Raw genomic sequence first — 230,686 nt, forward strand, 5'->3', positions numbered from 1 at the left:
CCCACCTCAAGATTAGATTTCCCATAGCGTAAGCTAGTAAGACCCCTTGAAGACTACAAGGTTGATAGGTCAGAGGTGTAAGTATGGTAACATATTTAGCTGACTGATACTAATAGGTCGAGGGCTTGACCAATAAAAAATCAAGTTGTAATACATTAAGTAACTATGTGCAATTTTGAAAGAACAAGATTTCTTTCAAAAGTAGCGTTCCGCGATAGCTCAATGGTGGAGCACTCGGCTGTTAACCGATAGGTTGGAGGTTCGAGTCCTCTTCGCGGAGCCAATATCTCGTGATGATGGCATAGAGGTAACACTCCTTCCCATTCCGAACAGGAAAGTTAAGGTCTATAGCGCCGATGGTACTGCACGGGTGACTGTGTGGCAGAGTAGGACGTTGCGAGGTAACTTAAAAGATAGTTGTAATGACTATCTTTTTTACGTGGAGAAAAATAGAAAAATCCTATTAATTATCTAAAGTTAAATGCTTCTTATAAGAAAAAATAAAAAAACAGAGCCATAGAGAAACTAGAATCTCTATGGTTTTGTTTTTTTATATGAATCATTTAAAAAGTGATATGATTCATTAATTCATATTATAAGGTCTAAAATTAATATTAAATCATATCATATAAGTAATTTAAAATTAAGAAAGCATTTATGAAAGGTGGTATTAGCGGAGGTGTTTTAGAGTGATAAGTTGCAATTTGAATAGAGAATTTATACCTAATTTATTATAGTTTTGTAGGAGGAAAGGGTATGGATATCGATAAGATATTTTATAAAACATTATTCAAAAATTTATTTACAGATCCATTTGAAATAAAATTTTGGGATGGAAGTTTAGAAAAATATACGCCACTAGAAACTAAAAGAGATTCACAAGAGGAAACAGCTTTTAAAATTATTTTTAATGAACCAATCTCTAAGAGTGATATTATTAAAAATCCGTCATTAGCATTTGGGGAAGGCTATATGACTAAGAAAATAGATATAGAGGGCAGTATTCGAAAGGTCATAGAATCTATATATAACAATAAGGAAAGTTTCTTAAGCAATAGCAATAAGTATGTAAAATTACTTGGAAAGGCTTCAAATAATATTAAACATAGTAAAGAAAATATCGAATTTCACTATGATATAGGGAATGATTTTTACAAGTTATGGTTAGATGATTCTATGACATATTCTTGCGCGTATTTTAAGGAACAAACTGATTCTTTAGCACTAGCGCAAAGAAATAAAGTGGGGCATATTCTAAAAAAATTAGACTTGAAGGAGGGAGAAACTTTACTAGATATAGGTTGTGGATGGGGAGAATTAATTATTTCTGCAGCTAAGGAATATAAAGTTAAGTCTACTGGAATAACTTTAAGTACTGAGCAATTTGCAAAAATTAAGGAAAGAATAGAAAATGAAAAATTAAATGGCTTAGTAGATGTTGAGCTAAGTGATTATAGACATTTGAAAAATAGGAGATTTGATAAAATAGTCAGTGTAGGTATGTTAGAACATGTAGGAAAAAGTCATATTGCTGAATACTTTGCAGCTATAAATAATTTACTAAATGATAATGGATTATCTTTACTTCACTCTATAACATCTGTAGATGAAGGCGGTAATAATACTTGGATAGATAAATATATATTCCCTGGGGGATATATCCCATCTATTTCAGAGTTAATTAGCTCTATTTCGGATAAAGATTTTAGTGTTATTGATGTTGAAAATCTTAGATTGCACTATAGGAGAACTTTAGAATATTGGGCAAGTAATTTTGAAAATGCATTACCTGAAATAAGAAAAACCAAGGATGAGACATTTATAAGAATGTGGAGATTATATTTAAATGCCTGTGCAGCATCCTTTAATTGTGGTAATGTTCATATACATCAGATTCTATTTAGTAAAAATCCAAATAATAAATTGCGTTGGACCAGAGATTATATGTATAAATAATAGATATTAATAACTATGAGTCGTTCTTTATAATGTATCCATATAAATTAGGATCATGATAAGGATGACTCTTTTCTTTAGTTTTCTAAGTGGGCAGATAATATATAAATAATTTGTGGTATAATTGGGGTATATTAATATTTTTATATATTGGAGATATAATAATGAAGGAAGATTTACTAGAAAAAACATTACAATATATTAGAGAGCAATTTAAAGATGATTCTAGTGGCCATGATTACTATCATAGCTTAAGAGTATATAAATTAGCCACTTCAATTTGCAAAGAAGAAAGCGCTGATTTAGAAATAGTCCAGTTAGCTTCTTTATTACATGATGTTGATGATTATAAATTATTCGGTGGAAATGCAGGAGCTTATTCAAATGCAGAAAACTTTTTAAAGAATAACGAAATATCAAAAGCAAAAATAAATGCAGTATGTGAAATAATTGCATCAATATCTTTTAAGGGTACAGGGGTGCAAATACCAGAAAGTATAGAAGGAAAAATAGTACAAGATGCAGATAGGCTTGATGCAATTGGGGCTATAGGAATTGCAAGGACATTTGCATTTGGAGGCAGTAAAAATAGAATTATGCATGTACCAAATGAAAAACCTCGTGAGAATATAAGTTTTAAAGAATATTCTACATCTAATGGAACAACCTTAAATCATTTTTATGAGAAATTGCTAAAGTTAAAAGATTTAATGAACACTGAAAAAGCCAAAAAATTAGCTGAATCAAGGCACCGGTATATGGAAAAATTTTTAGAAGAATTTTATAATGAATGGGATGGATTAGTATAATAAGATAAAGCAGAGTAGTATTTAAATATAATCTAATCAGTTAAGCTTAAAGTATTAGGAGTATAAAGTCAAGTAGTATTAAAATTAGGAAGTCTTATTTTTATCTTATTAATTCAGGATAAATTTTATATTTATATGCAATAACATCAAATATGTAATTATATAGAGTCGGAGACATAGTAATGAAAGTTTTTAGAATAATATGCTTTAAAAAAGGTAGTAAAATTATGAAAATAAGTTTACTACCTTTTTTGAATTTAGAAAAAACTATTTCGATAAGAATAAATTAGTGATATAATCAAAGAAAAAAATGTGTAAAAAAGAACATAATTGTCTATTATTAACTTAAGAATGATTATTATTAAAAATAATGTATGAATATTAAATGTAATGTTAAAAAGTCTTAGTTGGTAGATTATATTGTATAAAGATAAAATAATTGAATAATAAATTCATGAAATCAGTCTAGTAGTTTACTTTATTTTCTTAAGGGAGGATATATGTTTCAAGAGATGTGTGAGGAAGAAGCAAGTTATATTATAGAATCAAAAAAAAGATGTATTGAATTAGGATTAAATCCTGACAGACCTGAAATACCTCAAAATACTATGTCTGAATTAGATTTAGGCAGAAAAAAAGATTTATATGATGAAATTTTAGAAGTTGTAAATTTTTTTAGTAGTAAATTGATAAAATCATTAGAGGGGACTCCAATAATAATAACCATTACGGATCAAAATGGATATTTACTTGATATCATTGGTGATGAAATTATGGTTAAAACAATATCTCAATTAGGGATCAAGCCAGGCATTCAATTTCGTGAAGAGGAAATGGGAACTAATGTTGTTAGTTTAACGCTAAAGCAGAATCATCCCATACAATTAGTAGGAAGTAACCATTATCATAAATGTTTTCACAATAGCGCATGCTATGGAGTACCATTTCGTTATTCAAATGATGGTAATTTGCTTGGAAGTATATGTATTATGACTGCTGTTATACTTCATAATCCATTTTTTTTGATGACATTAACCACTGTAGTTGATGCTATAGAACGCGAGTTATTACTTAGAAAACAAAACCGTAAGATAAATAGGCAAAAAGAACTATTATATGAATCAGAAAAAAGGCAAAGAGAGCTTTTAGAAAAAGATCTTGTCATGAAGGATGAATTTATAACTCTTATTACTCATGAATTTAAGACACCAATAAATGTGATTTATTCAGCCATTCAATTAATTGAACATATGTATATTAATGATATTCCACAGTCAGTTAAAAATCTAATAGGAAATATAAAAAGAAATACGTTTAGACAGTTGAGGCTCGTAAATAATTTATTAGATATTACTAAGTTAAAATCAGATCAATTCAAACTTAATTTAAAAAACGTAGATCTTGTAGCTATAACAAAATTAATTACAGAATCTATAAAAATATATGCTGATCAAAAGAAAATTAATCTGTATTTTAAGACTAATATAGATAGCATAAATACTGCACTGGATGATGAAAAATATGAGCGTGTAATATTGAATCTTTTATCAAATGCCATAAAGTTTACACCAGAGGGTGGTTCCATAACTGTTCAGGTCAAAGGGAATAATACGGATAAAACAATAGCAATAGCTGTATGTGATACAGGGGTAGGAATTCCAAAAGAAAAACATAAGAAGATTTTTCACAGATTTGGACAAGTTGAAAATAATCTTTCAAGGCAGGCGGAAGGCAGTGGTATTGGGTTAGCTCTTGTGAAGATGTTGGTTATTATACTGGAGGGTAAAATAGAGGTAGATAGTGAAGTTGGCTTGGGTAGCAAGTTTATTATAACATTACCTATTAAAGAAGAAATAGTAGAAGAAGAAAAATATTTATTCCCGGATTCTGATAATAGATTGATAAATGCTATTAATGTAGAATTTTCTGATATTTATTTTTAAGGTTATTATAAAAAATATATATTAACGAGAGATTTTTTAAAGAGTAATTTATTGAGGGTGATAAATTTATGAAGAGTATAGCATCGATTTTAGTATCAAATTTTAGAAAATGGGGTATTGGTCACGTTTTTGGAGTACCTGGCAGGCCACTTGCATCTTTAATTATGGAATTGGATAAACAGGATATAAATTTCATTTTAAATAAACATGAAAGTGGAGCTGGTTATGCTGCTGCAGGCTATTCATTAATAAACAGGAGAATAGGCATAGCTATCGGAACTTCAGGGCCTGGTGGTACAAACTTACTAACTTCTGCTGGACAAGCAAAGGCTTATCATGTGCCAGTGTTATTTATCACTGGACAACAACCTATGCATAGTGCAGGAAAAGCTTTAGGTCAGGATTCCACAATTTTTGGTACTGATTTAGTTAAGATGTTTGAGCCAGTTACTAAATTTAGTGCAAGAATTGAAAGGGCAGATCAGTTTCAAAGATACTTACAGCATGCATTAGAAAAGTCCTATTTTGGGGTTAAGGGGCCGGTTCATCTGTCTATACCAATAGACATACTTGATGAAGAAATTGAAGAATTTGAACTTGATTTGCCTAACAATATCAGTCAATTAATATCTCCAAGATTAGATGAATTCATAGACAAACTTGATATTGCTAAGAAAAGCGTAATTTTAGCGGGGAAAGGTATTCATTCAAGCCTTGCATATGAGGAAGTTAAAAGCTTAGCTGAAATGTGGAGTATACCAGTTATGACTACGCCAGGTGGAAAAGGAACATTTATCGAAAATCATCCATTATCACTTGGTGCGCTAGGGCTAGGTGGAACAGAAAAGTCAAGTGAATACATTAATCAAAATATAGATTTATTGATTGTAATAGGTAGTAAATTATCTGATATGTCTTTAGTCGGTATATCGAAGGAAAACTATCCTAAAGAAGTTATTCAATTTGATTATGACTATACATTTATAGAAAAATCACTGTTAGCACCTACACTACCTATCATTGGTGATATTAAAGCTAACTTACAAGCAGTATTAAGTAAAGTCGAAGATAGAATATCAAATAAATATAATTTACTAGTAGAGAATTATGAATTTAAAGATAATGTTAATGATAATAGAAAGTATCTTTCAGCTGCTAATGCAATGGAAATAATAAGAAAAGAGTTACCGGATGATTCAACTATATTTGGCGATGATGGAAGTCATTCATTTTATGCAATAAGATATTTTAGAATCAGAAAACCAGCCACTTTCTTTTTTGATGATGTATTTGGAGCAATGGGACATGCTATTGGCTATTCAATTGGTGCACAGTTATCAAACCATAATTCAAGAATCATTTGTTTAACGGGTGATGGATGCACTTTTATGCATGGTACTGAAATATCAACAGCAGCAAATTATAATATCCCTGTCACTTTTATAGTGATAAATAATGGAAGATTAGATATGCCAGAAAAAGCTATGCTAAAACTTTTTGGGAAGGAAGTTGGAACTACATATAATGTACCATTGGATGTTAAAAAATTTGGTGAATCTCTAGGTGTAAAATCATATAAATGTCACAATGAATCAACACTAATAGAAGCTTTAGAAATTTCAAATTTACATAATGAAACAATAATAATAGAGGTTGTGGTTGATCCAGGTGAAATACCACCAACTATGAAAAGGGGATAATAAAATGAAAAAGGATTATGAAAATGGAATTAATATTTTAAAGAAGATGACAGATGCAAACGGAGAAGAAATGGTGAAATCAGTAGGTGAAATATTTCCGGATTTTTTGGATAAAATGATTTCTTTTGGTTTTGGGCAAATATATGCAAGACCAAATTTAGATCTAAAAACAAGAGAAGTAGTAACAATAACATCTCTTATAACGCAAGGAGCCTTTGAGCAATTGGAGTTTCATATAAAAGCAGCTATAAAGGCAGGATTAAAAAAAGAAGAAATTTTAGAAATTATTTTACATTGTGCGGCATATGCAGGATTTCCTAAGGCCTGCAGCGCAATAGGTATAGCAGGTGAAATATTTAAAACTATTTAAGTGTATATTATTAATTTATATATGCAATACATTGTGAATTTAAATGTAATTATAGTCATAATGTACCGAAAAATTTATTGATTAGACTGGTAAAATGTGCTATTATGTTAATGTTAGTTACAATTGTTGGCTTAATTGTTAAGTTTCAATAATTGGTTTATAATAAAAGTTAATATTTAATGAGTAAAGAAGTGTAAATAGCAAATCCATTGAAAGGTGGAGACGCAAAGCCATGAGTCTAAAGCAACGTTAATTGCCATGATAGTCAGGTTGCCAAAAATTATGATAGTTTATTCATGGCAGGCAATATCTTTATTGCCTGCTTTTTTTATAATTAAGGAGGATTTATAATAATGAAAAGAGTTCTTATAGTTGATGATGCGGCATTTATGAGAAATGTTTTAAAGACGATACTCGAAAATGGTGGATTCGAAGTGGTTGGTGAAGCACAAAACGGAGCTATCGGAGTAAAAAAATATGAGGAGTTAAATCCTGATCTTGTTACAATGGACATTACAATGCCTGAAATGGATGGAATAAGTGCTTTAAAAGAAATTAAAAAAATTGACTCTAATGCAAAAGTGGTTATGATATCATCAATGGGACAAGAAGCAATGATTCGTGAATCTGTAACAGCTGGAGCTAAGTCGTTCGTAGTAAAACCTTTTAATGAAAATATAGTTATAAAAACGTTAACTAATTTGTTTTAAAGTTGACAAGAAAAAAATAACAATATATAATGGCAATATAGTTTAGTGTGAATAAATAAATTTAATATAAATAAATTTAGACGAAGGAGTCTTATTTCATTATAGTATGAAGTAAGACTTTTTTGCAATTTAATTCATCAAACAATAATTTTACAAAGCTGAAAGTATTATAAATAGTTAAAATACTTTAGATGAAGGGGAATCTAAAATGCGTTTAAAAAAAATTAAATTTCAAAGTATAAGAGTTAAACTGATTATAAGTTTACTAGGAATATGTATAATTCCATTAATTATTCTAGGTTATGGAGCTAATAGGCAAGCTAAAGCAATTCTCAATGAAAAATTGAAAACGACAAGTCAGCAAACACTTTTAGAAGTAAATGATGGAATTAATAATTACTTCAATGGATTTGGAAGTATGGTTACAATGTTGTCGAGTAACTATAATTTTATTAATGCTGATAAAGAAGAACCATACACATTTACGGCGGCTATGTTAAAGAATATAAAAGAAAGCGATAAAGATATTTTCAGTGTGTATTTTGCAACCGCAGATGGAAAATTTGAAATATATCCCAACGAAAAAATGCCATATGGTTATAATCCTAAAGAGAAAGATTGGTATAAGCAAGCTTTAGAAGGTAATCATAAAGTTATAATAACTCTACCATTTCAAGATGCGCAAACAGGTAAAAGTGTTGTGGCTATAGCAAAAGCAGTTGAAAGAGATGGAAATGTAATAGGTGTTTGCGCAATGAGCGTTTCCTTGGATACTATTCTAGAAAAAATAGGAACAAAGAAGATAGGAAATACAGGATACATATTTATTTCTGATATTGAAGGAAAAAAGATGATAATTAACCCTAATAAAGATTTAATTGGGACTGATTATGCCTCTAAGCAATCATTTTGGAATGCTGCAAAAACTCAAGATACAGGCTTTGTGGCTTATGAAGAGAATAATACAAAGATGTTTGGAGTTTACGAAACCAATAAGGCTACAGGTTGGAAATTAGTAGCTACATTAGATGAAAAAGAAATAATAAATGATACAAATTCAATACTTATTACGACAGAGATTATAGTTTTAGTAATAATTATAATTTCAATAGCACTATCCATATTCTTAAGTAAAGGAATAGCAGAAAATATTAAAAAGTTGAGGGAAGTATTTGAAAAAGCTTCAAAGGGAGATTTAACAGTGTCGATTGTGGCATCTACTAAAGATGAATTTATGGATTTAGCAAACTCCTTTAATGAGATGATAAAAAATATATCAAATCTTATAGAAAATGTTACAAATTCATCAAAAATTGTATTAGAAACTTCATCAAATCTAGCTGGCATGTCAGAGGAAGTAACAGCTTCCATAGGAGAAGTATCAAGAGCAATAGAAGATATATCACACGGAGCAACAAATCAAGCACAAAATGCTCAAAATGGTGCTTTAGAGATGAACGACCTATCAGATAGATTAGATAAAATTAGTGAAAGCTCTGATGAAATGGGTAAACTTTCTGGAACAACTAAGGGATTAGGTGCTAAAGGATTATTAATGATTGATACGCTAATAGAAAAATCACATAAGACTAAAACTGCTACGTTAGAAGTTAATGAGATAGTTAAAGATGTGAATGAAAGTACTAAAATAATAAATATCATATCTGAAAGTATATCGCAAATAACGGAACAAACCAATCTGTTAGCATTAAATGCAAGTATAGAATCTGCGCGTGCAGGTGAGGCGGGTAAGGGCTTTGCGGTGGTAGCGGAAGAAATAAGAAAACTTGCTGAAGAATCGAAGAAATCAACAGAAGAGATAAAGAAGATTATAATTAAAGTACAAGAAAAATCAGATGCAGCTGTAACAGCTATTAAAGCTACAGAAGAAGTAGTAATAGAGCAGGATTTAGCAGTTAGTAATACACAAGAAATATTTAGTGAAATTCTTAGTTCAATTGAAGTTATGATTGATAAAGTTGAAGAGATAAATGCATCTATATCTGAAATTGACAAAAAGAAACAGAGAGTAGTATCAGAAGTTGAAAACATTTCATATATCTCACAAGAAACTGCATCTGCATCAGAGGAAGTAACTGCGTCAACTGAAGAAATAAGTGCTGCGATGGATAGATTTAACAATTATTCAGATGAACTCCAATTATTAGCATTAAGGTTAGATTCTGAACTAGAAAGATTTAATATAAATTAGGGATATTAATATTTTTATATTATTAAGTCAGAATAAATTTCATATTAATATACAACATAACACTAAATATATAATTTTTTTAATTATATAAAGTGGAGGTTATTATAAATGAATATATTGAGAAAAGTGATTGCATTGATTCTAATCATGCTAACCATCCTCATATTAATGAACACCATACAAGTTAAAACATTTGCAAATTCAAATTTTAATAATATAAGAAGAATAAATGTTGCAGTAATATTCCATAGAATTAATGATCCATATATGGTGAGAATTAGAGAAAGTTTAGAAGATATCGGAAAAGACCCTAATAATAATGTTAATTATACTTTTTTTGATTCAAAAAACAATATAGCTATACAAAATGAACTATTAGATTCAGCTCTTCAAAAAAACTTTGATCTATTTATATTAAATCTAGCAGATAAAAGAGAAAATTTCGTTGAAGAAGTTATCTTAAGAGTGAAGCAAAAAGGTATTCCTTTAATACTAATGAATATTTCTCCTGATGTGGTCTCAAAAATTTCTGCTCTCTATGATAAGGATGTGTTTATAATTCCAGATTCCAAGCAGGCGGGTATTGCTCAGGGAAAAATTATTGTTGATTTATGGAAAAAAGATAAGAATGTAATAGATAAAAATAACGATAACATTTTGCAATATGTTTTGTTACAAGGACCGCCTGATGACCCACAAGCAATCGAAAGATCTAAATATGCAATATCAACAATCAATGATTCAGGAATAACGACTCAAGAATTAACTTTAGTAAATGGGAATTGGTTAAGAGATTTGGCGAATAGTTCAATTAATAACTTATTTCTCAAATATAGCGATAGAATTGAAGCAATAATTTCAAACAATGATGCAATGGCTATTGGAGCTATAGATGCACTACAAAAATATGGATATAATAAGGGAGATAAATCAAAAAATATAACAGTTGTAGGAATTGATGCTTTGCCAGAAGCCATTGAATTAATTGATAGAGGTTTTATGACGGGGACAGTTGCACAAGATCCTAAAGTTGTAGCTAAAATGTTATATACTGTTGGGAGGAATATTATTAATAATTTAAATCCCACAGAAAACACAAAGTACAAGAATGTTAATGGAGAAATTTTAGTTCCTTATCCATACGATACATATACAGGTAAGTCAAATCATCCATAAATGTTAGGTTGATTTCCAGCTGGTTTTTTATTTTTTATGGTTTGTTAGCTTATGAATAGAAATTCTAAAAGTAGTAAATACTAGTAGAGAGGTGAGAAAAATGACAAACTATAAATTTATTTTAAATAATGATGACAATGCATCATCTAATGTATCAAATACATCAATGCCAGCAAAAAATAGAAAAAGGCATAAACCAGTAAGAGGTATCCCAAGAACAAATTTATCTTAAATGGTATAATCAAATAAAAGTTTATGGTACAGCGTATATTATGTATAACGCTGTACTTTTCATTATTAATCATTCTAAAATAAAAATTATTATTGATATATAGAGATTACTTTTAATATCTTATGCTTTAAAATATTATTACTTTTTTCCATTTATAAATAAATATCTGAAAACTCTACATTTAGCGCGTTAACTAATCTGCAACCTTCATCAAGGAACGAATCACTCTTTTCATCATCCACATCCTGATTAAAAGGCAGACTTATTTTAAAAGTACTTCCATGTCCTGGTTCACTGACTAATGCTATTTTTCCATTTAAAGCATCAACTAATTTTTTTACAAGAGACAAACCAATTCCCGTTCCTTCGGCTTGTCTAGATAAATTACTATCAACTTGGCCAAATCTTTCAAATATAAGTTTATGTTTATCTTTTGGAATACCAAGCCCAGTATCGGATACCTCTATTATGATCATGTTTGATTCTTTGTCATCATGAAGATTGATAGTAACCACACCACCTTCATTTGTAAATTTTATTGCATTTGAAAGTAGATTTAAAATAATTCTTTCAAGTTTTTCATCATCAGTGGGGATTTTTTTACATTTTATGTCGCATTTAAAGAGTAATTGAATTTTTTTTTGATCGGAATATAATCTTACAGACTGAGAAATCTGTCTTGTTAAAGATACAATATCTATATTTTTTATGTGCAACTTAAGCCTTCCAGAGTTTAATCTCGTAATATCTAACAAATTATTTACAAGCCGCAATTGCCTAAAAGTATTTTGTTTAATATTTTTAATCAAGTCTTTAACTTTATCGGGAACATCGTCAATATATACATATTCAATCAACTGAATTGCTGAATAAATTACATTCAGGGGAGTTTTAAATTCATGAGAAATTAATGATATAAACTCATCCTTCATAGAGAGTACTTTTTCAATTGCTTCAATTTTTTCTTTTTCAGCTTTAATTATTAGTTGTTGTTCGTGTTCTATTTTATTAGATTTTCGAATAAGATGTGTTACATTATGGGCTACAATTATCCCATACTGAAAATTACCGCTATTATCAAAAATAGGTATGGCACTAAAATCAAGATAAACTTTAGAGTTTTTACTCTTAATAATTATTCGTTGCTCTTTTATTGTCTCACCTTTTAGAACTTTATATGATGGTAAATCTTTAAGGGTTAATTTTTTATTACTACGATCGTAATATTTTTGATTATTTTGTAATGTATCACCAACCTTATTAATAGCTGCTATACAGTAGTTTTTTTCTAAGCTGTTAGTTAGAGCCTTATTCTTCTTTACGTAATTACCATTTTTATCTACTACTCCAACTGCATCATGCATATTATCAAATATTATTTCCAATTCCTTTTTTTGATTATCTATAAGTTTGCTGTTTTCTATCAATTCTGTGATGTTATGAACTACAAAGACACCTGTTTCGAATTGCCCGTTATCATCAAAAATAGGTATTGCATTACAACATAGGTAATATTCTTTATTATTATGCACATACTTAAGTTTTTGACCTTTAACTTTGACGCCGTTTAATAATCTAAAAAAACATAAATCACTTATTGGGATTGGTTCTCCAGATAAATTATAATATTTACCAACCTTAGTAGAATCACCAACATATCTATTGTCATTTAGTCCTAGCAATTCTGTCATTTTTTTATTTTGTTTTATATACTTTCCATCTTTATCAACTATAGAAATTACATCTTCAACACTTTCAATAATGCTTTCGAGCTGTTTCTTTTTTCTGTGTATATGTTTCCTGCTTAATACGCGTTCAGTTACGTTTTCAAGCATAGACATAATATATTTAACTTCACCATTTTCGGAAATTGGAGTGATAGTATTATCCCAGTAAAGATTATGGTCTAGAAGGCATCCTGGTGCTTCAGTATAATATTTTGGTTTGTTATTTTGAATAATATTTTTTATTATTTCTGGAACATTACTTTTTTCGTAATTATTCATAAATTCATTAGCACATTTACCATAAATAGCAGACTTTTGATTAAAAGGCTTAGGCATATAATCTAAGTATTTTTGATTCGCTTTAATAAGTCTTAAATCATTTGCTGTGTAAATTCCTATTCCTATATTATTATCATTTATTAGGCTATCAATAAAAAGCAGCTTATCATCTAGCCGCGAATTTTCTATTTCGGTAAAAATATAAATATTAGTATAAGGATATGTAATTTTTTTAACTTTAACAAATCTTACATCAAAACTTTTAGTGAATAGAATAGTTTCTATTTCTGTATCTGTTATATTAATTTTATTATTATTTCTAAATAATTTATCTAGAATTTCATTTGTATTTTTTTCAAATAATTCGTTCTTAGTAAATTGTGTTAGTGCCAAGAAGTCATTATTAACATCTAATATAACGCCATTTATCTCCTTTAAAAAAGGTTTTTGATTATAGTTAAGTAAATCATTATTCAAGATACACGCCCCCAAAATATAAAATAACTTTTTACTAAAATTTTAGTATGAAAATATAATAACATATATAAGTATAATTTTATATATTTTTACAAAATGTCAGAATATTCCCAATAAAAAAGATTTGTTAAAAACAAATTAGGACAAATTATCCATATCAGAAAGTGCAATTAATACAAAAACTTTGCTAGGTATAATAAATTTGAACAAGCAGATACTAAAAATGGTTGCATTAGATTTATCAAAAAGTAAATAACGAAGTACTATTGAGTATTGAAATTTTATTTCGCGTTGGAAAAGAATATGTAAAAGAAAAAGAAAGGAGAGCTATAATGGAAGAGATGAAAGTTAAAATAGAAATAGGTTTGAATCTGGAAAACAGCTATGTTAATCTACCAAAGATATTTTATGATGAACAAAATCCGACGCCGGTTGATTCACCCAAATTAGTTATTTTGAATAATCCTCTTGTAAAATATTTGGGATTAGATGTTGAGTCTTTAAAAAATAATGAGATTATAGAGATGTTTGCAGGAAATAGTATGCCCGAAGGAGCAAATCCTATTGCTCAAGCTTACGCAGGTCATCAGTTCGGTCATTTCACTATGTTAGGAGATGGAAGAGCTATACTGCTTGGTGAGCAGATTACACCCAAAGGTGAAAGATTTGATATTCAACTAAAAGGTCCTGGTAGAACTCGTTACTCTAGAGGTGGTGATGGGAGAGCGGCCCTTGGACCAATGCTTCGAGAATATATTATAAGTGAAGCAATGCATGCATTGGGTATTCCAACAACCCGAAGTCTTGCTGTTGTAACAACAGGTGAGTCAGTGATTCGTGAAAATATATTGCCAGGTGCTATTTTAACACGTATTGCATCTAGTCATATTCGTGTTGGTACATTCCAATACGCTGGAGAGTATTGTTCGCTTGAGGAACTTAAGGCATTAGCTGATTACACACTAAAGAGACATTTTACTGATAACAATGCATCTGAAAATCGTTATCTATTCCTACTTAAAGAAGTAATCAAGCGTCAGGCTTCTTTGATTGCAAAATGGATGCACGTTGGTTTTGTACATGGAGTGATGAATACAGATAATATGACTATAAGTGGAGAAAGCATAGATTATGGTCCTTGTGCGTTTATGGATACTTATGACCCTGCAACAGTATTTAGTTCCATTGATAGGCAAGGTCGTTATGCTTATGGAAATCAGCCATATATTGCTGGGTGGAATCTAACTAGATTTGCTGAAACACTACTACCACTGCTAGATAATAATGAAGATAAAGCTGTTGAAATTGCACAAAGTGCAATATCAGATTTTACAGATTTGTATCGAAGTTATTGGTTATCTGGAATGAGATCAAAACTAGGTATATTTAATGAAGAAACAGAGGATCAAGAACTTGCTCTAGAACTTCTTAATATTATGAAGGAAAACGAAGCTGACTATACAAATACTTTCATAGCATTAACTTTTGATAAACTATCAGATATGGAGTTATTTAGTACTGATGAATTTAAAAGTTGGTATAAGAAATGGCAAAATAGATTAGATAGGCAGCAGGAATCAAGGGACTCTTCATATGAGTTGATGAGGAACTCTAATCCAGCGGTAATACCGAGAAATCATAGAGTAGAAGAAGCTCTTGAGGCTGCCAATAAAGGGGATTATAGCGTGCTGGAAAGACTTCTTGATGTTATTTCAAAGCCTTATGCACATTTACCAGAACAGAAGGAGTACGCAATACTTCCTAAGAAAAATTGCACTTATAGAACTTTCTGTGGTACCTAATATTATAATTTATATGTAGAAATTAATATTACATTTAGATGGAAATTAAAGAAAGATTTATAAAACTGCCAAGCTAATTGTTTCGCATTTAATTAGAATAAATCATGATAATGTTTATAGAAATGCAAATATAACAAAGCAAAAATTAACATATAAATAATTCGGCACGTTTACATTTACAATGTTGGTAAAACTATGTTATAATGTAAAAGATATTTTGGTGATTGAAAAGGAGAGATTCGATGTCGAGAAATTATAAATGGGTAAAAGTTATGAAAAAATCAGCTATTTTTTTAATGGCTTTAAGCATTTATCTAGTCACAGATATTACTTTTTCAAGTAATGCCGTTAAAGCAGATACATCTAGTTATGAACTTTTTTGTTCATCTACAGCATATACAGCAGGTGCCGGAAGCCTAACAGCTAGTGGAAGAACAGTAGAAAGAAATCCCAATGGTATAAGCACAGTTTCTGTTGATCCAAGTGTGATCCCGTTAGGTACATACCTATATATCGAAGGATATGGATATGCAGTAGCTGCAGATAGTGGAAGCGCCATAAAAGGAAATGAAGTTGATGTGTATTTTTCTAGTTCGAATGAATGCAACAATTGGGGGAGACAAAATGTTAAAGTAACAGTGTTAGCTGCGGTGTCTAGCCATTAAATAATATATTATATGTAAATGTTTAACTAATTTGATGTGGCAATTTATATATAGTGTTATTTTAAATAGTAATATTAATGAATAAAGTAATAATTGGATAGAATTAGCCAAATTTATATAAATTGAAAATAAGGTTATTCAAAGAAAGATAAGAGTATAACAAAATTAATATAATTTATAAAAAGGTGTTTCTAAGGAGACGCTTTTTTTGTTATAGATATTAAATTATAAAGTAATCTCGTTATTTATTTACATAATAACTAATGAAGTATCTTTATTTTTCTATAAAATTAATGAATAAATGATATTTTTGTATTAAAAATATAGTGTAATAAAACTTAAATGGTTATTTTGTGTAGAAACAGATGGAAATTAGTTTGCATAAATAATATAATGTACATAGAGAATAAATTACTTATTAATTTTAAATTCATTTGGAGGTGGATATGAGAGTTGTTAGTGTCTCCAGTTTGAAAGGAAATGAAATTCTTGGAAAACAGATTTACGATGACGCAGGTAGAGTTTTGCTAAGAGTTGGAGTAGAACTTAAGCCTTTTTATATTGAAAAAATTAAGCAACTTGGAATTTTATCAGTTTATATTGATGATGATATATCAAAAAATGTTGTAATTGAAGAAAGTATTTCTGATAAGACTAGGCAAATGAGCAAACATGCTGTTAAGCAAATGATTGATACATATTGCCGTGAAGGAAAAACTGATAATAGCAGTGTAATGAATTCAGTAAACTCAGTAATAGAAGATATACTTTCAAATAAAGATGTTTTAATAAATGTTGCAGATATAAGTGCAAGTGATAATAATATATACTCCCATTCGGTAAATGTATGTGTATTAGCAACAATAATAGGAACCCATATGGGATATACTATGTCAAAGCTTAAGGATGTGGCAACAGGTGCGATATTACATGATATAGGTAGAATAAGAATAATGAATGATAAGAAACTCATTTCGGAGTTTAAGACTAAGGAGGAACTGGATAAGTATATTGAACTTATGCATCCAAAGGTTGGATATGATTTTTTAGGAGAACAGCGTGTTTGGAGTGCATACGTTAAGGTAGCAGCATTAATGCATCATGAAAAAGAGGATGGCAGTGGATATCCTTTAAAACTAAAAGGTGATGAAATCAACCAAGTTGCTAAAATAGTAGCTATATGTGATGTATTTGATAATTTAATATCAGGTAGAGGTGTAAGTGAACCTAAAACAGTGTATGAAGTTATTGAGTATCTTATTGGTATGAGCAATATATATTTTGATGCAAAAATAGTTAGAAAATTTACAATGAATATTGCTGCATTTCCAACTGGGAGCGGGATTATTCTAAATACAAATGAGAAAGGTTTAGTAGTAAAGCAAAATAACTCAATGCCAATGAGGCCAATAATAAAAATTTTATACGATAAAACCGGAAATTTACTTTCAGAGCCTTACGAAGTCGATTTGTTAAAAGAGTTAACAGTTTTTATCACAAAAACTTGTGAAATTTAGTTGGGAGGGATTTTATGAGTGATGAAGAATTTAGGATAAATGCAAGGGGCTCAGATAGTTATTTAAAATTAATACGGAACACTTTTGAGAATTTCTTAAATGTGGATAGCATTAATTATGATATTGAGCTAAAGAATACATTAGAGGAAATAGGGGTAGTATTAGAATTTGATAGAATATACATATATTATTTTTCTAAGGATCCTACTTTTATGAGAATAGAGTGTCAATGGAATAGGGATACTGTTAAGCCAAAAAGAGAATTTCAAGAAGAAGAGGTGGTTTATACTCTTCCGTGGCTCACGCGTCAAATTAAGACAAGCAATTTTGTAGTAATAGATAACATTGAAGAGCTTCCCACAGAGGCGATGTTTGAAGCAGAGGTTTTTAAAAATGAGGGAATAATATCTGCTCTTATAATTCCATTAACATATGAAGAAAACTTAATTGGTTATATTGGTTATGAAAGTTTGTCAAGAGCTATCAATTGGGATGATGAGCAAGTAGAAATGTTAAGAAAAATTTCAAAAGCTTTTTCATATACGCGAATGAGAATAGGAAAGGAAAAATCATATGAGTCGATTATTGAGGGGCAATCAATTTTACTTAATAATTCTCAGTCGCAGATTTGGGCGTTAAGTAATGTTACGTCATATGCAACCGTAAATGAATCTCATGCAAGTTTTTTTGGAAAGAATAAGAGCGATTTAGAATATCAAGATCTTTATGATATATTTGATATAGATACCGCAAATATACTTTCACAGAATAACTGGGAGTTGTTTCAAAAGAACGAGCCGGCAGAAAAAGAATTGGAAATTAAGAATTCGAAAGGTGAAAATAGATTACTTAAAATTAAGAGTAAGCCTCAAAAGGATGAAACAGGAAATATAAAATATCTCATCTGCACTGCTGAAGATATTACAGAGCAAAAAAGGGCAGAAATTGAGCTTTGTAAAGCAAAAGAAGAGGCAGAGGCGGCCAATATTGCAAAGAGTCAGTTTCTTGCAAATATGTCTCATGAAATAAGAACTCCGATGAATGGTATATTCGGATTTCTTGAATTATTACAATCAACAAACTTATCATTTGAACAAAAAGAGTATATTCGAGATGCAAAATCTGCATCAGAGGTATTATTACATATTATAAATGATATATTAGATTTTTCGAAAATCGAAGCTAAAAAATTAACAATGGAAAGTATTAGATTTAACTTAAGAACGATAATTGAAGATGCTGTTTCTCTGCTTGTGCCAAGAGCAACTGAAAAAGGATTGGAACTTAATGTGATGATTAAATCAGGTGTTCCTGAAGAAGTTATTGGTGATCCGTCAAGGCTTAGGCAGGTGCTTACAAATCTGATTAGTAATGCAGTAAAATTTACTGAAAGCGGTGAGATATCTATTATAGCTGACCATTTAGAGGAAGACAATGAGGTAGCTGTGCTCAGATTTGAAGTAAGAGATACTGGGATTGGGATTCACAAAGAGGATATTGAAAATATATTTAAATCTTTTAGTCAGGCAGACGCTTCAACGACTAGAAAGTATGGTGGAACAGGACTTGGGCTCGCTATATCTAGTGAATTGGTGAAAATGATGGGTGGCGATATTTCTGTTGAAAGTACATTTGGTGAAGGCTCTATATTCAAATTTAATATAAGATTGAAGATAGCAAAAAGAGCTTCGGAACAAAACTTTATGTTTGAAAAACTTGATGATATGAATATTTTAGTTGTGGATGATAGCGAAAACAATAGGGCAGTTGTTAAATCATACCTTAAAGAAGTTGGATTAAAAGTATTTGAAGCTAAGGATGCCGGAAATGGGGTTACCACAATAATATCAAATGCCAATACACAAAACAAAATAAGCATTGCTATCATTGATTATGAAATGCCAGGTATTAGCGGATATGAACTTGCCACTACATTAAAAAACATACCTATTGCAAAAGATATTAAATTAATACTTTTAACTTCTTCAGCTCAAAGGGAATATGGTAGGAATGCAAAACAATATGGATTTTCATCATATTTGACTAAGCCTATAAGACGAGATGATTTGCTTAACTGTATAGCTGTAGCACTGGGACTTAAAAAAGACGATGAAGAAGATGGAGTTGCAGAGAAACATTTAATAGAGGAAATCCATGATCCAATAAAACCGAGAATTTTATTAGTCGAAGATAATGAAGTTAATCGTAAAATTTTTATAAGCATGCTTAAATCTCATAATATGACTTGTGATGTGTCGATAGATGGTAGCCAGGCATTAAAGGCAGTGTCAGAGAAAGATTACGATATTGTTTTTATGGATTGTCAGATGCCAGTAATGGATGGATATGAAAGTACAGCAAGAATAAGGCGACTTGAAAGTAATAAAAAGAATACTAAAATCATTGCAGTAACTGCTAATGCTATGGAAGGTGATAGCACAAAGTGCATTGATGCTGGTATGGATGATTATATTAGTAAGCCTATCGATTTTGAGATTGTATTTAAAATGATAGAAGAATGTATTAAAAACAAAAAGCCTGAAATTGACTATTTTAATTTTATAGAAAGTAATATTGACAATTTTGTTGATACCACTGGACTTGAAAGAGAAGATGCAAGAGAAATATTTGAAGATTATATAAGATGTCTTCCAGATTTATTTGGAGGCATTGAAGATGCGATTGAGTGCAAGAATTTTGAAAAACTAGCAAAAGTGATTCATGAATTGAAAGGTTCTTCTGGAACTTTAAGAATTACTTCTATTCACGAACTGTCTATAAAACTTGAGGAAAAAGCTAAAGAACAAAAATTAGATGAATGTATTGAGCTTTTTACTCAAATAAAAGGTTTGTTCCATTAATGGATTTTAAGAAGCACTAATAAATTTTTATAAAATCAGATATATAAAGGAGTATTGAAATGAAAAAAGTATTAATAGTTGACGATTCATCATATATGAGGATGTTTATAAAAAAGGTAATCCAAAAAGGTGGATCATACTTAATAATTGAGGCGTCAAACAAAGATGAAGCAATCGAAATGTATAATAATGAAGAACCAGATATAGTGATTTTAGATTTGAATATGTCTGAGGAAACTAAAGATGGTATTTCGCTTTTAATCCAAATAATGAGTATCGATCCTGAAGCCATTGCAATTGTTATTTCTGCAGTAAGGTATGAAGATGTTAAGGATGAATGTTTATCACTTGGAGCTAAACATTATCTTCAAAAACCTTTTGAAACTGAAACTTTATTAGGAGTATTAGAAGAATATAAATAAAGTAAAATTATTGAAATTTAATTCGTATTAATTAGGTAGAAATAATAAGCTGAGTTTTCTTAATATGGGAATCTTAGCTTATTATTTTTATTAAAATAGATATTTTTTGAAAGTAAATAATTACGAAAACAATATCATAATTTGCTAAAGCGTTAAAAATATATGGTATTTTTTAAATATTTGCTAGCATAATATCGAAAAACTAATCAAATGTTTAATAATGAATAAGAAAAATTAAAGAAATGATAATTCATATACGTTGGATTGACAAACAAGGAAATAGTTGTTAATATATAAGTATTCCTAGTGGGATTGTATGAATTAAATGAAAGTAGTAAAAGGTGATAGATGAATGAATATCGACTGGAATTTTGTAGTGACTAATTTACCTTTGTATGAAAAAGCTGCATGGCTTACATTGAAGTTGGCTTTTGCTGGCATAATTTTATCACTGGTAATTGGGCTACTATGTAGCATAATATTATATTTCAAAGTGAAGGTGCTTGATATTATAGTACAAGCTTATATAGAACTTTCAAGAAATACTCCGCTTCTTGTACAAATATTTTTCCTATATTTTGGATTGCCAAAACTGGGTATAAAAATGAGTGAAAGTACTTGTGCAATAATTGGACTAGCGTTCTTAGGGGGAAGCTATATGGCAGAAGCTTTTAGAGGTGGTGTAGAGGCTGTGAGCAAGACACAAGTTGAATCTGGAGTTAGTATTGGACTTTCAAACACTCAACTTATTAGGTATGTTATAATTCCTCAGGCCTTTTCAGTAAGTATGCCTTCAATAAGTGCAAATTGTATATTTTTGTTAAAGGAAACCTCGATTCTTGGAGCCATATCCATAATGGACCTTACAAATTTAACAAAAGATTTAATAGGAATGTATTATAAGACATTTGAATCACTAGCATTGTTAGTTTCGATTTACCTTATTATGATTCTTCCTTTATCAGTTATGTTGTCTTGGTTAGAAAGGAAGGTGCGATATGCAGAATTCGGCAATTAACGTTATTTTTCAAGAAAACAATATTAAGCGTTTATTTGAAGGTTTATTTGTAACAGCAGAGATAGCTTTTATATCTATTATTATAGGCTCTATCTTAGGAATACTTATTGGTTTAAGTAGAACAACAAAATATAAATTAGTATTGCTTATAAACAGAATTTATCTTGAAGCGTTTAGAATAATACCAACTTTGGTTTGGCTGTTCGTCTTCTATTTTGGAGTTACCACAGCATTAAACATAGATCTTAGTGGAGAAGTAGTATCTATAATTGTATTTACCCTTTGGGGAGCGGCCGAAATGGGGGATATAGTAAGAGGGGCACTTCAATCATTGCCAAAACATCAAATTGAATCTGGTAATGCGTTAGGCCTAAATTACTATCAAGTTTATAGGTATGTACTTATACCTCAAGCTATAAGACGAATGATACCGGGAACTATTAACTTGGCTACTAGAATGATAAAAACCACCTCGCTTGTAGTATTAATAGGTGTTATAGATGTGGTCAAAATGGGTCAGCAAATTATTGAAGCTTCAAGATTTCAATTTCCTACTGCATCTTTCTGGATTTATGGTTTTATATTCTTCTTGTATTTTATAATATGTTATCCGCTATCCAGAATATCAAAAAGACTAGAATCAAAGTGGATTAATTAGGAGGAGCATATATGAATAAGAATAATAATCCTGTTTTACTTAAAATACAGGATGTTCATAAAAAATACGATGATAAAGAGATATTAAAAGGAATAGATTTAAGCCTTCATAAAGGAGAAGTTTTAGTTGTTCTGGGACCTTCAGGTTGTGGTAAAAGTACTTTCTTAAGATGTTTAAATGGTCTTGAGAAAATTCAAGGTGGAGATATTAAATTTAAAGACCAAAGCTTTACAGATAAAAATGCTGATTGGCAAAAAATACATGAGGAAATAGGTATGGTATTTCAAAACTATGAACTATTTCCTCATATGACTGTTATCGAAAACATACTTTTAGGTCCATTAAAAGTTCAAAAGAGAAATAAAGCTGAAGCCCTTGCAGAGGCAGAGCAACTTTTGGAAAAGGTTGGACTTTTAGATAGGAAAGACTCGTATCCTCGTCAGCTTTCTGGAGGGCAAAAGCAAAGAATTGCAATTGTTAGAGCATTATGTATGAATCCAGAAATTATTCTTTTTGATGAAGTTACTGCATCTCTTGATCCAGAGATGGTTAGAGAAGTCCTAGATGTTATACTGGGCTTAGCTAAGCAGGGGATGACTATGGTTATTGTAACTCATGAAATGGGATTTGCAGAAGCAGTAGCAGATAGGATAATTTTTATGGATGAGGGAAAAATATGTGAAGAATCAGAACCAAAAGAATTCTTTACGAATCCAAAGACTGAACGTGCTAAGCACTTTCTAAATATATTTCAATTTTAATTTAATAAGGGGATGACAAACTATGAAAAGCATAAAAAAAATAGTAGCAGCATTACTTTTAAGTACTGTAGTAGTTGGAGGTTTTGCAGGCTGTGGTAATTCAGCGCAATCTAATAAGGGTGATAATAAATCTGCTTCAAGTTCTATAGAAGATATTAAAAAACGTGGAACAATAAAAATAGGTGTATTTAGTGATAAAGCTCCATTTGGTTATGTAGATTCAGAAGGAAAAAACCAAGGTTTTGATGTATATATTGCAAAAAGATTTGCAAAAGATCTTCTTGGTGACGAATCAAAAGTTGAATTTGTTTTAGTGGATGCAGCAAGTAGAGTATCTTATTTAGAATCTAAAAAGGTCGATATAATAATGGCTAACTTTACTGTCACAGATGAAAGAAAAGAAAAAGTTGATTTTGCAAATCCTTATATGAAGGTATCTCTTGGAATTGTTTCGCCAGATAGTGCTAAAATAACTTCAGAAGATCAACTTAAAGGTAAAAAGGTTATAGTTGCTAAAGGAACAACTGCTGAAACTTATATGACTAAGAGTCATCCAGATGTTGAGTTAGTTAAGTATGAACAGTATTCAGAAATTTTCCAAGCTTTAAAAGATAAACGTGGTGATGCTATATTAAGTGATAACACAGAAGTTATAGCATGGGCTAAAGATAATGCAGGATTCTCTGTTGGTGTACCATCACTTGGAAGTCAAGACACAATTGCACCAGCTGTAACTAAAGGTAACACAGAACTTAAAGATTGGATTAATAGTGAACTTGAAAGTTTAGGTAAAGAAAATTTTGTACACAAAGCTTATGATGAAACATTAAAATCAGTTTATGGTGCCGAATTTGAAGATAGCCTTGTAGTTGAAGGTGGAAAAATAAAATAATTAAAAATAAGGATGTGGAATGCTATGCAAACCGCATCCTTATTTTTTACTTATATAATTTCAGTGGATTATTGTAATAAAAATTTCTAATTATAAGAAAATAGTATAAGCTAAGATGACTAAGCAGCAAAATACTAATATACACAGAATGAGTAAGTATGAAATATTTTTTTTATATAAATTTATTTTATCAATTAATTTGGTAAATTTATGTGGTATAATAATAGAATAATATATATATTTAGTATATATATGGTTTATAAGTTTTAAATTGGTAGAACGTGTAGTTGAATAATTCCGTTTTTTATGAATCATGCCTGATTCTCTATATATAAGTAAACAATTACAAAATCGCATAAGCTTGGAATTATTCTAATTTATTTTCCTAGATTAAAATAATAATGGATTACATAATGCGTAATATTAATGAGCAAATAATCTAAGGGAATAAATATTTTAGGTGAGAGGTGTTCAATAATATGGATGTATATGTTGCTAGACAAGCGATATTTGATATTAACAAAGAAGTAATTGCCTATGAGGTACTTTTTAGAAATAATAATATTGATAATGAATTTATTTCCATAAAAAATGTAAACCCTACTCTAGATGTAATCAGAAATAGTTTTTTTGTCATAGGTATCAATAAAATTACCGGAGGAAAGAAAGCCTTTGTAAATTTTGACGAAGAACTTATAAAATCAGAAATTATTGAAAGATTTTCAAAAGATCATCTAGCAGTGGAAGTATTAGAGTCAGTAAAACCTGATTATGTAATTATTGATTGCTGTAGAAGGCTTAAAGAGAAAGGGTATATAATTGCACTAGATGATTTTAGTTATAATGAACAATTTGATAAATTAATGAAATATATTGATATAATAAAAGTTGACTTTCTTGTCACAAAAGGTAAAGAACGAAAAGAAATTATAAGTAAGATAAAAAATACAAATATTAATATTAAATTTCTTGCTGAAAAAGTTGAAACAGAAGAGGAATATAGGGAAGCATTAAGTTATGGCTATTCATATTTCCAGGGATATTTTTTTTGTAGGCCAGTAATAATATCGGGGAGGGATGTATCTGGCTACAAGTTTACGTATATGAATTTAATAAATGAATTAAATAAAGAAACTGTAAATATAGAAGTAGTTGAAGCATTGGTGAAAAGTGATGTTTTTTTGTCATATAAATTACTTAAAGAGGCAAATTCAGCGTATCACTATATAAAAAGAAAAATAGTATCAATTCGAGATGCTATAATGATTATTGGAATTAATGAATTAAAGCGGTGGATTTTTATTATTACACTTAAACAAATAGGAGAAAATAATATAGATGAACTTGTACGAATGTCTTTAATTAGGGCTTCATTTATGGAAGTGGTAAGTAAGAAATTTCATTTAGATATACCAGCGTTTGACGCGTTTTTGACAGGGATTTTTTCTTTGATTCATGTACTTCTAAAAATGCCAATAGAGAAAATTTTAATTGATCTGCCAATATCTTCTGATGTCAAAGATGCATTGCTTGGAAAAAATAACATAATTCTAGAGCTGTTGGAATTAACTATTGAATATGAAAAAGGAAATTGGATAGAAGTAAATAAACTAATTAAAAAATTTGAACTTAATGAAGAGTTTGTAGGAAATTGTTACTTAAATTCAATCATAAATCTTAAAATTTTAGAGGAGATATAAATGGCCTGAATTTAAGAGTTTATAAATAAACTAAAGGATACTATGGATGATAAGATGAATCTACTCAGAGAAAAATTTTCGCTGAGTAGATTTTCTGTTTACGATAATTTAAAGAGAAAATTAAAAAGACCCCATTGGGGGTGAATAATTTTAATTCAAAATGAGTGAAAATATAATGTATAATTCAAATAACTTTTACAACTAAAAATTTCTATTTCAATATTTTAGTCATTATATATTTCACCCATAACTATATGAGAAAATCATATTTTAACTCTATAGCTACCATTATCAACATATTAAAGAGCTATCTTTTCTGAATTAGTATCAATAGCAGAAATTAGAGTAATTTTCTCGTGCTCAATCATTATATTTGTATTTTCAATACTAGGTTCTTTTACAGTAACAATAAGATTTTTAGGACCATTTGCAGTTTCGATAGCATTATTTATAACTTTAATAGCGTGAGCGAAAACATGTTTTGCAGTCTTATTTGATGAAAATACAACTGCATTTCCAGCTCTAAGCATTGAAATACTGTTATTAATTATAGTTTTGATTGGATTAGATGATGGTGTAACGACTCCATTAACTGTAAAAGAATTTTCTAAATTATTAAATTTATTATTTGAAGTTAACATTGCTTCATGATATTTATCATTTTCACTGTTAGCTAATGCATTCATATTTTCACAAAGAAGATCATCATATGAGTTAGTACCTATCTGTTTGCAAGTCATTAAACTGAGTTCTTCAATGTGAAATTTTAATTCTTTAATAACCGCATTTATAATGTCGTTTCTTCTTGAATGGCTATATTTAGAATATTCTTCACATGCCTCATAAGCTGAATCAATAGCATCGTTCATAGTGTCAAATACCCCATAATCACCTTGTTTATCAATAATAATTGCATATTGGATTGGTTTTTTTACTATCATCATATTATCTCCTTATCATTATATTACTTAATAATATTTAAATTTAATTCCGATAAAATACTCTACACTAGATCATTGTGCAAATTAAAGTTAAAAAATTAACGTTAATAATTTAACAATAATATTGAAAAAAATATAGAAATACTTTATTATTATTATATTAACTATTATAACAATGTGTTACTCACTATTCAAGTGTTTGTTGAGAATTTTCTGAATTTTATTTTTGTGTGTTAAAAAACTAACTATACATGATATTGTATTAAAATTTAACGTATAATTATTTTATTGATAAATACTATTTTAACAAATTTAGCTGCAATAATATAAGGTAAGTTTATTTTTATTTGTATATATGAGGATTTTATTAATGGTGGCCATGGATAATTGGGGATAGGAATATGGAAATAAGATTTTTTACCCAAAATATATTGGTTTAGATAAGTTTATGATATACTAATAGAAGTCTTATTATATAATAAGAAACTAACTTATTAAATGAGCAATAAAAGAGATTTTACAAAGGAAGAGTAGTAATATATGAGATTAGATAAATTTTTAGCCGAGTCTTCTATTGGAAATAGAAAAATGGTTAGAAACTATATTAAAGATGGAATGGTAAAAGTAAACGGTGATGTGAAAAATGAGCCAGCAGTAGAAGTTAATAAAGATTATGATGTTATTGAATATATTGATAAGGTGGTTTGTTATACTGGAAAAGTATACTATATGTTTCATAAACCAGCTGGCTATATAACAGCAAGAACTGATGAGGTTAATAGAACAGTATTTGATTTCTTCAATGGTATAAATATGGATGGAGTATTTCATGTGGGCCGATTGGACAAAGATACAGAAGGTTTGTTGCTACTTACAAATGATGGTGAGTTTGAACATCAATTGATGTTTCCAGAAAAGCATGTTGAAAAAACTTATTTCTTTTGGGCATTTGGTTCTTTAAATGAAGAAGAAAAGAAAAGATTAGAACAGGGAATTGATATTGGACAAGGTAGTAATGAAGTGTTTACAAAACCTGCAAAAATACAAGTAAAAAGATTTGGAATGTATAATGAACTCAAAGGTGAAATGCCTATTAAAAATTTATATAATATTGACTCAAAGAAGTATGAGCAACCAGTTATTTCTGGATATCTTACTATTTCAGAGGGACGTAAACATCAAGTGAAACGTATGTTAAAGGCAGTGGGATGTTATATTGTATATTTAAAGAGGATTTCAATTGGAGGATTAGTTCTAGATGAATCACTGGAAAGAGGTCAGCATAGGCCATTGACAAAAGCTGAAGTCCAAAAGATATTAGGACCTGTGTAATGCAAAACTCATTCCTGTTCTAAACAGGATCGCTAAGGTTTTTAGTACAGAATGGAAGACTGTGTGGTAAGTAGAACGTTGCAGAATGATTACAAAAGATAGTTGTGTTGACTATCTTTTTTTGTATAAAAAATAAATAGTATTCTGTTAGGTTTTAAAGTAAAAAAATTAGTATGAATTTATTTGATTTTCATTCATTTCTCATGATATAAAACTAATTAGATCTATAAAATAATAATAAAGAAATAGTAGAAATGAAAAGGATTTAATGTTAAAATATGATAAAAATGATATTAATATTATCAGCAATATTTGTAGAGTAAGGATACTTATTTGCTTTTATGGAAGTATAATAAAGGAAAATATATATTAAAATTTATAGGGGTAATGAATATGAGTGAGTTTTTGTTGGATACTAATGTTATAATATTGCTTTGGAAACAACATCCTTTTGTTATTGATAGACTTATAGAAGAAGATAAGCTTAAAATATTAAGAGAAGTGAGCCAAGAACTTATTTTGAGAAAATGGAAAGACTATAAAAAAGAAGGAATATTATCGGAAAGATTTTGTAAATTACTTAAATGTATTATACAGGTTGATGAGAGGAATATCAAGGAATTCTACAGAATGTTAGATTTAAAATACTCTAGTCAAGATGATTCTTATTTTGATAATACAGAAAAGTTGTCTGAAAACGATTTGTTACTTTTGTATGCGTGCTACTTAGATGAAAAGTTTATATTAGTTACAGAAGATAGATATTTATATAAGACTGCAAAGTATATATTAGGTAGTGATAGAGTAATAACAGTTAATATGTTAGTAGATAATTAAATACAGATGGTATAAACAATAAATAAATATATCATGCAGTGGGACATTACTTTTAAAGTTTATGAAATTATTAATCAAAAGCTTAAAGCAGTTTATGGCTACTTTAAGCTTTTGAATTTTTAGTTATCACAAAATAAAAATACGATGAATCAAGAGAATAATATGTAAAATTTGAAAATATGATTATATTAAAAGAAAGTAGTAGATAAAAAATTGAGAGAATTAATAATTCATAGTCTTTCATTAATTTCTTGTATAAAATAAATTTCATTATTGTAGGAGAAGATGAACATGAATATTGATAATAAGAAAGAGAAAACAGATGAAAAGAATAATAAAATTCGGTTGAAAAGAAAAAAAACTAATATGTTATTAGCAGCTTTCATGATTTTTATTTTTCCTATAATTGCTATATTTATAGGTGCGTTTATAGGTAGTTATATTGGGAATTTCATTGAAGTTTCTACTAAAACATCAGAAATTATAGGTGGAGTGATTGGATTTGTGTTATCAGCGGTCATAATAAAATTATTTGATAAACATTCTAAAATAGATGAGAATTTGGAGAAAATTTATTGGGACGATTTATAAGAAATAGTTTGTCCTAAAACAGATTAGTAAAAAATAATCTGTTTTAGGACATAAAGATTAAATCTAAAGTTTTGTAATGACTGGAAGGTTTAATTTTTTCATATAGCAAATCATTCGGATAGAAAAGATAGTAATTAATGATATATGTTGTGCAACATGAGTACCCATGACAGGATACAAGAACCATAATAAGAGTGAACCTAAAATGCCAGCGACACAATAAATATCAGTTTTAAATATTTCAGGTTTTCTGTTTGTAATTATATCTCGAAGCAGTCCGCCGCCAACGCCGGTTATACTTGCAGCAAATAGGAATAACATAAGATTGTGTCCTCTTTCAATCGCTTTAATTCCAGAAGAAACAAAAAAAGCAGAGAGTCCTATTGCATCTATTATGACGAATAAAGTATTATATTTCACTTTACCACGAAGTATAATAGGAATTGTTGCCCCCAATATAATAAAAGGGATGGTCGTGTAATTTGAAAAAAACAAAGGAATCCCAACGTTTGTAACAATATCACGAAGAACACCACCTCCCATGGCTGTTATGGTGGCTAACATATATATACCGAATAAATCAAATTTTTCATCTATTGCAACATAAGCACCAGATGCTGCAAAGGCAAAGATACCTAGATATTCTAGTAGGGCTATATCATACATAAATAAATCATTCCTTCCAATTTGTATTTTACGCACAATAAAAAGAGGCGAATTGCATAAAACAATTCGCCTCTGTTATTGTACCTGAAAGATTCTCTTTATAACTTTTACATTCAAAAAATAACTAGCTGTACGCTTCTTTATTTTATTCTGTATTTCAAATCAAAAGATTGCTTCTTGGGTGTCATTAGACTTTCCAGAGTTTCGTCAGAATTCGGTCCTTTTGCCTGAGAGTTTGTTGCGACTTCACCTTCGGCGCTGCGTGTGTTGCAGGCTCTCCCCAATTCGTCATACGAGCACTATAAATTACTTAAATTATTATAATTAAAATTCTACTGCATGTCAACAAAAATGAGATTAACATAAAATGATTGTGAAATTGAATAAGATACTTCAAACTAGTAGCTTGAAGTATAGTTCATAATATTCAACCCTCATTATACATAAATTTTCAAAGTTATTTTAATCTTACATTATATTGCTCGAGCAAAGCCATTATTGTATTACTTAGTGGAGATTCTGTAATAATGCTATAAAAATCTGTTATATTTGAAAAATTAATAATTCCATCTAAGTTGAATCGTTCACTCGGTGCCATTAGATATAATTCCTTTGATATGTTCATAATAGCTTTTTTCGTTCCTGCATCTTCAGAAAGCCCAGTACTAATACTGCCATCTCTAAGGTCAATCCCATTACATCCAATAAATGCCTTGTTACATCTATATAATTTAATTTGTTCGATAGAATGAGAACCTATATTTCCGCCCACAAGAGGATTATAATCTCCGCCTATAAAAATGACATGCATCTTCGAATCTAATTGAATCATTGATGATATTTCAACCATGTTTGTGATTAAAGTAATATTTTTATTATTTTCTATAAGTAATTTTGTAAGAAAATATGATATGCTTGATGCATCTAAAAATACTGTATCTCCTTCATTTATCAGTTCATATGCTTTTTTTGCAATAATTTCTTTTAAATCTGTATCAATTTCAACTCTTTTAAATAAACTCTCATTATGTGCTATGGTGCGCTTCATATTAATAGCACCTCCATAAGTACGTTGAAGTAAATTATCCTTTTCTAGAACCTGAAGATCTTTTCTGATCATACTTTCACTAACCTGAAATTGTGTGCTTAAATCTTTAACTAATACTTTTCCCTCTTTTTGTAATATATCTAAAATATGTTTGTGTCTTTCTTCGATAAACATAGTTTCCTCCAATTTGTTATTGTTTATTTCTATTTTAACAATATATGTATTAGAATGCAATTAGATCAATTGACAAATGAGAACGAATGAGATAAAATGATATTAAACTATAACAAAACAGACTAAGTGAGAACGAATTGTTATAAAAGGAGGATGCAAATATGAAAAGAGCAATATTTTTTGATATAGACGGAACTATATTAGACTGCTTAAATGGAATAATAGATATTACTCCTAGAGTAAAAAAAGCTATACGTTCATTGCAATCAAATGGGGATTATGTGTTTATTGCGACGGGTAGACCATATGCTTTTTTGAATGAAGTTATATGCGATTTTGGTTTTGATGGTTTTGTTCTTACAAATGGAGCATATGTAAAGGTTAAGGAAAAATGTATATATAAAGAAAGTATTAGTAAGGATTCTATTAAAGAGATGGTGTGCAATTTTGAAAAGTTGAATATTCAACATATATTGCAAGGAGAATTATATTCTTATATTAAAGATGAGTATAAAGAGCTGCATTCATTTTATGATTCCTTTAGCATATCTAAGAAATATTTAGAGGGGAATTATAATATTGGAGATGTTGATATATATAAAATTGAAATGTTATGTAGTGATAAAAGCGGAGTAGATTACTGCTTATCATTAGGTAAAGGAGATTATGATTATATTCATAATGTGAAAGAAGGATCTTTTGAATTGTATTCAAAATCAAATACAAAAGCTTCAGGAATTATAAAAGTACTTGATTACTTAGATATCCCAGTACAGAATAGTTATGCATTTGGTGATGGAAAAAATGATATTGAAATGTTATCTTCTGTTGGATGTGGAATAGCAATGGGCAATGCCGAAGATTATGTTAAGAGTTATGCTAAGAAAATTACAGATACGGTACAAAATGATGGAGTAGCTTTAGAAATAGAAAAGTTTATTTTATAAAATAAAGGTATATGTGGATTTTAAAGTTTGGAATTAATAGCTTGTACTTAATTATAAATTAAGTACAAGCTATATTTATAATTATATGACACTAAAAAATGGATGCTTTATTAGAATATTCAACAGCATTTCATTTATTTGTAGCTAATTAATTTATGACTTTATTACCATAATATATGTAGATAACTGTTATAAATAGCCGTTTTATATGAAATTCTGAAAAGTTTATCAAGTTATAACAGAAATTACTTTTGCAATTATATAATTCATAGTCTACAATAATCAAATACCATATCGGTGACTAATGTAGTATAAATATCAAACCAATAGAGGCTACAAATAAAACACAAGGAGTGGTTGTAGGTGTTTAATAAATTAAGATGAAACATATTAATTGTACACATAGTATTAGCAATATGTTTAATGAGTCTTGGAACAGATTATTTCAATATGGGGACAAAAAACATTGTAATAAATAAATTTGCTGCAGGCAAATACGAAGAAAGTTCTAAGATAGATAATTCTGATATTAATGAGAATCAGAATCCAGCAGAAAAATATACTGAGACGGTATCAAATAATAATATAGATAAAGCATTAAAAGAGCCTGAAAAGGTTCAAATGTTGTCAGAAAAATCTCAAGAAACTCAAAAAACTTTAGGTAAACCTATTAAAGCCGAATTAACTGCATACTCAAATGATCCTAGATGTTCAGGACAATGGGAATCACAAACAGCGATGCAGACTAAAACGAGAATAGGTGTTATAGCGGCTCCATCAAAAATACCTCTTGGAAGTAAAATTTATATTCCAGAGTTAAAAAATTATAAAGCCGATGGTATGTTTGATGTTGAAGATAGAGGTGGAGCAATTAAAATTAAGAAAGATGGTACATACGTAATAGATGTGTGGGTATCAACTTATGAAGAAGCAGTAAAATTCGGAAGAAAAAAGACTACAATTTACTTAGTGGAGTAATATTGTGAGTTGAAATACATATACGTTAAAATATAATTCTTGAGTAGAAAATTTAATTATTTAGTATATCTTGAAAATGTTGGATTATATTGAATCATTAAAATTATAAAATGATTAAAAGTTTTAGCCAGTATCTTAGTATTAAGAGGCAGGCTAAAACTTTTTATTATTGTATTTAAATATATTATTAGTTTTTTACAACAAAATTTTATACATTATCGTATTGGGCAAACTCCATTTGCACATTCCTTATCAATTATTTCATGTTCTTCATCATCATCAAGTTCTGCTAATAATTCATAGTCGATTGGTTTAATATTTTTTATACGCGCGTCATAATCTTCTTTTGTTGTAGATTCATAAGGTAGAAGAGGGTAGGTTTCATCCATTAATGGTAAGAACGTTATTCCAACTACATACTCAAAGTTCTCATACAACCAATTTGCAACAGCGTCCCATTCATCATCTTTTACATGTACAGTAATTGACGTATTATGATCGGTCCAATTTAACATTGATAATTTATATAGTTCGAGTTGTTCTATAGCTCCAACATCATATTTTGTTTTACCTTCAGGAGCTTTTATTGGGAACTCTATAACTTTTGTTGTACAATTCTCATCAGGTTGACCATTCTCATTAAAAATAGGGTAACATTTTAGTTTATCTATCATTTTATATAGAGGATCAGATGTAGAAATTCTAACTCTTCTAATATAATAATTTGAGTGGGAATAGTGTATACCAGAACTTACACATGGTAGAGTAGAAAGGGATCCCTCAGGCTTTATTGTAGTCATAAGCTCAGGTGTCGAAATTCCAAGTTCTGTACAATATCTTATACCTTCACTTCTAACTACATTTCTTAAATTATTAAGTAACGGACCTAGTTCGTCATAATTCATGTTAAGTTTGTTAACCATATCCATCATACCAGTCAATGAAATTCCGATAATTCTATCTGATTGCATTACTTCATTCCAGTCTGGTAATTCAACATCAACTAAAGTCATTCTAATAGCCACTCTTGTAGATAATTTTATTATTTCTTCTAAATGTTTAATATCTAATCTATTATTCTCATCCACAAAAGTTACTAAGTTATTTGTAGATAAGTTACAACATTGATGAGAATTAAGGAGGATTTCGCCGCATGGGTTACACCCTTTAAACGTAGCTTTTCTCTTTTTAGCCTCACTTGCATTAATAAATCCTGGTTCGCCGTTTATTTTTATTGAATTTAATATTTCTTTTATCTTATCTAAAGATGGTTTTTCTTTATATAAAACAGAATTATTACTCATTTTTCGATGAGAAACTTCTAAGTTCTCAATCCAATTTCCATCAACTATTTTATAAAGGTTGCTTTTAGCATTGATAACATCATTATCATCTTCATCGCAAATAATCATCATCGCACTTCGTCTAACACCGCCAGAAACCACATTTTCACTAATTATAGTTGATATATCAAGGACATCTATTGATTTTAAGCTGCCATCTGTAAGTCTATCAAAAACTTTGTTAATCTTTTCAAACATTCTCTTAAGCGATTTGTGGCCAGAAGCTCTTCCGCCAAATCTTTTTAGTCGCTCACCTTCAGGTCTAACATAGCTATAATCAAGTATTATTTTTTTGATATTTATATATTCTTTAGATGTAACTAAATTAAAATAAGTTTCTAATGCATTACACCAGCCTTCTTTACTATCGCCAATTTTTATAGTTGCACGGGAAGAATCATTTTTATCCAAAATAAGCTTAGTATTCTCCATGTATTCTTTAGGCATATATTTATGAACATCCTTGGAATACTCGCCTCCTAGAGATACTTTTCTTATTATAGGCATATTAGAAATTAATTCTTTGTCAATTCTAACACCTACACCTGAGCCAACCATAAGAAGGTAAAATACATCAACAAAATCATGAAATTTTTCAATCATTGTGAAGGAGCAGTTATAGTTTGAAAGCGGATATTCTTTTACAATATCTGTTCCTCCCATATAAAGAGTTCTTCCAGAAGTAAAAGTTCTTAAATTAAACAAATTATCAAATAGAAGTTCAGCCTCCCTTACTTCATCTTGCCAGTTTATGTTTAATCCATTTTTCTTTTTGAAATTTATGCCAAGTTCAATATTATATTCTGTTGTCCTAAGAACAGTTTCAAACCAATTTTCTCTTCTTTTTTTATCTTCTAAATATCTTGAGTAAGTTCTTAAATAAACAAATTCACCTATATTGCTTAAGGGATTATTTTTTGCTTCACTATATTTGTTTAAAAATGCTTCTGATAATATTACATTCATATATATTCCTCCAGTTTTGCTGTATAAGGTCCTAAAAATTACTTATGTATCCTATTATTATTTCTAGTTATAATATCTGCAAATAAAAAAGATACTATTATTTTAATATATTTAAACCAAAAACACAATATCTTGTGTTGATAAAATGACGAAATACTATATATAGGTTTGTCCTACTTCTTTTTGATACTATTCAATTGTATATATTATATCAGTCCTTTGAGTTCACATTTTATAATAGGTAAGCCACATAGAATGATGGCTTCGAAAGAAATTCTATTATTAATTGTTTAGAATTAAATATAAGGGGAAAATAGTTATGAATTTAAATAATTTTAGAGAATCAAGGGTAATTAATGTATATCATATTTAATCAGATTAAATTTTTCTTTTGGCAAAACTGAAAATAATTATCAATTCTATTGACAAAGTAAATGAACTTTGCATATAATAAACGTATGAATAGATATTCATATGTTCAAGCGAAGAGGTGACGAGTGTGGAAAATAATAATATTGAAATTTGTAATTGCACGATAATTCATGAAGATATAGTTAATAAAGTTAAGCAATCCATACCTGAAGAGGAGACTCTTTATGATTTAGCTGATTTATTTAAAGTTCTTGGTGATTCAACAAGAATAAAAATATTATGTGCACTATTTGAAGCGGAAATGTGCGTTTGTGATATAGCAGCACTTTTTGGAATGACTCAATCAGCTATTTCACATCAGCTAAGAGTTTTGAAACAAGCAAGACTCGTAAAATACAAAAAGAATGGTAAAGTAGTCTATTATTCATTAGATGATGAACATGTTAAGAGTATTTTTGATCAGGGGTTGATTCATATATCAGAGAAAAAATAGTTTGATTGGGGGAATAAATTATGGCAAGTAATATAAAAATAGCTAGCAGTCCTGTTAAAGCTCAATTATCGAATAAAAATAATGTACGAAAAATAAAAAAAGAATTTATTTTAGAAGGACTTGGATGTGCAAACTGCGCAGCTAAAATAGATCAAAAAGTAAATGAATTAGAAGGAATTAATTCCGCCAATGTAAATTTTCTTACTAAAACTTTAACATTAGAGATAAAAGAAATTACAGGGATAGAAGAATTAATAAAAGTTGTTACTAATATTGTAACAAGTATTGAACCCCATGTTAAAGTAAAAGAAAAAGTAATAGAAAAATCTTTAAGAAAAGAGATTTTACTTGAAGGATTATGTTGTGGCAACTGTGCTGCTAAAATTGAAAGAGAATCAAATACTATAGATGGTGTGAAATCAGCATTAGTAGATTTTATATCAACAAAACTAATTATAGAAATAGAAGATTCTTCAAAACAAAATGCTATTATAGATAATATTAAAGGTTTAGTTAAAAGAATTGAACCTGATGTAAAAGTAGTTGTTATTGACGATAAAAATAATTCATTAAAAAGCAAAGAGGAAGAAGCAGAAGAAGAGAATAATAAGAGTGAAATAATTAGATTTGCTATTGGTGCTTTGATTTTTGGAGTAGCAACTGCTATGAAGTTTCCAAGTGTAATAGAACTAGTATTGTATTTGATAAGTTATGTACTCATAGGAGGAGAAGTAGTTTTAGGCGCTTTAAGAAATATACGCAGAGGTCAAGTGTTTGATGAAAATTTCTTAATGAGTATAGCAACAATTGGTGCATTTGCAATAGGTGAATATCCAGAGGGTGTTGCTGTTATGCTTTTCTATCAAATAGGAGAAATGTTCCAAGATATGGCGGTTAATCGTTCAAGAAAATCTATTTCAGCTCTGATGGATATTAGACCAGACTTCGCTAACTTGAAAATAAATGATGAGATTAAAAATGTAGATCCAGAAGAAGTTAAGATAGGTGATGTTATAATAGTTAAACCAGGTGAGAAAGTTCCTTTAGATGGTAAAATAATTGAAGGAAATTCTATGGTTGATACTGCTGCATTAACAGGTGAGTCAGTTCCTAGAAAAGTAGGAGTTGGAGATAGTATTTTAAGTGGAGTTATTAATAAAAACGGACTTTTAACAATAGAAGTAGAAAAAGAATTTGGAGATTCTACAGTTGCAAAGATACTAGATTTAGTTCAAAATGCAAGCAGTAAAAAAGCTCCAACAGAAAACTTTATAACAAAGTTTGCAAGATATTATACTCCAGCTGTTGTTTTTGCAGCTTTGGCACTAGCAGCAATTCCACCACTTGTAATTGATGGCGCAACATTTTCTGAATGGGTTTATAGAGCATTAGCATTTTTAGTAGTATCTTGTCCTTGTGCTTTAGTTGTATCTATACCTCTTGGTTTCTTTGGAGGAATAGGCGGAGCGTCAAAAAATGGAATATTAGTTAAGGGTGGAAATTATCTTGAAGCTTTAAATGATGTTGAAATGGTTGTATTTGATAAAACTGGAACACTTACTAAAGGTATATTTAAAGTGACAGAAATAAAACCAGAAAATAATATTTCAGAAGATGAACTTGTAGCTTGTGCGGCTTATGCAGAAAATTATTCTAACCATCCAATAGCAACTTCTATATTAAGAGCTTATGGAAGCGAAATAATCAGAGATAAAATAAAAGACTATGAAGAAATATCAGGTCATGGAGTTAAAGTTATTCTGGACGGTAAAGAAGTACTGGCTGGTAATTATAAATTAATGAATAAAGAAAATATAACTTATAAGCAAGTAGAAACTATTGGTACTGTGGTGCATGTTGCTATAGATAAAAAATATGCAGGATATATAGTTATTTCTGATGAGGTAAAAGAAGATTCAGTAAAAGCAATAAAAGCATTAAAAGATATTGGAGTTAAGAAGACAGTTATGCTCACAGGTGATAATAAAACTGTTGGAACTAAAATTGCTAAAGAATTAGGATTAGATGAAGTTCATGCTGAATTATTACCAGACCAAAAAGTAGAAAGACTTGAAGTTTTATTTAAAGAAAAATCACCTAAAGGTAAGATAGTATTTGTAGGAGATGGAATAAATGATGCTCCAGTTTTAGCTAGAGCTGATATTGGAATAGCGATGGGTGGTGTTGGTTCAGATGCTGCAATTGAAGCGGCCGATGTTGTTATAATGACAGATGAACCTTCAAAAATTGCTTCAGCTATAAAGATAGCAAAGAAAACAAGAAGCATAGTAATGCAAAATATAGTTTTTGCTTTAGGTGTTAAGGTTATAATATTAGTTCTTGTAGCCTTTGGACTTGGAACTATGTGGGAAGCAGTATTTGGAGATGTTGGAGTAGCACTACTTGCAGTATTAAATGCTATGAGAGCCATGAAGGTAGAGAACATGTAAATATTCTAAAAAATGCAGTCATATTTTTTATGGCTGCATTTTTTATTAGAAGGTATATGATTAATTCTATAAATAAAAAAAGTAAAAATGCAAACAATATGAACTAAGAACTTCTACTATAAAAAACTAATGTACATAGGAGGAAAAAAGTGAAAAGTAAACTAAAGTGTATTATATTTATTTTTTTTAGCTTGTTAATTACTTCAATAATTAATGAGAATAACAATTGTATTTTTGCGGCAGAGAATAAGCCTTGCTCGGAAAATGATTGTAGTGTTGATGAAAATAAAAAAATAATATATCTAACATTTGATGATGGACCTAGCTATAAGGTTACTAATAAAGTATTGGATATATTAAAAGATAATGAAGTAAATGCAACTTTCTTTTTAATTGGCAATCAAATTGAAGGCAAGGAAGACGTAGTAAAAAGGATATATGATGAGGGAAATAGTATAGGACTTCATACTTATACTCATAATTTCAGAAGAATTTATTGTGATGAAGATAAATTTATTCAAGAGATGATTGATTGTCGAAGTGAAATACAGAAGGTAGTTGGAATTTCACCAAATATTATTAGATTTCCGGGTGGAAGCTGTAAGCATTTAAGTAAAAGTTATTTAAATAAATTACACGAGAATGATTTTAGGGTATATGACTGGGATTTGGATAATTGTGATGGATTAAACCCGCAGGATTCTCCATATAACTTATACAGAAAAGCTATAAAGGGAAGCGATAAGATGAATAATATTATTTTATTGATGCATTGCACAGATATGAACAGAAATACATGCCAAGCACTTCCAAAAATAATAAAATTTTATAAAAATAGTGGATATGAATTTAAAACTATTACTGAAGATACAGCAGAATTATATTTTCCATTAAAAAATAAATAATTATGTTGTTTATGGTTGATTAAAATAATAATATAATAAATAGAAAAAGATAGCATTAATGGGTTATATCCTGGTATAATGCTATCTTTTTTGAATTATAGTTGATAAAATATATAAATTGAATGGCTAAAATTAATTTTGTAAATTAACAAAATACTATAGATAAAAACAAGCCCAAAAATAGATGGCTTAAGCCATCTATCTTTAGAAATTACCAATTAACTTAAAGGAGTTAAATATAACTTAAGTGGAATAATTCTTTTAATGGGGAAGGTTATGTTTCACTTGAATTATTGACAAAAGAATGTATATATATACAATTAGTAGTATGTGAGGTGGAAATTTAAATGAGAAAAAATAAAAAAAATTTATGTTTATTACTAGCGTTTCTGTGTACATTATTTTTAGTCTCATGTGGAAATAATAGTAAGCTTGTTGAAGAAGAAAATTTAAAGATACATTATATTGACGTTGGACAAGGTGATTCAGAATTAATACAGATTGATGGAAAGAATATTTTAATTGATGCAGGTACGAGTGATAAAAAAGCTTTAAATTACCTGAAATCAATTGGAATTACTTCATTAGACTATGTTATAGCAACCCATCCTCATGAAGATCATATTGGAAGTATGGACGATGTTATTAACAATTGCAACGTTAGAACATTTTACGCTCCAAAGGTCACAGCGACTACTAAAACCTATGAAAATATGGTAAAGGCGTTAAAGTCAAAGAATTTAAAAATAAATGTACCTAAAGTTGGGGATGAGCTTAATGTAGGAAAAGCTACTTTAACATTTTTAGCGCCTAATAGCAGTAAATACGAAGATATGAATAATTATTCTATTGTTATTAAATTAAAATATGGTAATAAAAACTTTATATTTATGGGGGATGCAGAGGATGTCTCAGAAAAAGAGATATTAGGAAAGCAATTAGATATCAGAGCAGACGTTTTAAAAGTTGGACATCATGGGAGTAATTCATCAACTACACAAGCATTTCTTGATCAAGTTAATCCAAAGTATGCAATTATAAGTTGTGAAAAAGGAAATGATTATGGTCATCCTCATAAAGAAACAATAGATAGACTTAAAGGAAAAAACATTAATGTGTTTAGAACAGATTTACAAGGAACGATAATAGCAACTTCAGATGGTAAGGAAATAAAGTTTAATGTAAATCCTGTAGATAAAAAATCTGATATACCAGGAAGGGAAAATCAAAAATCTGGCAAGAAGGAAAACTAAAAAAGAACACAAAGTTATAATATATGAGACTAATATAAGCATAAACAATAATTCCATATGATGAATAATAAAAATAAGTATAGTTCATATCCAACTTCTATTGAATATGAACTATACAGAAAAATTATTTTATAAATATTAATTTAAGTCTAAACTAAATTATAGTAAAAATCTCCATTATTTAATCCAAGCGCCATTAGATCCTACACTATAACTACCAATTTTGGTATTAGCCGCCATTGAACCATCAGAATATAAATAATAATATTTCCCACCATCTAGTATCCATCCAGTCTGCATATTTCCATCCGATCCGAGATGGTACCATTTTGAAAGATTTCTATCGAAGAACCACTGACTCTTTAATGGTATGCCTATAGAATCATTATATTGCCATCTTCCGTTTAATAAGACCCACTGATTTGTTTTTACCGTTATTGTTGGCATTGGTGTATTAGTATTTCCGGAATTTGCATTCGTATTAGTGTTGTTTGTACTAGAGTTAGCTCTAGTTATATTTAAGGTGTATGTTTTTTTATTATTTTCATTATCTTCAATCGTTATTTTTATTTCATTTTTGCCCTTATTTAAACTTACTGACTTTTTAAATTTATCATCCTCATCAACTGTAGTTCCATCTATTTTAACATCGTAATCATCATATTCATCACTATCACAATCTGGCTTTGCTGTTATTTTGATTTCTTTCACTGAATCAGAGACATTTACATTATAAGTTGTAGTGCTTTTTGAAAAATTTAAAGTTCCATCACTTAAAGAAATACTTTTTAGATATACATTATCATTATCGTCGTCATCATCTGAAGATGAACTTGATGTACATTTAACTTTAATTTTATATTCACTAACTTTTTTTGATGTATCACTATATTTTATATTTGAGCCTGGATCTTCGCTGTATGTTCTAATTGTAAGTGTTGTTGAATTTGATGATAAATCAATAGAACTACTTATTTTTATTCCTTTAGAAGAACTTGATGTTCCTTTAAATACTCTAATAAGACTTGAATTAACACCATCTGCGCTTATCTTAACTTTCTTTGATGAAGTCTTAGCATAATAAGTATCACCTGAAACGAAATCATTATCATCTATTTCATGTTTACTTTTATAATCATCGTCACTATAAGTTTTTATTGTATTACTTCCAGAAGAGGTTTTTAATTTAACACTTGTCAAATCACCTGTTGATGCATAAGCTTTTGTAGTCATTAAATTTAAGCTTGTCACAGGTACAACGGCACTAAAGGCGCTGACTGTAAGAGCTATTGCAATAATTTTTTTTACACTTTTTTTCATTTAATTTTCCCCCCTAATAATAAATGACACATTTGTTAAATAAGTATCATGGGTTTTATCTTACCATAACATTTAATGCCATATCTTAATATAATCTTAAATTATCATTAAATTTTTCCAATTTATTTTTAAGTTTTTTACAAAATTTATATTTAAATAATTCATATTATTTCAGATTTTAGTTCTGGATCAATTTTTTTGAAATCATCAAGAGGATGCTTTTTTGTTTTTCTTTAACTAAGTTGGTTCAATTTAATCAACCATTAAATCAACCTTATGGTTGATTACAACACATAGGATTAAAGAGTATTATATTCTCAGAGGTGAAAATTATGGAAGCAATTTTAAAAGTTAAAAATTTAAAGAAGTATTATAAAGAAAATAAAGCTGTTAATGGATTAAGTTTTGATTTATATGAGGGAGAAATATTAGGTTTATTAGGACCGAATGGTGCTGGAAAAAGTACTACTATAAATATTCTTTCTACAATACTAAAACATGATGAAGGAGAAATTAAATTCTTTGGACGAGATATACAAGAAAATAGAAAGTGGATTAAATCACAGCTTGGTATTGTACCACAAGAACTAGCTATATTTGAAGATATCCCTGCATATAAGAATGTTGAATTCTTTACATCTTTATATGGATTAAGTGGTAAAGTACTAAGAAAAGCAGTTTTAGAAGCATTAAGTATGGTAGGGTTAGAAGATAAAAAGGACATTAAACCAATAACTTTTTCTGGTGGTATGAAACGAAGACTTAATATAGCTTGTGCAATAGCTCATAAGCCCAAAATTTTAATATTAGACGAACCTACTGTGGGAATTGATCCTCAATCAAGAAATCATATCCTACAATCAATTAAAAAGTTAAGAGAAGGTGGAACAACTATTATATATACAACTCATTATATGGAAGAAGTTGAAGAAATAGCTGATAGAGTAGTAATAATGGATAGCGGAACTAAGATAGCAGAGGGAACTCTAGCTGAACTTATGGAAAGTTATAGGAATACAAGAATGTATAAGATATATATCGATTCAACTTCTTTCCAGTATGTGGATAAAAATAAATTTAAGTATGACTTTTTTTATGAGATTGAAGGAATTCAAAAAGTAGTATTTACGGATAATTGTTTTAGTATAACAACTATAAAAGAAATAGAAAATCTAGATAAAATAATTTTAAGTCTAGTAGATAGAAATCTTAAAATAAGCCATATAACAAGCGAAGAAGGAAACTTAGAGATGATATTTCTTAAATTAACAGGAAAAAAATTAAGGGATTAGGGGCGAAAAAGATGATTTTATGGAGACTTATTAAACAAGATTTCAGAAATCTAATTACAACACCGGTTATTGTAACTGTTTGTGTAATATATCCATGGCTATTGATTGGTATGTTTGGCTTTATTCTTTCTAGTCTATATGGGGGAGACGGTGTTACGTCTTATGACTTTTATGGAGTAACCATGATGATGTATTTAATCATTTCATCAGTTACAATAACTCCAAATACTTTTATGGAGAATAAATTAAGACAAGGAAATATTAGAATAGCTTATGCTCCAGTATCAAGGATATCAATATATATGTCTAAGATAATAAGTTCATATCTATTTATGGGGATTAGCTTTTCAATTCATATGCTGATAATGAATTATTTTAATATTGTTAATTTTGGTGGTAGTAACTTTATATATATACTAGTGTTATTCATGGTGTTTCTTTTTTTTACAGTCACAGTTGGCGGAGCGGTTTGTGTGATTCTTAAAACTGAGGAGTTAACCAATATGGTTCTTTCTAATGTAGCAAGTATATTGGCACTGCTATCAGGTATATTTTTTCCGGTAGATAGTTTAGGGAAAGTTGTTAGTGATTTATCGAATTTATCTCCAATGAAGTGGATTTTAAATTCAGCTTTCAATGTGATTTATGATAAGAGTTTTGAAAATTACATAATTATAATTTGGGGATTAATCTTATTATCAATAATAAGCATTATAGTTATGCATGTAAACTATAAACCAGAGGACTATATATAGGCCTAAATTCTATATTGGAGATAGAATTTGGATCTGAGAGAGAAGGATTAAGTGTTTTAAACTTTATATATTCAAAAGTTTTTTATATATCAAGAGGAGAGAATATAAATGATAAATATTATAAAAGGAATTTTATATAGAATGATAAATAATAAATCATACCTGGTAATGCCCATTGTAATAACACCAATAATTATTGCAATTGCAATATATTTTTCAAGCAGTTTTGTTGCCAAATATAATATAGGAGTTATCGGAGATTACAGCGCTAATCTTAATAGTGATGAGGTAAATATTACAAGACTTGAAAATAAAGTACCTCTTTCAGATTTAGTAAAAAATAAGTATGAGGCAGTAATATCTTTTGAAAATGGAAAAGTGATAGTTGATACAATAAAAGGTGATAATTTTAAAAGTAAGATAGAGCGATTGGCAAATGGAGAAAGAATTACTAATGAAGATAGTGAGAAGAGGGGCGTAGTATCTAATATAGTTGGATTTATAACCATGTTTATAATTGCACTAGGAGTGTTACTCTATAGATTTTTCTTTGATGACAAAAAAGGAATTTCAAGAAGGATAATAAGCACAAATATAACTTATGTACAATATATACTAAGCCACTTTATTTCGGTGTTTTTAATGATTTTTGTTCCTACGGTCACAATAACTATATTATCTAGGGTAATACTTGATTTAGATACAAGAGTAACAAGCGTAGAACTCATATTAATAATATTTGTCTTATCACTTTTTTCTTCAGCCTTCGGTTTGCTTATGTCTACAGTTACAAAGCAAATGCAGAGTGCCAGCATGTTAGGAATGATGATAAATGTTATAACGACATTACTTTCAGGAAGTTTTTTCACTATATCTAACAACAAATTAGTGAGTTTATTCGGCAGCATTATGCCTCAAAAGCATATTTTAGAGTATACAATTTCCTTAGAGAATGGGAAGTTTAGCAATTATACTGATATAGCAAGTGTTATTTTGGTTTCAATAGTTATGATAGTAAGTTCATTCTTAATAATAAAATATAAGATGAGAAGATATAGCTTTATTTAAACAATATGGTAAAATATACACATTAGATAAACTATTAAGGGTGATGAGATGAAGAATATTCTTTATACAAGATTAATAAGACCCAAAAGTAAAATTGATAATATATTCCGAAGAAATCAAAATATACAAAATAAACTCAATGCAATAACAGAAAATAAATTAACAGTAGTTAAAGGTGGTGCTGCTGTTGGTAAAAGTACCCTTATTTCGGATTATGTTGGAGAAAAGAAAAATTATATGTGGCTTTCATTAGATGAAAAAAGTGATGATTTATCATATTTTTGGACTTATATCTTGCATGGGTTAAAAGGAAATATTGTAGATTTAAATTTCTATATCGATATGATAAATCCGTTAGTAAATAGAGAAGATATTTTTGAATTAATATTGTCTTTAATAAACGAGCTTATAATCGAAGAAGAATTATTTATAGTATTAGATGATTTTCATTATATAGAGGATAAATTTCTTATGGAAACAATTGAATATTTTATAGTCAATTCATCAGATAATGTACACTATATTTTGATTTCAAGACATGATATTAAGTTATATTTGGGAAATATCCTTATGAAAGGCGGAATAGTTAATATAAACTCAGGGGATTTCAATCTTACTTTAGAAGAAACCGAAGAGTTTATAAGAAAAACTACTAATAAAATTATTGATAGTAAGATTATTAAAGAAATATATAGAAATACAGAAGGGTGGATAGGAGCAATTAAACTCCTATTAACGGTATTAAATAATAATAAGACAATTAAAAATATACCAAAAGGAAATAAACTGTTTATAGAATATATGAATAGAGAGATTATCAATAGTTTATCACAAGATGAAATAGAGTTTTTAGTCAAAACTTCGCCATTAAGTTATTTCAATCATAGTATTTATAAGAATGTAGATAATAAAGATGCTACTGAAATAATAGAAAATTTAATTAAAAAGAACATGCTCATTATTACCATAGATGAAGAAAAAAATATATATAGATATCATAATATTTTAAGACAGTATTTAATGGAGATTTTTGATAATTATGATGAAAGTACTAAGAATGAAATAATAGGAAAACTAACATCTTCATTAATAGATGATAAAAATTATGATGATGCACTAAGCATTCTGATAAATTATAAAAAATACGAATATGCATTAAAGATAATCGAAAAAAATGCCCACAATATTGTGGCTACTAAAGTTCTGAACGAATTCCCGTTAGAATACTGTAGCAAAAGTGTAGATCTAGCGTATATATCTTTGTTTTATAGCTATCTAAATTTGGATTATGAAAGATGTATACTTATAGTAGATTCAATAGATAATAGTATAAATAATGAAATGTTAAATTGTATTAAGATATTTTCACTAGTATTAAACAATTCATTTGTAGATGATTGTTATTTTGAATTGCCAAAAGAAATTGATGAAAATCTAAATATACTTACTAAAACTATTTATTATATTTTTGCCTCTTGGGCATTAGGATTTGCTAGCGAATGTACAAAAGCATTAGAGATGATGGAATTAATAAAAAAAGCGAATAAAGAGTTAAGTAATAGTTATGTGAATTTAATATATGATTATAATAGAGTTTCTTTATTAGAGGTTATGGGTAAGTTAAATGAGAGCTTAACTGGTTATAAGGAGTTAAATGAAAGTATAAGAAATAAAAATTATAAATCTTGTCTTACCATTTTTAGGACTGTAGGATTGCCAGGCGTCTATATAAAGAAGCTTATGGATAAAGAAGCAGAAGAATTAATAAATGAAGCACAAGCAATGCTAAAGGATTTTAGTGGGAGTGCAGTTTTGGAGAATTTAGCTATTGGAATCGATTATAATCTAGCAGAAATTAAATATATTCAAGGTAAAATTGATGAATGTGAAAAAATATTAAGTGATTTTCATAAACAAGACAAGGAAAGCTATGCATATATTCAAATGTTAGCATTAAAGATTAGATTATTATCGTCAGAAGAAAGGGTAAAGAAACTAGAGTATGATGAGTTTATTAATATATATGAAAAAAAGTACAAGAATTCATTTTACTTAGATACTATACGAATAGCTTATGGGGTAGTACTTTTTGAGATTGGTAAATATGAGGAGAGTTTAAATGAATTTAATAAAATTGTATTTATTAGCAGAAAGAATGGTGTAGGATATTCTCTTGTATACTCTTTAACGTGGAAACTAATACTAATAAATAAATTTAAATCTGATAATACGAGAGAGTGTTTAAATATATTAAAAGAAGTTATTTTTTATTCAAGAGAGGAAGAGATATTTTTTCCTTTTTACGTAAATAGAAAATATTTAAAAGAAGTTATACAAAGGTTTTACCAAGAATTGCTGAAAGATAATGATAATAACAAATTTGTAAGTAAACTTTGTGATTTAATAGGAATAAAAGATAAAAATGAAGTTTTAAGTTCAAGAGAGATGGAAGTTCTTGAAGCTTTGATAAATGGATTAAGTAATAAGGAAATCGGAGAGAGGTTATTTATATCTATTTCAACAGTAAAAACTCATATAATAAATATATACTCCAAATTAGGAGTGAAAAATAGAGTGGAGGCAGTAAATAAGGGAAGAAAAGTTTTTAGTGAAAAATATAAAAGTAAATTATAGATTATTTTGTCGTAATATGTTATAATTGTTCTGTAAATGATATCAACATATCCCTTTAAGTTGGTATCCTCATAATCTTTTTTTATTAGGCAGTCATTAATTTGGCTGCTTTTTATAGTTGTATTCAGATAATGTTAAGATTAAGTGAGTATAATAATGATTGTAAAAAAAATTTTTTCATTATTCTTCTTAAATATAATAAAAGATGTAATCGATTGGTTGCATATTGTTTTTTATTTTAAAACATATGTTATAAGCATCAATATATAAAAATATAAACGATAAAAAATAGTACTCTGAATCTACAGAGTACTATTTTTGAAGTCCATTATCGATGTAATATTTATGCGGCGTTGCTAAATAGTTAATTCTTTAATGTCATCTTCATATAAAGTCTCTTTTTCCAATAAATTTAGGGCTATCTTATCAAGTAGATGTCTATTTTCTCTTAAGAGTTCCAAGGTTTCATCATATAGTGTATTTACAAGCATTTTACATTCTTCAATAACAGGATTTCCGAAACTACTATAAAGAGAACCAACACTTGAAAGTTTTATTAGACCTAGGGTTTCACCCATACCATACTCGGTAATCATTTTTAAAGCAATATCAGTGGTTTGGGAAATATCCCCTTCTGCTCCAGTAGAGATTTTGTCCTTACCAAAGATTATTTCTTCGGCAGCTCTACCACCAAGTGAAACCTTAATTTTGTTTTTTAGGTAATCAACTCTATGATAGCTTCTATCTTCAGGAATAGTTAGAGTATACCCACCAGCGCCTTTGGTAGTTGGAATTATTGTTATTTTTGAAACTTTATCGTTTGGAAGCAGCAGTAAGCTAACTATTCCATGCCCTGCTTCATGGTATGAAGTAAGTAGCTTGTCTTCTTCCTTTAAATAGCTTCTTTCTTTTTTTTCATGACCAGCTAAAGTTATTGAATATGCTGATTCAATATGAGCTGAGGTGATACAATTGCTATTATCTTTTGCGGCTAAAATTGCACTTTCGTTCACTAAGCTTTCTAATTTTGCACCAGAGAAGTAAGTAGTTTTCTTTGCAATATCTTTTACATCAAGATTCGCATGAGGTTTATTTTTTAAATGTAAAGATATAATTTTTTCTCTAGCATTAACATCTGGCAATGATACTTCTATATGTCTATCGAATCTGCCTGGCCTTAAAAGTGCTTTATCCAGCATGTCCAATCTATTTGTAGCAGCAATTACTACAATACCTTCTTCTTGTCCAAAACCAGACATTTCAGTTAGTAGAGCATTTAGAGTTTGATCTCTTTCACCATTACTAGAACCATTTTTATCATTACTTCTAGCTTTACCTATTGCATCAATCTCATCTATGAAGATAACCGCTTTTCCATGAGATTTTGCTTTTTTAAATAAATTTCTCACCCTTGCGGCACCAACACCAACGTAAACTTGTACGAAGTCAGAACCACTAAGTGCATAAAAGGGAACACCTGCTTCACCAGCAACAGCTTTAGCAAGCAATGTTTTACCTGTACCAGGATCCCCATAAAGAATAACTCCTTTTGGCATTCTCGCACCATACTTTTGATATTTCTCAGGATTTATAAGAAAATCTACAATATCCATTAAACTTTCTTTAGCTTCTTCATTTCCAGCCACTGCATCAAAGTCTAAAGCGGCTTTTTTATTCTTGCTAAAATCCTCCATGTCCATTGATGTTATGGATGAATTGTTTCTAGCCTTTAATACAACGATAGCCAATATTGAAATAAGTGATATTGCAAAAACAACTGAAGGAATAGACTTTGATAGTGGTGGTGTGGACTCATCCTTAATTTCTACTCCTTTTAATAATAAGGTTTCCTTTATAGTATCAGTATAAGGATTATCCGTGGAATATTCATCCCCATCACTAAGTATTATTTTCATTTTTGGAGACTTATCCATTATTACTGTAGATATTTTATCGGAATTTAAATCTTCTTTAAATATAGAATAACTTTTATTAACCACTTTATCATTAAACGATGTCATTATTATGAAAATTAGTGATATTATCGCAGTGATTATTGGAAATATAATATAATATTTTTTTATCTTATTCATTAAGTACCTCCATTTTTTAAAAGATTACTTAAGGCAACTGTGTTTTATATTTAATAAACATGCCTAATATTGATTATACAGATTAAAATCAAGAAGTCTAATTACTTTTGAGGTTTTTACCAATGTAATTTATGGAGAATTAATAAAAAATCTCATTTTTATATTACTATTACTACATAAGTGAATACCCCTTAGATAGATGGAAATTATCTTTCATGAGCATTATGAACTATATATGAAGATACTAAATATATAGCTTGGCAAATACTACCTGAAGATAATAGATGTATATGTAACTGTCGAAAAAATCAAAATAATTATAATAGAAATATAGAAAAAATAGAAAAATAGATATATAATGTGTATAAATGTCGATTGATTTACAAATTTGTTTTGTTAATAGTAATTTGTGGAATGGGATGATAAATTATGGAGTTTAATAATAATTTCCTGATTGATGAGTTGCAACGAGTGGGAAAAGTTGGAATTTTCAATTATGATATAAAAAATGATGTTATGACTATCTCAGATATTACTTGCGAATTGCTTGGTATTAGCAATGAGTATATGAGAAATAAAAGAGATTGGTTAAATATTGTTCACTTAAGTCAGAGAGAAGAATTTCATTTGTATTTTGAAGAAATAATTAATACTGGGAAAGATTTTAATAAAGAATATAGAATAGCACGTCAAAATGAGGAAATAGAACTATGGATAGAAGTAAAAGGAAAAGTTTATTTTGACGAACATAGTATACCAAAGATTCTTTCGGGTACTATTCACGACATTAGCGAACTAAAGAAGAGTGAAGAAAGATACAAAAAGCTTTATATGGAGTTTCAGGAAAAAGAAGCCCTTTTAGTTTCGCTAATTAACTCAATTCCAGATATGATTTATTATAAGGATATAAATGGTGTATATTTAGGATGTAATAAAGCGTTGGAAAATTTTGTAGGCATGAATCAAGAAGATATTATTGGATGTACTGATTATGATATTTTTGAAAGAGAAATTGCAGATTATTTTAGGAAAATGGACTTGAAAATGATTCATAAAGAAGAGCATTTTATATATGAAGAATGGGTTAAATATCCGAATGGAAGACAAGTTCTTTGTAATACATTAAAAACTCCATATTATGATTCTCAAGGAAACATTTTAGGAAGTATAGGGGTAAGCAGAGATATTACGGGGATAAGTAAGAAAGAAGAGTTACAAAAAAGGATAGAAGAAAAAAGAAAAAGAGTAAATGAACTAAAAGAGGCAGATCGCATTAAAACCGAATTTTTTGTAAACATATCCCATGAATTAAGAACGCCAATAAATGTTATTTTTTCAGCTACTCAGATGGAAGAAATTATGTTGAAGAGCTATTTAAGCGACAGTGCTTCTGAGGACAATTTTAAATATGTAAAAATGATGAAACAAAATTGTTATCGACTTTTAAGATTAATTGAAAATTTAATTGATATAACAAAATTTGAAAATGGTTATTATTCATTAAATAGGAGTAATCATGATATTATTAGTTTAATTGAAGAAGTGGTATCTTCTGTAGCGGGTTATATTGAGAATAAGGACATTTCAATTATATTTGATACTGATGTAGAAGAAAAAATTATTGCATTAGATCCAGAAAAAATAGAGAGAATTATATTAAATTTGTTATCAAATTCAGTGAAGTTTACACCATCAGGTGGTAGTATAAGTGTAAAAATACAGGATCACAAAGATAATGTTTGTATAAAGATAAAAGATACTGGCAGTGGAATTCCAGAGGATAAATTACAATCTATATTTGATCGTTTTGTACAAGTAGATAAATCTCTTAATAGAAGTCATGAAGGTAGTGGAATAGGTCTTTCTATTGTAAAATCCTTAGTTGAACAACATGGAGGAAAAATATTTGTAAAAAGTATAGAATCGCAAGGGAGTGAATTTAGTATACATCTTCCATGCGAACTAGTTGAAAGTAAATATTGTAAGAAAATTACTTCAGTAAATCAAATAGGTAAAAGCTCAATTGAAAAGGTAAATATCGAATTTTCAGATATATTATAGTTGAATAATAAATATGTTGAATTAAAAAATCAAATGTAACGCGTCAGGGCTTTTCGACCTTTCAGAATAAATTAGTATAGAAAAGATACGAGTCACATAAGATCTATTTCTGATTAAGTTATACGATTAATGGGGGTATAATTCAATGTTAGTTTATAATATATTGATTTATATATATTAAGTATATTATAGTAATAATAACCAATAAGAGAAGTGAATCTGTTAAGCTGTTATGAAAAAATAGCTTGATTATTCATAGGATTACTCGCTCTTTGAAAATTATATAAGTTTGGATATTTTATTGCATGGCAAACAAGCCTGCAAGGAAAATATTTTTTGCAGGTTAATTAAAGGTATTAAATTTTATTTATGCTGCTATGAACCAGGAGTTTTTATTTAAGCTATCGCTAGCGAAGCCAGCAACTTCGGCAGGAGTATAGTTGTTTAACGAACCATGTGGTCTGATAAAATTATAGTGGAAGATAAACAAATATATTAAATTATTAGCCTTCTCAAATGAGTTAAAACCTTTTTTAGCTTTATACCAAGCTTTGAATGTTTTATTAAATGATTCTATTAGGTTGTTATTGGTATCACTAGACATAGGTTCTACAGGTACATGTTCGGTATTTGGCAATACCGTCGCGACAGCTTCATTGTATGAAGGGAGTCTATCGGTTATAAAATAAGTTGGTTCGCCACAAGCTTTTGCTTTATTAATTAATGTATAAGCTGAGTCAGAGCTCCTAGATCTAGTTAAATGAAATGCTAAAACAAATCTAGTTTCTGAGTCAATAGCTAACCATAAATAGTATTTCTGTCCATTAATAAATACAACTGTTTCATCAGCATGCCAATCATCTGACAATAAATTGAGATTGGTTGTGAATCGGTCAGCTTTTTGCTTGAAAAAAGGCGAGAATTTATTAGTCCAGTTAGCGATTGTAACATGAGATACTTTAATTCCGGAGTTTATCATCAAAAATTGAGAGATAGCTCTAGTTGATGAATTGTTTAAAAAATACAGCGTTAATGCTGTGAGGATAACATGCAGTGGAAAACGCATTCCTTTCATTGAAAATGAGCCGGTAACTGCTTCGCTAGAAGCTTCATCAATGTTTAAGGTATGATGTTTAACTATTATGTGATTGCAGCTTTTGTTATTGCATTTATAACGGTTGTAATGCTTATAGGAATGATGTAAGTAAGTACCTTTACCGCACTTTGGACATCGAGGATAATTTAATTTAGGAAGTCCGTTGCCGTCGCCGTCGACGAATTGGCGTTTGCACTTTCTACATTGATACTTTTGATTAGCCTGCTTATCTAAACCAAACTTATATAGTTTATCAGAATGGCAGCGAGGACATTTTATATTAGTTTTGCTTATTGTTCTTCTCCTTTCGAGGGGGAATCTCTGGTTCTAGACAAACTTATTGTATTTCCTTAGATTGAGAAGAGCAATGTTCATATAACTTAACAGAACGAGAGAAGTAGATAGGGGGCAATTATTATGATATTTACGCAGGAACAAATTGATATTTACTTAAGTAAAATTAAGTACAAGCATAAGATTGAATTGAACGGAAGAACACTTGAACAATTACAAATTTCGCATTTGAAGAATATTCCATATGAAAATCTAGATATTTTAAATGGTGTACCAATATATCTTACTCCTGAGGCTTTGTATAAAAAGTTGATTTTAAGTAGTAGAGGAGGGTATTGCTTCGAATTAAACGGTCTATATAGTAATCTCTTAAAGAGCCTTGGATTTGATGTGACAAATTTGGCTGGGCGTTTTATTGATGATGACACTTCAATTCAAATGCGAAGACATAGGATACTTAAGGTTAAAACAAATGATGGAATATACATATGTGATGTAGGAGTGAGGAGCGAATCTCCAAGAATTGCTTTAAAACAAGTACATGGCTTAATACAAAATGATGGTGTAAGTGAATATAAGTTTGAGGAAGACGATTTTTATGGTCATATTCTCTGGCAAAAGGAACGGGGAAAGAGTTGGAAAAAGGTTTATGGTTTTACTGATGAACCTCAACAAGATATAGATTACATAATGCCATCTTTCTTTTGTGAAAAACATCCAGATTCTCCTTTTGTGAATATTAGAAAGATCTCAATATTTACTGATTCAGTAAATATCAACCTTGTAGGAGATACATTAAAGTTCTATGAGAATGCAAAAGTAACTAAAAGAGTTGATCTTCAGGATGAAAATGAAATACGTGAAACTCTTGATAAGTATTTTGGAATCCGCTTAAATAATTAATAAAAGAGGTATTTCAAAATAAGAAACCATTTGAAATACCTCTTTCATTAAATTTAAGATGTACAATTGCCTTTGTTATTTAACAGATAAAAGCTAAAAATCTATATTACAATTTAATAAGTTGTACTTAGTTTTCAGTTTATTTGAATGCGAAAAATTTCATTAGTATAAAAGTGATTGGAACACCTATAATTGCAGCTAGCAAGAAAGCAATGAGTTTGTTTAATCCAAATATATTAAATACTATAACTACAACTATATTTTGAATTATAAAATTTGGGATATATGATATAGCAAACTTTATAAATTTACTAAAATTCAATTTTTCCTTAAATGTTATTAGACTATTTAAGAGATAGGATATAAACAATCCAGAAATATACCCAGCTATAAATGCAATATTTTCATTTAAGAAATTTGCATATATACAAGAAAAGATAGTTCCATTAAAGGTATTTACAACACCTATGATTAAAAAAGTAATAAATTCTTTTGTAAAGAAAGTATTTTTAAATTTTTGAACAGTATTATCCATAATACCTCCTACAAATTATTATTCTCCTTTGAAATTAATTTATCAGAAATAATGAATCTTGGTCTTTGTTTAGTTTCATTATATATCTTCCCAATATATTCGCCAATTACTCCAAGAGATAAAAGCTGAATTCCACCAATAAGCCAAATAGAAAGCGTAAGAGAAGTCCAACCAGTTACAGTCTTTCCGAAAAATTTAACCAAAAAAGTGTAAGCTAAAGCTATAAAACTGAAGAAGAAAATGAGAAAGCCAAGTCCAGTAATTATTCTTATAGGCTTAATGCTAAGTGATGTAATTCCATCTAAAGCAAAAGTAATCATTTTTTTCAAGGGATATTTAGATTCGCCAGCAAATCTTTCGTGGCGTTCATATTCAACTATTGAAGATTTATATCCAACCAAAGGAACTATTCCTCTTAAGAATAAATTAACTTCTTTAAATTCACTTAACCCATCTAAAGCTCGTTTGCTCATAAGACGATAGTCTGCATGATTATAAACCATATCTACTCCAAGAGTACTCATTAATTTATAAAATGTCAAGGCAGTTGTTCTTTTAAAAAATGTATCTGTTTCTCTAGAAGATCTTACTCCATAGACTACATCACTTCCTCCATAATATTGTTCAACAAATTTATCTATAACATCTACGTCATCTTGTAAATCTGCATCTAATGATATAGTGACATCAGCAATTTCCTTAGCTGTCATTAAGCCAGCTAGTAAAGCATTTTGATGACCTCTATTTCTTGAAAGATTAATACCAGAGAAAATATCATTTTGCTTATGAAGTTCTTCTATAATACTCCAAGTATTATCTTTCGAACCATCATTAATAAATAATATCTTGCTATCCTTTGAAATAAGTTCATCATCTACCATATTGTTAATTTTTACTAATAGTTTTTTAGCCGTTACATGTAAAACCTCTTCTTCGTTATAACAAGGGATTACAAGATATAAAATATCTTTCATAAAACCACCTCCAATTGATTCCAAATAAAATTTATTATAAAGCTGTAACGTTACATTTTTGTTACAAAACTTTCTAAAATGTTAAGATTAATTTGCAATTAAACTTTATTTTTTCTCATAAATAATATAAAACTAAAATGCGAAAAGCTTACTTTTGATATCATTATATTTTAGGAATCTTAACAAAAGCTGAATGAATAATTAATTTGGATATATATAATGTGATGAGCCAGTTTAATGTAAAGGTAGGAAATATTCTAATAGAAATAAAATAGAATAAATAATAAATCTAAGAGATATACACGATTTAGTAATAATCTCTTAGATTTATTTGTATAATTTAAGTATTTGCATTTATGTGGATTATATATTAGCAGATGATTTTCTCTGATTTTTACGACTGTTAGATGGAAATCTAAGTTGTGAAATAACTATTCCGCTAAGGATAAGAATGCAGCCTACATATCCTCTATAACTCATAACTTCATTAAGTATAAGTGCACCGCCTAATGCGCCAAACACTGATTCCATGCTTAGAATAATCGCTGCATGGGATGGTTTAGCATGCTTCTGAGCTACCACTTGCAAGGTATAGGCTACACCTGCTGATAAAAGTCCACCATAAAGTATGGGAATTAAAGCGGCTGATATTCCAGCTAGGGTGATATTCTCAACAAATAATGCTGTGATTAAACTTAACATAGAACTTGTTGCAAACTGAGTACATGATAATTTTAAAGGATCTATTTTATTAGAAAAATGATCTATTGCTAAAATATGAATAGCCCAAAAAAGTGAACCAATAACTTCAAGTAAATCTCCATAACTTATACTGAAATTATCATTAATACTTAAAAGATAAAGACCTATAACAGCAAGTCCAACTCCAAACCATGAATTGTTTCCAATTTTGTGTTTTAGAAACAATCCTATAATAGGAACGATAACTACATAAAGTCCAGTAATAAAACTTGCATTGCCAGCAGTTGTATAAATAAGTCCAGTTTGTTGAATGCTTGAACCAGCAAAAAGAATTGTGCCGACTATTATTCCAGGTAATATTATTTTTTGCTTATTTGTACCAGTATTATCTTTAGGATTTTCTCTAATAGACATTTTGTTATTAATGGTACTCTTCTTTTTTTTATCTAGATAAATTATCAAAGGGATCAAAGAAAGACTTCCAAGGGCAAATCTTATTCCGTTAAAGGTAAAGGTACCTACAAATTGAGAACCAACTCTTTGAGCAACAAATGCAAATCCCCAAATAGCTGCGGTTAGAAGCAACAGTAAATTAGCTCGTAGTCTTTTGTTATTCAGTTAAATCATCTCCTTTTAAACTATTAATCTATTATACTATTTGTCATGATTTTATTTGACTTACCAAGATTTCTATAAGCGAACGATACAATAAATCATTAAAAGTTTCTAACTTTGATTAATTATGTAGTCATATCAATTGCTAAGGTATTTGTAAAAAATCTAACAAACTATATAGACGAATATAAAAATTATATCATAGTTATATTAATTAGAAATTATTTATAAAATAAATCTAAATAAGATGTTTATAATAATAATTCTTATTCAATATAATTACCTCCAATAAAGTTAGAGGAATCCACTTTCATATAAATTGTATCCATCTTGAATCAAAAAATAGTGCAAGACTAACTTCGTGTAAGATGAATTTACTCTTGCAATCACGAATTTAGTTTTTCAGTTTAGGGTACTTTTTCATTTTATATCTTGACTTAGAGTTAACTTTAAGATTTATAATGAAAACGAATAAACTTTAGATAAAAGTAAAGTGATTATGGAGGTATTTAAAAATGGAAAAATCAAAAGTATATTTCACAAATATGCAAACAACGGCTAAAGAAAATTTATTGCAGAAATTAAATCGTCTAATCAAGACAGCAGGAATTAATCAAATTGATTTTGAGAAAAAATATGCAGCTATTAAAATTCATTTTGGTGAACCAGGTAATTTAGCATATTTGCGACCAAATTATGCTAAAGTAGTAGCAGACGTTGTTAAAGAATTAGGTGGAAATCCTTTTCTAACAGATTGCAATACTTTATATGTTGGTGGAAGAAAGAATGCGCTGGATCATCTTAATTCAGCTTATACAAATGGATTTAGTCCTTTCTCAACAGGATGTCATATATTGATTGGTGATGGGTTAAAAGGTACAGATGAAGTTTTAGTTCCTGTTGTTGGAGGAGAATATGTGAAAGAAGCTAAAATAGGACATGCTATTATGGATGCTGATATATTTATTTCTCTTAACCATTTTAAAGGTCATGAGGCAACAGGATTTGGTGGAGCACTCAAAAATATAGGAATGGGCTGTGGCTCTAGAGCAGGAAAAATGGAAATGCATAGTAGTGGAAAACCTCATGTTTATAAAGATAACTGTGTTGGTTGTAGTATGTGTGCTAAGATATGCGCTCATACTGCCATTAGTATAACTGATAAAAAAGCATTCATTGATCACAATAAATGTGTTGGATGTGGAAGATGCATAGGTGTTTGTCCGATGGACGCGGTTATGCCGGCGTCTGATGAATCGAATGACATTTTAAACAAAAAAATAGCGGAATATTCTTGGGCAGTATTAAATGGACGTCCTAATTTTCACATTAGCTTAGTAATCGATGTTTCTCCATATTGTGATTGTCATGCAGAAAACGATGTGCCTATAGTACCTGATGTAGGTATGTTTGCATCTTTTGATCCAGTTGCGCTAGATATTGCTTGTGCAGATGCTGTGAATAGACAACCAGTTATGGCAGGAAGTTTGCTAGAAAAGAACGGATGTAAACATCATGATCATTTTACTGATGTTAGCCCTGAAACAGATTGGAAAGTTGCTATTGATTATGCAGTAAAAATGGGTCTTGGACATAAGGAATACGAATTAATTACAATATAATGTTATTAATGTTTCGCAGGACTATGAAAATCTCTCTGAAAGAGATAAATTGCAGGTTGTACCACTAATGCTTGCTCCCAATTTCATTGTGACAAGCATTAATGGAACAACCTACAATTAAGCTCTTTTAACAGCTCATTTTCAAATGCCTGCTGCACAAAAATGTGTCAACTTTCTGGTATGGTATTTATTTCAAAGTATAAATCAAACTTTTAGTTGGGATATCTATACAAGGGTTCCTAAATGAGATTCAAACTTATGAAATTTAAAAACCACTTATATCTCTAAATTGAAATTACGGATGTGTATTGTTATCAGTATGGAACCCTTGTATAAACAAAATTAAAAGCAATTTTTTAAAACTCTAAAATTCAAAGCAAAGATAGCTTAAATTTCCTAATTCGTAACTTCTAAAGATAACTCTCGGAATTAATAGTGAACTGCTCCCTAATGCTATAAATAATGGAACTAAATGATCCGGAGTTGGAACAGCTAAATTTGCATAAGGAGCATTATCGCTATAGTTATAAAGTGAAATAAAATCATTTTCTTTTATTCTATTAATTAACCAATCATCAAATTCTTCAGCCCAGGAATCAATGCTTACTGCATCAAAATCAACCAATCTTAAATTATGAACTGTATTTCCACTTCCAATAACTAAAATATCATCATTACCGAAAGTTTTAAGAGCATCCCCAATTTTAATTTGTTCCTGAATTGATAAATTAGAATTTATTGAAACTTGAACAATAGGAACATCAGCTTTAGGATAAAGATGCTTTAAAATAGTCCAAGCGCCATGATCCAATCCTCTAGATATATCTTTATTAACTTTTATTCCTTGATTAGTCAATTTTTCTTCAACTTTTGATGCGATCTCAGTAGATCCTTTTGCAGGATATTTAATTTGATAAAGTTCCTCTGGAAATCCATAGAAGTCGTACATTGTATCGTATACAGAATCAATTGATGAAATAGTAAGTGTTTCATTGTCCCAATGTGAAGTAAAGATAACAATAGCTTTTGGATTAAATTTAGTTCCAAGTTTATTTAAAAATTCAGTATAATCATCTTCTTCAATCGCCATCATTGGAGAACCATGAGCTAAAAATAATGGTTTAACCATATAATAAAATCCTCCTTTTTTAAATAGATTATTATTCATACTACTTATATTGTTACTGTCTAGCTTTCTTTATATTCTAAAAAAAAATAATATTATTCGAAATTTAAAAAATAAAGTGAATCTTTATTGAATATCTTTTATAGCTGGTAAATAACGGCTGATAAGAAACTTGGCTAAACCAGGTAGTATATGTTTGTTTTGAATAGTAAAAACGAGTCATAATAACAAGGAGATGGTAATCTATTGCATTTTTATTAATTGAAAGGATTTGCTAGAGTTGCTATAATATTGTTTGATTAAAATAGCTACATACTAAATAAATCTTAGTTTATAAAAAGTATATAATAATTGACAAAATGTTATAGGAGGAAAGATGAATTCTAATTATAAAGTGAAACAAGTAACAAAATTGCATGAAAGCTGCAATAAATGCGGGCTTCCTAAAATAAATTGTGTTTGCAATATAGTCCCTGAAGTTAAAACAAAAGCTAAAATATGGATACTTTCAACAGAGAAGGAGTTCTATAGGCCTTCGAATACTGCTAGAATTTTAAAATTAGTTAACCCGGAATCTACGGAGATAATTCTATGGGAAAGAACAATAAGTCCTACAGAGTTAATTAAAAACATAGAGGATGAACTTTATGATGTATATCTTGTTTTTCCGGAAGAAAATGAAAATATACAAAATGAAAACTTTGAATGTAGAATTTCTAATAGGACTCCAGCGTTTATTATTCTTGATGGTACATGGAAAGAAGCTAAAAAAATATTAAGGAAAAGTGATTACATAAAAGATATTCCTAAGATTACTTTAAATCCTAATTATAAATCAGAGTATACTTTGCGAAGAGGCATAGAAGATGGAAACTTATGCACTATTGAAGCTGCAATTGAGGTGTTAAAGTTAACTAATGATTTAGAAAGTGCTAAAATTATAAAAGAGGCTTTTCATCTATTTTTAAGTAGTTTTACTGCTGGATTATATTCAAGTGGAATGAAGAGATAAAATAATTAAAGACTTTCTAAAAAATAGTTTAATGCCATTCATAGAAAGTCTGATTGTTTTAACATGTAATAAATAAATTATCATATTTTTTAATCAGTTATTTATTTAAACATATAATTTGCCTAAAAATATAAGACATGTGTGTAATTTTATTTCAATGTGAAATCTATAATTATTTAATTACATTAACTTCAATTGTTTGTTTTAATTCTTTTACTTTTGTTAATGGTTCAGTAGGATAGCCAATTGCTAGAGCGGCAGCAGGTACAAAACCATCTGGCAGATTAAGTTTCTTTAATAATTCAGTATTAGCAGAAATAGCAAATAAAAATCCTAGTAAATATACACTACCAAGACCAAAATCAGTAGCGGCTAGTGCCATGTTTTCAACTATGCAGGCTGCATTAGCAACTTCAACAGCAGGAGCTTTTTCATTTTGTTTTCCAGAAACAACGACAAGGGTAGGTGCACCATAAAATGGATTCATATTAGGATTTTTGAATGTTTTTCTTGCTTCATTAGTAAACTTTTCTAATAAATCAGAATTTTGTATCACAGTCATATGCATTGAATTATAGGCACCCATTCCCACTGGGGCAGCACAACCAGCCTTTAGTATTATATCTAAAGATTCATCACTTATTTGTTCAGGTTTATAACTTCTTGTAGATTTACGCATCGCAATAGCTTTCATTAATTCCATTGTTAAAATCTCCTTTTCATAAGCATTTACTCAAATTATTAAACTTGGTATAATTATTATACTTACTTATTTTTTGTGGGGCAAGTACTCAGAATTTAATGATTAAGTATTATTTTTCATACCATGGAGGAATTGAAATGGCGACGAAGCAAGAATTAGAACAGTATTTAGACGAACTTAGATCGTGCAATAATGAAAACTATGAAGGGAACACAGAATGTCCAGTAAAATATACCCTTGAAGTTATAGGAGGAAAGTGGAAGTTACGCATATTAGTGAGATTGTTAAAAAATGATGTAGTACGCTTCAATGAATTAAAGAGGGAAATTCCAGGAATAACAAATACAATGCTTTCTAATTCCCTACGTGAACTTGAGAAAGATCAATTAATTATTAGAAATCAGTATAATGAGATGCCATTAAGAGTTGAATATGAGTTGACTAATAAAGGAAAAAGTTTATTGCCATTGCTATATGAACTATATAATTGGGGAAGAAGTCAAGTAGAATCTAATATATAAGAGGATGGAGTTGGCTAGATGAAAGTGTTAATTCAAATATATTGATTAACGCTTTCAATTATTTATTTGCAATCAAGAGTTCATAGCTTAGATTTATTTTTATAATAAAGAAATTAAATCTTCTTTACTTAATTTAATATAAACAATGAAAAAATATCGTTATTATGGTATAATTAGTCGAATATGTACTAAATAAAAGATATGGGTTAAAATGTTAATGATGTCATTAATATAAAATATCAAGGATATCATTGACAAAGGAGAAGTGTTTTAAAATGAGAATAAAATATAAGCTTATGATAAGCTATTTGATTTTAATTGTTTTTTCGGTAAGTGTGATTGGATCTTTAATTGCGCAGAAATCGAACAAGGCCATCTTAAATGAAGTTAATGAAAAAAGTCAACGCTTAACAGAATCAATTATTACAACTTTGAGTGTTAGAAATGATCTGCTCACAGAAAAATCCTATGGTGATTTAAACTTTGCAGAAACAATGTTAAATGATTTAACAGATTTAAGGGTGAATTATAATGAAAATATAAAAGTTGGAGAGTTTAATTTACCGGTTTTATATTCTGGAAAACAAAGATTATCTTTAGATAATACGATAGTTGATAAACTTAAACAGTCAACGGGAACAGCTACAACTATTTTTTTGTTACATGATAATAAACTTATACGGGTTTCTAGTACAATTTTCAAGGGTAACAAAAGAGTGATAGGGACATACATTACAAGTGATTCAACGGCTTATAAAAAGATAATTAGTGGTGAGGAATATACTGGTGATATTGTAATAGAAGATACAGGATATGTGACAAGAATGAAGCCTTTGTTAGATAAAGATAAGAAAATAATAGGGGCAATAGGTTTAGGAAATAAAATTATTAATGATTACTTAGAGAAAACGCTTAGTAGCATTAAATTGGGGAAGACCGGATATGCGTATATATTAGATTCTGAAGGTAATGTAATAATTCATCCATATGAAGGCGGAAAGAATGTAAGTGATTATGATTTTGTCAAAAAGATGCATGATGCAAAGGAGGGAGCAATTGAATATACTTATAATGGAGTTAAGAAGGTTGGCTATTATAAATATTTCGAAGCCTGGCATTGGTATATAGTTACTACAGCTGACTATGATGAATTAAATTCAGCATCCAAGTCGATTTTGACAACAACAATAATTACTGCTTTAATAATAATTCTTTTTGGAGGAATCATTGCGTTATTTTTGACAAATACATTAGTTAGTCCAATCAATAAGTTGAAATCTTGTATGGAGAGGGTTGGAAAAGGTGATTTGACAGTTCGATGTGACATAGATAGCAGGGATGAAATAGGAATACTTGCAAATAGTTTTAATAATATGTTGTCAGAAAATCAAAGGCTTTTAGAAGAAACATTGCAATATGATAAGTTAAAAACAGAATTTATTGCTAATATGTCTCATGAATTAAGAACCCCTTTGAATATTATCTTTTCTACTGCTCAATTATTTAATGTATTTACAAGTAAAGGTGAAGATCTAAATACTGAAAAAATAAGAAATTATACAAGTAGCATAAAACAGAACTGCTATAGATTATTAAGATTAGTAAATAATTTAATTGATATGACAAAGATAGATTCAGGTTTTATGAAACTAGAGTTAAGAAATGAAAATATAGTAGAAGTTGCTGAAGAAATAACTCAATCAACTGCTGAATATGTACGATCAATGTCAAGAACGATTATATTCGATACAGATGAAGAAGAAAAAATTATGGCTTTTGATGCGGAAAAGCTTGAGAGAATTTTGTTAAATTTAATTTCTAATGCTACTAAATTTACTAAATCGGGAGATGAAATTATTGTTGCCATTTACGATGAAAATGACCATGTTATCATTTCAGTAAAAGACACAGGACGAGGAATTAAGGAAGAGAAATTATCACAACTTTTCCAAAGATTTAAACAAATAGACCCATTGTTAAATAGAAGCCATGAAGGAAGCGGGATAGGATTATCAATAGTAAAAGCCTTAGTTGAGATGCATGAAGGAACAATTGAGGTAAAAAGTAAGTATGGGGAAGGCACAGAGTTTATAATTTCTCTTCCAGCTAAAGTTATTTCTGAGAATTATGAAGTAAAAGCTAAAAGCGATTCTACAAATCAATCTAATGTGGAAAATATTAATATTGAATTTTCCGATATTTACACGTAATGAAAAGAGCAAGACTAGGATTAAAAATATATTTTAAGAGTATAAATATATAAATGCAAGGAAAAAACATCTATTTTAGGATAGATGTTTTATTTTATAATAAGTAAATTTATTATTCGACCTATTTTACTATTTAAAGTTATATGATGAATTTGATTAAGACATACTTTCAAATATCTTTGGAACATTTAAAATTCCATACCCCCAAAATGGATTTGGTGTAATGTCTCCACTTCTAGCTATTGCACCTCTAGCTAGGTAAGATTTAATGGTTTGTGCATACATATTTGGTTCATTTCCATTTACTATTCCCCATTGAAACAGCATAGCACAAACTCCAGAAACAACCGCAGCAGCTACACTAGTGCCATTAACAATGGCAGTCTTATTTCCAGGCGCTACTGTTAATGCGTTTACCCCACCTGCTGCAACATCTATTCTATCAATATAGGATTCTAAAAAAGACATACCCGAATAATCAACAAGATTATTGTTATTTTGATTATAGGCCGCTATAGTTATTGCATAAATTGAATTGCCAGGATTAGTTATGGTGCCAAAGGGATCAGGAAAGCTAAATTGGGTGCTTCCAACAGTTATACCTCGCTGAGGCAACCAAGCATCAAATCTGCCTCTTAATAAATAGTTTGCTTGAACTCTAAGACGCCATATTCCAGGTTGTAGGTTATAAAATCTAATTCTAATTAACTCATCACCTGTAATTTCTTCAGGAAAATAGTAGTTAACTCTAATATTGGTTTTCTCAAAAATAAAAGTATGATCAGTTGTATAATTTAATATAAGAGGTATAGTGCCTGTGCTTTCACCTGAAGGTGATACTATCTCTAGTGAGACTACATCGGGTAAACTTGCCCAAATTTGAACGCCCCATAAATTTTTTTGCTCTGGTGATACTTCAAGTTCAATAACTCCAGCACCAAGTCCTTGAACTCCAGCAATTGGAACTATTGTACCAGAGGCATGGCCTCCTGCATCTCTTTGATTGCCGGTTCCAGTAACAACAGCTATGCCGCCATTACTAGAAATAAATGCAATAAAATCTTCTAAGACACCTTCGCCTTTATGATTACCTAAGGTGCTACCTAGTGGGAAATATATAACTAACGGCTTATTTGAAGTAAGTGAATATTCATATAAATATTGAAAAGCTGCGATTATGGCTGTTATATTATATACTGGAACAGTAGTATCAGGAAATTGCAATTCAAATGAATAATCTCTTATTAACTTAACTATTACAAAATTACAATCAGGAGATACACCTCTTAGATTTGGATTTTTCCCTGCTGAACCTATGATTCCAGCCATATTTGTTCCATGACCGATTTCATCTTGACTAGGAACAATATTATAAGGGGAACTTCCTTCTCTAGATGCTCTTACAGCATCATTTATCTGATTTCTATCATAAACAATTCCAAAAGGTACAGGATCATTTGGAATTGGGTTTGTGGTTATTAAAGTTTGATCCCAAATGCTTTCAATTCTTGTCAAGCCATTTGTATCCATAAATTCTTCGTTTAAATAATCTATGCCTGAATCAATTATTGCTACATTAACTCCTGTACCAGTTAAGTTTAGCGGAGAACCTGCCTGCAAAAAACCAGCCTGAGATGCTTCGAAAGGCGAAACTTGCTGTAGGGTATAAAACTCGGCTGGAACAACATAAGATATAGATTTAATATAAGGTTCATCACCCATATTTATTTCGACATCTTTTTTTACAGATACAAGAGCAAAACTTTCATTGATTATTGTTACATAATAATCTGGGATCTTAGAAACTTCTGATAGGATATCACCTTGGTACTGAACAATATAATTATCATAATTTATATCATTAAAAATCTTTTCTGCTTGCATATTTTTTTGCATTGTATCCCCCCGAAATCATGCCATAATAATTTTTTTATTTAAAATATTCCTAAAATAAATCAATTTTATTTTATTGTTATTATTTGTATAAATAATTGTGAAATGTGCATTATTAAACATACTATTTATAAGAGTAGTCAATTACCTTAATTAATAGAACCTAATTAATAATATTTATATTTACTGCAAATTATTCATTATTGATATACGGTAAAATTTAATAATGCAAGATATATGTACTACATTTGTTAACAAATTTATAGATTATAATTTTGTATAGTGGTTAATATATTACTGCTAGGCAAAATAAATTATTAAAGGAGGTAGATTGATATGGCTTCAAGAAATAGTGGAAGAAACAGAACATTAGTACCAGAAGCAAAGCAAGGATTAAACAGATTAAAAACTGAGGTTGCTTCAGAAATAGGATTAAGTAACTATGAAAGCGCAGATAAAGGAAACCTATCTTCAAGACAAAATGGTAGCGTTGGTGGGGAAATGGTAAAAAGGATGATTGAAAGCTACGAACAAGGACTTTAGAAAATAAATAAAAGTAGATGCACTGAGTAAATACTTGGTGCATTTACAATTAATAAAGATTTAATGAAAAAGATAGTTATAATGACATGACTATCTTTTTTGCTTATCTATTTTAAATAGTGGATAAAATAGATTAGGAATATTAGATAATTGTGATACTTTTTTGATGTATAAAAGAGAAAGTATTAAGTAATAGGAATGATGTGTCTAAGAATAGTATTTAAAAATCATATTAATTAAACTTACAAATTGTGGTATAATTGTTTTGTAAATCCAATGAATAAAGGAGAAAAATCGTGAGTAATAAGTCAATCTCAGCAATTATCATAATTATTATAACTTCTTTTACATTGACTTCATGCAATAATGTAACTGATCCATATAGCCATGAGAATAATATCAAATTTTTTGAGGAAACAACTCCATACAGTAAAGAGGAGAATAATGAGTACAACTATAAAATAACAAATGATAAACTATCAATTAATAGTAAAAGTAATAATTTAAATATAAAAAAAAGTAATACTAGTGAAATTAAAATAAGTATGAAAAAAATTGTTGGTGGAAAAAACGAAGATAAATTACAAGAGGCATTAAATGATATTCAGTGTTCCTATGAGAATAATACTATACAAATTGGTCCTATCAAAGATGACTCATCAATTATAAACTCAAATTTTGTTGAAACCATTATAAATATTCCTGAAAGTATTACATCTCTAGAAATAATAAGTAGTGTTGGAGATGTTAGTTTAGAAGGAGATTATAATACTTTAAAAGTTCACTCAAACATTGGAGATTTTTCATATAAGGGAATATTAAAAGAAGGAAGTGTTGACTCTATTACTGGGGAAGTTAAAATGAATTTAATGCAGCTTGAAAATAGCTATAAATATGATATTGACGGAAAGATTGGGGATATCAATATTAAATTACCTAAGAATGGTTCAATTTGTTTAACTGGAGCAGCTTCAAAAAAAGCTAAGATAGGAAAGGAGATTTATGTTAATGAGACAGGAGCAGTATTTAATATAAACAAAACTATATCAGAGGTAGAAATAGATAATTAGAATTATTTTTATTAGACAACTTCTAGAGGAATTGTAGCATAGTAAAAATTCTTAAAAATTATTAAGAATTACGTTTGGAAATATATGCTATAATTAATAAGTAGATTAATAATTAAGTTGATAAATAAAATTGAGGACTTTAGATTTATATATCATTGGGAGGATATAATTATGGCAAGTATATTAAATGAAGAGGAAGTATTATGTTCGATTAATTCTTATAGGAATATTAAGATTGCTACAAAGATGGGAAATATTCTTACAAATGTGATTACAGGAGGGATAGCAGGTGGAGTAGTGAATGATTTTAAATTAAGCCTTACTCCTGATAATTTATATATCCAAGCTATTGAATATGCGGCTTGGGGAGGGTTGCCTGAAGTATTATATACAAATAAAATACCAAGAGAAGATATAAAAAATTTTAAGGTGAAAAATGAAGAGAATAAGGAATTTATAACTATAATTATAGTTAATGATGAAGAGTTGAATTTTATAAGAGATAATGAGCAGAAGAATGATTTAGCATCAATAATGGCAGCAATTATCTCAAATAGCAAAAATGTAGTATAACTTTTTGAATTATTAATTAAATAAATTGAGGGCTTGCATTATTTGCATAAAAAATACTTTAATAAAAGTATTTATCTAATTGCATATTCGATTATAAGGTGATTCTTGAATAGAAATAAGAATTACCTTTTTTGATTTTTAAGAATGGAAGATAATATGTTTCAAAAAATGCACAACATTATTAACCAGTACATAGATTATAATGTAAGCGATTTTAACTATGTTTCAATGATATATACTAATAGATTAAATTTCTACTTAATATTTAGAAATTAATTCTAAGGAGGTTCGTAGGAATATGACAAAAGAAGATGAAGGAAAAACAGTTAAAGTTATATCAATCGATACTATTGATGAAAGCAGAGCAATTCAAGTTGGAGATTTAGGAAAAATAGATAGTTATGAGAATGAAATGACTTGCGTACTGCTTAAAACTGGATTAGCAAAAGGAAGTATATATTGTTTAAATGAAAGTCAACTTAGTTTGTTGGAATAATAAAAAATTATAGTTTGTTATAAATAGATGCCAATGCTATAATACTAAGCATTGGCATATAATTTCAAATAAAAATCCGAAATATCGGTACTCTGATTTTGACGCCTATCTCCCGATAGGTGGGTGTCCTCACAGATTCCTCAATCGCCTTCAAAACCCAACAAGGGACTCATTTGTAGGTACATTTCTTCATCTAAATATTGAACTCCAAAAAAATAAATGTAGGTTCAAAATAAGAGTTTAACGAGTATCTCAGAATTTAAAATCAAATATAATCGTGCACTCAATGTTGACAATTAATCTACTTGCGCTACAGATCTAGTAGCTCAAACTAGGTTTATCCACGGCACTCAGAAATTATCACTTACCGCTGCTTCCTTCCGGATCTGACGGAGTTCATGAGTTTCTGCTGCATGGGACCCAATTCTCAGTACCACTTTAATCAGTCAGACCAAACATATTAAAGTCTAAAGTGAGAATTCAATCCTGCTATAGCGGATTGCAGGTTACAGGGCACCGCTGGCTCCCCATCTAGCACGATAACCTCTTGTTCATGGCAGCTAATTTGTTGCCGTGAAGTTATAATAACATATTTATTGTATAGGTGCAATATTAATTAACGTGGTAATTTATACCCCTTATGGATAGTACTCATAATCAGCAAGGAGACACATTATTCCCTGCTTTCTATGTTGTAATATAGTCTTAATTTAATGATAAAATAATTACTATACTAAACTTTTATTCTGGATAATATATTATTAAAGATAAGAGAAAGAAATTTGAAAAAGATTTATACTTTTATCTTTCGAGTAAATTATCATATTAAATATATAGGCTGGTGAGGGAGTTATGAACAAGTTTTTGATAATATTTGTAATTTGTATAGTAAATCTTATTACAATTCTCAAAAAGATATTTAGACGTAAAGTAAAAGATGAAATTAAAGTTACCATAGGCGCAAGACATGATGATAAACCAATATTTAAGAGTTCATTTATTCAAAAATGGTATGCAAAAGACTTTAGTTTAGAGAGATGGATAGAGGAACTAAGAATGTTGCAAAATGTTGGAATTGAAGAGATAATACTTCAAAGTATTGTAGATACAAAAAATAAAGAGGCTGTTTATAATACTCTTCTTGAAGGTTTTGTTTCAAGTGAGAATGATATGATTAAATCTGCACTAGATGCAGCGGAGTATATCGGGATTAAGGTAAGAGTTGGTCTTGGGGAAAGTGAAGATTGGTGGGAAAAAGGTTGGTATGATTTTAAATGGTTGAGTGAGGAAGCTGATATAAATAAAAAGATAGTGAATGAAATATTAGGAAAATATGGAGACCATAAAGCGTTTGGGGGATGGTACATACCTTATGAATTTTCTGAGTTCTTCATAACCACAAAATCACAACAGATAAATTTAAATTTATTTTATAAAAGTATAGCAGAAGAAATTAAAAGCAAAAACAAGAACTTTAGTATAATGATAGCACCTTTTTTCAGCTCCAACAGATTTAAAATTGGATCAGTAGGATTATGGAAGAAAATAATACAAAATGTCTTAGTGGATACGAGTATTGATATAGTATCGCTACAAGATAGCATAGGTGTAGGGTATAATACTTTCGAGAATGTTTCAGCATTATTTTATTATACTAAACAGGCCACAGATGCTTTAGGCATAACTCTTTATGCAGATATAGAAACATTTGATTCAACAGAAAAAGGAAATATTCCAGTAGATCTAAAAAAAATCCTTAAACAAATGTCTGAAGTATATTGCTACGTTGATGGATTTGTTGCCTTTAGTATTAATCACTTTCAAAATAAAAACGAAGAGAATCAGATAGGTAACTACAATAATTATTTAGAATACTACAATAAAATTAAAATAGAAGAGCTATTTGAAAAAATAACTCAAAATATATGATATGTACAAATTTTCTATCAATACCTCTAATTATCTTCTGGATTAATATATAGTAAAGTATAAGAAACATTCAATTTTGGATGTTTTTTATATGTACCCATACAATTGATATAATAATCTTAAGATGATATAATCATTACATTATTTCCATATAAAAACAAAATAATGCAAAAGGGGGGGGAATTGTATGGAAAATAAGAACTCTAGAATTGTTAAACTAATACAAACAGGGATACTTGCAGCACTGTGTTTTGTATCATTTACTTTTCTTTCTATAAAAATACCGGTTGGTGGAGATGCAGTTTCATTACACATTGGAAATGCTTTCTGTGTATTAGCGGCTTTACTTCTTGGAGGATGGTATGGAGGATTAGCGGGGGCTATAGGTATGACAATATCTGACTTACTAGATCCAACATATGCTATTGGAGCACCAAAAACTTTTGTTTTGAAATTATGTATAGGTTTGATAACAGGATTAATTGCTCATAAATATGCCAAGATAGATGAAAGTAATGACAAAAAGTATGTGGCAAAGTGGACCATTATTGCCTCAATTGGAGGATTGGCTTTTAATGTTGTTTTTGATCCGATTGTTGGATATTTCTACAAGCAATATATTCTTGGACAACCTCAGCAAGTTGCTGCTATATTGGCTAAGTTTAGCGTATTTGCTACTTTTATTAATGCAGTGATATCTATAATATTAGTAAATATTATTTATAATGCTATAAAACCAATATTAACTAAGTCAGGGTTATTATTACCTGTAGGAAAAAATAAACTCATGAACCAATAAAATTTTAGTAAATACTAAAAAATATGATATTAAAATAATAGGTCATTAAAATCTTAAAATGTGGATTTTAGTGACTATTTTTATACAAAAAATAAGAATTATAGACAATGTGAAAAGAATATATTATTACTCAGATATTTATCGGGAATCATATTACGATATTCTTGCTTATAAATGAAGTTTTTATATAATTATGCAGAAAATAATGATTAAGTTTTTAAAAAATGTTATAATTGGAGGAACACGTAAGAAATATTTAGAAAACTCTTGAGGTGAGATATGAAAACATTTAATACTAAATATAATGGTTATGAAACGCTAAAATCCTATATTGATGATAACGCCATAGCAAAATATGATAACATATTAGTACAAGTGTTTTCTGGAATAGGAAAGAAGGAATTTATAGAAGATTTAATTAAGAATCTAAAATTACTAATTCCGAAATGCAAAATAATTGGTGCTACTTCCTCAGGAGAAATACTTGATGGTAATATATTTGAGAATGAATGTCTAATTGCAATAACTGTATTTGAAAAAACATTAATTAAAACAATCTCAATAAATGAAAAATTAGTGGATTATCAGAAAGGGATAGAAATATCTCGTCAATTAAACTTTCCTGATGCAAAAGTCATAATATCTTTTGGTGATACTAATATTAATGGTGGAGATTTTTTAAGAGGAATAAACTCTGTAAATGAACAAGTTACAGTTGCAGGTGGAATCGCAGGAAAATGTAACTCTAATGATGAAACATATATCTTTACTGAAAATGGTGTGGTAAAAAATACAGTTGTGGCAGCAGTTTTAGAAAATAAAAATTTATATGTAAATAATAAGAGTAGTTCAAATTGTATCCCTATAGGTAAAGAACATGAAATAACATCAGTTCAAGAAAATATTCTAAAAAAAATAGATCATGGATCTGCAAAAGATTTCTATAGTACGTACTTAGGCACAAGGATAAACGAAGAAATTTCTCGAATGGGAGCTAAATTCCCATTGATGATAAAAAGAGAAAATAGATACATTAGTGTACATGTTTTAAAATGTGTTGGTGATGAAGAAATAATTATGTCATCTAAAATAGCTCTAGGCGAAAAGGTTAGAATGGGGTATGGTGATTATAGAGAAATATTACAAGGGGCAAGAGATATGTATGAAAAAATTAAAGATTGTCCTGGAGAGGCTATATTTATATACTCTTGTGACTCGAGGAAAAACTTGCTTAAAGAAATGGGTGCAAAGGAGATAGTACCAGTTAGTTCTGATATTTTATCAGTAAGTGGATTTTACACTTTCGGTGAATTTAATAAAGTAAATAATACTAATATTTTCTGTTCGGAAACAATGACAATACTAATACTTTCAGAAGATATGGATGCAAGAATTAAAATAGATAATGGAATTTATGATGAATATGGGTATTATACTAGTGAAGATTCAGCACTATATAATCTTATTAAAACTGCAGGAGAAGAACTAAATGAGTTGAATTTAAAGCTTGAAGAAAAGATTAAAGAAAAGACGGAAGAATTAGAAAAACAATATTTTATAGATACATTAACTGGATTAGAAAATAGAAATAAATTAATTAAAGATTTATCAGTGGGAAAATATAATAAGCTTGTAATAATTGATATAAAATCATTTAATGATATAAATGATTTTTATGGAAACACAATAGGAGATGAAGTATTGAAATCATTTTCTGAATTAATTAATTTATATTGCACTCAAAATAATCTTAAAGGATATAGAATAAACTCAGATATATTCGCTATAGCAAATAATGAAGGAGTAAAAGAAGAATTTATTGAAAAGATAAAGTTATTGCAACATATAATAAATAATAAGTGCTTATTCTACGAAGAAGTTAAAATATTTATAACCGTTACAATGGGGGTTGCTTTAGAGGAAGAATCGTTATTTGAAAAAGCTGAAATGGCATTAAATTATGCAAAGAAAAACAGAAATTTTTTTCAAGAATATAAAGAAGAATTAAATATATATGAGGGGATTAAAGAAAATATAATATGGACTAAAAGAATAAGGGATGCTATATCAGAGGATAGGATTTTTCCATTTTTTCAACCAATAGTAAATAATAGCTCAGGAACAATTGAAAAATTTGAAGCTTTAATAAGAATGATAGATAAAAAAAATGGGAAGATTATATCGCCTTATTTTTTCCTGGATATTGCTAAAAAATCAGGACTTTATAAAGAGTTGACTGTTATAATGTTAGAAAAAACCTTTGAGGTTTTAAATAAAACTAATTATGAAATATCTATAAATCTTCTTTTTCAAGATATCATAAATAGTGAAATTAGAACGTTGATTATTGACAAACTTGAAAAAGCAAATGACCCTAAAAAAGTCGTATTCGAAATAGTGGAGTCAGAAGGAATTGAGAATTTTAACGAAGTAACAGAATTTATAAGGGAAATAAAAAAATATGGTTCTAAGATTGCTATTGATGATTTTGGAACAGGGTATTCAAATTTTAGCTATCTTATGAAGCTAAATGTAGATTATATAAAAATAGATGGTTCTATAATAAAAAATATTCATAAAGATAAATCAGCAGAGTTAGTCACAAAAACCATTGTTACATTTGCTAAGGAACTAGGAATAGAAACTGTTGCTGAGTTTGTATCTGATGAGGAGATATATAATAAAATAAAAGAATTAAATATAGATTATTCTCAAGGATATTATTTTTCAGAACCAAAGTATAACATTGAATAAAATAGAAAACCATGAAAACCTTAATTGTAGATTTTCATGGTTATTTTATTCATTCAATAAGTGTGAAAACTGGTTTTTAGACCATTTTTCAATTATTTTTAAGGCAGGAACAAGTTCCTTACCCTTTTCGGTAAGAAAGTATTCAACTTTTGGAGGTATTTCAGCGTATATTTGCTTAGAGATTATTTCATCACTTTCAAGTTGCTTTAACGATTCATTTAATACCTTTTGACTGACGCCGCAAGTAATTCTTTGTAATTCCAAAAATCTTTTAGGGCCATCAGATAAATGGCATAGTATTACAGCTTTCCATTTTCCCCTTATAGTTTCGAAGCCCAAATCTAACGCACATATGTACGACTTACCTTTATGTTCTATCAAAATATCATCACCTACATTATTAAATATTTTATAGTCAATTATATTATAAATATAAGAAATTTAAAATAGAATACTAAACAAAAAAATATATATAGTTGTTAAAATCATAATTCTAACTTTAAAGTAAGCTTCTAACTTTAAAGTGCCTACTTGTTACTAGCAATTCTTCCTAATATACTGTACATAGTGACAATAGTACATGCTATGAAACAAAATAAGATGAAAAGGTTAGGTGGGAAAATGAAAGTAGTTGCATTTAATGGAAGCCCTAAAAAAGAAGGGAATACATTTCACGGAATAAAAATGGTTACAGAAGAGTTAAAAAAGGAAGGTATAGAAGTTGAAATTATTCATGTTGGTAATAAGATAATAAGAGGATGTTTAGCTTGCAATGGTTGTGTAAAAAATCAAAATGAAAAGTGTGTAATTAATGACGAAGTAAATGAATGGATTCAGAAGATGAAAGAGGCTGATGGTATAATATTGGGCTCTCCGGTTCATTATTCATCATTAGGAGCTACAATGAAGGCATTTTTAGATAGGGCATTTTATGTTACAAGTGTAAATAATTCTATGTTAAGACATAAGGTTGGAGCTTCGGTTGTAGCTGTCAGACGTTCAGGCGGAGTTCCAACTTTTGAACAACTAAATAATTATATTAATTATTCTGAAATGCTTATGCCAACTTCAAACTATTGGAATGTAATTCATGGAGCAGCTCCAGGTGATGTTAAAGCGGATGAAGAGGGAAAACAAATTATGAGAGTCCTTGGAAAGAATATGGCTTGGCTTATGAAACTAATTGATTTTGGAAAGGGAGAAGTTAAAGAACCAGAGAAAGAAAACAAGATATTCACAAATTTTATTAGATAAGATTTATATAGGAGAGGTGCTTTTTATATAAGTACCTCTTATTATTTTAAGAATAATAAACTCAATTATTGTAATATAGCAAAGGAAAAGATGATTGTTTTTATTAGAATCATAATATTTATAGATATAAGCCGTAAAATGATTTTTGTATTTAACACGCTAGTAAATATGATTAATGTTCGTGTTTGTTAAAAAAAATAAGATTTTTTTTACTTTTTTCTTGATTTTTATTTATATATAAGCTAAAATTACCTAGTAAAAAGAACTATTGATAAAAAAAACTAAATAATATTCACTTGTATAAATTCAACGATATGGGTTGAGTGTTTCTACCAAGCTGCCGTAAATTGCTATAGGGCTATAAGTGTCTGCTAAAGAATTATATTTAATGTCAAGGAGAGATAAGAATGAATTATGATGTAATAATAGTAGGTGCTGGTCCGGCAGGAATATTTACTGCGTACGAGTTAAAGAAACAAAAGCCACAAGCAAAAATACTTTTGATTGAATCAGGTAAAAGTATTGATAAAAGGCATTGCCCCAAAGATAAAACTAAAAAGTGTGTGTCATGTAAACCTTACTGTCATATTACTACAGGGTTTTCAGGCGCAGGAGCATTTTCAGATGGGAAATTATCATTAAGCTACGAAGTAGGTGGAGATTTACCAGAACTTGCAGGTGTTGAGTTAGTACAAGAATACATAAATTATGCAGATTCAATTTACCTAGACTTTGGTGCAGATACTAAGGTTGAAGGTGTTGGGAACAACGAAGCTGTTAAGGAAATAAGAAGAAAAGCCATTCAAGGTGGATTAAAATTGGTAGATTGTCCAATAAGACATTTAGGAACTGAAAAAGCTCAAGAGATATATTTGAAAATTCAAAATCATCTACTAGAAAATAGTGTTGATATTAAATTTGATACAACAGTTAAAAATCTTTTGATAAAAGATTCTGAAGTGTACGGTGTTTTAATATCAGATTCATTGACTAAGAGTAAAGATGAGGAAGTACGTTCAAATAAAGTAGTTGTAGCAACAGGAAGAAAAGGAGCTGATTGGTTAAAGGATATGTGCATTGAGCACAAGATAAACCACTGTGCAGGTCCAGTTGATATCGGTGTAAGAGTTGAGCTTAGAAATGAAGTAATGGAAAGTGTAAATAATGTACTTTATGAATCTAAACTTATAGGTCATCCAGCACCATTTAAAGATAAGGTTAGAACGTTCTGTCAAAATCCAGGTGGTTTTGTGAGTCAAGAAAATTATGATAATAATCTAGCAATAGTTAATGGTCATTCATATAAGGATAAAAAATCTGATAATACAAATTTGGCAATATTAAGTTCTCATAATTTTTCAGCTCCTTTTAATGAACCAATTGAGTATGGTCAAAAGGTTGCAGAGCTTGTTAATATGTTAGGAAACGGCAAAATATTAGTTCAACGATATGGAGATATACTAGATGGCAAGAGAACATGGGAAAAAGAATTATTTGAATCTAATGTTAGACATACGTTACCAGATGCAGAAGCAGGAGATTTAACATCAGCTATGCCATATAGAACAATGACAAACATTTTAAACTTTATACAAGCAATGGATACGGTTGTTCCAGGTTTTGCTAGTAGAGAAACATTATTATATGGTCCAGAGATCAAATTCTATAGTAATAGAATTAATCTAGATGAAAACTTCGAAACCAATATAAAAGGATTGCATTGTTTAGGGGATTCAAGTGGTTGGACTAGAGGATTAATGATGGCGTCCGCTATGGGTGTGATTATGGGAAGAAAACTTTAAAGATTATTATATAAAGGTTTATAGATAAAAAATATATATCCAGTGTGTTTATAATGACATATGTAAGAAAAAAGCAACCTGCTTAGGGGAACAGGTTGCTTTTTAAAACTGTAAATATATTTAAATAAGGGGTAAATAATAATGCATTAACTACTTTACAATACCATTATAAAATAGAATTATGGCAGTATTATGTCAAAATAATTAACTAGATATAAATTATTAATAATATAAATGTAAAGTCAAAATGGCTCGTTTTTAGTGAAGAAAGCAATCATCTTAGTGGAAAATGATAATTGAACATGCTATAATTAAATTATTAAACTATAGATATAGAAAGACAGAGGATTGACAATTATGGAAATTAAAATTGAAATTCCAGTATTAAAAATATTAGCAATTGCATGTTCAGGGTTATTAGGATATGTCACTGGAATGATAATATACAGATAATAATCTAACAACGATACAATACATGTGGAAAATATAATTGTAACAAAATTTATAATTTCGATGAATATTAAAACATGCATATATTTTGATCAAATCATAAAAAACAGTCATTAATTTGGCTGTTTTTTGCATAAAGTCTAATTACAATAAAATAATTATATTGGGTAATGTTGAGTTGGAAAATTGAATTTTTTTATCACAAGTTGAATAATAGCAGAAGAACTTTAAAATCCTGGTATTATTAAAGATAAAAAATAAAGAGTTATATTAAGATTTAAAATAATATAACTCTTTATCTATATAATTTAATACAATCCAGCACTCATAAGCCTTTTTCTAATTTGCGGTCCAACAAGTGATGCAATTATAATTTTTATTAAATCACCAGGGATAAAAGGGAGTACGCCAACTGCTAGAGCTTTGTTGAATGTCATATGCGCTACATATGATAACCAAGCTGTTCCAAATAAGTATGTAACAGTAGTACCTATTACCATTCCTAAAAAGCCCATATAAATTTTATTAGAAAATTTATCAATAAATAGCCCGCTAATAAATGCCATAAAAATGAATCCAATTAAGTATCCACCTGTAGGACCAGCTAATTTAGGCAATCCACCAGAAAATCCTGAAAATACTGGAAGTCCAATAAGACCTAAGAGAAGGTAAACCGTATAACTAATTGTTCCTCTTCTCCTTCCCAATATGTATACTGAAAAATAGATTGCTAAATTAGTTAAAGAAATTGGCACAAGGCCAATAGGGAGTGAAAGTGGACCTAGGATACAAGTAACTGCACTCATTACTCCAATTAAAGTTAGCTGACGCGTATTGGGTTTGTTTATATTTTCCATATTTATTATCTCCTTTGTATATAGTTTATTAATGATTTTAATAATGTGTATTTCTATCTTTTTATATCAAAGCCTAGATTTGTAAGCATTATTTTATCTTGAAATGTATTGTTTCCTACAGTTGTTAACATATCTCCTGTAATTGTGGCATTGGCTCCTGAACGGAAAATTTTTGTACCTCCATCTGTAAAATAAGTTCTACCAGCCGCCATACGAATATAAGCAGTTGGATTTATGTATCGAAAAATTGCGATTGTTCTTAGTATATCTTCTTCAGGAATTCTTTCTAAGTTTTCAAATGGTGTGCCTTTAATAGGCATTAGTACGTTTATCGGTATTGAAATTACATTAAGTTCTGATAAACTTATGGCCATATCAATTCTGTCTTTCCAAGTTTCGCCCATTCCTATAATTCCACCTGAGCAAACTTTTAAACCTACCTTTTGAGCAAGTTTTATTTCTTTAATTTTATCTTCGTATGAATGAGTAGTGCATATATTATGAAAGTTATTTTTAGAAGTCTCGATGTTTGCATGATACATTGAAACTCCAGCTTCTTTTAATTTCATAAACTCTTCTTCCGTTAAAAAGCCATGAGATGCACATAAATTAATTGAACACTCTTTATTCATCATTTCATAGGATTGTACGGCTTTTTGAAAATCTTCACCGGTCAATGCCCTTCCAGCTGTAACAATAGAGTATCTATGTACGCCATTTTTCTCATTCTTTTTACAATCTTCTAAAATTATTTCTGGATCTAAAAAATTATACTCTTTAACCTCTGCCTTATGGTGGGTTGATTGGGCACAAAACTTGCAATTTTCACTGCACCTGCCGCTACGTCCGTTAATAATTGTACAAAGGTCAACTTTGTCACCACATAATTCTTTACGAATTTTATCAGAGCCTTCGCAAAGTTCTTTTAAATCAGCAGTCAATAAAAAATCTAAATTATCATTTCTATTTAATCGTCTTCCAGCTATAATTTCATCAGCTAATTTCTTCATTTTCATTCCCCCAAAAATCTAACGTAAAATTAATTTAAAATTAGTATATAATTTATTTGCAATATTGTCAACCTTCCAAATTATTGTTGGTTGACAATTAGTTCGTAATAGTTAACATTCACTAAGAGAAAAAACGTAGTATTAACTAAAAAAATTATTATGAATTAGTGAATTTATTTATCCCCAAAAGGATTATCAAATATGAAAAAGTATTAATAAATTTGTGAGGAATCTTGTATGTTGAAGATTAATTCTTATCTACAATTATCGTAATATATCATATTATAGAATAGTTATAAATACTTTAAAGGATAAATCTTATGAATCAAATAAGAAATAATGATAATCATAGCTTAAGAAATCAAGATGGTACTAGGGGAAACAATAAATTAAGAGTCATTGGTAAAGGGACTGTAAGTGTAAGACCAGATGGAGCTGAGGTTATAGTTGGCGTTACAACAGAAGATAAGCAATTGGAAGTTGCACAACAGGAAAATGCTCAAACTATGCAGCAAGTTATCAATAGTATAAGAGCTGTAGGGGTGCCCCAAAGGAATATACAAACTCGAAATTATAACATTAGACCTGATTATGATTATATTAATGGTGAGCAGATATTCAGAGTATATGAAGTAAGCACTAACCTTGAAGTTGTAATTAGTGATATTAATTCCGTGGGTCAAATAATTGATACAGCTGTAAGTAATGGTGCTAATTCTGTGAATGGTATTATTTTTACAATTTCAGATGAAACAGCACAATATTATGAGGCTTTAAGGAGAGCAGTTGAAGATGCTCAAAATAAGGCTAGAGTTATTGCAAATGAACTTAATGTAAATCTAGATATAATACCGATAGAGATAAATGAACAGAACGAGGAGGAAATAATGCCTGCAGTAATGACTCTTAAAAGCTCAAATGCTTCTACACCAATTGAGGCTGGAGAAAATATAATAAATGCGGATATAGAAGCTATATTTGTATATTCAAAATATTAAAAAACTAAAACACAAAATGAAAGTCAGATTATTTTATATAATTTTATCTGGCTTTTGCTTTTTAAAAATTATATGATTATATAAAGTAAAAGATAAAAATTAAATTGTTTAGGTTTAAAACGCTAAATATAACAATAAAAATCAACCTAAACATAGTCAAGGTACTTAAATTAAAGTTGAAGTTGTAATTTAAAAATACTGGAGGTAATAATTATGGCTATATTTGAAGCTTGTGTTGGAAATTATGAAGAAGCGATTTCGGCTGCAAAAAGAGGAGCAGATAGAATTGAACTTTGTGATAACTTGATGGAAGGGGGAACGACACCAAGCTATGGTACAATTAGGAAAACATTAGAAAAATTAGATATTCCTATAATGGTGATTATAAGGCCACGAGGAGGCAATTTTACATATATAAAAGACGAGATAGAAATAATGAAATATGATATACAAATGTGTAAGGATCTTGGAGTACATGGAGTTGTAATTGGAGCAATTAAAGAATCAAAAATAGATAAGGATATTATAAAAGAGTTGATTAGCCTAGCAAAACCACTAAGTATAACTTTTCATATGGCATTTGATGAAATAGAGGATAAGTATACTGCTATTGATGAATTAGTAGATCTTAAAATAGATAGAATACTTACAAAAGGTGGTGCTGAAGATGCTATATCTGGAAAGGATACTATAATAGAATTGATTAATTATGCCAATGGAAGAATCTCAATAATGCCTGGCAAGGGTGTTAATACAGATAATAGAGATTTTCTTCTTGCATATACAGGAGCAACTGAAATACACGGGAGTAAGATAATTTAAGCAGCTTAAACGTAATGTTTTGTATATAAGAAAACCAATGCTTAATAACTAAGCATTGGCATAGAATGTCTTATATATTATCCAAAATAGCGGTACTCTAATTTTGATCCCTATCCTTCGATAGGTGGGTGCCCTCACAGATGTTTAAATCGCCTTCAATGCCGTGCAAGGACTCATAAGAAAGTACATTGTCTCATCTAAATAATTGAGCTCCCGTAGTTTAAGTGTAGGTTCAAAATAAGAGCTTAACGAATATTTCAGAATTAATAAATCCATACATGGTGGTTAAACTGCACAAATAATAAACACATGTACAGATTTAAGCTAGTCCAAACCAAGATGTTACAAGGTATTACTAACTTATAATTTGGCAGGAAAATTATTAGAAAAGTATATATTTTTCAGCCGTGAAGTTATGATAACATATTTAAAATTTCTATGCAATAGATATGCCTATGGGAATTTAAACCTTAAGAATAAATTACTAGAACTCTCTAATTTGAAAACTCTACGAAGTGCTGAAAAATATTTGAATGACAAATATCTAGTGTAGAAGAGCATATATCTATTTTTGCTTGATGAGAACATTAGAAAATTAATATTAGTAAATAAAAATAAAGTATTGACAATGCAAAAAAACCAATGTATACTACACCTATAGGAAATAAGGAAAAACAAATAACTTATCAAGAGTGGTGGAGGGACTGGCCCTGTGAAACCCAGCAACCGATTTAATAAAATTTTTATGAAGATTCGGTGCTAATTCCTGCAGCTTTAGCTGATAGATAAGAGGGAGAATTTTTATGCAATGACGCACTAGAGTTTGATCTCTAGTGCTTTTATTTTTTAAAGTAAGTTTTTATAATTCTTTATTTTATTATTAAATGTAAGATAAAGAATTATTCTTTAATAATATATATGAGTATTTTGATAAGAATTATTTAGATACTAAGTTAAATTAGGGGGTTAAAGACATGCCGAAATTAAGTAACAGATTAGACTGGTTTTCTGAATCTGTAATTAGAAAAATGACAAGAATAGCAAATAAATATGGATCAATAAATCTTTCTCAAGGGTTCCCAGATTTTGATCCTCCAAAGGCAATACTTGAAGGATTAAAGGAAGTTGCAAATAAAGGACCTCATCAATATTCAGTAACTTGGGGTGCTCAAAACTTTAGAGAAAAACTTGCTTTAAAGCAAGAGAAGTTTATGGGAATTCATATTAATCCAGATGAGAACGTCCTTGTGACATGTGGAAGTACAGAAGCAATGATGTGTGCAATGATGAGTGTTTGTAATCCAGGAGACAAGGTGATAGTATTTTCACCATTTTATGAAAACTATACTGCGGATACTATTTTATCAGGAGCTGAGCCTATATATGTTGAATTAAAACCGCCAGCTTTTAATTTTGATAAAGAAGAACTAAGAAGTGCATTTAAGCAGAATCCAAAGGCGCTAATTCTTTGTAATCCATCAAATCCTACAGGGAAGGTTTTTACTAAAGAAGAGCTATTATATATAGGAAGTCTGGCAAAAGAGTATGATACTTTTGTTATTACCGATGAGGTTTATGAGCACATAATATTTAAACCTTACAAACATACTTATTTAGCGGCACTTGAAGGTATGTTTGAAAGAACAATTTCTTGCAGTTCATTGTCAAAGACTTATTCAATAACAGGATGGAGGCTTGGATACATAATTGCAAGTAAAGAAGTAATAGAGAATTGTAAAAAGGTACATGATTTTTTAACAGTAGGAGCTGCATCACCACTTCAAGAAGCAGCCATTAAAGGTTTAGAATTTAGAGATGAGTATTATGAAGAACTAAATAATACTTATGAGAAAAAAAGAAAGTTATTCTTAGATGGGTTAGATGAAATAGGGCTTAAGTATTATGAACCTCAAGGAGCCTATTATGTTATGGTCGATATATCTGAATTTGGATATGACGATGATTATAAATTTTGTGAATGGTTAGCACAAGAAATAGGAGTAGCAGCAGTACCAGGATCAAGCTTTTTTAGAGGAAATGTAAGTAATTATATAAGATTCCATTTTGCAAAGAAAGAAGAAACATTAAAAGAAGCACTTAAGAGACTTGAGAAATTGAAAGAGTATAGATAGTGAAAAATATGTAATTTTAATTAATTAATATAGTATTTAAACCAATGATAAATTCTAACAAAAATTACATTGGAAATTTAATATAATATCAGCAAAATATAGGGGGAATAAAAATGAAAATTATTAAAAAACTAGCGGCATTAATAGTATTAGGAACAATAGGAGCAAGCATAGTTGGATGCAGCAGTAGCAAAGAAACAGCAAAAACAGATAATAAAGAAGGAAATAAGAATATTCTAGTCGGAGTATGCCCAGGACCTTATGGCGATATGGTTAAAGAAGCGTTAGCATCAGCATTGAAACCTAAAGGATATACAGTTACAACTAAAGAATTTAGTGATTATATTCAACCAGATAAAGCTTTGGATAATAAGGAAATTGATGCAAACCTATTTCAACATACTGAATACTTAAAGAAATTTAGTGCAGATAATAATCTGAAGATTTCACCTGTAATTGTTGTTCCAACTTTAGGTATGGGTGTATTTTCAAATACATTAACTTCGCTAGACCAGTTGAAAGATGGGGCTAAAATAGCAATACCAAATGATGCGTCTAATTTAGCTAGAGCATTAAGACTATTAAAAGCAAATGGGGTAATTAAATTAAAGGATAATATTGATGAAACAAAAGCAACTGAAAAAGATGTTGCGGAAAATCCAAAAAATATTAAGTTTACACCAATTGAGGGAGCACAGCTTGCGAGAAGTATAGAAAGTGTTGATGCAGCGGTAGTGCCAGGTAATTTTGCATTTGCATCTAAACTTGACTATTCTAAAGCATTAACTGTTGAAAAACTAGCTGAAAATTATAAAAATGTAATTGCAGTAAGAACAGAAGACTTAGATAAAGATCTTGGGAAAGATTTAAAAGAAGCTGTAGAATCTAAAGAATTTAAAGATGCAATTGAAAATGGTAAATTCAAAGATTTCAGTAAACCAGACTGGTGGAAATAATACTGACTATAAACACATGAAATTATATACTTTTAAGTTGAATGTTAATATAGAGGTGGTGAAAACAATGATTGAATTAAAAAATATAAATATTGAATTTAAGTCAAAAGGAAGTTTAATTCAGGCGGTAAAGGATGTAAATTTAACTATTAATAAGGGTGAAGTATTTGGAATTGTTGGTTTAAGTGGGGCTGGCAAAAGTACTTTGGTAAGAGTGATAAATTTATTGCAAAAACCTTCATCTGGACAAGTATTTATTAATGGAGAGGATATTACTACATTAAAAAGATCAGAGCTTAGACAAACAAGGCTTAAGATAGGTATGATATTCCAACATTTTAATTTAATAAGTGGTAAAACAATTTATGAAAATATTGAATTTGTTCTTAAAGTTAATAATTATCCCAAAGAAAAAAGAAAAGATAGGATATATGAACTTTTAGAACTTGTAAATTTAAAGGATAAAGTTGATGTATTTCCTTCCAATTTAAGTGGAGGACAGAAACAAAGAGTAGGTATTGCAAGAGCTATTGCAAATAATCCGGAAATACTGCTTTGCGATGAGGCAACCTCAGCTTTGGATTTAGAAAACACAGAAGAAATATTAAAACTTTTGAAAGATATAAAAGATAATACAGGGATTACAATAGTATTTATAACTCATGAAATGGAAGTAGCAAAGAAACTATTTAATAGAGTTGCTGTAATGAGTAATGGTGAAATAGTAGAAGTTAATGACGTTTATTCAATTTTCTCAGATCCTAAACATGAAGTGACTAAATCATTAATTAACAGAAACTCCAATTTAGTATTACCAAAAGAAGTTTTAGATTCTGTAAGCAAAGGTGAAATTATTAAGGTTTACTATAAGGGAGATAATAGCTTAAAACCAATAATTTCAGAAGCGGCTAAGAATTTTGATGTTGATATTAGCATTATTCACGGAAAAATAGATTATATTGACGGAAAACCAATAGGGATATTAATTATCAATATAACAGGAGATAAGGATGAAATAGCAAGAGCAAAGATGTATATTAAAGAAAATGTTATAAGGACAGAAAGAATAGTAAATGAATATCTGGAGGTGATTTAATTTATGGATTCAACAATTGAAATATTAAAAAATGAACTTGGTCAAGCTGTCTTGGATTCTGGAAAGATGATTGGAACAGCAATGATTATTTCATTAATAATTGGAGGGGCTTTAGGTCTTATATTATATTTAACTTCAAGCAACTTGTTTTTCAAAAACAAATTATTAAACTCAATTGCAGGATTTATTATTAATGTAATACGTTCACTTCCTTTTGTTATACTGCTAGTATTATTACTGCCGCTTACTAAGATAATAGTTGGTACAAATATTGGTCCAGAAGCCGCAACCGTTCCTATAACAATTGCAGCAATAGCTTTTTTTGCAAGGTTATCCGAAGGTGCATTTAGCGAAGTTGATAAGGGAGTAATTGAGGCAGCAATTTCATCTGGTGCTAGTTTATATCTCATTTTATTTGATGTACTAATAGTAGAAGCATTTCCGAGTTTAATAAGAGCCATCACAGTAAATTTAGTAAGTTTAATAGGCTATTCAGCTATGGCAGGAATAGTTGGTGGCGGAGGTATAGGTGACCTAGCTATTAGATATGGATACTATAGATATGAAACTGGGGTTATGATTGTAACAGTTCTAATATTATTAATTTTAGTGCAAGCAATTCAATTGATTGGAGATGCTCTGGCTACTAAGTTATCGAGAAGATAGATATTTTATAGGTATCTTAAAATGTAGGAAAGTACTAGATATAAGTTCGAATGAGATTTAAAGGAGGTAAACTCTATTAATGAAATTTGTCTTATATCTAGTTATTTTTCTAAGATTTTAAACATTAAGGGGGCAAAACAATGGAATATACAAAATTAAAAGAAATAATTGGTGATGAAGCAAGAATTGTTTTTGGAGATGAAATAGAAAAAGAATATTTAACTGATGGGTTAAATTTAGAGTATGGAAAAGCAGATGTCTTAGTATTTGCAGAGAATACTTCAGAAATTATTGAGATTATAAAATTTGCTAACGAAAAATCAATTCCGATTACACCAAGAGGGGCAGGAACTGGACTTACAGGAGCAACAATACCAAATAACAGAGGTATTATATTAGATGTGTCAAAAATGAATAAAGTACTAGAATTAGATGAAGAAAATTTTGATATTACTGTGGAACCAGGAGTATTATTAAAAGATATTCAAGCGTATGTTGAGGAAAGAGGATTATTTTACCCACCCGACCCAGGTGAAAAAGCATCGACAATTGGTGGCAATATTAGTACAAATGCTGGGGGAATGAGAGCTGTAAAATATGGAGTGACTCGTGATTATGTACGTGAATTAGAAGTAGTCACAGGAAATGGTGAGCTTATAAAAGTTGGAAGTAGAACTATTAAGAACAGTTCTGGATTAGATTTAAAGGATTTAATTATAGGATCAGAAGGAACTATAGGTATTATAACCAAAGCTACGTTAAAGCTTATACCAAAGCCTAAGAATACGGTTAATATACTTATATCATTTGATAATTTAGAAGAGGGAGTAAATTCAGTAATTAACATAATAAAGTCAGATGCCAATCCTACTGCTATAGAATTTATGGAAAAAAACATAGTAGAGAATTCAGAAAGATTCTTAGGGTTGAAATTGCCTTCAAACAGAGGGAATGCTTATCTGATACTTACGTTCGATGGAGAAGAAACAGAAATAATTACAAATTATACAAAAGCAAAAAAAGCAGCGCTAAGCAGTGGAGCATTAGATTACAAAGTATTAAGTGATACAGAAGCAATAGATACTTGGCAAATAAGGGGCGCTCTAGCTAGTTCTGTTATGGAATTTAATGAACAAGTACCAATAGATATAGTAGTGCCTATAAGTAAGACGTCAGAGTTTGTTGAATTTACAAATAAATGTGGTGAAAAACATGGGCTTCAGGTTATTTATTTTGGACATGCTGGAGATGGAAACACTCATGTTAGTATAATAAGAAATGGCTTGGAAGAAACTGAGTGGAAGAAAAAATCTCATGCGTTAGCAGAGGAATTATATAAAAAAAGCTATGAACTTAGAGGAGTACCGTCTGGTGAACATGGTATAGGATTAAATAAAAGTGAATATTATAAGAAAGTTACTGAAAAAATTAATATTGAATATATGAAAAGTATAAAAAAGATATTTGATAATAATAATATTTTAAATATAGGGAAGGTTTATAGTTAATTAAAATAAGTTTTCAGTATATATAATTTACTTTTCAAAGGAATAGTGAAAATATATTTACAATAGGATTTTATAGGTATATAATTCCATTATTGAATAAACAAAGGCGTTTAAAGAATTCAATTCTTTAAACGCCTTATTATTTTCCTATCTTTAAATAAGATTAGGAAATAATTTATAATGTAAATTTTGAATAAAGAAGACAATGACGTCAATTATTACTTTGGCTCTTTGTCTTCTTTTTTATTATTGGAGGTGAAAAAGTATTTTACAAAGTGAAATATATAGTATAGGTGTTGATATTGGAACGTCAACAACTGAAGTTATAATAAGCAGATTAAAGATTAAAAACATCTTGAGTTCATCTTTAATTAAGGAAACAGTAATAGAAGGAAAAGAAATAATATATAAAAGTCCTGTTATAGTTACTCCACTTTTAGATGAAGTAACTATTGATTTTAATGGAATTAAAGATATTGTATCTAAAGCTTTAAAAGAAAGTAATATAGACAAAAATCAGATATCTACAGGTGCAGTTATTATAACAGGAGAAACTGCAAGAAAAGAAAATGCAGAAGAGGTTTCTAAAAATCTTTCAGAATACTTAGGAGATTTTGTTGTGGCAACTGCAGGTCCAAAACTCGAATCTTTATTAGCAGGATATGGTTCTGGGGTATCGGAAATGTCAAAGAATCTTAGTAGAAGGGTGGTGAATCTCGATATTGGGGGTGGAACGACTAATGTATCTGTATTTAATTGTGGTGAATGTGAGCAAACTTTCGCATTAGACATTGGAGGTCGACTTATTAAGTTTAATACTGATGGAGAAATTATTTATATTTCAAAGAGAATTGAATTTATGTTAAAAGAAATGAACTTAAATATTCAGGTAGGAAGAAAACCAAAACTTCAAAATTTAATTCATATATGTGAGAAATTATCTAATTGTTTACTAGAAGTATGTTGTTTAAAGGAATTAAGTGAGGACACAAAAAGATTATTTATTAGTGAAGGCTATGAGCCTTTTGAAACAGATTATATTAGTTTTTCAGGAGGAGTAGGTGAGTATGTATTAGAAGATCATAGGAAAATTAGCATCGAAGGGACACAAAAGCATAATGATATAGGGCCGCTATTAGGAAATTGTATAAGCAGAGAATTTAAGAATTATAAAAACATTATTTTATCTCCAAAAGAGAAAATAAGAGCAACAGTAATTGGAGCGGGAAACTATTCTCTAAATATAAGTGGGAGCACAATAGCGTTTGAAAAGGCTGCATTGCCTCTTAAAAATATACCTATAATAAAACCTTTTGAAAAGAAAGAAAATCTAAATGAAATATACAATAAAGTCATGAAAAAAATTGATTTATTAAATGAAAGTATGGTAGCAATTTCACTCATAGGACCTAGAAGTCCAAGTTATGAAGAAATAAAGTTAATAGGAAATCAAATAATAAAAGTTTTTAAAATAGTTAGTGGCCCATTAATTGTAATTTTAGAAAATGATTTTGCAAAAGCTTTAGGGCAGGTAATTTCCTTAAACTTAGAAGAAAAAAGAGAGGTAATATGTATTGATAAGATATCAACAAAGAATGGAGATTATATTGATATAGGGCTTCCCATGGGTGATGCAATACCAGTTGTTATAAAAACTTTAATATATAACAGTTAAAAATAAAAACATATTCACATTTACAATTAAAAAGTATTCCAACTTAAAAATAAAAGAATGTATAAAGAAAACAATTTTGCAAGAAAAAAATATACACATATAAAAAGTTAAAAAGATAACAATTTATTGGAAACATCAGGTCTGCAGAGAAGCTTGTTTATGCAAAGTTCTAGCCTGGGCTTTTGTTTAAAGGAATATTTAATGGAATTTTTTAAATTTATTAATGGAGAAATAAGTTAATTTTATTAATGAGGAGTGACAAAAATGAATAATGAATTAAAAAAGACGCTAACACCAATACAACTATGGGGAATAATTGTTGGTATGGTTATATCAGGAATGTATTGTGGTTGGAATTATGCACTAGATTTTACAAGCCCAGTTGGATTTATAATTGCTATATTAATTGTTACAGTTTTTTATACTACATTTATGTTTAGTTATGCTGAACTTTCAACTGCAATCCCGCATGCAGGTGGACCGTCAGAATATGCATCAAGATCACTTGGAAAGTTTGGAGGATTCTTTGCTGGATTTTCATGTTTAGTCGAGTTTTTATTTGCAACTCCAGCGATTGCTTTATCAATAGGCGCATATATTAACTTTTTAGTACCAGCGGTGCCGGCTGTTGTTGCAGCAGTAATAGCTTATGCAATATTTGTACTTATAAATTGTTTAGGTATAGAAGCAGCAGCTAAAGTTGAACTGGCAGTTACTATTATTGCTATAGCAGGATTAATCTTATTTGTTGGAGCAGGTGCTCCACATATTAAAATGAGTAATATTCTTGCAGGAGATATTTTTAAAGGTGGTTTTAGTGGGATATTTGGGGCAATACCGTTTGCAATTTGGTTTTACTTAGCTGTTGAAGGCGGGGCAATGTCAGCTGAAGAATGTGAAAATCCTAAGAGAGATATCCCAAAAGGTTTCATTTTAGGTATAGCTACTCTTGTTGTGCTAGCAGTAGCAACATTCTTTGTAACAGCAGGAACTACAGATGCAAGTGTAATAAGTTCATCAGATTCACCGCTTCCTTCAGCTTTAGAAGGTATATATGGAGCCGGTTTATTATCAAATGTAATGAGCTTCATTGGATTGTTTGGTCTTATAGCAAGTTTACATGGAATAATAATAGGTTATTCAAGACAGGGGTTTGCTATGTCTAGAGCTGGATATTTACCTAAGCTTTTATCAAGGACAAATTCCAAAGGTGCACCAGTATATTCAATAGTTATAATGAGCTTAATTGGTATGTTATTTGTTTTAACAGGTCAAACTGCTGTAATTATTGTTATATCATCATTTGGAGCTGTAGCTTTATATATAATAAGTATGATTTCTTTGTTTATTTTAAGAAGTAAAGAACCGAAGCTTAATAGACCATTTAAAGTTTCTTATCCAATTGTACCAGCTATTGCTCTTTTAATAGCATTTGTATTTTTTGTAGCATTAATTATTTCTAATTTTTCTACGGTGTTATGGGTAATTGGCGCTTATGCACTGGCAATAGTATATTATTTTGTATATTCTAAAATTCGGGGAACAAGCGCAGAAGTAGTTGAAGAAGGACTTGATGGAGAAATAATTTAAAGAATTTAATATTCACAATTCATGGATCATAATTTGTGAGTCGTGCATTAGCAATATGCTTGCTTTTATTAAAAGGAGAGACGGATATGATTTTAAAAACAAAACTATTTGGCAATGTATATAATTTCAAAGATGTAAAGGAAGTTCTCGCAAAGGCAAATGAAGAAAAATCAGGAGATAGACTTGCAGGAATTATAGCAAACTCAACAGAAGAAAGAATAGCTGCTAAAGTTGTTCTTTCGGAACTTACTATAGGAGATTTAAGAAATAATCCAGTTGTAGATTATGAAACAGATGAGGTTACTAGAGTTATTCAAGATAGTGTAAATGAAGAGATATATAATAAAATTAAAGGGGTGGCGATAGGAGAGCTCAGAGAATTTATTTTATCAAAAAGTGGAGATGAAATAAAAGAGATAAGAGATGGACTAACTTCGGAAGTTATAGCAGGTGTAACTAAGCTCATGAGTAATATGGACCTTATATGTGCATCAAAAAAATTAATAAATATCGCTACATGCAATACTACAATTGGAAAACTTGGAACTTTATCAGCTAGACTTCAGCCAAATCATCCAACTGATAATATTGAGGGAATAATGGCATCAGTTATGGAAGGAATAAGTTTTGGAATAGGTGATGCAGTAATTGGCCTTAATCCAGCAGTAGATACAATTGATAGTGTCTATAATATATTAAAAGCTTTCAAGGACTTTATGAATAAATTTCAAATACCAACACAAAATTGTGTTTTAGCCCATGTTACAACACAAATGGAAGCATTAAAAAAGGGAGCGCCTATGGATTTAATGTTTCAAAGTATAGCAGGATCAGAACTTTCTAATAGAGCTTTTGGAATAGATGTAAAACTAATGGATGAAGCTTATGCCATGATGAAGGAATTAAAGTCTTCAAAAGGTGATAATTTCATGTATTTTGAAACTGGACAAGGCTCCGAACTATCGTCAGAAGGACACAATGGAGCAGATCAGCTTACTATGGAAGCTAGATGTTATGGCTTTGCCAAAAGATATAGTCCATTTTTGGTTAATACGGTCGTGGGGTTTATAGGTCCAGAATATCTTTATGATGGTGCACAGGTTATAAGGGCAGGACTTGAAGATCACTTTATGGGAAAACTAACTGGTCTTTCTATGGGAGTTGATGTTTGCTATACAAATCATATGAAAGCAGATCAAAATGATTTAGAAAATTTAGCTGTATTACTTGCGCAGGCTAACTGCAATTATTTTATGGGAGTTCCTGGTGGGGACGATATAATGTTGATGTATCAATCTTCAAGCTATCATGATATTGCAGCCTTAAGGGAAATAACAAATAAAAGACCAATAAAAGAATTTGAAAACAGACTAGAAGAACTTGGAATAATGAAAAATGGCATATTGACAAGTAAAGCTGGAGATCCGTCATTATTTTTAAATATGGGAGTGTAAGTTATGGAAAAGGATATTTTAGAAGATATATCTACTATAGATTTAAGTACTAAAGTTTCTGTAGATAATCCAACTGATTACAAAGGTTTAGTCATTTTAAAACAATCAACGCCAGCGAGAATTTGCACTGGAAGAGCCGGTACTAGATATAAAACAAATGATTATTTAAGGCTTCGAGCAGATCATGCAGTTGCAATGGATGCAGTTTGGTCTTGTGTAGATGAAAAGGTAGTTGATGATTTAGGTTTTTATAAGGTTCAAACCCTAGTCAAAGATAAAGAAGAATATATTACAAGGCCAGACTTAGGAAGAAGGTTTTCAGAAGAAATCATTAAAAATATAAGGGAAAATTGTATAAATGATGTTGATGTACAAATTATAGTAGGAGATGGATTGAGTTCGCCGGCAATAACTTCTAATTTAAAAGAAATATATCCTATGATTGTTGATGGTATAAAAGCTAAAAATTATAAAATAGGACATCCTATCTTTGTTAAATATGCTAGGGTTGCAACTATGGATAAAATAAGTGAAACTTTAAACGCAAAAGTTACTCTTATATTAATAGGTGAAAGACCAGGACTAGCAACAGGTGAGAGTATGAGTTGTTATATGGCTTATGAAGCAAGCAGTCAAAAGCCAGAATCTCAAAGGACTGTAATATCAAATATACACAAAAATGGAATGCCTCCAGTTGAAGCAGGTGCACAGATTGTTCAACTTATAGAAATATTAATGACTGAACAGAAGAGTGGTATAGATCTTAAATTATAGTAATTTATGTATATAAACGTTGCCATGCAATAATATGAAATATTATAGCATCTTTATAAAAATTAATGTACAAACTATTATGGTAAAATTAGATTGATATATATATAATTTTACATATAGAGTTTGGAGTGATTTTTATGAATTATATAGAGAAAGGTACTCATGAATTTAGTATGACAAGTATTGCCTTATTTGCAGGTGGCTTTAACACATTTGCAATCCTATATAGTACGCAGCCATTAATGCCATTTTTGTCTAAAGAATTTGGCGTGTCTCCTACAGTTGCAAGTTTGTCACTATCTGTAACGACTTGTATATTAGCAATTAGCATGTTGCTTTTTGGTTCAATATCAGAGGTATTAGGGAGAAAGCCAATTATGTGTTTCTCTCTTTTTGCAACGTCAGTTTTAGCAGTTTTAGCCGCTTTTGTTCCTAATTTTAATATGCTTCTAGTAATTCGTTGTTTACAAGGTTTTGTTTTAGCAGGATTACCCGCTATTGCTATGGCATATATTAGCGAGGAAATAGATGAATCAAGCTTAGGAATGGTCATGGGATTATATATCAGCGGTAATTCTATAGGAGGAATGAGTGGACGTATTATAATAGGGATTATTACTGATTTATTTAATTGGAGACTAGCTTTAGCTTGTATTGGATTTCTAGGCCTAATATCAAGTTTTTTATTTTGGTTAAAGCTGCCTCAATCAAGACATTTCGAGCCACGATCTTTTGAAATCGAAAAACTTATAAAATCTAGTATTAATCATTTGAAAAATCCTAATTTAATTTGCTTGTATTGCATTGGCTTTTTCATTATGGGAAGTTTTGTATCGTTATATAATTTCATTGGTTTTCAGCTAACTGAGCCTCCATATAATCTTAGCCAGACGTTAGTTAGTTTTATTTTTATAATATATGTTGTTGGAACATTTAGTTCAACTTTTATGGGGCGCTTAGCTGATAAACATGGACAATATAAAATGCTATCAATATCACTTTTTATTATGTTAATTGGAATATGTATAACTTTAAATATGAATTTGTTCTTGAAAGTTATAGGAATAGCTCTTTTAACTTTTGGATTTTTTGCAGGACATTCTATAGTTAGTGGATGGATCGGTAAATTAGCAACCCATGATAAGGCTCAAGCATCCTCTCTTTACCTATTATTTTATTATGTGGGTTCAAGCATAGGTGGAACTGCTGGCGGGAGATTTTGGTCTTCTTATGGCTGGGGAGGTGTTGTTAGTATGATTGCAATTTTTTTAATTATTGCATTTTGTATTTTATTTGTTCTTTCATCAGTAATAAAAAATGTTAATATAGAAAAACATGTTTAGGTTACTAAATAGATATAAATATAAAAGCAAAAGCCAATGCTTAAATCTTAAGCATTGGCTTTTACTACCAATAATATATCCAAAATACCGGTACCCTGATTTTGACACCTATCCTCAGATAGGTGGGTGTCCTCACAGATGCTTCAATCGCCTTCAATGCCGTAAAAGGACTCACAAGAAAGTACATATCTTCATCTAAATATTGAACTCCCGAAATAAATATGTAGGTTCAAAATAAGAGCTTAACGCATATTTCAGAACATATATTGGTTGTGAAGTTATAATAACATATTTAAAAATTTTATGCAACAAATAAATATATGATAATTCAAATGGAATAATTCTTTTCAACTTATCGAAGACTAACAATAGATACTTATATACTGATTTTTACAAAAATTATTTATTTAAACAACTACAATTGAAAGGTTTCTATTTTAAACTTAAAGAAGGAGAATTATGTATGGATATTAAAAATGTTCAGCGTAAGGAGATAGAAAAGATTTATGGGGAAATTAGCCCATTTGAATTCAAAAATAAATTAATAAGTCTCGCAGAAGGACAAAGAGCAAAAAGTGCACGTGTACTATTAAATGCAGGGAGAGGTAATCCTAACTGGACAGCGGCAACACCAAGAGAGGCCTTTTTTACCTTTGGATTATTTGCGGTAGAAGAGACCAGAAGTGTTTGGAATGATGGAGATTTGGCAGGCATGCCAAGAAAAAGTGGAATTGCAGAGAGATTTTATGAATTTATAAATAAACATAAAGAAATGCCAGGAGTAGAACTTTTGGAAAATATAATTAATTATGGGATTAGAGATATGGGATTTGATTCTGATAAGTGGGTAGTTGAACTTACAGATGCAATTATTGGTGATAATTATCCATTACCAGATAGAATGTTAAGTCATATTGAAAGAATTGTCCATGAATATCTTGTTCAGGAACTTTGCTATAACAAACCACCTGTTGGAAAATTTAATATTTTTGCGGTGGAAGGAGCTACAGCAGCGATGTGTTATATATTCGATAGTTTAATAGCTAATGAACTATTAACACGTGGAGATAAAATAGCATTAATGGTTCCAGTTTTTACACCATATCTTGAGATACCTCATTTACCACGTTATAATTTTGAAATTGTACATATTAATGCTACAGAATTAACTAAAGATGGTACACATACTTGGCAATATCCTGAATCAGAATTAAATAAGCTAAAAGATACAAGTATAAAAGCTTTATTTATTGTTAATCCTAGTAATCCACCTTCAGTAGCAATGAAGAATGAAAGTGTTAAACAATTAATAAGCATTGTAGAAAATGATAATCCAAATATAATGATTATTTCTGATGATGTATACAGCACATTTGTAAATAATTTTCGTTCACTAATGGCTGACTTACCTTTTAATACCATAGGAGTATATTCGTATTCTAAATATTTTGGGGTAACTGGATGGCGTTTAGGGACAATTGCGCTTTATGACGAGAATGTTTTTGATAAGTTATTAAACGAATTGCCAGAAGATAAAAAAATCGAATTAAGGCAGCGTTACGGAGGCCTTTCGACAACACCGGATAATGTGAAATTTATTGATAGAATTGTTGCCGATAGTCGTCAAGTAGCTTTAAATCATACAGCAGGTTTATCTACTCCACAGCAAGTGCAAATGGCATTTTTTTCTGCATTTGCACTTCTTGATAAGAAAAACAAATATAAAACTCAAACCAAAAATATCTGCAAGCGCAGGCAGAAGATTCTATTTAATGGATTAGGTCTAGATTTAAGGGAAGATCCTTATGATGCAGCATATTATACGGAGTTTGATTTATTAGAATGGGCTACCTGCTATTACGGAAAGGAATTTGGAGAGTATTTACAAGAAAAATATAAACCCGTAGATATTTTATATAGGTTAGCTGAAGAATGCGCTATAGTATTATTAAGTGGCGGTGGATTCAAAGGTCCCGAGTGGTCAATAAGAATATCACTTGCAAATCTAAATGATGATGCATATTCAGAAATAGGAAAAGAACTTCATAAAATTTTAGAAGAATATGTACAGTCTTGGAAATTCCATAGAAATATATAATTTTTAAACGACTATAAGGATTACTATTTTCTTAATCTTCATAGTCGTTTAAAAATTATACTTAAAGTTTTTTCAATTGAAAAAGTGACCCGCCTAATAATACATACACATTATTATTGTCTGCAATTAAAATTGTTGCAGAATGGCTAGTTTCCTCGGGTTTCGTTATTCGAAAATATTTTACCTTATCTCCAGGTATATGTAAATTCTCAAAAGTATCATTATAATGTTTATAAAAATCCTGAGAAGTAATAGTTCCTTCTTCAATAGTAGGTTCCTTTATAGTTCCATAAATTGAACTTATTTTCGTTTTTTCAATTGTGAATTTCTGGCCAATACATAGATTAATAGTAGATTCATTTAATGACGTTTTCATATTCGGAGGGATATGTTTTTCGATGGACCAAGTGCCATATAAATATTTGTAGTCTTCTAAACTATAATTAGAACTTTGTGATTGGTCATTAGTATTTGATTTTGAACCAATATAAGAACCTGAAAATTTTATAAGAACAATTATTATTAATATAATTGATGTTAATATAACCCAAAATAAATTTCTGAATTTATAATTTTTCATTTTAATTTCACTCCTTGCGCTTTAACATTATAATTATTTTCGGTTTTAATAAAATAATGTATGCAATCTATTAAAAACCACAGTGTATTAACTTTATTTTTCTAATAATATTTCATTTATTAAGATTATGATTTGTGAAATATAATAGCATTATTATCAAGATAATAAAATATAATTAAATATTTAAACATTAATTTTTAATAATTAGTAATAATAGCTAAATTAAAAAGTATATTTTAAAAAGATAAAACATATAGATTTACTAAGAATTAAAAAATTATCAGCTTATATAAATTAATTCAAGGCTTTAGCTAAATTGTACAGCTTAAAAAACCATTTAGGGAAATAATAAGTTATTAAAAAGGAGTGTATACATGAAAATTAAAAAAAGTAAATTCGCAGGTGCAATAGTTTCAACAATATTATCACTAGCACTACTAACAGGTTGTGGAAGTACATCTGCAGAAATACCATCAAATTCAAATAGTAATGAATCTTCAAGTAGTGAGTCTTTACTTAGGTATGCAATGGAATCCTCACCCAAAGGCTTATTTAGCCCATTACTATCAAATACAACATATGATAATAATATAAATAACTTGGTATATTCACCACTTATTTTATTAGATGAAAATAATGACTTTAAACCAGGCCTTGCAGAAAAATACGCATTTTCATCTGATAATCTAACTTTGACATTTAATCTTAGAAAAGATGTTAAGTGGCATGATGGTGAAGATTTCACAGCTGATGATGTCGCATTTACTTTCACAAGCGTGGCAGATCCCAAATATACAGGCTCAAGATTTAACGAGATTTCTAAAGTAGTTGGAGCGCAGGATTACCATGATGGAAAAGCTGATTCTATTAGTGGAATTAAGGTCATTGACAAATATACTATAAGTTTTACTTATTCAAAAGTATATGCACCAGCATTATCTAATTTTTCACAACGTGGCATTATTCCAAAGCATATCTGGAGTAAAGTAGATATTAGCGAATGGGATAAACAAAGTGACCTACTTAATAAGCCGATAGGAACAGGCCCTTTTAAGTTAAATGATTTTAAGCCAGATCAATATGTCGAATTAATTAAAAATGATAACTACTTTGGTGGGAAACCAAAGATTGATAAATTTATTTTCAAGGTAACTAACACAGAGACAGAACTTTCAGAATTAGCAAAAGGTGATTTAGATATAGTAGAGCTTTCAAGTGCTAAAGAAGCAGATCTAAAAACTTTGAAGGATGCAGGAATAAAGATTGAAGAGAAGCCAAGTGCAAATTATCAATTTATGACTATGAATAGTAATCGTGAATTCTTTAAAGATAAAAAGGTTCGTCAAGCAATTACTTATGCTATAAACAGAAAAGGAATTGTTGACAGTCTGCTAGGTGAACGTGGACAAGTTATCAATACACCAATATCATTAGCAGGATGGGCATATCCACAATCAGGGTTAAATAATTATGATTATAATATTGATAAAGCAAAGTCATTACTAAAAGAAGCGGGATGGACAGATAATAATGGTGTTCTTGAAAAGAACGGTAAGAAATTCGAGGTAGATTTAATGGTACCAACAGGAAATAAAGTTCGTGAACAAAGTGCTCCAATAATTCAGCAAAACTTAAAGGATGTAGGAATCACAGTTAATATCAGCACAATGGATGTTGCTTCTGCCATGGCTAAAACTAAAGGACAAGGAGATTATGATATGGGATTACTCGGATTTACTTTAGAAGTTGATCCGGGAGATGCTGATCGTTACTGGTCTTCAAGTATTGCAAATGGATCACAATTCAATTTTTCAAACTTTATAAATACACAAAGTGATGAACTAATTGAAAAAGCAGTAAGCACAATAGATAGAAATGAACGCAAAGAATTTTATAGCAAATGGGGACAATTAATTAATGACGAAGTGCCATATGTATTCTTGTATTCACCAAATGCCTTACGTGCTCATAATCCAAAACTTCAAGGATATAAATATTCAGCATATGCCGTTTTCCCAGATGTTCAAAATTGGGAAATATCAAAATAAAACTATATAAGAATCAAAATCATATAGGTGTGTTAGTTGTTATATTTATCACTAAGGTTTGACCTAATTATATAATTAAGAAATGTTGAAGCTTGCTTTATATTAAGATAATTTGAATTAAGTAAAATACATTAAGATCAAAAAAGTATCGATTAAAGGAGAAACTTTAATCGATACAATTTTTATAGAAAGGAGAAAGATTTTTGAGAAAGTATATCTTTAAGAGACTAATACAAACAGTACCTGTATTAATAGGAATATCGATAATTGTGTTTATACTTATTAAATTTCAGCCTGGAGATCCTTTTTCATCAATGATGGATCCTAACCTTTCACAAGAGATGAAGGAAAAGATGCTTGCGCAATTAGGATATAATGATCCAGTTTTAATTCAATATTTTAAATGGCTGTTGAATATATTTCAAGGAAACCTTGGATATTCTATTCAATTCAAACAATCTGTCATTAGTGTTATTGGAAGCCGGATAGGAAATACAGTAATTTTATCCTTTTCCTCAATGTTGTTAAGTATATTGATAGCTATACCGTGTGGAGTCATTAGTGCAACAAAACAGTTTTCTAAGACTGATTATATTGTAACTGTATTTGCTTTCATAGGTTTATCGATCCCCTCTTTTTTCTTTGGAATGCTTTTAATAAAAATATTTGCTGTTGATTTAGGATGGTTACCTATATCAGGAATGGTTACTACTGGCGTCTCATTAAGGGGATGGTCGTTTGCTTTTGATGTTGCAAAGCATATGTTACTACCTATGATAGTTCTAGCACTTATGAATACTGCAAGTCTAATGCGTTATACACGTTCTGATATGATTGATATTTTAAAAACAGATTATATTCGTACAGCACGAGCAAAGGGTGTAAAAAGGCGAAGTATTATTTATGTACATGCCTTGAAAAATGAATTGCTTCCTCTAATTACTGTAATAACTATGCAGATTCCGTCATTGTTATCTGGTGCATTATTAACAGAAACGATTTTTGTTTGGCCAGGAATAGGAAGGCTTAATTATAATGCAGTTATAAGTCGTGATTTCCCGTTAATTATGGGTATTGTAATGATGGTTGCAATAATTAGCTTATTTACCAATTTATTAGCCGATATACTTTATGTAATAGTAGATAAACGTGTTAAATTCGATTAAAAAAGGAGGAGAGGTAGTGGAATATATATTTTTGAAAAGATTTTTTAAGAATAGATTAGCTTTGATTGGATCTATTTTTCTGATTATATTCATCTTAATAGCGCTTTTTGCACCTATCTTATCCACTTATAATCGTGATTCAATAGATTTATCTAATATTGAAAGCCAACCAAATATTAATCACATTCTAGGAACTGATGAACTTGGAAGAGATATATTTACGAGATTATTATATGGCGGACGTGTCTCTTTGGGTGTTGCAATTAGTGCAACTGCTTTACAATTGATAATCGGTGTTACTCTTGGCTGCATCAGCGGTTATTATGGAAAATGGGTTGATAATATAATTATGAGAATAGTTGATACAGTAATGTGTTTCCCGTTCTTTGTAATAGCTATTTCAATTGCAGCATTAATAGGACCTAGTGTTTGGAATGTTATTTTACTAATAGGTCTTCTTCAATGGACTGGAGTTGCTAGAATTATACGTGCTGAAATCCTATCTCTTAAGCAAAGTGAATTTATTGAAGCTGCGCGCGCTATTGGCCTTAGTAATTCAGAAATTATTATTAAGCATCTGCTTCCGAATACATTATCACCTGTAATTGTTAATGCTACATTAAGTGTTGCGCAGGGCATTCTAATGGAAGCTGGTTTAAGTTTTTTAGGACTAGGAGTAAGACAGCCACAGCCTAGTTGGGGAAATATTTTATCAGCGGCTCAAAGTATGAGGGTGCTGCAATATGAGTGGTGGCTGTGGATTCCAGCAGGATTGTTGGTATTTTTGTCGGTCTTATCAATCAATTTTGTAGGAGATGGCCTAAGGGATACTCTTGATCCCAAAATGAAGATTTAGGAGGTGCAATTCTATGGAGGATAAAATTCTCATGGTAAAAAACTTATCAGTTAGTTTTAGTGATGATAATGGAAAAATAATTGCAGTAGATGATGTGAGTTTTACTCTTGAAAAAGGTAAGATACTTGGGATTATTGGAGAGTCTGGTTGCGGAAAAAGTACTTTAGCGCTATCTATTATGCAATTATTGCCTGGGAAAATAAGTAAAATAGAACAAGGCGCAATCCTATTTAACAAGAATGATTTAGTCAAGTTTAAAGAGGCTGAACTTGAAAATCTTCGAGGGAATGACGTTGCAATGATATTTCAAGAGCCTATGACATCATTAAACCCTTTGTTCAAAATTGGAAGACAAGTAGAAGAGCCATTAAAAATACATAAACATCTTAGAGGAAAACAGCTTAAAGATAAGGCCATAGAACTACTTAAAATAGTTCGCATCACTAATTCAGAAAAAGTCTATGAACTTTACCCCCATAATTTAAGTGGTGGGATGAGACAAAGAGTGAATATAGCAATGGCTCTAAGCTGTGAACCAGAAATACTAATTGCAGATGAACCTACAACCGCTCTAGATGTTACAATACAGGCACAAATACTTTTCTTACTCAAAAATTTAAATAAAGAGGTCAAAACATCTATTATTTTTATTACTCATGACTTATCTGTAGTAGCTGAAGTATGTGATGAGGTAATGGTGATGTATGGTGGTAAAATTGTAGAACAAAGTGATATCTTTGAATTATTTGATAATCCTAAACATCCTTATACTCGTGGGTTAATGGACTCTCAGCCAAGCAAAGGTGAATGCGGAAAGCCGCTTTCAAGCATTAAAGGAATGGTGCCATCTTTCTCAAATATGCCATCAGGTTGCAGCTTTAGTACAAGGTGTAGCGAAAAATTTTGTGAGAGGTGTTCAAATGAAAAACCCCAATTATTTAATATTGGAGGTAATCATAAAGTAGCATGTTGGTTATATGAGAAGGAGGAGGTAAATATTGAATGATATTATTTTAAAGGTAGAGCATCTCAAGAAAAAATATGTACTTGAAAGAACTTTACTTGGAAAAGAAAAGTTAGTTTTAAATGCCGTTGACGACGTTTCTTTTACGATACAAAAAGGTGAAAGTTTTGCTTTGGTGGGTGAATCAGGTTGTGGTAAAACTACAACAGCAAGGAGCATTTTAAACTTAATAAATGTTGATGATGGCAAAGTTGAGTTTGATGGTAAAACTTTATTTGATATGGAGAAGAAGGATAAAATTAGCCCTAAGGACATGTCTAAATTGCGTAAGGATATGCAAATCATTTTTCAAGATCCATTTGCAAGCCTAGATAAAAGAATGAAAGCCTATCAAATAGTCGGTGAAGGGATTAAAAAACATAAATTAGCAAAAGGTAATGGTGTATTCAAAATGGCTGAGAAGTATTTGGAGATCTGTGGTATTGATAAAGAATTAGCAAATCGTTATCCACATGAATTCAGTGGCGGACAGCGCCAAAGAATTGGAATTGCAAGGGCTTTAGCAGTGCAGCCTAAATTTATAGTAGCTGATGAGCCAGTGGCAGCACTAGATGTCTCGATTCAGGCACAGATTATAAATCTATTAAATGATTTGAAATTGCGTTATTCATTAACATTTTTGTTTATATCCCATGACTTAAGGGTTGTAAAATACTTCTGTGATAGAATTGCAGTTATGTATTTAGGAAACATTGTTGAGTTAGCTTCAGGAAAAGATTTATTTGGAAATCCACTTCATCCATATACAAAAATGCTGCTTGAATCTATTCCTGTTAGTCATCCAAAGTTAAGAAGGAAGACAAGAAATCTAGAAGAATCAGAGATAATATTTGAAAATATAAACAAAGGCTGCAAATTTTATAATCGCTGTACATTTGCAAAAGATGGCTGTAAAAATAAAAAACCTAATCTCAAAGAGATTAGTGAGGGACATTTTATAGCATGTCACGAGCATATTTAAATATTAATTCATATGTTTAATTTTTAAACTTGATTATATATTCATGAACAAATTCATTTTATGTGGAATATTTTGAATATAGAAAGTTCACAAATGATTATAAAGCGATTAAGCAAAGCAGGTGCTTGAAAATGATTAATATATTTGATGAGATTATGTTAAATATAATGCGAGGATATTACAGATATATTGGTTCAGGGTCTAGTAGGGATGTTTTTGATTTAGGAAATGAGTATGTAATCAAGGTCGCAAAAAATAAGGCTGGAATTGCACAAAATAAATATGAATATAAAATTTCTGCATATGATAATTCAGAACTATTTGCCAAAGTTATACAGGTTTCAACTGATTTTAGATTCTTAATAATGCAGAAAGCAGATAAAATAAATAATATTTCAGATGTATGGAAATATTTTAATGTTACAAATAAGAAGGAACTCTTTGAGTTAGAAGAATTACAGTGCATTAAGAAAAATTACAATTTGCTATTAGGTGATTTTGCTAGAAATAGTAATTGGGGATTAATTAATGGACGGCCTGTAATTATTGACTATGGTTTTACAAGAGGGGTTAAGAATAAGTACTATTAGATTTTTATTAAAGCAGGATTAATAAATTAATAGTATATAAGTAAATAAAAGACTTGTAAAACAGAGCCTATATCTTAATTAACTAAGTAATTTAAGATATAGGCTAATTTTTTAGTTTTTATCCTTTTTTCCTTTTTCTTTTCCTTTAGCTTTTCCGTTACCATTTTCTTTAGGATTTGCACTATTATTAGCTTGAGATTCAATTTGAGGAATTTTTTGTCCCTGACTTATGACTAAATTTATTTTTCCGTTCTTTTCATAAGATGAATCTGCACTTGGAGATTGGCTGATAACTAATCCTTTAGGAATATTATCGCTATAGTCACTTGTAACAGTTCCTAATGAGAACTCGTTACTTGCTATTATACTTTTTGCAATATCTTGAGTCTGTCCAACAAGTGAGGGTACGTTACGTTTTTCAGCTTCCAATTTTTTTTCACTAATATTTGGTTTCGAGATTGTTTTATCTGTTGAAGTTATCTCATTAGCTGGACTTGAAGACGGTTTGTTATATAGGTAATTTACTAAAAAACCTATAATAAGAAAAGCTATAAATCCAGATGCTAAAAAAATACGTTTATTCTTTATAATAATACCCTTTGGGGATAATTCAATTTTAGTCTTATCAACTTCCAAGGTATCAGAAATTGTTTCGATTTCAGATATTTTTTTTATAGTTGATACCTCTTCATGATTTAATACTACCGTTGAATTAAATTGTTTACTTAACCTAGACAAGTCTGGTTCTGTCATTATAATGGTTTCTGCGCCAGACTTATTGTCAAAATCAATTTTTATATTCATATTTTCCTTAATTGAATCTAAAATTTTTATAAATTCACTAGTTGATTGAAATCTATTAACAGGTTCTTTTTCAAGTGCTTTTAAAACAACTAAATTAATATTTTCAGGTATATCACAAGATATTTTTATTGGTGGAATTACTGGCTCTTGAATATGCATCACTGCAACAGAAATTGATGTATTGCCGTTAAAAGGTACTTGCCCAGTTAACATTTCATACATTACAATACCCAGGGCGTATATATCAGTTCTAAAATCTACAAATTTTCCTTTGGCTTGTTCAGGTGAAAAATAATGAACAGAGCCAATAACTTTATTTGAATTAGTTAGAGTCGCGGAATCTGCAACCTTTGCAATTCCAAAATCAGTTAACTTAACAATATTATCCTCACTTACTAGGATGTTATCAGGTTTAATATCTCTGTGGACTATTTTATTTTTATGAGCATATTCCAATGCTTTTGCAATTTGAGATGCTATATCCAAAGTTTGTTTTATACTTAATTTAAAATCTTTTTTTATTACCGATTTTAATGTACCCCCATTAACATATTCCATAACAATAAAATTAATATTATTTTCTGACCCAACATCATATATATTTACGATATTTGGATGTGATAGGCTGGCAATGGAATTAGCTTCTCTTTTGAACCTATTAATAAAATTTTCATCCATACTTAGTTCAAACTTTAAAATTTTTATAGCAACTAATCTGTTTAATATTGAACACTTAGCTTTATATACAATTCCCATACCGCCTTCGCCGATTTTTTCTATTATTTCATATCTGTTTAAAAGTAATGTCCCTATCATTTTGTCCCCCTATAAAAAACAGTAATATCAGTATTATATCACAACTATTTTCCATGCAGTCAGAAATAGTATTATATATGAATAAGGATATTTTAAAATATTAAAATTTCTATAAATATATTATGTACTATAAAATATGATATTGTAAAATTACTGTCATATATTGAATTATATCTCATAAAATTAAATTAATTTTATCTATTATAATATTTGACAAAAGTTACATATAATATAGAATTATATTATAGGAATCTAATAACGAGATTGATATTATAAATTGAAAATTGAACTAGCTTTAATCAAAATTAATTTTATATATAAACACATATAGTAAAATGTTAACGATTTAAATGGATAAAAATATTTATGAAATCAACTTTTAGATAAATATACATAGCGAATTATAGAGAATTACATAATTGCTTAATAAAGTTATATAAAAAGAATAATAAATATATTTATGGAGGCTTAATATATATGGTTAAAATTATACTATTTTGTGGAGCGGGTATATCATCAAGTATTTTGGCGACAAGAATGAGGGAAGCAGCAAGGAAAATGCATATAGAGTTATCAGTAGAGGCTTACCCTGAAAATGGATTTGAAAAGTATTTAAATGATGCTGATGCAGTTCTTTTAGGACCCCAAATTAGATACTTACATGACAAGTTAAAGAAAATCTGCATGGAAAAAAGAATCCCGGTAGATATAATTAGTAATACGGATTATGGCATGATGAAAGCAGAAAATATATTAAATTTAGTTTTGCGGCTAATTGATAATAATAAAGAAAATCATATTTAAAATATAGCAAAATAAGTTAGGAGAGCAAATTAAAATATTTAACACTATAAATAAGTTTATGCTTAGTTTTGGTGAATAACCATAATATTAACACTGTTTATGTTATATAAATAAAATGTTATTAGATAACAAACTATGTATATAAATGTTATTTTTGTTCACAAAAATATTTAATATAGAATATATTAGAATTGTAGAATAAAACAAACAAAAAATCAAAACAACAAATCTATCATTTAAATTTTAATAAGGACACTAATTAATTAGGATTAAAAGAACATATATCAGCCAAAAACTTTGCGTTGATAATATGTATTTATAAAAATTACAAATGACCAAACTAAATTAACAAAGGTTGTGTCTTTTTTAAATTTATTTGAAAAGAGGAGTTGTGTAAAATGGGTAAATATGATAAATTTGCTAAGTGTACTAAATGCTCATGTGAATTGTGTAGTTCTATAAACGCAGAAACTGCAGATATAGAAAGACATGGTACAAAATTATTAACAGTAAGGGTAAAAGTAGACAATGTATGTCCTGGAAAAAAAGTAGCTATTGCAGTTATTATATATGACAATTGTAATAGAATACTTGCTTTTAGAGGATTCACTACAGTTGTAGACAAAAAACATGAAAACCAATGTGATCACGATTACTGTGGTACAATCGAACGTAAATTAGTGTTCGTACTTCCAGATAAAGAGGAATTTGATCCATGTGAATTAAGAGTTCGTACAATTGGCAATTATATATATCCATGTGAGCCTGAAATTTAGGCAATAATAAAAGCACTTACAGGTAGATTCATATATCTATCCTGTAGGTGCTTTTATAGTTTGTAATAAAATCAAAATATAATATTGGAATACACAGTCAATACAACTATAATTATTATAAGAAAAGAAATTTGAATTAAATGGGAGTAATTTTAAATGAAAGGTAAAAAATATAATGGGTGATATACAGAAAAGAAAAAAGAACCTATCAAGTAAAAAAAAGCTAATAATTAGCAGTGTCCTTTTGGGCATTAGCGGTCTTTTATTCATTATGTCATGTTACATAAACGGATTCGCAGATTTATATTATAAATACATTTATTTAACTTTAATAAATAGTATTTCGAGAGGAATTTCTTTAATTCCATTTTCAGTTTATGAGTTAATATTATATGGTTTTGCCATATTTATTTTTGCTAGAATATTAATGTATATATATTTAGGGATTAATAAAAAAATCTCCTTAAGGATATTTCTCATAAGATCTACTACTAATTTTCTTATATATGTATCAATATTTACATTTTTAAATGTGGCAACTTTAGGAGTCAATTCATTTAAATCAGATTTTGTTTTATTAACAGGTTTAAATGTAGAAGTTAAGTCAGAAGATAAACTTATTGAACTTTGCAATTATCTTAAAGATAATCTAAATGTGTTAGATAACAAAGTAAGTAAAGATGGGAATGGATTCTTGAAAATAGATTCAAATGTTAAGGAAGAAGGCATAAACAGCATGAAAAATTTGGGGAGAACGTACCCGAGCTTGAGAGGGTTTTATCCCAACCCCAAACCGTATATATTTTCAAAGGTAATGTCTTATCAATTATTGATGGGAGAAACAGATTTTACTCTTGAGGCGAATTACAATAATGAAATGCCGGAATCGAATATTCCAAGTACAATCTGCCATGAATTAAGTCATATAAAAGGCTTTAATAACGAGTATGAAGCAAATTACATAAGCTTTTTAGCCTGTATTAACTCAGAAAGTTTTGAGTATCAATATAGTGGGTATTTAATGGCTTATTCTTATTGTATGGGGGATCTATACGATTTTGATTTAGAATCATTTAAAAAAATTAATAGTGAGCTTTCAGATAATGTAAAAAAAGAATTGAAAAATGATGCTTTATATTGGGATAAATATAGGGGGAAAATTTCAAAGATACACAATGAAACATATGATAAATTATTAAAGATAAGTGGTCAAGAAGAGGGAATTAGGAGCTATAATGCTGTGGTTAAATTGTTGATTTCAGGATATGGAGTACAATTTAAATAAACAATAATGTCTTCTAACTTTTTAGGTAGCTTTAGCGATAATGTTCATCTTAATAAAGTAACTGAATACAATAGAATAGATAACTATAATTAAAGGGGATTGTAATGAAAGTAATAATTATAGGTGGAGGATGGGCAGGATGCTCAGCAGCATTAGAAGCAGTGAAACAGGGAGCAGATGTTGAGTTATATGAAAGAACCGATTTATTACTTGGGGTAGGTAATGTTGGTGGAATTATGAGAAATAACGGAAGATTTACTGCTGCAGAAGAGTTAATAAATTTAGGAGCTGGAGATTTCATCGATATTATGGATTCCATTGCTATTCATAAAAATATGGATTTTCCAGAACATAAACATGCTTGGTTATGTGACATAGGAAAGGCTGAACCTCTTGTTAGAAGATATCTTATAAAATCTGGAGTAAAGATATTTTTCCAAAGCAGGATCACAGACGTTGAAATGGATGGAAATAAAATTAAGTCTGTTATACTTGCAGATAAGAGTATCATAAACGGAGATGTGTTTATAGAAACTACAGGATCTACAGGGTCAATGCCTAATTGCGTAAAGTACGGAAATGGATGTGTAATGTGTACACTAAGATGTCCTAGTTTTGGCGCAAGAGTAAGCATAAGCAAGAAGGCTGGTGTAGAGGATTTAATAGGAGAAAGAGCAAGTGGTATAAAAGGTGCTATGAGCGGTTCATGTGAATTTCCAAGGGAATCTTTATCTGATGAAATTTTAAATCAGCTGGATAAGAACGGAGTTGTTGTTATTCCAATTCCTAAGGAAGATATACATTTAGAAAAATTAGAACAAAAAGTTTGTCAGCAGTATGCAACTTTAGAGTTCGGGGAAAATATTATTTTGTTGGATACTGGACGTATTAAGCTTATGACTTCTCATTATCCAATAGATAAATTAAGAAAAATTAAGGGATTAGAAAATGTTGTTTATGTTGATCCTCTAGCAGGAAGCAATGGTAATTCAATTAGATATTTAGGTGCAGCACCTAGAAGTAATTCAATGAAAGTAGATGGAATAGAGAATCTATTCTGTGGGGGAGAAAAATCAGGTTTCTTTGTAGGCCATACTGAAGCTATGACCACTGGCACTTTAGCAGGATATAACGCAGTACAGCATTTAAAAAACAGACCTTTACTAGAATTGCCAAGGGAACTCGCAACCGGAGATATAATCGCATATGCTAATGATAAGATTAAAGAGGGAAAAATGAGTGAAAGACCCACTTTCTCAGGTGCGGAATATTTTGAGAGAATGAAGGTTTTAGGTTTATATACTATTGATAAAAAAGAGATAAAATTAAGAGTAGAAAACTTAAAATTAACAAATATTTTTTCAAATGTAGTTTAGAGATAGTGGTGATACGCTATAGGATAATCTAATCTAGTAGAAAAATATATCTTAATATTTATATCCATTAGGAGTTATAATTTTTTCCTTTTACTTAAAAAACTAAAAGGAAGGGAAATAACTTCTAATGGATAAATTTATTTAAATATTGACATTAAATATGTTATTAGAAATATAGTACATAAAATTATGGTATAATAAACGTAAAATTTTTATTTTAGGTAACGGTGGTGATACATGTGTCAATTACAGTAGGTAAATTGTTTGGAAATGGAACTGTACTATATCAAATGAAGCTATTGGCAGGACAAAAAGGACTGAATAATCTTGTTGAATGGATGCATATCATTGAAAATGACGAAGTCAGTGAATTTCTTCATGGAAATGAAGTAGTGCTTACATCAGGAATTTTAAACAGCAGTGATGGATGGCTATTAGAATATACAAAAAAATTGCATAGCGTTGGAACAAGTGCCTTTATTATAAATCTTGGTCCATATACTAAATCGATACCAAAAGAAGTTATTGAATATTGTAATGAGGTAAAAATGCCTCTTTACACCATTCCGTGGGAAACAAGAATGGTAGATTTAACAAGAGACATATGTTATCGTATTATGCAAAGTGAGCAAGTTGAAATAAGCATTGCATCAACAATTAAGAATATTATATTTAAAACTGGAGATTTAGAAACACTGATTTTACAGATGGAGAGATATGGTTATTTAAGAGACAGTACTTTTTGTTTTATAGTAATGTCCTTTGAAAATAAAGATGATAAAGAATTGGAATTTAATATAAATAGAATAAAATTATATTCGGAAAGAATTGCCAGAAGTATTAATGAATTATATATATCTTTCTCATATAAAAATTGTTGGGTGTTAGCTTTGGTGAATTACAGTAATTATAATGTTAATAACTTTGTAAATACTTTCTTTAAAAATTGGAATGAGCCTTTGTGGAAGATACATATGGGTGTAAGCGAAAATAAGGATGGAATTAAAGTGCAAGCGGAGAATTTTAATAATGCTTTTACAGCCATGAGCATGGCTAGAAAGAAGAATAAAGAAGTAATATTTTATGAGGAACTTGATATACATAAGTTGCTTTTAAATGCAAAAGATAAGGAAGTTTTGAAAGAATTTTATAATGAAACATTAGGTAAACTGGAAAAATATGATAAAGAAAATAATACGGATTTAGTTAATTTTCTTTTTTTGTATTTACAAAATAATGGGAGTCAGAGCCTTGTAGCGGAAAAACAATACATTCATAGAAATACAGTTAATAATCAATTAAAAAAGATTGAAAAGATTACTGGATATAATCCATCAAACTTAGAGGAAAAGTTAAGGTTTTATTTAGGATTTTATATTAAAGATGTAATGTAAAATTGTTAAACTATATATAATTTATGACTAATATGCAAGTGCACAAATCAAACTGTTCAGATGCTTGCTTAAATATATATAAAATTGATGTATAATTTAAAATATGTAAGAGTATACAGCAAAGGAGCTTGTTCAATAGAACAAGTTCTTTTTTAATTTAATCAATTATTACTAAATCATAATACAACGTGGTGTTTATTTAGTTAATATGAAATTTAATTGAGTTAAATAAGTTGGAAAGGTGATGATAGAAATTTGGAAAAGATATTAGTAAGTGGTTGTTTATTTGGATGGCATTGTAGATATGATGCTGTGGATTGTCCTTGTTTAGATGAAAGATTTATTGAATGGAAAAAGAAAGGTAGACTCATAGCAATTTGCCCGGAAGTATTCGGAGGATTACCTACACCAAGGCCAGACTCCCAAAGAGTTGAAAATAAAGTATTATCTTGTACAGGCTTAGATGTGACAGAAGAGTATGAGGCAGGGGCTAAGGAAGCACTTCGGTTGGCTAAAGAGAATAATGTTATATGCTGTATAATGAAGCAAGATAGCCCCTCTTGTGGAAGTAAATATATATATGATGGTAAATTTACAGATACTAAAATAGAAGGTAATGGAAGAGCAACAGAACTGCTTAAAAAAGCGGGCTTTAAAGTATTTGATGAAAATCAAATTGATGAAGCTGAAAAATTACTATTAGAAAAGAAAATTTAGGTTTAATTTGAAAAGGCTGTAAATGCACAGCCTTTTTTTAGGATTATTTTAATAAATAAAATTTTTAGATAGGAAAGTGGTAATAATGAAAATAAATATTTTAAATTTAATAGTATTATAAGTATGTGGCTATTTCAAGAAAAGACTCTAAAGGAATAATTCAGGCGGGCTTGAATATTGAAGATATACTAACATTAAAAATATAATAAATGTGCACATGCACAATTAAACTTAGTCAGTTATTCGTTGATAAGTCAAAAATACTGGTATATAATAAAAACAACTTAAACGAAAAACGAATTTAATCAAGATAAAAGCAACGGAGCTTGTTCAAATGAATAAGTTCCGTTTTTTTATTAGTTGGACAAGTATATTATGAATTGGGGAGTGTATAAATATGAATGGTGAAGAAATTAGAAGTACTTTAAAAGAATATAATTTACAATCTTGGAGTAAACAAAGAAATTTAAATCCGATTTCAGTTGAAAAAGCTGATGGCATTTACTTTTGGGATTATGATGGAAATAGATATTCAGATATGTCGTCACAACTTGTTAATATGAATTTAGGTTTTGGAAATAAAGCAATCGGAGATGCAATAAAAGAACAAGTAGACAAATATTGTTTTGTAGGGCCTTCTTATGGTGCTGAATCTAGAGCCAAGCTTGCAAAGAAGATTATAGAATTAATGCCTGATAATATGGGAAAGGTATTTTTTACAAACGCTGGGGCAGAATCAAATGAAAATGCTGTAAAGATGGCAAGAATGTTTACAGGTAAAACAAAGGTGTTTAGCCGTTATAGAAGTTATCATGGATCTTCATTTGGTGCTGGTAATTTAACTGGTGAGCCAAGAAGATATGCATTAGAACCTGGTATTCCAGGATTCGTAAAATTCTTTGATCCGTATATCTACAGAGAACCGATAGAATTTGAATCGGAAGAAACAGCTACAAAATATTATTTGGCCAAGCTTAGAGAACAAATAGTATATGAAGGACCAGAAAGCGTTGCAGCAATAGTTTTAGAGACTATTACAGGTTCGAATGGAGTTATCGTTCCACCAAATGGATATCTTCCTGGAGTTAGAGCTTTATGTGATGAATTTAAAATCTTAATGATTTGTGATGAAGTTATGACAGGATGGGGCAGGACTGGTAAGATGTTTGGTTTCGAAAATTTTGATGTTAAACCAGATATAGTAACTTTTGCAAAAGGTGTTACATGTGGATATGTTCAACTTGGTGGAGTAGTAGTGAGTAAAGAAATAGCTGCTTACTTTGATGACAATCTATTATCTTGCGGGTTAACTTACAGTGGACATCCTTTAGCTTGTGCAGCAGGTGTAGCGTGTATAAATTATTATGAAGAAGCGGATATACTAAAAAATGTTAACGAAGTTGGCAAAATACTTGGTGAAAAGCTAGAAGAGATGAAAACTTCTCACCAATCTGTTGGAGATGTACGATATATTGGATTATTTTCAGCAGTAGAATTAGTAAAGAATAAAGAAAGCAAGGAACCATTAGTTCCATATGGAAAGGATCCAGAAGGGATTATGGGAAAAATTTTAGGTTTGCTTAAAGAAAGAAAGTTCATGACTTATACACATGAAAATATGATACTTGTTGCGCCTCCACTAATAATTACTAAGGAGCAATTAGAAGAAGAGTTAGCTAAATTAGATGAAGTACTTGAAATTGTCGATAAACAATTTATCTAGATGAGGTGAAAAAATGGCATATGAATTTAGTTTACCAGGACGTACGATTATTGGAGATTGTGCATTAGAAGCAAGTGAGAACTTGATAAAAACATTTGGAAAGAAAGCATTTATTGTATCTGGAAAAAACGTAACTAAGATGGGGACAGTTAAAGTTTTGACAGACTGTTTAGATAATTGGGGAATAGGTTATGAAGTTTTTAATGAGATTATTGGAGAGCCAACTGATTTAATGATTGAGAGTGGTGTAAAAGCTTATAAAAATGCTGAATGTGATTTCTGCATTGCTATTGGAGGAGGAAGTCCTTTAGATAGCGGTAAAGCAATCGCGGCTATGACAAAATTGGAGGGTTCCATATCTGACTACTTGGGAAAAACATTGGAAGGAGATTTTCCACCATTAGTACTAATTCCGACTACAGCAGGGACAGGTTCAGAAGCTACCAAATTTACAGTTATTACAGATTCAAAGAAGAATGTAAAAATGCTTCTAAAGGGGGAAGCATTACTACCAGATTTGGCAGTGATTGATTCAAAATTCTCAATGACAGCACCTAAAAGTGTAACAGCGGCAACAGGGATGGATGCATTAACTCATGCAGTTGAGGCTTATACATCAAGAAAAGCTAATTCACTAACAGATACCTTCGCGTTATCTGCAATTAAAAGAATTTTTAAATATTTACCATTAGTATATAAAAATGGTGAAGATAAAAAGGCAAGAGAAGAAATGGCCATAGCAGCATATGAAGCTGGAGTATGCATAAATAACTCTTCAGTGACCTTAGTTCACGGGATGAGCAGACCAATTGGAGCTAATTTTCATGTTGCTCATGGAATCTCAAATGCTATGCTCATAAAGGAATGTTTATCTTATGTTTTAGATGGAAGCTATGAACGTTTTGGTACAATAGGAAGGGCTATTAATGCAGCAGATGAGAATAAATGTGATAAGGAAGCTGCGGAAGCATTCCTAGAAAAATTAACAGCATTATGTAAGATATGTGAGATTCCTACTCTAAAAGAGTATGGAATTAATAAAGAAGATTTCGATAAACTAGTAGATAAGATGGCACAGGATGCTATAAATAGTGGAAGTCCATCAAATACTATAAAAGATGTTACAAAGGAAGACTTATTAACTATATACAGTAGATTATGGTAAATATATAATAATTGCAACGGTGCAAAACAAATAGTTTTGTACCGTTTTTTGTTTAAAAGGAGGCGTAAATCAATGAGTATGTTAAATGAAATAGATACACAATTTGAAAATAGAAATGTTTTTAAGCCAAGAGAAGATAAAGTTGAAATTAAAATCGAAGATTTGAGCATGGTTTACCAAGATAAGAATGGAGGAGAACCAGTAACAGCACTTAAAAATGTTAATTTAGAAATTAAAGAAGGAGAATTTATTTCATTACTAGGTCCTTCGGGTTGTGGAAAGACAACATTACTTCGTATTATAGCTGATCTATTGCAGCCTTCTTCAGGAAAAGTAACTGTTCGAGGACAGAGTCCAAGAGAAATAAGGCTTCAGAAGAAATATGGTATCGTATTTCAAAATCCAGTTCTATATGATTGGAGAACAGTAAGAAGAAATGTTTGTATGCCAATGGAACTACTAGGAATGAAAAAGCAGGATCGTACTGCGAAAGTTACAGAAATGCTTGACCTAGTTGGACTTACTAACTTTGGTAAGCATTATCCTTATGAATTAAGTGGAGGTATGCAGCAAAGAGTCGGAATAGCAAGAGCACTGGCAATCAATCCAGAGATACTTCTTATGGATGAACCATTCTCAGCTTTAGATGAATTCACCCGTGAAAAACTTCATGAGGATCTTCTCGAAATATGGACAAAGACTAAAAAGACAGTAGTTTTTGTAACTCATAATATTTCGGAGGCAGTATTTTTATCAGATAAAGTTGTAGTTTTATCACCGCATCCAGGACGAGTTTCTGCTGTAATTGATATTGATATACCAAGACCAAGAAATATGGAGTCAAAACAGTCAAAACAATTTTATGATTATATAACAAAAATCAGAAATAGCTTTGAGGGGGTATGATGATGATTAGCAGGAAAGAAAAATATACAGTTAACTTAGTTTGGGCTATTAGTATTTTTATAGTTTGGGAATTAGCAGCTTTCTTTCTAGAACAAGTTATTCATGACCCAATGGCAGCAGCAAAACTGCCTTATCCCCATAGTGTCCTTATATCAATCGCAGTAAATTTTACAGATTTAATAAGTGCAGCAGGACTTACTTTTTCAAGAGCCGTATTTGGATTTGCGCTTGGAGCAGCAATAGGCTTTATTTTAGCAATAATTATGAGTTTATCAAAAATAGCAGAAAAAATATCACTACCTTATTTAATAGTATCACAAATGATACCAGTATTAGGATTAGCTCCTATTATCTTTACATTAGTTAGAGACATGAATCTTTCTAGAATAGTGATTGCTGCATATATTACTTTTTTCCCAGTTTCAGTAAATATGCTGAGCGGACTAAATAGTGTAGAAAGTGATAAAAAAGAATTGCTATATTCATACGCTGCGAGAAAGAAAAGTATTTACTATAAGCTTATGATTCCTTATTCGATGCCATATTTATTTGCAGGTTTAAAAATAGCGGCTCCAATGTCAATAACAGCATCAATTTTAGTAGATATGCTAGGTTCAAGCGGTGGAATTGGAGTGAAACTTTTGTATTCTTTATATTCAGGCACAAAAGATGTGTTCTGGGCATCAGTAGTTACAAGTGCTTTAATGGGTATTTTAAGTTACTTTATAGTAATATTATTTGAAAAAATTTGTATGCCTTGGAGAAAACAAACTACATAGGGAGGGTATTTTATGAATGAAAAGATTAAAAATGTTTTATGGCCCGTGGGCTTTGGAATATTAGTTGTAATTGCTTGGCAAGTTGGTATCATTCATGATGCCTTAGGCTTTAAGCCCTTTCAACTACCAGTTCCATCACAAATCATTAAAACTTTAAGTGATAATTTTTCTAAAGCTTTAACTGACACAATGATTACAGTTTCAGGGGCGTTGGTAGGACTTGCTTTAGGATGCATAATTGGATTTATTGTTGCTGTAATAGCTACACAGTTTCCAAAGTGGGGATATACAGGACTAAGTGTAATAGCTGCATTTAATGCTATTCCAATAGTTGCATTATCTCCTATTATGAATCGTTGGTTTACTAGTGGTTTTGCACAGAAGGTTGGTGTTGTAACGGTAGTATGTATGGCAGCTATGGCTATTAATTCTTATCGTGGATTAAATGATTTGAAACCATTTGCAAAAGATTTATTAGAGTCATATGCGGCACCAGAAAAAGTTATATTTTTCAAGCTTCGTTTACCTAATTGTCTTCCAAGTGTTTTAACTGCATTAAAAATTAATGTGGCAGCGGCAATAATGGCAGCTATGATAAGTGAATATTTCGCAGCATCAACTTCAGGCATTGGTTTTGGAATTAAAGATAATTTAAGAAAAGGAATGATGGCCATGGGGTGGTCTTATATAGTTATGGCAGCATTAGTTGGGATTATTTTATACTTAATTATTTTGTTAATAGAACGTAGAACTATAAAATGGCATGCTTCACAAAGGTAAATAAGGTTTAGAAAAACAAAATTTTGTTCTAAGAATTTTTCTTAAGTTCATAAGAAAGTTAAAAAGATCTAGGATCAGGTCATATATATTTCTTACATGTAGGAAGAAAAACACATAAATGACTGATATCAGATAAATAATATTTATTTAATGAGGAGGAATTTATTATGAAAAAGAAGTTATTAGCTTTAAGTTTATCAGTATTAATGATGGGTACGATGCTTATAGGGTGTGGATCAAAAACATCAGAAACTACAGCAAAAGACACAACTAAATCAGAGGACACTTCAAAGAAAGATGGAGAATTAGAAAAAGTAACCCTTCAATTAAAATGGCTTCCACAATCACAATTTATGGGATACTATGTAGCAGCAGCAAAGGGCTATTATAAGGATGAAGGTATTGATATTCAAATACTTCCAGGAGGAAGTGACATTATCCCAGAACAAAATGTTAATAATGATGTAGCAAATATAGGTGTAACTTGGGTATCAAGTTTAATGACATATCAAGCTCAAGGATATCCATTACAAGAAGTTGCTCAGGTTTTCCAAAAATCAGGTATGTTATTAGTCTCAAAGAAAGAAAAAGGAATTAATTCACCAAAAGATTTAGCAGGCAAAAAAGTAGGTAACTGGTTTGGAGGAAATGAATATGAACTTCTTGCACTACTTTCAAAATACAATTTAGATAAAGAGAAGGATTTAAAACTTGTACAACAAGATTTCACAATGGATCAATTAAAAGAAGGTTCAGTTGACGCAGCATCAGCAATGACTTACAACGAATTTGGTTTATTGCTTGAAGGTGGATTGAAAAAAGAAGATTTAAATGTAATTGATATGAATAATGAAAATGTTGCTATGATGGAAGACTGTTTATTTGTTAATTCAGATTGGGCAGCTAAGCATAAAGACTTATTAGTTCGTTTCTTAAAAGCTTCAATTAAAGGTTGGAAAGATGCAGTTCAAGATCCAGAAGCAGCTGGAAAAACAGTTTATGATGTAGATAAATCAGTTTCTTTAGATCACCAAGTTTATATGGCAAAGGAAGTTGCTAAGCTTGTAGCACCTCAAGGGTTTGATACTTCAAAAATTGGACAAATTGATATGAATGCTATTAAGCAAACAGGAGATTTCTTAAAGAAATATAATAAAGATTTAGCAAAAGAACCAGTAGTAGATGATACAACATTTACTTCAAAGTATTGGGAAGAAGCAACAAAATAATATGATAAAAATTGATTCAGATGTGGTTAAATCCACACTGAATCCTACTAAAATTTATATATAAATGTATTATTAAGGAAAAGAATTTATCACATAGTAAATAATTTGAAAAATGAAATGTTTTAATAACCTCAAAATAACGATATAAACAAAAGTAGAAATATGAAAGCGAAAATAATTAACTAAACTAGTTATTTAGATATTAAGGATATTTGAAATGGGAGGAGAATACTTATGGATTTAATTATAAAAAATGGAACTATTGTAACACCATCAGAATCTTACACTGCTGATCTTGCTGTTAAAGATGGAAAAATTGTAGCTATTGGAACAGGATTTTCAGAAGAAGGTGCAAGAGTTGTAGATGCAAAAGGTAAGTTAGTATTACCAGGGGCTATTGATGCACACACCCATTTAGCTATGCCATTTGGAGGAACTGTATCAGCAGACAGCTATCTTGCAGGAACAAGGGCAGCAGCTTGCGGAGGTGTAACTACAGTATTTGATTATCCAATGCAAAGAAAAGGCAGCGGAATAATTGAAACAGTTGAATCAAGAAAAGCAATATGTGATCTAGAAGCTTGCGTAGATTATGCATTTCATTGCATCATAACTGATTTAAATGAAGGAACTATCTTAGATGAATTTAAAGATGCTGTTGAGTATGGAGTACCAAGCTTTAAATGTTTCTTAGTTTATAAAAAAGAAGGAATGATGGTAGATGATGCAACTTTAGTGAAAATACTATTAAAAGCTAAAGAAACTGGAGCTATGACAAACATCCATGCAGAAAATCCAGATTTAATAGATTTAAACATCGAGAAATTCTTAAAGGAAGGAAAAACTTCAGCATGGTATCACTATTTAAGCAGACCAGAATTTGTTGAGGCTGAAGCGGATAAGAGAGCAGTTCACTGGGCTAAATCTACAGGAGCTCCACTATATTTGGTTCATATGGCTGATAAAGAAGGTTTAGAAACTGCTATTGAAGCAAAAAGAGAAGGTCATGATATATATGTTGAAACATGCCCACAATATTTGGAGTTTACATGCGATGTTTATAAAAGAGAAGATGGTAGAAACTTTGTATGTTCACCACCAATGAAAGGGCAAGAAAGTCAAGATGCACTTTGGAAAGCTATTAAATCAGGTGATATTGATACTGTAGCTACAGATCACTGCCCATTTCAAAGCTATGAAAAGGATTGGGGGAAAGATGATTTTACAAAGATTCCAAATGGATGTGCAGGAGTAGAAAATTTATATCCATATATGCTTTCAGCAGCAAATGAGGGAAAAATAACTTTTAATAGAGCAGTAGAATTATGTTCATTTAACCCAGCTAAGATATTTGGATGTACAGAAAAAGGTTCTTTAACAATAGGAAAAGATGCAGATATTGTAATTTATGATCCGAAGAAAGATTTTACAATTTCTGTAGAGAATATGCATTCAGATTATGACCACACAATTTGGGAAGGTAAAACTCTTCATGGATACCCAGTACAAACTTATGTACGTGGAAATTTAGTATATGATGATGGAGAATTTGTTGGAAAAGCAGGATTTGGACAATTTGTAAAACGAGTAGGACGAAAATAAAGATAATCTAGGAGGAATGGAAATGAGTAGTTTATTATATAAAGATATTTCAATTAATGAATATGTGTCAGGATGCTTGTTATGTGATGAAGCACCTTGTCGCAAGGCTTGTCCCCACTCACTTGAAGCGGATACTATTATTCGTTCTTTAAGATTTGAAAATAAGGCTGGGGCAGTAAATAAACTGCCACATCCTCTTCCTTGTGATACATGCGATGAAAAACAATGTAAAGAGGCTTGTTTAAAGGGAAAAATTAATGAACCAGTACCAATTGATAAAGTTATGAAAGCAATATCAACTGAGCCTAAAGTTAAAGAGGACGACGTTGATTTATCCATAGATTTTTGTGGAATAAACTGTGAAAATCCATTTTTTCTTTCTTCATCAGTTGTCGGAAGTAACTATGAGATGGTAGCAAAGGCATTTGAAATGGGATGGGCAGGTGTAGCATTTAAGACTATTGGTATGTTTGTGCCTAAAGAAGTTTCACCAAGATTTACTGCTTTAAGCAAAGAAAGTGTACCATTTGTTGGTTTTAAAAATATAGAGCAAATTTCAGATCACACATTAGAGGAAAATATAGAATTCTTAAAAAGATTGAAAAAAGACTATCCTAGCAAAATTATTATAGCATCAATTATGGGACAAAATGAAGATGAATGGACTAAACTCGCTCAGTTAATGACAGCGGCGGGAGCTGATATTATAGAATGTAATTTCTCATGTCCACATATGACAAGTAAAGGAGTAGGTTCAGATGTTGGTCAAAACCCAGACCTAGTAGCCCTATACACTAAAGCAACTAGAAAGGGAACTAATTTACCGATTCTTGCAAAGATGACACCTAATGTTGGAAATATGGAAATACCAGCAATTGCTGCAATGGAAGCAGGTGCTACAGGAATTGCAGCAATTAATACAATCAAAAGTATTATGAATCTAAATTTAGAAAGCTTTGCTTCAGAACCAAATGTTGAAGGTAAGACTAGTGTAGGTGGATATTCAGGAAAAGCTGTTAAACCGATTGCATTACGTTTTATACATGATATGAAAGTCTGCCAAGAACTAAAAGATGCCCCAATAAGCGGTATGGGCGGTATTGAAACCTGGAAGGATGCAGCTGAATTTATAGCATTAGGATGTGAAAACTTGCAAATAACAACATCAGTAATGCAATATGGCTATAGAATCATCGATGACTTAATTAATGGGATGAAATTATATTTAAGTTCACAAGGGTATAAAAAGATATCTGAAATTGTAGGTAATGCCTTACCTAATATTGTGCCAACAGATAAACTTGATAGGGATAGTATTTGTTATCCAAGATTTGATAGGCAAAAGTGTATAGGATGTGGAAGATGTTATTTATCATGTTATGATGGGGGACATCAAGCAATTAAAGTAGATGAAAATACAAGAATGCCAATTTTGTTAGTAGATAAATGTGTAGGATGTCAATTATGTAGTACTGTATGCCCAGCAAAAGCTGTAGCACCAGGTAAGAGAGTAAAAAAATAATTATTAGAAAGAATTTAAAGGGGGATATCGATATGTTAATGTGTAATAAAGAAAGACTTCAAGATAAAATTACAACTTTTAGTAAATTTGGCGATACAGGTAAAGGAGGAATTACTAGATTATCTTTATCACCTGCGGCTTTGGAAGCAAGAGAGGAATTTTGCAAAAGATGTAAGGCACTTGGGATGGAAATAAAAACTGACGATATGGCAAACATTTATGCAACTATTCCTGGAGATGAAAATCTACCTGCAATTATGATGGGATCTCATGCTGATTCAGTTAAGCAAGGTGGAAATTACGATGGTATTTTAGGAGTTCTTACAGGATTAGAAGTAGCAGAAACTATAGTTACTGAAAAAATACCTCATAAGCATCCAATAACAGTTGTTATATGGACAAATGAAGAAGGGGCACGTTTTGAACCTGCAATGATGTCATCAGGTGTTATTACAGGAAAATTTGATAAAGATGTTATGTTAGCATCAAAAGATACAGAAGGAATTACATTTAAAGAAGCCTTAGAAGCTAGTGGATACATGGGTGAAGTTGAAAATCGAATGACTCCAGAAAAATACGGAGCATTAGTTGAATTACATGTTGAACAAGGACCTGTTTTAGAAGATGAAAAAGTAGATATAGGAGTAGTTGAAGGTGTTTGCGGTATGATAAACTATGAATTTACTTTTGCAGGTCAAGCAGACCATGCTGGAACAACTCCAATGAAATACAGAAAAGATGCTTTATATGCAGCTGTAAAGACCATTCAATATTTGCATGATGAACTTGATAAGCTTGATAGTAAGCTAGTATATACAACAGGGAAGATTTCAGCTCATCCAAATATTCACACAGTTATTCCAGATCTTGTTAAATTTACGTTGGATGCGAGACATCAAGATCCAGAAGTAATAAATCAAGTTCTCGAAATAATTAAGGCCATCCCTAAAACAGTTGAAAAATGTGAAGCAAGTTATGAAAAAGCTTGGTCAAGAAATACAGTACATTTTCACTCTGAATTTGTAGATTATGTTGAAAAAAATGCAAAGGAATTCGGATATACAACAAAGAGAATGTATAGTGGTCCTGGACATGATGCACAATTTATAACAGATATTATTCCTACTACAATGATATTTGTTCCAAGTGAAAAAGGGCACAGTCATTGTGAAAAAGAATTTACTCCTCTTGAGAACTGCTTAAAAGGTGCCAATGTATTGTTACAAACAGTCTTAGATATTGATAAAAATTAATATATTCATATTACTAAATTAAAAATGCCAATCTTAAGATATAAATCTATAAGATTGGTTTTTTAGTTATAAATACTTTATTGTATGGTTTTCATTATAAGTAATTATATGTGATTATTTGTTCCTGGTTCTGAAATATTTCTAAGAGCCACTTCAGCATTGTCCTGAAGTGTAGGTTCTTGTGAAATATCTCCAAGAGAAACTATACCAACAAGATTATTATTTTCAACAACAGGTAATCTTCTTATCTGATTTCTGCTCATTAATCGTATAGCATCATAAACATCCATATCAGGACTTCCACAAACAGGTTCAGAAGTCATGAAATCACAAATCTTTTGTTCATTTGGATTAGCACCGGATGCTACACAATCTAATGCAATATCTCTGTCTGTAATTATTCCAACTAATTTTTTTGAATCATCGCAGACTGGTATTGCACCTACATCAAACTGTCTCATTAATTGAGCGGCTCTTTCAATAGAGTCGTTTGAATTTAAATTCACTATATCTTTTGACATTACATCTTTTATTTGCATAATATCACCTCCTAAAATATATTTCCCTATGAATGAGTTTTTATTGCTAGAAATATATATAGTGAAAAACATTATTTTCAATTAATTTATAAATTACTTCTGAATTATATAAAGACTCAATGTCATAACATCTAGAACATATCAAATAAAACACTGTTTTCTAAATGAATATGAATAAACAAATCCTTTTCTAATTCATGGAGCTTTGTATATACAAGTTTAAAAGTAGTACAAGATCCTTCTGGTGCGGTAAAGTCTATCGTTATTTTTTCTAGTTCTTTTAATATATCTCCAGCGGCATCATGTTCATTTTCGGTATCATTTATTACTTTGTGTATATCCGATAGTATTCTATCATCTTTTGATAGGTCATAGTTTTTTATAAGTGGGAATAGTAATTCTTCTTCTTTAACTAAATGTTCTTCAAGTTCAGTTTTTAAAGATCCGAAAAGTTTATGAACCTGTAGTAATTCCTCACCATGATGCCTAAAATGTACTTTTAGTACCTTAAATAACATTGTATCAATTTCTTTAAGCTGTTTTTTTGTAAAGTCATGATGAACATCTACTATATGCGTTATTAATGAAGATGGTGTTTCTTTTCTCCAGTCTTTGTATGATGAATTTGTATTAATAAACTTATCATACTTTGAATTAAGTTCTTCAATAATCACACTTAAATCTAAAGAGAGTGCAGTTAATGCATCACCTAAAGTATCATGTCCCCCACAACAATAATCTAATTTATATCTATTAAAAATTTCTGTAGCACCAGGAAAAATTGAAACTATCTCACCAAGCTTTTGATTTCTATTTATAATCTTTTTCATATTATGTTCCTCCAAATCTAATTAACTAATGTATTTTTTATTGACTTGTTTCTTATGTGTTCATTTTATAATCATTTGTATTATAAGAATATGATTTAAATCAAATTTTTAAATTTATTAGATTTTGTTATGATAATAGGAGGGATTCTATTAAAAATGAAGTCGTAAAAAGTAAATGTATAAAGAATTGTAAAGATTCATAGTCAATTATAAAAATGCTTATTTACTGGAATTAAACATAAGTGTTATGATAATAGTAATGGTAGGTGATTAAATATGAAAGAATGTAATTGTGAAGTTTGCAATCACACCTTATGTGCAAAGAAAGTACCTATATTCTCATTCTTATCCGATGATGAGCTTAGGAAAATTATTAGCTTAACTGGTCATAAATCATATAAAAAAGGTGAGATTCTTTGTAGGGAAGGTGAGAAATCAGATGCATTATTTATTATAAACGAAGGAAAAGTTAAACTATCTAAACTAACTAAAGAAGGAAAAGAGCAAATAGTTCATATCTACACAAGTGGAGATTTTTTTGGGGAATTGAATTTATTTAGTAGTAATGAAAAGTACAATTTTGATGTTTATGCTATATCAGGTGTAAAAATATGTACTTTATCTAAGGAAGATATGAGTAAAATTATTATTAGTAATCCGGAAATATCATTAAAACTACTTGAAGTTATTACAAAGCGACTTACTGAAACAGAAAATTTAGCACAAAATTTAGCAACAAATGATGCGGAAATAAGAATCGCATATATGTTGTTAGAATTCGCAGAAAAGTATGGAATTAGTACGGAAGAAGGATTACAAATAAATTTACCAATAAATAGAGAAGAAATGGCTAATTACACTGGAGTAACGAGAGAAACTATTAGTAGGAAACTTAGTAATTTTGAGGAATTAGGGATTATAAATCTTAAAGGAAATAAAGTATTATTCATTAAACAATTAGATATCTTAAAGTCTTATGTTGAGTAATATAGAATTAATAAAAAAGTACCTTGTTAATAGAAAAAATAGTCACTCTGTACTTTCAATGGTATGAAAAATAGAGTGACATTTCTTTCGTTTAGTTAATATATATATTTTAATTCTATATATTTATAGTTTGATCTGATAGTTTTACCATTTCTCCATGCTTTCCAATCCAATACTTAACTTCAGGGTATTTAACGTCAATATAATCGGCAAATAACAGTGGATTTTCACTATTTTGCGAGAACATTTCGTAGTGTCCTGGAACAACTAGTTTCGGATTTATACTTCCTGCTAAATCTACAGCTTCTTGATATGTAATATTTCCTATGCAGTTTTCACGATATCTTTTTGCATCTCTTCCGTTTATAGGAATAAACATAACATCAATTTTATTCCAAGTTCTTAACTTTGAATAAATTCCTTCATACAAACAAGTGTCTCCAGAATGATATATAGTACAGCCATTGCCTTCAATGACGTAGCCTAAATAAGGAAAGCTGCCAGTTTCAGGGTTTTGGTCAAGAAATTCGTGTGCTGACGGAATACCAGTTATTTTTAAACCGTTTTCTGAAAATGATATGCCATCATCAAGACCTATAAAACGACTTCTTGAAATTTTTAAGCTTTCTGATAAGTCATCAATAAGATGCTTAGGTACTACAAATTTTGCTTTTGTAGAACTTAGTGATATTTGATGCCATGCCTTTCTATCTATATGATCATCATGATCGTGAGTACCTATTATAAAATCAGCATTAGTTATTTCATCTGGTTGTAATAAAGTTGGAATGATTCTACCAGGAAATTCTGATAAGAACGCATCTATATAAAGAACTTGTTTACCTATCTTAATTACATATCCCAATTGTCCAATCCACCAAAATGCCATATCCTTATCTTTTAGAATACATTTGTTAATATCATTTATCAATTTAATTCCGTTACTCATAAAATAAAATCATCACCCTTCAAGTTCATTATTTTTAATATTACCATAAGGCCATTTTAATTACTATATATTCGACAAAGTAATGCATTGATTGTATATAATGTTACAAACGAAAACAATGCTTAGAAATCCAGTTTAAATAAAAAAGCTCTTTTATAGATGGGCTAAAAAGAATAGGAATTATAAACTTTGTTTAAACTAAAATAATAAATTAATCTCATCATTATTTTTTGGAGAGTATATTAGGTAAAGTATTATCTAAGGGATTTAGATTAATAATGCGAACGTATGTTATAATTAAACAGATATTATCAAAATTATATATGTTAGGATGAACACAAATGTATTTAAAACAATTAAGTGATGAAGAAATTAAAAATATACATGAGGAACATATGAAGATAGATTTCCCACCAGAAGAGTTAAAGCCGATAGAAGTAATTCAAAAGCTTATTAAAAGAGGAATTTATGTATGTTATGGTTTATATGAAGATAATAAGCTATTAGCTTATGCATTTTTAGTCACGTCAAAATCATATCTATTGATAGATTATTACTCAGTATGTGCCATTTATAGAAATAGAGGAATAGGAAGTAAATTCCTAAATTTATTAAAGGAACAATGCAGGAATTACATTGGAATTATAGTAGAAGTAGAAAGCATTGATTCTTCACCAAATGTTGAAGAAAGAGTAACACGTGAAAGAAGAATTAATTTTTATAAAAACAATGGAATGAGGATGACAGATATTTTGAGTTTATTATTCAATGTAGAATATTCTATTATGTGTTTATGTAATGAAGAAGTGACAGATTCAAATATTAATGACGGTCTAGAGCATTTATATAAGGAGATTACCCCAAGCAAACTTTATAATAAATATGTAAAAATTACTTTACTACAATAAAAAAATGAATGAAAGGCGCAAAATTTACTAAAACTATATTTACTTTTAATACTATGAAAGAAAAATATATTGTAATGGAGCGCTTGAATATTATGAATAGAGATTTTTTAAAGATTGATGAAATAGTAAATATTTTAATGAAAAGATGGAAGATGATATGTTTAATAACTTTAATCTCAACTATACTTTCAGCAATTATAAGTTTTTTTGTTATTTCGCCAAAGTATCAAGCAAATACTAAGGTATTTATAGGAAAAGAGAATAATGCGCAAGGTCAGGAACAAAGCTATAACAATAATGATGTTTTGATGTATCAAAAACTTTTAAAGACTTATGCAGAGATAATTCAAACTACGGACCTAATTGATAGGGCTGTAAGTTCAAGCAACTTGAACTTACAATCAGAAAATATACTCAATACGTTAACAGTTGTCCCAAGAGCAGACACACAGATATTAGAAATAGGTTACACAAATCCAGATAAGATGATGGCAAGAAATGTTGTAGATTCGGTAACAAACGAATTTATAAGGTCATCAAAAGACCTTATACCAAATGGAAATGTAAAAATAATAGAAAGTGTGAAAATACCAGAAAGTCCAGTAAGTCCAAATAGAAAGATGAATATAGCTATTGCTTTTATAATTGGGTTCATGATTAGCATAGGTCTAAGTTTTCTGTTAGAATTCATGAATAATACTTTTAAAACCAGAGAACAGATGGAAGAAATGCTAGGTGTTCCAGTTCTGGGAACTATTCCAGAGTATTCTAAGCCTCAGAAAGGGTGATAGTATGTCATTATTGGAGAGAATAAAAAGTAGTACAAAACATAAGAGAGTAGTCGATAGAAGAATTTATGCTGGTTTTGTTGTAGAAGACAAACCGAAATCAGTAGATGCAGAAGCATTTAGGACACTAAGAACTAATATACAATATTCATCTTTTGATAAGGAAATAAGAACTATAGCGGTTACAAGTTCAGAAATGGCAGAGGGAAAGTCAACAGTTGCCGGAAATATTGCTATTTCTTTTGCTCAAGGTGAAAAGAAAGTTATTTTAGTTGATTGTGATTTAAGAAAACCATCAGTACACAAAAATTTTAAAACTTCAAACTTACTAGGAGTTTCAGAAGTATTACTTGGTAAAGTTTCATTAGATGAAGCAGTACAGAAGCATAATAATAATTTTAATTACTTAACTTCAGGGAAGATTCCACCAAATCCATCAGAAATGCTTGGATCAGCGGCTATGACAAACTTAATAGAAAGGCTGAAAGATGAATATGATTTAATTGTCCTAGATACAGCTCCGTTAAGAGCTGTTACGGATGCTCAGATACTATCAACTAAAGTTGACGGAACTATCTTAGTAGTAAGAGCAGGGAAAACCAAAAAAGATGTAGTAATAGAAGCAAAAAACCTTTTAGATAAAGTTGGAGCAAATGTTATTGGAAGTGTACTGAATGCTGTAGAAAATACAAGAGGAAAGTATTATGCTTATTATGGAAACGAAGATGAGAAATAGACAATTGTTACGATAATGTTTAATGGAGTTAAGGTGGTGAGTTAATGATAGATATTCATTCACACGTATTACCAGGCATTGATGATGGTTCAAAAGATATGCACATGACCTTAGATATGCTTAAACAAGCGCAAAAAGATGGAGTTAATGAAATAGTAGCAACCCCTCATTATTTGTTAGAATATGGAGAATCAACAATACAGGAGGTTAAAGTTTTAGTAGAACAAGTAAATCATGCAGCACATATGGAAGGAATTAATATTAAGGTTTATAGCGGGCAAGAAGTTTATTTTAATGAGAATATAATTCGGGATTACCTTGAAGGTAACATAGGAACTATTAATGATTCTAGATATATGATGATTGAATTCCCCATGCATAGACTCGACGAAAATATAATAGATGTATTATATGAACTCCAAGTACGAGATATAGTTCCAATAATTGCCCATCCAGAAAGGTATAAGCCATTTAGAGAAGATCCAACTCTCATTAATAAGTTTATTGAAGCTGGATATTTATTTCAACTAAACGCAGGAAGTATGGAAGGTAGATTTGGAGAAAGTATAAAAAAAACTGCTAGTCTATTTTTAGAAAATAATTTATATAACTTTATTGGATCAGATGCACATGATACTGATAATAGAACTACTGGATTGCAGAAAGCTATGAATGCATTAAATGAAATAAATGAAAATATATTTGAAGAAAGTTCTAAGAAATTATTAAGGGATAGTGCAATAGAATTTGTTGGAAAAAAAGTTAAAATGAAAAAATCGATTTTTTCATTTTTAAGAATTTAATTGAATTTGAAAAAACTCTAATTACTTTAATTCAGCTATTCAGTTGTATAAAAAAACATTCTTAGAACTCAAATCCCAAAATAAAGAAAAATAAATAAAAACTTGTCATAAAACGCTATATTAGCAACTACACTGTATATTGCTTAATATAGCGTTAATTGTGCGTTGAAATACAAAGTACCGCACTGTAATATATGTAGTAAGTAGTGCAGAGACAAATAAAAATATATGGAAAAACTTATCTTAAAGTAAGAAGATAATTAAGTTTCTTCTTAATCTAACATAATTCTATAAGAAAAATATAAGAATACTTAATTATTAATTAATTATCATAGGGCGGTGAAAAAATGCAGCAACTAGAAATTAATAAGGGGGAAGCTATCTTCCGAGATAGAGAAGAACCTAGGGTGGAATATTACTTTTTCAAAAGAACTATGGATATCCTTTGTTCATTAACTGGATTAATAATTTTAACTCCTATATTACTTATAGTCGGATTATTGATAAAACTTGAATCAAAAGGACCTATAATTTTTGCACAAGAAAGAATAGGCAAAAATGGTGAGGTTTTTAAAATGTACAAGTTTAGATCAATGGTCATTAATGCAGAAGAATTGAAAGAAAAACTACACAGTAAAAATGAGATGAGTGGACCGATGTTTAAAATGAAAGATGATCCTAGAGTAACAAGAATTGGGAAGTTTATAAGGAAGACAAGCATAGATGAACTTCCACAATTACTTAATGTTTTAAAAGGAGAAATGAGTTTAGTTGGGCCAAGACCATCACTTCCTAAGGAAGTAGAAAAATTTGATAATTGGATGATGACTAGACTAAAAGTTAAACCTGGACTGACTTGTTACTGGCAGGTATCTGGTAGAAATGATATTGATTTTGAAGATTGGATGAAATTAGATCTTAGATATGTAGAAAATAGATGTATTTTAGTTGATATTAAATTGATTTTTAAAACATTTTTTGTGTTGTTTGGTGACAAGCATGCAAGATAGGTAATTGTATAAAACTATGGGTAGGACAGGGAAAAGGAAGATTATTTAATAAAATAAATGACACTATGGAGGTAGATATGAAAATAGTAGTAGCAGGAACAGGATATGTGGGTTTAGTTACAGGAGCATGTCTTTCAGAAATAGGACATAATGTAACTTGTGTTGATATAGATAAAAATAAAGTTGAAATGATGAAGCAAGGAATTTCACCTATATATGAACCAGGTTTAGATGAATTGCTTAAAAGAAATCATGATGCTGGTAGATTAGATTTTACAATTGATTATAAAAATGCTTATAAAGATGCAGATTTAATATTCATTGGCGTTGGTACTCCAGAAAGAGAAGATGGATCAGCTAATCTAGATTATGTATTTAATGTTTGTAAACAAATTGCAGATAATGTAAAAAATGATTGTTTGGTAGTAGTTAAATCAACAGTTCCAATAGGAACAAATGATAAAATTGAAGAGTATTTAAAAGAAAAGGTTAAAAATAATGTTCATATTGAAGTAGCTTCAAATCCAGAGTTTTTAGCGCAAGGTACAGCAGTTGTAGATACTTTATATGCTAAGAGAATTGTAATTGGCGTTGAATCAAAGAAAGCAGAAGATCTTTTAAGGGAAGTATATAAAGGTTATAATCAACCAATAGTTGCTACGAATAGAAGAAGCGCAGAAATGATTAAGTATGCTTCAAATGATTTCTTAGCTCTTAAAATATCATTTATGAATGAAATAGCAAATTTTTGTGAAATGGTTGGAGCTGACATAGAAGATGTAGCTAAAGGAATGAGCTTTGATCCTAGAATAGGAGATAAATTCTTAAATGCTGGAATTGGATATGGTGGATCATGTTTCCCAAAAGATACTAAAGCACTTCATTGGCTTGCTAATGATAGAGGTTATGAATTAAAAACAATAAAAGCTACAATAGAAGTAAATGAAAATCAAAAATATAAATTATTTAGACAAGCTAAGAATAGATTTGGAAGCTTAAAGGGATTAAAAGTAGCTGTACTTGGTTTGACTTTTAAACCGGGAACAGATGACTTAAGAGAAGCGCCGTCAATCCCGAATGTCAGAAGATTACTAGATGAAGGTGCGCAAATAGTTGCATATGATCCAGTGGGAATTGATAATTTTAAAAGGATTTATCCAAATGAAATAACATATGCAAACACTCCAGAGGAAACATTGAAAGATGCAGATATAGCATTTATATTCACAGAATGGAATGAAATTAAAAGTTTAGACTTAAGCGTATACAAAGAGTTAATGTATACTCCGATTATATTCGACGGAAGAAATTGTTATAAAATAAAAGAAACTAAAGAAAGAAACGTTGATTATTATTCAATTGGAAGAAAAGCTGTCCTAAATTTCGAAAAGCATCTTGAAAAAGAAAAAGATATGGCAGTCGCAATTGGCCAATAATAAATTAGTAGAAAATATGTAATTCAGAAAAGCTAATTAGTTTTTCTGAACTTTCATAAGTATTATTTTTGACTATTAACTAAATTAGAGGTGGTGTTCAAGTGAAAAAAGTATGCTTTATTGCTTCAACAGGTGGCCATTTTGAACAGTTAATGATGTTAAAGCCACTAATGAATAAGTATGAAAGCTTTATAGTTACAGAAAAGACTGATTATTCTGTGGCTAAAAATTCTAAAAAAATATATTATTTAAATCAAGTAAATAGAAATGAAAAAACATTTATTTATAAAATGATATTAAATAGTTTTAATACCGTTAGGATATTTCTCAAAGAAAAACCTGATGTAATAATATCCACAGGTGCTTTGGCAACTATACCTATGTGCTTATTAGCAAAGATTTTTAAAAGAAAACTTATTTTTATAGAATCATTTGCAAAGGTTAATTCTCCAACTTTAACAGGAAGATTGCTAAGTAGATTTGCAGACCAATTTTATGTTCAATGGAAAGATATGCTTAAAGTTTATCCATATGCCATATATAAGGGGGGAATATATTGATATTTGTAACTGTTGGATCTCAAAAATTTCAATTTAATAGGTTATTAAGAGAATTAGATGTATTGGTTGAAAAAAATAGCATAAAAGAAAATATATTTGCTCAAACTGGATATAGTGATTATAAGCCTAAGAATTATCGCTTTAAAAATTTTTTAGACAGAGATGAATTTAAAGAAATAATGGAAATGAGCAATAAAGTAATTACTCATGGAGGTACTGGTGCAATAGTAAACGCAGTAAAGCAGGGAAAAAAGGTAATTGCTATTCCTAGATTAAAAGAATATGGCGAACATGTAGACAATCATCAACTACAAATAATAGGTGAATTTGAAAAAATGCAATTTATAAATGTAGTAAAAGAAATAGATGAGTTGGAGAATGTGATAGAAAACATCGAAAATCATGATTTGAAGGATTACATATCTAATACTGATGCCATAATTGAATCTATCGATGATTTTATCAGATAAAGTTTAGTATATACATATTTGTATATATAAAAATATCAATACAAAAGAATTTAAATATATAAAATTACAAATTTAATATAGTCTTTATTAGGAGGTTATCTATTTGTTTTTCTAGTAATATTAGAAAAACAAATAAAATAATCTCCTATTTTTTTTATTTTAATAAAATTTATAACTAATTTAATTTATATGGAATAAGTTTAAGCATAATTTGGAATACCTAAAGATATCTAAATCGAGTATTTGACCTGTGAGATAAAAATATTTACAAATTCGTTAAAACTTTAAGCTATTACGTAAGACTAAGTTTTGTATTTGACATCTATGTTATAGTAGATTAACTTTATTAAATTAATGTATTTTGAAGGAGAAATTTGATTTGAATATATTGTATTTAAATAATGAAATGACAATTGGAGGCGTTGCAAAATGTATTTTAAAATTATCTAAAGAATTAAAAAATGATAATAAAATTATTATTGCCAGCAAAGCAGGGGGAGCACTATTACCAGAATTTGAAAAGTTGGGAATCATTAATTATCCTATTTTAGATGTGGAAAATAAGGCTCCACATAATATTATTTTAAATATAGAAAGACTCATTAAGTTAGTAAATGAGCAGAAAATTGATATAATTCATAGCCATCATAGGATGACTACTTTAATAGCCAAAGTTGTATCAAAGTTTACTAAAGTTGAGGTTATTCATACTCAACATTTATGCATTGAAAACAAGTTTAAGTTAACTAAATTGGCGCTAAGCAACATTAGTATTATCACTGTCAGTGAAGCAGCAAAAAGAATATTAATTCAAAAGAGTAGGTTAAAAGATAAAAATATAGAAACAATCTATAATACTATAGAGACTTATAGCGAAAACAAGGAAGTTGATTATGAACTAATAAAATTAAAGCAAAATGGTTATTTTATAGTAGCTCAGGTAAGCAGAATAGTTGACTATAAAGGGGTATATGATTTTGTTGAAGTAGCTAAGAGAACTACAAAAATAAATAGTATGATTAAATTTGTTTTACTTGGTGATGGCCCTGAATTAAATAACATAAGAGAAATTGTTAAAAATGAAAAACTTGAGAATGATATATATTTACTAGGATCAAAAGATAATATAATAGAGCATTTAAAATATATCGATATATTAATTTTATGCTCCTATATAGAGGGATTACCTTTAGCACCATTAGAGGCGTTCTCGCAAGGGGTTCCAGTTGTAGCTACTAACATAGATGGAACCAATGAAGAAATTGTAAATGGGTATAATGGTTATTTGGTAGAAATGAAAGATATTGAATCGTTTAAAGAGAATATACTTAGACTCTATTTTGATAAAGATACATTCGTAAAAATGAAAAAGAATGCCGAAAGAAAATACAAAGAATTTTTTAATAGCGATGTATATATAAGTAAACATGTGGAAAAATATAAAAAACTAAAAGAAAATAGTTAATTTAACACTTAAATAGGAGAAAATATGAAGGGTATATACATAGCTAAAGTAGATGATGAATATAGTTTGGATATTGGAGTATCAAAAAAAATATTAGGAGAAATTAATGCATTCAGAAATATTGGTAACAGTATTGATTATATTAGACTAAAAAACAAAGAGATATATATGAATAATAAAAAACTAGGGACGACAGTTACTAGATATTTTGCGTGCAGAGATATATATAAGTGTATAAAGAAGATTAAATTAGATTATGATTTTGCTTATTTAAGATATTGCAGAGGTAACTATAATTTTTTAAGGATTATAAAATTATTACATAGAAATGGAATTAAGATTGTGGTAGAGATTCCAACATATCCATATCGATCAGAAATAGATAAAAAGAGTATTAAAGGCGTAATAGATTTAACTTTAGATAAAATTATAACTCCACTTTTACATAAGTATGTATTCAGAATAAGTGTTACAAGTGATGATAGTGATATTTTTTCAATTAAAACTATAGGTATAAATAATGGAATTGAAATAGATAGATTTCCAATGGTTAATCATACAAATAAAAGTTTTAATAAAATTAATTTGGTTGGTATAGGAAATTTAGCCAAGTGGCATGGTTATGATAGGGTTATAGAAGGACTAAATGACTACTATAAAGACAATATAAATAAGTGTAATGAGGAAGTAAATTTTTATATAATTGGCGAAGGTAGTGAGAAGAATAATTTACGAGAACTAACAGAAAAATATAAACTAAATGATTATGTTCATTTTCTAGGTGCTAAAAATGGAGAAGAATTAGATCATATCTTTGATGAAATGGATATAGGAGTATCTTCTTTAGCTTTATATAGAGCAGGAGGTGGGCATGATCCAATAAAATCTAAAGAATTTTTAGCAAGAGGAATTCCAATCATATTAGGATACAAAGATAGATTAATAAACATGGGTTTGCCTTATATTTTTGAAATAGAAGAAAACGATAAGTCTGTAGATATCAAAGTACTTCTAGAAAAATACAAAAACACTCACAATATAAGTTCGGAAGAAATAAGAGAATATGCAAAAGAAAATTTAACTTGGGAATTTCAAATGAAAAAGATAATAGTTGAGTTAAAACAGTTAATCTGGGAATACTAAGTTAGCACATAATTAATGGGGCAGTAAAGAGGTAATTATTATGAAGATATGCTTTTTAACAAATTCTATTTTTAGCTATGGGGGAGTAGAAAGAGTAGTTTCTGTAATAGCAAGCAGTTTAGCTGAACATCATGATGTCGAAGTTTTATGTACGTTAGATAAATATGCAACTAATAGAGAGTTATATAATTTGAATTCTAATGTACATGTTAATATTAATTCTGATATAAAAAAAATAGGTTCAGTATCAAAAATATTAAGTGGTGCTGGAAGAAAAATAAATAAAAGAACAGGTGTTTTAAATAATAAGAATATGATCCGGATTTTACAGAGAACCTATTATCCAACAGAATTAAAAGATAACTTTATAGAGTATCTAAATAACAAAAAATATGACGTAGTTATTGGGGTCGAAGGATATTTTTCATTACTGTTAGCTATAATATGTGATAGGTTAAATTGCAAAGTAATAGGGTGGCAGCATAATTCATATTATGCATACTTTAATACTCCAAATAAATATAATTATAAGCAGAATGCACTATTTGAATCATATCTAAAAAACTTAGATAAATATATTGTTTTAACCGATGAAGATAAGAATAATATAAGAAAATATTTTTTAGCAGATTGTGAGAGGATTTATAATCCGTTGAGTTTTACTAGTCCTTTAAAATCAGAATGTACTGAAAAAAACGTTATATCTGTCGGAAGATTAGTAAAAGATCAAAAGGGTTTTGATTTACTTATTAATGCTTTCAGCACTATAGCTGCAAAGTGTAGAGACTGGACATTAACAATTGTTGGGGATGGAGAAGAAAAGAATAATTTAAATGATTTAATAAATAGATTAAAGTTAAATAGCCAAATAAGAATTGAACCTTTCACAAATCAAATCCAGAAGTATTACTTAAATTCATCTATTTTTGTTTCATCATCAAGATGGGAAGGGTTTGGACTAGTAATAACGGAAGCAATGGAATGCGGAGTTCCAGTAATAGCTTTTGAAAACTCTGGTCCAAAAGAAATAATAAATAAAAATAATGAAAACGGGATTCTAGTTCCACGCAATAATATAGATGCCTTAGGAAAAGCTATATTTGATTTAATAAAAGATGAAGAAAAGAGAAAAAAGATATCAAAAAACTCAATAGAAAGAGCCAAAGATTTCAGCGTAGAAAACACAATTGAAAAGTGGAATAAGTTACTAAGTCAAGTGGTTAAAATTGAGAATTAATAATTTAGAATCGAAAAATAACTGTGAATTGATGAAGGATGATTATATGGAGTTACATCTTATAAAAAGAAATTATCGAAACAAAAAAATATTTATTATCTTACTTACTTCACTATTTATTTTTTCTCAAGAGTTAAGAGAAGGTTTATTAGGGAATACTTTTGCAACCATAAATGTATTAAGTTTATTTAGTGTAAGTTTACTAATTTTAAATAATTTTAATGAGTTAAATAAATTAAAGTTTACCCTTTTCTATGTTGCTATAATAATTTATATATTTACGGCTAGTTTATATGAAGATAGCTTATTTACAATAATAAAGTGCATTATTGCATTTATTTTTCCATTGATATTGATAATTCAAGAGGTAAATAATAATTCGTTTGAAAATATTTTCAAATTAACCATTTTAACATTAAACACGGTAATAATTATCATAACCATTATAGGAATATGCGAAATAATATTTGGTATTAAAATAAATAATTATATCAGCATTTTTATGAGTCCAAGAACTCAGGAACAGATAATTGCAAATAGTATGTCTGATGAGGCAAAAAGATTATATTCATTTATGGGGCACCCTTTATTTAATACAGAATTATACTTGATGTTTTTAGTATTAAATATTTTATACAATAAATATTTGCAGCAAAGAAAATCTCCAGTATGGATATTAGTTGTTCCTACTATTGGCTTAGCTTTTACAGGAAGTAAAACTGGATTTGTACTTTTATGTGTTTCTGTTTTACTGTTATTTAAGAGTAGTAATATAATAAATAAAATTTTGTTAATTATGTTTGGATTAATTATTGCATTAAAAATTGGACTTTTTAATACTTTAATTTATAGGTTTACAACTGGTAGTTTAACTTCAGGAAGAAGTGAAAAATGGATTGAAATAACATCAATGAATATATTTCCAATTAAGTTTTTCACAGGGTATGGAAATGGTTTTACGTTTATTTTAAATTCTTATGTAGATTGGGCTTCCGCAGCTTTTGAATATCCGATTAGAATGTTTTCTTTAGAAATGGGAATTATAATGACTATTATGATTTACCTATTTATCATGGTTATACCAATAATAATACTTATGAAAAGAGGACATTGGGATTTGCTTTTAAGTTATTTAATTGTATTTGCAGATATTAATACCTTTAATGGAATAGCTATTCTTGGAGATAAAATGATGATATTAAGCTTATTCATATTTTTAATATTAAATTTATCTAAACTGATATACATGAAAGATGACATAAAGGAAGTATAGAGTATAGTATAAAATTCTTGAGTAGGAGTATTAATAATGAAATTAAAAATAAATGTAAGTGTTATTGTTCCTGTATATAAAACAGAAAATTATCTAGAAAAATGCATACATAGTATAGTTAATCAAAATCTAGATAATATTGAAATTATCATAGTAAATGATGGTTCGCCTGATAATAGTGAAAACATTATACAAAAATTCTCAAGTAAGTATTCTAATATTATATATATAAAAAAAGAGAACGGTGGATTAAGTTCTGCTAGAAATATGGGACTAAAATATGCTAAAGGAGAGTTTATAGGATTTGTAGATAGTGATGATTACATAGATATAAATATGTATAGTAAAATGTTCAATAAAGCAGTTAAAGATAATTCGGATATAGTTATATGCGATATGAAATATGATTTAAAAGGAAAAGATATAAGTAATAATAAATTTGAGGATTTTGGAATTTTAGATAGAAATGAAACTCTATTAAGGTATCTAAATCACACTTATTTTAGATCTCATGCCCAAAATAAAATATATAAAAAAGAATTATTTAATGAAGTTAATTTTCCGGAAGGAAAACTCTTTGAAGATATGGCTACTTTCTATAAATTAGTACATAGAAGTAACAGGGTATCATTTATTAATGAAAAATTATATTACTATAATCAAGGTAATGAAGGAAGTATAACAAAGAAAAAATTCAACCTTAGGAATTTAGATCTAATTTACAATTCAGCAGACATGATAGATTTTTTCAAAGAAAATAATTACAAATCAGAAATAATAAATGGAAGCATAGAATTATATTTCTTTTCAGTTAAAACACTATTAGATATGTTGTATTCATCTAAAAAAAATATGGAGAACTTAGAGTTCAATAATATGAAAAAGCAAGTATTTAAAGAAATAAATAAAGATATCTATATAGAAGGGTTAACTTTGTTTTATAAAAATAATAGATGTAATTTATTGAAATATCATTTGTATAATTTAAATTATATTTCTAAATTTTATTATCTTAAAACATTTGTTAAAAGTATTATCTAAGGAGAAAAATATGGGAAACAATTTAAGAGAAATAAAAAAATCAATAAAGCTTTCAATTGAACAAATTAATTTATTAAAGAATTATTATTTTAGCAATAGAAAATTTGATGAGATAAAGAAATACAAGAATGTAAAAAAAGTTATATTTGCACTATCTCCTCAATATGGAAATATGGGCGATCAAGCTATAGCATATGCGACTAAAAAGTTTTTTGTTGATAATTTTAAAGAATATAAATTACTTGAATTTGAAAGAGATGAGTTTTACTCATATTCTAAAGCTATAGAAAAAATAATAAATGAAGATGACATTATAGCAATGCAAGGCGGTGGAAATATGGGAAACTTGTATCTAAGAGAAGAATGGGCAAGAAGACATGTTATAAGACACTTTAACAAGTGTAAAATAATTTCCATGCCAACCACGTTGAGTTTTACAAGAGATAGAAGTGGAGAATCACATAAAGAGCAAATGAAAAAAATTTATAACTATAATGAAAAACTTATATTACTTGCAAGAGAAGAAAAATCATTTAATATGATGCAAAATCTTTTTGAAGTAAAATCAGTAAAAGTACCAGATATAGTTTTCTACCTAGAAGATATATTTGAGCCTAAATATAATAGAAATAATAATATCATGGTTTGTCTAAGAAATGATAAAGAAAGTTACTGGAAAGATAAAAAAAGTGAATTTATTGTCAATTTAAAATTAAGATATAACAATGTAACGGAATCTGATACTGTAATTCACAGGGATATTGATATTAACAAGAGGGAAGAAGAATTATTTAATATATGGAATAAATTCAGAAATTCAAAAGTTGTAATAACAGATAGACTACATGGAATGATTTTTGCATTTATTACTAAAACTCCTTGTGTAATTTTAAGATCATCAGACCATAAAATTATAGAAAGTTATAAATGGATTGAAGGTATTAACTACATTAAATTTGTTAATGATTTGGAGTTTAATACAGTAAACACTAAAATACATGAATTAATTAAATTAACAACATTTGATAAAACTAATTTTAAAAAAGAGTACTTTAATGGGCTAACTAAGCTTATTAAGGAAAGATAAAATTAATTCATGTGATATAAAAGATCTTAAAGGTGAGATTATGAAAAATAATATAAAAACAGCTACAATAATATCATATATAACACTAATTGCTGGAAATGTTATATCCATAGTATATACTCCTATTATGTTAACCACTTTAGGGCGTGGGGAATATGGTCTTTTTACTTTAGTAAATACAATAATATCTTATATATACTTATTAGATATGGGCTTAGGAAATGCAGTTATTAGGTACAATTCTAAATATATGGCTGAAAATAATGAACAGGGATTAAAAAAGATAAATGGAATGTTCTTGGTTCTTTATTGTATAATAGCTGTCTTAGGTATTATTATAGGAATACTTATATATTTTAATTTAGGAAATATATTTTCTAATGGATTAAATATAACTGAAATACAACAAATAAAATTAATGTTTATTGTAGCGTTGGTTAATTTAGCTTTTGCATTTCCGCTAAATGTTTTTAGCGGAATAATAATGGCTAATGAGCGCTTCATATTTACTAAGGTATTGGCATTAATAAGAGCTGTATTAAATCCAATAATTATGGTAAGCGTATTAGCATTAGGTCAAAGGGCACTAGGAATGCTGATAGCATCAACTATATTTAATATCTTACTAGGAATAGCTAATATAATTTATTGTTTTAAGATTTTAAAAATAAAAATGAAATTTTTAGGATTTGATGAGGGAATACTTGCAGAAATATTTAGGTACTCATTTTTTATTTTTTTGTCAGCTATAGCATATAGGATATATTGGAGTACAGATCAATTTATATTAGGAATGTTTGTTGGGGCGGCGCCTATAGCAATTTATTCTATCGGAAGTCAGTTTAATGGATACTTTATTTCATTTTCAAATGTTATAAGCAATATGTTCTTGCCAAAGCTTACTAAATTAGCAACGGAAGAAAATAAAAAAGAGTTAATGAATATATTAGTTAAGATATCTAGAATTCAATTCTTTATAGCCTCGTTTATATTGATTGGATTTATATTAGTCGGAAAGCAATTTATATTAATATGGGCAGGAGAAGGCTATGAACTATCATATTATATAGCTATACTTCTAATGGTGCCTCAGATATTTTCCATTATACAATCTTTATTTGCAACAATGCTTGAAGCAATGAGTAAACATAGAGTTAAGGCTCTTATATATTTAGGAGTTGCAATTTTTAATTTAGTATTAAGTTTATTTTTAGTTCAAATTTTAGGTTCTATAGGTTGTGCATTAGGAACAGCTATAGGTATGACTATAAATTCACTATTAAATAATTGGTATTATAAGTTCAAATTAAATTTAGATATGGCGTATTATTGGAAAAATATAATTAGTCTAGCTTGGCCAGCTACACTATGTTTAGTTCTAGGTTATATGTTAATTAGATTTATTAATCCGATTAATTACATAGGTATATTGTTATTTGCCATTATATTCTCTATAGCGTATTTATTAATCTTTTGGATACTAGCACTAAATAAATACGAAAAAAGTTTAATTAAATCAGTATTTATGAAATTTAAAAGTAAATTAAACTAATTATATAAGTAGTACGTAAGGGAATGAATATTTCACAAAGAAGTAACCATTGTGAAATATTTTAAGTAAAACACTGCACTGAATTTATATATTTAGTGCAATTTTTTTAAGGCAATAACTTATTGTGAATAGTATCGTAAAAATAGATATAGGAGTTTGGATAAATGAAACTACTGGAATTGAAGAATATCAATAAATATTATAATTTAAAAGGTAGTGAAAAATTTCATGTATTAAAGAATATCAATTTATCGTTTGATAGGGGCGAATTAGTATCAATAGTTGGAGAATCAGGAAGTGGAAAATCAACACTAATGAATTTAATTGGAGGGCTAGATTCTGAGTATTCTGGGGAACTATTTGTAAACGGAAAAAATATTAAAAAGTTTAAAAAAAGAGATATTGATAAATATAGAAAAAACCAAGTTGGTTTTATTTTTCAGAGTTTTAATCTTATTGGGCATCTATCTGTACTAGACAATGTTACAATTGCAATGACGTTATCAAATGTTAGAAAAAAAGAAAGAATTAAACGTGCTATCGAAATATTATCTAATCTTGGACTTGAAAATCAGATTTATAAAAGACCAAACCAATTATCAGGTGGACAAAAGCAAAGAGTTGCAATTGCTAGGGCTTTAATTAACGACCCTAAAATAATAGTTGCCGATGAACCCACAGGAAGTTTGGATTCTAAAACAACTATACATGTATTAGATATAATGAAAAATATTGCAAGACAAGGAAAATTAGTTATTATGGTTACCCATTCTGAAAAAGTTTCGGCATGTAGTAATAGACGTATTAAAATAGCTGATGGTGAAATAATTCATGATGCAAAAGAGGCAATATTCGAAGGCATAAGCAATAAAAAAGAACAAGTTATAGTGAATAAACAAAAGCAGAATTTAAACCTTGGATCATCAATTAAATTGGCACTTGTTAATATGAAAGAGAAATCAGGGCGTAATATACTTGTATCGTTAGGAAGCAGTATTGGGATAATGAGCATTATCTTGATGCTCTCCTTTGGAAATGGAGTCAAAAATTATTTTAACAAAACGATGAATAGTTATGTAAATCCTTCAGTTATAGAAGTAACTATGCCAAGTCAAGATGAAGAAAGTATTAATTTAGATGTTACAACTATCCAAAAACCAGATGTGAATGCTCCTAAGTCTTTTGAGGAAGCAGATATTAATAATTTATCCAAGATAGATAATGTATCATCTTTAGAGAAAGGGTATGCGCTAATTTCAATGGGAGTCAATTCTATAATTTATAATGAAAAAACCAGTAATATTATGAGGATTTCAACTATGTCTTCTAACGTAACAGCTTCGAACATTGAAGAAGGTGCCCCCCCTAAAGAAGGAGAAGTGTTAATTAACAAAGCTGTAAGTGAAAGATTTGGAGGAAATATAATTGGTCAAAAAGTAAGTTTACGTATTTTGGTAAATCAAAAAATTCTTAATAAAAAATTTATTGTAAGTGGAATATATACAGGAGCAGGTACAGATTTAGCTACTGTGATGAAATCTGCTTTTTTAAATTACTCAGATTTAGAGAAGTTATATTCCGAAAATAATTATAAATTAAAACCAAATGTTATGTACATAAATGCGACTAATATTAAATATACAACTGCTATCAAAGAAAAAGTAAAGCAACTTGGATATTCTGAATCGTCTCAAAATCAATTAAGTTCAATGTTCAATCAAATGATAAGTATTTTAACATATGTCTTGTCTGGAATTGCAGCGATCTCTTTGGTGGTATCTTCTATTATGATTATAGTTGTCTTATATATTAGTGTTGTAGAAAGAACGAAAGAAATAGGGATAATTAAAGCAATTGGAGCCAGAGAAAAGGATATACGGAGAATATTTGTTTCAGAAGCATTTTTAATAGGTGTTTTTAGCGGTGCATTCGGTCTATTTAGTGCATATATATTAATGAAAAGTATAAATATTATGTCAAATAAGTTATTTGATATAAGCTTAGTATTGATGAAATCTTCTTATGGCATATTGGGAATAAGTTTAAGCATTTTAATAAGTACATTTGCTGGATTAATGCCCGCAAATAAAGCGGCAAAATTAGACCCAGTAGAATCTTTAAGAAGGGAATAGATGTATACTTCAAATGTTTTATTTATGTAAAGGTGCATAAATAAAACATTTGAAGTATAATTAAAGTAAATATTACTAATATATAATATTTACTGAACTAGGAGGACATATACTTATGAAATGCAACAAAGTTACTAAAGTTAAACCTTTAGTAGAAACAAGATACTTAAGCTTATATGAAGCTGAATATGAAAATAAAATTGGAAATGCAAGAACATGGACTATTGCTTCAAGGAAAGATAATGACACCATCCAAAAGCAGTACTTTGAAAATAAAGAAGATAAAACAGATGGTGTAATAATTGCAGCTTATCATAAGGATAAAAAGAAACTTGTTATCATAAAACAATTTAGGATTCCATTAAATAATTACGTATACGAACTAACTGCAGGTCTCATTGATCCTGGAGAGGACGCGAGAAGTACAATAGGAAGAGAATTACTTGAAGAAACCGGCCTTACATTAGTAGATGTAATTAAAGGTAAGGGGAGTGATAAAGTTTACGTTTCAGCAGGTATGACAGATGAATCGCTTGCGTTTGTATTTTGTACTTGTGAGGGAGAAATAAGCGATGAACACTTAGAAGATGATGAATGTATTGAAGCGTTACTGATCTCTCAGGATGAAGCTAAGGAACTAATACAAAGTGAAGAGAAATTTGATATTAAATGTTTTTTAGTTCTTCAAAGTTTTGCACTATTAGGGGAAAAATTATTTGAGGAATGATAAGAGAAAAACCGGCATATGACATTCCTATGCCGGTTTTATATATAAATTACTTAACATAGCTATTTAAATGAAATTATTTCCGAAAATAATAGAAAAAATTTCATCTTAGTAGTAGAATAATACTAAATGCAATAATGTTAAAGGGGGCATAAACATGTATGCAGAATATGAACAAATAAAAAAAGCAAATGTAATGATAAATTCTCTGTGTATTTTTACAAATATAAAAGAGAGTAGCGTATTAAAGAAATACAGTTCGTTACTAAAATATCTAAATAAGAAAGAAGTATCAATAGAGAAATCAATAAACCACTATAATAATTTTGTTTATGAATTACTAAATACGTCAAATTCCATTTCTTTCAAAAAGTACATAATTGATATGATTTTTTTAGATAATAATGCTTTTACAAATATGATTGACAATAAAGATTTAAACAATAAAAAAGTGTTAGAGCAAGTAAAATATGAGCTAAAAGTTTTGCAATATCTATCCAGTATTAGTTCAAAAGATATTAAAGAATATATAATTTCAAAGAGTAAAGCTAAAAATTTTGAAACAGATATTATTAATTCACTTATTGATATTGAACTAGAATGCGATGTAGATGATAATTTGATTAAAGCAATAGAGAAATTAAAGTCGAGCTTAATAGTTATGGATAACTGGGCAGATGCTTTAGAGGATATAATTGAATTTTATAACGGATATGGTACTGGAATATTTGGAGAGTATAGGGCCTTGGTTTGGGAGCATGAAGATGATAAAACTTATCTTCGTGGAGTTGATTCGCCAGACCCAGTAAGGCTTAAAGATTTGGCTGGTTATGAGGAACAAAAAGAAGTTATAATTAGTAACACAAAACAATTTTTAAGTGGATATCCTGCGAATAATATTTTATTGTATGGCTCTAGAGGTACTGGAAAATCTTCAACAGTTAAAGCAATTATAAACGAATACTATGATGATGGATTAAGACTTATTGAGGTAGATAAGGATAAGCTAGTTGACTTTACTAAAATAATAAAGGTATTAAGGAATAAGAACTTAAAATTTATTATTTTCGTAGATGACCTAGTTTTTGAAGAAGGAGAATCTAGTTATTCTGCGTTAAAAACTATATTAGAGGGTGGAGTAGAGAATAGATCAAGCAATATATTAATATATGCAACAACAAATAGAAAACACTTAGTAAAGGAAACTTTTAGTGAGAGAGCTGGCGATGAAGTTCACGCTCATGATGCAATAGAAGAAAAGTTATCTCTAGCTGATAGATTTGGAATGACGGTATCTTTTTACTCACCAGATCAAAAAGAGTATTTAAGCATAGTTGATAACATCGTAGAAGCAAGAGGATTAGACGTTGATAAAGATTACCTTCATGCAGAAGCATTAAAATGGGTAAGATGGTATAATGCACGTTCACCTAGAACAGCAACACAATTCATAAATTGGCTTCAAGGGGAGTTAAAAAAGTAGAGGGCTTAATTTGCCCTCTACTTTTTTATTATTTATACAACTATATTTCTATGCATTTGCTGTTGTAGGAGGTGTAAATATTCTTGCTGCTAGCTCATCATCTAGCATATATAGTGCAGCTTGATTATTCTCGCATCTCTTAATTTTCTTTATTATTGTATTAAAAGTATTTTCTTCTTCAACTTGTTCATTAATAAACCAGTTTAATAATCCGATCGTAGCATGTTCTCTCTCTTCTGTTGCTACATCTGCTATTTTATATAATCTACTTGTTACCACTTGCTCATGTTCATATCCTGTTTCAAAAACATGAGCTATACTTTCAAAATTTGCGTGTGGTTTTTCAATTTGTTCTAAAGTCACAACTCCATTTTTTTGGAATATGTAATCATAAAATTTCATTGCATGGAATAATTCTTCTTGAGATTGAACTTTGAAAAAGTTAGCAAACCCACTTAAGTCAATTGATTCACAATACGCAGCCATTGATAAATAGACATAGGCAGAATATATTTCGAAGTTAACTTGAGCGTTTAGAAGACTGAGTAATTTTTCATTTAGCATTTTTGTCCCTCCCATAGATAATATTACTTTAATATAATTTAACAAAATTGAGCAAAATATACTTTGTTTTAATATTTTTTTATACTTACTAAATTTAATTAAAATTATATTAATATTTTACATCAATTAACATAATTTATCAACTAATAATAATTATATCATACATAACTATTAACAGACGACTAATAATATAATTAAGAGAGGAGATGATAATTATGTCATATAGAAAAAAAGATAAATTAATTCAAAAGGCTGGTGATATGTCTCAGTCTAAGGTTAAATCATTTGTAGAAAGAGAAGAGCTGACTAATAAAGTTGTATCAAGAGGTCAAGATATCACTATAAATCAGAAGCATTAATTTTATCTCTTTAATTTTGCTAGGATATCAAATAATAAAAGCATTAAGAATTGAAATTAAGTACAATTTCAAGTAATTAGGTGCTTCTTATTATTTGATATCCTTATTTTCTATAATTCGATAAAGATAATCAGCATATTTTTTATTAAATTGGTAAAGTGTATATAATTATTTAGAAATGTGATAAAATATAGAAATAATAACAAACTAAAGAAAATGAATAAATATATTTAATTAAGAAAGGATTATATTATGTCTATAAACAGAAGTGCACCAGAAAGTTTTTATTACGATAATGCTGAAAAGACTAATAAAAATTTTATTTATAAAAATCTTAAAAGAAGCAAATGCTATAATTGCAATTTTTCGAATTCAAATTTTGATTACGCGAGCTTAAGAGGTGCTCATTTTAAGAAATGTAATTTCTTCAGATGCAGCTTTAAAGGGGCTGAGTTTATTGGTTCTAATCTTAAAGGATGTAAATTTAAAGAAGCTAAATTTGAAGATACTATATTTGAAGGAGCAAATTTAGATGGCGTCGAGTTCAAAGACGCTAAATTTAAAAATACTATATTTGTGTCATGTGACATTACAAAGGCTAAAAATTTAAATGAAACCGCAAATGGAATACGAGTTTTTGACTCAATGCCTGATTTTGAAATAGATGAAGAGTTAGAAAAAGTTGTTCTTAGTGTTATGGAAAATGAATTTATTAAGAAATCAAGAGTTTTTGATACAAAAGAAGGAACAATAAATACATTAACATTGATGATTTTAAATGAAAAATTTGATAGAGATGCCTTGATTGAAGGCCTTCATTATATCAAATTTGAAATAGATCGAGATTTTCATACATTGAGCTATATATTAAGGCTTATTGAAAATATGTAAAATTTATAAATGATAAAAAAATAGTACTCTATTTGATAAATATAAATCAAGGGTACTATTTTTAGTTAAAAACTCAAAGCTGGAGTATTTTCTGTTTAGAAAACTCCGGCTTTTTTAGTTAAGAACTTCTAATAAATAATTTGTACAAATCTTGATTAGATAAAAATGATCTAAAAGATTGATTTGATTTTTATTTAATTTAAATAACATATATTAGCAATTTATAGATATAACATGAATAGTTTATATAGTATATAGATGTAATTTGTACCAAGATAAAATTATTTGGAGGAAATACCTAAATGGAGAACAATAATTTTAAAAAAATAGGAAATAAATATTTCAAAAAGAATCTATTAGTAAAATATAATTATAAATTATATACACCTGAAATGATTGAAGAATATAAAGTAACCTTTAAAAGAATACTAAAAATGACAAATGATAAAACTAGAACTAAATTTATTATGTTCAATAAAGTTGAAGAGTGGTATAAAAATGAAAAAAATATAAATATAAGTATGGAGAAAATATATCTCAAATCAAAACTTGGTTCCTTCACAAGTGGTGGATGTGGAATAGGTGCTTCTCTTTTGGCAGGATTAACTGCGAGTGGTATTTTTTCGTATATAGATAATTATTTAAAGAAGCTTGGACCATTTTTCCTTACTATTTATATATTATTAGTTTTGTGCTTCGGTATAAAGATACTTTATGATGAGGATAGTAAGGTAGAAATGTATAATATGTTTTTGGAAGCGTTAAATAATCTAGAATATGATAAAAATGAAAAATGAGGATAATTAATTTACGGATAAAACGTTCCCTTACTGCACAATATATTGTTGTAGAAAGGAAGTGTTTATTATGAATAAAGGACCAAAATCTGACTCAAATAACCTTCAGAGTTTTTATAGTATGACTCCTGAACCTAGCGATAAAAAACAAAAAGAGTTCTCAGATACGTATACTGATCATAAGGAACATAAGAACGAAGGGAATAATGATTGGAATTCTGTGCCAACAGGTTTTGACACACAAGAATCATCTAAAAATCATGAAAAAACTGCAACAGATAACCAGTGGACATCCACACATAAATAATAAAATATCTCTAAACTGCAAATTAAATTAAGTAAAAAGGGAGTGTGGGAGACTATGAGTAATAAAAATAATAATGAGGACAAGATGAATGATGGTTACTACGACTATCAAGGTGGATACATCTCTTATGATCCAACTATTTTAACGGAACATTATACAGTTAAAGGATTTGAAGGTAGAATTAACGAAAAACAAAAATCTCATAGTAGATGGTGTTAACGAATAAAACTATAAAAAAAGTATATATTTATATTAAGATCTGAATTATTTAAGTTTCCTTCATAAAGATAAACTAATTATCATATTGAAGGAAACGATTTTTTGTAAGTATTCTAAAAATCTCAATATATTGTATTATAGGTATATTTATGATTTATTGTCATGAATTCTATAATTACTTTTGTTTTCATGCTTCATTATTTAATAAAGTTGACGACGATGTTTATTAGAATTATAATTTATTTATATAAGGGGAAATGAGGAATTTTTTTATGGTCTTTTTAGAGAAACTATCACTTTTTAATATAAATCATTTAAGAAAATTATATAATAGAAATGAAGATGCTTATATTTGCGATAAGAGTTTTTTTGATATTTATGATGAAGAATCTTTTTTTCTTAAATATGTAATAAGAAAGCAAATCAAATTGTTTAAAGTTAATAATGACTATGTGGGATATATATGGTACGAATATCCTTCAGATGAGGGGTTTAGTAATATATATTCTATTTATTTAAAAGAGGAGTGTATTGATTTGCTTAACTCTAAATTATTATCTTTTTTTAATATAAAGACTTTTAGGTTTGATATGGTAGCCAGCTCGGGAGCGTCATCTATCATGAAAAAATTAAATTTTAATATTAATTCTAAAAATATTTTGATGAGAATGAGAACAACTAATTTTTATAGAAATAATTTTGATAAAAGATATTTTTTTAAACACTTTAAAGAGGGGCAAGACGAGGAATTAAGATGTAAAATTCAAAATTCTGTTTTTAATGAGAAGAATCGAATTCCATTAACGGTTAAGGATGTATATATAGAAGAAGAAGAAGATTATTATCTTAGGAATTATGCTGTGTTTGTTTGTAACGAATACAGACAAGCAGTTGGTTACGGGCAAGTGATATTTAATAAGGGTCTCTATACGATTGTTAATTTAGGTATACTTAAGGAGTACAGGCATCAAGGTTATGGAGATGCATTGGTTAAATATTTAGTTGGATTTTGTTTTAAAAACTCAATAAAAAATATATATATACGAGTTGAAAAAAATAATTACCAAGCGTTAAATTTATATAAGAAAATTGGGTTTGAGGAATATCAATCTTTTATTACTTGGTCAAAGAATATTAATTAAATAAGTGTTTTAGGAGTTATATTTATATGTAATATAGCTCCTTTAATTTTAAGTTGTAATTACGCTCTTTTAATTATAATTATTATTTGTTATAATACTAAGGAAATTGTATTTAAACGGAGGAAGTATAATGAATTTTGATATAGAAAAACTAAATAACGATAAAATTAGTGGTGAAACAAAGTATTTCTTCATACAAACTTATGGTTGTCAAATGAATGAAGAGGACTCAGAAAAACTTTCAGGTATGCTTAAGAGAATGGGATATGAAAGTACAGAGAATAGGGATGAGGCATCAATAATCATATTTAATACTTGTTGCGTTAGAGAGAATGCAGAGAACAAAGTATTTGGGAATCTTGGAGCTTTAAAGAAACAAAAAGAAAAAAATCCTGATTTGGTTATAGGTATATGTGGATGTATGATGCAGCAGAAAGGAATGGCTGATGACATATTAAAAAGATTCCCTTATGTAAATGTAATATTTGGTACTCATAATTCTTACAAATTTCCTGAGTACTTAAATAGAGTTAAAACTGAAGGTGTACAAATTAAAGAAATCATTGATAAAGAAACTGAAATAGTAGAAGGAATTCCTATAGATAGAAAAAGTGATATTAAAGGGTTTGTAACAATAATGTATGGATGTAATAATTTTTGTACATATTGTATAGTGCCGTATGTTAGAGGGCGAGAAAGAAGTAGGAAGTCTGATGATATAATTAACGAAATAAAAGATATGGTAGCTAATGGATACAAAGAAGTAACTCTTTTGGGGCAAAATGTTAACTCTTATGGCAAGGAGCTTGAAGAAAAAATAACATTTGCTGATCTTTTAAGAAAAGTAAATGAGATAGAAGGACTAGAAAGAATTAGATTTATGACATCACATCCTAAAGATTTAACTTTGGATGTTGTTTATGCAATAAGAGATTGTGATAAAGTTTGTGAGCAAATCCATTTACCTGTTCAAAGTGGATCAAACAGAGTTCTTAAAGAGATGAATAGACATTATACTAGAGAACAATATTTAGAATTAGCTAAAGAAATCAGAAAACAAATTCCTGATGTAACGTTCTCAACAGATTTAATTGTAGGGTTTCCAGGTGAAACAGAAGAAGATTTTAGCGAAACACTAGAATTGGCTAAGGAAATTCGATACGATGCAGCATTTACTTTTATTTATTCAAGAAGAAATCATACGCCTGCTGATAAAATGGAAAATCAAATTTCTGACGAGATTAAGCATGAAAGATTCAATAGATTAATCGAGATTGTTAATACGGGTATTGCAAAAGGAAACAAAGAAGCTGAAGGAAAGATGTATCAAGTTTTAGTTGAAGGTAATAGCAAAAATGATGAGTCAAAATTAACTGGTAGAACTAGAAATGGTAGACTTGTGAATTTTGAAGGTGGGAAAGAATTAATAGGTGAACTAGTTGATGTAAGAATAGTTAAAGCCAATTCGTTCTCGTTAGTAGGGGAAGTTGTAAAATAAAAAAATATAATTTTATATAGTCTGTATATTTTTTTAGTAGGGAAGTGTTATATTAAACTCTTCGAAAAAGTATACAGACTATTTTTTCTTTTATTAGCCAATAGAACAAATGTTCTGATATGATAAAAATAGCATTTTTTAATGGTTGATATTAATATACACGTTATGTTCTGTACGCTTATGTTTTAATAAGCAAATGGCTTAATGTGTTGATAATCAACTGATAAAACATAGTTAATACAATTGATAAGATGAGTATGAAGGAAAAATGGCCTTTTTTCGCCGAAGAACATTTGTTCTGTATATAAGGAAAATATTTGGATGGTTTTATTTTTGATGACATATGTATGCAATATTATGGCGGATTTATCCTTCTCTACTTAATTACATCTACAAAAGAACAATCTATAACTTTAGTGATATCGTTAGGATTAATTTCGATTTGTGCGCCAATTTTTCCACCGCTAAAAATTATTGTATCGAATAACAAAGCATCTTCTTGAAAGAAAGTTTTGAATATCTTTTTCATACCAAGTGGGGAACAGCCACCTCTAATATAACCAGTGATTTTGTTTATATCTTTAACTTGAATCATTTCTATATTCTTTTCTTGTGCGATTTTACTAGCTTTTTTCATATCTAATTCCTCAGAAACAGGAATCACAAAAACATAAAAGTCTTTAGAGTGACCTTGAGTCACTAAAGTTTTAAAAACTTGGTTAACATCTTTTCCTATTTTATGCGCGACTGCGACACCATCTATTTTACCATCTTTGTTTTCATAGCTATGAGTTGAATATGTGATTTTGTTACTATCTAAAATTCTCATAGCATTAGTTTTTCCTTGGATCATAATTTTGAAAGTCCTCCTTAAATTGAAAAGTGAAAATACACCATTTAATTAACTGTTGTTTAGATTATATCATAAAATAATATTTGTGTTGCTATTTTTAATCATGATTTGTTCTAGGCGTATTAAAATCTGTAAAACCTGAGTTTTGTGTTTGAGGATTCAAGTTTTTATCAAATGTGGATTTGTTTAATATTATTTGCGTTCAAATTTATATTTTTGTCAGAATCGATGTGTAAATAATATGTCTAAAAGAGTTATTAGTCATATATAACAATATAAAAAACTATAACTATTACTATTTGTAATAGTGACTCATAATAAAATGTCATGATTTTTATAATGATATGAAGCTATGTTTATGAAGATGAAATGCATTAAATAAATTATAAATATAATAAAAAGAAATTAAATATTTTAATTTATTTCCTTATATATGAAATTATAATTAAGGTTAAATATGTTGAAGTTGATTATAGTTTGTAAGTAAAACGAATGATTGATGAATTTATTTTGTTTGTTAAATTCAAATGTTGTTTAGAAATTTCGATATAACAGACAAAACTTGATAATAAAGATAAAAACCTACGTAGAATTTTCTAAAATATTTAATAATGTGAACTGAACTTTTATAAAAATTCCAAGTAATTATTTCGCTAAATATACATTTAGCGAAATAATTGCATTAATTTATGAAATTTGGTATAATATTTTTAACTTGGCACAAGATTTTAAGAATTAAGTGATTTATCAATTGCGGACAAGCTTTTACGGTGCTTTGAATTTATATAAAAATAAGGTGAAAATATGAAATATGATATTCAAGTGCTTCAAAATAATAATCTTCCTGAAAGTTTGGTGGATTTTTTAAATTATTTGGAAACTATAAAAAGTACATCAGTTAATACTATAGATGGATATAGAATTGATCTAACGATATTTTTTAGGTTTATGATGATTTACAAAGGTAAAGTAAATGCGGATTTGGTGGAATTTGAGGATATAGATATTTCTGTTATAGATTCTGATTTTTTGAAAAATGTAAAACTTAGAGATTTGTATGCTTTTCTTTCTTTTACAGAAAAATACAGAGATAATAGTTCTTATGCAAGAGCTAGAAAAGTTGCTACATTAAAATCATATTTTAAATTCCTTTTTGGAAAGGCAAAAATAATAAGCGAAAACCCTGCTTTAGAATTAGAATCTCCGAAGATAAATAAAAGGCACCCGGTTTATCTGACGCTCAATCAAAGTATTCATTTACTCGGATCTTTAGATAAAAATGACAAAAATTACTTTAGAGATTACTGCATACTAACATTCTTCTTGAATTGTGGGATGAGACTTTCTGAGCTTTGCAGTATCCAAATAGATAAGATTAGAGATGATACCTTAACAATTATAGGTAAAGGTAATAAAGAAAGAACTGTTTATTTAAACGAAGCGTGTTTGAAAGCTCTCTCAAACTACTTAAACGCTAGAAATGATTCCAAAGCATTACCAGAAAACAAAAAAATCTTGTTTTTATCATCTAGAAATACACCTATTAATAAACGAACTGTTGAAATTATGATAAAGAAACATATTACTAATGCAGGATTAACGGATGATAAATATACTCCGCACAAACTAAGACATACTGCTGCTACGCTTATGTATAAGTATGGTAATGTTGATATTAGAAGTTTGCAAAGCATATTAGGTCACACAAATATATCAACAACTCAAATTTATACTCACGTTGATGATGACTCCTTAAGGGATGCAGTTAAATCAAATCCACTTTCAAAGTTATAATGATTTTGATGATAATTTTGTTTTAGGATATTATAAAGATCAAAATATTATAAACACTCTCCTCTCTCCTATTTTGACAAAAAGATTTCATTCAAAAAAATAAAAGGTTATCAGTTAAATATTCTGGTAACCTTTATCATGTGATTGCTATTCTATGTTTTGCTTTTAGCGAGTTATTGCGTTTCCGTAGTTGTTTCTGAATTCATCAATGTATGCTGGTTCGTTACCTTCGTACATTATAAGAGTATTACCTTTCCTATAGTAATAAGGGCTTCTAGTGTAATTTGCATCTGTTCCATGTATAGACATCCCGCCAGGAGCAATTCTGTTGATATCTCCTTCTAACTCAGCTGGAGAACCATATTCATAAAGTCTAACTACATCTCCGCCTAAAAGGTAATCTGTTTCATTACCTTTAAAGTAATTTTTCTTTGTATTAGCTGATTCTGTTAAATTGTATCCGGAATTTCTTAAATCATCTGCAAAATTTACAGCTGAATATTTTATTGAATCAGCGGTAGCTTTTAATTTATCTCTTGTAGCATCTGAATTATTTGCATTGGTTCCGTCATCATCCCATGCATTATCTCTAGTAAAACCATTAGTACCTTCCATGCCACCAGCGTTATTCCTTGTTGTACCATTATTGTCCGCTCCAGTTCTATAACGATTACCGCATCCTATTAACGTTAATGAAAATATAACAAGCGCAGCTAAAAATAACAATAAAATAGATTTTCGCCTCATAATAAATCATCCCTTTCAATTGAAATATATTACGTGATTATTATGTGAAATAAAACGAAAATCTATTCACTACATTTATTCTATTGTTTTCTTAATCTTCTGACACCAGGATATATCTCTTCGGTAGCTTCGTCGAGAGTTAAATCATCGTTTAAATCCATCTCATCCAAGTATACTATATGTTCAAATGCATCCTCATAGCTTTCTTCATCAGAAAATTCAGTATCAAAATCATTTGTTTTTTTTGCAAATTTGTTAAATATGTCTTTTATATCAAGATTTTCTTCAGTTATTTCATCTAATTCATCTTCACTTAAAGACGCCTTTAAATCGTTTAAGAATTCCTCTTCTAATATTTCATTTTCTTCTTGTGTTTTCGCAATATCTTCGATTCTAATTGCTTTAGTATCAACGCCATTAATTTCTAAACACTTGCCGCAATTATCACAAATTTTATTTTCGTAAATATCACAATAATCATCATCAGAATACTTATCAGTCATCTGTAACACCTCTTTTTTTATTGTAGAATAATAATTATATCAAATAAAACAAATTAAATCAAATTAAATATTGTTATTATTCAAAGCAATAAATAATAACTTCAAAAATTCAAGTTCACGCTATAATGTTGAAACAAACTATATAATGTGTTTCCAATTAATATATTTATTAAGTATCGTCACTGCTTTTTCTAAATAAATTCTTTCAAGATCAGTGAATCTACTATACTCTTCACTATCTAAATCAAGAACCCCTACAAGTTTTTCATTATTTACTATAGGAATTACTATTTCAGAATTTGATGCGGCATCACAAGCGATATGCCCTTCAAAATTATGTACGTCTTCTATTAATAGCGTTTCTTTTTTTAGAGCAGCTGTTCCACATACCCCCTTCCCTATTTCAATTTTTGTACAAGCGGGCATCCCTTGAAAAGGCCCCAAAACAAGCGAATCACTTTTGGCTAAATAAAAACCACACCAATTAATTCTTCCTACTAGAGCGTTTATTAACGCAGATGCATTACAAAGTTTAGTTATTGGTAAATCTTCGTTATCTATCAGACCTTCAAGCATAACTAACATATTTTCCAATTTACTTTCTGTACTCATACCATCAAATACTTTTATATCAAACATTCATTTCACCTTCCGTATTGCCAAAATATGCATTCTTAACTATTTTATATTATTTAAGCTTACCACATTATATAATACTATTTTTTATTCAATATTGGAATATTAATATATAAAGAATTATTTGTTTGATTTATTTATACAAACATAATGATAAACTTAATTCTCAATTTTTGTTAAATATTACTGATTATTCTATTCTTACAGCGTGTATGTTTGCGTATTTAGAACGTTAGTTTGCTATATAAACGGGTATATGCTATAATGGGTAGAAGAATAGAGAGGTGTTTATAATGTCAGACGAAAAAGATAAGCAATCAGAAATATACGACTTTTTAAAATCTTATACAGAAAACAAAGGATATCCACCTTCAGTAAGAGAAATATGTGAAGCTGTATCGTTAAGGTCGACTTCAACAGTTCATGGCCACTTAAAAAGATTAGAAAAAAAAGGTATGATTAAAAGAGATCCTTCAAAGCCAAGAGCTTTAGAAATAGCTGAATTTTCTGCTCCTAAAAGGGAAATGATTAATATACCAATTCTGGGTAAAATCACTGCTGGAAGCCCTATTCTAGCAACTGAAAATATAGAAGATACATTTGCTCTACCATTAGATTATATAAAGCATGATAAAGAGCTTTTTATGCTTAGAGTATCTGGGGAAAGCATGGTTAATGCTGGTATCAGAGATAATGACTTAGCTATTATTGAAAATGTTCAAACAGCCTTAAACGGTGATATTGTAGTTGCATTGATTGAAGATAGTGCAACAATTAAAAGATTCTTTAAGGAAAAAGATCATATTAGATTGCAGCCTGAAAATGATGCTATGGATCCCATCATAGTAGATGATTGTAAAGTATTAGGCAAACTTGTTGGGATATTTAGATCTTTTAAATAGCTAAAAGATTAAAATGATGAATAAAAAAGACTGTTTATGATTAATCATAAACAGTCTTTTTATATTACTCAACTTCTAAAACTTTGCTCAATCCTATAAGAACACCAATTTTACCGTGATCAAAATTTAATCCGCCTTGTATGTAAGCTATATAAGGTTCCCTTACAGGACCATCTGCCGAAAGTTCAATTGTTGATCCTGAAATAAATGCACCAGCAGCCATTACTATTTCGCTATCATATCCAGGCATAGCCCATGGCTCACATACCGCAAAAGCATCAATCGGTGATCCGGCTTGAATTCCACTGCAGAAATTAACTAGTTTTTTAGAGTCACCAAATTCAATAGCTTGAATTATATCTGTTCTTTTATCGCTAGATGGCGGGAAGACTTTAAATCCTGCGATTTCCATAACTCTAGCACAAAATATAGCTGTTTTAACAGCCTCAATAGAAACGTGAGGCGCAGAGAATAATCCTTGATAGAAACTTCTCATTAATCCATAAGTAGCTCCATACTCTCCTCCTACCCCTGGTACAGTTAATCTATTTGCAGCTGCATCGACTAAGTTTTTCTTACCAACAATATAACCACCACCTGGCGCAATTCCACCACCAATATTTTTCATTAGTGAACCTGCCATAATATCAGCACCAAATTCTGTTGGTTCTACAGTTTCAATAAACTCACCATAGCAATTATCAACAAATATTGATACATCATTTCTAACTTCTTTAATATGTCTAATAACCTCGGCTATTTCAGAAACTAGAAAAGATTTTCTTGCTGCATAACCTGTACTTCTTTGAATATGTATAAGTTTTATAGATGAATCGGCTTTTAAAGCCTCTTTTATCTTTTCAAATTGAAATTTACCATTACTATCTAAATCAACAATATCTGTTTTAATTCCGAATTCATCTAAAGAGCCGGAATTTTTCTTTTTTGACAATCCTAACACGCCAAGTAAAGTATCGTACGGTAGTCCAGAAACACAAAGTATTTTATCACCTGGTCTCACATTACCAGCTATGGCGCACCCAATAGCATGTGTACCGCTTACAAAATGCGGCCTAACAAGTCCTGCTTCAGTCTTAAAAATATTAGCATAAACTTTATCTAAGGAATCTCGGCCAATATCATCAAGACCATATCCGGTTGTATTTGTAAAATGTGCATCACTTATTTTTTCAGTTTGAAAAGCTTTTAGAACTTTCAGCTGATTATACTCTCTAATTTCATCATAGTCTTCAAATTGTTCAGCAGTATCTTTCAGAGCCTGTCTATATATTTCAAATGTCCTTTCACTTATATTATAGTTATCAATTAAAAATTCTTCTGTTTTCTTTAACATCTGTATATCTCATCCTCCAAAGTATTTAAATAAGTTTTATAAATTCCTTATAACCCAAAAAATAAATAGGCAATGTTAATGCCTATTTACTAACTTTCATATTCATTGTCTGCAAATAAAATTGGTTTAGCTGGCGTTATAGTTGATATAGAATGTTTATATATTAGCATTTGTTTATTGTCACAATCCAATATGACAGTAAAATTATCAAAACCCTTTACAATGCCTTTTATTTGGAATCCATTCATTAAATGTATAACTAACTGAATTTTATTTTTTCTAGCATTGTTTAAAAAAATATCTTGTAAATTATTTTGTTGTTTATTGACCAAAATATAACACCTCCATTAGTGAGCATAAGTTTAATTATTTCTATTATAACTCGAGTTTTAACTTATGTCATTAATAACTTTATCCAAAATTTCATCATCGCTCATAACATCTTTATCTAAAAAAATACATCTTTTATCTCTTCTAAACCAAGTTAACTGCCTTTTGGCATAATTTCTTGATCCTTGTTTTATCATATCTATCGCATCAGGTAAAGAAATTTCACCTTCAAGGTAATAGAATATTTCTTTATAACCAATCCCTTGCATTGACTGAATATCTGAAGTATAACCCATTTCTTTTAATCTTATGCACTCATCCAATAATCCTCTTTTAAGCATAATATCAACTCTTTTGTTAATTCTATCATATAACTTTTGTCTATCCATAGTTAATACATAGTAAAATACATCATATTCGCTATTGTAAAAATCATCACCAACATTATAAGAGCTAAATGGATTTTTTGTGAGCTTATAAACTTCTAAAGCTCTTATAACTCTTTTTCTATTATTAGGGTGAATATCTTTGTAACTTATCGGATCAATTTCATTAAGCATTTCGTGTATATACTCATTTCCTTTTTCTAAGGCTAGGCTTTCTAAATATTCTCTATATTCTTCATCTTTCTCTGCTTCAGTAAAAGTCATATTACAAGTCAATGAATTAATATAGAGACCAGTTCCTCCAGATATTATAGGTAATTTTTCTTTAGATATAATATTATTAATTGCATATTCTCCGTACTCCTTAAAATCAGCAACAGAAAAAGGTACATCTGGTTCTATAACATCTATTAAATGATGTTTTATTCCTTGCATTTCTTCTTCTGTTACCTTTGCTGAGCCTATATCCATGTATTTATATATCTGCATAGAATCTGCCGAAATAATTTCTCCATTTAATTTTTGCGCAAGTTTTATTGAAAGATCAGTCTTCCCTGCTGCAGTTGGTCCACCGATTACTAATAATTTTTGTTTCATTATATAATTCTCCTAAATTTTTTATCTATGTCTGTACTAGTAAATTTAATTATTACAGGCCTTCCATGTGGGCAATGGAATGGGTCATCTATATATCTTAAATCTTCAATTAATTTTATCATTTCACTAGTTTCTAATTTATCATTACCTTTAATGGCTGCTTTACAAGCTTTGCTAGCAATAGCATTATGTTTAACTTCAATTGTTTTTCCATTCCCTAAATTTTTAAGATTATCTAACATCTCTAAAAACAAATTTTTAGGATTAAGCTTTCCTAGAAAGTATGGAACTTCTTTTAAAGATAAAGATGTTCCTCCAAACTCTTCAAGTAAGAATCCTGCCGCTCCAAAAACTTCTTTATTTTCTTCAAAATAAGAATAATCATCTATACTCAAATCAATAACACTTGGAATCATAAGAGGTTGAATGATAATATTACCGCTCTCAATTTCTTTTATGTACTTTTCGAATAATATCTTTTCATGGGCGGCATGTTGATCAATCATATATAGTGTACTGTCATATTCGCCTAATATGTAAGTTTTATTGTACTGCCCAATTATAGTTATTGGCGGAAACTTAGCTGTTTGTTTCAGATTGTCACTCACATCTTTTGTTCTTGAACTATCAACAAGCTCAGATCTATTTTCTTGGTTGTTATCATTAGCCATATAATACTGATTTTCCTGATTTGTATCTTGGTTAAATTTATTGTGTTCATATTTTTCGACTACAGGCGTTGCATCATAATCTACACCTATATCTTCTGCAGTTTCATAATTTTCATCTCCATTACTTATGCGTGATCTTAAGTCAATAGGAATCTCGATAGGAATTTTATATGACTCTTTATTCATATCGCTTTCAAAGGGAGTTGTTTTATATGCATTTACAGAATTATTATCATCAACTGAATAGTTATTTGCATTAAGATTTATTCCTTGATCCAATAATGACTTTACAGTTGAATTTGCAAATTTAACTTTTTCTTCTTCCTCTTTTATCTTAAATGTTATCTCTTCAAAAGTAGGTATTACTGAAATTTTGGAGTTTTCTTCCTCTTTAATAGCAAAAGTTTCAAATACTTCATTCTTCAAGGAAGTATGAACTGCCCCAAAAATCTTTTTGAAAATTGTTCGTTCATCATTAAACTTTACCTCTGCCTTTGTTGGATGAATATTTACATCAACATATTCAGGGTATACTTCAATAAATAAAATAAAAAATGGGAACTTATTAACTGTGGAAAATGACTTAAATGCTTGTTCAACGGCTACAGCTAATGCTCTATTTTTTATATATCTTTTATTTACAAAAATACTTTGATTATTTCTAGAACCTCTGGCTATCTCTTCTGTTCCTATGTACCCATATACTGTAATGAGATCAGAAGTATCACTGAAATAAAGTATATTATCAGTTATTGACTTTCCATAAATTGTTCTTATTACATCCTTAAACTCTCCGTTACCAAAAGTATGAAGAATCTTTTTATTGTTATTATATAATTTAAAACTTATCTTAGGATTAGCAAGAGCAAGTCTTGTTATTATATCATTAATTAAAGAACTTTCTTTAGCGGTAGATTTTAAGAACTTCTTTCTTGCAGGAACATTAAAGAATAAGTCACGAACCTCTATTATTGTTCCTTTATTTACTCCACATTCTGCAACGTCTGTTGATTTACCACCTTCAATTGAAATTTCATATCCAAATTCTTCATCTGCCTGCTTAGATTTTAAATTAACCTTAGCCACCGATGCTATAGATGGGAGTGCTTCACCTCTGAAACCTAAAGTGCTTATGCTGTATATATCTTCTGATTCCTTTATTTTGCTTGTAGCATGAGGAAGAAAGGCTTTAGCTATATCATCTTTATAAATCCCATCGCCATCATCTATAATTCTTATTAAAGATGCACCACCCTCTTCTATTTCTATTACGATATTTTTTGAGTTAGCATCAATAGAATTTTCTACTAATTCTTTAACTACTGAAGACGGTCTTTCAACAACTTCTCCAGCTGCAATCTTATTTGCTGTATCTTCATTTAAAATATTAATTCTTTTCATTTATAATTTCCCCCTTTCAATTAAAATTAATAATTTTCAATGAGAAAAATCACTTGAAATTATTATTCTTCATTTGTATGAACTCTGTATTGCAAAAATAAATATTATGAAGTTTAATTAGCTATATGATACAGCTGATTCACCATAATAGTATCTATCAATAAATGTATTATTATCCTCAAGAACTATTAATTTCATAAATAACACCTACTTACACAATTATAACAGTAGTGTTCTTAAATATAAATAATATTTATATTTAAGATGGATAAGATAATATAGAAAAAAATATTTTCAGTAAGGAGGTATTAAAATGAATAACAAAGATTTATATAGTTCAGCAAATACTACATCTGACCCAGCATCTCGTAATTATGGTAAAGAAATAAATGAAAAATCTCATGAAAAAAGTCCTTTTGGAAAAGATGAGCCTTCTCCACATACTACATTTAAAAAGAAAATGAAATAATGCAAATAAATCCACGACAAAATTTACTGCTGTCGTGGATTTTTTAATAACAATAATATAATTATTTACATTCATAAAAACTTATATTAAATTATCATTCTTTAATAAATTAAATAATGTTGGATTAAGATTAAATTGTTCCATTAAATTTCTGACTTCATTTAAAGCTTTCTCTTTCTTATCTTTAGGAATATTAGATTTTGATGCTCTAATTAATATATTTTTAGGAGAATGAGCAATATCTATAAATTCTAAAAGTTGGGTTCTATATCCGATACATTCCAAAAGATTTGCACGCACACTGTCAGTCATAAGAGCTGCAATTCTTTCTTGTACTATACCGTATCTTGTTAAGATAGATAATTTTTCTGTTTTTATTTGAGCATTAAATTCATGCTGACAGCAAGGAACAGAGAAGATCATTTTAGTATTCCATTTTATAGCATTATATAACGCATAATCAGTAGCAGTATCACATGCATGCAATGTAATTACCATATCAACCTTATTGTTATATTTAAAGCCATTTATATCTCCAAGTTCAAAGTGTAAATTCTCATAATTATAACGTTTTGCTATATCATTACACTTCTTAATTACGTCAGCTTTAAGATCTAATCCTATCATTTTAACATTTATTTTTTTTATCTCTACAAAGTAATAATACAATACAAATGTTAAGTAAGACTTTCCACAACCAAAATCTAAAATTGTAAGTTCTTTATGGTCGTTCTTTTTAATTTCATCATCGATAATTTCCACGAATCTGTTTATTTGCTTATATTTATCATACTTTGAGTTTATTACTTTACCTTCTTTAGTAAAAATACCTAGATCTATAAGTGGCTCAATAATCATGCCTTCTTTAAGAATATAATTTTTTTCTTTATTATGTCCTTTACTAACAAACTTGGCATTATCCCCTTTTTTCTTGCTTAATAGAACCTTACCTTTTTTAGATATTTTCACTTCAAAGTTAGTAAGATTTGACCAAGCGGAAACTTGCTTAAAATCTGACGATACGTAATCTAGTATTTTATCACCCAAAACATCTGCATCAATATTTTCATGAAACACCTGTTTATCAGTATATTTTTCTATTTGATAATATTTCTTATTATTATTTTCTTTTAGCATTATAGTTATCTTGTTATATTCAAAATTTTTATTTGCTTTATTACTAATAACTACCTTAATAATATCCTCTTTAACTATTTCATCAATTGCTTTTTTTAAATCTTCCATCTTTCAACTCACCTTATTATTTAGTTAACTTGTGTTTTATTACTTTTGTTATTTTACACATTGTTATTTTGTAGAATAAATCTATTAATTTATTTTATCTTAAATTTGTATACAATACTATAAGTATAATTATTATAAGGCGTAAAAAATACTATATGATAAACCAACCCCATTATTGTATACCTTTATTTAATAAATACGTATAAGTATCCCAATCTACATACTTCCCACCCATACTTTCTAAATGATCTGTATGCATTTGGCAATCTATAAAAATAAAATTCTCATCACGAAGCCTTTCTGCAAGTTTAATTAATGCGATTTTGGAAGCGTTGCTAGTTTTAGTAAACATACTTTCTCCAAAAAAGCATTTCCCTATTTTGACTCCATATAAGCCTCCTACCAGTTCCTCATCAATATATGTTTCTACGCTCATGCCATATCCATGATTAAATAAGTTTATATATGCATTTTTCATATCGTTACTTATCCAAGTTTCCTCGTTATTACTTTCGCGTGTATTTTTACAATTGCTAATTACACCTTCAAAATCTCTATTGAATGTCACCTTTAATTCATTTTTTTTAATAACCTTTTTCATAGATTTAGAAATTTTAACCTCATCAGGTATTATTATAAATCTAGGCTTAGGGCACCACCAAAGGATTGGTTCTCCTTCGTTATACCATGGAAATATACCATTACAATAAGCTAATAGCAATCTATCTAAAGATAAGTCTCCTCCAACTGCCAAAAGTCCGTCCTCTTCAGAAAGTTCAGTAGGAGGGAAAATAATATCTTTTGTCAATTTAAATACAGGCATTCTATTCACTCCCTTATGTGATAAATGTAGCTACTTAACTATTCTAGCACAATTTATATTATTTTGTTATTATATTCTATAATATTGCCAACTAAGTCGCAATTATATTAATTGGTATAGCGCATTTTAAGTAAATCCAAAATAAACCCACGAAAAGCAAACGGCCAAATTATACTTTCGTGGGTTTAGAGTGTTGTTTGAGAAATTTTTTGATTTGTACTATTATTTATTTAATCAATAGGTTCTATTTCTAATTCATCTGTAAATACTCTTTCAATATGCATTGCAAGATATCCTATTTCTACAGGCTTGATTTCTCTATTTAGTTCACTGCCTAATTTTCTACAGATATCTGCTGCTATTTCAAAAGATTTAGGGAACCGTTCCCTAATATAATCATTCATATCAAGCTTTATTGTCTCGCCTTTTAATGTTCTCGCTGCCATGTATTTAATATGGCTCATTAGACGATTATAGGATAATGAGTCAATGTTGATTTTCTTTCCTATGTTCTGCTCAATAGTTGTAATACAATCTCTGACTAACATTGCTGTTTCCATTGCCTGTGATACTTTTTCATTCCCTAAACTAGAATGAATATGAAGCGCTATATAACCAATCTCATCCTCATTAATATCGATGCCTTCTATTTCCTTGATAATATCTTTTCCTTTACAGGCAACTTCGTATTCTTCAGGAAATAAAGCTCTAATATCTGCTGTTAATGGATTACTTATATGTTCATTATTTTTTATTCTTTTTATTGCAAAAGCTATATGATCTGCAAGAGGGCATAAAATGTTCTTATCAACTTTTTCAAATTTCTTTTCTGCTTCCATAATAATGTTACTAGCAATTTCAAGAACCTCAGGTTCTATGTTGTTTATTATCTCTTTAGTTGAACCCCTAGATGTTTCTTGCTGCAATAGATATATTTGGGCATTTTCTGGTGCTTCCATACGTTCGTTTACTTTTTTTCCAAATCCTACACCTTTGCCTAACAAAATAAATTCTTTGTTTGTATCACTATCTATTGCTAGAACGCTATTATGGTTTAATGCTTTTATTACTCTGAACATTTTATGCCTCCTCTTTACTTGTTATTCAAATACATCAATTGCTACTAAAGCTTCTCCAGCTTTTATATCTCCTGTTTTTAATAAACGTATTTTTTGTTTACTGCTTAATGATGTGCATATACAAGGTGAAGCAAGGGATGGGGCATTTGCTTTCACAAATTCTAAGTCGAAGTTTAATAATTTATCACCCTTCTTAACTTTATCCCCATCTTTTACGAAAGTCTCAAAACCTTTTCCATCAAGCATTACTGTATCTATTCCTATATGAATAAGTAATTCAATTCCATCAGTTGTTGTTAATCCAACTGCATGCTTTGATGGGAATACAAAACTTATAACCCCGTCTGCTGGAGAAACTACATTACCTTCAATAGGAGTAACCACAACTCCATCACCCATCATCTTATTTGCAAAAGCTTCATCTGGTGTCTCAGATAAATCTTGAGCATTACCAGTTAATGGGCTGGCTAAAACTATTGTACCAATAACTTTTCCTTCAACTTTGTTTTCATGCACTTTTCTTTCTTTATTTCTTACTACTGCATCAATTGCAACTTCTTCATCTGGTGCTGTAGCTAAGTAATCTTCTAAGTTTGATTTTATAACAGTTACTCTTGGTCCATATATAATTTGGACACCAACACCTTTATGAACAACTCCAGATGCACCTGTTTGTTTTAATAAAACATCGTTTACTAATTCTGCTTTGTGAACTGTACAACGTAATCTAGTTGCACAACAGTCAATGTCTGAAATATTTTTCTTACCACCAAGACCTCTACAGATCATAGCTGATAATTCATCAACCTCTCCAGCGTCTCCGCTTTCAGAATTTTTCTTTGCTTCTAAGTCACTTCTGCGATAAAGTTTAACTTCTTCTGAATCATCACGACCAGGTGTCTTTAAATCTAGTTTCTTAATTAATATTGTAAATAATACATAGTATACTACAAAATAACCAATACCTACAATAGGTATCCATATCCAACTTGTTTTGGCATTTCCTTGTAAAATACCAAATAGGAATAAATCGATGAATCCGCCAGAGAAAGTCATACCTACTCCAACTCCAAGCATATGCATTAACATATATGCTAGTCCTGCAAATACACAGTGAATTCCATATAATAATGGTGCAACAAATAAGAATGTAAATTCAATAGGTTCCGTAATACCAGTAAGCATTGAAGTTAATGCTGCTGATAATAATAGTCCACCTACTACTTTTCTCTTTTCTGGTTTAGCACAATGATACATAGCAAGTGCTGCTCCTGGTAAACCAAATATCATAAGTGGGAATTTACCTGACATAAATCTTGTTGCTGAAACACTGAAGTGTGTTATTCCTTGAGTTCCAAGTTCAGCAAAGAAAATATTTTGAGCTCCTTCAATAAGCTTCCCACCTACTTCTGCTGTACCACCAACCGCTGTTTGCCAGAATGGTAAATAAAATACATGATGAAGACCAAAAGGTATTAGCAAACGTTCCATTAAACCATATACCCATGTTCCTGCATAACCTGACTGTAATACAATATCTCCAACCTTATAAATACCTGCTTGAACTGGAGGCCAAACATAAAACATTAATATTCCAACAATTAAATATGTTATTGCACTTACAATTGGAACGAATCTAGTTCCACCAAAGAATGATAATACCTGTGGTAATTCTATTTTATAGTATTTATTGTGTAGAGCTGCTACTCCAAGACCTACAATAATACCGCCGAAAACACCCATTTGTAATGATGTAATTCCAAGTACTGATGTTGCTGCACCACTAAGAAGAGCGTCAGTACCACCGTGAATATTAATCATAGCACCTATTGATGCATGCATAATAAAGAATGCGATTGCTGCAGCTAGTGCTGCAACTTCCTTTTCTTTCCTTGCCATACCTATTGCAACACCCATTGCAAATATTAAAGGTAAATTACCAAATACTACACTTCCTGCTGCACTCATTACTGAAAGAATTGAATAAGCAAAGGTACCAGGTCCAATTATGCCAGTAAGTCCATAAGTTTCAAGCATTGTTGCATTAGTAAATGAACCACCTATCCCTAAAAATAATCCCGCTACTGGTAAAATAGCAATTGGAAGCATAAAAGATCTTCCTACACGTTGTAAAACGCCAAAAAGTTTATCCTTCATATCTTTTCTCCTTTTTATATGATTTTAATATTTTTAGGATGTTTTCCGATGCTTTTCGCGCGCAAAAAAGCATCAACTAACATAAACATCCTAAAAAAATATCTATGCATAGTTAATGCCTGATTACCAGTTACATACTATATCATTGAAATAATAATATCATAGATATTTTTATTGGTCAATGCTTTTTATTAATACTTCCGACAAAATAATTCAAAATATTTATTTAATCTTAGATATTTTATCATATCGTTAATTAAAACTTACGATTTCTACTTTTGGAAATAGATTACTTTATGATGAATAATTCTAAAGTATCAACTAAAACTAATTAATAATTATTTAAGGGAGGGTTTATGATATGTTTGTAGATAGAAAGGATGCTGGAGAAAAGCTTTCTGTAAAGCTTGAAAAATTTAAGAATGAGAATCCTATCGTTCTTGCTATTCCTAGAGGTGGAATTATAACTGCTTATGAAACTATAAAGAAATTTGGATTCGATTGGGATCTTATTATTCCAAGAAAAATTGGTTTACCTCAAAATAAAGAAATAGCTATTGGTGCTATTTCTTTAGATGAAACTAGTATTTTTAATGAACAATATATAAGTATGCTAAATATACCTAAGGATTATATAAAAAATGAAGTATCTGAACAAGTTGAGGAAATTAAGAGGAGATTGTTAAGATATAAAGGAAACGTTGATTACCCAGATGTAAAAAATAAAACAGTAATAATTATTGATGATGGAATAGCAACTGGATCCACCATACAAGTGGCTATCAAATCAATAAGAAAACATGATCCCAAAAAAATCATTTTAGCAGTACCTGTAGCGCCAAAAGACACTGTATCGATATTAGAAAAAATTGTTGATGAAATTATATGTCTTATTATTCCAGAAGAATTTTATGCTGTTGGCCCATATTATAAAAATTTTGAACAAACAACTGATGAAGAGGTTATTGAAATAGTTCATGAATTAAACAGAGAAAATGCTGACTAGAGATTACATAAATAACTATAATAAATTAAAAAAAGATAATAAAAATATCACAAATTAATTATTTAATAACTCTGTGGTATTTTTATTATTCTATAACTTATTTTAATTACTACTTCTACATAGTGAAAGAGATTTATATTTAACTGTGCTTTTATATTTTAATACTCTTAAACTCATATAACCTGAAAAAATTATTGTATAAGAAATTAGTCTTAACCAGTCTATTTCTTTTTCATTCAAAAGTATAAAAAGAATATGAATATAAGCTAAGAAATAAAATAAGTAAGCCCATCTTTGAAGCTTTTTCCATTGTTGACCTTTCATTTTAAGTCGTATTTTTTTTATTGATGTTATAAATAATGGAATCATTACAATAAATCCTAAAATTCCAATCATAATATAAGTAAAATACAATATCGGGAATGTTCCTTCACTTATAATTTTTGGAAGTTTCAATATAAGAAAACGAACAAAATATATAATTCCATGAGGTAACATCATAATAGATCCTAAGATAGCTAATTGTGCTCTAATGCTCAATAATTTCCTTGTGACTGTCCACTTTGAATTTAAAGCTCCTGCATACATAACTAAAATAAAAAATGACATTGATATTAACCCTCTTATTGAAGTTTTTTCAAGTGTAAGAATAAATCCATCAAGCTTCATATTAGAAGTTATTCTTAAGATTTCATAGATGGATGTGATAAGTGCAATAAATCCTGCTAATGAATAATACATATAAGATTGCTTTTTGATGGATGATGTAAAAAGTAATGATAAAATTGATATTATAACTAGTGTGCAAATAAAAATCATGTTTCTGCTCCTTAAAATATAATTGTTATTGATATTCAATATCAATTATATTTTGCTATCTTTACTAAGTCAAGGCCTAATATTCATTAATTAAATTTCGTAATAGAAAAGTCTATAAACTTATACTCAGATAATATGGTTAAAGTAATACTATATTTCTCATATTTTATGCCCTCTTTCTAAATAATGAAATTTCTTGTTTCAAATTCCCTTTTGATATAAGATCACAAGAATCTTTAAATCCCATGTATGATAAAATTATTAGTAATGGATATACTGGGTAAATGTATCTAGACTTGATTTCCCATAAGATATAGAAACCAATAAAGCCTAACATCACTAAGTTTAAAAACACCTCATCGAATCTTTTAGCTTTTACTCCACTTATTAATCTGACCAAGATAAAACAATACATTAGAAAATTAGTTACATAGATCATCCAAATTAGTCCACTTCTATATATTGAAGCTCCTTTAAATACATCTGTAGCAAAAGTAGTATAGACATACTGAGCTTGTGCCCTACCTATTCTTTGATTTGAACTTGATGCTTCGTTACCAATGCCATATGTTTCAATTTGGTATGTACCTTCCGTCCAAGTCCATATGACCTTATCATAATAAAAATTTACTAAATAACCAAAGGTAGTGTTGGAAAATTTATTTACAATTTCTTTTTTAAATAACGCTGTACTCTTTTCTTTATTATAGCTTGCCTGTCTTTGATATATGTTATAACTTTTCATATTATCCCAATACCCATATGTATCAGCGTTCAATCCCATATTCAGCCACATATATATAGGAGCTGAATTTTTGTTAACAGATTCCTGTACAACACCAGCTGACTGTAAAACAATATTTTGAACCCAACTTGGAATATTAAATAATAAACCTAATATGCAAAAAGATGCAAGTACCTTCTTAAATCCTATTTTCCGTGCACTTAATATGATGTATATTACACCAGCTATTAATATAATAACGCCTATACTTCTAAAATAATTTCCGATTGATAGAAGTATTGAAGAAATAATAATAAACTTAATTGAATTTTCTTTTACAAACCTTATTAAAAAGTACATTGAAGTGGTAAGGAATGCCGTCGCAATAATATCGTTATAAATATAATTACTCATAAATAATGAAGGTATGAAAGTTGCAGCAAATATTAGAACCCCATAATCATTATCCTTAGACTTATAATTTATTTCTTTATATATGAAATAAATCATCAGAGTTGTAACCAGTGTAAATAATATATTAAAAATTTTAATAACTAAATAGTTATCTGGAAATATAGATAATATAGTTTTTAAATATAATACTGTAGAAAAATTAAATGGAAACATATAAAGATATCCACCGGTTTGAAACGAAGAGTAATCATTCTTATATAACATATTTAAAGCCAATGAAAGTACTGTTTGAGAATCAGCTGTAGGTAATTTAGTAAACAAAAATATTATAGTTACTTGAATAACAAAGCTAAGAAATAATGTTGCTGGAATTATAATTTTTTTACTGAATTTATTTAATTTTAAACATATTCTATATAAAAATATGATTATAACAATTAATACAAGTATCAGTAAAATGAAAACTCCTAAGTTTTGACTTTGAAGAATTGGCCTATCACCATATAAGTAAGAGTCATATACAGCCCTAATAAAAAATGATGATCCAATAAAAAGTCCTATGAAGAAAATAAGTATTAAATATATAGATTTCTTAATTAACCCTAACATAAAAAAAACTCCTTTATAGAAATATATTATTTATCGCGTAGCTTGTCCTGTAATACATGTAACAATTCTATTATAATTATAATTCCTGTAAACTAGCTTAACGAATTATTACTAATTAAAGTTTAGCTTTATTATAATACATCCTTGAATCTTCTCATATATAATAAAGTATTATGGAGTGATCAATTCTCACATATTTACCTAAGAGTAACAAAAACAATAAATAAAGTCAAAACCGTGAAAAATAGAAATTAAATTATCTATATTCAGGGTTTTGATCAATAAAACTTACATATATCACCTTTTTTAGCTACATCAAAAACGTAATATAATTCCCTCTAGGGCATCATTACTGTATCGATTACATGTATTATTCCATTTTTAGCAATAATATCAGTAACTATAACCTTTGCTCCATCAATATATACATTATTATCTTTAACTTCTATTTTCGCATTATCTCCACTAAACATTTTTAATTCCGTATCGTTTAATTTTAATACATCCTCTGCAGTAAGTTTCCCTGGTACTACGTGGTATGTCAAAATTTTTACAAGAGTCTCTTTGTTTTCGGGTTTTAAAAGATTGTCAATTGCGCCTTTTGGAAGTTTAGCAAATGCAGCATCTGTAGGTGCAAATACAGTGAATGGTCCTTGCCCTTTTAGAGTATCTACCAATTCAGCAGCCTTTAATGCAGTTACTAAAGTTTTAAATCTATTGTCGCTAATAGCAATATCGACGATATCTTTTGAACTATCTTGCCGTTCCATAATTGATATATCTGTTTCTTCTGCATAAACATAGCGATTTAACCCAATAGTATTAAATATTGATACCAAAATAGCTAAAGTTGTTATTATTCTAAATTTTATTTTCATAGTGACACTCCTTTTCATATTTAAAATTATTCCAACTTAGTATGTACAATCGTAATTAGATTTATTAAGTTAATTAAATTTTTTTATGTTGTTAATGTTTTACATTCTTATTTAAATAAAAAAAACCACGAAATTAAGTTCATGGTTTTTTCTCATAATAGGAGACATCCATTCTCCTAAAAATTAACTATTTAATTTTTTAGCTTCAGCAACCAACTTATACAAAGTATTCATAGCCTCCATGGGATTTAAACTTAATATATCTACTTCACTAATTCCTTTTAAGAAAGCTTCTTTTTCCATAAAGGCAAAGTCTAGCTGCATATTATTTGAAGCATCTCTATTTTTATGTTTTTTATGTAAATTCTCAGCTTTACTCTCAATTTTACTGTTACTTTTGATTTCTTCTGTATTTTTAATTTCAGAGTAAGTTTCTATCTCGTTTTGTACTTCTTCTATATATTCACTCTTTCTTTTAGAAACAGTTTCAGTAACAGTGACTTTATTATCTAATTCATTAATATCTATGGCCACTTCACTTTCTTTAATTTCGGTATTAGTTACCTTATGAATATCAAAGCTACTTTCGCCTTCAAGTCCAAGAAGTATTTCTTTAGCTCTATCTATAACTTTTTCAGGAAGCCCTGCAAGTTTAGCCACTTCTATTCCATAGGATTCATCTGCGCCGCCTTCAACAATTTTTCTAAGAAAAATTACGCTATCTTTCATCTTTTTAACAGCAACAGAATAGTTTTTAACTCCAGGTAAAACCCCTTCTAATTTCACTAATTCATGATAATGAGTTGCAAACAATGTTTTACATCTTAAATTTTCATTTTCTGTAATATACTCAATAACAGACCAAGCTATAGAAAGACCATCATAAGTTGAAGTTCCACGACCAACTTCATCTAGCAAAACTAAACTTTTTGATGTTGCATTTTTTAATATATTTGATACTTCCCACATCTCAACCATAAATGTGGATTTTCCACCAGCTAAATCATCAGAGGCTCCGATTCTTGTGAAAATCTTATCACATATAGAGATATTCGCATTTGCAGCAGGTACAAATGATCCTATCTGTGCCATTAGTGTAATCAGAGCAACCTGTCGCATATAAGTAGATTTACCTGCCATATTTGGGCCTGTTATAAGCAGTAACTCTTTATCACTTTGATTTAACACGGTATTATTAGAAACGAATTCTCCTTTGCCAATTACCTTTTCAACAACTGGGTGTCTTCCTTCACTTATTTCAATTACACCCTCTTCATTTATTTCAGGTTTAACATAATCATTTTCAAGAGCAACTAAAGCTAGGGTAGATATTCCATCTAAATTTGAAATTATTCTAGCACTCCTTTTAAGTCTTGAAATTTCCTTTTCTATACTGTCTCTTATCTCACTAAATAATCCATATTCTAAATTTATAAGTTTTTCCTCAGCACCTAAAATCTTATCTTCCATTACTTTAAGTTCTTCGGTAATGTATCTTTCAGCATTAGAAAGGGTTTGTTTTCTAACATATCTTCCTTCTGGAATTGAACTATAGTTAGATTTTGAGATTTCAATATAATAGCCAAAAACTTTGTTATAACCGACCTTCAAGGATTTGATTCCGGTAAATTCTCTTTCTCGATTTTCAAGCGCGGCAATCCACTCTTTTCCGTGAAGTTTTGATTGTCTTAATTCATCAACTTCTGAATTATAGCCATCTTTTATTATATTCCCTTCCTTTATACTTAAAGAAGGATCTTCTTTTATAGATAACTCTAATAAATTTCTTATATCAGATAATTCATCTAGATTTACATAATATTCCTTTAGTAGATCAGAATTAGTGTTCTTTAAAAGTTCTTTAATTGCTGGAATTCTTTCTAAAGATGCTTTAAGAGACAACATATCTTTAGCATTAACGTTTTTATTTGAAATTTTTCCAACTATTCTTTCGACATCATATATTTCTTTAAGTGCATTTCTTAAATCCTCATTAAAACTTATAGAATTAAATGTTTCACTTACACCATTTAATCTTTTTTCGATTTCAGATTTAATTATAAGAGGTTCTTCTATCCATTTTCTTAGAGTTCTTCCTCCCATAGATGTTGCACTTTTATCTAAAACCCATAAAAGAGAGCCTTTTTTACTTTTTTCTCTTATACTTTCAGTAAGCTCTAAATTTCTTCTAGAGTTGCCATCTATAGTCATATAATTAATAATTTCATACTGTTCTAATAAATTTATATTTGTTAAACTCATTTTTTGAGTTTCATATATGTACTTAAGCAATACTTTGCTGGCAATTTCCCTTTCTTCATTTAATCCTGCTACTTCCATATCAGAAAATTGTTCTATAAGTTCTTCCGTACTAACAAGGAACTCATTAAATTTCTTTTTTGATAAAAGTGCAGAGGTCACTCCACATATATCATTTATTAGAGTTTCACTAAAATCTTCATCAACCAAGATCTCCTTAGGTGACAATTTAGAAATTTCATCTAATAAACTAATTTTTATGTTATCAAAAGAAGTTACTTTGAATTCACCTGTGCTTATATCAGAGACTGCTATACCTATTTTATCGTCATTTATGTAAATAGCCATTAAATATGTATTATCATTTTCTAAAGAACTATTCGCATCCACAAAAGTTCCTGGTGTAATTATTTTTACTACACCTCTTTTTACAATTCCCTTACTTTCTTTTGGATCTTCAAGCTGTTCGCATATGGCAACTTTGTAGCCCTTATTAACTAATCTTGGAATGTATGCAGCTGCTGCATGATGTGGAATTCCACACATAGGAGCCCTTTCTTCAAGGCCACAGTTCTTTCCAGTAAGTACTAATTCTAATTCTCTTGATACAGTAATAGCATCATCAAAGAACATCTCATAAAAATCACCTAATCTATAGAAAAGAATACAATCGTTGTACTCCTCCTTAGTTTTCATATATTCAACCATCATTGGCGTTAAAGCCATAATCAATTTCCTCCTTTAAGGCTCACAATTTTAAGGGAAGATAATATTTATATAAATTTTCTTTATAAACCTAAAAATCCCTAGAACAATTATAACAATTATCTTAGGGATTTTCATTAATTTTATTTTATAAAAGGCTAAGTGATTTAAAATCTATTTCTAAATCATCATAAATATTGACTTTTACTGTATCATTAAAAGAATATATTTTAGGAGAATCATAACCTTTGTCAGTTAAAATATATACTAGTATGTTTTTTTCCATAGGATTAACTATCCAATATTCTCTTACTTTAAATTGTTCATATAAGCTTAGTTTTCTTATATAATCATTACTAGGATTATATGGAGATACAACTTCAACAATCATGTCAGGAGAACCAATGCAGCCTTTATCTGTTAATTTATTTCTATCACATATAACTGATATATCAGGCTGAACTACATTTCTACTAGAAACTACATCATCATCATCATTTTTTAATACTACATCAAATGGAGCAGGATAAACTTTACAAGGACAATTTTTGGATTTTATATAATTTTTAATTTCATATGCAATTTCCATTATTATTTCTTGGTGTATTCTACTTGGAGCTGGTGACATTGCTGAAATCCTCCCGTCTATAATTTCGAATACTTCATCATCTGCAAATTTTAAATAATCATTATAAGTATATATTTTATTATCTATTGGATTTATAGCCATTTATATCACATCCTGTAAGGTATTTATGATAATAGTATATCATAAAAATTAGGCAAGTGAAAAGCAGGAGCCTGTTATTAAACTCCTGCTTTTTAAACTATTCTAAAATCACTATCTCACTAAATTTATTACTGTTGCTTTTGGCCTTGACATAGATTCAATTGAATATCTTATTCCTTGTGTTCCTATACCAGAAGCTTTTACTCCTAAGAATGGGAAATGATCAGGACCTCTTTCTGTTTTGTTATTTACTTGGACTGTTCCTACTTCTAATCTATCTGCTACATAAAAGGCATCATCTATGTTTTCTGTGAAGACAGCACCTTGTAAACCATACTCTGACTTATTAGCTATTTCTATAGCTTCATCTTTATCTTTTACTCTAATTATTGGAAGAACTGGACCGAAAGGTTCTTCCCATGCAATTCTCATATCTCCAGTTACATTATCAAAAAGAGTTGGGTAAATTAAATTGCCGTCTCTCTTTCCGCCAACAACTAGATCCGCTCCTTTGTCTATAGCATCCTTTATTAATTCTTCAACAAAATCTGCTGATTTTGTACTAATTAATGGAACTATATCTACATCTTTATCTAAAGGATTTCCAACAGTAAGATTACTCATTTTTTGTTTCACCTTTTTTACTAGTTCATCAGCTACTTTTTCTAGAACTAATATTCTTTTAACAGCTGTGCATCTTTGGCCAGAATAAGAATAGCCTCCTGCTACAATATTATTTGCTGCAAGATCTAAATCTGCATCTTCCAATACAATAGCTGCATCTTTACCACCAAGCTCCATAAGAAGTGGTACCATGCTTGTTATTTTAGAAATTTTAATTCCAACTTCAGTACTTCCAGTGAAATTAATAAAATTCACACCCTTATGAGTAACAGCATAATCTCCAATTTCACTACCCTTACCTGTAATGGTATTTAATACACCATTTGGCACACCTGCTTCTTGAAATACTTTTGCTAAGTATAAACCACATAGACTTCCTTGTGTTGCAGGTTTTAATACAACAGAGTTTCCAACTATAATTGCTGGTGCAATTTTTGAAGCCGATAAGTTTATAGGATAGTTAAATGGTGATATTGCAAGAACAACCCCTAATGGTTCTCTATTTACTACAGAAATTTTATTTCTTTTAAATCCTGGGAAAGTATCTCCAGGTATGCTTTCACCAGCCATATTCTTAGCTGTATCTGCAGTAAATCTAATGAAATCTGCTGTTCTATGAATTTCAGATTTAGAGCTCTTTCTATCCTTACCAATTTCTCTAATCATAATATCAACAAGTTCGTTTGCGTTTTCAACCAAAATATCAGCTGCTTTATATAATATTTCAGCCCTTTCATTCATTGGGACTTTACTCCATTCTCGTTGCCCATCTTTTGCAACTTGAATTACATGATCAATATCTTCTTGTGTCATAGCTGGGACTGTTCCTACTAGAGAATTATCGAGTGGCGAATATATTTCAATTACTTTATTATCTTTATTACCAACCCATTCACCATTTATTAAATTTTTAAAATTATTATTTTCACATTTAATACAATTAAACATCTCTTCACCTCATTTTAATAAGTTATATTAACTAATATTAATTATCCTTTATCAATATAATACACTAGATAATATATTATATCCATATAAAATAATATAATTTATTAAATTTAAATTTTTAATAGAAAAATAACTCAGAGTTGATAAAGTTTTAATATATGCAAAGTTCTAAACGTAGAATAAAATGCTTACCTTGAATTCTATGAAAAATATACAAATAAAATTCATATTATTTTAATCTATTATCTTTCGTGAAGAATGTTCTATAGCCAAGAGTTACAAATAAAACTGTTGACACGGCTGTACTTCCTAATATAGCAAGTAGAATACCAATTTGATATTTTATTGCAGTTAAAGGAAACGTTCCAGAAAGAATTTGTCCTGTCATCATACCTGGTAAAGACACAATTCCCATAGTCAGCATATTATTCATTGTAGGCAAAATAGCATTATCAAAAGCATTATTAACAATTTCCTTTGTAGCAGCTAGTGGGCTTGCTCCTAACATTAATGAATTTTCTATCTCAATCCTTTTATCTTCAAAATCGCTACATAATTTATTAGCTCCTAAAGCAATACCTGTCATGCTATTACCTACAATCATTCCTGAAATAGGTATAAAATATTGTGGATTAAACCATGGACGCACATTTAATACCACAAGTACAAAAAATGTCGCCGTTAAAAGTGATCCCAAACCTAATGAAAAAGCAATAATTGTTTTTAACTCTCGTGACATTTTAATCTTAACTCTCTTAATAGAGTTATAAATTGCAAAAGAGATCATAACTATAATCATTAAAGAAGTAAGCCACCAACTTGGGTTTCTAAATACAAACATTAAAATATAACCCATTATAGTTAACTGCAAGGTCATTCTTGTGGAAGCGATTAAAATCTGCTTCTCACGCCTTATTCCTCTAGACTTAAATATAATAAGCATTATAATAACAAAAATATATGCTATGGAAAGTTGTAAGATAGAAAGATCCATTATAGAATTATTATTCATGATATGCCTCCGTAACTTTTCCATTTTCAATTCTTATTATTGATTCAAGAAATTTTTGTGCAATGTGTTCGGAATGAGTAATCATGATTAACTCTTTTTTATTTTCTAATACAAACCGTGAAAAGTTATCAATTATGAATTCTTCGGTTACTTTATCTAATGCAGCAGAAGGTTCATCTAATAAATAAGTATCAGCATCCATAAGCATTACTCTAGCTAGACATAATCTTTGTCTTTCACCACCAGAAAGATTTGCACACCCTTCAGATAATTCTTTATTGAGTTCTACCCTTTTAAGAGTTTCTCTTAAAGTACTTTTTGATGCAGGTAATTTTTTTGAAAACTCTAAACCAATTTGAAGATTATCTTCAATTGAACCACTGTAGATTATGGGGTTTTGTCCAAGCATAACAACCTTTCGCCTTAGTTTTACAGTATCCATTTTAGAAATATCCTGACCATTATAAAGAATTCTCCCTTCATCTGGAAGGTTTAAAGAATTTAGCATACGCAACAGAGTTGTTTTTCCGCTACCTGAAGGTCCTATAATGCATGATATAGGCTTATTAATCTGTAAGTATTGAATATCCAATATACCTTTAAATTTTAGACCCTTGATTTCAAACATGTAATTGCTCATCCCCTTTCTATTTTTACATTTTGGTTATATAAGTAAATATATACTTAAAGTTTGAATCATGTTCATGAAAATTTATCGAAGAAAGTATGATAAAACCTTGTAATAAATTATACCAATTATTACAAGGTTTTTCACTAAATCTATGAATTTTTAACAAGGCCGATTGCTACCCCAAGAAAACTAAATTGTTGATCTGTAATAAAAATAGGTTCATACATTTCATTTTCAGGCATAAGTACAATTTGTCTGTTTATTTTTTTGTAAGTCTTTAAAGTAGCTTCTCCTTCAATATCAACTGCAACAATATCATTTATACTTGGCATACCTTGTTTGCTAATTACTACATAATCGCCATCATAGATATTTTTATTTATCATTGAATCCCCTTTAACCTTTAACATAAACACATCTTTAGTGCTGCGTACCCAATCTTTTGGTAAATAATAATTATCTTCTATATATTCATTCATTAGAATTGGATTACCAGCCGCTATTTCACTAAATACAGGGATTTCTATAACATCTACAACTCTTTCTTCAATACCATCATGTTCTACATAAATTTCATTAACTGTTCCAGAGTCTTTAATGAAGCTATGATGAACATTCCTTTTCAAATCAATGTACCTAACAGTATCTAGTTTTAGAGGTTGGTTTATTAAAGTATCTTTTATCGAATTAACATTTTGTGTTATTGAACATTCTATAACCTTTTTTTCATTAACTTCATTGTCTTTTCTACATTCATTAAGTGTTTCAGAATGTTTTGTCTTTAATGTAATACTTTTTCCTTTCATATCATATCCTAAACTTGCAAATGATTTTCCACTTGTTAACCAAGTTTTAGAATTCTTGCTTGCTGAATTCTCAAATAAAAAAGTAATACTTGAGTAAGTCTTTTCGTTATATAATGCTTTCAAAAACTCTATTTCAACTTTGGTTAGCATTTGACAATCATCAATAAAAATATGAGTAAACTTTCTTTTCAGCGTAGTGCTTGCTTCTTTTAATGCCAAAATAGCCACATCTTCAAAGTCAATTTTATTTATTTTCTTTAAATTATTGTTGTATTCAATTAATATATCAAATACAGCTTGTCTTTGTTTTGAATTCTTCCTAAGTACTTTAGGTGCAGAAATTGTAAGATTATCATTTGTTCTGCTAAATCGATTAGCAGCTTGATATTCTTCTAAATTTATGTAATTACTAGATTTAATCCATCTTATTTCTTCTTGGATAAATTGAGCAAAATCTAAGTTTAATATACTGGGTTTTTTGTTCTCATATTTATTTAATATAGTTTTAATTGCATCTTTTAATTGATTATAGCATTCTTCTGAAGAAGCAATCTTATCATTTTTTTTATTATTGTTTTTATATTGATTGAAATAATAATATATTAAAGATGTTATATTAGATATCTCTAATTTATCACTATTGTCTCTATCAAAAAAACTGCTTTGATGATATTTTTCAGTTTCTATATTATCATAAATATATGAAACATATGTTGAAGCTTCTTCATCACGTGTTGCAACAAGTATTTTATCGTCCTTAGATATGCAATAATGATTAAGTAATGATGGAATCTTATTTATAAATGTTGTAGTTTTACCTGTACCCTTTTCGCCTTTTATAAGCATATGGCCATTTGGTTTGCTATTTATTATCTTCTTTTGCTCTTTATTAAAGTACACTATTTTCCACCTTTCATTTATTGCTAAAATTTAAAATTATATGGTTCGTCTATTTAAAATTATTGTTGTAATTATACTATATTTTGCGATAACATGTAAAGTTTTAAGGTCTCTATCGGTAACTTATTAGAACTAATTTTTTTATCCATTTATTTGTAGTAAGTTGTAATAATTATATATAATATGTATAATTAACAAAGTAAAACTTGTTATACGAAATTTAATTATTTAAACTAGAGACAAGCAAGGAAGGAGAACAAAATGAAACCCAATATTATATTTTTTGATATTGACGGAACATTGCTTAATGAAGTAACTTACATAGTTCCTGAAAGCGCAAAACTTGCTTTAAAAAAAGCGCAAGAAAATGGACATCTATTATTTATAAATACAGGTAGAACCATTATAGGAATCGATGATTGTATTAAAGATCTAGATTTTGACGGTTATATTTGTGGGTGCGGTACTTACATAGAATTCAAAAATAAAGAGTTATTCCACAGAGAACTAGGTATCCAATTATCAAAACAAATAGTAAATAGTCTTCGTGAATGTAATATTGATGCCATATTGGAAGGTAAGAATGATATTTACTACGATACAAATATAATTTCTAATGAAGTGCGCAGAATTAAAGAACGTCATATAAAAGAAGGCTTTTATAAAGGAAAAACGTTCGATGATCCTAATATTAACTTCGACAAATTAGTTATTTGGACAAATGAAAATAGTAGTTTTGATAGATTTCACGTGGAATTTGAGAATACATTTGAATTCATTCATCGTGGTGAAGGTTTTTATGAATTAGTTCCTTTTGGATTTTCAAAAGCATCAGGTATAGAATATTTAGAAGAACAGTTGGACATTCCACATGAAAATACATATGCAATTGGTGATAGCACAAATGATTTGGCCATGCTTAAATACGTTAAAAATAGTATTGCAATGGGAAATAGTACACCGCTGCTCTTTGATTTAGTTTCTTTTGTTACTAAAGATATTGAGGAAGACGGAATTGAGTATGCTTTGAGGCATTATAATATATTTTAGAATATTATCCATGTATTGTATAATTAAAGTTCTGCCCCAGGTAATAGTAAAATTATTAGAGCAAGAACTTTAATTATATGCTCTATTATTGATGCAAATATATTCATCATTATTTTCAATTCTGTTACTCGCCTCTAATATTCCATAGATTATAGTTATTGTACATAGGGATGGATATCATTTCATCTACAATTGCTTTTGTAGAAATCAAAACACTAACGTCAAACTTCATTTTTTCATTGGTTACAACTGGATTGCTTGTTATTGTAGCAAAAGAATTTACTACAAACTCTACTCCCTGTTGTTCTGCATAAACCGGTATATACAACCGTGCTTTCTGCATTCCTTCAATCTTTCCTTCTACAATATATTTTTCTTCATCCGTGCCTTTAAACTCTATGACATATGGTATGTAAAAATCATATTGTAATATTGAGTATTCTTTTCGAGTATCTACAATCGTTCTATTTTTTGTTTCATTTATGATTTCACATTTTTTAAATTTAATATATTCTAGGTTTACAATTGCATCCATATTTAATGGTAATCTAATTGAAATTTCAGAGAAAATTATTTTTTCTTGATAAGTAGATAGAACTTTTTTTGCAATTATAGTAATACTATTTTCCTGTTTAAATTTTTCTTCTGAATCTATAAAATTAGTGAATTCCTCCTGAGCTTGAAGTTTACTTTGAGTTACTATTCCAATATCATATGGAAGAATATTATTTTCTTCAAAGGTAAATGTATCTATAATAGTATTATTAGAAGTATCAATTCTATCAATTACTCCTCTCCCATCATCACTTCGACTTGTTACTAGGAGTATTTTTTTGTCTGGAGATAATCGAAGCCTTTGTATTTTGGGAAGCGTAGTTTTTATATTTGTTATACATTCTCTTTTTAGCAAGTCTATAACTTCAATTCTATGTAAGCCACTATTAGCTGCATACAAAAAATTTTCATTCTGTTCCAGAGCTGTAATGATAGAGCCTATTTGTAAGTTTATATATGAAATATATCCATTTTTAAGATTAAGTATAGAGATATTTCCTTTATAAATTCCTTTATTTGCCCCTTTATTAGCGATATAAATACATTGCTCATTCTTTTCTATAATAATAGAGTTTGGTAAAATACCAACTTCTTTATATAGATTGATTAAATGAAAATCTGATGTATCATATACCTTAATTTCATTCTGTAAAATATCCAACACAAATAATCTTCTCTTGTCTTTATCAAGTTCCAAGCAATTTGCCGCTATAAAGCCTTTTAAAGAACCAATCTTTTCACTAGTTTCTAAATTATAAATACATACCTCTTCCGTATCGCATGCATATATCTTTTTATTAATGGAATCCACTTTTATATTACCATTATTGGGGATATTCCATGTTTTATCAGAATTAAATAAATCGCGAATAAGAGTAACTTTATTATTTCTATCACTAGCTATGTATATATTATTTTTTTCATCTATAACTATATTTTGAGGCCTTGGACCAATTTCAACTTCTTCTATAATGCGATAAGTATCACCATCAATAATAGATACTCTACCTGTGCCTATATTAGATACATAATAAATCATCTTCTCTAGTTTATCGATCATAAGTTCGCTGTCACCCCATTATTTCCTTATATTAAAATTTATGCTTTGTCCTTCGTTATTATGCAACAAAAACATGAAAAGACCTGGTTTAACCAGATCTTATTCAACTAATTCATAAGTTTCATTTTTTCCTTCTCCTAAAATCTTATACATTGCGGTTGGATAAATATTATTCCTATACAATTCTGTTTGAACAATTTCCATATCTATGTCTTTGAATTTCACTGCCTGAGTGCAGCTAATATTAATTTTATTAGGAGCACTAACTAATTTTGCTTTAATATTTCTTTTAGTTAAATGCTCATATATATATAGTGCTCTCTGATGGCAGGTAAATACCATTATATAATCATACTTTTCTGCTTTAATATAAATCACCTCTATCTGGTGTTATCCTAATACTATTTATAAGATGTTTTTACTTTATTGTATGTTTTAAAGTTTTAGAAGTGATTCTATATTCCACTTGGTCTCTTTCTTAATAAACGTTCCATAATAGATTGATTCCTTTCAAATTCAAGATCTTCATATAATTTTTTCTTTTCTTCATTTATTGTCATAACTTTCTGTCTAATTATTAGATTTTCATTTTCAAGTTCTTTCAAATTGTTTTCTATACTTATTCTAATATCCTTTTCTTTTAGTAACTGATCTTTTGCGTCATTCAACTGTTTTTTTGTATCATCTAGCTGCCTTTTTGTATCATCCAGCAGCTTTTTTGTATCATCATATTCTTTTTGAAGCTTTTTTTGTAACTCTACAAATACATTATAATTTTCATCCGTCTTACGTTTTTGTTCTAATATTATTGCAATTCTCTCTTCATAGTCATCCATGAATCCTTGTTTTTTTTGCAATTGCATATTTAATGAATCAATTTTTCTCTCCAAATTTTTCTTATCTAACTTCACTTTAGATAATTCGAGTCTTAAACTTTGAATTGCCTCATTTTCATTAAAGGAAATTTCGTTATTAATTTGATTCCTTTCATATTTCAATGAATTATTCATAGTAAATTTATTGGGAATATATAAATTTAAATCCGGTTCATCAGTTCCGTAGACCTCTAATAATTTAGCGGAATTTTCTCTATTATTATACATAAAACAATGGTATCTCATTACAGTAAATTCATTACCTTTATCAAAATATATAGGACTATCCCATTGCTCATTATTAAAAAATGAATAAAATATCTTATTTTGTTCTATCCAGCAAGCACATAATTTGTTATTTTCAATAAATATTATGGGATCGATTAATTTTATATTACTTTCACGAACTCTATAAACTTGTATATTCCCACTAATATCTATACAAACATGATCAATAAAATACAATAGATCTTCTCTAGATTTGTTTAATATATGAACATCCTGTTGTTGATCCCTTAACACTTCAAAAGATATATCTTCTCCTTGAATCCCATAAAGTCTCTTAGCAGAAGACCATTTACGATTTTCAAAGTTACAATAGTTTAGAGAGACTTCATCTCCTTCATCTGTAATGAAAAATACCCCAAGACTACTTTGTTCATTTATGTTTACCAAATAATATTCTTTTAGGTTAGGCACCAATATGATGTCCTGTAGTGAGAAAAATTTCGTCTCTTGTCCATTCCAAACGCAATGCATTAACACTCCGTGATCACTGCCATCGTTGCTTATGAGCAAAAAAAATATATGCATTTCTTCTCCAATAATTTCAACCTTTAAATGGTCTATTTGAAACTCATCAAAATCCATTTGATATAGAGTTTTTCCGACCCAATGTTTATCCTTCATTGTGCAATATTTTAATTCTCCATTAATATTGCTGTATACTATATGTATTCTCTCATCCCCCTCAACATAAACAGCGAACCCCAATACTTCATTATTAATCAAATTTTCTTTCGTCCACTTTCCTTCTTCATACATAATTTTATAACACAATTGTCTATTGTCATTTCGGAAAAATTTCCATATGTTATCAGTATAATCAACATATATACTATTCATGCCACTCCCTCCTTAATAAAATTATATTTTTAATAGAAGTTTATTATGCTTTTTTATAAAACTTATTTTAATTTAACTTTTATTATCACCAGTATAATGTTATTTCATATAATATATTGTAAATATTGAGTAAATTTATATTCAATATACTTTTTAAGGAGGAGGAAAATATATGTCCATCAACTTTAAGAAATTTTCGCCGCGTCCTGGCCTTGTAAATAAACAAGGACATTTACCTGATCCTTCTGAATTAGTTTGCATTGAAGTACCGAAGATTTTTGATCAATGCCTAATAAAAAGATGTCTAGTATATAGCGAAGGTCCTGACACAAATACAACTGATTCTGAATTAAGAAGCAATCCACTAACAGATCCTAAAAGATATATTTGCAGTAGAGATTTTAATTTAACATTAATCTCTGTAGATAAGATTCCACTTAAAGGCAAACCAGGCTTTAAAAAAATAGTTATTTCCTACAGAATTTCTTTCTATGCAGATTATATAGATGACAATGGTGTAAATCAAAGTGAATTGTTCGAAGTTAATAGAACCGATATAATAGGAAAATTTTATTGTCCTGAGTCTATAGCTCAAATTTCTGCTAGTTTTGTTCCTGTTCAAGATGCTTCAGATTTAGATTCTAATATAATAAAACTTGAAATGGTTGCTGAAGCTTTAGCTGGTGAATTACTAGAGGATGAAGAAGGAAACGATGTTTTAGATATAACTTTAGGTTACTATATTGTTGTAAAATGTGAGCTTATTGTTCAACTTCTTATCCCAGCTTATGACTACTGCCCTGTTCCAAAACAAGCATGCGAAGAAGAACCAGAAGAAGATCCATGTGAAAGATTTGAAAAAGCTCCTATTCCTAAGTTCTATCCAGATCAAAACTTAGATCCATTATTCCCAGATTGTGATGATAGTGATAAATAAAGTGATTAAAAAATAATTAATTTTATAATCTTAAGAGTTATTAGAATTTCTGTAGATAAATAGATATAGTACCTTTACTAATGTTAGTAGTTTTAAAAAATATGATGATACTATTTTATTTAGTTGTATATTCAATAATAAAATTCAAGTATTATCATCACCTTCATTAGATAAAGTTCATATATTATAGTAGAGGAACTAAAAATCGACTAAATTATCCATATAGAAATTTTCAATAAAAATTTATCTAAATTAAAAGGAGGAATTCGTTTATGAATTCAATGTCAAAATGTCATGATGATCATGATAATTGCAGAAAAGAAAAAGATAATTGCCCAACTATTATAAAATGCAGTTGCCCTAGTTCAACTACAATCCCTGTTATTACCACAGCTGGTGCAGCTTTTCCTCTTACTTCTCTTACTGTAAATACTAGTGGCTTATGTAATCCATGTACTAAGCTAGAAGTTGCAAGTAATCTTGTTGCTCCAGTTGCCTTTACTGGAACTATAAACTTCCAAGTAACTAAACTTTGTAGAGGTCAAAACGCCCCAATTCCTGTTGGACCTGCATGGACATTCTCTGGAGTCACACTAGTTTCTGCTCAAACATTCACCTTCTTCGTTTGTGACTGCGACTCTTGTTTTGATGATTGCTGCGTCTATACACTAACTGCAACTGCAGCTACAACTACTATTGGTACTCTTAGTATCAATAACGCAACCATTGGAGCAATAACAACATGTGCCCACAATAAATGCTGTTAATAATAAATGAAAAAGCTACTAATATTTGGAGCTACAAAAATTAAAATATCTTAATAATTTCGTTATCAATCAGACTCAGGGTTATTAACCTTGAGTCTGATTGATAACTTATATATTATTTAATTTTCCTCTTTTCAAAAGTATTCTATACACTTTTTATGAATAGAATTAAATTTTCGTCGAGTATTTTAAAAGGAATTAATACTCCAATATAAACTCAAAAAATGGAATAGATTTTATTTATTCATATAGTATATGCTACAGCTTAAATTATTAATATATCAATTGTATATTTTACAGTAAGTGGTAATTACAATGTAAAGATGTAATCATATATTAGCTATAAAAACATATAAATTAATACAATTATTTATAAGGAGAATAATAATATGCCATTAAGTTTATGTATGATTGTTAAAAATGAAGAAAAGAACCTAGAGCGCTGTCTTGAAAGCATCAAAGACATTGTTGACGAAATGATAATAGTAGATACAGGTTCAACGGATAATACCATAAAAATAGCAGAAAAATATAATGCTAAGATATTTTTTTATAAATGGGATAACAGTTTTGCTAATGCTAGAAATTACTCATTAAGCAAAGCTTCAAAGGATTGGATTTTAATTATGGATGCAGATGATGTACTAAAAAGTGAAGATAAAGATAAGGTGATTAAACTAATTAATAACAAAAATAACAAATCAGATGTATACTATGGTGAAACTTTAAGCTATTTAGGAGATTTTTCTGATAATACTATACTCTCAAGTATGAATATACGTCTTATTAAAAATGGTAAAGGATATAAATTTTCAGGAGATATTCATGAACAAATTACACTTGGTGACGAAGCTACCAATAAACAAGATTTCATTGAAATTGTAGATATTAAATTTTATCATTATGGTTATTTAGATAAAGTTGTTAATGAAAAAAATAAAAGAAAAAGAAATATAGACATTATACAAAAAAAATTAGAAGAAAATCCTGACGATGCCTTTATGCTTTATAATATGAGCACTGAATATATAGCTAATCATAAATATGAAGAAGCTTTAAAATATTTAAAAAAAGCTTATAAAAACTTTAACCCTTCGTTTGGATTTGGATTTAAATTAATATTAAAAATGATTGTTTGTAATGAAAAGCTTCAAAATTTTGATGACTGTTTAACATTGATTGAAGATGGTTTAAAATTTTATCCGAAATGCACGGATTTTGAATTCTACAGGACAAATATTTTTTTTACAAAAAAACAGTATTTCCCTGCAATGGAATCTGCAAAAAAATGTATATCCATGGGCGAATCCCCAGTTCTTTTAAGAGAATGTTTAGGCGTTGGAACCTATAGACCTTATTATATTTTAGGAATTATTTATTCTAACATAGGTGATTATAATGCATCATACAAATGTTTTGATGAAGTCCTAAAATTAAATCCTAAATTTTCTGATGCTATTTTCAAAATGTCTGAGACTATGGCTATCAAAAACATATCTATAGATGAAATTGAAAAAAAACTTGAAAGTTATTTTGACAATATTAATCAAGAAACAAACCTTTTATTATCAAAAGTTTTTTATAATCAAAACAAGTTTGACATTGCATACAATTATGTTGAGAAAGCAGAAAGCTTCAATGAGAATATCCTTGAGATATCTTTTTATAAAGGCATATATTTATTTTATCTAGGAAATTACAATGAATCTTTAGAATCTTTGTATAAAATCAAAGAGGGCGAACATTATAAGGATGCTATTTATTGTAGTATATTATGTGAATTGTTTGTTAAAAACTATGAAAACGTAGATAATTTGCTAAATATCACTCGAAATTTTGACGAATCTGAAGAAACTATGGTTTATAAAACTTTCATTTCTATAATTAAAGAAAACAAATACACCCAATTAGCAAACAATAAAGAAAATTCAAAAAAATTTATAAAACCGATTTTTAATCTATTAGAAATATTATTAAGAGCAAATTGCCTTGAACAATTTGAAAAGGCTGTTCAGCTTTTAAATCTTATTTATGATGAGAATTTATTAATACTTTTAGGAAAGCTCTATTATAAATATAGATATTTTAATGCAGCATATGAGCTATTTATAAGATCTATAAAAATGTATGAAATAGTAGATGCCGAAGCTCTCTATATGATGCAAACAATTCTATTATCAGAGAAAAATTAGAAAGGTAATGAAAAGAATTAGTTAATACTTTTATTGTAATCGTCAAAAAATGGGCGCGTACCAGTATAGATAATCAGATGATATAATAAACCCAGTAGAGCTACGGTATTGCTTTTCTACTGGGTTATAAAATTTGTTATTATTTCATCATTGTTTAAATTATATTAACTAAAATATAATTTAAATTGTGATATCATATAATCTATTTGTTCATCATCTATTCCTGGCCATACGCCAATCCAAAATGTATTATTCATAATTATATCGGTATTAGTTAAATTTCCAATAACTCGATAATGTGTATGACTTTCTGTAAATAATGGTTGTCTTAATATATTCCCCGCAAATAATAATCTTGTCCCTATATTTCTTTTCTCTAAAAATTCAATTAAATTATTTCTATTATAATTATTATTTTCTCTAATAGTAATAATAAAACCAAACCAACTTGGATCACTATTTTCCGTTGCTTTTGGTAATAATAAATATTTTTCAAACTGTTTTAACCCTTCATATAATTTTTTGTAATTTTCTCTTCTTTTCATTATAAATTTGGGTAATTTTTTGAGTTGCGATATTCCTATTGCTGCTTGCATATCCGTTACCTTTAAATTATATCCAAAGTGGGAATATACATATTTATGATCATATCCAAATGGTAATTCACCAAGCTGCTGTGTAAACCTCTTACCACAAAAATTATCTTTTCCTGGTGGACATATACAATCTCTTCCCCAATCCCGTATAGAACATATTATCTTGTATAATTTTGCATCATTGGTAACTACGGCTCCACCTTCTCCCATAGTTATTTGATGAGCTGGATAAAAACTAAATGTAGATATATGTCCAAAAGCTCCAGTATATTTTCCATCATATTCTGAACCAAGTGCATCACAGTTATCTTCTATCACCCACAAATCATGTTTTTTAGCTAATTCCATTACCTTATCCAAATTAAATGGATTTCCTAATGTATGTGCTAACACTATAGCTCTTGTTTTATTAGATATTGCCTTTTCTAACTGTTCTACTTTAAGATTATAAGTTCCAAGTTCTACATCAACAAATACTGGTATAAGTCCATTTTGAATTAATGGTCCTACTGTTGTTGGAAAGCCTGCTGCAATAGTTATTACCTCATCTCCTAATCTTAATCTCCTTTCTCCAAGAGTATAAGATGTAAGAGCTGTTACTGCAGCTAAATTTGCAGATGAACCCGAGTTTACAATTGAACAATATCTTGCACCTATAAATTCAGCAAATTCTCTTTCGAATTGATCTGCATATCTTCCTGATGTAAGCCACATGTCAAGAGACGCATCTATTAAATTAGCTAAATCATCTTCATCTATTACCTTTCCTGATGCTGGTATATATGTTTCGCCATATACGAATTTTTGTTCTGAGTTTTTTTCTTTAAAAAATTGCTTTGCTTTATTTAATATTTCAATTCTTGCAGAACTTTCGTTATAATTTGTGATACTCATTTTAATCACTCCACATTTTTTCTAACTCATTATTATACCTCAATATATTCAATTTTCTTTATTTGAAAGTCCACTTTTATTACTCATATTATTAATAATATCTCTATGTTTATCTGGATGTAAAAAGAAATAATTAGTTTCTATTGTTTCTTCATCTACTCTTTTAAATTCTTTTAAGCCTCTGTTAGAAATCACAAAACATTTGTATCCGATATCTCCAAATAAATCAATAATTTCATTGGGATGATAACCAAATTTGGCCGACCACTTTCTAAGCATTTCAGAAAAAATAACTGGTTTAAATTTCTTAATACTTTCAATTCCACCTTTATAAACAAATAATTCTGACCCTTCAACATCACATTTTATAAAATCCAAATTATCAATACCATTTTCTGTCACAAAATCATCTAACTTTTTCACATTGCATTTTACTATCTTAGTTGTATCTAATTCTCTTAAATTTTGTATAGATGATGCACCAGATGCAAAAATATCATAAAAGAATTCTAAAACTTTATTCTCACTATAAAATCCAAAATTATATATATTTTTATCACTTATATTATTTAATAATAGATTGGTTTTTAGTTTTTCAAATGTATCTTGTATTGGTTCAAATGAATAAATCTTACTATTCTTTATTGTTTTAGCCATATTAAGAGTATACCATCCTAAATTTGCTCCAACATCAAATATAACAGAAGTATCACCAATCATTTTTAGTATATTCAAACTAATATCTAATTCATTTTTCTCATATTCACCAATGTTCATTATTGTAACTGGTACAGCACATGAATCTAAACTATGCACCTTCATTTTTATATTATTATCATTACTTTCTATTTCTACTATTACTCCATCTTTAGTTATGTTTATATTTTTTACCAAGGAATTTTTTAATAACTCAGGGTATTCCAATAATATTTCATGTATTAAAAATATTTTTCCACAATATTCCTTGCTGCTAATTATTCCATTTTTGTATTCTTCTATAATTTCTTTTAACATCGCATACCTCCTTCTCTAATTCGATATAAGATAACAAACAATTAATGGCTAGAACTTAAAATAATTATAATTGCCTAATCTAATATAGCGTAACAAACAGTTTCATTTAATAAATCAGTATGATGTCTAATAAATATTTTATAATCCGGCAAAATTTCTTTTATATAAAATGGTATCTCCCACAAATCTTGGGGTTTATGATAGAGACAAATAGCCAATTTGGGTTTACATTTTTGTATAATGTTTTTTGCACCATAAAGTGCCTCTAATTCGGATCCCTCTATATCCATTTTAACAAAAGTTACCATTTCATTTTTCAACTCAGAATCTATAGTTGTTGTTTCACCTTCAATTACTCCATAGTCGCTAATTCGTGAGCCTTCCTCCTTATCATTATAGAAAATATTCATTTTTTTATTTGATAACCCTTTATTGAGAGCAACAATTTTCTTTTTTATTCTGAGATTCAAATTATTTATATTTTTATTAAGTATTTCATAATTATTTTTATTTAATTCGAACGATATTATTTTATTGAATCTATAATTACAATTTAGAAGAAATTGCTCGATTGTATCTCCTATATAAGCGCCCCCATCAACAAACACTTCATTTTCTGACAAGTTTATAATGTTTTTGCAAAAATACTGATCTTCCGAATGTATATTATCTAACTGTCCATATTTGTAGATATAAGTATTCCATTCTTCTATTATTCTGTATACAATTCGTCTTGACTCATCATCCTCTAGAATATCAATAAGTTTAAAAATTTTATTTTTTGTATCTTCTAGATTATTCTTCATATAATTATCGATTGCAAACTTATTTGTAAATATTCTATCTAAATTAGAAAAACCCAACTTGCTTAATTGGTTATATATATCCTTAAAATACCTAGTTGCAATTATTACAATAGTTTCATCCTTTTTTTCTATTAATTCATCTAGTGATATACATTTTACATTATTATAAATTTCTCCAACTTTTTTTATGTCATTATCACAAAAAAAATCAACTTTAATCCCTTCTTCTACTAAGTCATTTAGTGTTCCTTGTCCTATATTTCCACATCCAAAAATACAAATAAATTTATATTTATTAAATCTTTTCTTTAATACATTCACATAATTATCTTTCACTTTATTCTTAAAACATTCACAAATCATTCTTTTATAATCACACATTTAAATGTCCATCCTTTTAAATCAATTAATTTGAAAACTATCCACAGTTCTTTTAAATCCTTCTTCTATGCCAATTTCAGGGTTCCATCCTAAATACGTTATTTTACCAATATTTACAGACACTTGTGCTTTATCTATACTTCTTAAGTCTCTATCATTTGTATTATTAATTACCTTTAAACCTTTTTTAAAAAATGTTTTTTCAACAAGTATATGAGCTAAATCATTTATTGATAGAAAGCACTTATTATTGCTCATATTGTATGCTTCTCCATTTTTACCTTTGAATAATACTAAAAAAAAGGCTATTATGGCGTCTGATATATAACAAAATGGTCTTTTAGCCGTTCCATCACTTTTTATTACCAAATCCTCGTTATTTAAAATTCTATTAACAAAATCAGAAAATACATGTCCATCTTCTAAATTTATTCCTGGACCGTATGTGTGACCTATTCTAATTATCTTAGTTGGTATATTAAACTGTTTATAGTATGAAAAAGCCATATTTTCTCCCATTCTTTTGCTTTCAGCATAACAACTTCTTACATCAAGTGGATCCAAAGAATAAAATTGTGTCTCTTTAACAAATTCTTTTGTTTCGTCAATATTACCGTATACTGCTCCACTACTAAAAAAAAGAAAACTTATTATATCTTTTGTTTTTGCATATTCAAGTAATCTATATGTTCCTATAACATTGGCACTTAACACTCCAACGGGATTAATTCCAAATTCTTTAGTATTTGCTTTACTAGCTGCATGTATTATATAATCTATGTTACTATTATATTTAATTTTTTCTTCAACATTTTGAAATATTATTTTGAAGTATTTTCTATTTATATATTCTTTAAATTTTTCACTTGCATCCTTTTTATTTCTACACAATGCAATTATTGTACATTCTTCATTTAAAATATGCTCATTTAAATATATTAATACTTCAACCATATACCTAGCCAAAAATCCATTTGCACCAGTTATAAAAAAACTTTTTCCTTCACATTTTTTTACATTAATGTTTTTTACGATATATTCAATATCTTCTAGTATTATATTATTTAACATATTAATTCTCCAAAACTAATTGATAAATGAATAAAATATATATTGCATAAACTATTTATTTTCCAGTAAAAAACGCCATTTTTAGATATCTATTGAATTAATAATTTAAAATTAAAGAATAGCATAAAGAACAGTGTCTGTACCATTTATGCCATGATGCCTTAAATATATTTTATATTCAGGAACTAACATTCTAACATATTGTGAAATTTCTAAAATATCTTCATTTCTATGATATACACATATAGCTAATTTAGGTTTGTATTTTCTTATTATATGTTTTGCACCATTTAATGCCTTTATTTCCGCTCCTTCTATATCCATTTTTATAAATGTAACTTCGTCCATTATTACATCATCAATACATATAGTTTCTATTGTATAAATATTATTATTTTTCTCATTTTGTTGTTTTGAATCTTCTACTATTTTGGATGATACATTATCGGAACAACTTAAGAAGTTAAGTTGTTCATTCCTATCCCAAGCTCCTTTATCTATAATAGTCACATTCTCTAGTTTAAGACTTTCTTTAATATTCACTAAATCTACCAAACACATTTTATCTGGTTCCAAACAATAGATCTTCTTAAATTTCTTATTAGTATAATTTACTATATCCTTAAGAGTATCGCCACAACTAGCGCCAACATCCACAATAATTTCTTCTTCTGTTAACTTAATTATATCATCGCAAAAATATTGTTTATGGGTAAATACATCTCTAAAATAATCTAATTCCCCCGATAATCTTCCTTTTATAACTTTTTCTAATGTCTTTTTTGAAAGTTCATCATGTAATGTAAAATATAACTCTTCAAATTTGTCTAAATTTTCTGATAAATATTTTTTATACTCCTCTATATTAAATGTGCATAAATAATATAGCTCACATTCAAAACTATATATTCTATATTTATTAATATAATTTTCTAAGTATGTTATTATTTCTTTTTCATATTTAGGTGATGCAATTAATATTCTAAAATTCACATTTTTATATTTCTGAATCATATTTTCTAATGACATTATAGGAATTTCTAAATAAAATTTACCTTGTTTATTTTTATCTTTGTCTATTATACATTGTATTGGAATATTGTACTTATTTAATAATTTTATTGCTCCTTCAGCACCCCTTCCACATCCATATATAATAACCTCGAATTTATTATCTTCATACTCCTTTTTGAATAAATCGAATTTATTATGAATATTATTTATTTCTAACATATCATTTCCTAAATAGCCTGTCATATTTTTCGCTAATTCTTCTTTATCTAAAAATGGCCATAAGTCCTCCAAAGTTCGGGATTTCATAGTCCCATCTTCACAAACCTCTGATACTACCTTCGGTTGTATTGAAAAGTCTTGACTCATTAATATATTGCATAATACTGGCCCTTTTGTGTTTATAACATTTCGTATCTTTTCTCCTAAATCTTCATGATTATAGATGCTATATACCTTTAATCCATATGCTTTAGCAACATCTACAATATTGGGGATAAATAAATTACTGCTTTTTTCTGCTCCAACGAAATTCCCATTAAAATATGCTTTTTGCATATTCATAATTGATAAATATCCACCATTATTAAAAACAAATATTTTTATTGGAAGGTTCATACCAACAATGCTTGCTAATTCCTGAATATTAAGCTGTAAACTCCCATCCCCCTCAATGCATATAGTTCTCTTTTTTCCTGATGCTAGACATCCACCAATACTTGAAGGAATTCCATATCCCATTGCTCCTAGCGAACCTGTTGATAATAATCTCTGATTCTTTTTATTTTTAAAGGCTAACCAAAAGACATCTATACTAGCTCCTGAACTACCAGGTAAAATAATATCATCTTCAGCTAATTCCTCTGATAATTTTTCTATAAAGTAATATGGATTTACATTCCCTTTATCTTCCTTGTACTCATCTAACATTACAGGATACTTTCTCTTCCAATCTTTACACCTGTTTAACCAGTTATCAACTTTAATAACCACTTTTTTATTTTTTAATTTCTTAACTAATTCCAAAATAAATTTTGTTGCATCTGAGACAACTTTTACATCTACTTTCGTATCAATTTTATCAATCTCTTTTTCATCGATATCAACAATAACCTTTTTTGCATTTGGAGCAAAATTACCATAACTATATCCTATCATGGACGGATCCAATCTTGTTCCTATTGCTATTAGGCAATCGGAATTTTGCATAGTAAAGTTTGAATATCTTCCTGCAACCATTCCTGGCTTCCCCATATTATACTCATTATCAAACTCTATTAATTCAGTAGCAATCCAACTTGTAAGAACTGGTATTTTTAACATTTTAACTAGCTCTCTAAATATTTCTCTTCCACTTCCTCTTTCTATACCTTGTCCCACAAGCATTACAGGGCGCTTCGCTGCTTTTAATAATTCTATTGTTTTCATGATCTTTTCATCTAACAAAAAACTATTACATCTCTCTTCTTTGGTAATATCAAAGGATTTTAATTCGTCAACTTCAATAACAGTTGCTTGTACGTCTAAAGGAATATCAATCCATACTGGACCAGGCCTTCCATTTATGGCTAGAAATAAGGATTTATCTAAATGATACTTAATATAATTAGGGTCAGTAATTGTTACCGCATATTTTGTAATAGATTTTACAATCTCTACAATACCTATTTCTTGATTACCTTTTTGTCTAACTCCTGTTTCTTTTTTTAAATCGGAAGTCTTAACTTGTCCAGATATAACCAAACACGGTGTAGATTCTAACCAAGCCGCTGCTACACCTGTAATTGCATTAGTTCCTCCCGGACCAGTAGTAACTAATGTTACACCTATATGATTAGCAATTCTTGAATATGTCTCAGATGCCATAGCACATGCTTGTTCGTGCAATAATGTTATATATTCAATATTCTTATTTTTTCCTAGGGAATCAACTAAATGCATAGCCCCACCACCTGGCAACATAAAGACATGTTTAACACCATAATTTTCAAGATAACTCCATACATAATCTGATAATTTCATTCTCATAGAATTTTCTCCCCATTTATTATAACTGTATTACCAACAAGTTCTTCCACCATCGATGATTAATGTACTACCTGTCATATACGATGATGCCCTAGAACATAAAAATATGACTGCAGCCTTGTATTCGTCAACATTAGCCATTCTTCCTAATGGAATCAAATTTGTTAAATTAGATAAAAAAACTTCATCTTGATTTGTATATACTCCTCCGGGCACTAATGCATTAGCTCTAACATTTTTATCTGCCCAATACGTAGCCAAATATTTCGTTAATCCAATTAGTCCAGTCTTAACTACAGAATATGTTACCGGCTTTGTAGGTTGCTCTTTATTATCTATTCCTATTTTACGATATATTCTTTGATCTGGTGCAATGATTCCTAAGTCAGAAGCAATATTTAAAATAATCCCTGAATTTTTTTCTGCAAAATAAGATCCTATAATTTGACTGCATAAAAATGAACCTGTTAATCCTACTGATATATCATCATTCCAATTTTCAATTGGATACGTCTCAAATCTCTTAGTTTTGTCTGTTTTTGTATTAATATCTTCATATTTAGGATTATTGGCTGCATTATTAATTAGTATATCCACCGTATGAAATTCTGTTAATGCTTCACGTAAAATACCATAAACCTCATCTTTATTAACAATATTATTTGTTAATGCTATTGCTTTTCCTGCATAGTTTTTAGTCAATAGTTCAGCTTCTTTTTTAGCTTTTTCGTGATTTAAATCGACAATTACACAATTCGCTCCAAACTCCATTAAAGCCTCTGCATGCTTTACCCCAAGTAATCCTGCGCCACCTGTTATAATTGCTGTTTTATTTGATAAATCAAACAAATCTTGTACTGCATTATCCATATCTTTCACCTATATCTCGTTCATATTTATAATATTTCCTTTATTTATTGATTCTTTTATTGCAATAGCCATCTTCAAACTCTTAATTCCTTCTTCTATTGGAATAATGGTTCTTTTTTTATCTTTTACAGCATCTATGAATACTTTTAACTCTTCTTTAAACATATCGTTTCGTTCAAATTCATATACTTTATTCAACATTTCATTTCCATCTTCATCATAATATACCAAAGTCGAATTTAATAAGTCGAATTCTATTTTTCCTTTTGTACCTATTATTTTACATTTTCTCGATGGTGGAATCTGAATATAATCTTCATGTATATGTACAGGAATGTTTTTATTATTAAGCTCATAGTTTAAAAGTATACTTGCTACATCTTCTACATCTATCTCTAAATTACTTAATTTACCTCCAATTGCATAAACACATTTTGGCATACCTAAGAACCAAATAATGTAATCCAATTCATGAATTTGACTAAGAATTACGCCGCCTCCTAAATCTTTTCTTGAGGCATACATTTTCCTATAATCTTCATATTTATGCCATCCTCTAACATTTTCACCAATTTCTATATTAACACATACAATCTGACCTATAACGTTCTTTTCTAGTAATTTCTTACTTTCTTTAATACAAGGATGAAATCTGTTCTGAAATCCAACAAAAGTTATATTTTTATATTCATTTAGTTTTGTAACTAATTTATCTACATTTTTCAAATTATGAGATATTGGTTTTTCAACAAATATACTACATTTGTTTTCAGCTGCTTTCATTAAAATTTCCATATGCATACTAGTTGGATTCGTAATAAAGACTATATCTATATTATTCTTAAACGCTTCATCCAACGAATTAACATTTTTTATATTATAGTGTTTATCTAAATTTAAACCCTTTTTTATATTAAGTTTATTATCTAAAACAAATTGATATTTTCTTTGCCTAAATGCATACACTTCAATTTCATCACCTAATAATTCTTTAATATTTCTAAGATGTCTTTGTCCTATACCCCCAAGTCCAACAAATAAAACTTTCACAACTAATAACCCCGCTTGATTAAATTTTTAATATAACTGTAGTTATATTCAGCTGTATTTTTAAAATCATCTTCATAATATGCCTGCAATATAAATGGTCCATCAAACCCCTTCTTCATTAGATAAGGAATTCCTTCTTTAAAATTAGTATCTCCTGTTCCTAAAAATACACTTCCCCCATTTTGTAATCTATCTTTGATATGAATATTTATAATATAGTTAAATAATTTTTCCATATCACTCTTCATATCATATCCTTTAGCTGCACAATTTCCTGTATCATAATAAATTCCAACATTGTTATGATTAAACATCTTAACTAAGTTTAAATATTCATCTGCAGCTAACTCTGTTTCAATCCCTATATTCATATCATAATCTTCTAAAATATTTAAACTTTGACTGATTACTTCATATAATATCTTCTTATCTTCTTCACATCTTATTTCAGCATTTTCTAATATAGGTAGTAGAATAACTTTCACTCCAATTTCCGAAGATTGTTTAATTAATTCCTTTAATATATTTATATTTTCCTTTATTGAATAATTAATTCTTCTAAAAAATGGATTCTCTAAAAAATAATCAGCACATAATGAACTTACCTTAACATTAGTTTTTTTTATTATGTTATTAATTCTTTGTCTCCCTTCTTTTGACCAGATTGGATTTTCTTTAAATCTATTTTTTTCAAAAATCCATTCTATAGAATAGAATCCTATTTCTTCAGCATATTTAAACTCTTGTTCCCAAGTGTCAGTTGGAAATCCTTGCAACTTTGGATAAGGTCTTTTAGACAATCTGCCTTGTATTATTCCTATTTTACACATACTTGCTTCTCCTTAATTTTTCTCCTCTCTTTTGGAATTGCATATAAAACAGTATCCCAACAGTCTCCTACATGATGTCTTAAGTAAAATTTATACCCATCACTTATTTTATTTATAAGTAATGGTATTTCCCATAGATCACTCTGTTTATGATAAACGCAAATTGCTAGTATTGGCTTTTGCTGTTTAATAATAATTTCTGATCCTAAGAGAGCTTCTCTTTCAAACCCCTCAATGTCCATTTTTATAATAGTAGGTATATTTTGAGGATTTTCTTTAGCAAAGTTATCAATTGTTATGCTTTTTACTTTAGAATCTCCATTATTCGATACCTTTGAATCCGCATCCCCTGTAGCATCAAAAAGTAAAATTTCTTCTTTGTTCCCAACAGCATATTCAAACATTTGAATCTTCTTTTGAATATACGACTCTTGTTTTTCTACGAATTTTTTTAACTTATCAAAATTGTTTTTATCTGGTTCAAAAGATATTATCTTTTTGAAGCATAACTTTTTATGCAAAAGAGCTCTTATTGTATCTCCATCGAAGGCACCACAATCATAAATAATATCATTTTCATTCAGCTCATATAGATCTCTTTGAAAATAAGTATTATAATCAACATCAACAAATTCCTCCCAATTATCATGTGAAATTCTCCACTTTACTTGCTCATAGTATTGCTTTTTAGAAATAACATCATCAAATAATTTGTAGCACTCTAGTATCTTATCCTCACTACTATATACATTTTCTGGATTGCCAATACAATAATATGGCAAGAAAGTATCAGGATAGTCATTGTATAATTTTGTAATATCCACCACATGTTTGAATCCAAATTCTTGTAGCCCCTTGATTAAAGTTGATACGCGTTTTTCCTTACCTGTACTGCCTTTCCATATAGTTAATACTATTAATATATTATCACCGTATTTACTCATTATTTTTTCTTTGCTAAACACCTCTATACCATTTATGCTTGTATCCATTTTTTTTTCATCATTGTCACCAAACGCAACAGGTTTAATTCCAATTTTTTTTAGACCAGTTAATGTCCTAAGGCCAAGGTTACCCGCGCCAAATAAAATAAATGGTATTTTATTAAAGTTGTAATTATTCTTTATAAGTTTTTTTTCAAAAAGTGCTTTTAAATTTTCTTCATAAATACCATTAACTCTTTTCATTTTCATCCTCAATTCTATATATTAAATTTTATGTGCTGAAATTTATCTTTTTAAAATGCCACATTCTACATATTCTGCTATTAAATGTCCTACAAATATATGCGCTTCTTGTATTCGTGGAGTAATTTTTGATGGAATTTTAATTACATAATCTGATATATATTCAACTTCTTCATTATAATAATCACCCATTAGCATTACTGTAATTAATTCTTCTTTTTTTCCATATCTTAATGCTTCTAACACATTTTTAGATCTTCCACTAGTCGATATTCCTATAAGCATATCTCCTTTTTTAGCCTTTGCCTCCAATTGTCTTACAAATATTCTATTGTAACTGTAGTCATTTCCAACGGCTGTTAATGTTGAAGTGTTTACTGTTAGCGCTTCTGCATTAAGTGCCTGTCTTTCTTTATAAAATTTGCTAATGAATTCTGTTGCAATATGCTGTGCATCAGCTGCACTTCCGCCATTTCCACACAAAAACACCTGATTCTTATTACTTAATAAGCTTATGAGATTATCACCAATTTTCATTACATCATCAATAAGTTTTTTATCAGATGCCATAATTTTAAATATATCTACATGTTCAGCCAGTCTCTTATAAAAGTAGTTTTGTGAACTTTTTTCGTTATTGTAATCTTCAATAATTGGAATCAATTCCCAAAGGCACCCTTCTCCTGCTCTATTTTGTAATATTACATTCGCACTCTTTTTAGCTTTACTAATTGCATCTTTAGGGCATACTCCAAGACCTGCATATTTTAAAGGGTGAATATCATATTTTCCATCACCTATATAGCATATTTCTTCTGCTTTTATTTTACTCTGCTTTTCAATTTCTTTTATTACTTCAATCTTATTCTTCTTTCCACAGTAAAAATAATCCCATGGAAATCTTTTTTCAAAATAAGTTACTATTTTTGAATTTTCTCCAGTTATAGCAGATATGATATAATTTCTAGATTTCAATTCAAAAATAGCATCAATATCCTTTAAATTAATTTTTTTTTGTTCTCTTCCTTCTTCATCCACTATAATTGAACCATCTGTTATAACACCATCTATATCGAAAATTATTAACTTTATCATTTAATTAACCTCTTAATTTTTTTCTTACTTCTAATTCAGCTTGACTTAATAACTTCTCTCCATTTCCTAATATTTTTTCTACTTCTCTAATCTCTTTGACTAGTTTACATAATTCATAGGGTTCTATAGATGCTCCTTGATCTGAGCCATACATTTTTTTATCTAAAGTTATATGTCTTTCAACAGATGTGGCACCAAGAGTTACTGCACAAATACTAACTAGAGTTCCTGTTTCATGTCCACTATAACCAACTTTGCAATCATATTTTTCTTTTAATTTCTTAATCATTAATAAATTAGCATCTTCATTTTTCATCGGATATGTACTGTTGCAATGCATTAATTCAAATTCACAGTTTTCATTTTTAAATACTTCTATTGCTCTATCAATTTCTTCATGATTACTCATTCCTGTTGATATAAAAGTATATTTTCCTTCACTTGCAATTTCTTTTAACAATTCATAATTAGTAAGCATAGCTGAAGCAACTTTATTATATTTTAAGCGATATTTTTGTAAAAATTTTTGTGAGTCTACATCCCATGCTGATGCAAACCAATCTATCCCTTTAGCTTTACAATATTCATTAATTTCATCGTATTCTTTTTCATTAAATTCAAGTCCTTCCTTTTGCGCCCTTTGAGTATTCCCCCATGGACTTACACGAGGACTGTCCAACATTTCTTTTCTATAAACCTTATCAATGGTTCTTTTTTGAAATTTAACTGCGTCACATCCTGCTATTACTGCTATATCAATAAGTTTTTTAGCTATTTTCATATCTCCATTATGATTAATTCCTATTTCTGCTATTATATATGTTTTCATTTTATATTATCTCACCTCTTTATTTTATTTATAATCAAATCCTAAAATACCTGTTTATTTGATTTTCTGTTAATTTATTCACATTATTATATAAATAATGATATTTTGTCCATTCTATAGTTAAATCGATAGCTTCTTTTATACTCAATTTAGGCTTCCATCCAAGTTTATTTTTTATTTTTGAACAATCTAGTTTTAAAAGGTTAGATTCATAAAAATTGGTATCTTCTAATCTACTTGTCCAATTTATATTTCCCCATGAGTTACAAAATGTCTCCACAAGACTAGCAGTAGTAACACACCCATCTTCATTTGGTCCTATATTATAATTTCCTTCGAAATTTTTATCATCGTATTGCTTTTCTGCAATTAACAAGTATCCTAAAAGTGCCTCAAAGACATGTTGATATGGCCTAATAGATTGTGGATTTCTAACAAGAATATTTTCTTTCTTAATAGCGGCTCTAATACAATCAGGTATTATTCTATCCTCTGAGAAATCTCCTCCACCTATTACATTGCCAGCTCTGGCCGTAGATATAGCCACTCTTTGATCTGAAAAAAAGGAATTTATATAACTATGAGTAACAAGTTCAGAACAAGATTTACTATTAGAATAAGGATCAAAACCATCTAACGAATCAATTTCGCGATATCCCCAATCCCACTCATTATTTTTATATACTTTATCTGTTGTGACAATAACTACCGAACGTACACTTTTACAATTTCTTATGCTTTCAAGCAAATTTACAGTTCCAATTACATTGGTCTCATAGGTGTATACTGGATTTTTATATGATTCTCTCACTAAAGGTTGTGCTGCTAGATGAAATACAATATCTGGTTTAGAGTTGTATAACTCTTTTTTTAAATGCTCTAAATCTCTTATATCTCCTATAATTGAATTGATATTATCTTCAATATTAATAATATTGAATAAAGACGGGTTGGTATTAGGTATTAGTGAAAATCCAGTAACTTTAGCTCCTGCCATAATCAGAATCTTAGTAAGCCAGCTTCCTTTAAAGCCAGTATTACCTGTTATAAAAACACTTTTTTTATTATAAAAATCAAGCATTAATTCCAGACCTTCCATTTAGCATTATTTTCCCTCCATAGTTTTTCAAGTAATTCTTTATCTCTTTGAGTATCCATACACTTCCAAAAGCCGCTATACTTATACGCATTTAACATTTTATCTTTTGCAAGATTCTCCATGGGTTCCTTTTCTAAAAACGTATTATCACCTTTAATATAATCAAAAATTTTAGGTTCTAAAACCATGTAGCCACCATTAATCCAACCGCCATCTTCTTTAGATTTTTCAATAAATGATGTTACCGTTGTATTATCTCTATCTATATTAAGGACTCCAAATTTTCCCTCTAGCTGAATTGCTGTTAATGTTGCTATTTTATTATTTTTTTTATGAAATTCTAATAAATTTGTAATGTTAATATCACTTACTCCATCACCATATGTCAGCATAAAAGTTTCATCTCCAATATACTTTTGAACTCTTTTAAGCCTTCCACCAGTCATAGTATCAATTCCAGTATCGACAAGTGTTACTTTCCAGGGTTCTGCAACATTAGAGTGAATTATCATCTTATTATTTTTCATAAAATCAAAAGTAATATCCGAACTATATAAATAATAATCTGCAAAATATTCTTTTATCATATGACCTTTATATCCACAACAAATTATAAATTCATTAAAGCCATAATATGAATAACCCTTCATTATGTGCCATAATATTGGATTACCTCCAATTTCAATCATAGGTTTTGGTCTTAAATGAGATTCTTCTGATATTCTAGTCCCATATCCACCTGCAAGTATCACTACTTTCATAATTTTTATTCCTTTCAATTTAAATTAATGTTATTTTTTTGCAAAATCATCTCTCTTACACATCGTATATGCAATTTAAATTTATTCTATTGTGATTCTATTTTTCCATTACATATTTATTTGCAACTCTGTTATAAATTTCATCACATCAATTATGATACAGCATGTAATGTAATGCGGAGAAAATATAAAACACTTATAGTAAATCAGGAAAGGTATCAATTACTCGTGGATATAGTAAAGAATTAAAAAGAACAAGCATATACAAGTTTGAATTGGTGCAGTAAATATACTACTAGTAGTGGAGGTAAAAATTCTAATTTAAACGTACTATCTTTTGTGGAATATGCCTAAAGTGAAATCAGGATTGTAATATATCTTTAACCTTTATCATATTTCTTTTCAGTTCTAAATAATTCTGATTAGTTTCTGCCTTATTATTGTTTATAACTGGTTCAGTGATTGACAGCCATCTTGCTAATGCTACTTTTAAATCATCTTCCTTAACAATAAATTGTTTATTAGCATATGAAGCACTTATAATGCTATATAGTAAACTACATCCATAAACCTGTGTATTTACATTAAATTGATCATTCCCTCCATGAAGTCTAAAATAATTTAATGTTTCAACTATATATACTACATCACCTTTCCTACAACATTCTAACCATTGTGCAATGTCATAATCCTCATACCATTTGTCAATATATGTTCCAAAAACTTCATTAATACAATTTCTTCTTACTATTGCAGTACTTGGCTCACCTATGAAATTTGTACAACTTGTCAACATAGCTAACCCAATGTTTTCTCCTTTTATTATACTAGTATCATTAACAATTGGTTTAGTTGCTTGAATATCATATAGAAATTTACCTGTTTCGTCTATTAATTGCCTGTATGACGTTACTAAAGTAACATTCTCATATTGAATGAAATAATTAATCATTTTTTCCAATTTATTCACATGAAAAACATCATCATCCAAAAGATAACTTATATATTCTCCTTTAGACTCCCTAAATGGGGCGCCCCAATTGTTAAATTGTGACTTGTTTTCTTCTGTTTTGTTATCTATATATTTTATAAAATCATATCTTGCAATATAATCCATCACAATTTTTTCTGTTTTATCATCATCACCATTATCTCCAACAATAATTTCAATGTTTTTATATGTCTGATTAACTGCACTCTCTAATGCAATTTTAAAGTATTCAGGTCTGTTATGAGTGGGTATTAAGATACTCACTAATGGGAAGATATCTTTTGAATAAGTCTCTATGAACACTTGTCTATATTCTTCATATTCTTCTACATTGACTACTCCAACATCATGAATACACCAAGGATTTTCTTGATTTGGAATAGCTACTTTATACCCAGCTTTTTTAAATTCAATACATTGTGATATATCATAAAAATGCCATCCATTAAATATATCATCTCTCCACTTTACATCAAATTGTGTCATCATAATTAAACCATCAACACATTGAACCTCATAATAACTTTCTTCATCTTTTGCGTTATTAAAATGTAGTAAATTTATACCTTCTGACCTAATTTCATAAGTCTTGCCAATTAGATGTTTAGATTCCCACCATATTGCATTCGTTGACAGAACTTCTGCACCAATTACACCTAATAATCCAATACTTCTGTCTTTTAGGAATATATTTAAGGTATCTTCAATAAAATTTTTATTTATTATAAATACATCTTGATGTATATATACTTTATATCTTGATTTACTTCTTTCAATTGCTTCGTTATATCCTGATGTTATACTTCTAGAATTTCTTACTGGTATTTTTTCTATTTTATATCCATTTGGAACATTCAAATTATCAATATATCTACAACATTCTCCATACATCTTCTCATCATTAACACATGTAATAAATGCTATACTATTATTTTCCACTAGTTTTCCCCCCTATGATTATCCTTAACCTATCTATCTTTTCATCTGTTATCTGTAATCTATTTAGATAATCCATAGCTGTTTTACTCTCTCCAAAAGCATTTAAAATATATGCAAGGTTATAATTAGTTTGTAAATTTATCGGTTCTATTTTATATGCTTCATTTAAAATTGGGATTACTATTTCAAATATCTTATTTTCATAACAATTTGTAGCTATTAAATTTAATATCTCAACTTTATTGATTGTATTTTTATCTATTATTTCAATTATTTCTTTTTCATCATACTCATTATCTTGTATATTTTTTAGTAATTCTTTTAGGGATTCTTCAACGTCAACCTTAAAGTCCAGTCTTATCATTATAAATTTCAATTTATCTTTTATTTTTTCTTTTATTATAGTATTATTTCTTGCTTTAATTATATATTGATATAATTTAAATTGCTGTTTTACATCAATTAATGATAATTTACTAATATTATCAATAAACTTTTCGTCTTCTTGTGATATATTTGTACTTGTTGCACTTACTGAAATCTCCTTGAAATTTAATTTATTAAACATCTTTCCTATTTCATTTAAAGTAAAAAATCTTATATGCGTTTTATCTAATATTCCCGCATCCTCATAAGTCCAATTTCCATTTATCAATCCTTTAATTACAGAATAGTGCATTACATTAGGTATACTTGCCAATATGAAACCATCATCTTTAAGGTATTTCTTCATATTCGCTAATACTTTTTCTGGATTGTATAGATGCTCTAAAACATCTGCAAAAATTATATAATCAAAATATCCTTCATCGTAACTCAAATTAATATTTTCAATATTCTCTGCACGTACATCTGCAAAAGTTCCTGCTATTTTAGCAGCACTTTCATTTAATTCGATCCCATAAATATTACTATTAGGATATTTATTCTTTATAGATAATAAGGTTGCTCCACATGCACATCCTACTTCTAAAACATTTATATTTTTATCATTATTATCAATTAAATCTATAATTTCTTGTCTTATAAATGTTGAATAACTGCTATTAAATCCCCACTTCTCTTCAAATTTTTTAGTATTCATTTCCAAAGTATTTCTGAATTGAATGGGATCTTTCCCAAAACTAACACTCCCTGCATGATATATAAAACTATCCTTGCAAAGCAGTAATTTATATCCTTCAAGTATGATTCTAAAACATAAATCATCATCTTCGAAGTTTCCCGGAGTAAATAATTCATCCAATTTCCCAACTTTATCTAAAACATTTCTTTTTATAAGCATAGCAAATCCAACTAACTTAAGCCTACTTTCATATGAATTCTCGTTAGTTATATTGTTTTGTTTTGCAAACTCCATATACTCTTCAAATGTGTCATATGTTTGTCCTATTTGTTGGTAATATGATACATGATTACTTACAGCCCCTGTTGCTCCTATTTTTTCATTTGAATACAAGCCCATTCTTAAATTAAAAATTGAATTTGGCATTATTACTGTATCATTATTTAAAAGAAATATATCATTTTTCGTTTCAGTAATTTCAATACCCTGATTACAACCGGTCGGAAAACCTTTATTTTCAGTATTCAATATATATTTTATATCTTTTTGTTGTTTTAACCATTCAGTTGTTCCATCTGTAGAATTATTATCAACTATCACAATTTCATAATTATTGATCTTGTTAAATTTTTTAATACTCTCAATACACTTTTTTGTATAATCAAGATTATTATATGTTAAAATTATTATCGAATAATTATTAACGGTAACTTCAAATTTTTCTTTTAAATTTTTCATCTCTTTTATTATATCGTTTATATGGTTTATATCATTTATATAAGAAATAGCTTGTTCATAGCATAAATATGCCCTGTTATAATCTTTATTCTTTTCATATGCTTTACCCATATTAAAATATAAATCGCCATTAAAAATATTATCTACAAGACCTTTCATTGTATTTTTAAGAGCTTTATCGTAGTCTTCATTTTCAATATCTAGGGACTTCATTTGATTATAGCTCCTCTCAACCTTAATATATTATAAGTACTGAATAGCTTCTTAGTTTTGCCGTATATTATCTTCCAATATTTTGCTATATTAAATATATTCTTGAATGACCTAAATTATAACTTAATATTTAAAATAATCATTTATTATGAGCTTAAATATATAGCTGTAAATGCTCTAGCTACTCAATTTCAATTAGCAACTTATGCTGCTATATTCTGTAATATTTTATACATTGATTCAGTTACATCTTTGTTATTATTATGAAATCTAATTTCTCATTTTTTATTATTAATTCTAATTTACATCAATAGTTATAATATTCTAAATGCTTAATTTCGTTACAATTAATAATCACAGTATAAAAATATAATCATATAGTAACTATGAAGACATAAAAAATTAACACAATCATTTACAAGGAGAAAAATAATATGTCATTAAGTTTATGTATGATTGTTAAAAATGAAGAAAGTACACTAGGGCGATGCCTTGAAAGTGTTAAAAATATTGTAGATGAAATGATAATAATAGATACAGGTTCTACAGATGATACTATAAAAATAGCAGAAAGATATGGCGCTAAAATTTTTCATTACGAATGGGATAACAGTTTTGCCAATGCCAGAAATTATTCATTAAGTAAGGCTTCAAAAGATTGGATTCTAATTATGGATGCGGATGATGAGCTAAGAAGTGAAGATAAAGATAAAGTAATAAAATTAATTAATGATGATAATAAATTAAATGCATACTTTGGTGAAACTTTAAGTTACTCAGGAGATTCTTCTGATTATAATATATACTCAAATTTAAATATACGATTTATTAAAAATGGTAAGGGATATAAATTTTCAGGAGCCATTCATGAACAAATTATACCTGGCACTGAAGATGCAAAAAAGCAGGCTTTTTTAGGAATTGCAGATATCAAATTTTATCATTATGGTTATTTAAATAAAACTGTTAATGAAAAAAATAAAAGAAAGAGAAATATGGACATTATTGAAAAAATACTAAAGGAAAATCCCGACGATACCTTTATGCTTTATAATATGGGAGTTGAATATTCAGCTAAAGGAGACTATGCTGAAGCTTTAAAATATCTAAAAAAAGCGTATAGAAACTTTAATCCTTCACTTGGATTTGGAGCTAAACTATTATTAAAAATGATTTCTTGCAATAATGTGCTACAACAATTTGATGAGTGTTTAACATTAATTGAAGAAGGATTAAAATATTACCCTAGTTGTACTGATTTTGAATTCTATAGAGCAAATATTTTTTATATAAAAAAGAAATATTACTCTGCAATTGAATCAGCAAAAAAATGTATATCTATGGGTGAACCACCAATTCTTTTAAGAGAAGTATCAGGAGTAGCGACCTATAGACCTTACTATCTTTTAGGAATTATTTATTCTACTATTGATGATTATGATGAATCATACAAATGTTATGATGAAGTTCTAAAGACAAATCCTAAATTCTCTGATGCTATTTATAGAATCTCTGAGATTATGACTATTAAGAATATGTGCTTAGATGAAATGCAGAAAAAGCTTGAAAGTTATTTTGATAATCTTAATCAAGAAACAAACCTTTTATTATCAAAGATTTTCTATATTCAAAATAAGTTTGATATTGCTTATAATTACGCTAAAAAAGCAGAAAGTTTAAATAAAGATTTACTTGAGGTTAATTTTTATAAAGGTTTATATTCATTTTATCTAGGAGATTACAAAGAAGCTTTAGAAAATTTATATAAGATTAATGATGGGGAAAATCATAATAATGCCATTTATTGTAGTATATTATGTGAACTGTTTATAAAAAACTATGAACAAGCAGATAATTTAATAAACATCTCCAGAAAATTTAACGAACCTGAAGAAACTATGGTTTATGAAACATTTATCTCTATAATCAAAGAAGATAAATATATCCAACTAGCAGATGACAAAGAAAACTCTAAGAAATTTATAAAACCAATATTTAATCTACTAGAAGTATTATTAAGAGCAAATTGTTTCCAGGGATTCAAAAAGGCTGTAAAACTTTTAAATCTTATTGATGATGATAGTATATTTATGCTTTTAGGTAAGCTCTATTATAAATATGGATATTTTAGTTTTGCTTATAAAGAGTTTATAAGATCCATAAATCTACATGAGATAATAGATGCTGATGCCCTACGTATGATGCAAACAATCTTATTATCTCAAAACGAATCGAAAATTAATTAAAATCATTTTATTCACTATTTTTTATAACTATCATATATTATATTATACTAGAGTTATGTTAACTCTTAAAAAAATATATGGAGATGATAAACAATGGCTTTTACTAGTGATTTCGATACTCCACAATCAGCTTCAGGACGATATATTAACGTAATTGGAACTGTACCTGCTAATACAGCTTTTGTAGAGGTTATGCAAATATCAGTTTGTAGATATAATTCAAATACAGACTATTTTTATTTAACTAAAGAGTATATTAATTCAACTGCTTCACCAAGCTCAATTAGTCAAAGCTTAATTATAGCTGTTGTACCAATGATTTCTAGCAGCGATGCAGCTACTTTCACTTCCTTTGGAGCTCTTGTAGGTCAAGTAGATTTATCATAATAAAATAAAACAGACTTTTTAACAATATTATTTAAAGACAACTAAAGATTAAAACAAAAAATAAATTCCAATGAAATATTTATATTAGAAACTTCATTGGAATTTATTTCTGATACATTAAGTAAAGCGTTGAGTAATTATATTAATATAACACTAGGAGATACTATAATGAGAAGTATTATAATTCCAGCTATTAAGAGTCTTACGGTTACGAATAAATATCCTGATAAGAGTTTAAATGAAAATGTAATAACTGTAGGTTATGATGGTAAAAATAAATATTATAGTTATTTATTTTTTGATATTTCATCAATACCATGTAATGCTATAATATCTAATGCGGAGCTTGTACTTTTTAAGGCTGATAAATTTTATAATGATAATAGCAAAAAAATTTCTATAAGTCCTTTACGTGACTATTTTAGTAGTTATACAACTTATAACAATTCGCCTGATTATGACCACTATACTGTAATAAATTTTTATCCACTAACATCCAAAATATCAGTAACAATAAATATTACTACCATTATTTCGTCATGGGTAAAGAACAAGCCAAATAGCAAAAATAAAGGTATAATGTTATACGGGAAAAATAGAGATGTAATTATAAGCTTTGGTTCTGCTAAAAGTGATGATAATTATCTTATACCATTTATAATAGCAAATTATGAACATTCTCACCCAAATAAACCTTCTAAATGCGAATATCATCTTTATGATAAATGTCCTAAAGAAGATTGTAATAAAAAATGCAGTCGGAAATGTAAAGAAGAGTTTGAAGCAATCATAATTAAAATTTGCAAAGAAATTTGTAAAAACAATTGTAACCCACAACCTATTCCTACTTTTGAGCAGGTAAGAGTTACGGGAACTGTAGCACCACTATCCATATATTATATAATTGTAGAACTTGTAATAACTAGAGTAGGTAGTGGACACGAAGATAGCTATTATGTAACTGATGAATACGATAATTCCTTAAATAATAATTCCATTTATATAGATAAAACTTACGATATTGCTGTGATTCCTAGCGTTCAACCTGGTGACACAGGAAATGTTAACTTATATGGTTCCTATAAGGGGCCTCTGTCAATATTGTGAACTGAAGTTAATCCTTAAGTTTATTAAAATCTGAGCTGATCTTTAATCTCATTTGCTGTAGGAACAGATTTTAATTATGTTTTCAATAAGATTATTTCGATAAATAACATTAAACAAGGACCTAATCATAGGTCCTATTTATATAAATTTTTAATTATTTTCTTGACTTAATTTGCCTTTTATTTGTTTTGCGATTTCATTTGCAGCAATCATCCCAGTTTGAAGGGCTCCTTGTTGACTTGCATGCTTTTGTGAAATATGCTCACCTGCAAAAAATACTCGATTTTCCATTTCAGGAACCGTTACATCATAAGAAAAAAGTATTTTGTCTTCAGGCTTTGATAATGCTCCTGCTGTCCATATATACTGTACATCTGACCAAATCAATGATTTGTAATCAATTACTTTATCATCAAGATAATGAGGAGTAAGACCATGAACTTTTTCTATATACCTAATTACATCATCAATTAATAGTTCTGGACTTTCATTTCCAAGTCTCATTGCTTCCTGACACCAAGTATAACTAGCTAATAATACTCCTGCTTCATCTGGGTTTACTCCTGTTTTTAATACCCATTTACCATATTTATTAACTACAGCTTTAGAGTGATCCGATGGATAGTAAATTGAAGTTAATGGAAGATCAGTAAACGAACATCCTCCTACTATCTTTTTTGATGCATTTCCCATTTCCCAAAATCTTTCTTTAAGAAATAGATATATCTTATGTGATATTTCATTGTTCATTTCATTTATAGCTTGTATTTTTTTTGTTGTAAAAAGAGGCTCTATTTCAATTCTCCTTAAGCTCGAAAATGGTATTGCACATATCACATAATCAAATTCTTCGGATGTTTTCTTATTATCTCCATAATCTGTATATTTAAGTATAATTTTATCTTTTGTAGAATCATTATATATTCCACAAATAGGGAAGCCCATTTTTATTTCAATTTTCCCTAATTGTTCTTTACTAATGCCATTATAAGCTTCTTCATTCCTATCACAAAGTGCTTCATATAAAGAATGAGGTAAGTTTATCATTCCTTCAGTAATACGATAATTATATTCAAAATCTGCTGTATAATATTGCTGAAGCATTTCAGTAAGACTTAAATTTAAAAATTGTTCTTTACCTCCCAAGTAGCCAAGCATTGCTATAAAATCTTGACTGACATCCATATTCTTACACGCATTTCTATAACTTAATTTATCTATGTCTATTATACTATCTGAGTATTCTGCTTTAACTTGAATTAATTCCCTTCTTACTTCTATAGGGAGCGATTTTAAATATTTTTCATATATCTTTTCATAAAATTCAAACCATTTTTTTTCTTTATCTGTTTCGCTTAGATTAAATTTAGAATATATATTATTTTCTACACTTTTCCCTTTAATATCATTCACTGCTCGTTCATTTCTAACATATAACAAAGCATTATCGTTATTATTTACAAAAGGACTTGTATGAAGTTTAAAGAGATTTATATAGTGCCAAGTAGTTTCATGAGATACTGGTATACTCATTGGCCCTAGTTCACCATAATACTTTTTATTTCTATCAAAATAATGGGTGTATACTCTTCCTCCTATCCTCTGGCTAGCTTCAAATAAAGTAATATTACATCCTGTCTTTCTAAGTTCAAAGGCAGCAGCTAAACCAGCTTCTCCAGCACCAATTACTGCTACCTTTATGTCTTTAGCTATTCCCATTGGGCAAATATTTGTTATCTCTTCTGGAGGGCTCATTAAATCAATTATATTCTCTAGATCATCTAATCTATCTTGTAACTTGAGTATATATTCAAGCATGGTATGTCTTTCACACTCACCAGGATTATCTATTTGATAAGGAGAGTTTGAATTATTATAAGAATTCATAACTTTCACATCCTAATATCTTTATCACATATATAATTATATATGTACGCTTCTTTAGTCTGAGGCTATCCTGATTTATAAATTCTCATTATTGCCACTAATAGTTTTTCTATATCATCAAATGTATTAAAATATCCAGGACTGACTCTTACTGTGCCGGCATATTCTGTACCAATAAGTTCATGTATTAATGGTGCGCAATGGTAACCTGTTCTTACAGCAATCTCCTCTTCATTCAATTGTTCACCAACAATAGAAGCATCAAATCCGTCTATATTGAATGAAATTACTGATCCTTTTCTCTTTTCAGAGTCACTTCCATAGATCTTTATATAAGAAAGTTTTTTCAGTTCTTCCAATAAGTATGATATTAATTCCTTTTCACATTTTTGTATGTTATCTATTCCAATTCTATTAATGAATTTAATACCTTCTCCAAGACCAGCAATACCAGGTGTATTTAACGTTCCACTTTCAAACTGATCCGGCATGAAATCTGGTTGAATCATGAAATGAGAATTGCTTCCGGTTCCACCTTCTTTAAAATTTTTTAATTTAATGCCTTCTCTTATAAATAGGCCGCCTGTTCCCTGAGGTCCAAACAATCCCTTATGTCCTGAAAACGCCAATAAATCAATATTATTTTCCTCAACATCAATTGGAATGGCTCCAACGCTTTGAGATGCATCCAACATAAATATAATTCCTTTTGACTTTAAAAGGTTTCCTATGTTTTTGATATCTTGAATACTCCCAAGTACATTGGATACATGATTAATAATGACCATTTTTGTATTTTTATTTATCACCTCTTTAATATCTCTAATATTAACATAACCCGCTTTATCAGCACTTACTAATGTTACTTCAACCCCATTTTTACTTAGAGAGTGTAATGGCCTTAATACAGAATTATGTTCGATCACTGTACTTATGACATGATCTCCTTCTTTTAAAACTCCTTTAATTCCTATATTTAAAGCTTCTGTTGCATTGCTGGTGAAAATCAAATTAAATGGACTAGGAATATTAAATAACTTACATATTTCTTCTCTTGTTTCCATAATTTTTGAAGCCGCTTTTATAGCCATGTCATATGAACTTCTTCCAGGATTTGCAGCATAGCTTTTCATACATTGTAGTACTTCATTATATACTTCTGATGGTTTTGGAAAGGACGTAGCCGCATTATCTAAATAAATCATATAAAGCTCCTTATTAAATATAAGTGTTATACCAGTTTAATTGTTCTAATAAGCTCTAATAAGATTTAATACAATAAATTGTAATGAAATTAAACTCAATAGTAAAAAGGATGATTGAAATTTTAGAGTTTACTTTATATTAAGTAATCATTTGTATAATGTAATAATGCATAGTTCTATACAAAATAGAAGAAACATCTAAAAGTAAAATTTCTAATCTCGAAATAATAACAATCATCCTTGTAGACAAAGCTCTTACAAATGATTCTGAAGAATCACAGTTTAATTTTCTTTAAAAGAACTTAAAAGGTCTATTTTCTAATATTTGTTATAGAACAAGGTTTAATAGAGCTAAAAGAAACTTTTAGAAGATCATCAATTAAGAGAAATATTTGCTAATTTTCATATTCAGCATTATCATCACAATCTGGGAACAATGGTTCTAAGTTTTGATCAGGATAAAACTTAGGAATTGGAGCTCGTACAAATTTTTCACATGGGTCTTCCTCTGGTTCTTCTTTACATGGTTCTTTTGGTACTGGACAATAATCATAAGCAGGAATAAGAAGTTGTACAATAAGTTCACATTTTACAACAATGTAGTAACCTAAAGTTATATCTAAGACACTGTTACAATCTTCATCTTCAACTATTTCACCATTTAAAGCTTGCGCAACCATTTCGAGTTTTATAATATTAGAATCTAAATCTTGTGCATCTTTAACTGGTACATAACTTGCAGAAATTTGTGCTAGTGAATCAGGACAATAGAACTTACCAATTACATCCGTTCTATTAATTTCATAGAATTCACTTTTGTTTACACCATTACAGTCAATATAATCCGCATAAAAAGAAATAATGTAAGATATAACTATTTTCTTAAAACCAGGTTTTCCTTTAAGTGGAATCTTATCTACTGAGATTAATTTTACATTGAAGTCTCTACTTCCAATATATCTCTTTGGATCTATTAGTGGATCGCTTCTTAATTCGCAATCCGTAGTATTTGTATCAGGACCTTCACAGTATACAAGACATCTTTTTATTAAGCATTGATCAAAGATTTTAGGTATTTCAACGCAAACTAACTCAGAAGGGTCTGGTAAACGTCCTTGTTTATTTACGATACCAGGACGTGGTGAGAATTTTTTGAAGTTAATGGACATAAATTTTCCTCCTCTTGAAAGATTATGATAAATGTAAATTTATTTAGTATTTATAGTACATCATATGTGTGAACATAAAAGTGGTGACATTTAAAAAAAAATTTTTCATTTAGTTAGTAACATTAATGATATGAAAATAATTGTTTAATATGGCTTCATTAGATATTACTAAAAAACCATGGGTAAAACCTTCTGGAACTTAGAACTGTTTTTTGTTTTCTTTAATTAAAATAATTCCTTCCCACTTAATATAAGTTTTGGGGCCATTTCTTAAATCAACAGCCACGTTAAAAACTTCACCTTTTGTTACTCTTATAAGCTTCCCTTGATTATGATCTTTTTGAAGCCGAAGTTTCCCATATTTATACCTTTAATTTCTCTATACTCTTATTATATTCATGAACTTCGCTTTCCTCTACTATATCCATCAAATATTTTCCATATCCAGTCTTCATTAATGATTCAGCAAGTTCTATAACTTTTTCTGATGTTATCCACCCTTTTCTATAAGCAATTTCTTCAAGACATGCTATATATATTCCTTGGGTATTCTGAATTGCATCAACAAAATTAGATGCTTGAAGCATTGATGAGTGTGTTCCTGTATCCAACCAAGCCATTCCTCTACCTAGTACATCAACCTTTAATGTTCCTTCATTCATATATACTTTATTTAAATCTGTTATCTCTAGCTCTCCTCTTGCTGAAGGTTTTAGCTCTTTAGCCTTTTTAACTACAGTATTATCATAAAAATAGAGTCCTGGTACAGCATATTTAGATTTTGGATTTTCTGGTTTTTCTTCTAATGAAATAACATTACCATTATTATCGAATTCAACTACTCCAAAGGCTTTTGGATTTTTAACATAATAACCAAATATACATGCTCCACACTCTAAATTAGCCGCTTTCATTAAATGTTCTGAAAAGCTTTGTCCATAGAAAATATTATCTCCAAGTATCATTGCTACATTATCATTACCAATAAATTTTTCTCCAATAATAAATGCTTCTGCAAGTCCATTAGGAGCTTCTTGAATGGCATAATTAATATTTAATCCAAGTTGTTTTCCATCATTAAATAATTCTTTAAAATTAATTATATCTCTTGGGGTTGATATAATTAATATATCTTTAATTCCAGAAAGCATTAATACTGACATTGGATAATAAATCATTGGTTTATCATATACTGGAACCATTTGTTTAGATATTGCTTTTGTTACTGGATAGAGGCGAGTTCCAGAACCACCTGCTAGAATAATTCCTCTCATTTTAATCCCCCACAATATTCTAGTTAATCTTCTAACCTAAGAATAAATTCGTTTATTAATTATGTTATGAGGAAGTATGGAATATAGTTACTTTTTAGAAGTATAAAATTTATGCTACTGTAAACATTAATATCATTAAAGTTTTTTTAAGTCACAAAATAAAGTTTGGCATGAAATAAAAATAGTTGTAACTATAATATGCAATCTTCTGCAGTATCCCTATTGGTAACAAAATATAATATGAATCATACTATGTAATAGCATGGCATACAATGCTATGTTTGTTTATAAAGGGGGTTAAAAAAATTGTGGGATACGATGATTTTTTTGATGAGACTATAGATAGCAAAAGAAAATATTCTTCTACTGATAAAAAAAATGAAGATAGATATGACTTAGAATGCTTAATGGGATTACTAGATTTTGATAACTGTAAGAGAGGACCTCAAGGGCCTCAAGGACCACAAGGTGCACAAGGAGCTCAGGGTGCTCAAGGTGCTCAAGGGCCTCAAGGAGCTCAAGGCGCTCAGGGCGCTCAAGGTGCTCAAGGCGCTCAAGGTGCTCAAGGGCCACAAGGAGTTCAAGGACCTCAAGGTGCACAAGGCGCTCAAGGTGCTCAAGGCGCTCAAGGTGCTCAAGGGCCACAAGGAGTTCAAGGACCTCAAGGTGCACAAGGTGCTCAAGGACCTCAAGGCGCACAAGGTGCTCAAGGAGCACAAGGTGCTCAGGGTGCACAAGGTGCTCAAGGCGCTCAAGGGCCACAAGGTGTTCAAGGACCTCAAGGCGCTCAAGGTGCTCAAGGTACACAAGGAGCTCAGGGTGCTCAAGGCGCTCAGGGTGCTCAAGGACCTCAAGGCGCTCAAGGTGCTCAAGGCGCACAAGGAGCTCAGGGTGCTCAAGGACCTCAAGGGCCTCAAGGTGTTCAAGGGCCACAAGGAGTTCAAGGGCCTCAAGGACCTCAAGGTGTTCAAGGACCTCAAGGAGCTCAAGGACCTCAAGGTGCTCAGGGTGCTCAAGGTGCTCAAGGACCTCAAGGCGCTCAAGGTGCTCAAGGCGCACAAGGAGCTCAGGGTGCTCAAGGTGCTCAGGGTGCTCAAGGACCTCAAGGGCCTCAAGGTGTTCAAGGACCTCAAGGACCTCAAGGTGTTCAAGGACCACAAGGTGTTCAAGGTACACAAGGTGCTCAAGGACCTCAAGGAGTTCAAGGACCTCAAGGAGCTCAAGGAGCACAAGGTGCTCAAGGCGCTCAGGGTGCACAAGGAGCTCAAGGTGCACAAGGAGCTCAAGGCGCTCAAGGAGCTCAAGGCGCTCAGGGTGCTCAAGGACCTCAAGGGCCTCAAGGTGCTCAAGGATCGAGCATAGTTAACATTTATCTTAGTTCACAAGAAGCAATTCCTAACAATTATTTCTTTGGAATAGGTATAAACTCGATTGATTTCCAAACCAGTACTGTAATTGTACCTCAAAACGCTACCATTACAGGACTAATTTTTAGTATTAGAGATGAGCCTTTGGATTCAACTCAGGCTATAAGTGCAGAGATATATAGAAGCACAAATTGTGGTGTCAATTCCACAGCTACAGGAATCGTAGCAACAGTAACAGGTCCAAATCCTACAAATTGTTGTGCATCTGCACCTGCGAGTTTGTCTGTAAATCAATGTGATTTATTAAGTGTTAGAATTTCTAGAGTTTGTAACAATGCTGCTTTAACTAACGGAGTTACAGCTATTATTATATTAACTTTACCCTAAATATCAAGGTCCTAATTAATTAAAAATAGAGTGTTGATAAAATCGACACTCTATTCTTAATTAGCTAATTTAGGAACAAGAAAAACAATGTACCAAGTAGCTCTACTAACTTTGCATCAAACTGATTAAGTAAATTCAGATAATAAGTAATAGGCTTACTTACCATAAGCTGAATTTATTTCTTTGTTTTGTGCGAAATACTTAGAGTATATTTGGTCCATTATTTTTTTACAGTCTTATATTTAAATAGAGTAAAAATAAGATGTTGAAGATAATTTAATCATTCTGGCATTACAACTAATTTCTTCTTACACGAAGAGCAAAATTTTGCGTACTTAATACATGTTTCCAGAGAATCCTTTTGATCCATAGGCCACCAGCGAATTGCTCCCCTAGGTGCCTTAGACGCAAAAATCTCAATTTCATCGGGAATACGCCCGACAACCAATACCTCAATATCTTTAAAGTTAGTTTCCAATCCTTTTTTTAGTGTATCTATCAATTTTATATTTGCATTTACAGGCGATGAGTATGGAATTGGAAAGATTATTGAAAGTTTATCAGAATCTTCATCAATTATATTCGCTGATTTTAAAGCTAAATCTCCTTCTTCCCTCTCCCATACACGATTATATGATATAAACTCCTGTAATCCAAGCTCTTCAACTCTTTCGTGAATTCTTTTACTATAATATTTATACAATTCTCCTATTAAAATTTGAATCTGTTTGTTTCTAGTAAAAGTTGAATTATCTCCATGTTCATTTCTATATTGTATATATAGCAAATCAGGAATACATATATACTTTGTGCAAAGAAATGTTCGGACTAGTATATCGTAGTCATCAGCAACTAATAGTTCTTCTCTATGGCCTCCAAGCATATGGTAGCACTCTTTCGTCCATGCCCGAGGATGATTTGGCAATCCAGCTAAATGAAGTATAGTTGTTCCATTTATTACTGTATTTCTTAATACATTTTGCCATCTGTGCATTTCATGAACCCAGACTCGATAATATACACCATATCCATATCCACAATCCCATCCATACCAATTGGAATTATTGCTTCCGACATATGGTTCTGTGCAGTCTCCATATACAAACCCACAATCAGGATGACGTTTAAATGCAGTTACAATTTTTTCTACGCAATCATGTGTTAATTCATCGTCATGATCTACTTCTAACAAAATTTCACCAGTGCATATACCAGCAGCATAGCGTTTTGTAGCACCGATATAGCCATTGCGGTGATCTTGCCTATATCTTCTTACACGAGGATCGTCCAGAATTAGTAAGTCCTGATTGTAAGTGGTATCATTATCACCAGAATCGTCTACAATTACCCATTCCCAATTTGAATAGGTTTGATTCAGGAGTGAGTTATATACACGCTTAATCTTATCCTTAGATTTATATGCGGCTGTAAAAATTGACACTAATGGAACGTCAGAATAAAACTTAGTAATTGGTATTTTTTTATTTTCTGGAAGGATATCTGTACATTGTAGCCAGCAATAGAACAAATAAGATGGTTGAATATCCTTTATTGAATCATAATGCAGCCAGCGTTTTCTTTCATGATATGGTAATGAATACAGTGTTGTAAACTGTTCTGCACCGCCTCCTATTGAAACATATACACGTGGATTTTTAGGGTTTATTTTTAAAGGCGTATTTTCTATCTTGTATAATTCCACTTTAATTCCACTTTCAATAATTTCTTTCAACACCTTTTCAAGTTCATCTAATGAAATTTTTCTATTAACAAACATATGGACTGTTAATAATGGAACATCATTTAAGTGCATTTTTATCCTCCTTGTATTTATTAAGACATCTATTTATAAATGATTTGTTTTCAGATGCTATAAAATTACCACTTGTTTTTATCAATTAAAAGGACTCTGTTATATTATTTTTCTTCAGAATTCAATTAATTATATAACATTATTTTTTTATAAATAAGTTACAGCATCGTTGTACTTCATATTGATATTGATCACAAAAATAGTCCATGTATAGTTTATTAGGATAATTTTTTATAATTATCTTTCATAAAGTACACAGACTATTCAATGGCGTTATCATAGTAATAATCATATAATATTCTTAATATAAAAAAAGTAATATAATTATATTAGATATTTCTAAAGCTTACAGATAAACAAATTATAAACTTTACTTAGCCATTTAAATATATTACAACTAGAAATGAGTAATATATTGGAAACTGGAACAAAAGTATATTATTCATTTCGATGAGTTATATGGATAAGTCTAAGTTATAGTTGTGTTGTCTATATAGATTTCCAAATTAAAAACTAGACTTATACATTTAATAATTTTCCGAGTTCATAAGGTTTCTTATAATGTATATGTCAAACTCTTGAATTGGATATCTATATATACTTAATTGTATTTGTACATTTACTATTTGTAGCAGATTGATCCTAGTGTAAACACTACAACAAATTCAATTTTATCTCCACATTTATTTATAGCTTTAAAATGTAAGATATCAGATGGATAACCACAATTAAGCAATTTTTTTAAATTGTGCTTTGGCATGAATATTATACCTGAACTAACTACTTTATAATACCCTAGACGTCCACAAATAAAAACTTCATCACATATACATTTTTTATTACAGCCAGTATATATTATTTCAAGTGTATCACAGTTTGACGAACATATGGCACTAGCTGTGAAATATTGTAATTTATTTGGATAAACATAAATTATTTTATTTTCATTTCCAATGCTAGCTTCTAGATTACAATTTATTATCATTACTGGAGTTTCACACTTAATATCACATGAGTTATCAGTTTCTTTTTCCTCAATAATCTCTTTTTCTTCAATACCCATAATTTTCCTCCTAGAATTCAGAGTACACCTGTTTATTTATATAAATTGTTTTTCCTAATTTTATCACTTTATTTATAACTGTTATATTTTATTATATAAACAATTTTTTATATTGTTACACTTAATCAATCCACTTTGTTATAAACTACTTATTAGATTTTAATAACTTCATTTAATATTAAATCTTTTTAACAATAACATCTGCATAAATTACAAGAGAATATTGCAACAAAATCATAAGTCTCGTGACTACATTCATCTGTGGCTGTGAAATGTAAGATATCTTTTTTCTTGGGATCTAATTTGGAATAGGTTTCAGTTATAATCCCAGCTTGCACTATTTTATATACAGCAAGATTTCCACGAATTCCATTATTTGAAGAGCATCCATTATATCTGATAGTTACATCTCCACAACATTTTGATACATCAACTGTAAAAAATTGAGATTTACCTGGAATTAAATAAAGCATCTTATTTTTTGTATCGAAATCTACTTTTAGATTGCAACTAGCGTAAATTTTAGGTTCGTTTTCTTGGCTGCAATTGTCGTTTTTTTTATTTTCCTCTTCATCCCAATGTTCTACAGTTTCTTCTTCATTCAAAAAATAGTCACATTCTATATTACAAAAATCATCAGTTACAAAATTCTGTTCATTACATATTTTTTTAGATTCATTTTTATTATATTTCTCTTTTTCATTATCCATACTACTTCCTCCAATTAATCATATTAATGATTTGGTTTATATTCTCTTATATAATAATGTATTAATTATTATTAAAAATGGTACAAAAGGTAATATAAAAGCATAATATGTATTAAAATAAAATTTTTTATTATACTGTAAACTAAATTAATTTTAAATTTATAGAATTAATATTTAGTATCAATTTATTTTCTTTAGTGAAAGGAAGTGTAATTTTGAAGAATAAAGAAACTAACAAAGAAAATTATGAATTTACTGTACATCCTTGTAACTTCAAAGTTCATATTAAAGAAATAAAGCCTTATTATGTATATTCACGAAATTATATTTTTTTAGACCTACAAGTATTAGATTGTTGTAGTGCTAAAAGTCGTTTAAGGATAAAATCATGTCCTCATAATGGCAAGCTATATTATGTTGAACCCTCTATTCTTGTATATAAGCCAACAAATGGATTTTGTGGTTATGATTTAATTCAAGTACTGATTGAAGATGAGTTTGATGGAAGACATATAGAAAATATCATAATTCGTGTAATAAGTTAAAGAGTGAGATTTTAAATTAATCTCACTCTTTAACTACAAAGATATAAATAAAATTTTATTCATTTGATTCATAATTAGTTATTTCTTTTATTGTATTATCGTCATTCATAAATACTACTGCTGGTTTGAACTTTTTAGCTTCTGCTTCTTCCATTTGAGCATAAGCAATTATTATAACTTTATCTCCAGTTTGTACTAATCTTGCTGCTGCTCCATTTACGCAAATAACTCCTGAATCTCTTTTACCTGGAATTACATATGTTTCAAATCTTTCACCATTATTTACATCAACAATTTGAACTTTTTCGTTTTCTAATATATTTGAAGCCTCCATTAATGTCTTATCTATAGTAATGCTTCCTACATAATTTAATTCAGCCTGTGTCACCGTAGCTCTATGTATCTTTCCTTTTAACATTGTAAGTATCATTAAAAATTCCTCCTAATTTAAGTATATATAATAATAAAGTTGATATATTTCGCTTCCTCTACTCATGATAAACTAATTATATTTATATTCTAAAGTTCACATCATACAAGAAAGAGAGGGTACTCTTTTGTGCAGTGTTGCATCGAGAACATCACTGTAGATATTTCTTCAGTAGAAGTTGTTCCAATTTTGCTTGTAACAAGCTTGTCTTGGGATCATGCAGAATTGGGTACAACTTCTGCTGTTAGAAATTCACAGTGATATTCTCTAGCGACCGAAACAACAGAGTACCCTCTCTTTCGGTTGTATATTACTTACATAAGTATGTTGTTTATCTATATTTCAAATGTAAAATTATCTATTAATCTTGTTTTGCCTATAAAAACGGCAATTGGAATTAAGATATTTCTTTCAATAATATCTACACTCTCTAAAGAGTCACTATCAATAATTTCTACATAATCTATTTTAGCTAAAGGTTCTTTATTAAGTTCATTTAATATAAACTCTTTTATTTTTCTAGCATCTCTTTCACCGTTTTTTAATGTATCCTTAGCTATTTCTAAACTTCTACTTAATACTAATGCTGCTTTTCTTTCTTCTGCGGAAAGATAGGTATTTCTTGAACTCTTGGCCAATCCATCTTCTTCACGAATTATCGGGCAAGCTACTATTTCAACATCAATATTTAAATCTCTAACCATCCTTTTTATAACGGCTACTTGTTGAGCATCTTTTTCTCCAAAATAAGCTTTATCTGGAGTAACTATATTTAAAAGTTTTGAAACAACCAAACATACTCCATCGAAATGTCCAGGTCTCTTAGCACCGCAAAGTACATCTGTAAGCTTTGATACACTAACACTAGTTGATTTATCACCATAATACATTTCACTAGGTTCTGGATTAAACACTACATTTGCGCCTGCACTTAAACAAATTTCTAAATCCTTATTTATATCTCTTGGATAGCTGTCAAAATCTTCATTTGGTCCAAATTGAGTTGGATTAACGAATACACTTACTACAACTTTGTCATTTTCTTCGACTGCTCTTTTGATTAAGCTTTGATGTCCTTCGTGTAAAGCTCCCATGGTTGGCACAAACCCAACAGAAAGTCCTTCCCTTTTCCAAGACTTGATTGTACTTCTAAGTTCTTTAATCTCTTTAATTAACATCTCTGCTCTCCTTTTTTACTACTAAAATTTTGTCTTGATTTCGGTAAGTTACCGCATAATTCTAAGTTATAGTCATTTATCTATAAATTTAGTACAATTTTTTAAGTTCATTTTCATCTATTTTGAAAGTATGCTTTTCCTCAGGAAAAGTTCCTTCTTGAACTTCTTGTACATAAGAGCCAATTGCTTCTCTCATTACTGTGCCAACATTAGCATATTGCTTTACAAACTTCGGCACAAAATCATTAAACATACCTAACATATCTTGATAAACTAAAATTTGGCCATCACAATGTTTTCCAGCACCAATTCCTATGGTTGGAACGGAAACTGACTTGGTAATAAGTTCCGCTACTTTTTCTGGAATTCCTTCAAGGACTATAGAAAATACTCCAGCCTTTTCTAATAAAACGGCATCTTCTATTAATTGCTTAGCTGCTGATTCATCTTTACCTTGTACCTTGAAGCCTCCAAAGGCATTAACAGATTGAGGTGTTAATCCTAAATGGCCCATTACAGGAATTTGAGCGTCTACTATAGCTTTAATTTGAGGTGCTACATTTGCTCCCCCTTCAAGCTTAACAGCGTTTGCTCCCCCCTCTTTTATTAATCTACCTGCATTTAGTACAGCTTGTTCTATAGATACATGATAAGATAAGAAAGGCATATCACTAACTATTAAAGCACTTTTAGCTCCTCTTTTTACAGCCTTTGTATGATAAATTACTTCTTCCATTGTTACGGATAAAGTATCTTCTTCTCCCTTAATAACCATTCCAAGAGAATCCCCAATTAAAATCCCATTAACAGAACTTTCATCAATAATTTTTGCCATTGAATAATCATATGCTGTAAGCATGCTTAACTTCTTGCCTTGTTCCTTAGCTTGTTTAAATGTTAATACTGTATTTTTCACTAATCCAATCCTCCCAAAAGCTTATAAATTTTTTCATGTTTTTTTGAATTAATAAATAAATCTTCAATTAATTTTTCTTTCTCGCAATTTGAATTCGTATAATTTTCTTGAGTTTTTTCCGTACCATCTATATTTCCATGACTTCTTAAAGAAACAAGTTCTAATAAATTTAAAGATAGTATTTTATACAAATCTTTATCTCTCTCTTCTAAAACTGAAATATGTTTTTCTACGGTAGAAATATCCCCTCTTAATACAGGTCCTGTTAAAGAATTCACAAAGCCTTTTTCATAAATACTATCAACATTTCCTTTGATAAGAGGCTTCAGCGCATTTAAAGCATCCTCCTCATTTAAACCAAGCTTTCGTAAATAACCTACACCTATCTCCAATAAAGAGAGTGTTAAGTTTGAAACAAATACATTAGCTAAGTGATAAGTAGAAGAGTCCTCTTCTTTTCTAATAAAATGCTTATTTCCTAATATTTTAATAAGTGAAATGATATCTGAGTCATCAAAAATATCTCCTTCAATGGAAAGATAAATTTTTTCTAGCTCATCTAGATTAGTTGCTTTACTTGAAAACGCAAATATTGGATGTATAGAATAGATCAGTGCACCAGAATGTTTCGCATTACATAATACATTTGATTTAAGTGAGCCACTCGTGTGGCAAAAAGATTTGTTCTGTAGATCAAATTTTGACAATTCATTATCTATAATTGAAATTATATCATCAGGAGTTGTAATAAATATTATATTACTTTCGTTAATTATATCTTGAATGTTATCATAAAATTCAGATTTAGTTATATCAGCTGCTTGATTGGTATTTTCAATATTTCTCCCATAAAAGCCACTTAATTTTATCCCTTTGTGAGTAAAGTAGCGTCCTAAACTTACGCCTACCTTCCCAGGACCAATAAATCCAACTTTAATAGTATCACCTCCATGTAATGTGATACAACATCCTAATTTCAATCTCATTCACAATAGATATGAGTTGTATTATAAATATTAATGCTAAAAATTATGGTGTAATTCTCTTTCGATACTACCCACACATATTCTATCACTATGTTTGAATTTTAACAATAAAAACATAAAAATTTTAATATGTATTTTAAATTAAATCTGTAAATAATGATCATTAATTAAATGTTAAATGTTTTATACGAAAAATAATGATAATTTGCAATTTATTTAAAATGTAGTCAAATTATCTTTTATATAACCACAAAAATGAAGCGGAAGAATCCTTAGTCTTCCGCTTTATTGAAATAAAAATCATACTGCTTCTTCGGCTGAACATACACCCTCAATGTTAAGAAGTTTAAGCATATATTCTCCATGATCACATTTCTCTGCTAATGTTAGAGTCATAGTTAATCCAATTGTGTGCTCATCAAGATTATTTGTCTTTTTAACTTCGACATTAGAAATTCTAGTTCCCCATGATTTAACAACATTAATAAAGTTTGTAACTCCAGAGATATCTTTTAGTTCGACATGAACATCCATTACCCTTGAGTGCGTTCTAGAGTATACATCTAGTCTATGGAGTCCAGTAACTACACCAAATAAGAATATGCATGATATAATAGCGCCTTCATAAAACCCTATTCCTATTGCAAGTCCCATGCAAGCACAAGCCCATAATCCTGCTGCAGTCGTAAGACCTTTTACTTGGTTTCTTCCGACTACAATAATAGTTCCTGCCCCTAGAAAACCTATTCCGCTAATTACTTGAGCTCCCATTCTGCTAACATCATCGCCTAAATGTAGTATATCTCTCATATATTGCCCTGTTATCATGATTAATGTTGCACCTATGCATACTAAAATATGTGTTCTAAAACCTGCTGGTCTTTTTTTTCTTCCCCTCTCTAATCCTATAATTCCTGCACAAACTGTAGCTAAAGTTAGTCTGAGAATTATAGATGCAGTGTTAATTTGCCTTAGATAGAGGGTTAATTCATTTATAATATTCATCATATTTTCCATATAATCACCTAAATATTTATTTCAGTGTTCAATAAACAAGTACTTTAGTTAAACAAATCTAAAATTTCATTTTCGTTTAAAGTATTAATAAATGAACCAACTGATAGATCATCTCCCAATACTTTACTTATTAACTCTCTCTTTGAATCTTGAAGCTCTATAATCTTTTCTTCTATTGTTCCACTTGATATCAATTTTATTACTTCTACTATATTTTCTTGACCAATCCTATGTGCTCTGTCTGTGGCTTGATCTTCTACGGCAGGATTCCACCAAGGATCAAAATGGATTACTATATCAGCACTTGTTAAATTCAATCCTGTTCCACCAGCTTTTAAGGATATTAAAAAAATTGAATTAGGCCCCATATTAAATTCATCAACCATCTTCATTCTATTAGCAGAAGAAACTGTACCATCTAAATAAGAGTATAAAAATTGTTTTTCTTTAAGTATCTTTCCTATATTCTTTAGTACAGATGTGAATTGTGAGAATACTAATATTTTATGCCCTTCTTCAATGCTTTGCTCCAATATTTCAATCAAAGCATCTATCTTTCCACTTGTGCCAAGATAATTCTCCATTGTAACTGAGGGATCTAAACATATCTGACGAAGCTTAGTTATATAAGCTAAAATTTCAATTTTACTTTTAGTGAATTCAGAATCTTCAACTTTTTTCTGAATTAAATCCTTAACATAGTCAGCATAAGTCTCATAAACAACTTTCTGTTCATCACTTAACGGTACAAATAGATGTTTCTCTATTTTGTCAGGCAATTCTTTAATGACACTTTTCTTGTATCTACGTAAAATAAAAGGTTTTACAAGCCGATTTAATTCTTCTAAGATTTCAGGGCCTTCCTCAAGCCTTCTATAATATCTGGTTACAAATTTTTTCTCATTATATAAGTATCCAGGCATCACAAAATCAAATATTGACCAAAGCTCCATTAAAGAATTTTCTATAGGTGTACCAGTTAAAGCAAATCTATTTCTTGCTTTTATTTCTTTAACTGATTTTGCACTTAAAGAAGACTGATTTTTAATATTTTGAGCTTCATCTAAAATACAGTAATCAAATTCCATATCATATAATTCTAAATCACGTCTTAAAAGATTATATGTAGTTATAATTACATCGTATTCCTTATAATTTTTAATTAATTCTATTCTTTCTTCCTTGTTCCCATTAGAAATGGCAATTTTCATAGATGGAGCAAACTTTTTAAATTCGTTTTTCCAATTATATATTAACGAAGTAGGTGCAATTATTAGAGTTTTTGAATTTGGTTTAGACAATAATAATGTTATTGTTTGGAGAGTTTTACCAAGTCCCATTTCATCACCAAGTATACCACCAAAACCTAGAAAATCTAATGTTCTAAACCAATTATACCCATCCTTTTGATATTCTCTAAGCTTAGCTTGAAGTCCATGCGGCAATTGAAAAGACTTATCTTTAATACTCTTTAGTCTATTTTTAACTTCCGTAATTTCTTCACAACTTTGAATATACCTCAGACCCTTTTCTTCTAAATAATCCTCAAGGTACGCTCCCTTATTGACTGGAACTTGTATTAGATTTTTACTTAGCTCCTCTTCAAT

At 29.1% G+C, this 230,686-nt stretch carries 195 protein-coding genes, 1 tRNA gene, 2 rRNA genes, 2 other RNA genes, 3 pseudogenes and 4 riboswitches (2 of these 207 running past the window's edge); of the genes and pseudogenes, 124 read left to right on the forward strand and 79 right to left on the reverse strand.

The genetic code is table 11. From position 1 onward, the window contains the following. The 12 genes from D2A34_RS11320 to D2A34_RS27420 all read left to right on the forward strand — a co-directional run. Window positions 1-133, forward strand: a 23S ribosomal RNA gene (locus D2A34_RS11320) (its annotated part extends 2,448 nt beyond the left edge of the window); the annotation flags it as partial. 75 nt (window positions 134-208) lie between these two features. After that, window positions 209-283 (forward strand) — tRNA-Asn (locus D2A34_RS11325). 3 nt (window positions 284-286) lie between these two features. Beyond that, a 5S ribosomal RNA gene (gene rrf, locus D2A34_RS11330) occupies window positions 287-403 on the forward strand. A gap of 353 nt (window positions 404-756) precedes the next feature. Beyond that, window positions 757-1,956 (forward strand): SAM-dependent methyltransferase, encoded by a 1,200-nt coding sequence (locus tag D2A34_RS11335; RefSeq protein WP_079442474.1) that lies wholly within the window; start codon window positions 757-759, stop codon window positions 1,954-1,956. Window positions 1,957-2,120: 164 nt separating this feature from the next. Further along, window positions 2,121-2,765: an HD domain-containing protein gene (locus tag D2A34_RS11340; RefSeq protein ID WP_079442475.1), complete on the forward strand. Its 645-nt coding sequence runs from the start codon at window positions 2,121-2,123 to the stop codon at window positions 2,763-2,765. Window positions 2,766-3,265: 500 nt separating this feature from the next. Further along, window positions 3,266-4,708, forward strand: coding sequence for an ATP-binding protein (locus tag D2A34_RS11345; protein WP_119366682.1), 1,443 nt, complete (start codon window positions 3,266-3,268; stop codon window positions 4,706-4,708). A gap of 68 nt (window positions 4,709-4,776) precedes the next feature. Continuing rightward, window positions 4,777-6,408 (forward strand): thiamine pyrophosphate-binding protein, encoded by a 1,632-nt coding sequence (locus tag D2A34_RS11350; RefSeq protein ID WP_079439262.1) that lies wholly within the window; start codon window positions 4,777-4,779, stop codon window positions 6,406-6,408. A 4-nt stretch (window positions 6,409-6,412) separates the two neighbouring features. Continuing rightward, window positions 6,413-6,778 carry a carboxymuconolactone decarboxylase family protein gene (locus tag D2A34_RS11355; RefSeq protein WP_079439261.1) on the forward strand — a complete coding sequence of 122 codons (366 nt, stop codon included), beginning with the start codon at window positions 6,413-6,415 and terminating at the stop codon, window positions 6,776-6,778. A gap of 189 nt (window positions 6,779-6,967) precedes the next feature. Further along, window positions 6,968-7,056, forward strand: a riboswitch (cyclic di-GMP riboswitch). A 75-nt stretch (window positions 7,057-7,131) separates the two neighbouring features. After that, window positions 7,132-7,488 (forward strand): response regulator, encoded by a 357-nt coding sequence (locus tag D2A34_RS11360; RefSeq protein ID WP_079439260.1) that lies wholly within the window; start codon window positions 7,132-7,134, stop codon window positions 7,486-7,488. A gap of 208 nt (window positions 7,489-7,696) precedes the next feature. Further along, window positions 7,697-9,700: a methyl-accepting chemotaxis protein gene (locus D2A34_RS11365; protein ID WP_119366683.1), complete on the forward strand. Its 2,004-nt coding sequence runs from the start codon at window positions 7,697-7,699 to the stop codon at window positions 9,698-9,700. Between the two features lie 108 nt (window positions 9,701-9,808). Beyond that, the gene (locus tag D2A34_RS11370; protein ID WP_119366684.1) at window positions 9,809-10,876 is read left to right on the forward strand and encodes a galactose ABC transporter substrate-binding protein; all 1,068 of its coding nucleotides are present in this window, start codon (window positions 9,809-9,811) and stop codon (window positions 10,874-10,876) included. Window positions 10,877-10,976: 100 nt separating this feature from the next. Next, the gene (locus tag D2A34_RS27420) at window positions 10,977-11,108 is read left to right on the forward strand and encodes a hypothetical protein (protein WP_278336992.1); all 132 of its coding nucleotides are present in this window, start codon (window positions 10,977-10,979) and stop codon (window positions 11,106-11,108) included. 152 nt (window positions 11,109-11,260) lie between these two features. Here D2A34_RS27420 and D2A34_RS11375 read toward each other — a convergent pair whose 3' ends face one another. Beyond that, on the reverse strand, window positions 11,261-13,591 hold the full coding sequence (locus D2A34_RS11375) for a PAS domain-containing sensor histidine kinase (RefSeq protein ID WP_079439257.1): 2,331 nt from the start codon (window positions 13,589-13,591) through the stop codon (window positions 11,261-11,263). A 332-nt stretch (window positions 13,592-13,923) separates the two neighbouring features. Between D2A34_RS11375 and D2A34_RS11380 the strand changes: the two genes are divergently transcribed. The 10 genes from D2A34_RS11380 to D2A34_RS11425 all read left to right on the forward strand — a co-directional run bounded on the left by D2A34_RS11380 (window position 13,924) and on the right by D2A34_RS11425 (window position 25,887). Continuing rightward, window positions 13,924-15,393: a protein adenylyltransferase SelO gene (locus D2A34_RS11380; RefSeq protein WP_119366685.1), complete on the forward strand. Its 1,470-nt coding sequence runs from the start codon at window positions 13,924-13,926 to the stop codon at window positions 15,391-15,393. Window positions 15,394-15,635: 242 nt separating this feature from the next. Then, on the forward strand, window positions 15,636-16,058 hold the full coding sequence (locus D2A34_RS11385) for a 3D domain-containing protein (RefSeq protein WP_079439255.1): 423 nt from the start codon (window positions 15,636-15,638) through the stop codon (window positions 16,056-16,058). Between the two features lie 446 nt (window positions 16,059-16,504). After that, a complete protein-coding gene (locus D2A34_RS11390) occupies window positions 16,505-17,575 on the forward strand; it encodes an HD-GYP domain-containing protein (RefSeq protein ID WP_079439254.1) in 1,071 nt (356 codons plus the stop codon). A gap of 14 nt (window positions 17,576-17,589) precedes the next feature. Continuing rightward, complete coding sequence (locus D2A34_RS11395; RefSeq protein ID WP_079439253.1) at window positions 17,590-20,436, forward strand: response regulator; 2,847 nt, start codon at window positions 17,590-17,592, stop codon at window positions 20,434-20,436. Window positions 20,437-20,495: 59 nt separating this feature from the next. Continuing rightward, a complete protein-coding gene (locus D2A34_RS11400; RefSeq protein ID WP_079439252.1) occupies window positions 20,496-20,858 on the forward strand; it encodes a response regulator in 363 nt (120 codons plus the stop codon). A 352-nt stretch (window positions 20,859-21,210) separates the two neighbouring features. Next, window positions 21,211-21,876, forward strand: a complete 666-nt coding sequence (locus D2A34_RS11405; protein WP_119366686.1) for an amino acid ABC transporter permease — start codon at window positions 21,211-21,213, stop codon at window positions 21,874-21,876. Next, window positions 21,857-22,534 (forward strand): amino acid ABC transporter permease, encoded by a 678-nt coding sequence (locus D2A34_RS11410; RefSeq protein WP_079439250.1) that lies wholly within the window; start codon window positions 21,857-21,859, stop codon window positions 22,532-22,534. Before D2A34_RS11405 ends, D2A34_RS11410 begins: the two co-directional genes overlap by 20 nt. Window positions 22,535-22,545: 11 nt before the next feature. Further along, the gene (locus tag D2A34_RS11415; RefSeq protein ID WP_119366687.1) at window positions 22,546-23,295 is read left to right on the forward strand and encodes an amino acid ABC transporter ATP-binding protein; all 750 of its coding nucleotides are present in this window, start codon (window positions 22,546-22,548) and stop codon (window positions 23,293-23,295) included. Between the two features lie 22 nt (window positions 23,296-23,317). Beyond that, the gene (locus D2A34_RS11420; RefSeq protein WP_079439248.1) at window positions 23,318-24,187 is read left to right on the forward strand and encodes a cysteine ABC transporter substrate-binding protein; all 870 of its coding nucleotides are present in this window, start codon (window positions 23,318-23,320) and stop codon (window positions 24,185-24,187) included. 479 nt (window positions 24,188-24,666) lie between these two features. Further along, a complete protein-coding gene (locus D2A34_RS11425; RefSeq protein WP_079439247.1) occupies window positions 24,667-25,887 on the forward strand; it encodes an EAL and HDOD domain-containing protein in 1,221 nt (406 codons plus the stop codon). A 299-nt stretch (window positions 25,888-26,186) separates the two neighbouring features. Here the strand turns inward: D2A34_RS11425 and D2A34_RS11430 are convergent, their stop codons facing one another. Continuing rightward, window positions 26,187-26,828, reverse strand: a complete 642-nt coding sequence (locus tag D2A34_RS11430) for an aldehyde dehydrogenase family protein (protein WP_079439246.1) — start codon at window positions 26,826-26,828, stop codon at window positions 26,187-26,189. Between the two features lie 540 nt (window positions 26,829-27,368). On the opposite strand from D2A34_RS11430, the gene D2A34_RS11435 reads away from it, so the two are divergent. From D2A34_RS11435 to D2A34_RS11445, 3 genes are all read left to right on the forward strand, one after another. Further along, window positions 27,369-28,160, forward strand: coding sequence for a pseudouridine synthase (locus tag D2A34_RS11435; RefSeq protein ID WP_079439245.1), 792 nt, complete (start codon window positions 27,369-27,371; stop codon window positions 28,158-28,160). Between the two features lie 393 nt (window positions 28,161-28,553). Beyond that, window positions 28,554-28,997, forward strand: a complete 444-nt coding sequence (locus tag D2A34_RS11440) for a PIN domain-containing protein (protein WP_119366688.1) — start codon at window positions 28,554-28,556, stop codon at window positions 28,995-28,997. Between the two features lie 291 nt (window positions 28,998-29,288). Next, window positions 29,289-29,588 carry a SoxR reducing system RseC family protein gene (locus D2A34_RS11445; RefSeq protein WP_079439243.1) on the forward strand — a complete coding sequence of 100 codons (300 nt, stop codon included), beginning with the start codon at window positions 29,289-29,291 and terminating at the stop codon, window positions 29,586-29,588. A 63-nt stretch (window positions 29,589-29,651) separates the two neighbouring features. Here D2A34_RS11445 and D2A34_RS11450 read toward each other — a convergent pair whose 3' ends face one another. Further along, entirely contained in the window at window positions 29,652-30,290 is a 639-nt protein-coding gene (locus D2A34_RS11450) for a trimeric intracellular cation channel family protein (protein ID WP_242966004.1), read from the reverse strand. Window positions 30,291-30,459: 169 nt separating this feature from the next. Continuing rightward, window positions 30,460-30,546: riboswitch (glycine riboswitch) on the reverse strand. 165 nt (window positions 30,547-30,711) lie between these two features. Beyond that, window positions 30,712-31,476: a DeoR/GlpR family DNA-binding transcription regulator gene (locus D2A34_RS11455; protein WP_119366689.1), complete on the reverse strand. Its 765-nt coding sequence runs from the start codon at window positions 31,474-31,476 to the stop codon at window positions 30,712-30,714. Between the two features lie 161 nt (window positions 31,477-31,637). Between D2A34_RS11455 and D2A34_RS11460 the strand changes: the two genes are divergently transcribed. Together D2A34_RS11460 and D2A34_RS11465 are read left to right on the forward strand one after the other, a co-directional pair. Beyond that, entirely contained in the window at window positions 31,638-32,423 is a 786-nt protein-coding gene (locus D2A34_RS11460; protein WP_079439240.1) for a Cof-type HAD-IIB family hydrolase, read from the forward strand. Window positions 32,424-32,846: 423 nt separating this feature from the next. Then, window positions 32,847-33,401: a 3D domain-containing protein gene (locus tag D2A34_RS11465; protein WP_079439239.1), complete on the forward strand. Its 555-nt coding sequence runs from the start codon at window positions 32,847-32,849 to the stop codon at window positions 33,399-33,401. A gap of 215 nt (window positions 33,402-33,616) precedes the next feature. Here the strand turns inward: D2A34_RS11465 and nrdJ are convergent, their stop codons facing one another. Continuing rightward, a complete protein-coding gene (nrdJ, locus tag D2A34_RS11470) occupies window positions 33,617-35,710 on the reverse strand; it encodes a ribonucleoside-triphosphate reductase, adenosylcobalamin-dependent (RefSeq protein WP_079439238.1) in 2,094 nt (697 codons plus the stop codon). A gap of 499 nt (window positions 35,711-36,209) precedes the next feature. Here nrdJ and D2A34_RS11475 point away from each other — a divergent pair, with 499 nt between their 5' ends. From D2A34_RS11475 to D2A34_RS11490, 4 genes are all read left to right on the forward strand, one after another. Next, window positions 36,210-36,575, forward strand: coding sequence for an ArsR/SmtB family transcription factor (locus tag D2A34_RS11475; RefSeq protein ID WP_079439237.1), 366 nt, complete (start codon window positions 36,210-36,212; stop codon window positions 36,573-36,575). 20 nt (window positions 36,576-36,595) lie between these two features. Further along, window positions 36,596-39,025 (forward strand): heavy metal translocating P-type ATPase, encoded by a 2,430-nt coding sequence (locus tag D2A34_RS11480; protein WP_119366690.1) that lies wholly within the window; start codon window positions 36,596-36,598, stop codon window positions 39,023-39,025. Window positions 39,026-39,255: 230 nt separating this feature from the next. Next, window positions 39,256-39,930: a polysaccharide deacetylase family protein gene (locus tag D2A34_RS11485; RefSeq protein ID WP_376747038.1), complete on the forward strand. Its 675-nt coding sequence runs from the start codon at window positions 39,256-39,258 to the stop codon at window positions 39,928-39,930. 347 nt (window positions 39,931-40,277) lie between these two features. Next, window positions 40,278-41,183 carry a ComEC/Rec2 family competence protein gene (locus tag D2A34_RS11490; protein WP_119366691.1) on the forward strand — a complete coding sequence of 302 codons (906 nt, stop codon included), beginning with the start codon at window positions 40,278-40,280 and terminating at the stop codon, window positions 41,181-41,183. A gap of 177 nt (window positions 41,184-41,360) precedes the next feature. Here D2A34_RS11490 and D2A34_RS11495 read toward each other — a convergent pair whose 3' ends face one another. Next, window positions 41,361-42,503 (reverse strand): cadherin-like beta sandwich domain-containing protein, encoded by a 1,143-nt coding sequence (locus D2A34_RS11495; protein WP_119366692.1) that lies wholly within the window; start codon window positions 42,501-42,503, stop codon window positions 41,361-41,363. 332 nt (window positions 42,504-42,835) lie between these two features. Here D2A34_RS11495 and D2A34_RS11500 point away from each other — a divergent pair, with 332 nt between their 5' ends. The 4 genes from D2A34_RS11500 to D2A34_RS11515 all read left to right on the forward strand — a co-directional run bounded on the left by D2A34_RS11500 (window position 42,836) and on the right by D2A34_RS11515 (window position 48,252). Continuing rightward, the gene (locus D2A34_RS11500; protein WP_119366693.1) at window positions 42,836-43,795 is read left to right on the forward strand and encodes an ABC transporter ATP-binding protein; all 960 of its coding nucleotides are present in this window, start codon (window positions 42,836-42,838) and stop codon (window positions 43,793-43,795) included. A gap of 11 nt (window positions 43,796-43,806) precedes the next feature. After that, window positions 43,807-44,550, forward strand: coding sequence for an ABC transporter permease (locus D2A34_RS11505; protein ID WP_119366694.1), 744 nt, complete (start codon window positions 43,807-43,809; stop codon window positions 44,548-44,550). 108 nt (window positions 44,551-44,658) lie between these two features. Beyond that, window positions 44,659-45,618 (forward strand): ABC transporter permease, encoded by a 960-nt coding sequence (locus D2A34_RS11510; protein ID WP_119366695.1) that lies wholly within the window; start codon window positions 44,659-44,661, stop codon window positions 45,616-45,618. 48 nt (window positions 45,619-45,666) lie between these two features. After that, window positions 45,667-48,252, forward strand: coding sequence for a LuxR C-terminal-related transcriptional regulator (locus D2A34_RS11515; protein ID WP_119366696.1), 2,586 nt, complete (start codon window positions 45,667-45,669; stop codon window positions 48,250-48,252). Window positions 48,253-48,608: 356 nt separating this feature from the next. Here the strand turns inward: D2A34_RS11515 and D2A34_RS11520 are convergent, their stop codons facing one another. Beyond that, window positions 48,609-50,345 (reverse strand): ATP-dependent metallopeptidase FtsH/Yme1/Tma family protein, encoded by a 1,737-nt coding sequence (locus D2A34_RS11520; protein WP_119366697.1) that lies wholly within the window; start codon window positions 50,343-50,345, stop codon window positions 48,609-48,611. A gap of 429 nt (window positions 50,346-50,774) precedes the next feature. Here D2A34_RS11520 and D2A34_RS11525 point away from each other — a divergent pair, with 429 nt between their 5' ends. Beyond that, window positions 50,775-52,406 (forward strand): sensor histidine kinase, encoded by a 1,632-nt coding sequence (locus tag D2A34_RS11525; RefSeq protein ID WP_119366698.1) that lies wholly within the window; start codon window positions 50,775-50,777, stop codon window positions 52,404-52,406. A gap of 367 nt (window positions 52,407-52,773) precedes the next feature. Here D2A34_RS11525 and D2A34_RS11530 read toward each other — a convergent pair whose 3' ends face one another. Next, window positions 52,774-53,796, reverse strand: a complete 1,023-nt coding sequence (locus tag D2A34_RS11530; RefSeq protein ID WP_119366699.1) for an IS6 family transposase — start codon at window positions 53,794-53,796, stop codon at window positions 52,774-52,776. A 123-nt stretch (window positions 53,797-53,919) separates the two neighbouring features. Between D2A34_RS11530 and D2A34_RS11535 the strand changes: the two genes are divergently transcribed. Continuing rightward, entirely contained in the window at window positions 53,920-54,699 is a 780-nt protein-coding gene (locus tag D2A34_RS11535; RefSeq protein ID WP_119366700.1) for an arylamine N-acetyltransferase family protein, read from the forward strand. Window positions 54,700-54,838: 139 nt separating this feature from the next. Here the strand turns inward: D2A34_RS11535 and D2A34_RS11540 are convergent, their stop codons facing one another. The 3 genes from D2A34_RS11540 to D2A34_RS11550 all read right to left on the reverse strand — a co-directional run bounded on the left by D2A34_RS11540 (window position 54,839) and on the right by D2A34_RS11550 (window position 57,528). Continuing rightward, on the reverse strand, window positions 54,839-55,234 hold the full coding sequence (locus tag D2A34_RS11540) for a GtrA family protein (protein ID WP_119366701.1): 396 nt from the start codon (window positions 55,232-55,234) through the stop codon (window positions 54,839-54,841). Window positions 55,235-55,242: 8 nt separating this feature from the next. Next, the gene (locus D2A34_RS11545) at window positions 55,243-56,208 is read right to left on the reverse strand and encodes a glycosyltransferase family 2 protein (protein ID WP_119366702.1); all 966 of its coding nucleotides are present in this window, start codon (window positions 56,206-56,208) and stop codon (window positions 55,243-55,245) included. 363 nt (window positions 56,209-56,571) lie between these two features. Next, window positions 56,572-57,528, reverse strand: a complete 957-nt coding sequence (locus D2A34_RS11550; protein ID WP_119366703.1) for a DMT family transporter — start codon at window positions 57,526-57,528, stop codon at window positions 56,572-56,574. Between the two features lie 512 nt (window positions 57,529-58,040). On the opposite strand from D2A34_RS11550, the gene D2A34_RS11555 reads away from it, so the two are divergent. Continuing rightward, window positions 58,041-59,147, forward strand: coding sequence for a DUF362 domain-containing protein (locus D2A34_RS11555; RefSeq protein WP_079439222.1), 1,107 nt, complete (start codon window positions 58,041-58,043; stop codon window positions 59,145-59,147). Between the two features lie 364 nt (window positions 59,148-59,511). On the opposite strand, the gene D2A34_RS11560 is transcribed toward D2A34_RS11555, so the two are convergent. Continuing rightward, on the reverse strand, window positions 59,512-60,276 hold the full coding sequence (locus D2A34_RS11560) for a DODA-type extradiol aromatic ring-opening family dioxygenase (protein WP_079439221.1): 765 nt from the start codon (window positions 60,274-60,276) through the stop codon (window positions 59,512-59,514). A gap of 373 nt (window positions 60,277-60,649) precedes the next feature. On the opposite strand from D2A34_RS11560, the gene D2A34_RS11565 reads away from it, so the two are divergent. Beyond that, window positions 60,650-61,285, forward strand: coding sequence for a tRNA-uridine aminocarboxypropyltransferase (locus D2A34_RS11565; RefSeq protein WP_079439220.1), 636 nt, complete (start codon window positions 60,650-60,652; stop codon window positions 61,283-61,285). 172 nt (window positions 61,286-61,457) lie between these two features. Here D2A34_RS11565 and D2A34_RS11570 read toward each other — a convergent pair whose 3' ends face one another. Beyond that, the gene (locus D2A34_RS11570; RefSeq protein ID WP_079439219.1) at window positions 61,458-61,988 is read right to left on the reverse strand and encodes a nitroreductase family protein; all 531 of its coding nucleotides are present in this window, start codon (window positions 61,986-61,988) and stop codon (window positions 61,458-61,460) included. A gap of 137 nt (window positions 61,989-62,125) precedes the next feature. On the opposite strand from D2A34_RS11570, the gene D2A34_RS11575 reads away from it, so the two are divergent. Beyond that, the gene (locus tag D2A34_RS11575; RefSeq protein WP_119366704.1) at window positions 62,126-62,509 is read left to right on the forward strand and encodes a winged helix-turn-helix transcriptional regulator; all 384 of its coding nucleotides are present in this window, start codon (window positions 62,126-62,128) and stop codon (window positions 62,507-62,509) included. 275 nt (window positions 62,510-62,784) lie between these two features. Beyond that, complete coding sequence (locus tag D2A34_RS11580; RefSeq protein ID WP_079439217.1) at window positions 62,785-64,719, forward strand: Cache 3/Cache 2 fusion domain-containing protein; 1,935 nt, start codon at window positions 62,785-62,787, stop codon at window positions 64,717-64,719. Between the two features lie 156 nt (window positions 64,720-64,875). On the opposite strand, the gene D2A34_RS11585 is transcribed toward D2A34_RS11580, so the two are convergent. Continuing rightward, complete coding sequence (locus D2A34_RS11585; RefSeq protein WP_119366705.1) at window positions 64,876-66,615, reverse strand: S8 family peptidase; 1,740 nt, start codon at window positions 66,613-66,615, stop codon at window positions 64,876-64,878. 333 nt (window positions 66,616-66,948) lie between these two features. Here D2A34_RS11585 and D2A34_RS11590 point away from each other — a divergent pair, with 333 nt between their 5' ends. The 4 genes from D2A34_RS11590 to D2A34_RS11605 all read left to right on the forward strand — a co-directional run bounded on the left by D2A34_RS11590 (window position 66,949) and on the right by D2A34_RS11605 (window position 69,294). Next, window positions 66,949-67,155, forward strand: coding sequence for an alpha/beta-type small acid-soluble spore protein (locus D2A34_RS11590; RefSeq protein WP_079439215.1), 207 nt, complete (start codon window positions 66,949-66,951; stop codon window positions 67,153-67,155). 296 nt (window positions 67,156-67,451) lie between these two features. Beyond that, window positions 67,452-68,225: a DUF4097 family beta strand repeat-containing protein gene (locus D2A34_RS11595; protein WP_079439214.1), complete on the forward strand. Its 774-nt coding sequence runs from the start codon at window positions 67,452-67,454 to the stop codon at window positions 68,223-68,225. Between the two features lie 171 nt (window positions 68,226-68,396). Further along, window positions 68,397-68,798: a hypothetical protein gene (locus tag D2A34_RS11600; protein WP_119366706.1), complete on the forward strand. Its 402-nt coding sequence runs from the start codon at window positions 68,397-68,399 to the stop codon at window positions 68,796-68,798. 298 nt (window positions 68,799-69,096) lie between these two features. Further along, window positions 69,097-69,294 carry a hypothetical protein gene (locus tag D2A34_RS11605; RefSeq protein WP_119366707.1) on the forward strand — a complete coding sequence of 66 codons (198 nt, stop codon included), beginning with the start codon at window positions 69,097-69,099 and terminating at the stop codon, window positions 69,292-69,294. A gap of 275 nt (window positions 69,295-69,569) precedes the next feature. Here the strand turns inward: D2A34_RS11605 and ffs are convergent. Continuing rightward, window positions 69,570-69,834: signal recognition particle sRNA large type (gene ffs / locus D2A34_RS11610), an RNA gene on the reverse strand. 312 nt (window positions 69,835-70,146) lie between these two features. Here ffs and D2A34_RS11615 point away from each other — a divergent pair. From D2A34_RS11615 to D2A34_RS11625, 3 genes are all read left to right on the forward strand, one after another. Further along, window positions 70,147-71,223: a DUF4434 domain-containing protein gene (locus D2A34_RS11615; RefSeq protein WP_119366708.1), complete on the forward strand. Its 1,077-nt coding sequence runs from the start codon at window positions 70,147-70,149 to the stop codon at window positions 71,221-71,223. Window positions 71,224-71,410: 187 nt separating this feature from the next. Then, window positions 71,411-72,022, forward strand: a complete 612-nt coding sequence (locus D2A34_RS11620; RefSeq protein ID WP_079439210.1) for an ECF transporter S component — start codon at window positions 71,411-71,413, stop codon at window positions 72,020-72,022. Window positions 72,023-72,301: 279 nt separating this feature from the next. Continuing rightward, window positions 72,302-74,776: a bifunctional diguanylate cyclase/phosphodiesterase gene (locus D2A34_RS11625; protein WP_119366709.1), complete on the forward strand. Its 2,475-nt coding sequence runs from the start codon at window positions 72,302-72,304 to the stop codon at window positions 74,774-74,776. Between the two features lie 45 nt (window positions 74,777-74,821). On the opposite strand, the gene D2A34_RS11630 is transcribed toward D2A34_RS11625, so the two are convergent. Continuing rightward, window positions 74,822-75,157, reverse strand: coding sequence for a winged helix-turn-helix transcriptional regulator (locus tag D2A34_RS11630; protein ID WP_079439208.1), 336 nt, complete (start codon window positions 75,155-75,157; stop codon window positions 74,822-74,824). 240 nt (window positions 75,158-75,397) lie between these two features. Here D2A34_RS11630 and D2A34_RS11635 point away from each other — a divergent pair, with 240 nt between their 5' ends. Continuing rightward, window positions 75,398-76,030, forward strand: coding sequence for a flavodoxin family protein (locus tag D2A34_RS11635; protein ID WP_119366710.1), 633 nt, complete (start codon window positions 75,398-75,400; stop codon window positions 76,028-76,030). A gap of 276 nt (window positions 76,031-76,306) precedes the next feature. Then, a riboswitch (purine riboswitch) is annotated at window positions 76,307-76,411 on the forward strand. A 26-nt stretch (window positions 76,412-76,437) separates the two neighbouring features. Further along, window positions 76,438-77,832 (forward strand): NAD(P)/FAD-dependent oxidoreductase, encoded by a 1,395-nt coding sequence (locus tag D2A34_RS11640; protein ID WP_119366711.1) that lies wholly within the window; start codon window positions 76,438-76,440, stop codon window positions 77,830-77,832. Between the two features lie 758 nt (window positions 77,833-78,590). Here D2A34_RS11640 and D2A34_RS11645 read toward each other — a convergent pair. Continuing rightward, window positions 78,591-79,139 (reverse strand): biotin transporter BioY, encoded by a 549-nt coding sequence (locus tag D2A34_RS11645; protein WP_079439205.1) that lies wholly within the window; start codon window positions 79,137-79,139, stop codon window positions 78,591-78,593. 53 nt (window positions 79,140-79,192) lie between these two features. Next, entirely contained in the window at window positions 79,193-80,149 is a 957-nt protein-coding gene (gene bioB / locus D2A34_RS11650; protein ID WP_079439204.1) for a biotin synthase BioB, read from the reverse strand. A 320-nt stretch (window positions 80,150-80,469) separates the two neighbouring features. Between bioB and D2A34_RS11655 the strand changes: the two genes are divergently transcribed. From D2A34_RS11655 to D2A34_RS11710, 12 genes are all read left to right on the forward strand, one after another. Then, window positions 80,470-81,147 carry an SIMPL domain-containing protein gene (locus D2A34_RS11655; RefSeq protein WP_119366712.1) on the forward strand — a complete coding sequence of 226 codons (678 nt, stop codon included), beginning with the start codon at window positions 80,470-80,472 and terminating at the stop codon, window positions 81,145-81,147. A gap of 213 nt (window positions 81,148-81,360) precedes the next feature. Next, complete coding sequence (locus D2A34_RS11660) at window positions 81,361-81,969, forward strand: copper homeostasis protein CutC (RefSeq protein ID WP_079439202.1); 609 nt, start codon at window positions 81,361-81,363, stop codon at window positions 81,967-81,969. A gap of 680 nt (window positions 81,970-82,649) precedes the next feature. Continuing rightward, window positions 82,650-82,761, forward strand: a riboswitch (SAM riboswitch). 182 nt (window positions 82,762-82,943) lie between these two features. Then, window positions 82,944-84,101, forward strand: coding sequence for a pyridoxal phosphate-dependent aminotransferase (locus tag D2A34_RS11665; RefSeq protein WP_079439201.1), 1,158 nt, complete (start codon window positions 82,944-82,946; stop codon window positions 84,099-84,101). Between the two features lie 113 nt (window positions 84,102-84,214). Next, the gene (locus D2A34_RS11670; RefSeq protein ID WP_079439200.1) at window positions 84,215-85,057 is read left to right on the forward strand and encodes a MetQ/NlpA family ABC transporter substrate-binding protein; all 843 of its coding nucleotides are present in this window, start codon (window positions 84,215-84,217) and stop codon (window positions 85,055-85,057) included. Between the two features lie 67 nt (window positions 85,058-85,124). Then, the gene (locus D2A34_RS11675) at window positions 85,125-86,153 is read left to right on the forward strand and encodes a methionine ABC transporter ATP-binding protein (protein ID WP_119367265.1); all 1,029 of its coding nucleotides are present in this window, start codon (window positions 85,125-85,127) and stop codon (window positions 86,151-86,153) included. Between the two features lie 3 nt (window positions 86,154-86,156). Further along, window positions 86,157-86,819, forward strand: coding sequence for a methionine ABC transporter permease (locus D2A34_RS11680; protein WP_079439199.1), 663 nt, complete (start codon window positions 86,157-86,159; stop codon window positions 86,817-86,819). A gap of 140 nt (window positions 86,820-86,959) precedes the next feature. Further along, on the forward strand, window positions 86,960-88,327 hold the full coding sequence (locus tag D2A34_RS11685; RefSeq protein WP_079439198.1) for an FAD-binding oxidoreductase: 1,368 nt from the start codon (window positions 86,960-86,962) through the stop codon (window positions 88,325-88,327). Between the two features lie 289 nt (window positions 88,328-88,616). Beyond that, complete coding sequence (locus tag D2A34_RS11690; RefSeq protein ID WP_279221629.1) at window positions 88,617-90,002, forward strand: ethanolamine ammonia-lyase reactivating factor EutA; 1,386 nt, start codon at window positions 88,617-88,619, stop codon at window positions 90,000-90,002. A 264-nt stretch (window positions 90,003-90,266) separates the two neighbouring features. Beyond that, window positions 90,267-91,592, forward strand: a complete 1,326-nt coding sequence (eat, locus tag D2A34_RS11695) for an ethanolamine permease (RefSeq protein WP_079442281.1) — start codon at window positions 90,267-90,269, stop codon at window positions 91,590-91,592. A gap of 86 nt (window positions 91,593-91,678) precedes the next feature. Beyond that, window positions 91,679-93,046 carry an ethanolamine ammonia-lyase subunit EutB gene (locus D2A34_RS11700; protein ID WP_119366714.1) on the forward strand — a complete coding sequence of 456 codons (1,368 nt, stop codon included), beginning with the start codon at window positions 91,679-91,681 and terminating at the stop codon, window positions 93,044-93,046. A gap of 3 nt (window positions 93,047-93,049) precedes the next feature. Then, on the forward strand, window positions 93,050-93,820 hold the full coding sequence (gene eutC, locus D2A34_RS11705; protein ID WP_079442284.1) for an ethanolamine ammonia-lyase subunit EutC: 771 nt from the start codon (window positions 93,050-93,052) through the stop codon (window positions 93,818-93,820). A gap of 137 nt (window positions 93,821-93,957) precedes the next feature. Next, window positions 93,958-95,163 carry an MFS transporter gene (locus D2A34_RS11710; protein ID WP_079442286.1) on the forward strand — a complete coding sequence of 402 codons (1,206 nt, stop codon included), beginning with the start codon at window positions 93,958-93,960 and terminating at the stop codon, window positions 95,161-95,163. A gap of 72 nt (window positions 95,164-95,235) precedes the next feature. On the opposite strand, the gene ssrS is transcribed toward D2A34_RS11710, so the two are convergent. Next, window positions 95,236-95,427: non-coding RNA, 6S RNA (gene ssrS / locus D2A34_RS11715), on the reverse strand. A 199-nt stretch (window positions 95,428-95,626) separates the two neighbouring features. Here ssrS and aspD point away from each other — a divergent pair. Beyond that, window positions 95,627-97,261 (forward strand): aspartate 4-decarboxylase, encoded by a 1,635-nt coding sequence (gene aspD / locus D2A34_RS11720; protein ID WP_119366715.1) that lies wholly within the window; start codon window positions 95,627-95,629, stop codon window positions 97,259-97,261. Window positions 97,262-97,322: 61 nt separating this feature from the next. On the opposite strand, the gene D2A34_RS11725 is transcribed toward aspD, so the two are convergent. Then, window positions 97,323-97,841, reverse strand: coding sequence for a hypothetical protein (locus D2A34_RS11725; RefSeq protein ID WP_119366716.1), 519 nt, complete (start codon window positions 97,839-97,841; stop codon window positions 97,323-97,325). Between the two features lie 374 nt (window positions 97,842-98,215). On the opposite strand from D2A34_RS11725, the gene D2A34_RS11730 reads away from it, so the two are divergent. The 6 genes from D2A34_RS11730 (at window position 98,216) to D2A34_RS11755 (ending at window position 104,486) form a co-directional block, all read left to right on the forward strand. Continuing rightward, window positions 98,216-99,889, forward strand: coding sequence for a peptide-binding protein (locus D2A34_RS11730; RefSeq protein ID WP_119366717.1), 1,674 nt, complete (start codon window positions 98,216-98,218; stop codon window positions 99,887-99,889). A gap of 203 nt (window positions 99,890-100,092) precedes the next feature. Further along, window positions 100,093-101,055 carry an ABC transporter permease gene (locus D2A34_RS11735; protein WP_119366718.1) on the forward strand — a complete coding sequence of 321 codons (963 nt, stop codon included), beginning with the start codon at window positions 100,093-100,095 and terminating at the stop codon, window positions 101,053-101,055. Between the two features lie 16 nt (window positions 101,056-101,071). After that, on the forward strand, window positions 101,072-101,911 hold the full coding sequence (opp4C, locus tag D2A34_RS11740) for an oligopeptide ABC transporter permease (RefSeq protein WP_119366719.1): 840 nt from the start codon (window positions 101,072-101,074) through the stop codon (window positions 101,909-101,911). A gap of 13 nt (window positions 101,912-101,924) precedes the next feature. After that, window positions 101,925-102,917, forward strand: a complete 993-nt coding sequence (locus tag D2A34_RS11745; protein WP_119366720.1) for an ABC transporter ATP-binding protein — start codon at window positions 101,925-101,927, stop codon at window positions 102,915-102,917. Beyond that, window positions 102,907-103,896, forward strand: a complete 990-nt coding sequence (locus D2A34_RS11750) for an ABC transporter ATP-binding protein (protein WP_341467251.1) — start codon at window positions 102,907-102,909, stop codon at window positions 103,894-103,896. Before D2A34_RS11745 ends, D2A34_RS11750 begins: the two co-directional genes overlap by 11 nt. Before the next feature lie 131 nt (window positions 103,897-104,027). Continuing rightward, window positions 104,028-104,486 carry a hypothetical protein gene (locus D2A34_RS11755; RefSeq protein ID WP_119366722.1) on the forward strand — a complete coding sequence of 153 codons (459 nt, stop codon included), beginning with the start codon at window positions 104,028-104,030 and terminating at the stop codon, window positions 104,484-104,486. A 111-nt stretch (window positions 104,487-104,597) separates the two neighbouring features. Here the strand turns inward: D2A34_RS11755 and pknB are convergent, their stop codons facing one another. Beyond that, complete coding sequence (gene pknB, locus D2A34_RS11760) at window positions 104,598-106,106, reverse strand: Stk1 family PASTA domain-containing Ser/Thr kinase (RefSeq protein WP_119366723.1); 1,509 nt, start codon at window positions 106,104-106,106, stop codon at window positions 104,598-104,600. A gap of 477 nt (window positions 106,107-106,583) precedes the next feature. Between pknB and D2A34_RS11765 the strand changes: the two genes are divergently transcribed. From D2A34_RS11765 to D2A34_RS11835, 15 genes are all read left to right on the forward strand, one after another. Then, window positions 106,584-106,910: a PTS sugar transporter subunit IIB gene (locus D2A34_RS11765; protein WP_079442247.1), complete on the forward strand. Its 327-nt coding sequence runs from the start codon at window positions 106,584-106,586 to the stop codon at window positions 106,908-106,910. 398 nt (window positions 106,911-107,308) lie between these two features. Next, window positions 107,309-107,686 (forward strand): hypothetical protein, encoded by a 378-nt coding sequence (locus tag D2A34_RS11770; RefSeq protein WP_119366724.1) that lies wholly within the window; start codon window positions 107,309-107,311, stop codon window positions 107,684-107,686. Window positions 107,687-107,861: 175 nt separating this feature from the next. Beyond that, window positions 107,862-108,971 carry a DUF3810 domain-containing protein gene (locus tag D2A34_RS11775; protein WP_119366725.1) on the forward strand — a complete coding sequence of 370 codons (1,110 nt, stop codon included), beginning with the start codon at window positions 107,862-107,864 and terminating at the stop codon, window positions 108,969-108,971. Between the two features lie 104 nt (window positions 108,972-109,075). Continuing rightward, a complete protein-coding gene (locus D2A34_RS11780) occupies window positions 109,076-110,347 on the forward strand; it encodes an FAD-dependent oxidoreductase (RefSeq protein WP_119366726.1) in 1,272 nt (423 codons plus the stop codon). A 239-nt stretch (window positions 110,348-110,586) separates the two neighbouring features. Then, complete coding sequence (locus tag D2A34_RS11785; RefSeq protein ID WP_119366727.1) at window positions 110,587-111,741, forward strand: PucR family transcriptional regulator; 1,155 nt, start codon at window positions 110,587-110,589, stop codon at window positions 111,739-111,741. Between the two features lie 255 nt (window positions 111,742-111,996). Beyond that, the gene (locus D2A34_RS11790) at window positions 111,997-112,458 is read left to right on the forward strand and encodes a 2-thiouracil desulfurase family protein (RefSeq protein ID WP_119366728.1); all 462 of its coding nucleotides are present in this window, start codon (window positions 111,997-111,999) and stop codon (window positions 112,456-112,458) included. 397 nt (window positions 112,459-112,855) lie between these two features. Then, window positions 112,856-114,181 (forward strand): aminotransferase class III-fold pyridoxal phosphate-dependent enzyme, encoded by a 1,326-nt coding sequence (locus tag D2A34_RS11795; RefSeq protein WP_119366729.1) that lies wholly within the window; start codon window positions 112,856-112,858, stop codon window positions 114,179-114,181. A gap of 13 nt (window positions 114,182-114,194) precedes the next feature. Then, window positions 114,195-115,346: an iron-containing alcohol dehydrogenase gene (locus D2A34_RS11800; protein ID WP_119366730.1), complete on the forward strand. Its 1,152-nt coding sequence runs from the start codon at window positions 114,195-114,197 to the stop codon at window positions 115,344-115,346. Between the two features lie 72 nt (window positions 115,347-115,418). Beyond that, window positions 115,419-116,252, forward strand: a complete 834-nt coding sequence (locus D2A34_RS11805) for an ABC transporter ATP-binding protein (RefSeq protein WP_119366731.1) — start codon at window positions 115,419-115,421, stop codon at window positions 116,250-116,252. Window positions 116,253-116,254: 2 nt separating this feature from the next. After that, on the forward strand, window positions 116,255-117,031 hold the full coding sequence (locus D2A34_RS11810; protein ID WP_079441289.1) for an ABC transporter permease: 777 nt from the start codon (window positions 116,255-116,257) through the stop codon (window positions 117,029-117,031). Between the two features lie 12 nt (window positions 117,032-117,043). Beyond that, window positions 117,044-117,811, forward strand: a complete 768-nt coding sequence (locus D2A34_RS11815; RefSeq protein WP_079441290.1) for an ABC transporter permease — start codon at window positions 117,044-117,046, stop codon at window positions 117,809-117,811. 167 nt (window positions 117,812-117,978) lie between these two features. Continuing rightward, window positions 117,979-119,040, forward strand: a complete 1,062-nt coding sequence (locus tag D2A34_RS11820) for an ABC transporter substrate-binding protein (protein ID WP_119366732.1) — start codon at window positions 117,979-117,981, stop codon at window positions 119,038-119,040. 234 nt (window positions 119,041-119,274) lie between these two features. After that, window positions 119,275-120,642 carry a dihydropyrimidinase gene (gene hydA / locus D2A34_RS11825; RefSeq protein ID WP_119366733.1) on the forward strand — a complete coding sequence of 456 codons (1,368 nt, stop codon included), beginning with the start codon at window positions 119,275-119,277 and terminating at the stop codon, window positions 120,640-120,642. Window positions 120,643-120,664: 22 nt separating this feature from the next. Continuing rightward, a complete protein-coding gene (gene preA, locus D2A34_RS11830) occupies window positions 120,665-122,164 on the forward strand; it encodes an NAD-dependent dihydropyrimidine dehydrogenase subunit PreA (RefSeq protein ID WP_119366734.1) in 1,500 nt (499 codons plus the stop codon). Window positions 122,165-122,196: 32 nt separating this feature from the next. Further along, the gene (locus D2A34_RS11835; protein ID WP_119366735.1) at window positions 122,197-123,417 is read left to right on the forward strand and encodes a Zn-dependent hydrolase; all 1,221 of its coding nucleotides are present in this window, start codon (window positions 122,197-122,199) and stop codon (window positions 123,415-123,417) included. 104 nt (window positions 123,418-123,521) lie between these two features. On the opposite strand, the gene D2A34_RS11840 is transcribed toward D2A34_RS11835, so the two are convergent. Both D2A34_RS11840 and ric read right to left on the reverse strand, forming a co-directional pair. Next, entirely contained in the window at window positions 123,522-123,956 is a 435-nt protein-coding gene (locus D2A34_RS11840; protein WP_119366736.1) for a CBS domain-containing protein, read from the reverse strand. 131 nt (window positions 123,957-124,087) lie between these two features. Then, entirely contained in the window at window positions 124,088-124,786 is a 699-nt protein-coding gene (gene ric / locus D2A34_RS11845; RefSeq protein ID WP_119366737.1) for an iron-sulfur cluster repair di-iron protein, read from the reverse strand. A 276-nt stretch (window positions 124,787-125,062) separates the two neighbouring features. On the opposite strand from ric, the gene D2A34_RS11850 reads away from it, so the two are divergent. Continuing rightward, window positions 125,063-125,773 carry a Crp/Fnr family transcriptional regulator gene (locus D2A34_RS11850; RefSeq protein ID WP_119366738.1) on the forward strand — a complete coding sequence of 237 codons (711 nt, stop codon included), beginning with the start codon at window positions 125,063-125,065 and terminating at the stop codon, window positions 125,771-125,773. Window positions 125,774-125,888: 115 nt separating this feature from the next. Here D2A34_RS11850 and D2A34_RS11855 read toward each other — a convergent pair whose 3' ends face one another. Continuing rightward, a complete protein-coding gene (locus D2A34_RS11855) occupies window positions 125,889-126,722 on the reverse strand; it encodes an MBL fold metallo-hydrolase (protein WP_119366739.1) in 834 nt (277 codons plus the stop codon). A gap of 341 nt (window positions 126,723-127,063) precedes the next feature. Here D2A34_RS11855 and D2A34_RS11860 point away from each other — a divergent pair, with 341 nt between their 5' ends. The 18 genes from D2A34_RS11860 (at window position 127,064) to D2A34_RS11945 (ending at window position 146,573) form a co-directional block, all read left to right on the forward strand. Beyond that, window positions 127,064-127,630 (forward strand): GNAT family N-acetyltransferase, encoded by a 567-nt coding sequence (locus tag D2A34_RS11860; protein WP_119366740.1) that lies wholly within the window; start codon window positions 127,064-127,066, stop codon window positions 127,628-127,630. A 92-nt stretch (window positions 127,631-127,722) separates the two neighbouring features. Beyond that, complete coding sequence (locus D2A34_RS11865) at window positions 127,723-128,418, forward strand: YveK family protein (RefSeq protein ID WP_119366741.1); 696 nt, start codon at window positions 127,723-127,725, stop codon at window positions 128,416-128,418. 4 nt (window positions 128,419-128,422) lie between these two features. Beyond that, complete coding sequence (locus D2A34_RS11870) at window positions 128,423-129,154, forward strand: CpsD/CapB family tyrosine-protein kinase (protein WP_182629363.1); 732 nt, start codon at window positions 128,423-128,425, stop codon at window positions 129,152-129,154. Window positions 129,155-129,198: 44 nt separating this feature from the next. After that, a complete protein-coding gene (locus D2A34_RS11875; RefSeq protein WP_119366742.1) occupies window positions 129,199-129,957 on the forward strand; it encodes a tyrosine-protein phosphatase in 759 nt (252 codons plus the stop codon). A gap of 347 nt (window positions 129,958-130,304) precedes the next feature. After that, window positions 130,305-130,967: a sugar transferase gene (locus D2A34_RS11880; protein WP_119366743.1), complete on the forward strand. Its 663-nt coding sequence runs from the start codon at window positions 130,305-130,307 to the stop codon at window positions 130,965-130,967. Window positions 130,968-131,044: 77 nt separating this feature from the next. After that, window positions 131,045-132,403 carry a UDP-glucose dehydrogenase family protein gene (locus tag D2A34_RS11885; protein ID WP_119366744.1) on the forward strand — a complete coding sequence of 453 codons (1,359 nt, stop codon included), beginning with the start codon at window positions 131,045-131,047 and terminating at the stop codon, window positions 132,401-132,403. Between the two features lie 101 nt (window positions 132,404-132,504). Continuing rightward, window positions 132,505-132,963 (forward strand): PssD/Cps14F family polysaccharide biosynthesis glycosyltransferase, encoded by a 459-nt coding sequence (pssD, locus tag D2A34_RS11890; protein WP_242966146.1) that lies wholly within the window; start codon window positions 132,505-132,507, stop codon window positions 132,961-132,963. Further along, complete coding sequence (pssE, locus tag D2A34_RS11895; protein WP_119366745.1) at window positions 132,960-133,433, forward strand: PssE/Cps14G family polysaccharide biosynthesis glycosyltransferase; 474 nt, start codon at window positions 132,960-132,962, stop codon at window positions 133,431-133,433. The genes pssD and pssE overlap by 4 nt, the downstream gene beginning before the upstream one ends. A gap of 379 nt (window positions 133,434-133,812) precedes the next feature. Next, window positions 133,813-134,898, forward strand: a complete 1,086-nt coding sequence (locus D2A34_RS11900; RefSeq protein ID WP_119366746.1) for a glycosyltransferase — start codon at window positions 133,813-133,815, stop codon at window positions 134,896-134,898. Window positions 134,899-134,922: 24 nt separating this feature from the next. Next, a complete protein-coding gene (locus D2A34_RS11905; RefSeq protein ID WP_079441306.1) occupies window positions 134,923-136,041 on the forward strand; it encodes a glycosyltransferase in 1,119 nt (372 codons plus the stop codon). A 40-nt stretch (window positions 136,042-136,081) separates the two neighbouring features. Further along, window positions 136,082-137,278: a glycosyltransferase family 4 protein gene (locus D2A34_RS11910; protein WP_119366747.1), complete on the forward strand. Its 1,197-nt coding sequence runs from the start codon at window positions 136,082-136,084 to the stop codon at window positions 137,276-137,278. 502 nt (window positions 137,279-137,780) lie between these two features. Then, on the forward strand, window positions 137,781-138,551 hold the full coding sequence (locus D2A34_RS26685) for a hypothetical protein (RefSeq protein WP_139376263.1): 771 nt from the start codon (window positions 137,781-137,783) through the stop codon (window positions 138,549-138,551). Between the two features lie 36 nt (window positions 138,552-138,587). Beyond that, window positions 138,588-139,592 (forward strand): glycosyltransferase family 2 protein, encoded by a 1,005-nt coding sequence (locus D2A34_RS11920; RefSeq protein WP_119366749.1) that lies wholly within the window; start codon window positions 138,588-138,590, stop codon window positions 139,590-139,592. Window positions 139,593-139,602: 10 nt separating this feature from the next. Then, on the forward strand, window positions 139,603-140,679 hold the full coding sequence (locus D2A34_RS11925) for a polysaccharide pyruvyl transferase family protein (RefSeq protein ID WP_079442132.1): 1,077 nt from the start codon (window positions 139,603-139,605) through the stop codon (window positions 140,677-140,679). A gap of 40 nt (window positions 140,680-140,719) precedes the next feature. Beyond that, window positions 140,720-142,231 carry an oligosaccharide flippase family protein gene (locus D2A34_RS11930; RefSeq protein WP_119366750.1) on the forward strand — a complete coding sequence of 504 codons (1,512 nt, stop codon included), beginning with the start codon at window positions 140,720-140,722 and terminating at the stop codon, window positions 142,229-142,231. Window positions 142,232-142,395: 164 nt separating this feature from the next. Continuing rightward, on the forward strand, window positions 142,396-144,363 hold the full coding sequence (locus D2A34_RS11935) for an ABC transporter ATP-binding protein/permease (RefSeq protein WP_119366751.1): 1,968 nt from the start codon (window positions 142,396-142,398) through the stop codon (window positions 144,361-144,363). A 115-nt stretch (window positions 144,364-144,478) separates the two neighbouring features. After that, a complete protein-coding gene (locus D2A34_RS11940) occupies window positions 144,479-145,090 on the forward strand; it encodes an NUDIX hydrolase (RefSeq protein WP_079442129.1) in 612 nt (203 codons plus the stop codon). Between the two features lie 157 nt (window positions 145,091-145,247). After that, entirely contained in the window at window positions 145,248-146,573 is a 1,326-nt protein-coding gene (locus D2A34_RS11945; protein WP_119366752.1) for an ATP-binding protein, read from the forward strand. Window positions 146,574-146,621: 48 nt separating this feature from the next. Here the strand turns inward: D2A34_RS11945 and D2A34_RS11950 are convergent, their stop codons facing one another. Then, window positions 146,622-147,137, reverse strand: coding sequence for a ferritin (locus tag D2A34_RS11950; protein WP_079442127.1), 516 nt, complete (start codon window positions 147,135-147,137; stop codon window positions 146,622-146,624). A gap of 215 nt (window positions 147,138-147,352) precedes the next feature. On the opposite strand from D2A34_RS11950, the gene D2A34_RS26690 reads away from it, so the two are divergent. From D2A34_RS26690 to miaB, 7 genes are all read left to right on the forward strand, one after another. Continuing rightward, the gene (locus D2A34_RS26690; RefSeq protein WP_169896868.1) at window positions 147,353-147,496 is read left to right on the forward strand and encodes a hypothetical protein; all 144 of its coding nucleotides are present in this window, start codon (window positions 147,353-147,355) and stop codon (window positions 147,494-147,496) included. A 252-nt stretch (window positions 147,497-147,748) separates the two neighbouring features. Beyond that, window positions 147,749-148,387 (forward strand): pentapeptide repeat-containing protein, encoded by a 639-nt coding sequence (locus tag D2A34_RS11955; RefSeq protein WP_079442126.1) that lies wholly within the window; start codon window positions 147,749-147,751, stop codon window positions 148,385-148,387. A gap of 302 nt (window positions 148,388-148,689) precedes the next feature. Next, window positions 148,690-149,184: a hypothetical protein gene (locus D2A34_RS11960; protein ID WP_079442125.1), complete on the forward strand. Its 495-nt coding sequence runs from the start codon at window positions 148,690-148,692 to the stop codon at window positions 149,182-149,184. A 70-nt stretch (window positions 149,185-149,254) separates the two neighbouring features. Next, on the forward strand, window positions 149,255-149,491 hold the full coding sequence (locus D2A34_RS11965; RefSeq protein ID WP_079442124.1) for a hypothetical protein: 237 nt from the start codon (window positions 149,255-149,257) through the stop codon (window positions 149,489-149,491). A gap of 54 nt (window positions 149,492-149,545) precedes the next feature. Further along, complete coding sequence (locus D2A34_RS26695; RefSeq protein WP_169896867.1) at window positions 149,546-149,710, forward strand: hypothetical protein; 165 nt, start codon at window positions 149,546-149,548, stop codon at window positions 149,708-149,710. Between the two features lie 272 nt (window positions 149,711-149,982). Continuing rightward, entirely contained in the window at window positions 149,983-150,852 is an 870-nt protein-coding gene (locus tag D2A34_RS11970) for a GNAT family N-acetyltransferase (protein ID WP_079442123.1), read from the forward strand. Between the two features lie 130 nt (window positions 150,853-150,982). After that, complete coding sequence (miaB, locus tag D2A34_RS11975) at window positions 150,983-152,350, forward strand: tRNA (N6-isopentenyl adenosine(37)-C2)-methylthiotransferase MiaB (RefSeq protein WP_079442470.1); 1,368 nt, start codon at window positions 150,983-150,985, stop codon at window positions 152,348-152,350. A 376-nt stretch (window positions 152,351-152,726) separates the two neighbouring features. On the opposite strand, the gene ybaK is transcribed toward miaB, so the two are convergent. Continuing rightward, window positions 152,727-153,203, reverse strand: a complete 477-nt coding sequence (ybaK, locus tag D2A34_RS11980) for a Cys-tRNA(Pro) deacylase (RefSeq protein WP_079442471.1) — start codon at window positions 153,201-153,203, stop codon at window positions 152,727-152,729. 804 nt (window positions 153,204-154,007) lie between these two features. Between ybaK and D2A34_RS11985 the strand changes: the two genes are divergently transcribed. Continuing rightward, on the forward strand, window positions 154,008-154,997 hold the full coding sequence (locus D2A34_RS11985) for a tyrosine recombinase XerC (RefSeq protein WP_119366753.1): 990 nt from the start codon (window positions 154,008-154,010) through the stop codon (window positions 154,995-154,997). A gap of 165 nt (window positions 154,998-155,162) precedes the next feature. On the opposite strand, the gene D2A34_RS11990 is transcribed toward D2A34_RS11985, so the two are convergent. The 3 genes from D2A34_RS11990 to D2A34_RS12000 all read right to left on the reverse strand — a co-directional run bounded on the left by D2A34_RS11990 (window position 155,163) and on the right by D2A34_RS12000 (window position 156,886). Continuing rightward, entirely contained in the window at window positions 155,163-155,744 is a 582-nt protein-coding gene (locus D2A34_RS11990) for a hypothetical protein (RefSeq protein WP_079442168.1), read from the reverse strand. An 80-nt stretch (window positions 155,745-155,824) separates the two neighbouring features. Further along, window positions 155,825-156,247 (reverse strand): hypothetical protein, encoded by a 423-nt coding sequence (locus tag D2A34_RS11995; protein ID WP_119366754.1) that lies wholly within the window; start codon window positions 156,245-156,247, stop codon window positions 155,825-155,827. Between the two features lie 138 nt (window positions 156,248-156,385). Next, window positions 156,386-156,886, reverse strand: coding sequence for a GAF domain-containing protein (locus D2A34_RS12000; RefSeq protein ID WP_119366755.1), 501 nt, complete (start codon window positions 156,884-156,886; stop codon window positions 156,386-156,388). 290 nt (window positions 156,887-157,176) lie between these two features. Between D2A34_RS12000 and lexA (D2A34_RS12005) the strand changes: the two genes are divergently transcribed. Then, entirely contained in the window at window positions 157,177-157,785 is a 609-nt protein-coding gene (gene lexA, locus D2A34_RS12005) for a transcriptional repressor LexA (protein ID WP_079442165.1), read from the forward strand. A gap of 64 nt (window positions 157,786-157,849) precedes the next feature. On the opposite strand, the gene D2A34_RS12010 is transcribed toward lexA (D2A34_RS12005), so the two are convergent. The 4 genes from D2A34_RS12010 to mutL form a co-directional block, all read right to left on the reverse strand. Next, window positions 157,850-159,139: a methionine gamma-lyase family protein gene (locus tag D2A34_RS12010; protein ID WP_119366756.1), complete on the reverse strand. Its 1,290-nt coding sequence runs from the start codon at window positions 159,137-159,139 to the stop codon at window positions 157,850-157,852. Window positions 159,140-159,228: 89 nt separating this feature from the next. Next, the gene (hfq, locus tag D2A34_RS12015; RefSeq protein WP_079442163.1) at window positions 159,229-159,471 is read right to left on the reverse strand and encodes an RNA chaperone Hfq; all 243 of its coding nucleotides are present in this window, start codon (window positions 159,469-159,471) and stop codon (window positions 159,229-159,231) included. 57 nt (window positions 159,472-159,528) lie between these two features. After that, a complete protein-coding gene (miaA, locus tag D2A34_RS12020; protein ID WP_119366757.1) occupies window positions 159,529-160,452 on the reverse strand; it encodes a tRNA (adenosine(37)-N6)-dimethylallyltransferase MiaA in 924 nt (307 codons plus the stop codon). Further along, entirely contained in the window at window positions 160,452-162,524 is a 2,073-nt protein-coding gene (gene mutL / locus D2A34_RS12025; RefSeq protein ID WP_119366758.1) for a DNA mismatch repair endonuclease MutL, read from the reverse strand. Before mutL ends, miaA begins: the two co-directional genes overlap by 1 nt. Window positions 162,525-162,837: 313 nt before the next feature. On the opposite strand from mutL, the gene D2A34_RS26700 reads away from it, so the two are divergent. After that, window positions 162,838-162,993: a hypothetical protein gene (locus tag D2A34_RS26700; protein WP_169896870.1), complete on the forward strand. Its 156-nt coding sequence runs from the start codon at window positions 162,838-162,840 to the stop codon at window positions 162,991-162,993. A gap of 81 nt (window positions 162,994-163,074) precedes the next feature. Here the strand turns inward: D2A34_RS26700 and D2A34_RS12030 are convergent, their stop codons facing one another. The 4 genes from D2A34_RS12030 to D2A34_RS12045 form a co-directional block, all read right to left on the reverse strand. Further along, window positions 163,075-164,238, reverse strand: a complete 1,164-nt coding sequence (locus tag D2A34_RS12030) for a class I SAM-dependent methyltransferase (RefSeq protein WP_119366759.1) — start codon at window positions 164,236-164,238, stop codon at window positions 163,075-163,077. Window positions 164,239-164,410: 172 nt separating this feature from the next. Further along, window positions 164,411-165,061 carry a leucyl/phenylalanyl-tRNA--protein transferase gene (gene aat / locus D2A34_RS12035; protein ID WP_079442073.1) on the reverse strand — a complete coding sequence of 217 codons (651 nt, stop codon included), beginning with the start codon at window positions 165,059-165,061 and terminating at the stop codon, window positions 164,411-164,413. Between the two features lie 230 nt (window positions 165,062-165,291). Next, window positions 165,292-166,140: a PRD domain-containing protein gene (locus tag D2A34_RS12040; protein WP_119366760.1), complete on the reverse strand. Its 849-nt coding sequence runs from the start codon at window positions 166,138-166,140 to the stop codon at window positions 165,292-165,294. A 21-nt stretch (window positions 166,141-166,161) separates the two neighbouring features. Continuing rightward, window positions 166,162-168,297: a PTS sugar transporter subunit IIABC gene (locus tag D2A34_RS12045; protein WP_119366761.1), complete on the reverse strand. Its 2,136-nt coding sequence runs from the start codon at window positions 168,295-168,297 to the stop codon at window positions 166,162-166,164. Window positions 168,298-168,658: 361 nt separating this feature from the next. Between D2A34_RS12045 and D2A34_RS12050 the strand changes: the two genes are divergently transcribed. Further along, window positions 168,659-169,303 (forward strand): phosphoribosyltransferase, encoded by a 645-nt coding sequence (locus tag D2A34_RS12050; RefSeq protein WP_119366762.1) that lies wholly within the window; start codon window positions 168,659-168,661, stop codon window positions 169,301-169,303. A gap of 102 nt (window positions 169,304-169,405) precedes the next feature. On the opposite strand, the gene D2A34_RS12055 is transcribed toward D2A34_RS12050, so the two are convergent. From D2A34_RS12055 to lexA (D2A34_RS12095), 9 genes are all read right to left on the reverse strand, one after another. Continuing rightward, on the reverse strand, window positions 169,406-170,122 hold the full coding sequence (locus D2A34_RS12055) for a ferric reductase-like transmembrane domain-containing protein (protein ID WP_119366763.1): 717 nt from the start codon (window positions 170,120-170,122) through the stop codon (window positions 169,406-169,408). Between the two features lie 166 nt (window positions 170,123-170,288). Continuing rightward, the gene (locus tag D2A34_RS12060; RefSeq protein WP_119366764.1) at window positions 170,289-171,869 is read right to left on the reverse strand and encodes a glycosyltransferase family 39 protein; all 1,581 of its coding nucleotides are present in this window, start codon (window positions 171,867-171,869) and stop codon (window positions 170,289-170,291) included. Window positions 171,870-172,207: 338 nt separating this feature from the next. Next, window positions 172,208-172,747, reverse strand: coding sequence for a fasciclin domain-containing protein (locus tag D2A34_RS12065; RefSeq protein WP_119366765.1), 540 nt, complete (start codon window positions 172,745-172,747; stop codon window positions 172,208-172,210). A gap of 183 nt (window positions 172,748-172,930) precedes the next feature. Then, window positions 172,931-175,732 (reverse strand): DNA mismatch repair protein MutS, encoded by a 2,802-nt coding sequence (gene mutS, locus D2A34_RS12070; RefSeq protein WP_119366766.1) that lies wholly within the window; start codon window positions 175,730-175,732, stop codon window positions 172,931-172,933. Between the two features lie 127 nt (window positions 175,733-175,859). Continuing rightward, window positions 175,860-176,441: a Uma2 family endonuclease gene (locus D2A34_RS12075; protein ID WP_119366767.1), complete on the reverse strand. Its 582-nt coding sequence runs from the start codon at window positions 176,439-176,441 to the stop codon at window positions 175,860-175,862. A 111-nt stretch (window positions 176,442-176,552) separates the two neighbouring features. Further along, window positions 176,553-178,013 carry an NADP-dependent glyceraldehyde-3-phosphate dehydrogenase gene (locus tag D2A34_RS12080; protein ID WP_119366768.1) on the reverse strand — a complete coding sequence of 487 codons (1,461 nt, stop codon included), beginning with the start codon at window positions 178,011-178,013 and terminating at the stop codon, window positions 176,553-176,555. A gap of 229 nt (window positions 178,014-178,242) precedes the next feature. Further along, entirely contained in the window at window positions 178,243-179,025 is a 783-nt protein-coding gene (locus tag D2A34_RS12085; protein ID WP_119366769.1) for an ABC transporter permease, read from the reverse strand. Next, window positions 179,018-179,653, reverse strand: a complete 636-nt coding sequence (locus D2A34_RS12090; protein WP_119366770.1) for an ABC transporter ATP-binding protein — start codon at window positions 179,651-179,653, stop codon at window positions 179,018-179,020. Before D2A34_RS12090 ends, D2A34_RS12085 begins: the two co-directional genes overlap by 8 nt. A 152-nt stretch (window positions 179,654-179,805) precedes the next feature. Beyond that, window positions 179,806-181,362, reverse strand: a complete 1,557-nt coding sequence (lexA, locus tag D2A34_RS12095; RefSeq protein WP_119366771.1) for a transcriptional repressor LexA — start codon at window positions 181,360-181,362, stop codon at window positions 179,806-179,808. 261 nt (window positions 181,363-181,623) lie between these two features. On the opposite strand from lexA (D2A34_RS12095), the gene D2A34_RS12100 reads away from it, so the two are divergent. Continuing rightward, on the forward strand, window positions 181,624-182,412 hold the full coding sequence (locus D2A34_RS12100) for an HAD family hydrolase (protein ID WP_119366772.1): 789 nt from the start codon (window positions 181,624-181,626) through the stop codon (window positions 182,410-182,412). Between the two features lie 124 nt (window positions 182,413-182,536). Here the strand turns inward: D2A34_RS12100 and D2A34_RS12105 are convergent, their stop codons facing one another. The 3 genes from D2A34_RS12105 to D2A34_RS12115 form a co-directional block, all read right to left on the reverse strand. Further along, complete coding sequence (locus D2A34_RS12105) at window positions 182,537-184,027, reverse strand: YncE family protein (protein ID WP_119366773.1); 1,491 nt, start codon at window positions 184,025-184,027, stop codon at window positions 182,537-182,539. A 99-nt stretch (window positions 184,028-184,126) separates the two neighbouring features. Then, window positions 184,127-184,396 (reverse strand): putative Se/S carrier protein, encoded by a 270-nt coding sequence (locus tag D2A34_RS12110; protein WP_079442142.1) that lies wholly within the window; start codon window positions 184,394-184,396, stop codon window positions 184,127-184,129. A gap of 86 nt (window positions 184,397-184,482) precedes the next feature. After that, window positions 184,483-186,027, reverse strand: coding sequence for a hypothetical protein (locus D2A34_RS12115; RefSeq protein ID WP_119366774.1), 1,545 nt, complete (start codon window positions 186,025-186,027; stop codon window positions 184,483-184,485). A gap of 172 nt (window positions 186,028-186,199) precedes the next feature. Here D2A34_RS12115 and D2A34_RS12120 point away from each other — a divergent pair, with 172 nt between their 5' ends. The 3 genes from D2A34_RS12120 to D2A34_RS12130 all read left to right on the forward strand — a co-directional run bounded on the left by D2A34_RS12120 (window position 186,200) and on the right by D2A34_RS12130 (window position 189,923). Continuing rightward, the gene (locus D2A34_RS12120) at window positions 186,200-186,964 is read left to right on the forward strand and encodes a hypothetical protein (RefSeq protein WP_119366775.1); all 765 of its coding nucleotides are present in this window, start codon (window positions 186,200-186,202) and stop codon (window positions 186,962-186,964) included. Window positions 186,965-187,236: 272 nt separating this feature from the next. After that, window positions 187,237-187,731, forward strand: coding sequence for a DUF4489 domain-containing protein (locus D2A34_RS12125; RefSeq protein ID WP_119366776.1), 495 nt, complete (start codon window positions 187,237-187,239; stop codon window positions 187,729-187,731). A gap of 389 nt (window positions 187,732-188,120) precedes the next feature. Beyond that, window positions 188,121-189,923 carry a tetratricopeptide repeat-containing glycosyltransferase family 2 protein gene (locus D2A34_RS12130; RefSeq protein ID WP_119366777.1) on the forward strand — a complete coding sequence of 601 codons (1,803 nt, stop codon included), beginning with the start codon at window positions 188,121-188,123 and terminating at the stop codon, window positions 189,921-189,923. A 164-nt stretch (window positions 189,924-190,087) separates the two neighbouring features. On the opposite strand, the gene rfbH is transcribed toward D2A34_RS12130, so the two are convergent. From rfbH to D2A34_RS12205, 16 genes and pseudogenes are all read right to left on the reverse strand, one after another. Beyond that, window positions 190,088-191,413 (reverse strand): lipopolysaccharide biosynthesis protein RfbH, encoded by a 1,326-nt coding sequence (rfbH, locus tag D2A34_RS12135; protein ID WP_119366778.1) that lies wholly within the window; start codon window positions 191,411-191,413, stop codon window positions 190,088-190,090. Window positions 191,414-191,461: 48 nt separating this feature from the next. After that, window positions 191,462-192,427, reverse strand: coding sequence for an FkbM family methyltransferase (locus tag D2A34_RS12140; protein ID WP_119366779.1), 966 nt, complete (start codon window positions 192,425-192,427; stop codon window positions 191,462-191,464). Between the two features lie 74 nt (window positions 192,428-192,501). After that, on the reverse strand, window positions 192,502-193,614 hold the full coding sequence (locus D2A34_RS12145; protein ID WP_119366780.1) for an FkbM family methyltransferase: 1,113 nt from the start codon (window positions 193,612-193,614) through the stop codon (window positions 192,502-192,504). A 21-nt stretch (window positions 193,615-193,635) separates the two neighbouring features. After that, window positions 193,636-194,685 carry an NAD-dependent epimerase/dehydratase family protein gene (locus D2A34_RS12150; protein ID WP_119366781.1) on the reverse strand — a complete coding sequence of 350 codons (1,050 nt, stop codon included), beginning with the start codon at window positions 194,683-194,685 and terminating at the stop codon, window positions 193,636-193,638. Window positions 194,686-194,796: 111 nt separating this feature from the next. Further along, entirely contained in the window at window positions 194,797-197,724 is a 2,928-nt protein-coding gene (locus D2A34_RS12155) for an FkbM family methyltransferase (protein WP_119366782.1), read from the reverse strand. Between the two features lie 30 nt (window positions 197,725-197,754). Then, on the reverse strand, window positions 197,755-198,594 hold the full coding sequence (locus D2A34_RS12160) for an SDR family oxidoreductase (protein ID WP_119366783.1): 840 nt from the start codon (window positions 198,592-198,594) through the stop codon (window positions 197,755-197,757). Window positions 198,595-198,603: 9 nt separating this feature from the next. Beyond that, window positions 198,604-199,644, reverse strand: coding sequence for a Gfo/Idh/MocA family protein (locus D2A34_RS12165; protein WP_119366784.1), 1,041 nt, complete (start codon window positions 199,642-199,644; stop codon window positions 198,604-198,606). Window positions 199,645-199,646: 2 nt separating this feature from the next. Beyond that, window positions 199,647-200,474 (reverse strand): sugar phosphate isomerase/epimerase family protein, encoded by an 828-nt coding sequence (locus tag D2A34_RS12170; protein ID WP_119366785.1) that lies wholly within the window; start codon window positions 200,472-200,474, stop codon window positions 199,647-199,649. Next, the gene (locus D2A34_RS12175; RefSeq protein WP_182629364.1) at window positions 200,462-201,661 is read right to left on the reverse strand and encodes an FkbM family methyltransferase; all 1,200 of its coding nucleotides are present in this window, start codon (window positions 201,659-201,661) and stop codon (window positions 200,462-200,464) included. The genes D2A34_RS12170 and D2A34_RS12175 overlap by 13 nt, the downstream gene beginning before the upstream one ends. A 245-nt stretch (window positions 201,662-201,906) precedes the next feature. Next, window positions 201,907-202,198, reverse strand: a pseudogene (locus D2A34_RS27645) (D-sedoheptulose-7-phosphate isomerase); the annotation flags it as partial. 150 nt (window positions 202,199-202,348) lie between these two features. Further along, window positions 202,349-202,756 (reverse strand): annotated as a pseudogene (locus tag D2A34_RS27650) (HAD hydrolase family protein); the annotation flags it as partial. A 4-nt stretch (window positions 202,757-202,760) separates the two neighbouring features. Then, entirely contained in the window at window positions 202,761-203,585 is an 825-nt protein-coding gene (locus D2A34_RS12185) for an N-acetylneuraminate synthase family protein (RefSeq protein WP_119366788.1), read from the reverse strand. 34 nt (window positions 203,586-203,619) lie between these two features. Continuing rightward, window positions 203,620-204,684 carry a CDP-glucose 4,6-dehydratase gene (rfbG, locus tag D2A34_RS12190; RefSeq protein ID WP_119366789.1) on the reverse strand — a complete coding sequence of 355 codons (1,065 nt, stop codon included), beginning with the start codon at window positions 204,682-204,684 and terminating at the stop codon, window positions 203,620-203,622. Further along, the gene (gene rfbF, locus D2A34_RS12195; RefSeq protein ID WP_119366790.1) at window positions 204,666-205,445 is read right to left on the reverse strand and encodes a glucose-1-phosphate cytidylyltransferase; all 780 of its coding nucleotides are present in this window, start codon (window positions 205,443-205,445) and stop codon (window positions 204,666-204,668) included. The genes rfbG and rfbF overlap by 19 nt, the downstream gene beginning before the upstream one ends. A 361-nt stretch (window positions 205,446-205,806) precedes the next feature. Continuing rightward, on the reverse strand, window positions 205,807-207,375 hold the full coding sequence (locus D2A34_RS12200) for a glycosyltransferase (RefSeq protein WP_119366791.1): 1,569 nt from the start codon (window positions 207,373-207,375) through the stop codon (window positions 205,807-205,809). Further along, window positions 207,365-209,392 carry a methyltransferase domain-containing protein gene (locus D2A34_RS12205; protein WP_243128328.1) on the reverse strand — a complete coding sequence of 676 codons (2,028 nt, stop codon included), beginning with the start codon at window positions 209,390-209,392 and terminating at the stop codon, window positions 207,365-207,367. The genes D2A34_RS12200 and D2A34_RS12205 overlap by 11 nt, the downstream gene beginning before the upstream one ends. A 434-nt stretch (window positions 209,393-209,826) precedes the next feature. Here D2A34_RS12205 and D2A34_RS12210 point away from each other — a divergent pair, with 434 nt between their 5' ends. The 3 genes from D2A34_RS12210 to D2A34_RS12220 all read left to right on the forward strand — a co-directional run bounded on the left by D2A34_RS12210 (window position 209,827) and on the right by D2A34_RS12220 (window position 213,132). Beyond that, window positions 209,827-211,638: a tetratricopeptide repeat-containing glycosyltransferase family 2 protein gene (locus tag D2A34_RS12210; RefSeq protein ID WP_119366792.1), complete on the forward strand. Its 1,812-nt coding sequence runs from the start codon at window positions 209,827-209,829 to the stop codon at window positions 211,636-211,638. Window positions 211,639-211,731: 93 nt separating this feature from the next. Then, window positions 211,732-212,025 carry a hypothetical protein gene (locus D2A34_RS12215; RefSeq protein WP_119366793.1) on the forward strand — a complete coding sequence of 98 codons (294 nt, stop codon included), beginning with the start codon at window positions 211,732-211,734 and terminating at the stop codon, window positions 212,023-212,025. Between the two features lie 168 nt (window positions 212,026-212,193). Next, on the forward strand, window positions 212,194-213,132 hold the full coding sequence (locus D2A34_RS12220) for a DNRLRE domain-containing protein (RefSeq protein ID WP_119366794.1): 939 nt from the start codon (window positions 212,194-212,196) through the stop codon (window positions 213,130-213,132). Between the two features lie 150 nt (window positions 213,133-213,282). Here D2A34_RS12220 and D2A34_RS12225 read toward each other — a convergent pair whose 3' ends face one another. From D2A34_RS12225 to rfbA, 5 genes and pseudogenes are all read right to left on the reverse strand, one after another. After that, the gene (locus D2A34_RS12225) at window positions 213,283-215,019 is read right to left on the reverse strand and encodes a flavin monoamine oxidase family protein (protein WP_119366795.1); all 1,737 of its coding nucleotides are present in this window, start codon (window positions 215,017-215,019) and stop codon (window positions 213,283-213,285) included. A 65-nt stretch (window positions 215,020-215,084) separates the two neighbouring features. Then, a complete protein-coding gene (locus D2A34_RS12230; RefSeq protein ID WP_119366796.1) occupies window positions 215,085-216,224 on the reverse strand; it encodes an aminotransferase class V-fold PLP-dependent enzyme in 1,140 nt (379 codons plus the stop codon). Between the two features lie 395 nt (window positions 216,225-216,619). Further along, window positions 216,620-217,393: a hypothetical protein gene (locus tag D2A34_RS12235; protein WP_079442033.1), complete on the reverse strand. Its 774-nt coding sequence runs from the start codon at window positions 217,391-217,393 to the stop codon at window positions 216,620-216,622. A gap of 202 nt (window positions 217,394-217,595) precedes the next feature. Next, window positions 217,596-217,736: pseudogene (locus D2A34_RS12240) on the reverse strand (dTDP-4-dehydrorhamnose 3,5-epimerase family protein); the annotation flags it as partial. 19 nt (window positions 217,737-217,755) lie between these two features. Further along, complete coding sequence (gene rfbA / locus D2A34_RS12245) at window positions 217,756-218,667, reverse strand: glucose-1-phosphate thymidylyltransferase RfbA (RefSeq protein WP_119366798.1); 912 nt, start codon at window positions 218,665-218,667, stop codon at window positions 217,756-217,758. Between the two features lie 308 nt (window positions 218,668-218,975). Here rfbA and D2A34_RS12250 point away from each other — a divergent pair, with 308 nt between their 5' ends. Further along, the gene (locus tag D2A34_RS12250; protein WP_243128329.1) at window positions 218,976-220,421 is read left to right on the forward strand and encodes a collagen-like protein; all 1,446 of its coding nucleotides are present in this window, start codon (window positions 218,976-218,978) and stop codon (window positions 220,419-220,421) included. A gap of 280 nt (window positions 220,422-220,701) precedes the next feature. Here the strand turns inward: D2A34_RS12250 and D2A34_RS12255 are convergent, their stop codons facing one another. From D2A34_RS12255 to D2A34_RS12265, 3 genes are all read right to left on the reverse strand, one after another. Next, a complete protein-coding gene (locus D2A34_RS12255) occupies window positions 220,702-222,234 on the reverse strand; it encodes a glycosyltransferase (protein ID WP_119366800.1) in 1,533 nt (510 codons plus the stop codon). 622 nt (window positions 222,235-222,856) lie between these two features. Continuing rightward, window positions 222,857-223,297 (reverse strand): hypothetical protein, encoded by a 441-nt coding sequence (locus D2A34_RS12260; RefSeq protein WP_119366801.1) that lies wholly within the window; start codon window positions 223,295-223,297, stop codon window positions 222,857-222,859. A gap of 188 nt (window positions 223,298-223,485) precedes the next feature. Then, entirely contained in the window at window positions 223,486-224,007 is a 522-nt protein-coding gene (locus tag D2A34_RS12265) for a hypothetical protein (protein ID WP_119366802.1), read from the reverse strand. A 215-nt stretch (window positions 224,008-224,222) separates the two neighbouring features. Here D2A34_RS12265 and D2A34_RS12270 point away from each other — a divergent pair, with 215 nt between their 5' ends. Then, window positions 224,223-224,552 carry a hypothetical protein gene (locus D2A34_RS12270; protein ID WP_119366803.1) on the forward strand — a complete coding sequence of 110 codons (330 nt, stop codon included), beginning with the start codon at window positions 224,223-224,225 and terminating at the stop codon, window positions 224,550-224,552. Window positions 224,553-224,607: 55 nt separating this feature from the next. Here the strand turns inward: D2A34_RS12270 and panD are convergent, their stop codons facing one another. Then, complete coding sequence (gene panD / locus D2A34_RS12275) at window positions 224,608-224,982, reverse strand: aspartate 1-decarboxylase (protein WP_119366804.1); 375 nt, start codon at window positions 224,980-224,982, stop codon at window positions 224,608-224,610. A gap of 129 nt (window positions 224,983-225,111) precedes the next feature. Here panD and D2A34_RS27425 point away from each other — a divergent pair, with 129 nt between their 5' ends. Then, window positions 225,112-225,243, forward strand: coding sequence for a hypothetical protein (locus D2A34_RS27425; RefSeq protein WP_278045993.1), 132 nt, complete (start codon window positions 225,112-225,114; stop codon window positions 225,241-225,243). A 74-nt stretch (window positions 225,244-225,317) separates the two neighbouring features. Here D2A34_RS27425 and panC read toward each other — a convergent pair whose 3' ends face one another. The 5 genes from panC to D2A34_RS12300 form a co-directional block, all read right to left on the reverse strand. Continuing rightward, on the reverse strand, window positions 225,318-226,160 hold the full coding sequence (panC, locus tag D2A34_RS12280) for a pantoate--beta-alanine ligase (protein ID WP_119366805.1): 843 nt from the start codon (window positions 226,158-226,160) through the stop codon (window positions 225,318-225,320). An 88-nt stretch (window positions 226,161-226,248) separates the two neighbouring features. Continuing rightward, complete coding sequence (gene panB / locus D2A34_RS12285) at window positions 226,249-227,076, reverse strand: 3-methyl-2-oxobutanoate hydroxymethyltransferase (protein ID WP_079442029.1); 828 nt, start codon at window positions 227,074-227,076, stop codon at window positions 226,249-226,251. Next, window positions 227,076-228,062 carry a Rossmann-like and DUF2520 domain-containing protein gene (locus D2A34_RS12290; protein WP_119366806.1) on the reverse strand — a complete coding sequence of 329 codons (987 nt, stop codon included), beginning with the start codon at window positions 228,060-228,062 and terminating at the stop codon, window positions 227,076-227,078. The genes panB and D2A34_RS12290 overlap by 1 nt, the downstream gene beginning before the upstream one ends. Window positions 228,063-228,362: 300 nt before the next feature. Next, complete coding sequence (locus D2A34_RS12295) at window positions 228,363-229,070, reverse strand: MgtC/SapB family protein (RefSeq protein WP_119367268.1); 708 nt, start codon at window positions 229,068-229,070, stop codon at window positions 228,363-228,365. Window positions 229,071-229,123: 53 nt separating this feature from the next. Next, window positions 229,124-230,686 carry the final stretch of a DEAD/DEAH box helicase gene (locus tag D2A34_RS12300; RefSeq protein ID WP_119366807.1) on the reverse strand. It continues 1,692 nt past the right edge of the window, so the window shows 1,563 of its 3,255 coding nt (coding positions 1,693-3,255); its start codon lies beyond the right edge, outside the window; its stop codon occupies window positions 229,124-229,126.

This window comes from Clostridium chromiireducens, assembly GCF_003575225.1.
GTDB lineage: Bacteria > Bacillota > Clostridia > Clostridiales > Clostridiaceae > Clostridium > Clostridium chromiireducens.

Bases quoted from the DNA above. Each gene is read 5' to 3' on its own strand.
- mutS (WP_119366766.1), bottom strand. From the start codon at position 175,732: ATGGCTTTAACGCCAATGATGGTTGAATATATGAAAACTAAGGAGGAG.
- ric (WP_119366737.1), bottom strand. From the start codon at position 124,786: ATGAAAAAGATTATAAATAGAAATCAAAAGCTTGGTGAGATAGTTTCA.
- D2A34_RS11445 (WP_079439243.1), top strand. From the start codon at position 29,289: ATGAATATTGATAATAAGAAAGAGAAAACAGATGAAAAGAATAATAAA.
- D2A34_RS11505 (WP_119366694.1), top strand. From the start codon at position 43,807: ATGATTTTATGGAGACTTATTAAACAAGATTTCAGAAATCTAATTACA.
- D2A34_RS11520 (WP_119366697.1), bottom strand. From the start codon at position 50,345: ATGAATAAGATAAAAAAATATTATATTATATTTCCAATAATCACTGCG.
- D2A34_RS11350 (WP_079439262.1), top strand. From the start codon at position 4,777: ATGAAGAGTATAGCATCGATTTTAGTATCAAATTTTAGAAAATGGGGT.
- D2A34_RS12010 (WP_119366756.1), bottom strand. From the start codon at position 159,139: ATGTTAAAGAAAACAGAAGAATTTTTAATTGATAACTATAATATAAGT.
- D2A34_RS12045 (WP_119366761.1), bottom strand. From the start codon at position 168,297: ATGAAGGATAAACTTTTTGGCGTTTTACAACGTGTAGGAAGATCTTTT.
- D2A34_RS11405 (WP_119366686.1), top strand. From the start codon at position 21,211: ATGAATATCGACTGGAATTTTGTAGTGACTAATTTACCTTTGTATGAA.
- D2A34_RS11500 (WP_119366693.1), top strand. From the start codon at position 42,836: ATGGAAGCAATTTTAAAAGTTAAAAATTTAAAGAAGTATTATAAAGAA.
- D2A34_RS11910 (WP_119366747.1), top strand. From the start codon at position 136,082: ATGAAGATATGCTTTTTAACAAATTCTATTTTTAGCTATGGGGGAGTA.
- D2A34_RS12000 (WP_119366755.1), bottom strand. From the start codon at position 156,886: ATGTTTGATATAAAAGTATTTGATGGTATGAGTACAGAAAGTAAATTG.
- D2A34_RS11370 (WP_119366684.1), top strand. From the start codon at position 9,809: ATGAATATATTGAGAAAAGTGATTGCATTGATTCTAATCATGCTAACC.
- D2A34_RS11420 (WP_079439248.1), top strand. From the start codon at position 23,318: ATGAAAAGCATAAAAAAAATAGTAGCAGCATTACTTTTAAGTACTGTA.
- eat (WP_079442281.1), top strand. From the start codon at position 90,267: ATGAATAATGAATTAAAAAAGACGCTAACACCAATACAACTATGGGGA.
- D2A34_RS11590 (WP_079439215.1), top strand. From the start codon at position 66,949: ATGGCTTCAAGAAATAGTGGAAGAAACAGAACATTAGTACCAGAAGCA.
- D2A34_RS12105 (WP_119366773.1), bottom strand. From the start codon at position 184,027: ATGATCGATAAACTAGAGAAGATGATTTATTATGTATCTAATATAGGC.
- D2A34_RS12090 (WP_119366770.1), bottom strand. From the start codon at position 179,653: ATGTTTGAAATCAAGGGTCTAAAATTTAAAGGTATATTGGATATTCAA.
- D2A34_RS11620 (WP_079439210.1), top strand. From the start codon at position 71,411: ATGGAAAATAAGAACTCTAGAATTGTTAAACTAATACAAACAGGGATA.
- D2A34_RS11600 (WP_119366706.1), top strand. From the start codon at position 68,397: ATGGCAAGTATATTAAATGAAGAGGAAGTATTATGTTCGATTAATTCT.
- D2A34_RS11390 (WP_079439254.1), top strand. From the start codon at position 16,505: ATGAGAGTTGTTAGTGTCTCCAGTTTGAAAGGAAATGAAATTCTTGGA.
- D2A34_RS11860 (WP_119366740.1), top strand. From the start codon at position 127,064: ATGTATTTAAAACAATTAAGTGATGAAGAAATTAAAAATATACATGAG.
- D2A34_RS26690 (WP_169896868.1), top strand. From the start codon at position 147,353: ATGTCATATAGAAAAAAAGATAAATTAATTCAAAAGGCTGGTGATATG.
- D2A34_RS12255 (WP_119366800.1), bottom strand. From the start codon at position 222,234: ATGCACTTAAATGATGTTCCATTATTAACAGTCCATATGTTTGTTAAT.
- lexA (WP_079442165.1), top strand. From the start codon at position 157,177: ATGTCAGACGAAAAAGATAAGCAATCAGAAATATACGACTTTTTAAAA.
- D2A34_RS26695 (WP_169896867.1), top strand. From the start codon at position 149,546: ATGAGTAATAAAAATAATAATGAGGACAAGATGAATGATGGTTACTAC.
- D2A34_RS11875 (WP_119366742.1), top strand. From the start codon at position 129,199: ATGATAGATATTCATTCACACGTATTACCAGGCATTGATGATGGTTCA.
- D2A34_RS12030 (WP_119366759.1), bottom strand. From the start codon at position 164,238: ATGGAAGATTTAAAAAAAGCAATTGATGAAATAGTTAAAGAGGATATT.
- D2A34_RS11905 (WP_079441306.1), top strand. From the start codon at position 134,923: ATGAAGGGTATATACATAGCTAAAGTAGATGATGAATATAGTTTGGAT.
- D2A34_RS12050 (WP_119366762.1), top strand. From the start codon at position 168,659: ATGTTTGTAGATAGAAAGGATGCTGGAGAAAAGCTTTCTGTAAAGCTT.
- D2A34_RS11870 (WP_182629363.1), top strand. From the start codon at position 128,423: ATGTCATTATTGGAGAGAATAAAAAGTAGTACAAAACATAAGAGAGTA.
- panC (WP_119366805.1), bottom strand. From the start codon at position 226,160: ATGTTAATTAAAGAGATTAAAGAACTTAGAAGTACAATCAAGTCTTGG.
- D2A34_RS12225 (WP_119366795.1), bottom strand. From the start codon at position 215,019: ATGAATTCTTATAATAATTCAAACTCTCCTTATCAAATAGATAATCCT.
- D2A34_RS11460 (WP_079439240.1), top strand. From the start codon at position 31,638: ATGAAAAGAGCAATATTTTTTGATATAGACGGAACTATATTAGACTGC.
- D2A34_RS11810 (WP_079441289.1), top strand. From the start codon at position 116,255: ATGATTAGCAGGAAAGAAAAATATACAGTTAACTTAGTTTGGGCTATT.
- D2A34_RS11380 (WP_119366685.1), top strand. From the start codon at position 13,924: ATGGAAGAGATGAAAGTTAAAATAGAAATAGGTTTGAATCTGGAAAAC.
- D2A34_RS11855 (WP_119366739.1), bottom strand. From the start codon at position 126,722: ATGAGTAACGGAATTAAATTGATAAATGATATTAACAAATGTATTCTA.
- D2A34_RS11655 (WP_119366712.1), top strand. From the start codon at position 80,470: ATGAATCAAATAAGAAATAATGATAATCATAGCTTAAGAAATCAAGAT.
- D2A34_RS12175 (WP_182629364.1), bottom strand. From the start codon at position 201,661: ATGAAAAGAGTTAATGGTATTTATGAAGAAAATTTAAAAGCACTTTTT.
- mutL (WP_119366758.1), bottom strand. From the start codon at position 162,524: ATGAAAAGAATTAATATTTTAAATGAAGATACAGCAAATAAGATTGCA.
- D2A34_RS11955 (WP_079442126.1), top strand. From the start codon at position 147,749: ATGTCTATAAACAGAAGTGCACCAGAAAGTTTTTATTACGATAATGCT.
- D2A34_RS26685 (WP_139376263.1), top strand. From the start codon at position 137,781: ATGAGTCCAAGAACTCAGGAACAGATAATTGCAAATAGTATGTCTGAT.
- D2A34_RS11480 (WP_119366690.1), top strand. From the start codon at position 36,596: ATGGCAAGTAATATAAAAATAGCTAGCAGTCCTGTTAAAGCTCAATTA.
- D2A34_RS12260 (WP_119366801.1), bottom strand. From the start codon at position 223,297: ATGGGTATTGAAGAAAAAGAGATTATTGAGGAAAAAGAAACTGATAAC.
- D2A34_RS12100 (WP_119366772.1), top strand. From the start codon at position 181,624: ATGAAACCCAATATTATATTTTTTGATATTGACGGAACATTGCTTAAT.
- aat (WP_079442073.1), bottom strand. From the start codon at position 165,061: ATGCCTGTATTTAAATTGACAAAAGATATTATTTTCCCTCCTACTGAA.
- D2A34_RS11625 (WP_119366709.1), top strand. From the start codon at position 72,302: ATGAAAACATTTAATACTAAATATAATGGTTATGAAACGCTAAAATCC.
- D2A34_RS11430 (WP_079439246.1), bottom strand. From the start codon at position 26,828: ATGATAGTAAAAAAACCAATCCAATATGCAATTATTATTGATAAACAA.
- D2A34_RS12205 (WP_243128328.1), bottom strand. From the start codon at position 209,392: ATGAAGTCCCTAGATATTGAAAATGAAGACTACGATAAAGCTCTTAAA.
- D2A34_RS11545 (WP_119366702.1), bottom strand. From the start codon at position 56,208: ATGAAAGATATTTTATATCTTGTAATCCCTTGTTATAACGAAGAAGAG.
- D2A34_RS11755 (WP_119366722.1), top strand. From the start codon at position 104,028: ATGATTAATATATTTGATGAGATTATGTTAAATATAATGCGAGGATAT.
- D2A34_RS11800 (WP_119366730.1), top strand. From the start codon at position 114,195: ATGGCATATGAATTTAGTTTACCAGGACGTACGATTATTGGAGATTGT.
- rfbH (WP_119366778.1), bottom strand. From the start codon at position 191,413: ATGAGTATCACAAATTATAACGAAAGTTCTGCAAGAATTGAAATATTA.
- miaB (WP_079442470.1), top strand. From the start codon at position 150,983: ATGAATTTTGATATAGAAAAACTAAATAACGATAAAATTAGTGGTGAA.
- D2A34_RS11805 (WP_119366731.1), top strand. From the start codon at position 115,419: ATGAGTATGTTAAATGAAATAGATACACAATTTGAAAATAGAAATGTT.
- D2A34_RS11885 (WP_119366744.1), top strand. From the start codon at position 131,045: ATGAAAATAGTAGTAGCAGGAACAGGATATGTGGGTTTAGTTACAGGA.
- D2A34_RS12210 (WP_119366792.1), top strand. From the start codon at position 209,827: ATGTCATTAAGTTTATGTATGATTGTTAAAAATGAAGAAAGTACACTA.
- D2A34_RS11640 (WP_119366711.1), top strand. From the start codon at position 76,438: ATGAATTATGATGTAATAATAGTAGGTGCTGGTCCGGCAGGAATATTT.
- D2A34_RS12295 (WP_119367268.1), bottom strand. From the start codon at position 229,070: ATGATGAATATTATAAATGAATTAACCCTCTATCTAAGGCAAATTAAC.
- D2A34_RS11865 (WP_119366741.1), top strand. From the start codon at position 127,723: ATGAATAGAGATTTTTTAAAGATTGATGAAATAGTAAATATTTTAATG.
- D2A34_RS11365 (WP_119366683.1), top strand. From the start codon at position 7,697: ATGCGTTTAAAAAAAATTAAATTTCAAAGTATAAGAGTTAAACTGATT.
- D2A34_RS12185 (WP_119366788.1), bottom strand. From the start codon at position 203,585: ATGAAAACATATATAATAGCAGAAATAGGAATTAATCATAATGGAGAT.
- D2A34_RS11395 (WP_079439253.1), top strand. From the start codon at position 17,590: ATGAGTGATGAAGAATTTAGGATAAATGCAAGGGGCTCAGATAGTTAT.
- D2A34_RS12060 (WP_119366764.1), bottom strand. From the start codon at position 171,869: ATGTTAGGGTTAATTAAGAAATCTATATATTTAATACTTATTTTCTTC.
- D2A34_RS11415 (WP_119366687.1), top strand. From the start codon at position 22,546: ATGAATAAGAATAATAATCCTGTTTTACTTAAAATACAGGATGTTCAT.
- D2A34_RS11945 (WP_119366752.1), top strand. From the start codon at position 145,248: ATGTATGCAGAATATGAACAAATAAAAAAAGCAAATGTAATGATAAAT.
- rfbF (WP_119366790.1), bottom strand. From the start codon at position 205,445: ATGAAAGTAGTGATACTTGCAGGTGGATATGGGACTAGAATATCAGAA.
- D2A34_RS12055 (WP_119366763.1), bottom strand. From the start codon at position 170,122: ATGATTTTTATTTGCACACTAGTTATAATATCAATTTTATCATTACTT.
- D2A34_RS11840 (WP_119366736.1), bottom strand. From the start codon at position 123,956: ATGCAAATAAAAGATGTAATGTCAAAAGATATAGTGAATTTAAATTCA.
- D2A34_RS11400 (WP_079439252.1), top strand. From the start codon at position 20,496: ATGAAAAAAGTATTAATAGTTGACGATTCATCATATATGAGGATGTTT.
- panD (WP_119366804.1), bottom strand. From the start codon at position 224,982: ATGATACTTACAATGTTAAAAGGAAAGATACATAGAGCTACGGTGACA.
- D2A34_RS11775 (WP_119366725.1), top strand. From the start codon at position 107,862: ATGGGTGATATACAGAAAAGAAAAAAGAACCTATCAAGTAAAAAAAAG.
- D2A34_RS11960 (WP_079442125.1), top strand. From the start codon at position 148,690: ATGGAGAACAATAATTTTAAAAAAATAGGAAATAAATATTTCAAAAAG.
- D2A34_RS12085 (WP_119366769.1), bottom strand. From the start codon at position 179,025: ATGAATAATAATTCTATAATGGATCTTTCTATCTTACAACTTTCCATA.
- D2A34_RS12080 (WP_119366768.1), bottom strand. From the start codon at position 178,013: ATGTTTAATTGTATTAAATGTGAAAATAATAATTTTAAAAATTTAATA.
- D2A34_RS11780 (WP_119366726.1), top strand. From the start codon at position 109,076: ATGAAAGTAATAATTATAGGTGGAGGATGGGCAGGATGCTCAGCAGCA.
- D2A34_RS11730 (WP_119366717.1), top strand. From the start codon at position 98,216: ATGAAAATTAAAAAAAGTAAATTCGCAGGTGCAATAGTTTCAACAATA.
- D2A34_RS11385 (WP_079439255.1), top strand. From the start codon at position 15,636: ATGTCGAGAAATTATAAATGGGTAAAAGTTATGAAAAAATCAGCTATT.
- D2A34_RS11540 (WP_119366701.1), bottom strand. From the start codon at position 55,234: ATGGATAATACTGTTCAAAAATTTAAAAATACTTTCTTTACAAAAGAA.
- D2A34_RS27420 (WP_278336992.1), top strand. From the start codon at position 10,977: ATGACAAACTATAAATTTATTTTAAATAATGATGACAATGCATCATCT.
- hydA (WP_119366733.1), top strand. From the start codon at position 119,275: ATGGATTTAATTATAAAAAATGGAACTATTGTAACACCATCAGAATCT.
- D2A34_RS12075 (WP_119366767.1), bottom strand. From the start codon at position 176,441: ATGGCTATAAATCCAATAGATAATAAAATATATACTTATAATGATTAT.
- D2A34_RS11770 (WP_119366724.1), top strand. From the start codon at position 107,309: ATGGGTAAATATGATAAATTTGCTAAGTGTACTAAATGCTCATGTGAA.
- D2A34_RS12040 (WP_119366760.1), bottom strand. From the start codon at position 166,140: ATGTTCAGAGTAATAAAAGCATTAAACCATAATAGCGTTCTAGCAATA.
- D2A34_RS11355 (WP_079439261.1), top strand. From the start codon at position 6,413: ATGAAAAAGGATTATGAAAATGGAATTAATATTTTAAAGAAGATGACA.
- D2A34_RS11935 (WP_119366751.1), top strand. From the start codon at position 142,396: ATGAAACTACTGGAATTGAAGAATATCAATAAATATTATAATTTAAAA.
- D2A34_RS11660 (WP_079439202.1), top strand. From the start codon at position 81,361: ATGGCTATATTTGAAGCTTGTGTTGGAAATTATGAAGAAGCGATTTCG.
- D2A34_RS11605 (WP_119366707.1), top strand. From the start codon at position 69,097: ATGACAAAAGAAGATGAAGGAAAAACAGTTAAAGTTATATCAATCGAT.
- D2A34_RS11580 (WP_079439217.1), top strand. From the start codon at position 62,785: ATGAGAATAAAATATAAGCTTATGATAAGCTATTTGATTTTAATTGTT.
- D2A34_RS12215 (WP_119366793.1), top strand. From the start codon at position 211,732: ATGGCTTTTACTAGTGATTTCGATACTCCACAATCAGCTTCAGGACGA.
- D2A34_RS12125 (WP_119366776.1), top strand. From the start codon at position 187,237: ATGAATTCAATGTCAAAATGTCATGATGATCATGATAATTGCAGAAAA.
- D2A34_RS11880 (WP_119366743.1), top strand. From the start codon at position 130,305: ATGCAGCAACTAGAAATTAATAAGGGGGAAGCTATCTTCCGAGATAGA.
- D2A34_RS12065 (WP_119366765.1), bottom strand. From the start codon at position 172,747: ATGAAAATAAAATTTAGAATAATAACAACTTTAGCTATTTTGGTATCA.
- D2A34_RS12265 (WP_119366802.1), bottom strand. From the start codon at position 224,007: ATGGATAATGAAAAAGAGAAATATAATAAAAATGAATCTAAAAAAATA.
- D2A34_RS12170 (WP_119366785.1), bottom strand. From the start codon at position 200,474: ATGTGTAAAATAGGAATAATACAAGGCAGATTGTCTAAAAGACCTTAT.
- D2A34_RS11995 (WP_119366754.1), bottom strand. From the start codon at position 156,247: ATGACTGATAAGTATTCTGATGATGATTATTGTGATATTTACGAAAAT.
- D2A34_RS11675 (WP_119367265.1), top strand. From the start codon at position 85,125: ATGATTGAATTAAAAAATATAAATATTGAATTTAAGTCAAAAGGAAGT.
- D2A34_RS11950 (WP_079442127.1), bottom strand. From the start codon at position 147,137: ATGCTAAATGAAAAATTACTCAGTCTTCTAAACGCTCAAGTTAACTTC.
- D2A34_RS12150 (WP_119366781.1), bottom strand. From the start codon at position 194,685: ATGTTAAATAATATAATACTAGAAGATATTGAATATATCGTAAAAAAC.
- miaA (WP_119366757.1), bottom strand. From the start codon at position 160,452: ATGAAACAAAAATTATTAGTAATCGGTGGACCAACTGCAGCAGGGAAG.
- D2A34_RS11645 (WP_079439205.1), bottom strand. From the start codon at position 79,139: ATGGAAAATATAAACAAACCCAATACGCGTCAGCTAACTTTAATTGGA.
- D2A34_RS12290 (WP_119366806.1), bottom strand. From the start codon at position 228,062: ATGAGATTGAAATTAGGATGTTGTATCACATTACATGGAGGTGATACT.
- D2A34_RS11965 (WP_079442124.1), top strand. From the start codon at position 149,255: ATGAATAAAGGACCAAAATCTGACTCAAATAACCTTCAGAGTTTTTAT.
- D2A34_RS11665 (WP_079439201.1), top strand. From the start codon at position 82,944: ATGCCGAAATTAAGTAACAGATTAGACTGGTTTTCTGAATCTGTAATT.
- D2A34_RS12220 (WP_119366794.1), top strand. From the start codon at position 212,194: ATGAGAAGTATTATAATTCCAGCTATTAAGAGTCTTACGGTTACGAAT.
- D2A34_RS11985 (WP_119366753.1), top strand. From the start codon at position 154,008: ATGAAATATGATATTCAAGTGCTTCAAAATAATAATCTTCCTGAAAGT.
- D2A34_RS11815 (WP_079441290.1), top strand. From the start codon at position 117,044: ATGAATGAAAAGATTAAAAATGTTTTATGGCCCGTGGGCTTTGGAATA.
- D2A34_RS11670 (WP_079439200.1), top strand. From the start codon at position 84,215: ATGAAAATTATTAAAAAACTAGCGGCATTAATAGTATTAGGAACAATA.
- D2A34_RS11940 (WP_079442129.1), top strand. From the start codon at position 144,479: ATGAAATGCAACAAAGTTACTAAAGTTAAACCTTTAGTAGAAACAAGA.
- D2A34_RS11710 (WP_079442286.1), top strand. From the start codon at position 93,958: ATGAATTATATAGAGAAAGGTACTCATGAATTTAGTATGACAAGTATT.
- aspD (WP_119366715.1), top strand. From the start codon at position 95,627: ATGGATATTAAAAATGTTCAGCGTAAGGAGATAGAAAAGATTTATGGG.
- D2A34_RS11585 (WP_119366705.1), bottom strand. From the start codon at position 66,615: ATGCAAAAAAATATGCAAGCAGAAAAGATTTTTAATGATATAAATTAT.
- pknB (WP_119366723.1), bottom strand. From the start codon at position 106,106: ATGATAGGGACATTACTTTTAAACAGATATGAAATAATAGAAAAAATC.
- D2A34_RS11525 (WP_119366698.1), top strand. From the start codon at position 50,775: ATGGAGTTTAATAATAATTTCCTGATTGATGAGTTGCAACGAGTGGGA.
- D2A34_RS12130 (WP_119366777.1), top strand. From the start codon at position 188,121: ATGCCATTAAGTTTATGTATGATTGTTAAAAATGAAGAAAAGAACCTA.
- D2A34_RS11570 (WP_079439219.1), bottom strand. From the start codon at position 61,988: ATGGAATTAATGAAAGCTATTGCGATGCGTAAATCTACAAGAAGTTAT.
- D2A34_RS11565 (WP_079439220.1), top strand. From the start codon at position 60,650: ATGAATTCTAATTATAAAGTGAAACAAGTAACAAAATTGCATGAAAGC.
- D2A34_RS11685 (WP_079439198.1), top strand. From the start codon at position 86,960: ATGGAATATACAAAATTAAAAGAAATAATTGGTGATGAAGCAAGAATT.
- ybaK (WP_079442471.1), bottom strand. From the start codon at position 153,203: ATGATCCAAGGAAAAACTAATGCTATGAGAATTTTAGATAGTAACAAA.
- D2A34_RS11515 (WP_119366696.1), top strand. From the start codon at position 45,667: ATGAAGAATATTCTTTATACAAGATTAATAAGACCCAAAAGTAAAATT.
- D2A34_RS11360 (WP_079439260.1), top strand. From the start codon at position 7,132: ATGAAAAGAGTTCTTATAGTTGATGATGCGGCATTTATGAGAAATGTT.
- D2A34_RS11425 (WP_079439247.1), top strand. From the start codon at position 24,667: ATGGATGTATATGTTGCTAGACAAGCGATATTTGATATTAACAAAGAA.
- D2A34_RS12160 (WP_119366783.1), bottom strand. From the start codon at position 198,594: ATGGATAATGCAGTACAAGATTTGTTTGATTTATCAAATAAAACAGCA.
- D2A34_RS11820 (WP_119366732.1), top strand. From the start codon at position 117,979: ATGAAAAAGAAGTTATTAGCTTTAAGTTTATCAGTATTAATGATGGGT.
- D2A34_RS11765 (WP_079442247.1), top strand. From the start codon at position 106,584: ATGGTTAAAATTATACTATTTTGTGGAGCGGGTATATCATCAAGTATT.
- D2A34_RS11700 (WP_119366714.1), top strand. From the start codon at position 91,679: ATGATTTTAAAAACAAAACTATTTGGCAATGTATATAATTTCAAAGAT.
- D2A34_RS11925 (WP_079442132.1), top strand. From the start codon at position 139,603: ATGGGAAACAATTTAAGAGAAATAAAAAAATCAATAAAGCTTTCAATT.
- D2A34_RS11970 (WP_079442123.1), top strand. From the start codon at position 149,983: ATGGTCTTTTTAGAGAAACTATCACTTTTTAATATAAATCATTTAAGA.
- nrdJ (WP_079439238.1), bottom strand. From the start codon at position 35,710: ATGAATGTAATATTATCAGAAGCATTTTTAAACAAATATAGTGAAGCA.
- D2A34_RS11745 (WP_119366720.1), top strand. From the start codon at position 101,925: ATGGAGGATAAAATTCTCATGGTAAAAAACTTATCAGTTAGTTTTAGT.
- D2A34_RS11435 (WP_079439245.1), top strand. From the start codon at position 27,369: ATGAGATTAGATAAATTTTTAGCCGAGTCTTCTATTGGAAATAGAAAA.
- D2A34_RS11335 (WP_079442474.1), top strand. From the start codon at position 757: ATGGATATCGATAAGATATTTTATAAAACATTATTCAAAAATTTATTT.
- D2A34_RS12115 (WP_119366774.1), bottom strand. From the start codon at position 186,027: ATGAATAGTATATATGTTGATTATACTGATAACATATGGAAATTTTTC.
- D2A34_RS11835 (WP_119366735.1), top strand. From the start codon at position 122,197: ATGTTAATGTGTAATAAAGAAAGACTTCAAGATAAAATTACAACTTTT.
- D2A34_RS11455 (WP_119366689.1), bottom strand. From the start codon at position 31,476: ATGTTTATCGAAGAAAGACACAAACATATTTTAGATATATTACAAAAA.
- D2A34_RS11465 (WP_079439239.1), top strand. From the start codon at position 32,847: ATGAGTCTTGGAACAGATTATTTCAATATGGGGACAAAAAACATTGTA.
- eutC (WP_079442284.1), top strand. From the start codon at position 93,050: ATGGAAAAGGATATTTTAGAAGATATATCTACTATAGATTTAAGTACT.
- D2A34_RS11920 (WP_119366749.1), top strand. From the start codon at position 138,588: ATGAAATTAAAAATAAATGTAAGTGTTATTGTTCCTGTATATAAAACA.
- D2A34_RS11535 (WP_119366700.1), top strand. From the start codon at position 53,920: ATGATATTTACGCAGGAACAAATTGATATTTACTTAAGTAAAATTAAG.
- D2A34_RS11440 (WP_119366688.1), top strand. From the start codon at position 28,554: ATGAGTGAGTTTTTGTTGGATACTAATGTTATAATATTGCTTTGGAAA.
- D2A34_RS12120 (WP_119366775.1), top strand. From the start codon at position 186,200: ATGTCCATCAACTTTAAGAAATTTTCGCCGCGTCCTGGCCTTGTAAAT.
- D2A34_RS12145 (WP_119366780.1), bottom strand. From the start codon at position 193,614: ATGTGTGATTATAAAAGAATGATTTGTGAATGTTTTAAGAATAAAGTG.
- D2A34_RS11635 (WP_119366710.1), top strand. From the start codon at position 75,398: ATGAAAGTAGTTGCATTTAATGGAAGCCCTAAAAAAGAAGGGAATACA.
- D2A34_RS11495 (WP_119366692.1), bottom strand. From the start codon at position 42,503: ATGAAAAAAAGTGTAAAAAAAATTATTGCAATAGCTCTTACAGTCAGC.
- D2A34_RS11410 (WP_079439250.1), top strand. From the start codon at position 21,857: ATGCAGAATTCGGCAATTAACGTTATTTTTCAAGAAAACAATATTAAG.
- D2A34_RS11680 (WP_079439199.1), top strand. From the start codon at position 86,157: ATGGATTCAACAATTGAAATATTAAAAAATGAACTTGGTCAAGCTGTC.
- D2A34_RS11340 (WP_079442475.1), top strand. From the start codon at position 2,121: ATGAAGGAAGATTTACTAGAAAAAACATTACAATATATTAGAGAGCAA.
- D2A34_RS11795 (WP_119366729.1), top strand. From the start codon at position 112,856: ATGAATGGTGAAGAAATTAGAAGTACTTTAAAAGAATATAATTTACAA.
- preA (WP_119366734.1), top strand. From the start codon at position 120,665: ATGAGTAGTTTATTATATAAAGATATTTCAATTAATGAATATGTGTCA.
- D2A34_RS11555 (WP_079439222.1), top strand. From the start codon at position 58,041: ATGGAAAAATCAAAAGTATATTTCACAAATATGCAAACAACGGCTAAA.
- D2A34_RS12235 (WP_079442033.1), bottom strand. From the start codon at position 217,393: ATGTCCATTAACTTCAAAAAATTCTCACCACGTCCTGGTATCGTAAAT.
- D2A34_RS12230 (WP_119366796.1), bottom strand. From the start codon at position 216,224: ATGATTTATTTAGATAATGCGGCTACGTCCTTTCCAAAACCATCAGAA.
- D2A34_RS12140 (WP_119366779.1), bottom strand. From the start codon at position 192,427: ATGTTAAAAGAAATTATAGAAGAATACAAAAATGGAATAATTAGCAGC.
- D2A34_RS11560 (WP_079439221.1), bottom strand. From the start codon at position 60,276: ATGGTTAAACCATTATTTTTAGCTCATGGTTCTCCAATGATGGCGATT.
- D2A34_RS11615 (WP_119366708.1), top strand. From the start codon at position 70,147: ATGAACAAGTTTTTGATAATATTTGTAATTTGTATAGTAAATCTTATT.
- bioB (WP_079439204.1), bottom strand. From the start codon at position 80,149: ATGAAGAAATTAGCTGATGAAATTATAGCTGGAAGACGATTAAATAGA.
- D2A34_RS11930 (WP_119366750.1), top strand. From the start codon at position 140,720: ATGAAAAATAATATAAAAACAGCTACAATAATATCATATATAACACTA.
- D2A34_RS11345 (WP_119366682.1), top strand. From the start codon at position 3,266: ATGTTTCAAGAGATGTGTGAGGAAGAAGCAAGTTATATTATAGAATCA.
- D2A34_RS11575 (WP_119366704.1), top strand. From the start codon at position 62,126: ATGGCGACGAAGCAAGAATTAGAACAGTATTTAGACGAACTTAGATCG.
- rfbG (WP_119366789.1), bottom strand. From the start codon at position 204,684: ATGGAAGGTCTGGAATTAATGCTTGATTTTTATAATAAAAAAAGTGTT.
- D2A34_RS11990 (WP_079442168.1), bottom strand. From the start codon at position 155,744: ATGAGGCGAAAATCTATTTTATTGTTATTTTTAGCTGCGCTTGTTATA.
- rfbA (WP_119366798.1), bottom strand. From the start codon at position 218,667: ATGAGAGGAATTATTCTAGCAGGTGGTTCTGGAACTCGCCTCTATCCA.
- D2A34_RS11510 (WP_119366695.1), top strand. From the start codon at position 44,659: ATGATAAATATTATAAAAGGAATTTTATATAGAATGATAAATAATAAA.
- D2A34_RS11850 (WP_119366738.1), top strand. From the start codon at position 125,063: ATGAAAGAATGTAATTGTGAAGTTTGCAATCACACCTTATGTGCAAAG.
- D2A34_RS11725 (WP_119366716.1), bottom strand. From the start codon at position 97,841: ATGAAAAATTATAAATTCAGAAATTTATTTTGGGTTATATTAACATCA.
- D2A34_RS11490 (WP_119366691.1), top strand. From the start codon at position 40,278: ATGAGAAAAAATAAAAAAAATTTATGTTTATTACTAGCGTTTCTGTGT.
- D2A34_RS26700 (WP_169896870.1), top strand. From the start codon at position 162,838: ATGAATAACAAAGATTTATATAGTTCAGCAAATACTACATCTGACCCA.
- D2A34_RS12155 (WP_119366782.1), bottom strand. From the start codon at position 197,724: ATGAGAATGAAATTATCAGATTATGTATGGAGTTATCTTGAAAATTAT.